The 230686-nt window shown below is 33.1% G+C and carries 199 protein-coding genes, 2 tRNA genes and 2 pseudogenes (2 of these 203 only partly in view); 104 read left to right on the top strand and 99 right to left on the bottom strand.

The window, feature by feature from the left end:
* Nucleotides 1-2368: the 5' portion of an exodeoxyribonuclease V subunit beta gene (locus Q0876_RS01495; protein ID WP_299223311.1), read on the bottom strand. 779 nt of this gene lie to the left of the window's left edge; 2368 of the gene's 3147 nt are visible here — the first part of the coding sequence; its start codon is at nucleotides 2366-2368; the stop codon falls past the left edge of the window.
* A 112-nt stretch (nucleotides 2369-2480) separates the two neighbouring features.
* Between Q0876_RS01495 and Q0876_RS01490 the strand changes: the two genes are divergently transcribed.
* The gene (locus Q0876_RS01490; protein WP_299223309.1) at nucleotides 2481-3089 is read left to right on the top strand and encodes a superoxide dismutase; all 609 of its coding nucleotides are present in this window, start codon (nucleotides 2481-2483) and stop codon (nucleotides 3087-3089) included.
* A gap of 492 nt (nucleotides 3090-3581) precedes the next feature.
* On the opposite strand, the gene Q0876_RS01485 is transcribed toward Q0876_RS01490, so the two are convergent.
* The 5 genes from Q0876_RS01485 to Q0876_RS01465 all read right to left on the bottom strand — a co-directional run bounded on the left by Q0876_RS01485 (nucleotide 3582) and on the right by Q0876_RS01465 (nucleotide 8437).
* Complete coding sequence (locus Q0876_RS01485; RefSeq protein ID WP_299223307.1) at nucleotides 3582-5480, bottom strand: amidophosphoribosyltransferase; 1899 nt, start codon at nucleotides 5478-5480, stop codon at nucleotides 3582-3584.
* A gap of 89 nt (nucleotides 5481-5569) precedes the next feature.
* The gene (locus Q0876_RS01480; protein ID WP_299223305.1) at nucleotides 5570-6496 is read right to left on the bottom strand and encodes a PfkB family carbohydrate kinase; all 927 of its coding nucleotides are present in this window, start codon (nucleotides 6494-6496) and stop codon (nucleotides 5570-5572) included.
* 65 nt (nucleotides 6497-6561) lie between these two features.
* The gene (locus tag Q0876_RS01475; protein ID WP_299223303.1) at nucleotides 6562-7167 is read right to left on the bottom strand and encodes an START domain-containing protein; all 606 of its coding nucleotides are present in this window, start codon (nucleotides 7165-7167) and stop codon (nucleotides 6562-6564) included.
* A 69-nt stretch (nucleotides 7168-7236) separates the two neighbouring features.
* Nucleotides 7237-7878 carry a ribonuclease H family protein gene (locus Q0876_RS01470; RefSeq protein ID WP_299223301.1) on the bottom strand — a complete coding sequence of 214 codons (642 nt, stop codon included), beginning with the start codon at nucleotides 7876-7878 and terminating at the stop codon, nucleotides 7237-7239.
* Entirely contained in the window at nucleotides 7871-8437 is a 567-nt protein-coding gene (locus Q0876_RS01465; protein WP_299223299.1) for a phosphoribosylglycinamide formyltransferase, read from the bottom strand. The genes Q0876_RS01470 and Q0876_RS01465 overlap by 8 nt, the downstream gene beginning before the upstream one ends.
* A 186-nt stretch (nucleotides 8438-8623) precedes the next feature.
* Between Q0876_RS01465 and Q0876_RS01460 the strand changes: the two genes are divergently transcribed.
* The 5 genes from Q0876_RS01460 (at nucleotide 8624) to pyk (ending at nucleotide 12931) form a co-directional block, all read left to right on the top strand.
* Entirely contained in the window at nucleotides 8624-8857 is a 234-nt protein-coding gene (locus tag Q0876_RS01460) for an acyl carrier protein (protein WP_008269813.1), read from the top strand.
* A gap of 14 nt (nucleotides 8858-8871) precedes the next feature.
* Nucleotides 8872-10122 carry a beta-ketoacyl-ACP synthase II gene (gene fabF, locus Q0876_RS01455; RefSeq protein ID WP_299223297.1) on the top strand — a complete coding sequence of 417 codons (1251 nt, stop codon included), beginning with the start codon at nucleotides 8872-8874 and terminating at the stop codon, nucleotides 10120-10122.
* 7 nt (nucleotides 10123-10129) lie between these two features.
* On the top strand, nucleotides 10130-10873 hold the full coding sequence (gene rnc / locus Q0876_RS01450) for a ribonuclease III (RefSeq protein ID WP_299223295.1): 744 nt from the start codon (nucleotides 10130-10132) through the stop codon (nucleotides 10871-10873).
* A gap of 133 nt (nucleotides 10874-11006) precedes the next feature.
* Nucleotides 11007-11489: an IPExxxVDY family protein gene (locus tag Q0876_RS01445; RefSeq protein WP_299223293.1), complete on the top strand. Its 483-nt coding sequence runs from the start codon at nucleotides 11007-11009 to the stop codon at nucleotides 11487-11489.
* Nucleotides 11489-12931, top strand: a complete 1443-nt coding sequence (gene pyk / locus Q0876_RS01440) for a pyruvate kinase (RefSeq protein WP_299223291.1) — start codon at nucleotides 11489-11491, stop codon at nucleotides 12929-12931. Before Q0876_RS01445 ends, pyk begins: the two co-directional genes overlap by 1 nt.
* A 16-nt stretch (nucleotides 12932-12947) precedes the next feature.
* On the opposite strand, the gene Q0876_RS01435 is transcribed toward pyk, so the two are convergent.
* Both Q0876_RS01435 and dinB (Q0876_RS01430) read right to left on the bottom strand, forming a co-directional pair.
* Nucleotides 12948-13925 (bottom strand): hypothetical protein, encoded by a 978-nt coding sequence (locus tag Q0876_RS01435; RefSeq protein WP_299223289.1) that lies wholly within the window; start codon nucleotides 13923-13925, stop codon nucleotides 12948-12950.
* A gap of 86 nt (nucleotides 13926-14011) precedes the next feature.
* A complete protein-coding gene (dinB, locus tag Q0876_RS01430) occupies nucleotides 14012-15121 on the bottom strand; it encodes a DNA polymerase IV (protein ID WP_299223287.1) in 1110 nt (369 codons plus the stop codon).
* A gap of 32 nt (nucleotides 15122-15153) precedes the next feature.
* On the opposite strand from dinB (Q0876_RS01430), the gene Q0876_RS01425 reads away from it, so the two are divergent.
* Entirely contained in the window at nucleotides 15154-15630 is a 477-nt protein-coding gene (locus tag Q0876_RS01425; RefSeq protein WP_299223285.1) for a CYTH domain-containing protein, read from the top strand.
* A 4-nt stretch (nucleotides 15631-15634) separates the two neighbouring features.
* Entirely contained in the window at nucleotides 15635-16198 is a 564-nt protein-coding gene (locus Q0876_RS01420; protein WP_299223949.1) for a YciI family protein, read from the top strand.
* A gap of 56 nt (nucleotides 16199-16254) precedes the next feature.
* On the opposite strand, the gene Q0876_RS01415 is transcribed toward Q0876_RS01420, so the two are convergent.
* Nucleotides 16255-16767, bottom strand: a complete 513-nt coding sequence (locus Q0876_RS01415) for a heavy-metal-associated domain-containing protein (protein ID WP_299223282.1) — start codon at nucleotides 16765-16767, stop codon at nucleotides 16255-16257.
* A gap of 93 nt (nucleotides 16768-16860) precedes the next feature.
* Here Q0876_RS01415 and Q0876_RS01410 point away from each other — a divergent pair, with 93 nt between their 5' ends.
* Nucleotides 16861-17739, top strand: coding sequence for a DMT family transporter (locus tag Q0876_RS01410; RefSeq protein ID WP_299223280.1), 879 nt, complete (start codon nucleotides 16861-16863; stop codon nucleotides 17737-17739).
* Between the two features lie 52 nt (nucleotides 17740-17791).
* Here Q0876_RS01410 and Q0876_RS01405 read toward each other — a convergent pair whose 3' ends face one another.
* Nucleotides 17792-19840: a pitrilysin family protein gene (locus Q0876_RS01405; RefSeq protein WP_299223278.1), complete on the bottom strand. Its 2049-nt coding sequence runs from the start codon at nucleotides 19838-19840 to the stop codon at nucleotides 17792-17794.
* Between the two features lie 10 nt (nucleotides 19841-19850).
* Entirely contained in the window at nucleotides 19851-21185 is a 1335-nt protein-coding gene (locus Q0876_RS01400; RefSeq protein WP_299223276.1) for a pitrilysin family protein, read from the bottom strand.
* A 193-nt stretch (nucleotides 21186-21378) separates the two neighbouring features.
* On the opposite strand from Q0876_RS01400, the gene Q0876_RS01395 reads away from it, so the two are divergent.
* The 3 genes from Q0876_RS01395 (at nucleotide 21379) to rpmA (ending at nucleotide 22877) form a co-directional block, all read left to right on the top strand.
* Nucleotides 21379-21834, top strand: coding sequence for a DUF4199 family protein (locus tag Q0876_RS01395; RefSeq protein ID WP_299223274.1), 456 nt, complete (start codon nucleotides 21379-21381; stop codon nucleotides 21832-21834).
* 80 nt (nucleotides 21835-21914) lie between these two features.
* Nucleotides 21915-22574, top strand: a complete 660-nt coding sequence (gene rplU, locus Q0876_RS01390; protein WP_299223272.1) for a 50S ribosomal protein L21 — start codon at nucleotides 21915-21917, stop codon at nucleotides 22572-22574.
* 42 nt (nucleotides 22575-22616) lie between these two features.
* Complete coding sequence (gene rpmA, locus Q0876_RS01385) at nucleotides 22617-22877, top strand: 50S ribosomal protein L27 (protein ID WP_299223270.1); 261 nt, start codon at nucleotides 22617-22619, stop codon at nucleotides 22875-22877.
* A gap of 91 nt (nucleotides 22878-22968) precedes the next feature.
* Here the strand turns inward: rpmA and Q0876_RS01380 are convergent, their stop codons facing one another.
* The 7 genes from Q0876_RS01380 to Q0876_RS01350 form a co-directional block, all read right to left on the bottom strand.
* Nucleotides 22969-23715, bottom strand: a complete 747-nt coding sequence (locus Q0876_RS01380) for a succinate dehydrogenase/fumarate reductase iron-sulfur subunit (RefSeq protein ID WP_299223268.1) — start codon at nucleotides 23713-23715, stop codon at nucleotides 22969-22971.
* A gap of 10 nt (nucleotides 23716-23725) precedes the next feature.
* Nucleotides 23726-25723: a fumarate reductase/succinate dehydrogenase flavoprotein subunit gene (locus tag Q0876_RS01375; protein WP_299223266.1), complete on the bottom strand. Its 1998-nt coding sequence runs from the start codon at nucleotides 25721-25723 to the stop codon at nucleotides 23726-23728.
* 14 nt (nucleotides 25724-25737) lie between these two features.
* Nucleotides 25738-26412 carry a succinate dehydrogenase cytochrome b subunit gene (locus tag Q0876_RS01370; RefSeq protein ID WP_299223264.1) on the bottom strand — a complete coding sequence of 225 codons (675 nt, stop codon included), beginning with the start codon at nucleotides 26410-26412 and terminating at the stop codon, nucleotides 25738-25740.
* Between the two features lie 92 nt (nucleotides 26413-26504).
* The gene (locus Q0876_RS01365; RefSeq protein ID WP_299223262.1) at nucleotides 26505-27380 is read right to left on the bottom strand and encodes a hypothetical protein; all 876 of its coding nucleotides are present in this window, start codon (nucleotides 27378-27380) and stop codon (nucleotides 26505-26507) included.
* 39 nt (nucleotides 27381-27419) lie between these two features.
* Complete coding sequence (locus Q0876_RS01360; protein ID WP_299223260.1) at nucleotides 27420-30263, bottom strand: glycosyl hydrolase; 2844 nt, start codon at nucleotides 30261-30263, stop codon at nucleotides 27420-27422.
* 69 nt (nucleotides 30264-30332) lie between these two features.
* On the bottom strand, nucleotides 30333-31043 hold the full coding sequence (locus Q0876_RS01355; RefSeq protein WP_299223258.1) for a LytTR family DNA-binding domain-containing protein: 711 nt from the start codon (nucleotides 31041-31043) through the stop codon (nucleotides 30333-30335).
* Nucleotides 31043-32089, bottom strand: a complete 1047-nt coding sequence (locus Q0876_RS01350) for a sensor histidine kinase (RefSeq protein ID WP_299223256.1) — start codon at nucleotides 32087-32089, stop codon at nucleotides 31043-31045. Before Q0876_RS01350 ends, Q0876_RS01355 begins: the two co-directional genes overlap by 1 nt.
* A gap of 212 nt (nucleotides 32090-32301) precedes the next feature.
* On the opposite strand from Q0876_RS01350, the gene Q0876_RS01345 reads away from it, so the two are divergent.
* Nucleotides 32302-33564, top strand: a complete 1263-nt coding sequence (locus tag Q0876_RS01345; RefSeq protein WP_299223254.1) for a hypothetical protein — start codon at nucleotides 32302-32304, stop codon at nucleotides 33562-33564.
* A 69-nt stretch (nucleotides 33565-33633) separates the two neighbouring features.
* Here the strand turns inward: Q0876_RS01345 and Q0876_RS01340 are convergent, their stop codons facing one another.
* Nucleotides 33634-35466, bottom strand: coding sequence for a T9SS type A sorting domain-containing protein (locus tag Q0876_RS01340; RefSeq protein ID WP_299223253.1), 1833 nt, complete (start codon nucleotides 35464-35466; stop codon nucleotides 33634-33636).
* A gap of 131 nt (nucleotides 35467-35597) precedes the next feature.
* Between Q0876_RS01340 and Q0876_RS01335 the strand changes: the two genes are divergently transcribed.
* Both Q0876_RS01335 and Q0876_RS01330 read left to right on the top strand, forming a co-directional pair.
* Nucleotides 35598-36182 (top strand): cyclic nucleotide-binding domain-containing protein, encoded by a 585-nt coding sequence (locus tag Q0876_RS01335; protein WP_299223251.1) that lies wholly within the window; start codon nucleotides 35598-35600, stop codon nucleotides 36180-36182.
* Nucleotides 36183-36255: 73 nt separating this feature from the next.
* Complete coding sequence (locus tag Q0876_RS01330; RefSeq protein ID WP_299223249.1) at nucleotides 36256-37548, top strand: aminopeptidase P family protein; 1293 nt, start codon at nucleotides 36256-36258, stop codon at nucleotides 37546-37548.
* Nucleotide 37549: 1 nt separating this feature from the next.
* Here Q0876_RS01330 and Q0876_RS01325 read toward each other — a convergent pair whose 3' ends face one another.
* Nucleotides 37550-38299: a LytTR family DNA-binding domain-containing protein gene (locus Q0876_RS01325; protein ID WP_299223247.1), complete on the bottom strand. Its 750-nt coding sequence runs from the start codon at nucleotides 38297-38299 to the stop codon at nucleotides 37550-37552.
* A 129-nt stretch (nucleotides 38300-38428) separates the two neighbouring features.
* Between Q0876_RS01325 and Q0876_RS01320 the strand changes: the two genes are divergently transcribed.
* The gene (locus Q0876_RS01320; protein WP_299223245.1) at nucleotides 38429-39754 is read left to right on the top strand and encodes a PDZ domain-containing protein; all 1326 of its coding nucleotides are present in this window, start codon (nucleotides 38429-38431) and stop codon (nucleotides 39752-39754) included.
* Between the two features lie 57 nt (nucleotides 39755-39811).
* Here the strand turns inward: Q0876_RS01320 and Q0876_RS01315 are convergent, their stop codons facing one another.
* From Q0876_RS01315 to brnQ, 4 genes are all read right to left on the bottom strand, one after another.
* The gene (locus tag Q0876_RS01315) at nucleotides 39812-40189 is read right to left on the bottom strand and encodes a cupredoxin domain-containing protein (protein WP_299223243.1); all 378 of its coding nucleotides are present in this window, start codon (nucleotides 40187-40189) and stop codon (nucleotides 39812-39814) included.
* Nucleotides 40190-40224: 35 nt separating this feature from the next.
* A complete protein-coding gene (locus Q0876_RS01310) occupies nucleotides 40225-40785 on the bottom strand; it encodes a carboxymuconolactone decarboxylase family protein (protein ID WP_299223241.1) in 561 nt (186 codons plus the stop codon).
* A gap of 210 nt (nucleotides 40786-40995) precedes the next feature.
* Entirely contained in the window at nucleotides 40996-41841 is an 846-nt protein-coding gene (locus tag Q0876_RS01305) for an AraC family transcriptional regulator (protein ID WP_299223239.1), read from the bottom strand.
* Nucleotides 41842-41850: 9 nt separating this feature from the next.
* Nucleotides 41851-43152 carry a branched-chain amino acid transport system II carrier protein gene (gene brnQ, locus Q0876_RS01300; protein WP_299223237.1) on the bottom strand — a complete coding sequence of 434 codons (1302 nt, stop codon included), beginning with the start codon at nucleotides 43150-43152 and terminating at the stop codon, nucleotides 41851-41853.
* 76 nt (nucleotides 43153-43228) lie between these two features.
* On the opposite strand from brnQ, the gene Q0876_RS01295 reads away from it, so the two are divergent.
* The 3 genes from Q0876_RS01295 to Q0876_RS01285 all read left to right on the top strand — a co-directional run bounded on the left by Q0876_RS01295 (nucleotide 43229) and on the right by Q0876_RS01285 (nucleotide 44677).
* Nucleotides 43229-44002, top strand: a complete 774-nt coding sequence (locus Q0876_RS01295; RefSeq protein ID WP_299223235.1) for an alpha/beta hydrolase — start codon at nucleotides 43229-43231, stop codon at nucleotides 44000-44002.
* A 65-nt stretch (nucleotides 44003-44067) separates the two neighbouring features.
* Nucleotides 44068-44331, top strand: a complete 264-nt coding sequence (locus Q0876_RS01290) for a hypothetical protein (RefSeq protein ID WP_299223233.1) — start codon at nucleotides 44068-44070, stop codon at nucleotides 44329-44331.
* Nucleotides 44332-44410: 79 nt separating this feature from the next.
* Nucleotides 44411-44677: a hypothetical protein gene (locus Q0876_RS01285; protein WP_299223231.1), complete on the top strand. Its 267-nt coding sequence runs from the start codon at nucleotides 44411-44413 to the stop codon at nucleotides 44675-44677.
* Here the strand turns inward: Q0876_RS01285 and thiL are convergent.
* Entirely contained in the window at nucleotides 44661-45713 is a 1053-nt protein-coding gene (gene thiL / locus Q0876_RS01280) for a thiamine-phosphate kinase (protein WP_299223946.1), read from the bottom strand. The genes Q0876_RS01285 and thiL overlap by 17 nt on opposite strands.
* A 555-nt stretch (nucleotides 45714-46268) precedes the next feature.
* Here thiL and Q0876_RS01275 point away from each other — a divergent pair.
* The 12 genes from Q0876_RS01275 (at nucleotide 46269) to Q0876_RS01220 (ending at nucleotide 56260) form a co-directional block, all read left to right on the top strand.
* Nucleotides 46269-46598 carry an iron-sulfur cluster assembly accessory protein gene (locus Q0876_RS01275; RefSeq protein ID WP_299223229.1) on the top strand — a complete coding sequence of 110 codons (330 nt, stop codon included), beginning with the start codon at nucleotides 46269-46271 and terminating at the stop codon, nucleotides 46596-46598.
* Between the two features lie 9 nt (nucleotides 46599-46607).
* Entirely contained in the window at nucleotides 46608-48056 is a 1449-nt protein-coding gene (gene sufB / locus Q0876_RS01270; protein ID WP_299223226.1) for a Fe-S cluster assembly protein SufB, read from the top strand.
* Nucleotides 48057-48086: 30 nt separating this feature from the next.
* Nucleotides 48087-48527, top strand: coding sequence for a hypothetical protein (locus tag Q0876_RS01265; protein WP_299223224.1), 441 nt, complete (start codon nucleotides 48087-48089; stop codon nucleotides 48525-48527).
* Between the two features lie 15 nt (nucleotides 48528-48542).
* Nucleotides 48543-49295, top strand: a complete 753-nt coding sequence (sufC, locus tag Q0876_RS01260) for a Fe-S cluster assembly ATPase SufC (RefSeq protein WP_299223222.1) — start codon at nucleotides 48543-48545, stop codon at nucleotides 49293-49295.
* Between the two features lie 34 nt (nucleotides 49296-49329).
* Nucleotides 49330-50643 (top strand): Fe-S cluster assembly protein SufD, encoded by a 1314-nt coding sequence (gene sufD / locus Q0876_RS01255; protein WP_299223220.1) that lies wholly within the window; start codon nucleotides 49330-49332, stop codon nucleotides 50641-50643.
* Nucleotides 50643-51881: an aminotransferase class V-fold PLP-dependent enzyme gene (locus tag Q0876_RS01250; RefSeq protein ID WP_299223219.1), complete on the top strand. Its 1239-nt coding sequence runs from the start codon at nucleotides 50643-50645 to the stop codon at nucleotides 51879-51881. The genes sufD and Q0876_RS01250 overlap by 1 nt, the downstream gene beginning before the upstream one ends.
* 55 nt (nucleotides 51882-51936) lie before the next feature.
* Nucleotides 51937-52425 (top strand): hypothetical protein, encoded by a 489-nt coding sequence (locus tag Q0876_RS01245; protein WP_299223217.1) that lies wholly within the window; start codon nucleotides 51937-51939, stop codon nucleotides 52423-52425.
* A gap of 53 nt (nucleotides 52426-52478) precedes the next feature.
* Entirely contained in the window at nucleotides 52479-52901 is a 423-nt protein-coding gene (locus Q0876_RS01240; protein ID WP_299223943.1) for a SufE family protein, read from the top strand.
* A 1-nt stretch (nucleotide 52902) separates the two neighbouring features.
* The gene (locus tag Q0876_RS01235) at nucleotides 52903-53226 is read left to right on the top strand and encodes a DUF59 domain-containing protein (RefSeq protein WP_299223216.1); all 324 of its coding nucleotides are present in this window, start codon (nucleotides 52903-52905) and stop codon (nucleotides 53224-53226) included.
* A gap of 10 nt (nucleotides 53227-53236) precedes the next feature.
* Complete coding sequence (locus Q0876_RS01230) at nucleotides 53237-54676, top strand: hydroxymethylglutaryl-CoA synthase (protein ID WP_299223214.1); 1440 nt, start codon at nucleotides 53237-53239, stop codon at nucleotides 54674-54676.
* Between the two features lie 4 nt (nucleotides 54677-54680).
* Nucleotides 54681-55187, top strand: a complete 507-nt coding sequence (locus Q0876_RS01225; protein ID WP_299223212.1) for a DUF2480 family protein — start codon at nucleotides 54681-54683, stop codon at nucleotides 55185-55187.
* A gap of 137 nt (nucleotides 55188-55324) precedes the next feature.
* The gene (locus Q0876_RS01220) at nucleotides 55325-56260 is read left to right on the top strand and encodes a DUF3078 domain-containing protein (protein WP_299223210.1); all 936 of its coding nucleotides are present in this window, start codon (nucleotides 55325-55327) and stop codon (nucleotides 56258-56260) included.
* A 67-nt stretch (nucleotides 56261-56327) separates the two neighbouring features.
* On the opposite strand, the gene Q0876_RS01215 is transcribed toward Q0876_RS01220, so the two are convergent.
* Nucleotides 56328-57017, bottom strand: coding sequence for a hypothetical protein (locus tag Q0876_RS01215; protein WP_299223208.1), 690 nt, complete (start codon nucleotides 57015-57017; stop codon nucleotides 56328-56330).
* Nucleotides 57018-57085: 68 nt separating this feature from the next.
* Nucleotides 57086-57889 (bottom strand): NAD(P)-binding domain-containing protein, encoded by an 804-nt coding sequence (locus Q0876_RS01210; protein WP_299223206.1) that lies wholly within the window; start codon nucleotides 57887-57889, stop codon nucleotides 57086-57088.
* Nucleotides 57890-57998: 109 nt separating this feature from the next.
* On the opposite strand from Q0876_RS01210, the gene Q0876_RS01205 reads away from it, so the two are divergent.
* Nucleotides 57999-58466 carry a CBS domain-containing protein gene (locus Q0876_RS01205; RefSeq protein WP_299223204.1) on the top strand — a complete coding sequence of 156 codons (468 nt, stop codon included), beginning with the start codon at nucleotides 57999-58001 and terminating at the stop codon, nucleotides 58464-58466.
* A 1-nt stretch (nucleotide 58467) separates the two neighbouring features.
* Here the strand turns inward: Q0876_RS01205 and Q0876_RS01200 are convergent, their stop codons facing one another.
* Genes Q0876_RS01200 through Q0876_RS01185 form a run of 4 tightly spaced genes read right to left on the bottom strand, consistent with a single transcriptional unit; the run spans nucleotide 58468 to nucleotide 60080 of the window.
* On the bottom strand, nucleotides 58468-58908 hold the full coding sequence (locus Q0876_RS01200; RefSeq protein ID WP_299223202.1) for a hypothetical protein: 441 nt from the start codon (nucleotides 58906-58908) through the stop codon (nucleotides 58468-58470).
* Between the two features lie 7 nt (nucleotides 58909-58915).
* On the bottom strand, nucleotides 58916-59158 hold the full coding sequence (locus Q0876_RS01195; protein WP_299223200.1) for a hypothetical protein: 243 nt from the start codon (nucleotides 59156-59158) through the stop codon (nucleotides 58916-58918).
* A gap of 43 nt (nucleotides 59159-59201) precedes the next feature.
* Entirely contained in the window at nucleotides 59202-59552 is a 351-nt protein-coding gene (locus Q0876_RS01190; protein ID WP_299223198.1) for a hypothetical protein, read from the bottom strand.
* 3 nt (nucleotides 59553-59555) lie between these two features.
* A complete protein-coding gene (locus tag Q0876_RS01185) occupies nucleotides 59556-60080 on the bottom strand; it encodes a DinB family protein (protein WP_299223197.1) in 525 nt (174 codons plus the stop codon).
* Nucleotides 60081-60460: 380 nt separating this feature from the next.
* Here Q0876_RS01185 and Q0876_RS01180 point away from each other — a divergent pair, with 380 nt between their 5' ends.
* The 8 genes and pseudogenes from Q0876_RS01180 to Q0876_RS01145 all read left to right on the top strand — a co-directional run bounded on the left by Q0876_RS01180 (nucleotide 60461) and on the right by Q0876_RS01145 (nucleotide 72501).
* On the top strand, nucleotides 60461-61588 hold the full coding sequence (locus tag Q0876_RS01180) for a T9SS type A sorting domain-containing protein (protein ID WP_299223196.1): 1128 nt from the start codon (nucleotides 60461-60463) through the stop codon (nucleotides 61586-61588).
* A 14-nt stretch (nucleotides 61589-61602) separates the two neighbouring features.
* A complete protein-coding gene (locus Q0876_RS01175) occupies nucleotides 61603-67890 on the top strand; it encodes an RHS repeat-associated core domain-containing protein (protein ID WP_299223194.1) in 6288 nt (2095 codons plus the stop codon).
* A 17-nt stretch (nucleotides 67891-67907) separates the two neighbouring features.
* Nucleotides 67908-68648: a hypothetical protein gene (locus Q0876_RS01170; RefSeq protein ID WP_299223192.1), complete on the top strand. Its 741-nt coding sequence runs from the start codon at nucleotides 67908-67910 to the stop codon at nucleotides 68646-68648.
* A 276-nt stretch (nucleotides 68649-68924) separates the two neighbouring features.
* Nucleotides 68925-69089: pseudogene (locus Q0876_RS01165) on the top strand (single-stranded DNA-binding protein); the annotation flags it as partial.
* A gap of 1 nt (nucleotide 69090) precedes the next feature.
* Nucleotides 69091-69375, top strand: a complete 285-nt coding sequence (locus tag Q0876_RS01160) for a helix-turn-helix transcriptional regulator (RefSeq protein WP_299223190.1) — start codon at nucleotides 69091-69093, stop codon at nucleotides 69373-69375.
* Nucleotides 69356-69688: a single-stranded DNA-binding protein gene (locus tag Q0876_RS01155; protein WP_299223188.1), complete on the top strand. Its 333-nt coding sequence runs from the start codon at nucleotides 69356-69358 to the stop codon at nucleotides 69686-69688. The genes Q0876_RS01160 and Q0876_RS01155 overlap by 20 nt, the downstream gene beginning before the upstream one ends.
* A 227-nt stretch (nucleotides 69689-69915) precedes the next feature.
* Nucleotides 69916-72345, top strand: a complete 2430-nt coding sequence (locus tag Q0876_RS01150; RefSeq protein WP_299223186.1) for a hypothetical protein — start codon at nucleotides 69916-69918, stop codon at nucleotides 72343-72345.
* Between the two features lie 9 nt (nucleotides 72346-72354).
* Complete coding sequence (locus Q0876_RS01145) at nucleotides 72355-72501, top strand: hypothetical protein (protein WP_299223185.1); 147 nt, start codon at nucleotides 72355-72357, stop codon at nucleotides 72499-72501.
* Between the two features lie 511 nt (nucleotides 72502-73012).
* On the opposite strand, the gene Q0876_RS01140 is transcribed toward Q0876_RS01145, so the two are convergent.
* From Q0876_RS01140 to Q0876_RS01090, 11 genes are all read right to left on the bottom strand, one after another.
* Complete coding sequence (locus Q0876_RS01140) at nucleotides 73013-73873, bottom strand: SIR2 family protein (RefSeq protein ID WP_299223184.1); 861 nt, start codon at nucleotides 73871-73873, stop codon at nucleotides 73013-73015.
* 3 nt (nucleotides 73874-73876) lie between these two features.
* Nucleotides 73877-74911: a DUF262 domain-containing protein gene (locus Q0876_RS01135; RefSeq protein WP_299223182.1), complete on the bottom strand. Its 1035-nt coding sequence runs from the start codon at nucleotides 74909-74911 to the stop codon at nucleotides 73877-73879.
* A gap of 524 nt (nucleotides 74912-75435) precedes the next feature.
* Entirely contained in the window at nucleotides 75436-76575 is a 1140-nt protein-coding gene (locus tag Q0876_RS01130) for a phosphoadenosine phosphosulfate reductase family protein (RefSeq protein WP_299223180.1), read from the bottom strand.
* Nucleotides 76572-79760 (bottom strand): hypothetical protein, encoded by a 3189-nt coding sequence (locus Q0876_RS01125; RefSeq protein WP_299223178.1) that lies wholly within the window; start codon nucleotides 79758-79760, stop codon nucleotides 76572-76574. The genes Q0876_RS01130 and Q0876_RS01125 overlap by 4 nt, the downstream gene beginning before the upstream one ends.
* Complete coding sequence (locus tag Q0876_RS01120; protein WP_299223176.1) at nucleotides 79750-80598, bottom strand: DUF4007 family protein; 849 nt, start codon at nucleotides 80596-80598, stop codon at nucleotides 79750-79752. The genes Q0876_RS01125 and Q0876_RS01120 overlap by 11 nt, the downstream gene beginning before the upstream one ends.
* A 179-nt stretch (nucleotides 80599-80777) precedes the next feature.
* Nucleotides 80778-81077, bottom strand: a complete 300-nt coding sequence (locus tag Q0876_RS01115; RefSeq protein WP_299223174.1) for a hypothetical protein — start codon at nucleotides 81075-81077, stop codon at nucleotides 80778-80780.
* Between the two features lie 97 nt (nucleotides 81078-81174).
* On the bottom strand, nucleotides 81175-81525 hold the full coding sequence (locus Q0876_RS01110; RefSeq protein ID WP_299223173.1) for a hypothetical protein: 351 nt from the start codon (nucleotides 81523-81525) through the stop codon (nucleotides 81175-81177).
* Between the two features lie 21 nt (nucleotides 81526-81546).
* Nucleotides 81547-81909: a hypothetical protein gene (locus Q0876_RS01105; protein ID WP_299223171.1), complete on the bottom strand. Its 363-nt coding sequence runs from the start codon at nucleotides 81907-81909 to the stop codon at nucleotides 81547-81549.
* A gap of 52 nt (nucleotides 81910-81961) precedes the next feature.
* Nucleotides 81962-82759 (bottom strand): DNA adenine methylase, encoded by a 798-nt coding sequence (locus Q0876_RS01100; RefSeq protein WP_299223169.1) that lies wholly within the window; start codon nucleotides 82757-82759, stop codon nucleotides 81962-81964.
* Between the two features lie 43 nt (nucleotides 82760-82802).
* Nucleotides 82803-83270: a JAB domain-containing protein gene (locus Q0876_RS01095; RefSeq protein WP_299223168.1), complete on the bottom strand. Its 468-nt coding sequence runs from the start codon at nucleotides 83268-83270 to the stop codon at nucleotides 82803-82805.
* Between the two features lie 42 nt (nucleotides 83271-83312).
* A complete protein-coding gene (locus Q0876_RS01090) occupies nucleotides 83313-84476 on the bottom strand; it encodes a type IV secretion system DNA-binding domain-containing protein (RefSeq protein WP_299223166.1) in 1164 nt (387 codons plus the stop codon).
* A gap of 492 nt (nucleotides 84477-84968) precedes the next feature.
* On the opposite strand from Q0876_RS01090, the gene Q0876_RS01085 reads away from it, so the two are divergent.
* The 4 genes from Q0876_RS01085 to Q0876_RS01070 all read left to right on the top strand — a co-directional run bounded on the left by Q0876_RS01085 (nucleotide 84969) and on the right by Q0876_RS01070 (nucleotide 87199).
* Complete coding sequence (locus Q0876_RS01085; protein WP_299223164.1) at nucleotides 84969-85850, top strand: tyrosine-type recombinase/integrase; 882 nt, start codon at nucleotides 84969-84971, stop codon at nucleotides 85848-85850.
* Nucleotides 85851-86166: 316 nt separating this feature from the next.
* Nucleotides 86167-86370, top strand: coding sequence for a hypothetical protein (locus tag Q0876_RS01080; RefSeq protein WP_260095469.1), 204 nt, complete (start codon nucleotides 86167-86169; stop codon nucleotides 86368-86370).
* Entirely contained in the window at nucleotides 86360-86875 is a 516-nt protein-coding gene (locus Q0876_RS01075; RefSeq protein WP_299223159.1) for a replication protein, read from the top strand. Before Q0876_RS01080 ends, Q0876_RS01075 begins: the two co-directional genes overlap by 11 nt.
* 60 nt (nucleotides 86876-86935) lie before the next feature.
* Nucleotides 86936-87199: a hypothetical protein gene (locus Q0876_RS01070; RefSeq protein ID WP_299223157.1), complete on the top strand. Its 264-nt coding sequence runs from the start codon at nucleotides 86936-86938 to the stop codon at nucleotides 87197-87199.
* Between the two features lie 97 nt (nucleotides 87200-87296).
* Here the strand turns inward: Q0876_RS01070 and Q0876_RS01065 are convergent, their stop codons facing one another.
* Complete coding sequence (locus tag Q0876_RS01065; protein WP_299223155.1) at nucleotides 87297-87782, bottom strand: hypothetical protein; 486 nt, start codon at nucleotides 87780-87782, stop codon at nucleotides 87297-87299.
* A 102-nt stretch (nucleotides 87783-87884) separates the two neighbouring features.
* Between Q0876_RS01065 and Q0876_RS01060 the strand changes: the two genes are divergently transcribed.
* On the top strand, nucleotides 87885-88142 hold the full coding sequence (locus tag Q0876_RS01060; RefSeq protein WP_299223153.1) for a helix-turn-helix transcriptional regulator: 258 nt from the start codon (nucleotides 87885-87887) through the stop codon (nucleotides 88140-88142).
* A 232-nt stretch (nucleotides 88143-88374) separates the two neighbouring features.
* Here the strand turns inward: Q0876_RS01060 and Q0876_RS01055 are convergent, their stop codons facing one another.
* On the bottom strand, nucleotides 88375-88659 hold the full coding sequence (locus Q0876_RS01055) for a YegP family protein (protein WP_299223152.1): 285 nt from the start codon (nucleotides 88657-88659) through the stop codon (nucleotides 88375-88377).
* 104 nt (nucleotides 88660-88763) lie between these two features.
* Entirely contained in the window at nucleotides 88764-89540 is a 777-nt protein-coding gene (locus tag Q0876_RS01050) for a LexA family transcriptional regulator (RefSeq protein ID WP_299223150.1), read from the bottom strand.
* A 52-nt stretch (nucleotides 89541-89592) separates the two neighbouring features.
* Between Q0876_RS01050 and Q0876_RS01045 the strand changes: the two genes are divergently transcribed.
* From Q0876_RS01045 to Q0876_RS01035, 3 genes are all read left to right on the top strand, one after another.
* Nucleotides 89593-92574, top strand: a complete 2982-nt coding sequence (locus tag Q0876_RS01045) for a DNA polymerase III subunit alpha (RefSeq protein ID WP_299223148.1) — start codon at nucleotides 89593-89595, stop codon at nucleotides 92572-92574.
* Entirely contained in the window at nucleotides 92564-93781 is a 1218-nt protein-coding gene (dinB, locus tag Q0876_RS01040) for a DNA polymerase IV (RefSeq protein ID WP_299223146.1), read from the top strand. Before Q0876_RS01045 ends, dinB (Q0876_RS01040) begins: the two co-directional genes overlap by 11 nt.
* 180 nt (nucleotides 93782-93961) lie before the next feature.
* Nucleotides 93962-94615: a hypothetical protein gene (locus Q0876_RS01035; protein ID WP_299223144.1), complete on the top strand. Its 654-nt coding sequence runs from the start codon at nucleotides 93962-93964 to the stop codon at nucleotides 94613-94615.
* Nucleotides 94616-95327: 712 nt separating this feature from the next.
* Here Q0876_RS01035 and Q0876_RS01030 read toward each other — a convergent pair.
* The 4 genes from Q0876_RS01030 to Q0876_RS01015 all read right to left on the bottom strand — a co-directional run bounded on the left by Q0876_RS01030 (nucleotide 95328) and on the right by Q0876_RS01015 (nucleotide 106851).
* Nucleotides 95328-95951, bottom strand: a complete 624-nt coding sequence (locus Q0876_RS01030) for a hypothetical protein (protein WP_299223142.1) — start codon at nucleotides 95949-95951, stop codon at nucleotides 95328-95330.
* Nucleotides 95948-103903, bottom strand: coding sequence for a DUF6443 domain-containing protein (locus Q0876_RS01025; protein ID WP_299223140.1), 7956 nt, complete (start codon nucleotides 103901-103903; stop codon nucleotides 95948-95950). Before Q0876_RS01025 ends, Q0876_RS01030 begins: the two co-directional genes overlap by 4 nt.
* Nucleotides 103904-104144: 241 nt before the next feature.
* Nucleotides 104145-104942, bottom strand: coding sequence for a response regulator (locus tag Q0876_RS01020; RefSeq protein ID WP_299223138.1), 798 nt, complete (start codon nucleotides 104940-104942; stop codon nucleotides 104145-104147).
* 4 nt (nucleotides 104943-104946) lie between these two features.
* Nucleotides 104947-106851, bottom strand: a complete 1905-nt coding sequence (locus tag Q0876_RS01015) for a tetratricopeptide repeat protein (RefSeq protein ID WP_299223136.1) — start codon at nucleotides 106849-106851, stop codon at nucleotides 104947-104949.
* 315 nt (nucleotides 106852-107166) lie between these two features.
* Between Q0876_RS01015 and Q0876_RS01010 the strand changes: the two genes are divergently transcribed.
* From Q0876_RS01010 to Q0876_RS00975, 8 genes and pseudogenes are all read left to right on the top strand, one after another.
* Nucleotides 107167-107316, top strand: coding sequence for a hypothetical protein (locus tag Q0876_RS01010; protein ID WP_299223133.1), 150 nt, complete (start codon nucleotides 107167-107169; stop codon nucleotides 107314-107316).
* 129 nt (nucleotides 107317-107445) lie between these two features.
* Nucleotides 107446-108948, top strand: a complete 1503-nt coding sequence (locus tag Q0876_RS01005) for a tetratricopeptide repeat protein (protein WP_299223131.1) — start codon at nucleotides 107446-107448, stop codon at nucleotides 108946-108948.
* Between the two features lie 131 nt (nucleotides 108949-109079).
* Nucleotides 109080-113024: an RHS repeat-associated core domain-containing protein gene (locus tag Q0876_RS01000; RefSeq protein ID WP_299223129.1), complete on the top strand. Its 3945-nt coding sequence runs from the start codon at nucleotides 109080-109082 to the stop codon at nucleotides 113022-113024.
* 359 nt (nucleotides 113025-113383) lie between these two features.
* Nucleotides 113384-113845 (top strand): T9SS type A sorting domain-containing protein, encoded by a 462-nt coding sequence (locus tag Q0876_RS00995; protein WP_299223127.1) that lies wholly within the window; start codon nucleotides 113384-113386, stop codon nucleotides 113843-113845.
* 2 nt (nucleotides 113846-113847) lie between these two features.
* The gene (locus Q0876_RS00990; RefSeq protein WP_299223126.1) at nucleotides 113848-114435 is read left to right on the top strand and encodes a hypothetical protein; all 588 of its coding nucleotides are present in this window, start codon (nucleotides 113848-113850) and stop codon (nucleotides 114433-114435) included.
* A 4-nt stretch (nucleotides 114436-114439) separates the two neighbouring features.
* Nucleotides 114440-117430: a type IV secretion system DNA-binding domain-containing protein gene (locus tag Q0876_RS00985; RefSeq protein ID WP_299223124.1), complete on the top strand. Its 2991-nt coding sequence runs from the start codon at nucleotides 114440-114442 to the stop codon at nucleotides 117428-117430.
* Between the two features lie 63 nt (nucleotides 117431-117493).
* The gene (locus tag Q0876_RS00980) at nucleotides 117494-119005 is read left to right on the top strand and encodes a recombinase family protein (RefSeq protein ID WP_299223122.1); all 1512 of its coding nucleotides are present in this window, start codon (nucleotides 117494-117496) and stop codon (nucleotides 119003-119005) included.
* Nucleotides 118963-119139: pseudogene (locus Q0876_RS00975) on the top strand (single-stranded DNA-binding protein); the annotation flags it as partial. The gene Q0876_RS00980 and the pseudogene Q0876_RS00975, both read left to right, overlap by 43 nt.
* 46 nt (nucleotides 119140-119185) lie before the next feature.
* Here Q0876_RS00975 and pbpC read toward each other — a convergent pair.
* Nucleotides 119186-121537 carry a penicillin-binding protein 1C gene (gene pbpC / locus Q0876_RS00970; protein ID WP_299223120.1) on the bottom strand — a complete coding sequence of 784 codons (2352 nt, stop codon included), beginning with the start codon at nucleotides 121535-121537 and terminating at the stop codon, nucleotides 119186-119188.
* A 141-nt stretch (nucleotides 121538-121678) separates the two neighbouring features.
* Between pbpC and Q0876_RS00965 the strand changes: the two genes are divergently transcribed.
* Nucleotides 121679-124084 carry a T9SS type B sorting domain-containing protein gene (locus tag Q0876_RS00965; RefSeq protein ID WP_299223118.1) on the top strand — a complete coding sequence of 802 codons (2406 nt, stop codon included), beginning with the start codon at nucleotides 121679-121681 and terminating at the stop codon, nucleotides 124082-124084.
* 4 nt (nucleotides 124085-124088) lie between these two features.
* Here the strand turns inward: Q0876_RS00965 and Q0876_RS00960 are convergent, their stop codons facing one another.
* Together Q0876_RS00960 and Q0876_RS00955 are read right to left on the bottom strand one after the other, a co-directional pair.
* Nucleotides 124089-129674 (bottom strand): Ig-like domain-containing alpha-2-macroglobulin family protein, encoded by a 5586-nt coding sequence (locus tag Q0876_RS00960; protein ID WP_299223116.1) that lies wholly within the window; start codon nucleotides 129672-129674, stop codon nucleotides 124089-124091.
* Between the two features lie 144 nt (nucleotides 129675-129818).
* On the bottom strand, nucleotides 129819-130913 hold the full coding sequence (locus Q0876_RS00955; RefSeq protein ID WP_299223114.1) for an isoaspartyl peptidase/L-asparaginase family protein: 1095 nt from the start codon (nucleotides 130911-130913) through the stop codon (nucleotides 129819-129821).
* Nucleotides 130914-131035: 122 nt separating this feature from the next.
* Between Q0876_RS00955 and Q0876_RS00950 the strand changes: the two genes are divergently transcribed.
* The 4 genes from Q0876_RS00950 to Q0876_RS00935 all read left to right on the top strand — a co-directional run bounded on the left by Q0876_RS00950 (nucleotide 131036) and on the right by Q0876_RS00935 (nucleotide 136661).
* A complete protein-coding gene (locus Q0876_RS00950) occupies nucleotides 131036-132589 on the top strand; it encodes an aldehyde dehydrogenase family protein (RefSeq protein ID WP_299223112.1) in 1554 nt (517 codons plus the stop codon).
* 128 nt (nucleotides 132590-132717) lie between these two features.
* Nucleotides 132718-134091 carry a DUF1800 domain-containing protein gene (locus tag Q0876_RS00945; RefSeq protein WP_299223110.1) on the top strand — a complete coding sequence of 458 codons (1374 nt, stop codon included), beginning with the start codon at nucleotides 132718-132720 and terminating at the stop codon, nucleotides 134089-134091.
* Between the two features lie 2 nt (nucleotides 134092-134093).
* Nucleotides 134094-135284, top strand: coding sequence for a DUF1501 domain-containing protein (locus Q0876_RS00940; protein ID WP_299223109.1), 1191 nt, complete (start codon nucleotides 134094-134096; stop codon nucleotides 135282-135284).
* A gap of 480 nt (nucleotides 135285-135764) precedes the next feature.
* Nucleotides 135765-136661 (top strand): hypothetical protein, encoded by an 897-nt coding sequence (locus Q0876_RS00935; RefSeq protein ID WP_299223107.1) that lies wholly within the window; start codon nucleotides 135765-135767, stop codon nucleotides 136659-136661.
* A 53-nt stretch (nucleotides 136662-136714) separates the two neighbouring features.
* Here Q0876_RS00935 and Q0876_RS00930 read toward each other — a convergent pair whose 3' ends face one another.
* Genes Q0876_RS00930 through Q0876_RS00915 form a run of 4 tightly spaced genes read right to left on the bottom strand, consistent with a single transcriptional unit; the run spans nucleotide 136715 to nucleotide 140239 of the window.
* On the bottom strand, nucleotides 136715-137848 hold the full coding sequence (locus Q0876_RS00930; protein WP_299223105.1) for an ATP-binding protein: 1134 nt from the start codon (nucleotides 137846-137848) through the stop codon (nucleotides 136715-136717).
* Nucleotides 137849-137854: 6 nt separating this feature from the next.
* Nucleotides 137855-138595, bottom strand: coding sequence for a phosphodiester glycosidase family protein (locus Q0876_RS00925; RefSeq protein WP_299223103.1), 741 nt, complete (start codon nucleotides 138593-138595; stop codon nucleotides 137855-137857).
* 1 nt (nucleotide 138596) lies between these two features.
* Nucleotides 138597-139358 carry an SDR family NAD(P)-dependent oxidoreductase gene (locus Q0876_RS00920; protein ID WP_299223101.1) on the bottom strand — a complete coding sequence of 254 codons (762 nt, stop codon included), beginning with the start codon at nucleotides 139356-139358 and terminating at the stop codon, nucleotides 138597-138599.
* A gap of 17 nt (nucleotides 139359-139375) precedes the next feature.
* Nucleotides 139376-140239 (bottom strand): aldo/keto reductase family oxidoreductase, encoded by an 864-nt coding sequence (locus Q0876_RS00915; RefSeq protein WP_299223099.1) that lies wholly within the window; start codon nucleotides 140237-140239, stop codon nucleotides 139376-139378.
* A gap of 105 nt (nucleotides 140240-140344) precedes the next feature.
* Here Q0876_RS00915 and Q0876_RS00910 point away from each other — a divergent pair, with 105 nt between their 5' ends.
* The 14 genes from Q0876_RS00910 (at nucleotide 140345) to Q0876_RS00845 (ending at nucleotide 155773) form a co-directional block, all read left to right on the top strand.
* Nucleotides 140345-140914: a DUF4382 domain-containing protein gene (locus tag Q0876_RS00910; RefSeq protein ID WP_299223097.1), complete on the top strand. Its 570-nt coding sequence runs from the start codon at nucleotides 140345-140347 to the stop codon at nucleotides 140912-140914.
* Nucleotides 140915-141055: 141 nt separating this feature from the next.
* Nucleotides 141056-142057 carry a MoxR family ATPase gene (locus Q0876_RS00905; protein ID WP_299223095.1) on the top strand — a complete coding sequence of 334 codons (1002 nt, stop codon included), beginning with the start codon at nucleotides 141056-141058 and terminating at the stop codon, nucleotides 142055-142057.
* Between the two features lie 74 nt (nucleotides 142058-142131).
* On the top strand, nucleotides 142132-142998 hold the full coding sequence (locus Q0876_RS00900; RefSeq protein ID WP_299223093.1) for a DUF58 domain-containing protein: 867 nt from the start codon (nucleotides 142132-142134) through the stop codon (nucleotides 142996-142998).
* Between the two features lie 51 nt (nucleotides 142999-143049).
* Entirely contained in the window at nucleotides 143050-144696 is a 1647-nt protein-coding gene (locus Q0876_RS00895) for a BatD family protein (protein ID WP_299223091.1), read from the top strand.
* Nucleotides 144696-145700, top strand: a complete 1005-nt coding sequence (locus tag Q0876_RS00890) for a VWA domain-containing protein (protein ID WP_299223089.1) — start codon at nucleotides 144696-144698, stop codon at nucleotides 145698-145700. Before Q0876_RS00895 ends, Q0876_RS00890 begins: the two co-directional genes overlap by 1 nt.
* A gap of 14 nt (nucleotides 145701-145714) precedes the next feature.
* On the top strand, nucleotides 145715-146752 hold the full coding sequence (locus Q0876_RS00885; protein WP_299223087.1) for a VWA domain-containing protein: 1038 nt from the start codon (nucleotides 145715-145717) through the stop codon (nucleotides 146750-146752).
* 118 nt (nucleotides 146753-146870) lie between these two features.
* Nucleotides 146871-147701, top strand: a complete 831-nt coding sequence (locus Q0876_RS00880; RefSeq protein WP_299223085.1) for a tetratricopeptide repeat protein — start codon at nucleotides 146871-146873, stop codon at nucleotides 147699-147701.
* 21 nt (nucleotides 147702-147722) lie between these two features.
* Nucleotides 147723-149492, top strand: a complete 1770-nt coding sequence (locus Q0876_RS00875) for a BatD family protein (RefSeq protein ID WP_299223083.1) — start codon at nucleotides 147723-147725, stop codon at nucleotides 149490-149492.
* Between the two features lie 12 nt (nucleotides 149493-149504).
* Nucleotides 149505-150263 (top strand): tetratricopeptide repeat protein, encoded by a 759-nt coding sequence (locus Q0876_RS00870; protein ID WP_299223081.1) that lies wholly within the window; start codon nucleotides 149505-149507, stop codon nucleotides 150261-150263.
* A gap of 56 nt (nucleotides 150264-150319) precedes the next feature.
* Nucleotides 150320-150622: a hypothetical protein gene (locus Q0876_RS00865; RefSeq protein WP_299223079.1), complete on the top strand. Its 303-nt coding sequence runs from the start codon at nucleotides 150320-150322 to the stop codon at nucleotides 150620-150622.
* Nucleotides 150623-150711: 89 nt separating this feature from the next.
* Entirely contained in the window at nucleotides 150712-152304 is a 1593-nt protein-coding gene (locus Q0876_RS00860; RefSeq protein ID WP_299223077.1) for a SulP family inorganic anion transporter, read from the top strand.
* Nucleotides 152305-152316: 12 nt separating this feature from the next.
* On the top strand, nucleotides 152317-153108 hold the full coding sequence (locus Q0876_RS00855) for a universal stress protein (protein ID WP_299223075.1): 792 nt from the start codon (nucleotides 152317-152319) through the stop codon (nucleotides 153106-153108).
* 140 nt (nucleotides 153109-153248) lie between these two features.
* Entirely contained in the window at nucleotides 153249-155111 is a 1863-nt protein-coding gene (locus Q0876_RS00850; protein WP_299223073.1) for a SulP family inorganic anion transporter, read from the top strand.
* A gap of 32 nt (nucleotides 155112-155143) precedes the next feature.
* Nucleotides 155144-155773, top strand: a complete 630-nt coding sequence (locus Q0876_RS00845; protein WP_299223071.1) for a carbonic anhydrase family protein — start codon at nucleotides 155144-155146, stop codon at nucleotides 155771-155773.
* Nucleotides 155774-155820: 47 nt separating this feature from the next.
* Here the strand turns inward: Q0876_RS00845 and Q0876_RS00840 are convergent, their stop codons facing one another.
* Complete coding sequence (locus Q0876_RS00840) at nucleotides 155821-156351, bottom strand: CvpA family protein (protein WP_299223069.1); 531 nt, start codon at nucleotides 156349-156351, stop codon at nucleotides 155821-155823.
* A 125-nt stretch (nucleotides 156352-156476) separates the two neighbouring features.
* On the opposite strand from Q0876_RS00840, the gene Q0876_RS00835 reads away from it, so the two are divergent.
* Nucleotides 156477-156833: a hypothetical protein gene (locus Q0876_RS00835; protein WP_299223068.1), complete on the top strand. Its 357-nt coding sequence runs from the start codon at nucleotides 156477-156479 to the stop codon at nucleotides 156831-156833.
* Nucleotides 156834-156870: 37 nt separating this feature from the next.
* The gene (gene pheS / locus Q0876_RS00830) at nucleotides 156871-157890 is read left to right on the top strand and encodes a phenylalanine--tRNA ligase subunit alpha (RefSeq protein WP_299223066.1); all 1020 of its coding nucleotides are present in this window, start codon (nucleotides 156871-156873) and stop codon (nucleotides 157888-157890) included.
* Here the strand turns inward: pheS and Q0876_RS00825 are convergent, their stop codons facing one another.
* Entirely contained in the window at nucleotides 157891-158262 is a 372-nt protein-coding gene (locus tag Q0876_RS00825) for a hypothetical protein (RefSeq protein WP_299223064.1), read from the bottom strand.
* Nucleotides 158263-158347: 85 nt separating this feature from the next.
* Here Q0876_RS00825 and Q0876_RS00820 point away from each other — a divergent pair, with 85 nt between their 5' ends.
* Both Q0876_RS00820 and Q0876_RS00815 read left to right on the top strand, forming a co-directional pair.
* The gene (locus Q0876_RS00820) at nucleotides 158348-158743 is read left to right on the top strand and encodes a hypothetical protein (RefSeq protein ID WP_299223062.1); all 396 of its coding nucleotides are present in this window, start codon (nucleotides 158348-158350) and stop codon (nucleotides 158741-158743) included.
* A 13-nt stretch (nucleotides 158744-158756) separates the two neighbouring features.
* Entirely contained in the window at nucleotides 158757-159065 is a 309-nt protein-coding gene (locus tag Q0876_RS00815; RefSeq protein ID WP_299223060.1) for a hypothetical protein, read from the top strand.
* Here Q0876_RS00815 and Q0876_RS00810 read toward each other — a convergent pair whose 3' ends face one another.
* The gene (locus Q0876_RS00810; protein WP_299223058.1) at nucleotides 159066-160067 is read right to left on the bottom strand and encodes an NAD(P)H-dependent glycerol-3-phosphate dehydrogenase; all 1002 of its coding nucleotides are present in this window, start codon (nucleotides 160065-160067) and stop codon (nucleotides 159066-159068) included.
* 130 nt (nucleotides 160068-160197) lie between these two features.
* Between Q0876_RS00810 and Q0876_RS00805 the strand changes: the two genes are divergently transcribed.
* On the top strand, nucleotides 160198-161148 hold the full coding sequence (locus Q0876_RS00805; RefSeq protein ID WP_299223056.1) for a nicotinic acid mononucleotide adenyltransferase: 951 nt from the start codon (nucleotides 160198-160200) through the stop codon (nucleotides 161146-161148).
* Between the two features lie 106 nt (nucleotides 161149-161254).
* Here the strand turns inward: Q0876_RS00805 and Q0876_RS00800 are convergent, their stop codons facing one another.
* Nucleotides 161255-162565, bottom strand: a complete 1311-nt coding sequence (locus Q0876_RS00800; RefSeq protein WP_299223054.1) for a thioredoxin-like domain-containing protein — start codon at nucleotides 162563-162565, stop codon at nucleotides 161255-161257.
* A 34-nt stretch (nucleotides 162566-162599) separates the two neighbouring features.
* Entirely contained in the window at nucleotides 162600-165935 is a 3336-nt protein-coding gene (gene mfd, locus Q0876_RS00795; protein WP_299223052.1) for a transcription-repair coupling factor, read from the bottom strand.
* A 99-nt stretch (nucleotides 165936-166034) separates the two neighbouring features.
* Here mfd and Q0876_RS00790 point away from each other — a divergent pair, with 99 nt between their 5' ends.
* Nucleotides 166035-166466 (top strand): TerB family tellurite resistance protein, encoded by a 432-nt coding sequence (locus Q0876_RS00790; RefSeq protein ID WP_299223939.1) that lies wholly within the window; start codon nucleotides 166035-166037, stop codon nucleotides 166464-166466.
* Between the two features lie 45 nt (nucleotides 166467-166511).
* On the opposite strand, the gene fbp is transcribed toward Q0876_RS00790, so the two are convergent.
* Nucleotides 166512-167516, bottom strand: coding sequence for a class 1 fructose-bisphosphatase (gene fbp, locus Q0876_RS00785; protein ID WP_299223050.1), 1005 nt, complete (start codon nucleotides 167514-167516; stop codon nucleotides 166512-166514).
* 122 nt (nucleotides 167517-167638) lie between these two features.
* On the opposite strand from fbp, the gene Q0876_RS00780 reads away from it, so the two are divergent.
* From Q0876_RS00780 to Q0876_RS00765, 4 genes are read left to right on the top strand one after another with little or no spacing between them, the layout of a single operon-like run.
* Entirely contained in the window at nucleotides 167639-168118 is a 480-nt protein-coding gene (locus Q0876_RS00780; RefSeq protein ID WP_299223048.1) for a GNAT family N-acetyltransferase, read from the top strand.
* Nucleotide 168119: 1 nt separating this feature from the next.
* Entirely contained in the window at nucleotides 168120-169370 is a 1251-nt protein-coding gene (locus Q0876_RS00775) for an aspartate kinase (protein WP_299223046.1), read from the top strand.
* Nucleotides 169371-169392: 22 nt separating this feature from the next.
* Entirely contained in the window at nucleotides 169393-171228 is a 1836-nt protein-coding gene (locus tag Q0876_RS00770) for a lysophospholipid acyltransferase family protein (protein WP_299223044.1), read from the top strand.
* Nucleotides 171209-172237, top strand: coding sequence for a carboxypeptidase-like regulatory domain-containing protein (locus Q0876_RS00765; RefSeq protein WP_299223042.1), 1029 nt, complete (start codon nucleotides 171209-171211; stop codon nucleotides 172235-172237). The genes Q0876_RS00770 and Q0876_RS00765 overlap by 20 nt, the downstream gene beginning before the upstream one ends.
* Here the strand turns inward: Q0876_RS00765 and Q0876_RS00760 are convergent.
* The 19 genes from Q0876_RS00760 to Q0876_RS00670 all read right to left on the bottom strand — a co-directional run bounded on the left by Q0876_RS00760 (nucleotide 172219) and on the right by Q0876_RS00670 (nucleotide 186499).
* Entirely contained in the window at nucleotides 172219-172650 is a 432-nt protein-coding gene (locus Q0876_RS00760) for an arsenate reductase ArsC (protein ID WP_299223040.1), read from the bottom strand. The two genes, Q0876_RS00765 and Q0876_RS00760, sit on opposite strands and share 19 nt — an antisense overlap.
* A 44-nt stretch (nucleotides 172651-172694) precedes the next feature.
* Nucleotides 172695-173183 carry a DUF6428 family protein gene (locus Q0876_RS00755; RefSeq protein ID WP_299223038.1) on the bottom strand — a complete coding sequence of 163 codons (489 nt, stop codon included), beginning with the start codon at nucleotides 173181-173183 and terminating at the stop codon, nucleotides 172695-172697.
* A gap of 15 nt (nucleotides 173184-173198) precedes the next feature.
* A complete protein-coding gene (locus tag Q0876_RS00750) occupies nucleotides 173199-173525 on the bottom strand; it encodes a helix-turn-helix transcriptional regulator (RefSeq protein ID WP_299223036.1) in 327 nt (108 codons plus the stop codon).
* Nucleotides 173526-173641: 116 nt separating this feature from the next.
* Nucleotides 173642-174094, bottom strand: coding sequence for an NINE protein (locus Q0876_RS00745; RefSeq protein WP_299223034.1), 453 nt, complete (start codon nucleotides 174092-174094; stop codon nucleotides 173642-173644).
* Nucleotides 174095-174168: 74 nt separating this feature from the next.
* Nucleotides 174169-174555 (bottom strand): VOC family protein, encoded by a 387-nt coding sequence (locus Q0876_RS00740; protein ID WP_299223032.1) that lies wholly within the window; start codon nucleotides 174553-174555, stop codon nucleotides 174169-174171.
* Between the two features lie 3 nt (nucleotides 174556-174558).
* Complete coding sequence (locus tag Q0876_RS00735) at nucleotides 174559-175011, bottom strand: DUF1801 domain-containing protein (protein ID WP_299223030.1); 453 nt, start codon at nucleotides 175009-175011, stop codon at nucleotides 174559-174561.
* A gap of 17 nt (nucleotides 175012-175028) precedes the next feature.
* On the bottom strand, nucleotides 175029-175490 hold the full coding sequence (locus tag Q0876_RS00730) for a DUF4199 domain-containing protein (protein ID WP_299223028.1): 462 nt from the start codon (nucleotides 175488-175490) through the stop codon (nucleotides 175029-175031).
* A gap of 16 nt (nucleotides 175491-175506) precedes the next feature.
* Nucleotides 175507-175878 carry a VOC family protein gene (locus tag Q0876_RS00725; RefSeq protein ID WP_299223027.1) on the bottom strand — a complete coding sequence of 124 codons (372 nt, stop codon included), beginning with the start codon at nucleotides 175876-175878 and terminating at the stop codon, nucleotides 175507-175509.
* 105 nt (nucleotides 175879-175983) lie between these two features.
* Nucleotides 175984-176397, bottom strand: a complete 414-nt coding sequence (locus Q0876_RS00720) for a response regulator transcription factor (protein ID WP_299223025.1) — start codon at nucleotides 176395-176397, stop codon at nucleotides 175984-175986.
* 9 nt (nucleotides 176398-176406) lie between these two features.
* Entirely contained in the window at nucleotides 176407-177342 is a 936-nt protein-coding gene (locus tag Q0876_RS00715; protein ID WP_299223023.1) for a 2-hydroxyacid dehydrogenase, read from the bottom strand.
* Nucleotides 177339-177704: a cupin domain-containing protein gene (locus Q0876_RS00710; RefSeq protein WP_299223021.1), complete on the bottom strand. Its 366-nt coding sequence runs from the start codon at nucleotides 177702-177704 to the stop codon at nucleotides 177339-177341. Before Q0876_RS00710 ends, Q0876_RS00715 begins: the two co-directional genes overlap by 4 nt.
* Before the next feature lie 27 nt (nucleotides 177705-177731).
* A complete protein-coding gene (mgtE, locus tag Q0876_RS00705; protein WP_299223019.1) occupies nucleotides 177732-179105 on the bottom strand; it encodes a magnesium transporter in 1374 nt (457 codons plus the stop codon).
* A gap of 15 nt (nucleotides 179106-179120) precedes the next feature.
* On the bottom strand, nucleotides 179121-179900 hold the full coding sequence (rsmA, locus tag Q0876_RS00700) for a 16S rRNA (adenine(1518)-N(6)/adenine(1519)-N(6))-dimethyltransferase RsmA (protein WP_299223017.1): 780 nt from the start codon (nucleotides 179898-179900) through the stop codon (nucleotides 179121-179123).
* A gap of 6 nt (nucleotides 179901-179906) precedes the next feature.
* Complete coding sequence (locus tag Q0876_RS00695; RefSeq protein ID WP_299223016.1) at nucleotides 179907-180230, bottom strand: DUF4286 family protein; 324 nt, start codon at nucleotides 180228-180230, stop codon at nucleotides 179907-179909.
* Nucleotides 180231-180241: 11 nt separating this feature from the next.
* Nucleotides 180242-180754, bottom strand: coding sequence for a GNAT family N-acetyltransferase (locus Q0876_RS00690; RefSeq protein WP_299223015.1), 513 nt, complete (start codon nucleotides 180752-180754; stop codon nucleotides 180242-180244).
* Between the two features lie 8 nt (nucleotides 180755-180762).
* Nucleotides 180763-182541: a tetratricopeptide repeat protein gene (locus Q0876_RS00685; protein WP_299223013.1), complete on the bottom strand. Its 1779-nt coding sequence runs from the start codon at nucleotides 182539-182541 to the stop codon at nucleotides 180763-180765.
* Between the two features lie 396 nt (nucleotides 182542-182937).
* Nucleotides 182938-184206, bottom strand: coding sequence for a serine--tRNA ligase (gene serS / locus Q0876_RS00680; RefSeq protein WP_299223011.1), 1269 nt, complete (start codon nucleotides 184204-184206; stop codon nucleotides 182938-182940).
* A 48-nt stretch (nucleotides 184207-184254) separates the two neighbouring features.
* A complete protein-coding gene (locus Q0876_RS00675; protein ID WP_299223009.1) occupies nucleotides 184255-185577 on the bottom strand; it encodes an HTTM domain-containing protein in 1323 nt (440 codons plus the stop codon).
* The gene (locus Q0876_RS00670) at nucleotides 185570-186499 is read right to left on the bottom strand and encodes a bifunctional riboflavin kinase/FAD synthetase (protein WP_299223007.1); all 930 of its coding nucleotides are present in this window, start codon (nucleotides 186497-186499) and stop codon (nucleotides 185570-185572) included. The genes Q0876_RS00675 and Q0876_RS00670 overlap by 8 nt, the downstream gene beginning before the upstream one ends.
* Nucleotides 186500-186787: 288 nt before the next feature.
* Between Q0876_RS00670 and Q0876_RS00665 the strand changes: the two genes are divergently transcribed.
* Nucleotides 186788-188842, top strand: a complete 2055-nt coding sequence (locus Q0876_RS00665; protein ID WP_299223005.1) for a T9SS type A sorting domain-containing protein — start codon at nucleotides 186788-186790, stop codon at nucleotides 188840-188842.
* A 52-nt stretch (nucleotides 188843-188894) separates the two neighbouring features.
* On the opposite strand, the gene pth is transcribed toward Q0876_RS00665, so the two are convergent.
* The 3 genes from pth to Q0876_RS00650 all read right to left on the bottom strand — a co-directional run bounded on the left by pth (nucleotide 188895) and on the right by Q0876_RS00650 (nucleotide 191235).
* A complete protein-coding gene (gene pth, locus Q0876_RS00660) occupies nucleotides 188895-189461 on the bottom strand; it encodes an aminoacyl-tRNA hydrolase (protein ID WP_299223003.1) in 567 nt (188 codons plus the stop codon).
* 145 nt (nucleotides 189462-189606) lie between these two features.
* Nucleotides 189607-190269 (bottom strand): 50S ribosomal protein L25/general stress protein Ctc, encoded by a 663-nt coding sequence (locus tag Q0876_RS00655; protein ID WP_299223001.1) that lies wholly within the window; start codon nucleotides 190267-190269, stop codon nucleotides 189607-189609.
* Nucleotides 190270-190293: 24 nt separating this feature from the next.
* Entirely contained in the window at nucleotides 190294-191235 is a 942-nt protein-coding gene (locus Q0876_RS00650) for a ribose-phosphate pyrophosphokinase (RefSeq protein WP_299222999.1), read from the bottom strand.
* Between the two features lie 146 nt (nucleotides 191236-191381).
* Between Q0876_RS00650 and Q0876_RS00645 the strand changes: the two genes are divergently transcribed.
* Nucleotides 191382-191463, top strand: a tRNA-Leu gene (locus tag Q0876_RS00645).
* Nucleotides 191464-191643: 180 nt separating this feature from the next.
* On the top strand, nucleotides 191644-192453 hold the full coding sequence (locus Q0876_RS00640) for a DUF5694 domain-containing protein (RefSeq protein ID WP_299222997.1): 810 nt from the start codon (nucleotides 191644-191646) through the stop codon (nucleotides 192451-192453).
* A gap of 132 nt (nucleotides 192454-192585) precedes the next feature.
* Here the strand turns inward: Q0876_RS00640 and Q0876_RS00635 are convergent, their stop codons facing one another.
* The 5 genes from Q0876_RS00635 to Q0876_RS00615 all read right to left on the bottom strand — a co-directional run bounded on the left by Q0876_RS00635 (nucleotide 192586) and on the right by Q0876_RS00615 (nucleotide 196241).
* Nucleotides 192586-193035: a LexA family transcriptional regulator gene (locus tag Q0876_RS00635; protein WP_299222995.1), complete on the bottom strand. Its 450-nt coding sequence runs from the start codon at nucleotides 193033-193035 to the stop codon at nucleotides 192586-192588.
* Nucleotides 193026-194288: a Y-family DNA polymerase gene (locus Q0876_RS00630; RefSeq protein WP_299222993.1), complete on the bottom strand. Its 1263-nt coding sequence runs from the start codon at nucleotides 194286-194288 to the stop codon at nucleotides 193026-193028. Before Q0876_RS00630 ends, Q0876_RS00635 begins: the two co-directional genes overlap by 10 nt.
* A gap of 58 nt (nucleotides 194289-194346) precedes the next feature.
* Nucleotides 194347-194434: transfer RNA gene (locus tag Q0876_RS00625), tRNA-Ser, on the bottom strand.
* 4 nt (nucleotides 194435-194438) lie between these two features.
* Nucleotides 194439-195470 carry an asparaginase gene (locus tag Q0876_RS00620; protein WP_299222992.1) on the bottom strand — a complete coding sequence of 344 codons (1032 nt, stop codon included), beginning with the start codon at nucleotides 195468-195470 and terminating at the stop codon, nucleotides 194439-194441.
* Nucleotides 195471-195473: 3 nt separating this feature from the next.
* A complete protein-coding gene (locus Q0876_RS00615; protein ID WP_299222990.1) occupies nucleotides 195474-196241 on the bottom strand; it encodes a TatD family hydrolase in 768 nt (255 codons plus the stop codon).
* Nucleotides 196242-196297: 56 nt separating this feature from the next.
* On the opposite strand from Q0876_RS00615, the gene Q0876_RS00610 reads away from it, so the two are divergent.
* Entirely contained in the window at nucleotides 196298-196732 is a 435-nt protein-coding gene (locus Q0876_RS00610; RefSeq protein WP_299222988.1) for a retropepsin-like aspartic protease, read from the top strand.
* 64 nt (nucleotides 196733-196796) lie between these two features.
* Entirely contained in the window at nucleotides 196797-197432 is a 636-nt protein-coding gene (locus tag Q0876_RS00605; protein WP_299222986.1) for a response regulator transcription factor, read from the top strand.
* A 710-nt stretch (nucleotides 197433-198142) separates the two neighbouring features.
* On the opposite strand, the gene odhB is transcribed toward Q0876_RS00605, so the two are convergent.
* Nucleotides 198143-199360 (bottom strand): 2-oxoglutarate dehydrogenase complex dihydrolipoyllysine-residue succinyltransferase, encoded by a 1218-nt coding sequence (odhB, locus tag Q0876_RS00600; RefSeq protein ID WP_299222984.1) that lies wholly within the window; start codon nucleotides 199358-199360, stop codon nucleotides 198143-198145.
* Between the two features lie 77 nt (nucleotides 199361-199437).
* Nucleotides 199438-202194: a 2-oxoglutarate dehydrogenase E1 component gene (locus Q0876_RS00595; RefSeq protein ID WP_299222982.1), complete on the bottom strand. Its 2757-nt coding sequence runs from the start codon at nucleotides 202192-202194 to the stop codon at nucleotides 199438-199440.
* Nucleotides 202195-202309: 115 nt separating this feature from the next.
* Here Q0876_RS00595 and Q0876_RS00590 point away from each other — a divergent pair, with 115 nt between their 5' ends.
* Nucleotides 202310-202840, top strand: coding sequence for an alpha-ketoglutarate decarboxylase (locus Q0876_RS00590; protein WP_299222980.1), 531 nt, complete (start codon nucleotides 202310-202312; stop codon nucleotides 202838-202840).
* On the opposite strand, the gene Q0876_RS00585 is transcribed toward Q0876_RS00590, so the two are convergent.
* On the bottom strand, nucleotides 202837-203187 hold the full coding sequence (locus Q0876_RS00585) for a hypothetical protein (protein WP_299222977.1): 351 nt from the start codon (nucleotides 203185-203187) through the stop codon (nucleotides 202837-202839). The two genes, Q0876_RS00590 and Q0876_RS00585, sit on opposite strands and share 4 nt — an antisense overlap.
* Nucleotides 203187-204161: a polyprenyl synthetase family protein gene (locus Q0876_RS00580; RefSeq protein ID WP_299222975.1), complete on the bottom strand. Its 975-nt coding sequence runs from the start codon at nucleotides 204159-204161 to the stop codon at nucleotides 203187-203189. Before Q0876_RS00580 ends, Q0876_RS00585 begins: the two co-directional genes overlap by 1 nt.
* Nucleotides 204162-204288: 127 nt before the next feature.
* Here Q0876_RS00580 and Q0876_RS00575 point away from each other — a divergent pair, with 127 nt between their 5' ends.
* From Q0876_RS00575 to Q0876_RS00540, 8 genes are all read left to right on the top strand, one after another.
* Entirely contained in the window at nucleotides 204289-204891 is a 603-nt protein-coding gene (locus tag Q0876_RS00575; protein ID WP_299222973.1) for a TetR/AcrR family transcriptional regulator, read from the top strand.
* A 3-nt stretch (nucleotides 204892-204894) separates the two neighbouring features.
* Nucleotides 204895-206241, top strand: coding sequence for a TolC family protein (locus Q0876_RS00570; RefSeq protein ID WP_299222971.1), 1347 nt, complete (start codon nucleotides 204895-204897; stop codon nucleotides 206239-206241).
* 7 nt (nucleotides 206242-206248) lie between these two features.
* Entirely contained in the window at nucleotides 206249-207433 is a 1185-nt protein-coding gene (locus Q0876_RS00565; RefSeq protein ID WP_299222969.1) for an efflux RND transporter periplasmic adaptor subunit, read from the top strand.
* Nucleotides 207426-210959 carry an efflux RND transporter permease subunit gene (locus Q0876_RS00560; protein ID WP_299222967.1) on the top strand — a complete coding sequence of 1178 codons (3534 nt, stop codon included), beginning with the start codon at nucleotides 207426-207428 and terminating at the stop codon, nucleotides 210957-210959. Before Q0876_RS00565 ends, Q0876_RS00560 begins: the two co-directional genes overlap by 8 nt.
* A 167-nt stretch (nucleotides 210960-211126) precedes the next feature.
* Nucleotides 211127-212881 carry an aspartate--tRNA ligase gene (gene aspS, locus Q0876_RS00555; protein ID WP_299222965.1) on the top strand — a complete coding sequence of 585 codons (1755 nt, stop codon included), beginning with the start codon at nucleotides 211127-211129 and terminating at the stop codon, nucleotides 212879-212881.
* A 44-nt stretch (nucleotides 212882-212925) separates the two neighbouring features.
* Nucleotides 212926-214704: a chloride channel protein gene (locus Q0876_RS00550; RefSeq protein ID WP_299223936.1), complete on the top strand. Its 1779-nt coding sequence runs from the start codon at nucleotides 212926-212928 to the stop codon at nucleotides 214702-214704.
* 7 nt (nucleotides 214705-214711) lie between these two features.
* A complete protein-coding gene (locus tag Q0876_RS00545; protein ID WP_299222963.1) occupies nucleotides 214712-214948 on the top strand; it encodes a hypothetical protein in 237 nt (78 codons plus the stop codon).
* Between the two features lie 91 nt (nucleotides 214949-215039).
* Nucleotides 215040-215231: a cold-shock protein gene (locus tag Q0876_RS00540; RefSeq protein ID WP_262733285.1), complete on the top strand. Its 192-nt coding sequence runs from the start codon at nucleotides 215040-215042 to the stop codon at nucleotides 215229-215231.
* Nucleotides 215232-215283: 52 nt separating this feature from the next.
* On the opposite strand, the gene Q0876_RS00535 is transcribed toward Q0876_RS00540, so the two are convergent.
* A complete protein-coding gene (locus Q0876_RS00535; protein ID WP_299222958.1) occupies nucleotides 215284-215733 on the bottom strand; it encodes a nucleoside deaminase in 450 nt (149 codons plus the stop codon).
* Between the two features lie 56 nt (nucleotides 215734-215789).
* On the opposite strand from Q0876_RS00535, the gene dxs reads away from it, so the two are divergent.
* Nucleotides 215790-217568 (top strand): 1-deoxy-D-xylulose-5-phosphate synthase, encoded by a 1779-nt coding sequence (gene dxs / locus Q0876_RS00530; RefSeq protein WP_299222956.1) that lies wholly within the window; start codon nucleotides 215790-215792, stop codon nucleotides 217566-217568.
* Here the strand turns inward: dxs and Q0876_RS00525 are convergent.
* Together Q0876_RS00525 and Q0876_RS00520 are read right to left on the bottom strand one after the other, a co-directional pair.
* Nucleotides 217543-217716: a hypothetical protein gene (locus tag Q0876_RS00525; protein WP_299222954.1), complete on the bottom strand. Its 174-nt coding sequence runs from the start codon at nucleotides 217714-217716 to the stop codon at nucleotides 217543-217545. The genes dxs and Q0876_RS00525 overlap by 26 nt on opposite strands.
* Before the next feature lie 232 nt (nucleotides 217717-217948).
* On the bottom strand, nucleotides 217949-219292 hold the full coding sequence (locus Q0876_RS00520; RefSeq protein ID WP_299222952.1) for a deoxyguanosinetriphosphate triphosphohydrolase: 1344 nt from the start codon (nucleotides 219290-219292) through the stop codon (nucleotides 217949-217951).
* A gap of 178 nt (nucleotides 219293-219470) precedes the next feature.
* Between Q0876_RS00520 and Q0876_RS00515 the strand changes: the two genes are divergently transcribed.
* Together Q0876_RS00515 and Q0876_RS00510 are read left to right on the top strand one after the other, a co-directional pair.
* Nucleotides 219471-222290: a TonB-dependent receptor gene (locus tag Q0876_RS00515; protein WP_299222950.1), complete on the top strand. Its 2820-nt coding sequence runs from the start codon at nucleotides 219471-219473 to the stop codon at nucleotides 222288-222290.
* Between the two features lie 50 nt (nucleotides 222291-222340).
* Complete coding sequence (locus Q0876_RS00510) at nucleotides 222341-223534, top strand: multidrug transporter (protein WP_299222948.1); 1194 nt, start codon at nucleotides 222341-222343, stop codon at nucleotides 223532-223534.
* Nucleotides 223535-223605: 71 nt separating this feature from the next.
* Here the strand turns inward: Q0876_RS00510 and Q0876_RS00505 are convergent, their stop codons facing one another.
* Entirely contained in the window at nucleotides 223606-223962 is a 357-nt protein-coding gene (locus tag Q0876_RS00505) for a nicotinic acid mononucleotide adenyltransferase (RefSeq protein ID WP_299222946.1), read from the bottom strand.
* Between the two features lie 292 nt (nucleotides 223963-224254).
* Here Q0876_RS00505 and Q0876_RS00500 point away from each other — a divergent pair, with 292 nt between their 5' ends.
* Both Q0876_RS00500 and Q0876_RS00495 read left to right on the top strand, forming a co-directional pair.
* Nucleotides 224255-226555 carry an inorganic phosphate transporter gene (locus Q0876_RS00500; protein ID WP_299222944.1) on the top strand — a complete coding sequence of 767 codons (2301 nt, stop codon included), beginning with the start codon at nucleotides 224255-224257 and terminating at the stop codon, nucleotides 226553-226555.
* A 40-nt stretch (nucleotides 226556-226595) separates the two neighbouring features.
* The gene (locus tag Q0876_RS00495) at nucleotides 226596-227321 is read left to right on the top strand and encodes a DUF6503 family protein (RefSeq protein ID WP_299222941.1); all 726 of its coding nucleotides are present in this window, start codon (nucleotides 226596-226598) and stop codon (nucleotides 227319-227321) included.
* 51 nt (nucleotides 227322-227372) lie between these two features.
* Here the strand turns inward: Q0876_RS00495 and Q0876_RS00490 are convergent, their stop codons facing one another.
* Nucleotides 227373-229844, bottom strand: a complete 2472-nt coding sequence (locus Q0876_RS00490; protein WP_299222939.1) for a ribonucleoside-diphosphate reductase subunit alpha — start codon at nucleotides 229842-229844, stop codon at nucleotides 227373-227375.
* Between the two features lie 181 nt (nucleotides 229845-230025).
* Nucleotides 230026-230686: the 3' portion of a ribonucleotide-diphosphate reductase subunit beta gene (locus tag Q0876_RS00485; protein ID WP_299222937.1), read on the bottom strand. Its footprint extends 320 nt past the window's final position; 661 of the gene's 981 nt are visible here — the last part of the coding sequence; its start codon lies beyond the right edge, outside the window; it ends in the stop codon at nucleotides 230026-230028.

The following is a 230686-nucleotide window of genomic DNA, read 5'->3' as shown; positions in this document are numbered from 1 at the left end:
TTTTTCCTGTTTCATTAAAGCCTTCTAAATCTTTATTCATGTTAATGTATAAATTTGAAAACCCTTCAAATTTTTTACTATCAACCGGAAACCAAATTTTAGGGTTAATATCTGCATATATGTTTTGGTTGGCATATGGAAAAATAACTACAGGAAATTCTAAACCCTTAGATTTATGGATGGTCATGATCTGTATAGCATTTTCATTTTGAGGAGAAACAATGCTTAGTTTATTTTTTTTGCGTTCCCAATAGTTCAAAAAGCCCCAAATCCCAGTATTATATTTTAATGCGTAGTCTAGTATTTCGTCTAAGAAAAACTGAATATAGGCATTGGGCTTGGTATGAAGTTTAAATTGTCTAATGATCGTTTCAACGGCTTCATATATAGGCAACTGTATAACATGAGCAATATTAAACTTAATCCCATAAGCAGTAAGATTTTGAAAGAAGGGAAAGAGGTCTTCACTAACAAATTTACTGTAGAAAGTATGTTTATCATCTAGTTCTAGCTTATATTCAGCTAAATAATGAAGTACCTTAATTTTTATCTCATTGTTTTTTGGTTGTGTTATTAAACTCAAAACGTCTATTAAGAAATTGATTTCAGGAGCGTTTTTTAATAACAATGTTTCAGACGAAATAATATCTATTTGTAAGCTGCTCAAATATTCTGCAATAGCGAGACCTTCTTTTTTCTTTCTAACTATAATACAAATATCGTTTCTTTTGAACCCTTGTTTTTCAGCTTTCTCAATAGCATCTATTACAGCTTCGCAATGCATTTGATCTTTATCTTGATCTTTGGTTTCTAAAAATGAAATCTCGATATAACCATTAGAGTCAAATTTCAAATCTTGTTTTGCGCTCTTATACAGTTTTTTGTGTTGTGGATTTGTAAAGGTAAAGTCTGAAATCTGATCAAAAAAAGCATTGTTAAATTCAACTATAGTTTTATAACTTCTATAATTTGCAGGTAAATTTTTTACGGCTTTTTTAACATGAAACGGATTGTCTTCAGAATATAGGCTGATGAATTGTTCTGCGTAACCACCTCTCCATCGATATATTGCTTGCTTAGCATCTCCTACAATCATTGCTGTTCCAGTTTCTCCTTCAAGATTTTCTCCAGAGATTGCATTACTAATTAAAGGAATTAAATTTTCCCATTGCAAAAGTGAAGTGTCTTGAAACTCGTCTATAAAATAATGTTTAAATTTTTCACCTATTCGTTCATATATAAAAGGAGCAGGTTGTTCTTTAATTTCAGAATTTATGATTGAATTAAACTCTGAAATCAGTAACATGTTTTCTTCCGTTTTGATTGTATCCAAAGTTTTACTGATTTCGCTCAATACAGATAATGGAGTCAAGTTTTTTGTGACGTTTTCTAAAAATTTTATTTTAAAAATAGCGTCTTTGGTTTGTTTAAATACATCAGTTAATTGATGGCGTATAGTTTCAATGGCTAAGGTTACATCATCTGAAACCCTTTTTGGTGTTATTGGATTTCCCTCTATAAGATCTTCCTGCCATTTTGCGGTGAATGATACTTTGAAATTCCCTTCAGATAATTTTATGAAATGCTTAGGAATATAACCACTCGAAAAGTCATCATAAGCTATATGGTATTCATCTATTAATTCTAGAACCTTCGTGGCAACCTCTTTGATTTGCTGAACTGTTAATTGGTGTTGCTTGTTTAAATTAACTTTTAAAGTTCTATAATCTTCAAGTGTTTTATCTTTTAACTTATTTATAAATGGAATTTCATTTTCGTTAATCAATAATTCTGAGATCTTATTAAGGTCATACGCAATATCCCAACTACGCTTATCATCAATTTTTTCCATCGCAAAATCCACTAATACTTTAGTGAGTTTTGCATCACTCCCTGCTTTATCAATGAGTTTGTCTACGGCTTGACCTAGAATTATATTTTGATCTAATTCCACTTCAAAATTGAGTGGTAAATCCAAGTCATATGCAAATGTGCGTATGAGCTTATGATTAAATTTATCGATAGTTGAGATATCAAAAGCTGCATAATTATGAACTATAGTTTGTAGCAAGGCCTTTGACTTTTCATGAAGTTGATGAGTTGTAATATTCAATTCATTAGAAATCTCACCAAATAACCCATTATGAGTGGTAAGTATGTCTGGATTAGCAAATGCCTTTAGTGTATCAATGATTCGTTCTTTCATTTCAGCTACAGCTTTGTTTGTAAAGGTTAGAGCCAAAACTGTTTTAAAAAGAAAGAGGTTTTGAGATTTAAATAAAATTTTTAGATAATCTTTTACTAATGTGTAGGTCTTTCCACTTCCAGCAGCTGCGTTATATATCGTAAAAAGAGATTGATTTTGCACGCTTAAAATTATAAAAACTATCTATGAGTTCATAGCTATTTAATATTTTTAATTGCGCTGTTTTATGTGTAAATTTGGTATAATTAAATATTAACATAAAAAACAAAATATTATGGCTTTCGAATTACCGAAATTAAAATATGGGTACGATGCATTAGAACCACACATTGATGCTCGTACAATGGAAATACATCATTCTAAACATCACAATGGGTATACAACTAAATTAAATGCAGCGATAGAAGGTACCAATTTGGAAGGAAAATCTATCGAAAATATACTTGGTAACCTAGACATGAACAATATGGGAGTGAGAAATAATGGAGGAGGGTTCTATAATCATTCTTTATTTTGGGATGTCCTTAATCCAGAAGATAGAGGATATCTTTCAGGAGATTTAAAAGATGCTATAGAAGCAGAGTTTGGTTCAAAAGAGGCTTTTGTAGAGGCGTTTAGCAAAGCAGCTGCTACTCAATTTGGTTCAGGATGGGCATGGTTATGTGTGCACAAGGGAGGAAAAGTTGAGGTTTGCTCTACACCAAATCAAGACAACCCTTTAATGCCTGGTGTAACTTGCGGAGGAACTCCAATCTTAGGCCTTGATGTATGGGAACATGCTTACTATCTGAACTATCAAAACAGAAGACCAGATTATATAGATGCCTTTTTTAAGGTTGTTAATTGGAATGAAGTTGAAAGACGTTATGCAGAAGCTAAATAAATAGTTCAGAATAATTTTTTTAAAAAGAGAGCAAACTCATTTATTTGGGGTTGCTTTTTTTATTAAATAAAAGTTAGAGGTATAAAATGAAAAAAGGTGAACAGACGTTCACCTTTTTTGCCCCAAATCTACCATAAACTTAACCTACTTATGTTATGGTGAAACAAATATATACGGACTTTTACGGAATTGTTAAATTTTTTAGATAAACGACGAATAAATTGGCTTAAACGGGAAAAGCAATGCTGTTTATAATACATATCGGTTAAATAAAGCGTTTTTACGATGAAGTTAAATACGGAAAATAAAAAAAGGTGAACTGATGTTCACCTTTTTTTGCCCCAAATCTACCATGAACTTAACCTACTTATGTTATGGTGATACCAATGTATGTGTTATTTGTTTAATCTTTCGTAAATATTAGACGAAATGCATTTTTATCGGTCAAACAGCACTTTTTTTCGGATAAAGTGTCAAAATAGAGTTGTTTATCTAATACGCTCTTTCTTTGTTTCCTTCATAAAAATTAATAAAAGCCCTGTTAACCACACGATTACCTCCAACTGTTGGATAATTTCCTGTAAAATACCAATCACCTAAATTTTTCGGACATGCTTTATGTAGGTTTTCTATAGGTTGGAAAATAGTCTTTACTTTAGCTTGAACGGTATCATCAGAAATCAATTCAGCAATTTTTTCTGAAATTTCATCAGCAGTAAACTCATTGTAAAGGTCTTTTACAAAGTTTTTTACCTTACTGTCTTTTAACTCTAATTGTGCTTTACACTTCTGGTAAACCTCTTCTATTAAGTGATATTTATTGTTTTCTTTGAGTAGTTCTAACATCGCTCTAAATGCAATAAGGCTTTCTAGATTTGCCATATCTATTCCATAGCAATCTGGATAACGTATTTGAGGAGCAGATGACACAACAACAATTTGTTTAGGACTTAAACGATCCATCATTTTAATAATACTCTTTTTAAGCGTCGTACCTCTTACAATACTATCGTCTATAATAACTAAATTATCTGAAGGTTTTATTACGCCATAGGTGACATCATATACATGAGCAACTAAATCGTCACGACTACTGTCTTCAGTAATAAACGTTCTTAGCTTAACATCTTTAATAGCAATTTTTTCAATACGAGGTCTTTCAGAAAGGATATCTATAACACTATTTGCTGAAAGTTTACCATTGCCATCTAATATAGCTTTGGTTTTTCGCTCATTGAGGTATTCTTCAACAGTTTCTATCATTCCGAAGAATGATGTTTCAGCTGTATTTGGTATATAGGAAAATACAGTATTTTTGGTGTCATTATCTATGGCTTCTAGTACTTTCGGCATTAATAGTTTTCCAAGGTTTTTCCGTTCCTGATAAATTTCAGCGTCACTACCACGAGAAAAATAAATACGCTCGAACGAACATGCCTTTCGCTCTAGAGGTTCTATAATTTGTTCAATAAAAACATCTCCAGATTTCTTAGTTATGATTGCATGACCAGGATCTAATTCCTTTACTTCTTCAAAATTTACATTAAAAACAGTTTGAATTACTGGACGCTCTGAGGCAACAACAACAATTTCATCATCTTGATAATAGTAGGTGGGTCGTATCCCTGCAGGATCACGTAGAACAAATGAATCGCCATGTCCTAATAAACCAGCCATTGCATAACCACCATCCCAATTCTTTGATGCTTTTTTTAATATTTTAGCAACATTTAATCGCTCAGCAATTAATGGAGAGCATTCACTTTTACTGTAGCCTTCCTTTTTTAGTGCTTTGTAAATTTTAGCTACTGCATCATCAAGAAAGTGCCCAATTTTTTCCATTATAGTAATGGTGTCTGCTTTTTCTTTTGGATGCTGTCCTAATTTCACTAAACCATCAAATAACTGATTAACATTGGTCATATTAAAGTTGCCTGCGACAATAAGGTTTCTATGCATCCAATTGTTCTGCCTCAAAAAAGGATGAACACTCTCTACACTGTTTTTTCCAAAAGTACCATAACGTACATGTCCTAAAAGTAATTCACCAACATATGGAATATGTTTTTTTTGAAGTGCGACATCATTTTGATATTCAGGATGTTCAGTTAACTCGTCGTTAATTCGTTGATTAATTTGAGCAAAGATATCTTGGATTGGTTGTTGTGCAATCGAGCGCACACGGCTAATATATCTTTCACCAGGATTAGTATCTAATTTTATACTTGCGAAACCTGCACCATCTTGCCCACGATTATGCTGCTTTTCCATCATAAGATACATTTTATTTACGCCGTAAAATGCACTTCCGTATTTTTCTTTGTAATACTCTAATGGTTTTTTTAATCTTATGAGTGCAATTCCACACTCATGTTTTAAAGCATCGCTCATTGTTGTGTTTTTGTTTTTGAGTGAACCAAAATTAAAGATTTTGGATTTAGTATTAAATAAAAAACGCGCTCATTCGTGAGCGCGTTGGTTTATGATAATTCGATATCGAATTGTGTTATTTGTTTAAATTGTTGTAAGCGCATGTACACTTCGTCTTTTTCTAAATTAATCATGCGTTCAGTACCAAATTTTTCTACGCAAAATGAGGCTAGAGTTGAGCCATAGATAACAGCATTTTTCATGTTTTCAAATGAATAGTCTTCAGTTTTTGCTAAATACCCAGCAAATCCACCAGCAAACGTATCTCCTGCACCTGTTGGGTCAAATACTTCTTCTAAAGGCAAGGCTGGCGCATAGAATACATGATCGTCATGAAATAGCAACGCACCATGTTCTCCTTTTTTGATAACTACATATTTTGGACCCATTTCATGAATTTTTCGAGCAGCAACAACAAGAGAGTATTCTCCAGTTAATTGTCTAGCTTCTTCATCATTGATGGTAATCACATCAATTTTCTTAATCACACTGTGTAAGTCATCGAGCGCACAATCCATCCAAAAGTTCATAGTGTCTAAGATAACTAATTTCGGCTTGACAGTCATTTGGTCTAGTACTCCCATCTGTACCATTGGATGCAAGTTTCCAAGCATAACTACTTCCGCATTTCTATACGATTCTGGTACCACAGGGTTGAAGTCTGCTAGTACATTTAACTCAGTAGCTAACGTATCACGAGAATTCATATCATTATGGTATCGACCACTCCAGAAAAAAGTTTTTCCTTCTTTTACAATTTCAACACCATCAATGTTAATATTTCTACTCGACAATAGATCTAAATAATCTTGAGGGAAATCACCACCAACAACAGAAACTGCAGCAGCATCTATATTAAAATGTGAAGCAGCTAAACCAATAAAAGTTGCTGCACCTCCTAAAATCTTATCAGTTTTGCCAAAGGGTGTTTCAATGGCATCAAAGGCAACCGTACCTACTATTACTAATTTGCTCATAAAGCGTTTTAAAATTTGCTGCAAATATACAGCGATTAATTTCAAACTCAATTTTTTTTTGAGTATTAGAAGCTTTTGTTGCCAACTATTGTATTGTGAAGGTTTTTGAATGTTTTGTAAGGTCCTTTAATAAGTAGTTTATTTACAATCAATGGTGGTAAACTCCCTTCCGGATCTAAAAACAATTGCTGCGTAACCATTGTTTTACCTCCCATATCTTCTAATAACCAATGACCCATTAGTTTTTTTATTCGTATAGTTTTAGACTTATGTGGAATTTCATCTGGAAGGCTTTCTAATGTTAATTTAATGGTTTTTTTATTAATTGGTTCAACAGTTAATAACGTCACAACGTCTCTATCTTTAATTGGCCATGGTAAATCTTTATGTGCATAAAAGACATGTTTGTTATCATCCAGTTCTTTAACATAATAACTTATATTAGACTCACAACCTTCATAATAATTAGGTGCTTCAAGTAGCTCTTCTAGAACATAATTTATATTAGTAGCAATTGTAGTAACGGCTTTATACTCTTTGATGCTTGAATTTGAAGGTTGTCTCGTATAGATTTTTATATTATCGGCTTCCTTTTTAAGGCTCCAATCGTTTTGTGAAAATCCGAAAAAAGACACACAAATAACTACTATGAAGATTAATTTCTTTTGCATAATAAATCAATTTTTAACCTTAGTAGAAGAAAAGTGATTTGAATTACAGAACAGAATTAAGTTTTAAGATTATTTGCGACCAAAATCTGCAGGGATCTCTCCCCAAGCCTTAGTTTCCCATTTGACAATAGTAGTCTTGTAAGTATTATTGTTTAACCAATTTACGGCTCGATCAACGAGTTCAAACAAGGTTTTGTTTTTATCGTTCCGCTCTAATTTAGTATTACAGTTTTTCTTGCGTACCCAACTCATTGCAGTTTTTGAATCTGTATAAATGATACGATCACTGTTTTTTTTCTTTAAAAAAGCAAGTCCATGAACAATAGCTAAAAATTCACCAATGTTATTGGTGCCCTCTTCAAAAGGACCTTGAATAAATAGTTGTTTTTTAGTTTTAGTATCAACACCTCGATATTCCATTTTTCCTGGATTACCAGAAGATGCAGCATCTACAGAAATCGATTTATAGTTAGGTTTTCCAATTTTTTTGAGTTGTGCTTCAGAGAGCTCACTGGTAAATATTTTCTTTTTTCCAATATAGTCTTTATAATTTCCTTTATAAGCTTTTTTAGCAGCTTCGAAAGTGGTAAATGACTTATATTGTGCGCCTTGAAAATCTTTAATTTGAGCTTTGCAATCATCCCAAGAATCAAAAACACCAGTATGGTGACCTTTCCAAACGGTGTAGTATTTCTTCTTTTTTTTACTCATTTAGTAATTGTGCTACAACCTTTGGAAAATGTTCCATCTCTAACTGGTGAATTTTTTCGGCCACATCTTCTGCTGAATCATTTGACGCAACAGTACATTTTGTTTGAAAGATTATTGCACCTTCATCATAATATTCATTTACATAATGAATAGTAATGCCTGTTTCTTTTTCTTTATTCTTAACAACAGCCTCATGAACATATTTACCATACATGCCTTTTCCTCCATACTTAGGCAATAGAGATGGGTGTATATTAATCACTTTATTTGGGAATTCATTTAAGATGTGTTCAGGAAACTTCCATAAAAAACCAGCTAAGATAATTAAATCAGGTTCTGATGCTTTTAAAATATTGAGAACATCCTTTGTGTTTGAGAAAGCTATTTTATTGAAAGACAGCGCGCTAACGTTTAGTTTTTTTGCACGATCTAAAACTTTGGCATGAGGATTGTTAGACAGTATCTGAATAACAGAAGCGTTTTCTCTGTTGTGAAAAAACTTAATTAAATTTTCAGCATTAGTGCCACTTCCGGACGCAAAGATTACAATTCGTTTCATTTACAGACAAGCAGTTATTGTTATTCAGAAACAAAAAAAAGAATAATAATTAACAATTAGAGCGTAAAAGGTAAATTCTTCAAAGTAATTTTTTGTAAATTACAGACACATTTTTAACGTAAAGGTGTGTATTAAAATAAAGTTTTTTATTTTTGCGACTTAATTAAAACTTAAAATTAAAAAATTATGTCAGACATTGCATCAAGAGTAAAAGCGATTATCGTAGACAAATTAGGAGTTGATGAAAACGAAGTTGTAACTGAAGCTAGCTTCACTAACGATTTAGGAGCAGATTCATTAGACACTGTCGAGTTAATCATGGAATTTGAAAAAGAATTTGATATTCAAATCCCAGACGATCAAGCTGAAAATATTGCAACAGTTGGTCAAGCGATCTCTTATATAGAAGAAGCAAAATAATCCAATACCTTTTTATGGAATTAAAGCGAGTAGTAGTAACCGGCTTAGGCGCACTGACACCTATAGGTAATACCAAGGATGAATATTGGGATGGCCTAGTCAATGGGAAGAGTGGTGCTGCACCTGTCACACATTTTGATGCTGAGAAGTTCAAGACACAGTTCGCTTGTGAAGTAAAAAACTTTGAAGTCACTGACTTTATTGATAGGAAATTAGCAAAGCGAATGGATAAGTTTTCGCAGTATGCAATGGTTGCCTCTGATGAAGCAATTGCAGACTCAAAACTAGATTTAGACGCTGTAAACAAATTGAGAGTAGGAGTAATTTGGGGAGCTGGTATTGGTGGTTTAGAAACATTTCAAGAGGAAGTCTTGAATTATGCCGCTGGTGACGGAACGCCCCGTTTTAACCCTTTTTTCATTCCGAAAATGATAGCTGATATTGCACCAGGAAACATATCTATAAAATATGGTTTTATGGGACCTAACTATACCACTGTATCTGCTTGTGCTTCCTCTGCGAATTCAATGATAGATGCATTGAACAATATTCGCTTAGGTCATTGTGATGTAATCATCACTGGTGGAAGTGAAGCTGCAGTTACCATTGCTGGCATGGGAGGTTTCAATGCTATGCATGCTATGAGTACTCGTAATGATGATCCAAAAACTGCTTCAAGACCTTTTGATGCTAACCGAGATGGTTTTGTATTAGGAGAAGGAGCTGGAGCAATTGTTTTAGAAGAGTACGAACATGCTAAAGCTAGAGGCGCTAAAATATATGCTGAGGTAGTAGGCGGAGGATTGTCTTCAGATGCTTACCACATGACAGCACCACATCCAGATGGTATTGGTGTCGTTGCAGTTATGAGGAATTGTTTAGAAAATGCTGGCTTAAATCCTGAAGATGTAGATCACATTAATACTCATGGTACATCCACACCATTAGGTGATGTTGCTGAATTAAAAGCTATATCTGAAGTATTTGGCAGTCATGCTAAAAACATTAATATTAATTCAACAAAATCTATGACTGGTCATTTGTTGGGCGCTGCTGGAGCCATAGAAGCTATAGCTTCGATCATGGCTATGGAGCATGGGATTGTACCACCAACAATTAATCATGAAACCATTGATGAAAACATAGATTCTGAATTAAATTTAACGTTAAATAAAGCTCAGAAAAGAGATATCAAAGTAGCAATGAGTAATACGTTTGGATTTGGCGGTCATAACGCCTGCGTATTATTTAAAAAAATAGACTAAATCCCGAATGAGTATCATTCGTAACATACTAAAAAATTCCCGTTCAAATAAAGACGGGAATTTTTTTTTATTACTCACTAAAATTTTAGGTTATAAGCCCAAAAACAAGGAATTATACATTAAAGCTTTCACTCATCGTTCTATGAATATCAAGGATAAGAAAGGAAATGCTGTTAATTATGAACGACTGGAATTTGTTGGAGACGCCATGTTAAGTGCAGTAATAGCGTCATATTTATTTGAAGAAGTACCACATGGAGACGAAGGCTATTTAACAAAGATGCGATCTAAGGTAGTTAGTAGAGAGCACCTAAATGAATTAGGTAAAGAATTAAATCTTATTGATTTAGTTGAAAGTAAAATTCCTAAATCTAACTTTGGAAATAACATTCACGGTAACCTTTTTGAAGCATTGGTTGGGGCTATTTATTTAGACAAAGGTTATAAATACTGTGAAGCCTTTATCAATAAACGTGTTATTAAGCCTCATGTTGATATAGAAAAATTAGAAGGGCGAGTCATAAGTTATAAAAGCTTATTGATAGAATGGTGTCAGAAAGAAAAGAAAACATTCGATTATAATGTGTATGAAGATACTGGGAATGATGATTTAAAACATTTTTCAGTTAAATTATCAATAGATGAAAAAATCATATCGAAAGCTAGAGCAACATCTAAAAAGAAAGCCGAAGAAAAAGCATCTAAACGCGCATTTTTTGCTTTTCAAAAAGAAATAAGTAAAGCATTTTGAACCAATAATTTAATTCTTTTTTTTAAACACTCTTACTATAACGTTTTCGCTGCAAGATAGCATTAAGATTAATATATTCTTCACATTTAAATAGCCATAATGTGTTATATTTACAACTTGTAGTTGATTAATTATGGCATTACACAAGTTAGTTGTTGACGATTTTTATGACGCTTCCTTTTCGTTATTAGCTATACATTGTAGGTTAGAGGACTATCGATTGGCTTACCTTCTTAATAAACATTTACAACTTAATTTAGAGCGTAAACCTGAAGATCTTGATTACAATTATTTAGCGGCTTCCTTTTCAATTTATGAATGGGAAAATACAAATATGGATACTGCATGGAACCTTGTGGCTAATGTATGTAAAAAGGAAGAAGCTGCATTACAAAGCTCAGGGTCACTATTTGAAAACCAGAATAGTATATTAAAGACATATTACTTGTTGCCTGAATTTAAAAATGTGGATTACTTTATAAAAGTAACCAATGAATACCAGAACTTTAATGAGAAGATGATCCTTAATAAAATTCATTCCATTCCCCAAGTCATAACGACATATAGTATAGATATAGATCAGATTAAATCAAAAGACCATTTAATTTTTAGTTAATGTTACGAAGAAAGAAAACAAAAATAGTAGCTACGCTAGGACCTGCGACGAGTTCTAAAGACGTTCTTAAAGCTATGCTTGAAGAAGGTGCTAATGTATTTAGAATTAATTTTTCACATGCTGATTACGAAGGAGTTAAAGAGCGTGTTAAGATGATAAGAAAACTCAACGAAGAGTTTGGTTACAATGCAGCTATTCTTGCAGATCTTCAAGGACCAAAATTGCGTGTTGGTGTTATGAAGGGGGAAGTTGTTGTTAATGAAGGTGATGAGATTATCTTTGCTACAGGGAAACGATTTGAAGGCACCAAAGAGCGTGTTTACATGACTTATGATAACTTTCCTCAAGATGCTAAGCCTGGCGAACGAATTTTATTAGATGATGGCAAACTAATCTTTGAGGTCGTATCTACTGATAAAAAAGCTGAAGTTAAAGCACGCGTAATTCAAGGTGGACCTCTGCGGTCTAAAAAAGGGGTAAATCTTCCAAACACGAATATTTCACAACCTGCACTAACAGAAAAGGATATTGAAGATGCAATTTTCGCATGTAGTCTTAAGGTTGATTGGATTGCCTTATCGTTTGTTCGTCATGCTGAAGATTTAATGCAGCTTGAAGAATTAATTAAGGAACATAGTGATCATAAAATTCCAATTATTGCAAAAATTGAGAAGCCTGAAGCTGTAGAAAATATTGATAAAATTGTCGCTTATTGTGATGGGCTAATGGTAGCTCGAGGTGATCTAGGTGTTGAAATACCTGCGGAAGAAGTTCCTTTGATTCAGAAGCAGCTTGTATTACGAGCCAAACGCGCTAGAATACCAGTAATTATTGCGACACAAATGATGGAAACAATGATCACCAGTTTAACACCAACAAGAGCCGAAGTTAATGATGTTGCCAATTCTGTTATGGATGGAGCAGACGCAGTGATGTTATCTGGCGAAACCTCTGTAGGGAATTATCCTGTTCAAGTGATTAAACAAATGGCTGGAATTATTAAGAGTGTAGAAGATTCTAATTTAATTCAAGTACCACAGTCACCTCCTCATATTCGTACAAAGCGATACATTACAAAATCTATTTGTTATCATGCAGCAAATATGGCAAATGAGATTAATGCCAAAGCAATTTCCACATTGACCAATAGCGGTTATACCGCATTTCAAATTTCCGCATGGCGTCCTAGTGCTCATATTCTTGTTTTTACTTCTAACAAACGTATCCTAACACAATTGAGCTTGCTTTGGGGTGTTGAAGCTTTTTACTACGATAAGTTTGTAAGTACAGATGAAACGATAGAAGATGTAAACGCAATAGCCTGTAAAAAAGGATATCTAGAAGTAGGTGATATGCTTATTAGCTTGGCAGCAATGCCTATTCAAGAAAAGGGAATGGTTAATACGTTGAGAGTCACTGAAATTACGAGTTGTAGTTTTTAATTTAATATCTTGAATTTTAATATTTTTCAATTGAAATATTAAAACCTGTTTTATAAATCCTACTTGTACCATTATCAAATCTATTGATTTCTTTTTTTAGTTCTTCTAGATTAACATAACCAGAATCTTTTAAACGGATGTTACTTCTTCGACTTGTAAAGTAGAGTGTATTAGTTTCCAAGTTCACATAAGGGCAATATTCCATATATTTTGAATTGATATGTTTACCCAGATTTTTTGCTGGAAGCCATTTTCCATTTTTACGTTGACTTATATATAAATCACCACTCCCTTGACCATCTTTTCTTCTCCAACCACTAAATAGTATAAAGGATTCATCTGGAGCTACAAAAGCATTGAATTCTGCTCCTTTTGTATTTACAGCGCTATCTATAGCTATTGGCTCTGAATACACATTATTCTTCCACTCACTAACAAAAATATCATCTTGACCATTCATATTTTCTTTAATGGTGGTAAAATATAGATTATTAGAGCTTGTAATTGAAGGGAAAAATTCATCAAGATTAGTATTTATAGGCGCGCCGACATTTATTGGTGCTGACCAATTGGAGTTAAAATTTTCACGTTCAACATACCAAATGTCGTAATCTTTTGTAGCAGTACTATCTTTTGAAATGGGTCTGTTAGAAACAAAGAACAATTTTAAACCATCAGGAGATAAAAACGGTTCTAGGTCTGAAAACTTACCTGAAAACTCTACTATTTTTGGTGTTTGCCACTTTTCATCTTCTTTATGAATACTCATGATAACTGAAAGCTCTCTAAAATGACTTTGCAAGGTAAAATAAGCCTCGCTTTCATCATTTGTAATTGTAAAATCTCTAACATTTGATAATTTGGAAAAAAGTTCAGGAGCAAAAGGTTCAACAATTCCTTTATCATAAATGATTTTAGTATCCTTTTCTGGGTTTCTAGTTTTACTACAACTGAAAATAAATAGGCCTAATGTGATAATGATTAACCGTTTCATAATTGCTGATTGTGTTGAAGAGGGTAAATATGAGTCAATATATTACTATTTAAAACTATCATAATCAATAATATAACTTTTTACAGCTAAAAATCGAACTTAAGTTGTACACTCACAGTTTTTTCTTCGGTTTTTAAAGCGTTCTTTTTTGATATTTCAGTGTTTAAGTTGGATAACGAAATGCCTAAAAGTCGTACCGAATTATTCAGTTTTTCTTGGTACAATAAATTTTTAGCTGTTTCAAGTATTATGCTTTTTTCACTAATAAAATAAGGTAAGGTTTTGCTTCGAGTTTGTAGAGTGAAATCACTATACTTTATTTTTAGTGTAATCGTTTTTCCAGCAACCTTACTTTTATTGAGACGTTTAGCTACCTCTTCGGCAATTTGGTCAAGCTTTTCGAGCATAAAGATTTCAGAAGATAAATTTTCACTAAACGTTCGTTCTGCTGCGAGTGATTTTCTAATCCGATTAGGCTTTACCTCACTATTGTGGATACCACGAACGACGTAATAGTAGTAACGACCAGATTTCCCAAAGTTTTCGTCGAGATACTCTAAAGATTTTGCCTTTAAGTCTTTTCCTGTAAAAATCCCTTTTTGATACATTTTTTCAGCAGTTACTTTACCAACACCATAAAATTTCCTAATACTTAAATCTTCTAAAAATGGAATCACTTCTTCTGGGTTTACAGTTTTTTGCCCATTAGGTTTATTGTAGTCGCTCGCAACTTTAGCAATAAATTTATTTATAGAAATACCAGCGGAAGCTGTTAATCCTACTTCATCAAAAATACGTGATCTGATTTCTTGGGCAATTAAACTGGCACTAGGATTCCCTTTTTTGTTTTCTGTAACATCTAAATAGGCTTCATCAAGAGATAAGGGTTCTACCAAATCTGTATAGTCATAAAAGATATGCCTAATTTTTTGTGAGAGTTCTTTATAACGCTCAAAATTGCTTTTAACGAAAATAAGTTCTGGACATAGTTTTATAGCTAAGCGTCCAGCCATGGCACTTTTTACACCATATTTTCGAGCTTCATAACTTGCAGCGCTTATAACACCTCGTTTTCCGCCACCACCAACAGCAATAGGTTTCCCTTTTAATTCAGGGTTATCCATTTGCGCTACAGACGCATAAAAAGCATCCATATCTACATGAATTATTTTTCTTATTGGTAAATCGTCTGGCATGATGTAAATTTAGGCATTAAATGTCTTTTTTCATGATAGAAATAGAGCGTAAATTTTTAGTAACTTCAGAAGGTTTCAAAAATGAATCGTCAAAACAAATGCGAATTACACAAGGGTTTTTAAATACAGATCCAGAGCGAACAGTAAGAGTAAGAGTAATAGGCAATGCAGGTTTTTTGACAGTAAAAGGAAAATCAACCAACAATGGGTTGACACGTTTTGAATGGGAAAAAGAAGTTCATAAGGCTGATGCTGAAACGCTTTTAGAGTTATGTAAAGAAGGTGTAATAGATAAGATAAGATATGAGGTTAAGGTTGGCGATCATATTTTTGAGGTTGATGAATTTTTTGGAGATAATGTAGGCTTGATAATTGCAGAAATTGAATTAGAGAACGAGAACGAGTTATTTTTAAAACCCAAATGGCTTGGAAAAGAGGTTACAGGAAATAGTAAATATTATAATTCGCAATTAACCAAAACCCCATATAAGCTATGGCGTTTTAAATAATCATATTATGAGAATAATCATGTTACTTACATGTGTTGTATTGTTAGCATCTTGTAAAGAAGATAATACAAAAACAACTATTGAACCTAAGTCAGTATCAGAAGAAATGATGCCAAAGGATAGTATTGTTACTATTGAAGATGGTAAAGAAACTCTTGTAAGTAAAGTACTTGAAGAAAAGTCTATAAAAGACATTAAAGCCGAACTTACGTCCAAGGGATTCAAAACCTTTGATTATGTTGATGAGAAAACAAAAGACACCATATTGATGCAGCAGTATTTTATTGCATTTTTAAAACGTGGATTGATTCGTAATCAAAATGAAGAGGAAGCTAATCAACTACAAAATGAGCATTTGGCTCATTTGGCTAAAATGTACGAATTAGGATATGCAGATATTTCTGGTCCTTTTGGTGATGATGGAAACATTAGAGGAATTACGATCTATAACGTTCCAACTTTTGAAATGGCAGATAGTTTAGCCAATGCTGATCCAATGGTAAAAGCAGGTAGGCTTGAAATTGAACTTCATCCATGGTGGGCAGCCAAAGGATTTTCCTTAAGATAAGACCTAAAAAAAGCGACTCTTACTGAGTCGCTTTTTTTAGGTCTTTATAAAAGTAATTAGGCTTTCTTAGCACAACATTCTTTTTTACAGTCGTCTGCACAAGCCATTTTTTTATCATCTTTGGTTTTGCAACACTCCATTTTACAATCTGCCTTACAATTTTTGGTTTCATTAGAAAACGCTTCAACAGTTTTCATGTCTTTTACTTTATACAAATCACCTGCTTTAGCAACAGCTTCTTCAAGAGAGTTTGGTGTTACTTTAGCATCATCATATTCAACCATTGCTAATTGTCTGTCAAAATCTACTTTTGCAGATTTTACACCATCCATTTTAGCAATCTTCTTTTCAATGGTTTTGGCGCATCCCATAGCACAAGTCATGCCTTCAATACCAAATTCGGCTTTAGCATAATTTGCGTTTGGATCTAATGTCTTGGCTTGGTAAGTACTAGACTCAGCTTTCACTTCTGTTTCTATTGTTTTAACCTCTGGCTTTGTTTCGCTTTTACAGGAAATTATTGAGATAGAAATTAGCGCAATTACCAATATATTTTGTAATGTCTTCATGTTTTGTTTTAATAGGATTATGAACAAACATAATAAATAATGATGTTCCTTGTATTAAAATTAACGATTTTTGTGAATTAGTTAAGGAATCTTATGAAAACTGCAAACAGCAAGTGGCTTTATTTACTGATTTTATCCCTAATCTGGGGAAGTTCTTTCATCTTGATCAAAAAATCACTATTAGGTTTAACACCGTATCAATTAGGTGCCTTACGAACAATAATTACAGGTGTTTTTTTATTTGCCGTAGGGTATAATAGTTTAAAAGGAATAGCAAAAAATCAATGGAAATGGATAGTGATTTCTGGATTTCTAGGGTCGTTTTTCCCTGCATTCTTATTTGCTATCGCAGAAACTGAAATTGATAGTGCTGTTGCATCTATTTTAAACTCTTTAGTGCCATTAAATACGATTCTATTAGGCTTTGCTGTTTTCAGAATTGCTTCAACAAAACGCCAAATATTAGGTGTTATTATTGGGTTTGTCGGAACTAGTATTTTAATATTAAAAGGTGCAGAATTAAACCCTGAGCAAAACTATTTATTTGCAGGTTATGTAATTGTTTCTACATTGATGTATGCAGCTAATGTAAATATTATCAAGCGATACTTACAATATGTGAAACCATTAAGTATTGCAACTGGAAATTATGTCGCCATAATAATACCAGCCATAATAATACTTTGGTTTTCAAATTTTTTTAATGTAGAAACATACCAAAATCCAGATTTCAAAATGGCGGTGGTATATGTGGTTATTTTGTCGTTTTTTGGGACCGCACTTGCGAAAGTACTCTTTAATACATTGGTACAAATATCTACGCCTGTATTTGCTTCATCTGTAACCTATTTGATGCCTATTGTTGCTTTGGGTTGGGGAATATTAGATGGAGAATCGTTTAGTTGGACTCAGGCATTAGGAACATTAATTATCTTAGTAGGGGTATATTTATCGCACAAAAGAAAACAATAAAAAACCGAAGTTCAAACTTCGGTTTTTTATTGTAAATATCTTAAACTATTAATTAGTCGAAATCTGCATCAGATACACCTTCGTTTACCTTAATTTCTTTTACGATAAAATCAAAACGGCGTGGACCAAAAGTTTGCCCAATAGTAAATGGAAACTTAACTCCTGCAACTTCTTTATAATTATCATAAAATGTAGTTTGTGATCCAGCTTCACTAGTTTTTACTTGTTTAATCTTTAGTCCAGTATCAACACTATAGTAAATTGAAGTTGTCTCATCAACATTAATTTTGTAAGCCTTAACGCCATCTACCATTTCTATTTTTTCTAAAGTAACGCCACCATTTAAGTAGTTTACCTCAGGGAAAGGTGATGATTCTTCTTGTACTGCTTTTATTTGATCTTCAGTCATATCTGTTTTCTGACCAGCTGCAGATGTGTAACCTGAAGCCCCATCAAGAACTTGTTTTTGAGAACCCATAGGTGTATTTACAATCTGTAAATACTGGTTTTTAACCGTTTTCTTCATTTCCAAATTCATCATCATTCCTGGCTGCAACTCAGCTTCAGCGGTCATGTAAACTGAGTTCACTTTATTTAATGTTTCACTTCCACCGATGGCATCTATGTATGCTTGCATGACTTTGGTTGCATCCATATCTGGATCCATTTTAATCTCATACACTGGTTTATCAACAGCGTTAGCATACGTATCATAATACTTAATTGGGAGTCCAGTTTTCTCAAGGTTTTCTATAACTTCACTTCCTTTGCCTACAACGATAACACGAGCGTTCTCAGTTTTAAAATATTTATTTGCAACTCGTTTTACATCATCAGCAGTTACAGCATTTATTTTTTGTAAGTATGTTGTGTAGAAGTTTTTCGGAAGATCGTTTAACTTGATATTCAATGCATAGTTGGCTACTGTTTGAGGGTTTTCTAATCCCATTACAAAATTCCCAACGTATTTCGCTTTAGCCAATTTTAAAGCTTCAGGATCTACGGTTTCTGTTTTAATGCGTTTGATTTCTTTTAGCATTTCAACAACAGAACTATCAGTAACTTCATTTCTTACTTGAGCAGTTGCACTAAATCGAGATGCACCATATCTACTTGCACCTATTCCTGAATATGCACCATAAGTATAACCATGTGTTTCACGAAGGTTTTCGTACAAATAGCCACTGCTTCCACCTCCTAAGATGAAATTAGTGATAAGTGCTGCTTGGTAGTCTGCATCTTTCATCTTTAGATCAACATTGTTTGTTACTCTTATGTCTGATTGAACTGCATTTGGCATGTCAACAAAATTGATTTGAGTGTATTGTGCATTAGGATTTACTTCTGGTATTGAAGTACTAACATCAACAGATTTTTGCCATTCAGCAAAGTGCTTTTCTATTTGTTTTTTTATGGTTTTGAAATCAATATCTCCAACCACAACTAAGTAAGCATTGTTTGGATTAAAGTGTTTTTCATAAAATGCTACGACATCTCCAAAAGTGATATTGTTTACAGTTTCTTCTGTTGTGAATTCTCCAGAAGGATGATTAGCACCATAAGATAATGCTGTACCAACTCTAGATGCTATAGTAGCTACACTTTTCTCATTTACTTTTAGGCCTTCAAGTAATTGATCCTTTTGCTTGTTGAACTCTTCTTCAGTAAGCAAAGGGTTAATGGCTGCATCTGCCATTAATTCTAGAATGCGGTCAGAATATTTGGATAATGATCTGGCAAAAGCACTTTGTGAACCAAAATTTATATTTGCACCTAAGAAATCAACTTCTTCATTAAATTCATCCTTTGGAATACTTGTAGTACCATTTCCTAACATGCTTCCAAGAATACTTTTAATACCTGCCTTTTTGCCTTCTCTTATAGGCTTATTGTCTATAGTTAACGAGTAAGATACTCTAGGTAATTTATTGTTTTCAACAACTAAAACTTTTAAGCCGTTTTTTAATTCAAACTCTCCAGGAACTTCAATTGAGATTTTAGGAGCAGGACCTGGCTTTGGTTGTTTTGATCGATCTAATTGTGCGTTAACACCTATAGACATCAAGAACATTATTACTAATACTGATATATTATATTTCATTTTCATCTTTTTAGTTGTTCGTTTTTTCTTTAGGTAAATACTCTAATTCTACACGTTGGTTTGGATTTAAGTATTTTTTTACTACATCTTGAATTTCTTGACGTGTTATTGATCTGTAGATGTCAATTTGGTTGTTAATCAAATTAATATCGTCATGTAGCATGTAATAAGTAGCTAAAGAACTAGCAATTCCTTGTACGCTTGAGTTTGAGTTTACGAATCTATTTTCGAATTTATTTTGTAGTTTTTGGAAATCTTTTTCAGAAATAAGTTCGTCTTGCATTTTCACTATTTCTTCATCTATTTCAGAAAGTAAGTCTTCTAAAGAAGTATCGCCTAAGGGAAGTCCAAAAACAGCATAAACACTATAATCCATTTGATTGATATTAATTGCACCAGCTTGTAGTGCCATTTTTTTATCATCAACTAATTTTTTATAAAGTTTAGATGACTTACCATCACTTAAATATGCTGATACCATCTCTAGCACATAAGAATCACGTTCTTTAAATCCAGGAGTTCTGTATGCTGCTATAATTGCAGGAATTTGAATATTTGGATCATAAAATTGCGCTTTAACAGTTTCAGTAATAGGCTCTTCTTTTTGGAAATTTCTAACTGGATCTGTTCCTCTTGGAATATCTTCAAAGTATTTTTTAACAAGTGACTTGGCATCTTTGCTATCAATATCACCAGCAACTACTAGTACTGCATTATTCGGGCCATACCATTTTTTGAAGTAGTCTTGAAATTCTTGTAAAGTTGAAGCATCTAAATCTGCCATTTCACCAATATTCTTGTTTTTGTATGGGTGAACCTTAAATAAATTTTCACTCAAAGCGAATAGGAATTGGCCGTAAGGTGAGTTGTCATAACGTAAACGTTTTTCTTCTTTTACAACTTCATTCTGTGTATCAACACCAACTTGGTCAATTACAGGGTGTAGCATACGTTCTGACTCTAACCAAAGCGCTAACTCTAAGTTATTTGATGGAAATACTTCGTAGTAATAGGTTCTATCTAGAGAAGTGTTTGCATTATTGTTTCCGCCGTTGGCAGAAATAATTTTAGAATACTCTCCTTTTCCAATATTCTTCGTTCCTTCAAATAATAGGTGTTCAAAAAAGTGTGCAAAACCTGTACGAGGAGCTTCAGGGCTTCCTCCTAAATCTTTTCCTCCCACATCATACATTACACTAACAGTAATTACTGGAGCAGAGTTGTCTTGATGAAGGATAACATGAAGTCCGTTATCTAAATCAAATTCTTCAAATTCAACTTTTTGTGCAGTAGCTGAAAAGCATATAAACAGCAAAGAAGCTAAAGAAAATAAGCATTTTTTCATTGTGAGTTTGTTTTAAAATTAATTTTATGAGTTGTAAGTCTCAATTTAACTGCAAATGTTACAGTACTTTGCAAAAATAACAAATAGCTATCCGTTTAAGAAGTTGAAATTGTAAAAATAATCTTAAAAAGTGCTATAATAAGTGATTTTTTCACGAACTTTAAGAGAAATCAACTTTTAAATATCGTTTACTATGAACACTTCATTTTCAGTTGCTTTAAAATATGGACTATTCATTACCATCAGTTTAATAGCATATTTCTTAATTTTAAGATTGTTTAACTTACACGAAAACCCTTGGTTGAGATTGTTTAACGGAGTTGCTATGGCTGCAGGAATTTATTATGCTATTAGATATCATAAACTAGTTGTTCAAAACAACTTTGGATACATCAACGGAATTAAGACTGCCCTGCTTACTGGATTTTTGGCTACATTTTTGTTTACTCTATTTATGGCCATATATATGTTTCATCTAGACCAAGCATTTACAGAAAAACTTTTAGGCGAGTGGTTTGATAATTATGAGCAAGGCGCAGGACTTTTAGTATTCATAATTTTAATAGAAGGGCTAGCTTCTTCTGTAGTTTTAGCGCTGGCATTTATGCAGCTCTTCAAGAAAAGTCATAATATTCCTCAAAACACATGAAAAACGTTTGTGAATTAATTAAATAGCAGTATATTTGCACTCATTTTTTTGAATAAATTAATTAATAAAAACGTTACGCTATGTACGCAATTGTAGAGATAGCAGGGCATCAATTTAAAGTTGAGAAAGACCAAAAAGTTTTTGTTAACCGTTTAGCAACTGAAGAAGGTAAGAAAGTTTCTTTCGATAACGTTCTTTTAATTGGTGATGGTGACAAAGTTACTTTAGGCGCCCCAGCTATAGACGGAGCACAAGTTAGTGCAAAAGTCTTAAAGCACCTTAAAGGTGATAAAGTGATAGTTTTCAAAAAGAAAAGAAGAAAAGGTTACCGTGTTAAAAATGGACACAGACAATCTTTATCTGAAATCGTAATTGAAAATATCGTAGCTTCAGGAGCTAAGAAAGTAGTTCCAGCTAAAGCAGAAAAAGCTGCACCAAAGAAAGCTGAGCATAAAGCTTCAGCTCCAAAGACCGAAGCTAAAAAAGCGACTGGGAAAGCTGATGATTTAAAGAAAATCGAAGGAATTGGACCAAAAATCGCATCAACTTTAGTTGAAGCAGGAATTGCGACTTTTGATGATTTAGCAAAAGCAAAACCAGCTCAAATTTCTGAAATCATTGCAGATGTTCGTGGGAATCATGTAACTGATACTTGGCCAAAACAAGCTAAATTAGCTGCTGATGGTAAGTGGGATGAGTTGAAGAAATGGCAAGATGAATTAGATGGTGGAAAAGCATAATTGCAAACCACTTTAAGTATAATAATATAAAACCTTAAGACAATGGCTCATAAAAAAGGAGTAGGTAGTTCTAAAAACGGTAGAGAATCAGAATCGAAACGCCTAGGTGTTAAGATCTTTGGTGGTCAAGCTGCTGTTGCTGGAAACATTATCGTAAGACAAAGAGGTAATACACATCATCCAGGAGAGAATGTGTATGGCGGAAAAGACCACACTTTACATGCTAAGGTTGATGGTGTCGTAAAATTCACTAAGAAGAAAGATGGTAAATCTTTTGTTTCTATTGAGCCTTTTGAAGTTTAATGGAATAATAAATTCTTGAAGAATTACAAATAAAAAACCCATTCTCTATAAGAATGGGTTTTTTATTTGTAATGTTTTATATGATTTTGTCTTATCCTTTAAGGCTTGCTTTAATATATTCGGAATTCATTCTAGCTATATTTTCTAAAGAAATACCCTTTGGACATTCTACTTCACAAGCACCTGTATTTGTACAGTTGCCAAAACCTTCGTCATCCATTTGCTTAACCATATTTAAAACACGATCTGTTGCCTCAACTTTTCCTTGAGGTAATAATGCAAATTGAGATACTTTAGCACCAACAAACAACATAGCACTTGAGTTTTTACATGTTGCAACACAAGCGCCACATCCAATACATGTGGCAGCACTAAATGCATCATCAGCGTCGTGCTTATTTACAGGAATGGCATTAGCATCAATAGTATTTCCTGAAGTATTTACCGAAATAAATCCTCCAGCGTGTTGAATACGGTCAAAAGCACTTCTGTCAACAACAAGATCTTTAATTACAGGAAAGGCTTTAGCTCTAAAAGGTTCGATATAAATAGTATCGCCATCTTTGAACTTCCTCATGTGTAATTGACACGTTGTGATACCTCTGTCTGGGCCATGAGCTTCACCATTGATATATAATGAACACATTCCACATATCCCTTCACGACAATCGTGGTCAAAAGCGACGGGTTCGTCACCTTCATTTATAAGTTGATCGTTAAGTACGTCAAGCATTTCAAGGAAAGACATATCTGGTGATACATCATTAATTTTATAATCAACCATTTTTCCTTTGTCGTTAGCGTTTTTTTGACGCCATATTTTTAACGTTAAGTTCATAGCTTTCCTTTTATTTATAACTTCTTTCTTTAACTTCTATGTTTTCGTAGACCAAATCTTCTTTATGTAAAACTGCATCTTTAGGCTCGCCTTTATACTCCCAAGCCGAAACAAATTGGAATTCTTTGCGACGCATAGCTTCTCCTTCTGGAGTTTGATATTCTTCTCTAAAATGCCCACCAGCAGATTCTTCTCGTAATAAAGCATCTTTAGCAAAGAGCTCACCCAATTCTAAGAAATCTGCAACTCTACTTGCTTTTGCTAGTTCTTCATTGAATTCATCTGCAGTACCTGGAACACGAACCTCTTTCCAAAATTCTGCTCTAAGTTCGGCTATTTCTGTGATAGCAGATTTTAAGTCTTGGGCATTACGAGCCATTCCGCATTTGTTCCACATAATTTTTCCTAAACGTTTGTGGAAATGATCAACAGATTTAGTTCCGTTATTATTGATTAAATGTTCGATATTAGCTCTTACTTCTTTCTCTGCAGTTTCAAACTCTGGAGTATCTGTAGGAATAGGACCCGTTCTAATATCATCTGCTAAATAATCACCTATAGTGTAAGGTAATACAAAATAACCATCGGCTAGACCTTGCATCAAAGCAGATGCTCCAAGACGATTTGCACCATGATCTGAAAAATTAGCTTCACCAATACAGTACAATCCTGGAACTGTGGTTTGTAGATTGTAATCTACCCAAACGCCACCCATTGTATAATGTACAGCAGGATAGATCATCATTGGTGTTTCATATGGATTTTGATCTACAATTTTCTCATACATTTGGAAAAGATTTCCATATTTGGTTTTTACGACTTCTTGGCCTAATTGTTTAACTAATGCCTCATCGTTTTCATCAAGACCTTTAACGTGCGCTTGTTCTTTTCCGTAGCGCATAAAAGCAGAAGCAAAATCAAGGTAAACGGCCTCACCAGTAGCATTAACGCCATAGCCTGCATCACAACGTTCTTTAGCAGCACGTGATGCCACATCACGAGGTACTAAGTTTCCAAAAGCAGGATAACGACGTTCTAAGTAATAATCTCTATCTTCTTCAGCAAGTTGCGTAGGCTTTAGCTTACCAGCACGAATGGCCTCAACATCTTTTTTATGTTTTGGAACCCAAATGCGACCATCATTTCTTAAGGATTCAGACATCAATGTCAATTTAGATTGATGGTCTCCCGAAACTGGGATGCAGGTTGGATGAATTTGAGTATAGCATGGGTTTGCAAAGTAGGCACCACGTTTATGTGCTTTCCATGCTGCTGTAACATTACTTCCCATAGCATTAGTTGATAAGAAGAATACATTTCCATAACCTCCTGTACCGAGTACAACTGCATGAGCTGAATGTCGCTCAATCTCACCAGTTACTAGATTTCTAGTAATGATACCTCTTGCTTTACCATCTACAATGACTACGTCAAGCATTTCGTGGCGATTGTACATTTTTATCTTTCCACGACCAATTTGACGGTTCATTGCCGAATAAGCGCCAAGTAATAGTTGCTGGCCAGTTTGTCCAGCAGCATAGAATGTTCTAGAAACAAGAACACCACCAAATGATCGATTGTCTAATAAGCCGCCATATTCACGCGCAAAAGGAACTCCTTGAGCTACACATTGATCTATAATATTAGCTGAAACTTCGGCTAAGCGATAGACATTAGCTTCTCTTGATCTATAATCACCACCTTTAACTGTATCGTAAAATAATCGATAAGTAGAGTCGCCATCGCCTTGATAGTTTTTTGCTGCATTAATTCCTCCTTGTGCTGCAATAGAATGCGCACGTCTAGGAGAGTCTTGAAAGCAAAACGCTTTTACATTGTAACCTAATTCTGCTAATGTAGCGGCAGCAGAACCTCCTGCAAGACCTGTACCAACTACAATCACGTCAATGAGACGTTTATTAGCTGGATTAACTAAGTTAATAGTGTTTTTATGATTAGTCCATTTATCTGCTAATGGTCCTTTTGGTATTTTAGAATCTAAAGCCATATTCAGCTAATTTTTTAGTGATTAAAATGATGGAATACTGCAATGAAAATGAACCCTAATGGAATTAAGATTGCATAAGCTTTTCCTAAGCCTTTAATCCCTCTTGTATATTTATTATTTGCTCCAACTGATTGAAAAGCAGAATCAAAACCGTGTAATAAATGAAGTGATAAGAATACAAAACCCAGACAATAAAGTGCGACTCTCCATATTGGAACAAACTTATGAACTAATTCTTCATAGTATCTAAAATCGCCATTAGGTAATTGACCAGACATATCTCCTTGAACATATTTGACATTTAATTCTGGAATCCAAAAGTCGATAAAATGTATGATCAAAAACACTAGGATGAATCCACCACTCCAAATCATGTTTCTACTCATCCACGTAGAATTGGCAGCACCATTGTTTTTCGCATAACTAATTTGTCTGGCTTTAGTGTTCTTAATTTCTAAAATAAAACCCATCACAAAATGAAAAACAACTCCAAAAATTAAAACAGGTTGTAATGCAAATTGAACTAATGGATTTGTTCCCATGAAGTGGGATACTTCATTAAAAAGATCTGGACTAAATACAGAAAGGATGTTTATTGCAAAATGTTGTAAAATGAAAAACATAAGGAAGAGTGCCGAAAGTGCCATGGCAAACTTTCTTCCTATCGACGAATTTAAAATTCCGCTCATTATAATTGTAGTTAATTATTTGTTCTACAAAGATAAGGTTCATAGTGCTGTACTACAAATTTTCGCTTTTATTTTGGTTATTTAGAATGGGTTTAATTAGACGCCGTGGGAATGAGTCCGCGAAGTCCCATATCTACAACCTGTTCTCCTGCACCTGGCTCATAAATACCATCGATTATCACTTCAGTCCATTCAAAACTATTATTCACTGAAAAAGACAGTGTAACTGTTATATCTTGAGTCTCGTTTCCTGTTATTGTAAATTCATTTTCGAATTCTCCAGTCACTACACAAGACCCTTGTGGGACTGGTGAGGAAGAAAATAGTGGATTTGGAACAGTCGTAGCTCCTTCAGGTGTTTGCCCTTGTGCATTAAACCCTAAGGCTTCAAAAGACCAAAACCCTTGTAGTTTGTTTGCATTTACTTCAATAGTACTTCCATTGAGGTCAAATGAAGTAATGTAATTATTATAACCTACAAAACTTGCAAGCGTACCAGTATAATCATTGCCGTCATCTGCTCTAAAATTTATAGTGCCTTCTTGATATGCTAATGAAACACGAACCCATTCGTAACTACCACTTTGAACTTCACTTAGAGGAATAGTTAAAAATGTTTCATTATTTCCTGCAAATATTGCGTTTTGGAAATCAATAGCTTGATCACCTCCAAGAGCAGTTTCGTCGCCTTCATAAATAATTTCCCCAGTCCCTAAGACTGTTGTTGCTGTTGGTGCAAATTCAATATAGTTAGCGCTCATTCTAGAAAAAATAGGTGATTGCGCTGCATTACCTACAGGAATCGTTGCTGGTAAACCTATATTATCTAAACGAACTTGAGTAGGGTCAAATTTTAATTTGATGATTAAATTTGGTTCTGAAGCAATTTGACGATCATCATTATCATCACTACAAGAAGATATATATAGCATTAGCAGTGATGCGAGAATTAACGGTACACGTTTCATTGATTTAGAGTTTGCTCATATAACATAAAAAACAGCAACTTATTTTATTTCAAAGCTAGTTTTTTCATTATCAATTTGAACGAAATACTTTCCTTTTGGCAAATAATAGTTTTCGTTACCTGCTTTATTTATAGTAATACTTGAGTTTTCTTTTGATAAAGCTTTTTTATTTTTTTCGTTGAGTGTGAGATCGTAAGTTACGTAATTGAAACCTTTATCTGCATTCACCTTCATTTCGTTAAGGACTGTTTCGTTTTCGGAAAGAATTTTTACGGTCTTTTCTTCTGGAGCATTTGCATAGAATGAAATTTCTATTTCTGGCTCAAAAGTAGTATACCATTGACTCCAAGAACTTCCCCAACGTGATGAATATCTGACATCATCAACTTTAAAAAGTGTAATATCATTTTTTAGTATGCTTGGATTCATCAATTGTAATTCAGTAATATCTGTTTTATAAATACTTCTTCCATGTGTTCCTAAGAGTAAATCTTTAGCTTTAGGTTGTACTACAATATCATGTACAGCTACACTTGGCAATCCCTTACTAAAAACATCCCAAGAGTCTCCTTGATTAAAAGAAACATAAGCGCCATTATCGGTTCCTAAATACAGGATATTTTCATTTTCTGGATCCTCTCTAATTACATTCACAGGAGAATCAGCAATGTTTGAACTGATACTTTTCCATGTCTGCCCATAGTTATCGCTTGTATATACATAAACTTTAAAGTCGTCCCAACGATAACCATTTAGCGCAATATAAACACGTTCTTTTTTATGTTGCGACGCTATAACACGACTCACCCAAAGGTCTTTAGGTAAATTATTTGAAATGTTAGTCCAGCTTCCACCAGCATTTTTAGTCACATGAATTAATCCATCGTCACTTCCGGTATAAATTAGTCCAAACTGAAAAGGTGATTCGCTAATTGAGGTTAATGTTCCGTATGCTACATTTCCTTTTTTCCCACCATTAGTTAAGTCATCACTAATGGGAGTCCAATCATCGCCTTGATTCATAGAACGCATCAGTTTATTTCCGCCTAAATATAGAATATCTTGATTATGAGGTGATAATAAAATAGGGGTTTGCCAATTAAAACGGTAAGGTTTTTCACCTAATTCATGTTTGATGTTAAAAGGAGAGTATTCTTCAGTTTCTCTATTAATTTTGAAATAATTTCCAAATTGATAACCTGTATATACAATATTAGCGTTACGTGAATCTATTTGAATTTGCATACCATCGCCTCCCATAATGCTTTCCCAAGGATACCTTCCGCTTTGATGCCAGCTTTTGTCTTCTTGAGACGTGTGAGCACCAACCCAAACACCGTTATCTTGTAAACCACCATATACGTTGTATGGTTCTTCATTATCTACATTTATAGCATAAAATTGACCTACTGAAGGAGAGTTGTTTTTGATCCAGTTTTCACCATCATCATAAGAAATATTTACACCACCATCGTTTCCATTGATGAGGTGATTAGGGTTTTTTGGGTTGATCCATAAAGCATGATGGTCTGCGTGTACATTTTCGGCACTGATAGATGTGAATGATTTTCCTCCATCTTTTGATTTCACGATTGGCACTCCATAAATATAGATATGATCTGAGTTGTTTGGGGCGACATATATATGACCAAAATAATAACCATAGCTGTAATAGATATCATCAAGATAATAATCATGTGTTTTTTTCCATGTAATTCCTCCATCTGTACTTTTATAAACTTCAGTACCTATTACTGGTGTATCAAACAAAAGCGTGTTGGCGTCTTCAAGATACTCAGCAAGGTCAATTGGTTTTACATTTCCAGCTTTAACCATTTGTTTTACATTCTGAGCATTGTATTTTTCTTGAAACTCATTTATTTTTAAATAGTCGTTAAGCTTCTTATCGTCTAGGTTTAAAAACTGGTCTTTAGACATGGTTTTAAAATCGTCTTTAGTTAGCACATCTGAAGACTCTTGTGTACTTTCAGAAGGTCTTCTAAATTGACTATCATGTACTGCGTAAACGATATTATCATCAAAAACTGCTAGACCAATTCTACCAACACCAGTGCCAGTTGGGAAACCACTGGTTTCAGTTGTAACTTTGGTCCATGTGTTGCCTGCATCTGTGCTTTTGTAGATGTCAGAGTTATTACCACTACCATCAAAATTCCAAGCTTTTCGATCTTTTGTCCAAGAGGATGCAAACATTACGTTAAAGTTGTTTGGATTGACCTGCACATCGATAATTCCACTGTTGTCATCTACAAAAAGTTTTTGTGACCAAGTTCTCCCTCCATTTGTAGTTTTATAAATGCCGCGTTCTTGATTTGGAGAGTATAAATGACCTGTAACACCAACAATGACTTCATCAGAATTACTTGGGTTGATAAGAATTCGCCCAATATGATGTGAGTCTACCAGTCCCATATTTTGCCACGTTTTTCCATTATCAATAGATTTTAAAATTCCTATTCCGGGATAACTAGATCTAGAAGCGTTGTTTTCTCCTGTTCCAACCCAAATGGTTCGGTTTTTCCAATCGACAGCAATATCACCTACATTTTGTGTTGGAGACGTGTCTAGTATTGGTGTGAAAGTTGTTCCATTATTGATAGTATGCCAAACACCTCCTGAAGCATAGCCAACATAAAATTCGGTTGGATTTTCAGGATTAACAGCTAAATCAACAACGCGACCACTCATAATCGATGGACCGATATTTTCAAAAGCAACATGTTTTACAAGAGAAGTTTCTGAAAGTTTCTGTTTTTGATCTACTATTTGAATAATAGCTCCAGAGTGCGAAGTAGTTTGCTGAGCATTTAAAATAAAAACACTTAAAAAAGTAACTAAAGAAAAGAATTTTGAATATGACATTTCTGAATAGATTTTAGTGCCATGAAATTACCATTTTTTTGCATATAATCTACCATTCAAGAATTTGATTTAGAGTTGCCTCTTATTTATAGATTCGAAAAACTGTTTTCTGTAAGTGTTACCTATTGGCAGTTGCTTTTGATCTATCCAAACGGTATCGTTTTCAATTTTATTGATGTGAGTTAAAGCAACAATATAAGATTTATGTATTTGTATAAATTGAGATTTAGGTAATCGACTTGCCAGATGTTTAAGTGTACTGTAAGTTATGATCTGTTCATCCTGCAACTGTACAGAGACATAGTTTTTAAGTCCTTCAATAAACAAAATGTCTTCAACAAAGACTCTATTAAAATTGTGTTTACCATCGGTTTTGATGAATATATAATGTTCTTTGTCATCTTGTTTTTTTGAAGATTTGAATGAGTTAGATTGTGTTTTCATTACCGCTTTATAAAAGCGTTCGAAAGCAATCGGTTTAAGTAAATAATCAAGTGCAGCAACGTCATAACTGTCTAAAGCAAATTCAGAATAGGCTGTAGTAAATATAATTTGTGTTTCAGGTTTTAAGATTTTTGATAATTGAATGCCTGTTATTTGTGGCATTTGTATATCAAGAAAAACTAAATCTATGGTTTCAGATTCTAAATACGCTAGTGCTTCAAGAGGTTTGGTAAATGTTTTTTGAAGCTTTAAAAACGGAACGTCTGCTACAAACCTTTCTAACAATCGTATTGCAGCTGGTTCATCATCAACGATAATACATTTTAACTCGTACATTAAATAGGAATTTTTAGATAAGCAAGATATGAGCTACCTTGCTTTGATGTATTTAACGTATATTTTTTATTGAATAACAGCTCTAAACGCTTTCTTATATTAGTTGTGCCAATACCTTTATCCATATAATTTTCTGATGGATTTATTTCGTTTTCCGTTTGTATTTCTAAAGTATCTTTATTAGCTGTAATTTCAATTTTTGCTGGATTTTCTGGGTCGTTAATAATGCCGTGTTTGCATAAGTTCTCTATAAAATGGATGAGCATTAAAGCAGGGATTTTTTGATTTGCAATAGAACCATTAATAAATAAGCTTACATAAAACGCTTCCTCATAACGTCTTTTATAAAAATAAAGATAGTCTTTGATAAACTCTACTTCTTTCTGTAGAGGCATGTAATTGGTCTTAGCATCATAGGTCACATATCTTAATAAATTAGACAGTTTTAAGATGTCATCAGCAGTTTCAGGTTGTTTGTCATACAAATCAGAATAGAAACCATTTAAAGTATTGAATAAAAAATGTGGGCTTATCTGTGATTTAAGCATAGACATTTGTGCCTCTTGATGTTGAATCTCTAGTTGGTGCATACGTGACTTATTCTCACTAAATCTAAAAAACAAAAACATTAAACTACTAAATAAAATAGGTCTTAATGCATAAAGTGTACTATCTGTTAAATATATAGCTACAATATTGGGTCTATTTAAATTATAATTATGAAACCCGAATAATTTTAAAAGTAATATTTCTTCAAGAAAGAATCGAATAGCCGCAAAACAAAATACCATTATTACGAAAGAGAAAACATACTGAAAAATTTTGTTTGGCTTTAGAAACCTTGGGGCAAAAATGAGATAATTAAGCGTATAAACTGAAAAGTAAGCAATATTATAAGTTGTAAACAAAACAAGAGCTCCAGGCTTAAACCAACGACTCTGTCCTTGATTGAAGATCAAATCATTTGAGTATTGCCAGGTTTGACCTACCAGAATAAGTAATAGCGCAAAAATAATATTGTATTTGAGCTCCTTTGAGAATTGCATTTTACGAAGTTAATAGTATTAATCATATCTGCTTGGTGGATTATATAAACTATTTATTACGTTATACAAAGTAATGGTTTTAAACAACAAACAACTATATAGAGAAAAGCCATTTGTTGGTGGTGTTAAAAACCATGTTCGTCAAATATCAATAAAAGGCGTAAGGTTAATTTATACTATTACAATGAGTTTAATTTAAAATCATTTATCTCATGAAAAAACAGATCTTATTAGTATTGTCGGTGTTTGTAATGACTACATTTTATGCACAAAAGAAGGCGCCAATTTTAGACACAGAACTTTTAAAAACGTATACCTCATATTTTACTATTGATAATAATACCATATCTGGAGAAGGAAAAGAAGTTTTAGGAAGTCTTATCAACGAATCACAATTTATTGTATATGGCGAAACACATGGCTCAGAGCAGACATCTATCATTAATAAGGCTATAATGCCTTTACTGTCTGATGCAGGATTTAATCATTTTGCAATTGAAGTTGGACCGCATTCTGCAAAAAAATTGACAGAACTAACCACTCCTGCTCAACAAACTATTGAAAATCTTAAAGTGTTTAATAGTAAGTATACTGTTGCTCAAGGAGAAGATGTTGCAATTCCTATTCCCTTTTTTTCCAGTGTAAGCGATGCAGAATTTTTAAAGGAAGCACGTTCAAATGGGATGCAACTTTGGGGACTTGATCAAGAATTTTACTTTTCTGCATTCTTCTTAATGGATGAGCTAACAAAGACCACTAAAGGAACTGCAAATCACAAGCAGATTTTAACCCTTCAAAATCAAGCGCAAATGGTGATGTACAAGCATTTCATTGCTGAAGTAACTGGAGAAATAGAAGGTGCTTATAGCCTTATAAAAGAAGAAGATGCAGTTAGAGCTTACTTTGATGCTTTCGATATAAAAAATGAAAAAGCTCAAGCCATTATTAAAGACATGAAAATTAGTTGGGATATCTATATCGATTGGAGAAATGACTCACATGTAGATCGTATTAGTTATATGCGTAATAATTTTATGAAATATTATAATGAAGCGTCAAAAAACGAAAAGTTACCAAAGGTATATATTAAAATAGGAAGTTTACACGCTAAAAAAACATACTCCAATGGTGCATATGACATAGGCGAACTTACCGAATCGTTAGCACAAAAAAATGGAACCAGAGCAACGGCAATCAATTCTTGGCGAGCCTTCACTAAAACTGAAGATGGTACTATTGTCAATAACTTTGAAAAGTATAAAAAAGGTTACAAACGTTATAAAATGTTTTTTCCGCTTGCTAAAAAAGAAGCTTGGGCAATTATTAACCTGAAAGCAATTAGACTAGCTGTTGATCGTAATGAACTTCAATTGCCTAAAACTGGAGACTATCATAAATTAAGGCAGTTAATTTATGGATATGATTATCAACTCATATTACCTGTTGACGAAAAGCCAGTACCAAATAGGAGCTAATTATTTTAAACAAAAAACCACCGATTCAATTTAAGAATAAGTGGTTTTTTGTTTAATTTAAAAAAAGGATTATTCTACAATGAATTTCTTAGTTAATGTCTTATCATTTGCATCAATCCTTATAAAATAAAGACCAGAATTCAAATGTCTAATATCTATTGAGTTGACATTGGAAGATACGCTTAAGTTCACTTTAGAAATTAATCTACCTCTAACATCATACAAAACAGCATTGGTTATGTCAATATTTGAGGCATGTTTGATGTTGAGGATGTCTTTTGCTGGATTAGGAAAAATTGAGATCGAGCTTATCAACTCATCATCGTTAGTACCCAAGGTATCACAGTCATAATCGCCCATAACGGTTTGACCACAAACACTTGAAGACGAACTTCTTGAATAAACATCGTTTCCTGCAGCAGTATCATCATCGTTCAACGCACGACTATTTTGAGAATTTGCAATAGAATAATGCATTACTTGCCCTGGATTGATAACATGAGCTAACTGATGACCATGACCAAGTTCATGTACAGCTACACTTTCAAAGTCTACTTCAAAACCAGTTGCAGTATCTGGGCCAAATTCCCAAGACAAAACAGATAAATCACCTGTAAAATTATCTTCAAATACAATATCTAGCTCTTCAACATACCAGTTTATAGTTGCGCCTCCACACCCAGAATATCTAGAAGTACAACGACCTAGAACACCTGTAGGTAATTCAGCACCATTATCAAATCTCACAATATTAATATTATCATTAGCAATCACATCAGTTGTTGTCACATTACCGATTTCCCAAAAGACATTTGTTTCGCATCGCCATGAGTCAAAAGCTCTTAAGAATGCATCTTTTGCTGCAGTATTAGCATCAAAATCTGTAAACATTTGCCATACGTATCCACCATTTCCGTTTCTATCAATATGTCTGGTTATATAGCTTTCTTCTCCTGATCCAGGATCAAAAATCACATTTAATTCAGAGTAAGATACAGTTAACGATTGGCTTGAGGTTGCAGATCCTCCAGCATCTGGAGTTACTTCTATGTCTCCAGTTCCAGCTCTTGAAGGAACTTCAACTACAATTTGTGTGTCAGACCAACTTATAATTTCACTATCAAGTGCTGTATAATATACAGGAACAAACGTTCCAGAATTTGCAGGACTCTCAGTTTCACCTCCAAAATTGGCATCTCTAAAACCAACAGTTCCTTGTGTGTTACCAAAACCTGTACCATTAATTGTAATAGTTGTATCTGTACCACCTGTTACTGTTATTGGTGTGAAGTTGGTAATTGATATAGCACCTCTATTAAGATTTGTTTCTTGTGGAAGTGTTGTGTTAAACTCTTTTTTAATAACAACTGGAACACTATTTGTAATTTGTTTTATAGAATTATGAAATGAATTTTCAATTCCGTAAACGCTTGTTATTGGGTTTGCTGCAATATTTGCTTTTTGATTATATTTATAAAACCCTTGGCTTGAAGCAAAAGCTTGAAATTTATAAAGCTGAGAAGCTTGAGATGTTAAATGAATAGTATTGTCTTGTAACATGAAAATACCAATATCTCCTTTAGATAAGCTTAAACTTGGTGTTACAATTTCAGCATGTAATCCTACTGTGCCTCCAGGAGTAATAACTTCAACTGTAGTTAAGGTTGGATTGCCTTTAAAGACTTTATAAACTTCAACAGTGTTGGCTGTATAAATGTTGTTTTGATCTGCATCCCAAAACGATTCTTTTGAGATAACTTTTCCTTCGATAATTTGGGTTGAAGATTGTACTTGCGTTGTTAATGGCACTTCATAGATAAGTTCTTGTGCTTGTGGTTTTTGTGCTATAAGTAAAGCACATGCAATTAAAGTTAAAATACCTTTTAAGGTCGTTTTTTTCATAATAGTTGATTTAGGGTAAAAGTTGAATTTATTGTATTTCAACGGTCAAATATAGTAATTTGTCGATAAAAAAGAATTTTTATTTAATCTATTTACCTTTAGTGTTTATAAATTGATTTTCAAAAAACCAAATGAGTAGATCGAAGATACATTTTGAAAAGTACTTAAGAAGTGTTGTAAATGGTAAATGTATTGAACAAGAGTTGATAGAGATTTTAAATTCATTTGAGTCTGTTCAATTAAGCAGAAATGCGTTCTTTGTGCAAGAAGGAATGGTTTGCTCTTACTTCTGTTTTGTAGAAAGTGGAGTGTTGCAGCACTCTATAACCATTTCAGGAGAAGAAAAGACAACATATTTAGCTTTAAAAAATACATGTACATCTGCACTCAAGAGTTTTAAGAATTGTTCACCTTCTCGAAAAAATATTAAGGCGATAAGCAAGTGTGATTTATGGGTTATTAAACAAAAAAAGTTTAAACAATTATTAAAAAGCAACAAAACCTTCAAAAGGTTTTATTATAATCTGATTGAAAATCAAATCTTTCTTATAGATGATTACCGTATTGACTTACTCACATTATCACCAGAAGAGCGTTATAAAAAGCTATTGAACAACGAACCTAAATTATTAAAAGAGGTGCCACTACATTATCTAGCCTCATTTTTGGGTATTTCTTCAAGGCACATGAGTCGTATTCGTAAAAATGTAAATTAACGCCATTTGGCTGGTTAAATCCGTTTTTCTTTAATTATTTTTGAAGGTATCCAGATGTTTAAAAATAATTAATATGAAATATCACAAAATCAACCAAGATCTATTTGTTAAAAATCGCAAGAACTTCATGTCTAAAATGAAGCCTCATAGTTTAGCGGTGTTTAACTCTAATGATATATACCCAATAAGCGCAGATAGTACGATGCCTTTTGAACAACATCGCGATATTTTTTATTTGAGTGGAGTAGATCAAGAAGAGAGTGTTTTGGTATTATTTCCAGATTGTCCTAAGGCTCAACATCGAGAGATTTTATTTTTAAAAGAAACAAATGAGCACATTGCTATTTGGGAAGGCGAAAAACTAACCAAAGCCACTGCCTTTGAAACGTCAGGTATAAAAACAGTTTACTGGTTACAAGACCTAGAAAAGATCATGTTTGAATTAATGACTCAATGTGATACCATTTACATCAATACAAATGAACACTACAGAGCCAATGTTGAAACGGAAACACGAGAAGACCGATTCACCAAGTGGCTCAAAGATAAACATCTAGCGCACGGTGTTGCCAAGAGCAACCCAATTTTACAGCGTTTGCGTTCTGTTAAAGATCCAATAGAATTAGAGTTGATGCAAAAAGCTTGCGACATTACCGAAAAAGGATTCCGACGTATTTTAAGTTTTGTGAAACCTGATGTTTGGGAGTTTAATATTGAAGCAGAATTTATGCATGAATTCTTAAATAACCGATCTAAAGGATTTGCTTACACACCTATTGTTGCATCAGGTAGCAATGCCAATGTACTTCATTATATAGAAAACAATCAACAGTGTAAAGCCGGAGAGTTAATATTATTAGATGTAGGCGCAGAATATGCAAATTACTCAAGCGATATGAGTAGAACCATACCAGTGTCTGGACGCTTTACAGATCGTCAAAAAGCTGTTTACAATGCTGTTAATCGAGTAAAAGATGAGGCTACAAAAATGCTAATTCCTGGAACTATTTGGGCAGATTATCACGTTGAGGTTGGTAAAATAATGACTTCAGAGTTATTAGGATTAGGTTTACTGGATAAGGCTGATGTTCAAAATGAAAATAAAGATTGGCCTGCCTACAAAAAATATTTTATGCATGGAACAAGTCATAATATTGGATTAGACACGCATGATTATGGTATTTTAACAGAACCAATGCAGGCTAATATGGTATTTACGGTTGAACCTGGTATTTACATTCCTGACGAAGGTTTTGGAATTCGTTTAGAAGACGATGTTGTGATTCAAGAGAATGGTGAACCATTCAATTTGATGAGAAATATTCCAATCGAAGCAAATGAGATTGAAAATTTGATGAATTCTTAATTCAAATCGTTAACGTATCATCTGAAGCACTTTTACCTCGAGGAATGAATTGACCTTTGATTTCGATCGTGTTATTGTCAAAAGATTTGATTTTGGTTTTATTCACAACATAAGATTTATGTACTCTAATAAATTCTGGAGGCAAATTCTCTAAAGCTGTCTTTATAGACCCATAAGCTGTAATTTTGCTGGCATCACCTAAATTGTATGTGGTATAATTTCCTTTACCTTCTATGAATAGAATATCATTGATATTTACTTTATGAATACGTCTATCTGCCTTAATTTTAATGTAAGATGCTTGTGAGGCTTCATTCTTTTCTTTTTCTATCGTATACAACTGAAAAATCTTTATACTCAGTACAAAAAACACCGTAGTATTAATTAAAATGGAAGCTCTGAAAATCATTTTTAAGCTAAATAATCCTTCTTCGGGGTTTGCATTCAAAAGATTTTCATAGAAAAAATGAATAAAAAACCTTTGGCATACTGAAGCGATAATAATCAAACCTAAATAAGAAAATATAAACTTAGAATAACGCTTTTTAAGTAAGAAGTTAGGTAGTAAATAGTACAATGTTATATATACAGCCATGATTCGCATAGGCAATAGAATAAACTCTAAAAAAAACGAATTTAAAAGCTTTTGACCTGAAGACCATATGAGACTGAAAGCCACATAATAGATTACCCAAAATGCAACATGAGTTGCAATTTTCGAGTTAAAAATGTGAAATTTTTTATTGAACATTAATACAGCTGTTGATACATGTCATATTAATAACACGTTTTGAATAATAAGTAGCCAATTTGAGATAAATTGCTATAAAAGTAAAAGTAAGCAATCTAACTTTAAATCAAATTTTAATCAATGTTAGTTATGCTTTACAAATTAGTTTCAATTCTAATTACCATGTTTTTTTTGGCTATAATAGTTAATTCAGCGCATGCTCAAAAACTTTCACGTAGAGCAACTTGGCAAGCTGAAATTTCTGGACCAAGTAAAATGCAACCTGGCGCAAAAATCATTTCAATAGAACCAAGTAGCCCTTTAAACGAAGCAGGATTAAAACCTAATGATATTATCCTTAAAGTTGATTCAGTCTTAGTGAAAGATGATGAAACCTGGACAGAGATCTCTTATGGTATTAGAGCAAGTCAACCTGTTAAAATAGAAGTGTTAAGAGCTCAAAAAGCGATTGATTTTAATGTGTTATTAAACCCAATACCAATTGAAAGGCACAATAATATAGATACATTTTATGAAGAAGTAACAAATAGCTATGGTATTACACAACGCGTTATAATCACAAAACCAAAAAAAGAAGGAAAGCAACCAGCCATTATCCTTATTGGAGGATTGAGTTGTTCTAGTATTGAGATTAATCCAAATAGAAAAAGTAACTGGACTAGAGTGATAAATGACCTCGTTGAAACATCTAATATGGTTGTCATGCGAATTGAAAAACCAGGTGTAGGTGATAGTGGAGGAGATTGTTCTAAGAGTGATTTTTTAACGGATATTTCCGGTTTTAAAGCAGCAGTACAACTACTAAAGACATTACCTTATGTAGATGATTCTAAGATTGTAGTTTACGGGGCAAGTATGGGAAGCGCAATAGCACCATTACTAGCTAATGAATTTGACCTAGCTGGTATAATATCTGACGGAACATTTTTTAAAACGTGGTTTGAACACATGCTTGAAATAGAAAGAAGAATACGGCAAATGCGTGGTGATTCAGAATCTGAGATTGTTGAAAAGATGAATAATTACTACATTCCATTATATTATGGTATGCTCATCCAAAAGAAAACATACCAAGAAGTTGTTGATGTATATCCAGCACTTAAAAGGTATAATTATCATAGCGCACAACATATGTATGGAAGACCAGTTGCTTATTATCACCAATTACAAGAGTTTGATTTAGCAGGAGAATGGGAAAAGGTAAAAGTGCCTGTTCGAATTATGCGAGGCACCAATGATTGGATCATGTCGTCATATGATAATAAAATGATTATAGATGTTTTAAAGCGGAATAATCATACAGATCATATTCTATACGAATATTCTGGCCTTGATCATTGGAATACAATACATGAGAGTGCTAAAAATTCTTTTGAAGGAAAACCAGGAAAATGGGAAGATAACATTAGCATGCAAATTATTAAATGGGCTCAAGAGATTGTAGGCTTATATTAAAAAAAAGCGAGTTTTCTTAATTAAAAGAACGCTCGCTTTTTAACAATCAATAAAAAACTACTTCACTATCAAGGTGTATTCTGGTGTTGGATTCATTGGACAGAAATACACATATTCTCCTTTGTCTAAAGTGACTTCATTTGAAGATTCTGTGTTTCCTGTAGCTACTACTTTAGTAACATATGCTGCTTTAATATGGTTTGCAGCATCTGTTTTTCCTTTTGGCGCTAATACAAACCCTACATCATGTCCAACAGCATTGTTTGAGATTTCAAATACATAAGTGCCTTCACTAAGGGTTATAGCTTTTTGCGTGAATTCACCTTTAGTCTGTTCTAGAGAAACCGTTTTCACTTCAGTCTTCATCATTTTGTCTTGAGCAGTAGTTGTTAGTGTAAATGCTACTAAAAATAATCCTACGAATAAATTTTTCATGATTTTCATTTTTATATGGTTTATAATATTCTTGTTTAATTTGCGGTTACTGTAAATTTTCCTGCTTCTACATTTGGGAAATCAACTTCCGTTTCAGCAATATGATTAACATAATTGGTTAAAGTATTAGAGACAACATTTAGTATAATTTCTAAAATATCACCATCGTCATATCCAGCGTCTTTTACTTTTTGAATCACTTCAGATGAAACTTGCCCTCTATCCTTTGTGACTGCTTGTGCAAATTGTAAGCCTGCTTGAATTTTAGCATCACTAGCAATGCCTTGACGACTTTGTTCAGTTTGTTCTTCAGTTAAGCCATTCATTTTTCCAATAGCTGTGTGAGCAGATAAGCAGTAGTTACACGCATTTTCTTCTGCTATAGCTAAAGCCAATTGCTCTCTAAATTTGTTGCTAAAATTTCCACTAGCGGTTAATTCACCTAAGCTTAAATAGGTTTTTAGTGTTGCTGGTGAGTTGCCAAATACTTTAATAAGGTTTGGAATAAATCCTAATTTATTTTGAACAGCGTTAAATAATTCTTTTGAAGTTCCTGTTGTCGTTTCTGGGTTTAATGTTTCAATTCTTGTATTCATAATTTTTAAATTTTGTTTGTTATTGTTTATTTGATTTTACATTCGTTTAATTCTGTCGTTTGTAGAGGTTCATCATATTCTTGAAATCCCCAACAGTTTGGACATGTGTTTTTTTCTGTTGTCATAATCACGTTGTTTTTAATTACAATGCAAATATGCGACAGCTAGTGAAGCGAAAAAATGGACAAAAGTTCTTAATACTTGGACAAGCTAGTTTTTATAGTCTTTTTTGTATTGAAGAGGTGATTTTAAAACTGCTTTTTTAAAGAATCTTGTAAAATATGCAGAATCATTAAACCCTAGATTGAAGGCAATATGCTTTACAGATTCATTCGAATAGACCAATTGGCGTTTTGCTTCTAGAACAATTCTGTTTTTTATGAAATCACTAGGTGTTTGTGTCCCTATTTTTTGAAAGTGTTTGGTCAAGGATTTAGGAGATAATCCCAACCTGTTGGCATAATCTGTGACAGAATGTAATGTTTTGAAATTTTGTTCTACGAGTACACTAAAATCTTTAAAGAGTTTTGTTTCGGTATCGTCTTTAATAACATGGAGCTCTTTTTTAACACGAACAGCATGAATGATAAATTGTTTTAAATAGGCTTGAAGCATATCATACTGAGCAGCTTCATTAGATTTAAACTCTTCAATTAAACCTTCAAGGATAACATTAAGTTTTTTTGTGTCATTTACAGAAGGGGTAACTAATGGTGTTTCATATACATTATTAAATAATACACCATTGCATGCAACTTCCTTATCGTGGGTTTGTATGCAGTAAAAATCTCGAATAAAAGTTAATTTGTAGGCTTCATTAACAGCTTCAGATGCTACAGAGAATACTTGTCCTGGCGATAAAAAAAACAGTACGTTATCTTTAAAGGTGTAACTTTCGAAATCAATATTGTAGATGCCTTTTCCTTTTTTTATCCAATAAATGTTATAGGCATCAAGTTGTTCGGGTTTATTAAACACACAAGCTTTTTCAAATTCTACGATGCTTAGAGAGAATAAATCTTTGTAGGAATAGGATAAAATATCTTGTACTGCCATTCAATAAAATCAATTGGATGTAACTTTAGTCGTAAAAGTTTTAAAATTTAACACCAAAAATGTAATTAAAGCAGGAAATACCCATCCCAAACTATATTTAGCTAAAGGAATATACTCAATAAAAGTATTCAATTCTTCTGAAGGGCTAATGAAACCGATAACATCAGGAATACTAAAAATAAAAGTGATCGTAACAATTGCTCTAAAAACAAATACACTAGCATATTTATCTTGAAGAACGTTAAGTAGAATCAAAACTATGGTTATTGGATATATAAATAGTAATACTGGAACTGCGATAACAATTATAGAATGAAAATCCAGTTGTCCAACAACAACACCAAAGATACAGGCTATTATAGCAGTTATAGTATATATAACCTGTGAGTTATTTAGTAACCCTTTAAAATAATCAGCTGTTCCAGCAATAATACCTACAGCTGTAGTAAAACATGCTAAAGAGATTAGAATACTTAAAATCGAATTTCCAAAATCACCTAAAGCATTACCACTAATTGCTCTAAGTAGATTGGCACGTTTCATATCACTACTTAAATTTTCGTCTATATTAATTTCAGAACCATAATAAGCACCTACCGAAATTAGCCCTGCATAAATAATGAAAAGACCCAATCCAGCAACGAATCCAGATTTAATGATCCATTCTTTTTTGACTTCAAAACTGGCATTGCTTTTTAGGTTGATCGAAATGATGATTACAGCACCAACGACTACAGCACCTATAGCATCAAAGGTTTGATAGCCCTCTAGTATACCATTGACTAATGGTGTTTCAAATTGTGATGTACTTGTGATCAATTCCGAAGAAAGCAACCCAATACCAATAACCATTAATAGCATAATAACAATTAGAGGTGTTAAGAACTTACCTATAAAACTTAATAGTTTTGATCGGTTAAGTACAAAGACCAAGACCAATGAAAAATAGATAGCGCTAGTGATTAACGGACGAGATCCAAAAATTGGATGTATAGCAATTTCATGAGTTGCTGCTGCAGTTCTTGGAGATGGAATAGTTATAGCAATAATATATATGATGATACAATATAATAAGCTAAAATGATGCGATACTTTTTTTCCAAAGTCGTATAACGTGCCTTGTAATTTGGCATGAGCTAGAATACCAATAATTGGAATTACTACAGCGGTAATCATAAAACCAATAGTAACCCAAAACCATTCGTTTCCTGCATTGTATCCCAAAAGTGGTGGTAACAGTAAATTTCCAGCACCAAAAAACAAAGAGAATAATGCAAATCCTGTGATAAATATATCTTTACTTTTGTTCAATATTTTCGTTTTTTAAACGATTAGTTATTTAATTATGGAAACAACTAAAGCTTATCTTTGCCGAATATAAGTTAAAATGATTTTAGAATATAAAAGCAATCCTATTTTTTATTCAGATGTAGGCAGTGGTCAACCGGTAATTTTATTGCATGGTTTTCTGGAGAATAGTTCAATGTGGGAAAACCACATTCCTGTATGGTCAAAACGAAATCGAATAATTTCAATTGATTTACTAGGTCATGGACAAACAGATTGCATTGGATATATTCACACAATGGAAGACATGGCCGAAGCGGTGTATACAGTTATTAAACATCTAAAAATCAACAATGCAACTTTTATAGGGCATTCAATGGGTGGCTATGTAGCATTGGCTCTAGCAGAACAGTATCCAACGCTTTTTAAAGGTATTTGTTTAATGAATTCTACTTTTGAATCTGATAGTGTAGAGCGAAAGACCATACGAAAGCGAGCTATTGTTATGGCTAAAGAAAATTATGAAGGCTTAGTACGAATGTCATTTGCAAATTTATTTGCGCCATCAAGTAGAATAAGATTTAAGTTGGAGTATGAACAAGCTTTGCAACAGGCTTTAAAGACACCAGTTCAAGGTTATATTGCGGCGCAAGAGGGAATGCAGCTTAGGCCAAATAGGTTTCATACGCTCAAAAGCTTAGAATGTAAAAAACTATTAATTATTGGAAAAAAAGATACGCTTATTGATGGTGAGAAATTGGTTTCTAAAACAGATGATTCAGATATAGAATTTGTTGAATTTTCTGAAGGACATATGAGTCATATTGAAAATATGAAAGAATTAACCTACAAAATAAATCATTTTATCGAATAATAATACGTTTTAACGTAAAATAAAGATTATTTTTTCTATGTTAGTTGTCCCCAAATTAAACAACCATGAAAAATTCTACAAATGCTTCAGCTACATCAAAGTTTTATTGTGATCTTTTTGGGCACAATTACGAAATAACAAAAAAGGTTACTTCTCACGTAAAAGAGTACACCTGTAAGTGTTGTAAGCGTCAATTGACCACCAACAGCAATGGCAAACTTACAGAGTTAACTCCAAAATTCCAGGAGATTAACACCATTTTAGAGAAAATTTATACACGTCGTATGATGCGTTTAAAGAAGAAAACGCTCAGTTCATCGATATATTAGGGCAAAAACTGCAGTTATCTCTTGGTTTTCAATATATTTAGAGTAATCCTCTAATATAATAACTAAATATAACTGTAAGGTGAAAAGTATATACTGCTCATTTTTTGGACATCAATACGAAGTCTCTAAAAAAATCACGTATCACGTTAAAGAGTATAAGTGTAGTCATTGCAATGCTCAAATGACCACTAATGGAAATGGTAAATTAACTCCTCTAACACCAAAGTACAAAGAAATAAATTCTGTCTTAGAACGCATTCATTATCGAAGAACATCTAGAATAAAGCAAGAAGAAACGATTCGTTCTACTGAAGAGGCTCTTTTAAACTTTACGCCTCATTTTTAATAGCATTCCATCCTTTTGCAATAATGGGTACAGCTTGTTCTCCTCTAGTAATGAGATGCATGCCTCTATTTTTTTCTGTAATATAACCAATAACAGTTAAATTTGGATTTGCTTTGATTTTTGGATAATCTTCCTGAGATATTGTCATTAACAATTCATAATCTTCACCTCCATTCAAAGCTATTGTAGTACTATCGATATTAAATTCTTCACAGGTAGAGATCACTTGAGGGTCTAACGGAATCTTATTTTCATACAATTCAACACCCACATCACTTTGTTTGCAGATATGAATAATCTCTGATGATAGACCATCACTTATGTCTATCATTGAAGTTGGTTTTACTTGTAAATCTTTAAGTAATTCGATGATGTCTTTCCTAGCTTCAGGTTTTAATTGACGCTCAATGATGTATGTGTAAGGCTCCAGATCTGGTTGGTTTTGTGGGTTTACTTTGAAGACTTCTTTTTCACGTTCCATAACTTGCAACCCCATATAAGCACCACCAATATCTCCACTAACCACAACTAAATCATTAGGTTTGGCTCCAGATCGTAATACAAGATCTTCTTTGTTAGCCTCTCCAATGGCTGTAACAGAAATTATAAGGCCTGTGGTTGAAGAGGTCGTGTCTCCTCCTACCACATCAACATTATAAATTTTTGCAGCTGTGGCTACACCAGCATACAAATCTTCTAAAGCCTCTAAAGGGAAACGATTGGAAACTGCAATTGAAACGGTTATCTGAGTTGCATAAGCATTCATAGCATAAACGTCAGATAAATTAACAATTACAGCTTTGTAGCCAAGATGTTTTAAAGGCGCATAACTTAAATCAAAATGAATATTTTCGATCAATAAATCTGTAGTAACAACAATTTGCTTTGATTTAAAATCTAGTATTGCAGCATCATCACCAATCCCTTTAATAGTAGATTTTTGCTTAATGTCAAACTGTCTAGTAAGATGTTCAATAAGTCCAAATTCACCTAACTTTTCTAAATCGGTATACTGTGGGTTTTTGTCTTCAATCATATTGCAAAAATAGGTATGTTTTTTTAAGATAGAATATTGTTTTTTCATTTTAAGTCAATCTCAAAGTGTTTTTGTGTGCATTTTATCGAAAAAATGAGGAAATAAAGTAAACTATAATACGAAAATATTAAATTGTCAATCCCAATTTTTATAACCTACTTATGCAAACTGATAACAGTAATGACTTATCGTGTTCTGTAGTTGGACACAATTTGTACGCTCCAAAGAAAAGAGATAGTATTGTAAGTAACTTAATTTGTAAAACTTGTCACAGCAATATTACAGCAAATGCTACTGCTGATTTTGAATCTATGCCCTCAGCATTCAAAAATAAAGAGGTTAATTTCCTTTTACGTCAACTTTTTTTGTTAAACGCAAAACAATCAAGACTTCAATTTTCTTAGTAGTGCAGTAGTTGTATTTATCTGAAAACTATTCTGTACCGTCCATAAAGAAACCTTATATAATCATTTGCTAATATAATGTTAGGAAATGTGTATAAACCCTACTTATATCTTATATTTGCAATCTATTTAGATAAAATCTATATAAGACATGATTAAAGTATCAGAAACAGCAAAAAAGAAAGTTGCAGAGCTGATGGGAGAAGATGGCTTCGACATTAGTACGCACTTTATCCGAGTTGGTGTAAAAAGTGGAGGTTGCTCAGGTCTATCATACGATTTAAAATTTGACAAATCACAACAAGAAGACGATAAGGTTTTTGAAGACAACGGAGTAAAGATTATCGTTGACAAAAAAAGCTTTTTGTATCTAATTGGAACAACACTAGAGTATTCGGGAGGATTAAATGGAGCTGGATTTGTATTTAACAACCCTAATGCCAATCGTACATGTGGTTGTGGCGAGAGTTTTTCACTATAAAGACAACTTATGAGTAAATATACTGAAGACGATTTAAGAGAAGAATTAAAAACCAAAGAATACGAATATGGTTTTTATACAGATATAGAATCTGAAACATTCCCCAATGGTTTAAATGAAGAAATAGTAATTGCAATTTCTAAAAAGAAAGAAGAACCTGAATGGATGACGGCTTGGCGTCTAGAATCGTTTAAAGTTTGGAAAGAAATGACAGAGCCTGAATGGGCTAATGTACACTATAAAAAGCCAGATTTTCAAGCGATATCTTACTATTCTGCACCTAATAGTAAGCCCAAATATGACAGTCTAGATGAGGTTGATCCTGAACTACTGGCAACGTTTGATAAATTAGGGATTTCATTAGATGAACAGAAAAAGCTAGCTGGTGTGGCAATGGATGTCGTTGTAGATTCAGTGTCTGTAGCTACAACATTTAAAAAGACTCTAGCAGAAAAGGGCATTATTTTTTGCTCAATTAGCGAAGCAATTAAAGAACATCCAGAATTAGTTAAAAAGTACATAGGGACAGTAGTGCCACAAAAAGATAATTTTTATGCAGCCTTGAATTCCGCAGTATTTAGTGATGGAAGTTTTTGCTATATTCCTAAAGGAGTGCGTTGCCCGATGGAGCTTTCCACCTATTTTAGAATCAATCAAGCAGGAACAGGGCAATTTGAAAGAACTCTTGTCATTGCAGATGAAGGAAGTTATGTAAGCTATTTAGAAGGCTGTACCGCGCCAAGTCGTGATGAGAATCAACTTCATGCTGCTGTAGTAGAACTCATTGCATTAGATGACGCCGAAATTAAATACAGTACAGTACAAAATTGGTATCCAGGAAATGCAGAAGGTAAAGGTGGTGTTTATAATTTTGTAACTAAAAGAGGATTATGTGAGAATAACGCTAAAATCTCATGGACTCAGGTTGAAACAGGTAGCGCCGTAACATGGAAATATCCTTCTTGTATTTTGAAAGGTGATTATTCGGTAGGTGAGTTTTATTCAATTGCTGTAACTAATAATTTTCAGCAAGCCGATACTGGAACTAAGATGATTCATCTAGGTAAAAACACAAGGTCAACAATTATATCTAAAGGGATTTCTGCTGGTAAATCTCAAAACTCTTACAGAGGATTGGTGCAAATTAGCTCTAGAGCAGATAATGCGCGTAACTTCTCACAGTGCGATAGTTTATTGATGGGTAATGAATGTGGAGCACATACATTTCCGTACATAGAAGCAAAAAACAAATCTGCACAGATTGAACACGAAGCTACCACCAGTAAAATTGGAGAAGATCAGATTTTCTACTGTAACCAAAGAGGAATAGACACTGAAAAGGCAATTGCTTTAATTGTAAATGGTTTCAGTAAAGAAGTATTAAACAAATTACCAATGGAGTTTGCTGTTGAAGCTCAAAAACTTTTAGAGATTTCATTAGAAGGGTCTGTGGGTTAAAATTTAAGTAAATAATAAAAATTAAAACGAGTGAAAAATTTATTTGTATTCTTTTTAGTTACAACGTTTCTTTTTGGTTGTAAAAATGAGCCAAAAGCCGAAGACGAATCAAATTCTGAAACTGATAAAGTTGAAGACGCAAATGGTAAAACGGCTAAACAAAATGATGGTTTAACATTAATGTCTGGTGAGTTTATTCATTATGCTGATGCAGCAGTTTTAAAAAGTAATAATACTATTTATGGTATTGTTACAAACGAAAAGATGAATGAATTGGTAGACTTATCTAAGCCCTATAAAGATAACCCCACAGATGACGTTAAGGTACAAATTAGAGGAAAACTTATACCTAAGCCTGAGAACGAAGAAGGTTGGCCGTATCAAATAGTGATTAAAGAGATTGTAAGCGTAAAGAAAAATGAATCTACAAATAGTGATGTTATAAAACTAGGAAGTAGCAAGTCAGAATAAATATTGAAAACGGATATGTTAAAAATAAAAGATTTACACGCAAGTGTTGAAGGCAAAGCCATATTAAAAGGAATAAATCTAGAAGTCAAACCAGGCGAAGTTCATGCTATAATGGGACCAAATGGTTCTGGTAAAAGTACGTTAGCTTCAGTTATTGCTGGAAAAGAGGAATATGAGGTAGAAAAAGGAGAAATTCTATTAGAAGACAAAAATATTGACGAGTTAGCTGCTGAAGAACGCGCTCACAAGGGTGTTTTTCTATCATTTCAATACCCAGTAGAAATACCAGGAGTTTCAGTTACTAACTTCATAAAAACAGCTATAAACGAAACGAGAAAAGCAAAAGGATTAGAAGACATGCCAGCTAACGAAATGCTGAAACTAATTCGAGAAAAATCTGAGATGCTTGAGATTGATCGTAAATTTTTATCTCGTTCTCTCAATGAAGGTTTTTCTGGAGGAGAAAAAAAGCGTAATGAGATTTTTCAAATGGCAATGTTAGAACCTAAACTAGCAATTCTAGATGAAACAGACTCTGGTCTTGATATTGATGCACTACGCATAGTTGCAAATGGTGTAAATAAACTCAAAAGCAAAAATAATGCTGTAATTGTGATTACCCATTATCAACGCTTACTAGATTACATCGTTCCAGATTATGTGCACGTATTACACAACGGTCGAATTGTAAAATCTGGCCCTAAAGAGTTGGCTCATGAGCTAGAAGAAAAAGGATACGATTGGATTAAAGAAGAGGTAAACGCATAGATGAGTTCTGTTAACCTAACAGAAATTTAAAAAGATGGATTTAAAGGATAAATTAGTATCGTCATTTATGGCATTTGAGAATTTTGTAGATGTAGATGCTGCAATTCATGATGTTCGTAGTGAAGCGATAAAAACATTTGAGATACAAGGATTTCCAACAAAAAAGGACGAGGCTTGGAAGTATACATCACTAAATAGCATATTAAGACACGATTATAGTGTGTTTCCAAAGGAAGAGAATGCACTAGAATATCATGATGTTAAAAAGTATTTTATTCACGATATAGATACTTATAAGATTGTTTTTATTGATGGTAAATATTCGTCACATTTGTCACAAACAACACACGATGGTATAGATGTGTGTTTAATGTCGGCTGCGTTATCAAAGCCAAAGTATAGGCTTATCATTGAAAATTATTTCAATAAAGCAGCTGCAAAAGATAGCTTAACCTCTCTAAATACTGCATTTTCTCAAGAAGGCGCTTACATCCATATCCCAAAGAATAAAGTAGTAGAAAAGCCTATACAGGTTTTACATTTTTCAACAGGAAACGAATCTGCTTTAATGTTACAACCTCGAAATTTGATTGTAGTTGATGAAAATTCTCATGTACAAATCATCGAGCGTCACCAAAGTTTGACCGATAACCCAATTTTAACAAACAGCGTTACAGAGGTTTTTGCTAATAAGAGGGCTATTATTGATTATTACAAAATTCAAAACGACAAAGATAGTGCATCACTTATTGACAATACTTTTGTCAAACAAAAACGAGAAAGTCATGCATCGGTACATACTTTTTCATTTGGAGGTCAATTGACACGTAATAATCTCAATTTTTATCAACAAGGAGAGCGTGTAGATTCAACTTTGAAAGGTGTTACTATTATTGGTGATAAGCAGCACGTAGATCATAACACGCTAGTACATCATATTGAACCTAATTGTGAGAGTCATCAAGATTACAAAGGTATTTTTGGAGATAGATCAACAGGAGTTTTCAACGGCAAGGTTATGGTAAATAAAGAAGCTCAAAAAACAAATGCATTTCAAGCCAATAATAATATCTTATTAAGTGACAAGGCATCTATTAATACCAAACCTCAATTGGAGATTTTTGCCGATGATGTAAAATGCTCACATGGTTGTACTATTGGGCAATTAGATGAAAGCGCTATGTTTTATATGAAATCTCGTGGTATTCCGGAAAAAGAAGCGAAAGCATTATTAATGTTTGCATTCAGTAATAATGTACTAGATTCTGTAAAAATCCCCGAAATAAAACAGCGCATTACCAAACTTATTGCCAAAAAATTAGGGGTTAACCTAGGGTTTGATTTATAATGAACGATACAATAAACCATATCAATTTTGATGTAGAAAGCATTCGTAAAGATTTTCCAATTCTAAATAGAGAAGTTAACGGAAAACCTCTAGTCTATTTTGATAATGCAGCAACATCACAAACGCCTCGACAGGTGATTGATGTTATTGTTGATTATTACACAAATTACAACTCTAATATTCATAGAGGTGTGCATTCGCTTAGTCAAGAAGCTACTGATCTGTATGAACAGGCTCGTTTGAAGATACAAGAACATGTTAATGCCAAATACAACCATGAAATTATATTCACTTCTGGTACTACTCATGGTATTAACTTGGTTGCTACAGGGTTTTCAAGTCTATTAAAACCTAGCGATGAAGTTTTGGTCTCTGCTCTTGAGCATCATAGCAATATTGTACCATGGCAAATGTTATGCGAGCGTACTGGAGCACTTTTGAAAGTAATTCCGATGAATGAAGAAGGAGAACTTGTTATTGATACTTATGAAAATTTGCTTTCAGAACAGACAAAATTGGTTTTTGTTAATCATATTTCAAATGCATTAGGAACAATTAATCCTATAGAAACAATTATTAAAAAAGCGCATAAAGTTGGTGCAGCCGTTTTGATTGATGGGGCTCAATCTTGCCCTCATATCAAACCAAATGTTCAAGAGTTAGATGTTGATTTCTATGTCACTTCAGCACATAAAATGTGTGGCCCAACAGGTGTTGGTATGCTTTATGGTAAAGAAGAGTGGTTAAGAAAATTGCCACCCTATCAAGGTGGTGGCGAAATGATTGCAGAAGTAACATTTGAAAAAACTACTTATGCAGATTTGCCTCACAAGTTTGAGGCCGGTACACCTAATATCGCTGGTGGAATTGCCTTTGGTGCTGCAATCGATTATATGAATAAGGTAGGTTTTGATGTAATTGCTACTTACGAGCATAAGTTACTAGAATATGCAACAGCGCAATTACTTGCTATTGATGGATTAAAAATATATGGTACCGCAAAAGAAAAAACAGCTGTAATTTCTTTTAACATAGAGCATATTCATCCTTACGATATTGGTACCATTCTCGATAAAATGGGTATTGCTGTTCGAACAGGTCATCATTGTGCACAACCTATTATGGATTTCTACAAGATTCCAGGCACGGTTAGAGCTTCCTTTGCATTTTATAATACAAAAGCTGAAATAGATGCTTTAGTACAAGGGGTAAAGAAGGCAAAGATGATGCTCTCGTAAATTTTGGCTTCTTTTTTGTATACTTACAATATACAACACTTAAAACTTAGAACAGATGAAGACATTAATGTGTATATTAGCTATGATTTTTTTAACTAAAGAATGCGAACACAAAGGCACACAAGCAGTAGCTGAAAACAATTCAATTGAAGAACTAAGAGTTGCTAGTGTTACACAAGATAGCCTTACATTTACCTATAGAGCGTCAACGAGAGGCTTTTTCGAAATCATTTGGGTAAATAAAGATTCTATTTCTTTTGCAAATGAGAGAGATTTTAAAGACAAGAAATCATTTGCCTATTCTGAAGAAGATTGGAATGAACTTATGATGATATATAGTACTGTTGATGCCTCTCAATTATCAGAATTAGAGCCACCTTCAACAACATTTAGACATGATGAAAAACCTATGGCAATTTTATTTGTTGATATAGCAGATGAATCCTACAGAACTAAGGGCTTTGATCATGGAAAGCCTCCAAAACATATCAATACCCTTGTTAATAAACTGTTATCCATAAAAGATAAGGTGGTTAAACAATAGAGATGTTGTATTTTTGTAACTTAATTTGTTTCAAAAGCTATTAAAGTATGGATATGACTATTACTGAAATACAAAATGAAATTATTGATGAATTCGGTATGTTTGATGATTGGGAAGAACGTTATCAATACATGATCGATCTTGGAAAAACCTTACCACTAATTAACGAGCAGTACAAGACCCAAGACTATATCATCAAGGGCTGTCAGAGCAAAGTCTGGGTCCATGCAGAGATGAATGATGATAAAGTTAAATTTACTGCAGATAGCGATGCGATTATTACAAAAGGTATTATAGCCATTTTGATTAGAGTGTTTTCTAATCAGCATCCAAAAGATATTATTGAAGCAAACACAGATTTTATAGATAAAATTGGTTTAAAAGAACATTTGTCTCCTACAAGAGCTAATGGCTTAGTGAGTATGATAAAACAATTAAAGATGTATGCCATTGCATATCAAACACAATTAAACTAACATGGAAACAACGATAGACACAAATGCTCTTGGTGAAAAGATAGTACGAGTTTTAAAAACAATATATGATCCTGAAATTCCTGTTGATATCTATGAATTAGGCCTCATCTATGATGTTTTTGTAAATGAAGATTATGACGTCAAGATCTTAATGACCTTAACAACACCAAATTGCCCTGTTGCTGAAACACTTCCTTTAGAAGTTGAAGAAAAGGTTAAATCATTGAATGATGTAAAATCAGCAGAAGTTGAAATTACTTTTGATCCACCTTGGAGTCAAGATCTTATGAGTGAAGAAGCAAAACTGGAACTAGGAATGTTATAATACGATTACTATGAGCACTACAGGAATTGATGCTATAGCTTTTTATGTGCCTCAGCTTTACGTCTCTATGGATAATCTCGCTGAAGCCAGAGGAATACCAGCTGAAAAATTAAAAAAGGGTTTAGGACTACAAAAAATGTCAGTACCAAATATTGGAGAAGATGCTGCTACATTTGCTGCTAATGCACTTATTAATCTTATCACTCAAAACAATATAAACCCAAACGAGATTGGTCGTGTATACTTAGGAACAGAAAGTGCTATTGATGGTTCGAAACCTACAGCTACTTATGCTGTTGAAATAGTAGAAAAAGAGCTCTCTAATATTTATGGAGCACGCAGTTTTAAACATTGTGATATCTTAGATATGACTTTTGCCTGTGTTGGTGCAGTAGACGCTATGCACAATAGTCTTGATTGGGTCAAACAAAGCAAAGATAGAAAGGCGGTTGTAATTGCCTCAGATTTATCTAAATACGACATTAATTCTACAGGTGAATACACTCAAGGTGCAGGAGCTGTAGCGGTACTCATAACTCATAACCCTTCTATTATAGAAATCAATGATATTTGGGGAGTGGCTTCAAAAAGCGAAGGCGATTTTTTTAAACCAAGACGTTCTTATAAAAAAACAGATCTATTAAAAGCAGTTTTCAAAGAATTGAATTTAGAAGCTTCAGATGAAAAGATAAAAGAATTCATTACAGCTACAGATTCTGAATTTTGGTCAGATAATAACGAAATTGTTGAAGTTTTTAAAGAAGAACCAGTATTTGATGGTCAATTTTCAAATGCATGCTACAGCAACCGAATTACTGAAGCCTTAGATCATTTCAATACTCAGAAACCTACAGCTTTTAATACCGAGTGGCACCAAATCGTATTTCATTTACCATATGCATTTCATGGGAGACGTATCATTTTTGATAATTGGCTGCAATGGATTGAAGGCACTTCAATATATAATGCTTTAGAAGATGAAATAGGAAAACGAGATGATTTAGATAAGAAAGAATGGACTAAAAATGCCTATAAGTCAAGTTTATATAACAATTTTATTGCATCAAAGATTGCTTCTAGTGAACTTGCCTCTTCTGAGATAGGTAATATGTATACAGCGTCAATTTTTATGTCTTTACTTAGTTTTTTGTCTCAAAGTCTAAATACCTCAAAAGACATTTCGAATACAACAATTGGCTTTATTTCCTATGGTAGTGGCTCAAAATCAAAAGTCTTTGAAGGAAAGGTCAGACCAAACTGGAATACAAAGATAGAAGCTGTTAAGTTATTTGAATATTTAGAAAATAGAAAATCTATTGAGGTTCAAACCTATGAAGATTTGCATCGTTCAAAAATAGACCATCCAATTTTTAACGGAAGCAAAATTTCATTAGATTACGTTGAAAGTGATCAAACCAATTATGGCTTAAGACGATATAGTGTAAAGTGAGATTATGGCAGATGAAATTATAAATAGAGTTGCATCAAGTAAATTAGTCGTCGTAGATCTAGAAGACTACTACCCTCAAGAAAAACGATTAGTTTTTGATATTAAAGATTGGCTATACGAGGGCTTTGTTTTGCGTGAAAAAGAATTTAGACAATATGTTAAAGACCATGATTGGTCTCAATACAAAAATCATTTTATTGCTTTAACCTGTACCACAGATGCTATTGTACCAGCATGGGCTTATATGCTGATAGCAATAGAATTAACTCCGTTTTCAAAAAAGACAATTATAGGAAATCTAACCAATCTTGAAACTTCAATCTACCAAGATATAATTGACAACTTAGATCTTAAGACCTTTATTGATAAGCCAGTAATTATTAAGGGTTGTTCAAATAAACCTGTACCAGAAAACGCATATATCATGCTCTCTGAAAAACTTAAGCCAGTAGCCAAATCTATTATGTATGGTGAAGCTTGTTCTTCTGTTCCACTTTTCAAAAAAAGATAGATCACATAGTGGTGACCTGTACATGTAAAATGGGTCTCAAAGTTGCCGTAATAGCAATCAAATTCATTTAAATTGTTGGTGTTCAAACGACTAATGAATTATATTTGCATTTAATAATCAATTTTAAAACTAGAATAATGACTAAAAAATTACTTTTTACAGCTTTATTAACACTATCAATGGTATTTGGGTTTTCTCAAACTAAAGAAGAATTACAAGCCCAAAAAGCAGAAAAACAAGCAGAAGCAGATGCAGCTCAAGCAGAAGCAGATGCTTTACAAGCTCAAATAGATGCGCTTCCAGGATGGCGTATTGGTGCTTTTGGTACAATTGGTGGTAGCTTATCAAACTTTAATAACTGGTATGCCCAAGGGGCACCAAACAACTCATCAGGAAATATAGGTTTTACAGTAAATGGGTATGCAAATTTGATTCAAGAGAAGTTTTTCTGGAGAAATGCATTAACGACTAATTTGAATTGGACAAAATTAGATAACGAAGATATAGATACCGATAGTGACGATTTTGAACCAACAACAGACGTATTTAATATCTCTTCTCTATATGGTAGAAATATTACTAAAAAATTAGCGGCTTCTGCACTAGCTGAATACCGAACTACGATCTTAGATAATTTTAATGATCCAGGATATTTAGATGTAGGTATTGGTGTTACATGGACACCAATACAAAACCTTATCGTAGTGGTTCATCCATTAAACTATAACTTTGTATTTGCAGATAACGACGCTGTTTTTGAATCGTCTTTAGGAGCAAAGATCGTTGCAGATTATACCAGACAAATAGGTGCAATTAACTTCAAAACTAACCTTTCTGCATTTCAGAGTTATGAAGACGGAGACCTGTCTAACTGGACTTGGACAAACTCTTTTAGTTATACGCTGTGGAAAATGATTGGTGTTGGTTTTGACTTTGGATTAAGAAACAATAAACAAGAAGCTTTAAACTTTGCACTTGCACAGTTTGATGGTAATGGTGATACACCTACATTTGATAATGTTGATAACGATCTACAATCGTATTGGACTTTTGGTCTTAGTTATAAGTTTTAAATTAAAAAACAGATATAAAAAAAAGCGCCTTAATCAGGCGCTTTTTTTATCTTATTGATTTGAGTATTTATTCTTTCGAGGTCTTTTTAGAAACCAATGCATCTTTACTTAATTGTGCTAGATTGAAATTAGCATCCATTGTTATGGCTTCATCGAGCAGAGCTATTGCTTGATCTAAATTATCGGTTTGATTCATATTGAAAATAATTAAAGCCTTCATATAAGTTAGTGCTGCTTTTAGTGACACTTCATAAGGCCTTTGCGACTCATAAAATGCACGTTTCATATCTTCTTTTACGTTAGCTAAGCCATATTCTATACTTGCTTTAGCTCCAGCGAGATCTTGCGTTTGAACTTTTAGATCGGCAATTTCGTATGCTAGATATGAGTTGGGTTTTCTTTGAAATAGAATTTCATAAAACTCAAGTGCTCTTGCAGGTTGGTTAACACCTTTCAAAGCAAGAGCTTTCACTTCAGTGTTAATATCAGAATCAGTAGTACTCTTATCAATACCAATTGTATTCAATGCTTCTAAATTTCTACCTTCAGAAACATAAATGTATGCTAAGGTATCTAATCTAGCTTGGCTTGGCTGTAATAAATTGAGATGTGTCATTGCATTGATAACACCTTGTACATCGCCTTGGCTTTTCATTTGTTGATAATACCCTTCAAAATGTTTTAAAAGTTCGCTTTTTGTTTGTCCTGCCATGCTCATAGAACTTATTAAAATAGCTAGGCATATTAATTTTTTCATGTTTTTTGTATTTAATGTGTCAAAACTATAAAAATAAATAAAACGGAATCTTAAAAAGATGCTAATTATTACAGTTTTACTTTAAATCTATAACCCAAAATCTGTTCCAATTTTGAACTATCAATAATTTTTCCTTCACTTTTTCTTGTCATATCAAATTTTGGTGGCAATAAACCCTTAGTTTTACAAATAGATGTATAATAGCGCAATCGTGAATGATGTGTTGTAGATGCGTTGAAGGTCTCATTCCATATGCCTTGTTCTATGATAGATAAAATTATCAAAATACAGTCGGTTTGGTGAATTAGATTTACTGGAGCATTTGGATTTTTTATATCTGTTTTTCCTGAAAGATAATTAGCAGGATGCCTATCATTACCATATAAACCACTAAGGCGTAAAATGGTTGTGTTGAAATGTTTATTATCTTTAAAAAGGACTTCTGCATTTATAAGCTGTCTTGCCGAAGGTAAAGATGAGGTTGGGCTTAGTTCAGTAATTCTAGGGATTGATACATCATCATTATATATAGACGTTGAACTTATGAAGATAATATTTTTAATTGTACCCAATTCTATGTATGGAATAAGATGTTTTAATTGCTGTACATAATTCTTTTTAGGGTCTTTACGCAAACCAGGAGGTATGTTAATAATTAATGTTCTACAATTGTTAAGACACATTTCAATATTGCCTGTAATACCATCTGTAGATAATTTGATAATATAACCTTCAATACCACTAGAAACGAGATTGTGGAGTTTTTCAGAGCTAGTAGTTGAGCCACTTACGTTATAACCTTCAGGCATTAATTTTTTAGCTAGAGAAAAGCCTAACCAACCGCAACCTATAATAGAAATGTTTTGGTTCAATAGTTTAATTTTAAAAGTACTGAAAAGTACAAATTAATCACCTGATTGTAGCTCTAGTATAATTCACTTATTTTCAGTAACTTTAAATTCATCGTAAAATAAATGGGTTATGGGTATTAAAAGTTTTCAAGGCGCAAGGAAGCAACAACAAAACACAGCTGAGGCTCCAGCATTTAAAGTAAGTGATTTTATGACTCGTGATTTAATTACTTTCAAGCCAGAGCAAACAGTTGAACAAGTGATACAAACGCTTATTAAAAATAAAATTTCTGGCGGGCCTGTAGTTAATAGTAGTAATGAATTAATTGGTGTAATTTCTGAAGGTGATTGTTTAAAACAAATAAGCGAAAGTAGATATTACAATATGCCAATGGAACAACACACTGTAGAGAACAGAATGGTTAAGCATGTAGAAACTATTGATGGCAATATGAATGTATTTGATGCTGCAAATAAGTTTTTAGAATCTAAGATTAGACGTTTCCCAATCGTAGAGAATGGAAAATTGGTTGGTCAGATTAGTCAAAAAGATATTTTGAAGGCTGCTATTGAATTAAAAGGGCAGAACTGGAAATAGTTTAGAGTTTGATTGATTTCTTTCTAACTTCTGGTAAATCAGTTATAATTAATTTTTGTTTATCTGTACTTTCTAATGATGCAATTTTCGAATAAGGATATTCAGGAATGGGCTCGCTAAGCGTTCTCAATTTTGCAATTCCAGCAACGGTTATTGTTTCGCCAATTTCTTTGATACCTTCTTTAAATCGTATCCTTTTATTGAATCCAAAAAATGTATGTGGATCAATATGATACGATTCTAAAATACGACATAACCTTGGTGTTGGATCATTAAATGATCCTGAAGATTGCTCCTTATCTTTTACCAAATGACAGATGTAGTTTTTGTTGTAATGTTTTGGATGTACAATTGCGAAATCGCTTTCAGTTTCTATAAAGAATTCTTGACTTTTTTCATCTTTAACTAAGATTTTCCAACTTGTACTTTTTCCTGAACTCACGCGTTGTTCAATAGTTATTTGATAAAAATACGTACGCTCTATTGGTGTAAGGTGCGATTAAAGGGGCTTTGACATGTAATGCCTTACCTGTTACCTTAGATAATTTATTTGTTTTTAAACTTGAAGTTGGTTTATTAGGTGTTTTCGTTAGCGTTCTAATAATTACATTTTTATCATTAAAGTAATAGGATACAAAACCAATAATCGCAAATGCAGAAATAAATACAATAAGAATAATTGGGCCGTTCATGGTTAGTTGATATAATATATCTCTTTAAAGAACATTGTTACATTTAGCTTTCACGTTTAACCAATGCATAGTAATCACCCTCAAGAGGCAAATACCCTTGATCGTAAACAAAATAATATACGGTTCCTGCTTTTGTTGTATAAATGCTTGTAAAGTAATTAAAGTCGAATCCTTTTTCTATGAGCTTCGCTCGTGATACTTTGGTTTTTTGGTTAGGATTAAGCGCCTCTAAAATGCGGTAGTTTTTTCGCAACCAATTATTAGTGTTTCTAACTAAATTTTTAGTGTCTTTATTTATGGTATTGTTGTAGGAATTACGGCAAGCATCACTGCAGAATTTCTTATCGATTCTCCCAGTAATTTTTTCATTGCATTCTAGACATTGTCTTTGCATAATTTAAGGATTTAAAATTGGAAGATACGCAACCCAAGGACCCACTTCGGTCTTATACTGTTTCGCCATTACTCGAGCTATTTGGGCGATGTGTCCTAAATCGTGAGTAACCCAAGTTGCTAATAACTGAGATAAGGTGATTTGACCAAGTTCAGGATGGATTCCTATCAATTGTAGTTGTGCTTCAGTTAATTCTAATTGCTTTAATCGTTTTAGATTTGTATTTCGTAATATTTTAAATTTTTTGAGAAGCTGAATCAACGACTTGTTTTTTGAAGCTTCAAACTGAGCAAATCTATCGAAAGGCTCAAATGTCTTTTCTTCAGCATCAGACAGTATAACCTCTAATCTGATCATCCAATCTGTTTTTTCGCCATGAATAAGGTGTCCAATAATGTCAAAAGCGCTCCAAGATTCTTGCCCTTCGTTGCAGTATATCCATTCGTCTGGAAGCTGACTTAAAAACGACGCTAGAGTTTTCGGTGTTTGTTTAAGTATTGCTATGGCTTTATCTGTATTATATTTCATGACCACAATAAAGATAACTGTAAATTCTTAATTTATAATTAAGCAAGTAAAATTATGTATCATTTTTGAATAGCAAAAAATGATATAAATGTTTTTATACGACCTAATTTAATAGTCACCTCATATATACTCTAGCTTTAAGTATTAGAAACGATTTTAATAATAGATGAATAAACTGTAAATAATAAAAAAAATGATAGTTGTCATAATAAGTTCTCATTTCTTTTCATAGATTTGAGTAGTTCTTGAAAACTTCTCCCTATCAAGAATAATTAATTAATTCCTGTTTGACGACAACCTAGTATTCCTCAATTCTAAGCCTTTTTGGTTTAAGAAGCGTGGTTGCATTTTAATAATTTAACATCAAAACTGAATTAATTATGAATTTACGATTATCCTATTTTTGTTTGTTTGCTCTATTTTATGTACTAAATACGAGCTTTTTTTATTCTCAAAATTTATTAGACTCTTCGACTTGGACTATTGGTTCTGGATCAGTAGCAGGCTTCAATCAAAGTGGAAGCACAAGTGAGAATATAAGAGAATTAGGCCCAGACCATCTTGGGCATAACGTTGTGCTTTGGAAAGCCGTACCTGACGCCTCAGGAGGAGGTTCAGATGGCGGATGGAATACTCCTTATCTTAATATTGATAACACTAAGACCTATAGGTTTACAGTATGGATAAAGAAAACAAACTCAATAAATGGGGTAACATTTTTTGGAGCTAAGAGCTACTCTTCTGGAACATATCATACCTTAACGTTAAGTGGTGGTCTTCAAACGAATCCTTATTTTTTTGCAGGTGATCTACCTATTTTAGACAGATGGTATCTGTTAGTAGGTTTTGTTCATCACAAAAATTACTCGTCTTCAATTCATCAAGGTAAACTTTACGATGGAGTAACTGGTGAAGTGGTTCAGTCTTTAAATGATTTTAAGTTTAAAAACACAGCAACAAACATTTTGCATCGTGCTTATTTGTCATACAATTCAAACACATCTAATAGACAATTTTTTTATGATCCAAGCATAGAGGTTGCTGATGGTAGTGAAACACCGATTAATGAATTACTTAGTATTAATACAGATTCAAAATTGATTTTCGCATTTGACAATTCAGGAAACCAAAAACAGCGATATTATTGTCCGATTCCTGGATGTACCATTCCTACACCTCCTGCTGGTAGACAACGTGATCCGAATAATACCTCTGCAAAGAAAGAGGTTATAGTTGAAGAAGAGACATCATCACTTCAAGATGAAATGATATTATATCCCAACCCAACCCGTGGGATTGTATCAATAGCTCTTAAGTCTAATCTAGATATAACATTATCAGATGCGGTTAGAGTATATAATAACTCAGGAACATTGGTTCGTGAGATTCCTAGTAAATCCAAAACAGAAATGAAAATGGATTTAACCAACTTACCAGTTGGGACTTACCTCATTCATGTTCATATGAGCAATGGCGAAATTGTTACTAAAAAAATCATCAAAAACTAAAGACCTAAGAACCAATGAAAAATAGTATATATATAGTATTGATTTGCTTATTTATTTACATAAGCAATACAAATGCTCAAGGAAAAAAAACCATCCCTAATATTGGAGATACGTTCACTTATGAGCAATTGAATGTTTTAGAAGAGGAAAGTGGAAATCTCGAAATAACCGGAGTTAAAGCGACAAAATCTACCTCAAGCAGTATGAGTGTGAGATCTACTGGTGCAGGTGTAGGAGAAACTTTAGGAGAACTTTCTGTCTCGTTAACTGGAGGAGCAAAGTATAATATTCCTATTGCGGTACCTCCAGGAATTAATGGTGTTATTCCTGAGGTTTCAGTATCATATGATAGTCAAAGCGGTAATGGTCTAGCTGGTTATGGTTGGAATGTTAGTGGAGTATCTGTAATATCAAGAATTCCTTCTACCAATTTTCACGATGGAGAAATTGATGGCATAGATTATGATAATATGGATAGATTTGCCTTAGATGGGCAACGTCTAGTACTTAAAAGTGGAACGTATGGCGGAAATGGAGCTCAATATGAAACAGAAGATTTTTCTAATCTTAAGATCACATCCCATGGCACATCTTATTTTGGGTCTAATTATGGACCTTCGTATTTTATGGTTCATTTTCCTGATGGTTCAAAAGCTAAATATGGCGGTAATTTTGATAAGATAACACATGTGAGTTACGCTATAGCTTACTGGGAAAACCCTCAAGGTGTAAGAATAAGCTATCAATACTTAAAGAGTAATAACTCATTATCCATATTTAAGATCAAATATGGTAGTATGAATGCTAATACTCCAATTAATGAAATTCAATTTAATTACACCACTTCAGGTAGAGAAAGGTGGGAGCAATCCTATATTAATAATGTGTCATTTGAAAGAAGAAATCTCTTAAAAAATATTGAAGTGTATAGTGAAGGTGTACGCTATAGAAAATATGCATTTACACATAATACTACACCACTTGGATATGATAGATTGACCTCTGCAACAGAATACAGTGGAGATGCAACTGCATCTCATTCTTCTATAAGCTTTGATTACGATACAACAAGTTCTTCTGTTAATTATAATGGATTAACAACTGATCTAGGTCTTATTAATATAGAACAAAGAAATGCAAAAACAGTTTCTTTAGATTTGACAGGAAATGGAAAGATGGACTTTTTAGTGTATCCAAATACGAAGAATAAGTTTTGGGTATTTAAAGATATTCAAAGTAGTGGAACCAATTATCCTTGGTTAGTTAATTCAGGTACATTTGAAGCTATTTTTCCAACAACAGCGTTAAGTTATCAAAATAAAGTGTTATCAGGTCAAGGTTTAACCGTAGTACAGAATAGTACCGGGAATCAAGTGCAGTTAAAGGTTTACTCCAAAGCACCTCCTTCATCTGGTGCTCCAATAAGCTATAATTACACCAAAACGTGGAATTCACCTATGATTACAACATCTATTAAAAAACCTCATGATTACATCTCTGGTGATTTTGATGGAGATGGATTAACAGATGTATTAGCAGTAGGAAGACGTTACACTCATAATTCTACTACAGTTAATTACAAAAATGTGTACTTTATTAATTTAGATAGAAACATTACTAGTGGCTTTTCAAACCTTGCTGGTTCTTTACAGCTACAAGTCGGTCAGAATGATAAATTACATGCAGGCGATTTTAATGGAGATGGTAAGACCGACCTTTTACATGTAGCTGCTGGGAAATTATATGTATATGGATTAAACAGTAACAATACAATTAGTTTGTTGTGGCAAAAAAATGATTCTGGTATTAATTTGAATGACCCACTTTATTTAGGAGATTATAATGGAGATGGCAAAACAGATTTTTTAGATCCTACAACTAATGGAAGTTATAGCTTTAGAACATTTTTATCAACAGGAACAGCTTTTGCAATTCAAACTAGAACTCAGCCATTTAAATACGTAAAGACCAATTGGAATGGAAATAATGGAGTGCTTTCAGGTTATAATTTGATTCCGTTGGATATTAATGGCGATGGTAGAACAGATATTGTTGAGTATAATACAACTACATATAACTTTAGTACCAATGGAACACAGGTTATAAAAATTTATAATAATAAAGGAATGGTCGATAATTCATCTCCAGGTCAAATAAAATTTACTTACGGTGGAACAGCAACAAAGACAGGCAACCTGAAGCATTTCCCTATTCCTGTATATTTAACATCTGACCAGCCTAACAAAAATTTAGATTTTGCATCAATAAGCAATAAATGGGTTACGAACTTTTCGTTTACACAAGACCATAGAGAAGATGTTTTATTGCGATCAGTAAACAATAATGGTATAAAACACGATATTGAATATAAAAATCTAGATCCTTCAGCTATGAATAGTAGCTATATGCAAGTGTATCAAACAGTATCGGAGGAAATATATCCATACATAGATTTAAATATTGCGCCAGGTTTTAGGGTGGTAAGTATGATTGAACGTTCAAGTTCTACAGCCGGATTTAATTTAACGCCCACTAAAAAGTTATATGTTTATTATGGAGCAGTATATAATACAGATGGTTTAGGTTTTTTAGGGTTTAAAGGTGTCGCCCGAAGTAACTGGCATACAAGTAATTCTGATAGAATATTTACTGTTTCAAAACATGATGTAAGTTTAAGAGGAGCTGTTACAAATCAATATACATTAGCAAATTACGTTACATTTTATGTCCCATCATCTGGTTATATTACCAAAACGACTAACCAATATAGTTCATCATTATCAAGTAATAAGATGTTTAAACTATGGATGAACTCTAGTCTAACACAAAACAATATAGATGGCTCGTATAGTAATGCAATGTATCAATATGATTCTTATAATAATCCAACAACAATTACAACGAGTTATTTAGGAGGAAGTAGCTTTGAAAGTATGACCTATAGCAATAATACAGGGTCTACTTATTACATAGGTAGACCATCCACTAGAGTGGCCACCTCAATCATAGGAGGAGAAACGTTCACTAGTGAACAACAATATATCTATACAGGTTACTTGTTAACCCAAAAGAAGTTAAAAGGAAATGGTACACCATTTGACATTGAGAACTTCCAGCATGACACGTTTGGAAATGTTACTAAAAAAACAATCATACCTAATGGTGAATCTCCTAGAGAGATAGAGTTTGAGTATGATATTTCTGGACGATTTTTAACTAAATCAATTGATATTCAAGATTTAGAGACCAATTATGAATATAATACGACAAATGGTAACTTGACTTCAATTACCAACCCTTTTAGTCAACAAACAATTTATGAATACGATGCTTGGAACAGACCTATTAAATCTATTGATTATTTAGGAAAGCGATACGAAACATCTTATACTGAAGATTCAAATCATTTTTATAGTGTTTTAAATCAAGGTGAAGATGGTAGTGAATCAGAAGTTATATACGATCCATTAATGCGAATATCTAAAGTTAAAGAGAAAAATGTTTTAGGTCAATGGACAAATATTAGCTATGAGTATGATGCCATAGGTCGTTTATATAAGAAGAGTGAACCATATTCAGGAAGTAGTAGTCCTTCACAATGGAATGAAACTACCTACGATTTATACAGTAGACCAGTAACACATTCATTGTATACAGGGAGAATTATCAATATTACATATAACGGATTGTCTACTACAGTTAATGATGGCGTTAAAACCGTTACTAGTCTAAGAGATGGTATAGGTAATACCACATCAGTTACCGATCCTGGAGGCACAATAAATTATACCTTCTATGGGAATGGGAATATTAAAAACTCAAATTATGACGGTGTTGTAGTTTCTGTTGAACAAGATGGATGGGGACGTAAGACCAAATTGATAGATCCATCAGCTGGAACCTATAAGTATACCTACAATGGTTTTGGAGAACTTATAACTGAAATTTCTCCTAAAGGCACAACAGATTATACGTATTCAACTACAGGTCAGTTGCTTACTAAAAACATCTCTGGAGATCTTACAGACATGACTATAAATTACGGATACCATCCAACTCATAAATCATTAACATCTATTTCTGTTACAAGTCCAAATTATGGTGCTGCAACAGAATATAGCTATACCTATGATAGTGATATTAGATTAACCCAGATGGTTGAATCTAGTGAGTTTGCTAAGTTTGAGAAAAAGTACACTTATGATTCTTTTGGAAGAGTAAATACGGAAGAAAATTATGCTAGATTGCATGTAAATGGAAAATCTAGCACAAAAAAGGTAAAGCATGAATACCAAAATGGTGTATTGAAAACCATAAAAGATTTCTCAACTAATAATAATATTTGGAATGTTACAGGAGCAAATGCAAGAGGACAATTGACATCAGCTGAATTAGGACATAGTATTATTCAAAGTAATAGCTATGATGCTTACGGATATTTAACTCATAAACTCACCTCAAAAGATACAGGGTCTACATTACAGGTCGCCATGCAATTAACTACAGATTTTGACGTTCAAAGAGGTACATTGAATAGCAGAACTAATAGCATGTTCTCTTGGTCTGAAACATTTGGTTATGACAGCCTAGATCGCTTGGTTACATTTAATGATAATAATGGAAATAATAGCAATACTTATGATGATTACGGCAGAATAACATTCAATAATGGTGTTGGAGATTACAACTATTCTGGGACGTCGTATCAAGTAGACAATATTGAATTAAATAATCAAGGAGATCTATATTATCAACAAAATACGCTAGAGCAGATTAAGTATAATGCATTTAAAAAACCTTTTGAGATTAATGAGGAAGGGAAAGAGAAAATTTCATTTCATTACAATGCATTTATGGGCAGATCTAATATGTTTTATGGCGATACAGAATCGAATTTATCAAACCGAAACAATCGAAAACACTATTCTTTTGATGGGAGTATGGAAATTAGTTATGATGATAATCTAGGAAAAACTACTTTTGTAACTTATATAGGAGGTGATGGTTATACAGCACCTGCAATATGGCGTTCTGAACAAGATGGTAGTGGAACTGATCAACAGTATTTATATCTACACCGTGATTATTTAGGTAGTATCTTACTTATCACAGATGAAAATGGAGATGCTAAAGAGAAGCGTCATTTTGACGCTTGGGGGAATATTGTTAAGTTAACTGATGGAAATGATATTGCACTAGATAAATTAACTCTTTTAGATAGAGGATATACTGGTCATGAGCATTTGCAAGGCGTAGGTCTAATACATATGAATGGTCGTTTGTACGATCCAAAGCTAAAACGCTTTTTGTCTCCAGATCATTTTATTCAAGACGTTAGCAATACACAAAACTATAACCGTTATGGATATGTATTAAATAATCCACTAATGTATGTAGACCCAAGCGGAGAAACAACCGAAGACCCTGGAGGATTAAGCTCTGGCGCACAAGTTGGGATTGGAGCAGCTTTAGCTAGCGCCTATGCCTTTTTAAAAGACTTAGATTTTAGAGGCTTTAGAAACTGGGTAGGCAGAAATTTCCAAAGCGCCGTTAGAGATGTGAGTAACTTTTTTAGAAACATTGGAAGAGGTGTTAAAAAGTTTTTCCAAAAAATATTTGGAGGTGGTAAGGTAGCTCCAGTTGAATATAGTAATTATGAAGGCTTGTCTAATGATCCAATGGCTGGTCCAAGTACAAATATACCTACTGCATTTTTTGGTGGTGGAGATTCTGGCTCCAGTAATATAGGAATTGAACAAGAACTGACTCCAATTGAGGCAATGTTAAAGAAAGCAGGATATAACTATACCTATTCAGGGTTAGTTGGTGCTAGTGAAGCATCAGCAATGGATATGATCAATAAAATTCCCGAATTAAAACATATGTATGAGTTTCATGGAAAATCACCAAGAATTTACGTAGACCCTTTTGGAGATCAAAATTATTACAGCGACAAACACTTTATACAACTAGGAGGTGATGCTTTTAATAGAGGTTTTAAAGGGCTGGCAGGCACATTATTTCATGAGTCATTCCATGCCTTTCAAGAGAAATCGGGTTTTGTAATGGAATTGAGAGAATTGTTTGATTTTTGGAAGCCTAATCACAAGCATAGCATACTTGAAGATGTCCTAGAAGTTCAATCATATAATTATGCATGGGGCTTAGGTGGTGATAGAACAGAGGCAGGAATAATTAGATATAATTTTCATAAGAATAATATTATGGAATATATTAATACGTCCAATAATCAACAGAGAATTGATTTTTTGAAGAGCATCCTTAATGAGTTAAAGTATTAAATAAAAATCGTAATTAAATGAAATATTATAAAATAATTATTGTTATAGTGACACTATGTTTCTCTTGTGATAGAAAGCAAGGTATAGAATTGTCAATTTTAAACGAATCATTAGTTTCTTATATTCCAAAAGACACCATACATAGGCGAATAACCATTAAAAAGAAGCAATATCAAGATTTAGCTAACAATAAATTAAAGTTCAAACTTGAGAATAAAAGCAATCAAGTTTATATGTTAGTTTTTAGTAATGAAACTAAAAATTATTTTCCAAGCGATTTTATGTCATTAGGGCTCAATAATTTAGTATTTACAGATGAAGACGGGAATTCTCCAAATTATTCTAATACATCTGCAAATGCAGATGTATTATTTTACCATCAAAAGACCTACCAAGATAGTATTGTAAAAGAATTTTATGATAATATAGGATATAAAAATAAATCAGATTCTTGGAAAAGTAAAAGTGCTGAAATTTCTAAGTCAATACTTGTAATTCACCCAAATGAGGTTGTCTATTTTGAAACCTATAGTTATTTGCCAAATCATTGGAATTCTATTACAGGTGATTATGGAGGCGTCAATTTTGAATACAATAAAAAATATACTGCTAAATTGCAATTTAGCTTACATAGCTATGAAGATGTAGATGAATATCTCACAGACCTTCAGAAAAAAGAAATTAAAGAAAATAACTATAAAGTATATGATGGAGAGCTTATTTCAATTAATAAGGTACCTGTAGACTTTGTAGAATAAGTTTTATTGATTAATACCTTAAAAGAATAATTGTAAGCTAATAATAGCTACTGTTTTTGATAACAGTAGCTATTTTATGGGTTAATTCAAACAGATTTAATAAGTATGTAGTTCCCTTACTAAGGGGAATTTAAGTCATTTACAAACGACAACAAACATTTACAAACGAATTTAAGTAGGTAACTACCGACTAATCTTTGAAAGCTGACTCATATTTGCAGTGTCGAAACATAAGAACTCGATAGTATTAACTGTTTAACATTAAAATTTAAAATTATGAACACGCTTAGAAACAAAGTACAGTTGATTGGTAACTTAGGAAATGATCCAGAAATCATCAATTTAGAATCAGGAAAAACATTAGCTAAGTTTTCAATAGCTACTAATGAAAGTTATAAAAATGCTCAAGGTGAAAAAGTAACAGATACACAGTGGCACAACAGTGTTGACCATTTGTGACATAGAAATGGAAGCTTCAGCTCCACTACCTAAAGGCTATCCAGTTAATCCTAGGACTTTAGGGGACTACTTAAAACAGTACAGAATTGATAATGGCTACACAGCCTTTGAAGTATCACTTGAGTTAGAGGTTTACGAATCCACAATACATAAATGGGAAGGAGGTGACTCAAAACCTACTCCAAAAAACAAACAAAAAATAATCGAGTTTATGGGGTACAACCCTATGCTCACAAAAACTGAATATCATGAATACATTAAGAAATAAAGTGCAATTAATTGGAAGATTAGGACAAGATCCAGAAATTGTTACATTAGAATCAGGAAAGAAATTGGCGAAGTTTTCATTAGCTACAAATGATACTTATAAAGACGCTACGGGAGAGAAAGTAGAGAATGTTCAATGGCATAATCTAGTTGCTTGGAATAAGACAGCCGAGATTATTGAGCAATATGTTACAAAAGGAAAAGAAATTGCTATAGAAGGGAAGTTAACTTCAAGAAGCTATGATGATAAGGATGGACAGAAAAGATACATTACTGAAGTTGTAGTTAATGAGTTGTTGATGTTGGGGAAATAACAAAATAGATTCAAACTGCAAAAGTCTTTAACGTCGACGTTAAAGACTTTTGCAGTTTGATATATTTATCGGTGATAGTTTGTTTTTAAATTTTAGTTTTTAAGTATAAGGTTTGGTTGTAACTATCATATTAGTATATTTACTTATTCTCCCTATTAAGATTAATTTACGGTTTCCAGTAAAGGAAACCTCCATAGCTTCATTAATTTTACTCATTAACACCTGCCATGAAAAAACTATTCTTTAAGCTATATAATGCTCCAACAGAAAAGGATGTATTAGAAATAATAAATGAAGAGCCAACATTCTTTAGTTCTGATAACTGGAAACCATTAGGTGACAATCCAAATAACTATGGAATTATTGAAAACCAACAATCTTCACCTATAGCTGCATTAATAGAAAAAATAACAAACTCAATTGATGCTACTTTAATGAAGAGATGTTATTTATCTCAAATAGACCCTAAATCATCTGAAGCGCCTCAATCAATGGATGAAGCGATTAATAAATTTTACCCAAATAATTATTGGGATATTCAATCTAATAGACGAAAACAAGCTGAGGAAATTCAGATTATAGCTGATGGACCTACAAGCGATACTGCGGTTATTATATATGATAATGGGGAAGGACAACCACCAGAAAATTTTGAAACTACTTTTCTTTCTCTAGTAAGTGGTAATAAAAATGAAATTCCATTTGTTCAAGGGAAATATAATATGGGAGGTAGTGGAGCAATAGTCTTTTGTGGCAAAAATGGATATCAATTAATTGCTTCAAAAAGATATAATGGAAAAGGTGATTTCGGATTCACTTTAGTCAGGCAGCATCCACTTTCTAAAGAAGAAAAGTTGACTAAAAAGAATACATGGTATGAATATTTGACTATAGATGGAATAATCCCTTCATTTTCCATAGAAGAGCTTGATTTAAGGCTCCATAATAGAATGTTTAAAACTGGGACTATTATTAAGCTATATTCTTATCAGTTTGGTAAACGATATGGTTTTGCTCAAGAATTAAATCAACATCTTACGGAATTTTTATTTGAACCAGCTTTGCCAATTCTAACAAAGGATACAAAAGAGCGTTATCCAAATAATAAAGTTCTAGAAACCGATCTATTCGGACTTAAAAGAAGGCTAGAAAAAGAAGGAACTGATTATTTACATAAAACGTTTTATGAAGAATACGAAGATGAACTATTCTTCAATACCAAGTTAAAAGTAACAGGATACGTTTTTGTGAACAAAGTAAAAAACTACACTATCTCTGAATCAAAAAAACACATTAGAGATCGTTATTTCAAAAATAATATGTCTGTATTATTTTCGATGAATGGCCAAGTACATGGACATTATACAACTGAGTTTATTAGTAATTCTTTAAAATTGAATTTACTCAAAAACCATTTATTACTTCATGTCGACTGTACTCATTTAGATTATGATTTTAGAAAAGAACTCTTCATGGCCTCAAGAGATCGATTAAAGGGAGGAAAAGAGACCAAAGCCCTGAGAGCTTTTTTAGCTAAGCAATTAGGAAAAAAAGGGAGTGTATTATTTGAACTTAATCAAGAAAGAAGAAATTCACTTTCATTTGAATCAGGTAGTACAAATGAATTATTAAAATCTTTTAGCAAAGATATTGCTATGGCACCTGATTTAATGAGGCTCTTGAGTCAGACATTTAAATTAGACTTCAAACAAGATAAACAAAAAAGAGGGAAAGATAAATCACATAATAGACCTAAAAAAGTGGAAAAATCATTTTCATCTCAACGCTTCCCAAGTTTTTTCAATTTAAAAGGGAAAAACGGAAAAAATGCTGTAAGTCTTCCTATTAATGGTGAAAATCAAATACAATTTGAGACTGATGTTGAGGATAATTACTTTCATAGAACTGATGAGCCTGGTGAGCTTGAAATAGCTCTTGTTAGTTATAAAACTAATGACAATGAGGGTGGAGATCAAAAAGGGTCAAAGACTGAAATCAGTGAAGTTTTAAATGTTCAGAAAAGTAGTCCAAATAATGGTACGATAAGAATCGATTTGAATGGTAATGGTAAAAACATCTCAGTAGGAGATGAAGTGGAGATTAAAGTTTCTTTAAATGGAAGTGGACCTTCCTTTGAGCAAATAATATTGGTGCGAATAGCTGAGCCTAAAAAGAAAAAAGAGAAAATGCCAAAGCAAGAAGATGACTATAAAAATCCTGGACTTCCAGAATTTCAATTAGTTTATAAAGAAAAGAAAGAAGGGTTTTTGTTCTGGGATGAAGCTAATTCTTCACTACCTCAAGAAATGGATGCAAACATGGTTATGTATCCATTAACTAGTGGAGATCAACTGGATAAGATTTTTATTAATATGGATAGTAATGTGTTAATAAGATTTAAATCTAATTCTAAGCATATTAATAGTCAACAAAAAGAAGCTAAGGAGAAAAAGTATATATCTTCAGTATATTTTCATACATTGTTTTTATACACGATTACCAAGAACAGAAAGTTTTCATTGCTGAAAAAAACCACTGAAAATAAAGATGAAGATGTGGATATTTCTGAATATCTTCAAGATATTTTTGATAGTTATTATACCGAGTTTATTCTAAACTTTGGTGATAAAGATTTATTAGATAGTTTAGGGGAATAAAGATTACTTATGGAAATAGATAAAACAAAATATTTAAGTAGTAAAGAAGCAATGAAAGCACTTAAAGTTTCATCTTGTGATTTAATGCATTTAAGACAAGCAGGAAAGCTTAAATATGTTAAGAAAGGGAATGCTTATTTTTATAAAAAAGATTAATATAAGCAAATAAACTAATACAACTCTACCTTCATTTATAAATTAAAAGGAGTTTTTTCAATAATAAACTTAACTATATTATCTAATAAATCTTTATCACCAAAGTGTAGAAAAACCTCTACGATTATGGTTGTTCCTCCTTGTAATTTTAGCTAGAGGGATTTCAAAAAAATAATTGTTGCTAACTATTTTTAAAACTTCAGATCTTTCCCATCCAATATCTCTAATACTAGTAATTACAATGTTTGGTTTGTGAGTGTTTATATGTTTTTTGAGCCTATTAATACAATTCATATCATCAGTTGCAGAATGAAATAAAATCTTTACAGCTTTGCCAGTTTTATCAGTGCCATTAAGAAGCGCAGTGAGATCATCAAATGATGGAGGAATACGTCCATTAATTAAAGTAAATGACCCTAAAGAAGCTATTTTGTTAACTAGTCTATAAATAGTTTCACTTTTCCTGTGTTAGGTTGCCCTGCAATCAATAAAAAATTCATTCTGAATATTATTATGCATTAATTCTTTTATTAAGTTCGATCATATAATCGTTTATTTCAGAATGTTTACCTGAGTCATTCTTATAAGTTATTGTTTTGATATTAAAATCTTCTGAAAATCTTTTTTGCAAAACAGGCATCGTACTACTTTCTTCAATTAGCAAGAAGTGAGATGGACCACCACCATGATAAGATTCGTGTAGATAGTCTAATAGCAAATTAAATTCAGGGTCAGTCATTGAAGTTCCAACAAAGAAAATTGATTTTGTAGAAAAAATTGATTGCAAAATACTTTTATAACCGATTTCTCTATAAAGAGTTTTCCTGTAGTCTTTTTGTGAGAGAATGATTCCATTTACATCACTTTTAGCGTCACCATGAACTTTGAGAATAAAGAATTTTTCTTTCCAGTAGTTGTTAGCTATCTCCCTACTTTGACTATACTTGAATGTTGATGGCATACTTCCATTTAACTTTATGTATGCATTTTCAATTAACATATCATAATTAGAAGTAATTATCATACTTGATTTAATTTCTAAAATAGAAATCATAGTATTTGTTGGATTGATTTTTGGATTTCCAAAAGTATTCTCAATGTATTCATAAAAATCATCCCCAAGTTCTACTTTTAATTCTTCAGCTAAAAGTAAAAACTGATTTCCTTCTTTCTGTAATTTTCGATATTCAGATATTCGATCTTTTGATATCCAAGCTTTGTTTTCTGCTAAATCAATTAGATTAGTTATCAATTGTCCCCAACTAGGTAAACCAGCTTCAATAGACATGCCTGCACCAACGAAAAAGGCCCCTCTATTGTTTTGAAAGTTTTCTAAAAGTTCTTCAGGAAATTTATCATCAGAAAATACCATATACTAGTTTATGTGTTTTGAAAATGTTTTTTTGAATACATTGCTTCGGGTTTCAATATTGTCTTTTAAAGCTCCAGATCTGTCAAAAGCCAAAATGTAATCGTATAAATTTTTGTAATAATCTGTATTTAACTCTAACAAAGTTTCTAAATCATTTTTATAAAATAATCTCTCTCTTTCAAAATCATCAAATCCTGATTTAAATTTTTCAACGTTTAGAGTCTTATTATTGATATTCTTATATAGAAACCAAAAAATGTCTATAAATGAGTATTTATTTACTATTCTTTTACCACCGAAAGTGTCAATGTCATATAATAAATCTAAAATGTAATCTATTTTTCTTAACTGATTTTGATCTACAATTATTGCTTGATTCAGATACATTCTCTCAAGCAAACCAGCTTTTAAATCCTCTGAATTAGTATAAAATATGAGAGCAAAAACATGAGCTAAATAATCACTATGCTTATATCTTTTTTTTGATATTTTAGTGCCAGAAAAGAATTTGTGGTTAAGGACTATACTTTCAATATGTTTTCCAACTGTGCTTATTATTGCATGCCTTTTTTCTGCCGGATTTAATGTAACACCTTCTTGTAATCTACCGAAAAGTGTACGAACTTCATTTTCACTGCAACTTTCAATTAATGAAATAGTAACCTCATAATTTAAAAATTTTTCTCTCATATCTATTGGAAGAGTATCGAATCTTTTTCCTCCTATGTGAGAGTTTCCAATTTTTCCGACACTTAATCCCTTAATTGATTTATCAATGAGTTTAAAATTATTATCATAAAATTCGTAAATAGCGTTTAATCTTTGTTGTCCATCAGCAACTTCATATTCATGAATTTTGTTTTTTATTATTCTTAGATAAATTTTTGGGATATCAATTCCTCTTAATATGGAGTCTATTAAAAGAGCTGATTTTTCATTAGACCAAACCAAGCCTCTTTGGTATTCAGGTTGCTCATTAATTTTATCCCACCTTTTCAATAAAGTAGAAATTTTCCAGTTGGTTACTCTAATAATCATATTTTATAAGACAAGAATTATAACCATCACTTTAAGAATCTATTTGAGTATTCAATATGGGATGATGTTAATTTAAAAAACAGCTTAATCACGCTAAAACAATTATAGTTAATGCGTAATCACTCTTTGTTAATTATATAGGGAGAAAATATGCAATCAAATATATCAAATAAATTGAATTAACTGATATAGTTTTTAACTCTTTTTCGGTTTCTAGCTTAGTTGGTATTTTAATTACATGTTCAAAATACATAAAATATTCAGTTTACAAATTAAAATACTATTAGAGTTCATCACAAAAAGCAAGTCTACAACTATTAATTTTAGTGTCTTCTATAATATATGCTAGAAAAGCAAAAACAACATATTTACTTTCTCCATTCAAAAAGGACGAAGCGGGAATCTTTAACTCATCATTTAAGGTAGTATCTAATAGAATTAATAGAAAAAACCTGGGGCGAAATAACCCAGAAAATCTAGGAAAAACTCTTTAATAGAATTAATTAGATCACTTATCTTCATTTTTATAAAAAACAAGTATTACAGCCATCCCGTTCAGTATCTTCAAGAATATCTAAAAGATAAGGTGACGATTTTGATTTTTCTTTATTAGAACGTTTTATATGTCCCAATTTAATATCTTGGATTCTTTCAGGGTGAATTAGTTCCTCAAGAGATTCATTAGGCACCCAAGTAAACATTTCATCTTCATTTTCATATGTCATAGCTTCTTTATAGAGCTCAGGGTGTTGTTCATATAGCCAAATCCACTCAATTTTTTGTTGGAAAAAACAAAAGAAACAACCCGATCGGCTCCGTGCATATTCTCCTTTTTGTCCATCTACTTCAAACTCAATTTTTTCATAATACTTTGGGACTCCAATTCCTGTATCCCTAAGGATTTTAAATATATCATCCCTTACTAAAACATCTTCATTGTCAAGTAGTTCAAAGTCAATTTGATTAGCCAAAGGATATTCTGTGGTTTTTAAGAAATCAAAAATAGTTCTATTAAATTCAGGAACCCCTAAATCTAACGAGGCGTTTAGTTTATGATTAATTGCTTTTGCAGTTTCAGACTTATAGTTTCTATCAAATGTTATAGGCTCATTAAGTATCTCTAAAACTTTATTAAAATTAGTTCCTTTATGATATGCATTGAACAAAGAAAGTACTTGTTCTTGATTTTTAGGATTGAAAATTTTTGTCAATACATCATTACTCCAAATATTTTTTCTAAAAGGGAAGATAGATTGAATATTATTCGCTCTCGAAATATACCCCTCACGCTCCTCATCGCCTCGTATTCCTACATAAGAAATAGTTGGTTGACCATTAACGAATTTTTCAAATGGCTTTAATTTCATAAGAGCAGTACACCAACGAGCCTGAGGAGAGGGTAAATAACCTCTAAAGGACTTAAAATAGTAGTCAAAAGGAGCGTCATTAGAGCTTTTCAATTCCTCATTTTCTAACCTTAATACTTTTTTGCCTAAATAATTCTCGAGATTATCAATTAACTCATAGGTTTCGTCTAATTCTTTTCCTGTATCACAGAAATAATACTCAAAATTCATCGACGGATATTTATCGTTGAGGTAAATAGCCAAGGCTGCACTATCTTTTCCTCCTGATATACCTAGTATATGTCTTGGTTTATTCATTGTTTCTCTAACGCTTTCTTTAAAAGAGATACTAATATAGGTATTTTTAAGCTCTCGTTTTTATCTAATTGAGACGAAATGTCTTCCACTTTCTTATCTAATTCTTCTCGCTTATTTTTTGGGATTCTAACGATTTGTTCTTTGCCTCCATCATTTTTAGTAGTCAATTCGAACTTTATTAAAAGTTCTCCTTCATCAACTTTTACTTTATTTAAATCAACAAGGTTGTCTAATTCTTTAACTATAGATGCCATTTTTTCCATTAGTTGCTTTTCATCAGAATCCTTAATTTGATTTAATGGTTTTCCTATTAATGCTTGACAAATAGACATTAGATAGCTATTTCTGTCATCTAATTGAGATTGTACTCTTAATAAAAATATTTTGTGTTTAGTTAGTGCTTCGTGTTCCTTAATAGATTCAAAACGTTTTTGCAGAATTGATTTATATGTTTTAAAATCAACTTTTTTGCCTACAATTTCATTACAGATAAATAACTCAAAACGGTTAAGTAAATCTTCAAAAGAGCCTTTTATTTCTTGAATTTTATTTTGAAAATCAATGATGTAATTTTCAAAAACCTTATTGCTTGAGGATAATTCTTTCAAGGTATAACCTAATGAGCTAGGAAAGTCTTCGAAAAAAGTTTTTTCAGGATCTTTAGCTTTGCTTATGGCCTCTCTTAATTTTACAGCTTCAGGAGAGATTGTTTTAGTATTCTTACTATACTCCTCCAAATCTCTGTAAAAAATTAAAACAGGTCTTATACTTTCTATGAAAGAATCTGTATCTAAAGTTGAACGATTATCTTGACGAAGAAAATCTCTGTATTTATTAAAGAGATTAAGTCTTAGCTTATTTAATTCAAAGCTTTTGATTGAATATTCTTTTGGATTACGAGTCATCATATAAAGAATGTTTTCATCTAAATATGGAATAAAACCATTGTCTCCATAAAGGGCAAAATCACCTCTTTTGATAAATAAAAATGTTGGTATCCAAAAATCTATAACACCTTGCTTTAATTTTATAGGGGCTGAACTCAATAAGTTAATGAAATCTAATAGGCTTTTTCTTGAAGATTTAGCCTCATCTAAAAACGAATTACTAATATCCCATAATTGAATGAAATCTCTTGTATTTGGTCTTGTAAAAGTGTAATAACCATCTGATTTTGTGTGTACTCCTGTTTGTTTTAATAACGTGTAATAGATCGTTTTTTCAGCAGGCCATTTTGTGTTATCAAAACCTAAGTCTTGTTTTTGATAATGGTTTACTAAAGCTTTCCAAAAATTCTTTCTAGCATGAGCAATTGAACCTGACACTTTATGTCTATTAATTAATTCGTTTTGAATTCTAGGTGTTTGATTATAGATGTCTGCACAAAGAGATGATAAAGCTTTATTGAACTCTTTCTTATCTCTAATTTTTAATTCTTTACCATTAGCATACCAGGTAACTCTATTAGAATATAAGCTGTCCATTACATAATGATTGAGTAATTTTTCCTGGCTATTAATAATAGATTTTAACTCTTTTATAGCTACTCTGTCATTCTCATTTTGAACATTTTTTAAGACCTTATTTGTTTTTTCTATTTCAAATAAAGTTTCAAAAATCCCTGACGTATTTAAAAATATACCATATAAAGTAGGCTTGTTTTTAGAAAACTCTAATACCTCTTTTGCTGCAATTTTCTTTTCATTAAAAATAAGATTAATAAAACCATCAATTTCATTAAGTGGTTTTTCACTAGATAAAATATTTGTGAGTTGGAACTCAAATAAACGTGGTGTCCCTAGTTTATATGTTATTGATTTAGCGGTGATAATTGGGAAGTCGAAATGAGAGTTTAATTTTGATAAAACATCTATTGAGTCATCTATTTGATTCTCGGCTTCCATAATAGCCTTATCAATATCAAGGTCTGTACCTTCGGCTAACTTATATGAAGAATCAAAGTTACTAAACCTTATTATTTGATGATTTTTCAACAATCTGATTACTTCTGAAATTTGATTTTCAGAATAACTTTCTTTGAAATAATTATTAAAGAATTTGTCATTAATTCTAGATCCTTTTCTTGAGAAAATAGACAGAATTCCTAATGATTTTATTAATTTATCTGAAAGCTTTACATCAATATCAGGAATTATTTCAGCTCTTTCTATCGCGTCTTTAATTGCAGACCAATTTGAATAATCAGGATTAGATTTACTTATTATGAAGTTATAGAACTCTTCAAATAAGTAATCGTAAATTTCCGCTATTTCGAAACCTGAATCCAAATGCTCTATTTCAGAGAACTTAATAGAGTTTAGAAAAGTAAATAAAGACCTTTCGTTTTGCCCATATCTTTGCAAGGCTATAGCTAATGTATAACCACTTATCGCACTTAAAGGAGACAATTGATTTTCTATTTTCTCTAAGTAATCACTTTTTATATTGAATAGATTAAATTCAGCTATTAATTTACTGTTATTAGAAGTGCTCTCTTTTCTGTTTTCTCTTTTTGAAAGATATGATGTCGCTAAAAATAATAGTTGTTCAATAGGTTCATTAAAGGTTAAGTCTTTGAACCTTCCTTTAATTTTTCGCCATTCTTGAATTTCTTTTTTATTTAAAGCATAACCGTAAGACTCTATACTTTGATGCAGTGATGTTAAAAGAATGATGTTTCTATCAGGAGAATTAACAAATTCTGCTAATTTTTGAATGAAATAAACCTCGTCTTCAGGATTGTTTTTAGCTGCAAATTCAAGAAACTTACCAAATTCATCAATAGTAATTATTAATAGACCTTTTTTCTTAGTTAATTTTTCATACCTCTGAAAAATTGCATCAAATAGTTTTTGGTTACTAGAAAAGTCTTCAGTGATATTAAATTCCTCATTTAAAGCCGATTTTAGCGACTGATAATCACCTACTAGTTTAACAAATTCTGTTTTGCCATTAAAGGCAGTATTAAAGTAGTCTCGGTTGTCTTTTAAAGATTTTTCTAATGCCCATAGAAACGAAGATTTTCCAGTTCCAAAAGAACCTATTAAGTTAAACGAGTGTATACCTCGATTAAAATTTTCGAAAATTTCATTTGCTGTTTTTTTTGCATTAGGTGTTACATAATAATCGAATTTTCGATTATCATCTCTAATTATATTAATCGATTGAGACATCTTATTCTTCATAATACAATTTCAATATTTCTAAAGCAGAAGGTTTACTTTTAAATTGAAGTTCTTTAATACCTGCTTCACTATTATATGTCACAAATTCAAATTTTTCTGCAATGTCAAAAAGCTTATTTTCTAATTTGTCTTGATCAAAACAAAAGATGTTTCCGATTCCTTTCTTATCAGAATATAAACTCTTGAAACTAATTGAATTATTATAATTATTGTTACTTATTATACAGTAAAGTAAAATCTCAACAGGAATATTGTCTTGATTATTGTTCTCAATCCTGTATCGTTTTGCTTTTTTTTGATCTTCACCAACAACTTTGATTAAGGATAATTCAGTCATTAATCCACTGTAATTATCCTCTTTACTTTTATCTCCTTTAGAACTGTAAGTTCTTAGAAAAACTGAGAAGTCTTTTTCCAAAATACCTTTATTTTGTGAAGCATCTAAATCTTTAACAAAATTCACAAAATGTTGTTTTGTGAATTCAGGTTTTATCTTTCTCAACTCTCTAAAAATTAGATTGTAAATAGAAGAATGCTCGTTTGCACATAATTCATAATGGAGAAGATTTAGAGTTGCTTCATTCTCTAAATATGGATCCCATCCATTATTATCAAGTAGTTTTTTAAACAAAGGGTTTATATTATTCCCATTTTTGACAACACCAAATGATTTTAACCAAAATCGTATGGAATTAACCATATTTCTACCTACTCCTAATTCTATTCCAGAATCGTCTTTAAATTTATCTTCATTAGATAGATAATCATAGCCTTTTTTTAACCAAAATAATCTGCAATGAAATGTGTCGTGTCCAGAGAAAGTTAAGTTATCTGTCATTTATTTTTAAATAATAGTTCGTAGTTTAAGCTATTATGTATAGCTGATATGCATAATCAAAAATAACATAAAGCTTTATTCTTTAATCCATTTAAAAACTTTTTTATTAAAAACTTATTACCTAAAATAATAGATAAAAACTCACAACTAATGTTATGAGTTTTAAGAATTGTATTCAATTATTTAAGCCAAATCTTTTCAGCTTTTTCAAACCCCACCCATTTATGATTTTCATCATGACCACGACAGGCCAGTTCATAACGAATAAACATCTCAAGTGGAATTTTATGAGATAAGATAAATCTTAATACCTCTCCGTGAGTTGTAGTGAACATACCTTCAATACTCTCCCAATGTGAGAGTGGACTGATGTCCATACCAATATGACCAATATGTTTAAAGGTCATATTGGAATAATCTCTAGGTAAAACCTCAAAGTCTTCTCCTTTTAAAGATGGATGATTGACATCGCTAATCAAGTAATCACCTTCTATGCTTTGAATAACACCAAAGATCTTTCCATCTACTCTATGTTTAAAGTTAAGCCAAAGTGCATGATCGATAGCTTTCTCTAAATTAGCTTGTCTTCAAATCTTTTTTGTCATTGGGTTTAGGTTTTTGAGTTACACTTGAACGCGTAGAAGGTTTCTTTTCAGAAATCTCCTTGCTCCATTTTTCAGTGACATAGGAAATGATAAATAGTTCATCTCCTATAAGTTCTAGAAGTTCTTTGTTTTCTAATTCCACAAGGTTATGTTCTTTAGGAATGGTTCCATTAAATTTCTTCTTTAAAATTTCGATAAGTTCCTTTCTTGAAAAGTAAAACGCAAGGTTTTTACTCATCAGAGAATCTGTTTCTTTTCCCAGTGCTCGGTTACGTAAAACCGTAGCAAAGTATTTCATTAATTGTTCTTTGTTTGTTTTCATAATTATTGAATTTTAAAATGTTTAAAGTTTTTCTTTTCCAGCTTTGATTCTGAGCGAGCGATAATTACTTCGATCATACTCATCCCAAAATGCTACAGGTTTTGTAGCTAGATAATGTGCGTGATGTCCCAGGCGCTGTAAGATGTTCCAAACTTCTTTTGGGTCAATACTTTCATTTTCTGGAATCATTTCACAATGATTTAGAATTGTTGCCAGCAGATGGTCATAATCACCACTTTTAGCTTCGGCAAATACCATTTCAATTTCTGAAGTACTCCAGCCTTCTTCTTCGGCTTTCTTTTGAAAGACTCCCATAATGGCATAAGCATTTCCATTAACACCAACCAGATCTAGGTTGACTGTCTTGTCAATTACTTTTTTCATACGTATTTAGTTTTTATGTAATCGATTTGATTACTGATTAATATTAATTAGCTTAATCTCGCTCTAGCGAGTAGTTTGCGGTGAGTACTTCTATCTTACGGCCTCTAGTGACACCAGAAGTTGCCTTTCGAGCTGATAGGGGTTTATCAAAAGTCTTGGTGTACCAACCGTTTTGTTTGGTGTATTCTTCCAAAATTTCAGATGGATAGGAGCTTAAAAGAAACTTACCCTTAATATTTGCAAGAGTATCTAGAAGCCTTTTATAATCGGTTTCTGTGTATCCATCATAATGTCCTTGATTTGAATCAATATATGGCGGATCTACATAATGGAAAGCATCTACTGTATCCCTACTCTTAATTACTTTACAGGCATCCACACTTTCTATCTGGACATTCTCTAAACGTTTAAAGACATCTTCATTAAATTGAAGCTTCTTGTTTCGAAACGCCTTGACGCGCTTAGAGTATTTGTCATAACCCCAAGACCCAATCTGACATGAAAACCCCATATTAGTGCCCACATAGAATGCCCAAGCTTGTTGCAATTTTGAAAACAAGTGAGGCATTCGATAAATTGCAACAGCAACAGAATAGGTAGCTCGAGAGAACAAAGTGGCTTCAATTTTTCTTTTAAGATTGTCAAAGTCAGTAATAACAACCTCATAGAAATTAACCACCATATTATTGGTATCGCTAATAACTTCTGCTTCAGAAGGGGACTTAGCAAAAAAGATCGCGCCACCTCCAAAAAAGGCTTCTGTATAAACACGATGTTCTGGAATCAATGGCAGTATGGCTGATACCATATTGATCTTGCCTCCATAATAAGTTATTGGAGTTTTTGGCATATAGAAGAAAAGAGATTAAGAGTGTGTAAAAGGGAAGTGTATGCTAGAGGATGTGATTATCAGAAAATGAATAGTAATCCTCCTGTGTCAAGATCAAATGATCTAATAAGGTAATATCTAAAACCTCACATAGTGGAATTAACTTCTGCGTATAATTTTTATCCGTTTCAGAAGGTTTAAGAATTCCTGATGGATGGTTATGGGCGATAATGATGGCTGCTGAATTGCTTAGAATGGCATTTTGAAAAACTTCTTTGGTGTTCATGTGAACACCTTTAGTACTTCCAGAGCCAATTTCTGAGATAACCGTCACTCGATTTGCATTGGTTAAGCACATGACCCAAAAGAATTCTTTATGATTGATCTTATTAAGGTCGATAAACTGTCTAAATCTGTGATTAGCTTCTTTTGAGCCTCTAATATGGATCATGGTTTTAAAAAGTGCTCGTTTATAGTGCATTTCTAATTCACAGCAACTGAAAAGTTGTGTACTAGGTAAAAGTGGTTTCATAGTTAATCTGTATTAAATTAATGTATAGTCAGCTTTAGGTTGCTATAGAACAGTGTCTGCGCTGAACGGCTTTGAAGGTCTCCCATCAATCATAAGTCTGAGATAAATGGAATGGTTTGGAAGGGAAGTGAAATCCGAAGCTTTGAACTCTGGATAAAACTCCTTTTCCATAAGACGTGCATCTTGTATTCCAAGACGGAAGCAAATAATGGTTCCAATGTTTCCAAGAATGCTTGCTCTTACATCAGGATCAAGTTGATGCAGATACTGATTGCTAAGATTGAGTCCAATAGCAAACTTTCGAATTTGTGCCAGTAGTTCTGAAATGAGTTCTGAACCACTGAGAGTTTGAAACTCATCGATGTAATAGAAATATGGCTTACGACTTTCAATTGGTGAGTCAATTCTTGAGAAGGCCGCAGATGAAAGGGAAGTGAGAAGCAGTCCACCAATAATATTGGCCACATCGGTTCCTACTGCCCCTTTGGCTAAGTTGATAATAAGAACTGTGCCATCGTCGATTATCGATCGAAGAGATAGTTGCTCCGTATTATCGACCAATATGCGTTTGACAATATCATGAGAAAGCAATGCACCTAACTTATTTAGAATCGGAAGTAAGTCGTTTGGTTTGTACTTTGGAAATTCCTTTTCAAAGAAAGTTTTAACCGCTTCATTTCGGATATAGGGAATACAAGATGCTCTAAAGGACGAGTCATGCATCAATTTTAAAATGTCTGATAGATTTGAGCCAGGTTTGTCTAATAGACCAAGCAAACACATTCTTAAGATGTGTTCCATTTTCATTCCCCAAGCAGATTTCCAATTACGCTGAAAAATTTCAAGGATATTGGAGGCCACTAGTGACCTTTTAGCAGGGCTCACTTGTCTTAAAGGGTTATAACCGAAAGGAATATTCGGGTCAGTTACATCAAAATAAATGTATTTCGTTAAAGGAAACCGCTGACGAATATACTCGGCCATAAATTTTGCAGAATCCCCATGAGGATCAAGAAACATGAAACCTCTATTTGCCAATAGATCTTCTGACATTAAGGTTTGCAATAATGTTGTTTTACCACTAGATGTTTTACCAAAACAATAGAGATGCATCATTCTGTCCTTCTGAAGAATCCCAAAGAGTTGTCCATCATTTCTAAAGTTTGCTCTAGCAAAATAACTCACCTTAAATGGGTCAAAAGACATATAGCTATAAGGTGTGAAATGAGTAAAAGATTTGGGTGTTTTAAATTATATAATCCGATAAGATTGACAATATGAAGAAATTATCAAATGCCGATTATCGGATGGGGAAAAGAACTGGCTGTATAGAGATGGAGTGATAAGCTGAAATGACTAACTGGTAGATAAAAACTGCTTTGCTTATCTCCATTATATCATAGCAAAGTCATAAATGCCAGTAGTAACTTTTACTTGAGATTCAAAGACTTTGAATCTTGATTTTATTTTTATTATGATATACACTACAAGTGGTAAACAAATTAAAAAGAAACCTCGTTGCCCGAAAGGGTCGTTTGGAGCATATGTTTCAAACTAAGGAAACAACGCGAGTTTATCATTGTATCTCTCACTAAGCGAGATTTGGCATTAATATATTTTTGATTGTCAAATCTGCCATACGTAGCAGGGGTATATGAAAGACCCGCTAGATTTCCTTTGGCGGGTCTTTTATGTGATATGACAATTCAAAAAGCAATACAGATTTATTTAAAGTGGAAAGAAGGTCACACTAATTCTGCATTTTATAGGTACAAGAAACGATTAGATGACTTTATGCATTTCATCATGCCAAAGTCCTGTCTATTGGATGTGACGGGAGATGATGTTGTGGCATTTCAAAATAGCATGAAAGGGAACTATGCTCCTTCAACGATAGCTTACTCATCTGATATTTTAAAAAACTTCTTCTGGTTTTGGAACGGACGTGGAGAGGTAAATTTAAATCCAAAGGAAATAAAACGCATTAAATTTATTAGCCCAGAAAAAGCAATAGTCACCAGTTCAGACTTCGAATTCATGAATGATATATTGGATGAGAGATATTTAAGTGATCTCCAAAAGAAATTGGTGCTTCATCTTCTTTGGGATACTGGAATGCGGGTAAGCGAGCTATTGGATATCAAACTTAACGATATAGGAAACCCAGGAAATAATGGGCTTAGAACAGCTAAAATTAGAACTCGAAAAACGATGCGATATAATCTAGTAGTCTGGGGAAGTGAGACCAATGAACTCATGAACATTTATTTAGGTATTAGACTATGTATGTCGGTATCCTCAAAATATCTATTAGTGAATCGAAAAACAGGAAAACCATATACGGTTAAGAGTATTCAAAGGTGGGTTAAGCAAATAGCTAAGGATGCGATGGTTGATAAAGATATCACACCTCACTCATTTCGTCATGGAAAAGCTAATGAAATATTAGAACGTGGAGGAACTGTTAGAGATGTAAGTGCCATTCTCAGACATGTCAGTCCAGAATCTAGTTTTAACTATCTACAATTATCAGAGAGCAGATATCTAGAAACGGCAGAAAAGTTTTTACAGGTAGCATAAAAATAAACAGCAATCTCAAATGAAGATTGCTTTTGTATTGGAATTGGAATATAATACTAATAGTACCTTTAACTATAAATACTATCGAACCTCACAAAAACTTATTTATTTAGTTAATACTTTTTGATTTGTTTACCACCAAAAAGGTGTTCTAGCTGCCCTTATTAAATAAGGCATTATATTTTAATGACATAACGTCGCAAAAGATATAGTACGGAACACCAATGTCGTAAAAGTATATGACAAAAATTTTTATGAGCTGAGTAGTATTGGTCTTTAGACCTAAGGTTAAGGGTTACTTAAAACAAAACTTAAAATGTCTACATTTTATAATGTCGTTAGTCGAAAAGAGATTCCTAACTCAGGAGGGAAAGTTATTCATAACAAAGTTGGAATTATCAAAGTTACTCCAAATAAAGGATGGTACTTAAGCTTATTCCATCTTCCAAATGATTTTCAAATTTTTGCCAATCAGAACGAAGAATTACCAGTGATTGACTTTAATGATCATGAGGCTTAAATACACAACTCCGATTCCGAATCGGTTCTTTGATGAACTTATGATTGATTTAAGTGCATCGGCTATCAGAGTGTACTTAAAAATTGCTCGTAATACTTATGGGTGGCGAGATACACAGGGGAATGTAAAATCAAGAGATTGGATCAGTCATTCACAGTTCTCAAAAGTTGGACTCTCATCAAGAAGTGTAACCACAGCAATCAATGAGTTATTAGAGCTAAACCTAATCACTCTAACAGATGATTATGGCAACATATTAAATAATCCCCAGAGACGAAAGAATGCCAAACGTATTTACTACGCATTAAAGACTAACAACAAAGAAAACTCTACGTTATACAAAGCAAAAAATGACAAAAACAATGGGCAATTATTACCTACGACAAAAGATATTTCTACAAAAGAAAAGTACAGTGCAAATGAGCGTTTAACAGACCAAGAACGTCTGCAAGAGATATTACAAAATGAAGAAGAGAAACAAGTTAAAAGAGATAATTGGGTGTAAATCCTTAATATTATAGAAATACTTATGAAATTAAAAAATAAAAAACGAATACTTCTTCTATTGAAGAAGCTTTCTAATTATATAGAAAGAGATGACTTTTCTGAACCAATTATATGCCTGATGAATCATTATAGTGATAAAGAGTTAAGACAGATTACCTATTATAGATACTTTGACAAATGGAATACGGAAGAACTTGAAAGCCTAAGTAGAAGTGAGCTAAAAAAAATTATTGATGGCAACTACCTTATTGTTCTTTGGACTATAAAACAATTGGAAGAAGATATTAATTCGGAAGAAAGGAAAAAAACCAAAATCGTCTAAGGATGATATTATCTCTTTAAATGGAAAGTATTAGACTTGTCTTAAAACAGAAGAAACCCCATAATTATTGAATTATGGGGTTTTAGTTGTAAGGGAATTAAAGTTTTTCAATTTCTGTGGCTACAAAATGTATATAACGTGAATTCAAACCAAGGAGTTTTCCTCCTCTGGGTTTTGTTACCAAAGTGCCTCCTCTCAGTTTTAACTTATCTCCTTTACTTAGAGAAAAAATCAAGTCTGAAAAACTGTTTGGTGCTAATACAACTAAACCTTCTGTAATACCTGTAAGCTCATTAGTTTTAATTTCTACATCACGATGAGTAACTTCAAACGCAAAGTGCCCATCAGGTATTTTTTTTATTGAATATTGAGCCATAGCAGATGATTGGGATAAGAGTTGGCAATCAACATAGATATCGGCTCCAATATAATTTTCGGCAAAACTTTCATTTGAGATTTTAGAAAAAGGGACATCAGTTCCAGGAGTAATAGTTGAATCTGTTGTCTGAATTACTCTGGTTGAACTGCAAGAATGTAAAATAAGGATAGATACAGTTATAATAATAAAGGATAATTTTTTCATAAGTACTGATTTTGTGATTAATAGAGGCAAACATAAGAAATAAAATTTAAAAAACCACTTAAAAGTTACTACTTATAAGTAGTTGTCAAAAAGTAGTAACTCTTGTCTCTTTGTGTTATGGGAAAACATGATAAATACACACAGAAAAAATTACAAGAATTAGGTGAAAGATTAAGGCAAATTAGAATTGAAAAGGGGTACAAGAATTATGAGCAATTTGCCTTTGATAATAAAATTCCAAGAGCACAATATGGAAGATATGAAAATGGACAAGATCTACGCTTTAGTTCACTTCTTAAAGTTTTAGCCGCATTTGATATTTCTCTGGAAGATTTTTTCAAGGATGGGTTCACATGCTAAAGATGATTGGAGTTTTTATTTATTAGGAATACTACTTGCCATTACTTATCCGTTTTCAAAAAATTCTAGTCGTATCAAAACACCCTTTCAAATTATAATAAAACAACTATTAAGTTTCATGAATTTTGAATATAAAAAAAGCGAGCATACTAAATAGTTTACTCGCCTTTATTTTTTAATTGTTTACTTACGAATAATCTTCTACAGTAGCATCGGGTGCATTTTTCTTTACCTAAGCTATGCCGTTTTCCATAGCATCAGTACTAGAATACATCTCACTAGTCCCAATAACTTGACCATTGGTTGCTTTTAAATTGAAATAAGGACTTCCATTCTTAGCTTCTAATCGTTCAAACTTGGAATCGTCTTTTGAATTGGTTCTAACAGATGCTATTCCGTTTTCACATGACGCTTTAGCTTTATACGCCTCACTACTTAAAATCACCTGGCCATTACCAGCTTTAAGATTAAATCTAAACTGTCCTGACTTGTCTTTTTTAATTTCAAATTTTCCCATATTATATATCTATTTTAAGTGAATACTAAAGATAAAAAACACAGCGTAGAAGAGAAAATATTAATTCATACTATAGGTAAAAATTTTACTTGTGAAGCTTACTCTTAGTGCGAATATTTGCTTGTAAATTCTTTGAGTTCAACTTGAAGGTCGTTGAGCATTCGAGCGATTGACTCAACTTTTAAGTCACGCTCATTGTACTCTTGTGTGTTGATACTACAAGTAAATTCCCATAGTTCAAGCACTTCATTTACAGGAACCTCATAAGCCTTGTAATCGCTATTGTCTGATACTAATAGCAAAGTCTGGTTAGTTTCTATCTGGTTATAGACCCGCTTATAAACAATACCATCATTTAAAGTTACAAGCACATAAGTTGAGCCTTCCTTGATGTCATCTAAGGATTCCATGTATTTGGCAACCACATAAGCACCAGCTTTAAGTGGGGGCATAGAGTCCCCTTTAATTGGAAAGGCTCTATGTTTCCCTGTGGGTAAAAAAGGAAGTTTTATTTTCTCAAGTTGTTCAATATATTCAGGATCATCATATCCCGCTAAATATCCTGCCGATGCTTTTACAGGGACAACTTCAATTAAATCTTCGTTCATCTTATCTACAACTATAGGGAATAAGACACGTTGCTTTCCTATTTCAATAAATGAATTATCAGAAGTCAGCGTCAGATCTTTTTTAATTAAAATATCTATTGGAAGTTTAAAGTATTCTGAAAACTTGATTAGTAATTCAAAAGGCGGTTGAGAGCGCCCTTCTTCATAGGAACTTACTCGGGATCTTAATATGCCTATATCATCAGCACACTGTTCCTGTGTTCTGTTTTTAAGCTTTCTTAGGTGGCGAATGTTTTTTGCAAATAAATTCATAATGCTACAAAAATAAGCAAACTTTGCTACATATTGTATCTAAATTTGTAAAATGTTTTTAAATTGTCACACCTATTACAGTTTACGATACGGTACCATCAAACCAGAAGATCTTCTGAAGACAGCTAGTTTGATGGAGGTTCAGGCAATGGCACTAACGGATATCAACAATACCTCCGCATGTTTAGACTTTATTCGTTTAGCGCCAAAATATCGTATTAAACCTATAGTAGGGGTTGATTTTAGAGATGGTGCACAGCAACAATTCATTATGCTAGCTCGCAATAATAGTGGTTTTTGTAATATTAACAATTACCTATCTGAGTTTTTGCATCTAGATAATTTTGTGATTCCCAAGCGAGCAAAAGCGATTGAAAACACCTATGTCATTTATCCATTTCATACTTTTAATGGTGACGATCTTAATGCAAACGAGTACATCGGAATTAGTGTAGCGGATATTCCCAAACTTAAGTTTTCTAAATGGATACAACATCTAGACCGATTAGTCATACTACAAACGGTTAGTTTTCAGAACAAAAAAGGCTTTAATACCCATCGTTTATTACGTGCCATTGATAACAATACCCTCTTAAGTAAGCTCAGCGTCAAAGAACAAGGCCAAGAGCATCATAAAATGATGTCTGTCCTAGAACTGACAGAAGCATTTGCAGAATTCCCTGAGATCATTTTTAATACTAAAACCTTAATAGAAAATTGCACCATTGTTTTTGACTTTTCTAAAGAGACTCCTAACAATCAAAGTGCATATACCAATGATCAAGACTTAGATTTCCGATTACTTAAAAAACTCACCTTCGATGGCCTTAAATACAGATACGAAAATCCCGATGCAAGTATTTTAGAACGCATTGAAAAAGAACTCCAAATCATCAAAGAAAAGAGGTTTGTCTCTTACTTTCTGATCAACTGGAAAATTCTTAAATACGCACGATCTAAAGGCTACTTTTATGTTGGCCGTGGTAGTGGAGCCAATAGCATTATTGCTTACCTGTTAAGGATTACGGATGTTGATCCTGTGGAACTTGATTTATATTTTGAAAGGTTTATTAATCTTTACCGAAAGAATCCACCAGATTTTGATATCGATTTCTCATGGACAGATAGAGATGACATCACAGAATTTATCTTTAGAAGATTTAAGCACACGGCATTAATTACTGTTTACAATACCTTTAAGTACAAAGCCTCTGTAAGAGAGCTTGGAAAGGTCTTTGGCTTACCAAAATCTGAAATTGATTTGCTCTCTTCTGGGCAATATCATTACAAGTCACTTGATAAGCTCTCTCAATTAGTGCTTACCTATAGTCAGTTCATTCAAGGATTCCCAAACTATTTGGGGATTCATGCTGGAGGCATACTGATCTCAGAACAACCCATTCATTACTACTGTGCCACTTTCATGCCACCTAAGGGTTTTGTCACCACTCAGTTTGATATGATCGTTGCAGAGGATATTGGGCTTTATAAATTTGATATTCTGTCTCAGCGTGGATTAGGAAAGATAAAAGATGCTGTAGAGATTGTCCGATACAATCGTCCTGAATTAGCGCCCATTGACATTCATGATATTAAACGCTTTAAAGAGGATCGATCCATCAAGTATCTTCTTAAAAATGCCAAGGCCATAGGATGCTTCTACGTAGAATCTCCTGCCATGCGAATGCTACTTAAAAAACTACAGGTTGATGACTACCTAGGTCTTGTGGCTGCAAGTTCAGTGATTCGTCCAGGAGTAGCCAAATCAGGAATGATGCGTGAGTATATTTTACGTTTTCGTTTCCCTGAGCGTCGCAAGGAAGCACATCCCGTATTGATGAATATAATGCCAGAGACTTATGGCGTTATGGTCTACCAAGAAGATGTGATTAAAGTGGCGCACTACTTTGGAGGCTTAACCTTAGGAGAAGCTGACATGCTCAGAAGAGGCATGTCTGGCAAGTTTCGTTCGCGAGAAGAATTTCTCAAGGTCAAAGACCAATTCTTTGAAAATTGTAAAGCTGATGGAAAACCAGAAAAACTTACCAATGATATATGGCGACAAATTGAGAGCTTTGCGGGCTATGCTTTTGCTAAAGGACATTCGGCATCCTATGCCGTTGAGAGTTATCAAAGTTTATTTCTCAAAGCGTATTTCCCATTAGAGTATATGGTAGCAACAATTAATAATTTTGGAGGGTTTTATCGCACTGAACTTTATGTCCACGAAGCACGAATGCATGGGGCGAGCATTATGGCACCTTGTATAAATAAGAGTTTTAATGAAACGGTGATTTATGGTCAGGACATTTACTTGGGCTTTATGCATTTACAGTCCTTGGAATCCAAAACAGTAGTAAGCATCTTAGAAAAAAGAAATACGCATGGTCCATTTAAGAGCCTAGATGATTTTATCGATAGCGTTTCCATTTCAATGGAACAAATAGCACTTTTAATTAAGTGCAACGCCTTTCGATTTACAGGTGCTAACAAGCGTGAATTACTTTGGGAGGCACATATGAAAATAAATAAGGTGTCTTTTGATGAGTCTAAAATGACACTTTTTAAAACACAGCGGATCAATTACAAAACACCGAATTTGACTTGCACGGCGTTAGAAGACGCCTTTGATGAAATAGAGCTATTAGGCTTTCCGCTCTGTAGTCCATTTAAGTTGCTACAGACACCTATTGAAAATACAATAAGCGCTAAGGATCTTATCCATTTAAAAGGAAAAGTCATATCCATTTCGGGTTACTTAGTTACCACCAAAAAAACAAATACCTCAAATGGAAAACAGATGTTTTTCGGCACTTTTTTAGATGCCAAAGGTGATTTTATAGATACGGTACATTTTCCACCAATAGCCAAGCAATTCCCTTTTAGAGGAAAAGGTATTTATTTAATTACTGGCAAGGTTATAGAAGAGTTTGATTGCGTTTCAATAGAAACCATAAAAATGGAACGATTGCCCATCATTGAAGATCCACGCTATTCAGAAGGTAAACACAAATCCCTAGCTTATGAATCCTAATCGCTCAATTGTACATATGGATCTGGATACGTTTTTCGTGTCCTGTGAACGCTTACTAGACCGTAAGCTCATAGGAAAACCTGTTTTGATTGGTGGAACTACCGATAGAGGCGTAGTGGCTTCTTGTAGTTATGAAGCTAGAAGTTTTGGAATTCATTCAGCAATGCCGATGCGTATGGCAAAACAGTTATGTCCTGAAGCAATTGTATTAAGGGGTAACTCGGGCATTTATAGTAAGTTCTCAGACACAGTAACGGATATTATCAAAGAGTCCGTACCCTTATATGAAAAGACATCAGTAGATGAATTTTATATAGACCTCTCTGGGATGGACAAGTTCTTTGGATGCCATCAATTGGCTTCAGAATTACGTCAAAAAATAATGAAAGAAACTGGGCTTCCCATTTCTTTTGGGCTATCTATCAACAAGACCGTATCAAAAATTGCTACAGGAGAAGCCAAACCCAATAATCAGATCAGAATAAACCATGGCACCGAGAAACCTTTTCTCTCGCCATTGTCCGTAAAAAAAATACCCATGGTCGGTGATGTGACCTATCGCTCTTTGTGCGACTTGGGAATCAAACGGATTAAAACCATTCAAGAGATGCCTATGCACATGATGGGTAAGGTCTTTGGTAAAAACGGTATTTCCATTTGGAAAAAAGCCAATGGAATTGATAACTCTCCAGTTGTCCAATACCATGAGCGGAAGTCTATTTCTACTGAACGTACATTTGATAGAGATACCACAGATGTCAACAAGCTAGAAAGCATCATTGTAGCTATGGCAGAAAATCTTGTTTACCAATTACGCAGAGGCAATAAGCTGACAGCTTGTGTGACGTTTAAAATTCGTTACTCCGATTTTAATACTTATACGCTTCAAAAACGCATTCCATACAGTTCTGCTGATCATATGATTATTCCTATCGTTAAAGAGCTCTATAAGAAACTCTATCAACGACGTTTGCTAGTTAGATTAGTAGGAGTGCGCTTTAGTCATTTAGTAGAAGGTGGTTACCAGATCAACCTCTTTGAAGATAACGAAAAGATCATCAATTTATACCAAGCTATGGATCGGATGCGAGAACGCTATGGGGATAGAGCGGTGATAAGAGCGGTGGGTATTGAAGCGAAAAGCATTAGCCGCTGGAACCCATTTACAGGTGAACCGCCTCCGCTTTTAGCGAATAGACGACGATAATTAATTTTAATTTATAGTAAATAATCTATAATATAGATTATTTACTATATTTATATAAACAAAACTAGAAAAGACATTTAGATTAGAGATGTTTCACTTGACTAAATCAAACAACCATTTCACTCATTGCTATCTGCAACTTATGATTTTGAGTTCTAATTTTAATCAAAATCACCAACCATGAGTATGCCTAACAATATCCTTATTGTAGAACAAGAGCCTTTAATTGCGTATTGTATTGAAAATGCGTTAAACCATGTGTTTAAATCTAGTTTCCGAACAAGACTAGCTACAAGTTATGATCAGGCCCATTCTGTAATTGCTACCTTAAATAAAGTGAATCTTGTGTTTTTAAATATGGACTTATCATCAACCCATGAGAAGTTTCAAGTCATTAATAAGATCATCAACGCTCTAAAAAATAAGTCGCCTAATGTAAAATTTCTGGTCATGACCTCTTTTAAAGATAACTACAAAACCATTTCTATTGTTAAAACATTCAATCCCGAAAGCATCTTACTTAAAAGTGATATTGCTTTTGCAGATTTAACCTGTGCCATTGAAAGTGTTATAAGCGGAGAGCCATTTTATAGTAAAACTATTTTGCGTTTGTTTCGATCGAGAATGACCTCAGACATCACATTAGACCGTACAGATCACCAGATTTTACATTACTTATCTAAAGGCATAAGAACAAAAGACCTTCCAGAACTGGTCTTTTTATCTAATAGTGGAGTAGAGCGCAGAAAACGAAACCTAAAAATCATCTTCGATGTGGAACAAAAAAATGATCGGTTCTTAATTGAACAAGCTCGATTAAAAGGGTTTGTTTGAAATAACGCAATCGTTTGTTACTTAATTTAAATTTTAAGTCATTTTGTAATTTGGGGCATAGGATTTTTTCATGACCTAATTTACTACATAACGATTTAAAAAACCTAGGTTTTAAAAGCTCTAAGCAATTTTGTTTTCTATCAAGATATCAATGAACATAAAAAACCAACAATTAAATTTTACTTTAACTATTGGTTTTCAGTTGTTTATAATTGCATTTTGGTCTATGACCTGGTTTACTACACTACCAATCGGAAGATCAAGCCTCACATATTAAAAGTCTTGATGCCTTTATGGAGTATTACAATCATCATCGCTATCCCTGTAGATTGTATGGTAAAACACCTATGGAAATTATTAATGGTCAAAGCATTGATAAATCGATGTTTTCTGAAACGCTTTGTAATGCAAAGATCAATAGATTACAAATCAATAGAAACTTTAATAAATGTATCGTTAAAATAGGATGCAAAAGATAATAGCGATTCAAATCATAATTCTTAAAAACAATGTTCAATATATCAATGAACTTAAAAAGAGTAAGACAGTTTAAAAAACTGTCTTAACTCTAACTTACTCTATTTCAATCTTGTTCCAACTTTGGAACACTTTTGTTGCGGTTTTAACGATTAGTGCCAAACACTCTTTTTTTTTGAAAATCAGTTTATTAATTTTTTATAAAATATCTACTCATTTGACAGAGTACTAAATTTTAATGCTCCCTAATTTCATGAGTAAGTTTATCGTCACCACAAGGAAGTTCATGAATTATTATATTATCTACAAGCTTGTTTTCAATTTTGTTTTCCTTCAATTCATAAACATATGAAGTAACTTCCCATTTAGGTTTTTTTTCTATTTCTTCATTAGATATTAATTGCTCTTTATTAATCATTTCACAAAAGTTGAAGACTTCTATGAAAATAAACTTCTCATAAAACCCTGAAAACTTTATAACCCAATTAGCTTTTTCTCCATTGGAATAACCTAACAATTCTTTATTTAATTTATCATAGTAATTTTGATTTACTTTATTTTCAATTTCAGCAAATTCTTCATTACTCCAATTATATTTATCCAACAAAATTGCCTTGTTTTTGTCTTTAGGAATTTCATCTCTATAATTGTGTGTATAACTATTAAATTCAAACTTATTAAAGAATGGGTCTACTAAATATGGCTTATCATCTATTTTCAAATTACTAACAACATGATTAACCACTTCTTCAACTAACATCTTCTTTTCATCGCTAAGAGTAGAAACTTCATTACCTGAGTTCTTACAATAAAAGAAGCTAAAAAAACATAATAGAATTAGATATTTAATTTTTGTCATAATTTGGGTTTTATGTTAGTTACTTTTAAAATTTTCTTATTCCCATCTTTAGTTACATGCAAATGTCCACCGCTACCTCTTGCAGACCTAATAGGTAAACGCATACCTTCTCTAAATCTATTAACTATGTCCGTAGTTGGACCAGCTGGCGATTTACTTGAAACATTGTCTTTAAAGATACCATCTATTTTATTTGCTTCATCTTCTTCACTACTAAAAAAGTCAGCACCAGCATTAAGATGTAAACTTTCATGTAAAAATGCCATTCCAACACTCATCATTCTTTCATCAAATCCATTTTCTTTTAATGCTTCTTGCATCCCATTTATTTGAGCCCCATCTAATAGAGCTGCACTACCATCTTGACTACTATCAGAACCAAAATCAGTACCACTAACTTTTATAGTATCTGTATCAGAACTCAATAAATGTGATATGTAAGCACTAGCTTCATTACAATCTGTTTCACATGGATTTTCATCTCCTACTAAGATAGATTTACCGTTCTTATCCGTTTTAATAGTAATTTCCTGTCCTGAAATATCACTAAGACTAATAACCAACTGAGCTGCTAACCATTTATCTCTATTAAGTTCATCCTCAGTTTTATCCCGTTTTTTATCTCCCTCTCCAATTGTTGTACTCAATAAAGCAGATATATCAACTTCTTCACCACTAGGGTCAGTAAAAAATATCGGATTATTTAAAGCAAAACTATAAGGTGATGTATTGAAATATTGTTCAGCTAATGGGTCAAGATTCATCCACCTACCTAAAGCAGCATCATAATTTCTAGCGTGAAAATCCATCCACTCAAGACCTAATTCATCTTGTTCTTCTTTACCTCCAAAACCATAACGGTGGTCTGTACCATTTATTACATTATTATACCCTTTATGTTTCAAGCCAAATGGGTAATAGTTATTTTCTTCAATAATTTCTAGATCACCAGAAGATACGTATACATTATCTATATAAAAATGAGTTAACTCGCTAAGGTTGGTGTTAGATTTATCTATTACTAAACGTAACTTAGGTTTCCCCATCGTTGTATGAGTATACGTATAACTTCCTGTTTGTGTATTATTATTAAGCATATAATATGACGGATTAGCATAGTTTTGCTCAGATTCTACTAAATATACTCGTACCACATTAGTATCACCTTTATCCACATCTAAATGTATATCTATTTGTTCACCTGAACCAAAGTTATCACCTATAACAATAAAGGCACCATTCCATTGATCAATAACATTTACCTTTAAACGGTTGTTTTCTAATTCTATACTACCATTAGCAGAACTTGCAACGGGAGACCAACCTTCATACTCTTGATAAAAAGCATTGTCTACAAATGAAATGTAATTGTCATTGGTATCGCTATAACTAAGCCTAACGTTTCCTAAATGGTCTTTGTATTGGTAAATATAATCATAATTTCCAGAACCGTCAGGTTCAACATAGCCTTCTGGATGTGAAAAGAATTGTAATGTCTCACTAGTACCTGTTTGCTCATAAATATAATTACCAGCATATTTAGTGGTTGTAGTACTACCAGCTTCTATAACGGCTTTGGTAAGTTTAACACCTGTAGCATCATATACATAGGTAATGCTGCCATTATTAGTGCCACCAACGGTTACTGTGGTTGGTAAGTTAAGGTGGTTATACGCTATGGTAGAGATGTTTTTGTTTTTGTCTTCTATCATATTGCCATTGTCGTCGTAGCTATAATCATCACCAACAGTATTACCATCTTTAAAGCCATCTAGATGCGCAAAAGCGTTATCACTAACACGAAGCAGTTGATTACCATCATAGGTATACGTAAGATCATCCACTACATTAAAAGTCCCTGTTCGCTGCAACCTCATAATGTTACCGTTTTTATCATACACAATGCCATTAGAATGATAGCCATTAGCCACAGTAAATCCAGTACCTGTATTAATAGACATGTTAGCGACTTTGAGCCTATTAAGTGCATCGTATTGATAGGCATAGCCTCTAGTGGTTGTATTAGAGATGTCATTAGCTGTTTTCCAGATGGTCTCACTAATATTCCCGTTGTAGAGTTTGTCGTTCGTTTGTCCTAAATCGGTATCGTTATAATTGATTTTAAAGGTAAATAGGTCGTTACCAATGTTATTAATATCATTGATGTCTTTAAGCCAACCTCTAATGTTATAATTGTAATCTACACTTTGTAGTGGCGAAGTCTCAGTATTTCCAACACTTTTAATAACTAACTGTCCAAAATCATCATATAAATGATTTGAAATCAGTTCTTCAGCCTGAGACCCAATTTGTTGTTTTTGGGTTTTAAGTCGACTTGCATGATCATAGGTAAAACGGTCTGTTACTACAATATCGGCATTAGTGCCTTTGGTATGCGTACTTTCGGTTTTAAGCACTTTACCTGTAAAGTCCAGTTCATTTTTCATTTGATCTGTAGTGTCTAAATACTCATTTTCACTACCAATAAATATAGACTGGCCTTTTTCATCGTAATAGGTCACTGTAGTAATCCAATCTGAGGTGTCTAAGACTTTCACCTTACTACCAGTAGGTAAAGACCTAGTATCACTTGTAGTGCTGACTCCAAAAACGGTATTTGGGTCAGCAAATGCCGAAGTAAGATCTGAATTATAATCATCATAATAATTGATCGTATGCAATTCGGTAATATCAGTATTTGGAAATGCACTGTTGGTATAATACACAGGAGAATCATCAATAACGGTATATGATGAACTGGATGACTCATTTAAAACTGTTGCAGTATTTAAAGTATACTGTAATTGCTTTCTTTCATCATTGTCTGGAGCTCCAGAAGTTCCAGAAGGAACTTTATGATGTATTCCCATATATACTGGTCTATTTACTGCATCATATTTTGTAAATAACCAATCATCGTTTTGTTTAAGGTTAGCATCTTGGGTTAATACAGGTCGATCTAGCTTGTCATATACAATATATTCCCATCCTTTTTGTGGGATTTTCTTTTCAATAAGACGATTACGATTATCGTAATGGTATTGATAGCACAAATCATTTACAACGTTTGATTTTATAAAATGATTTGGTAAGCTAGTTACTAAGGTTTGATCTATTGAAGAAACCATACCAGTTCCCATTATAAATAAGTAGCCATCTTGTACTGAAACAGCATAATTACTTCCATTTGCAGTAATGGTTCCAATAAACATATTTGGAATCCCAGTATCTATAAGAAACACCGCTCCATTATTTAAAAAAGTACTTGCGTTAAAAGTCACATCAAAATCAACCGTAATGGTATTTTCAGGTGCATTAATAATAATATCAATGGCGCCTGTGCCAGTAGTGACAGGAACACCCAATTTATCCAAAGGAATAAGATCTGAAGGCTTAGGGTTGTAGGTTGCAGAAGTATAACTCACACTTGCTAATATATTATCACTGCCTTTTGGAGAGAGCACATAAGACAGATTCCCATAATCGTCATACACATAATTGGTGTCATGTTTATTTCCTTTGGAGCCATAGGTGCGTTTTAATACCACTTGACCCTGTTTGTTTTTAAACTCCTCAACCGTATGTGCTTTGGCTTGAGTTTGTCCTGGTTGCCAGTTTTCATCCTTAGTAATGGTTTTAAAAAGCTCATTAGCAGCATAATGGCCATTGTAAAATAATTGAGGCGCTTCAGTATCTAGTGTTGGAAAAAAGACACTGTAATGCTCAACTTCAGAAGAACTATTAGTATGGTATTCAAATTTTATGGTGTGATCCAAATCACTTGCTGCATCAACAGCCCAATCTTCACCAGGAGCACCTTGTTCTAGTATTCGATTAAGAGGGGAATCTTCGATACGGGTTTCACTAAACGGGTTTGGAGATGCACCATCAATATCATCTGGGTATCTTGTTGCATAATAACTATCAATGGCTGGCATTAAAGTACTAGGCGATTCGTAAGTGAGAGAAGATGTACTTCTTGCAAATGGTAAATACTCCTTTGTTTGTCTTGCAAAAGCATCATACACGATTGGTGTAATAATATCTTGCTTATTACCTCCAGCCTGTTTGGCAATACTTTGCATTGGTCTGCCAAGACCATCATAATAAGTTCTACTTTCTATTTTTTCATCATCTGTAAGATTAGCTTGAGTGCTGGCATTGGTTAGACCATCGGTGGTTTTCACTTGAAATGCAGTAGCGTCAACATAGTTTAAACTACCATATACATAAGCGTTTGTGCTTAACAGATAACCCTGATCGTCTTTTACTTGTTTTAATCGATTTAAGTGATCGTACTCATAAAACATGGTATAACCTCTAGGATCGGTCATACTGGTCACACCAACTAACGGATCATAGGTATAAGTGCTTACCATAGCATCTGGAAAATGACCTCTTAAGGTATTTAAAGCAGTACGTAACGTGTTTTCAGAAGCAGCATCAGTATCTAAATTAGAAGCCGTTTTTGCTGCATCAATATCGGTTTGGATGTTTGAAGCCAAGCCGACGTATGTTGCATTTTCAATCTTTGCAATCGGTAGTACTTTACTATAACCCCAAACATAGATGATGTGTGTGCCGTCTGCTTTGCTGACTTCAAGTGGATTGCCATAGATGTCATAACTATGAATGGTAACACGATCTTCTAAAGTATCATTTCCTTTAGCTGTTTGTATGTCTTGTGATGCCACATAATCATTCCCCCAATCATTATATACGTTGCGCTGAGTTGTTTTAGCCAAAAGTAGATCATTACTATCTTTAACCAGTATTTCTGTATTAATAGGTGTTGCAATGCGATGTTGATCAATAAGTTTCTGCTCTGCAGGAGTTACTGAAGCAAAATCTTCAGGATATTTTGTGTTTGTGAAAACGGTATTTCCGTTACTAAGTGTGTTTTTAACTTGTGTAGGCATGTTATGATTTAATCCATAAGCGTATTCTGCTTTTTGAGTTAAAGAATCTATGGCGTTAGTACTATCATAAACATAGTCCTTAGAAATATTTTCTATTAACCTAGTTCTAAAGGAGTGGAATTGAATATTTGTATCTGAATATGGGTCTGTCGTTATAAATCCATTGATGGGATTAAACCCATTTTCATTTAAACATTGTTTATATGCGGGTATATCTAAGTCTGTGGTATATAAGTATAAAAGTTTTTTTAAGTTAGGATCTATTTCCCCATCAACCGCTACTGGACAATAATCATAAAGTATTTTATTACTAAAAAAATTAGTTCCTGTGGTCACTAGTGATGCTTCAAATTCATAATTGGAAAGCTCTTTTCTTACGATTTGACCAGATTTGTTATAATGTGAAACTTGTTTCAGTTGACCATTTAAAGGATTTGTTTTTACATATGGCTCGTTGATTTTTGGCACATAAACCCCAGCAATAGGGTATGGACTTACCTGATTAACCGTATAAAAATTTTGGTTATAATATTCGTAAACTGTAGATCCTAATTTATTTCCCAGATCATCTTCGATGGTTTCTTTTACTTTTGGATAGGTAATTTCATAAGGTGTTTGACTGTAGAGATTGGTTGAGTACCTTTCTAGTACTTTATATTCGGGGCAAGACTGACCACCATTAGAAACAAGTCCCAGATTATCCTCTACTTCCTTAATGGTTTCAAATTGAACTTTTTGTTGAACAGTATAATCTAAATATTCCAATGTTTTGATATAGGTTTCGCCTTGATTGGTTTTATCTGATATCTTTGAGATTAGTGGAATGGTTGTATAACTACTCTCTAATGAATTCGTAACATATCGTCTGGTTAACTTAATACTTTTACCTATTAAACTATTAGCGATAAAGACCTTATAGTCTCCTGGAAAAAAATAATTCAAGCCACCTTCAGTAGTAATAATATCACCATCATTGGGAGTGGAATAAGAGCTATAGACCAAATCAGGACTATTATTTTCTATCATTGTTAATATCTCACAATATGATTTGTCTTTGTTAGTTGGAGTAAAGTAATTACTATAATGATCATAACAAACAGTTGTTGTAGAATTTCCACTATTGTAAATTACCTCTTGGCACTCATTTGGTCCAACTACCACTGTAATACCATGTTTAATGATTTGTATGTCACCATTTTGTAACATAGTCACATTTGGAGGTACTGTATTTGAAACACCAGTGTCTTTATAGATAGCTATAAAAAACATACGTCCATTTTGTGAATTATTACCTTGAGTGGTAACGTCGAAATAATACTCATTTTCATTTCCAAAAACTTCTCCAGAGCCTACGGTAAATGCTTGTGTTAAAGTATTTGGTATAAGCCCCGTGTCATCACAAGAAAAATCTGATTCATCAGCAGACGTGTCAACTCCTCCATCGATTGTTACCAGGTGTTCTGCTAATTCTTGTGGTACGAGTGTTGTAGTTATATTTTCTAAATAGTCAAAAGTAAATTTTGTCGAACCTCCCGTAGGATAGAAGATTTCTTCTAACATACCTCTAGTTGTAAAATTGAAGTTAGGTTCACGATTTGCTCCAAAGAAGATTTGACCATACTGATTAGTGTATTTTGGTATAAGTGACGTATTATTCGTTACACCATTATAATAGCCTAAATAATCAATCCCTAATGAATTACGACTAGGGAATGTATTATCTCCAATATAATTGAATGTATAATCCAGTACTTGCTCAGCTGGCGTTAACACAGCATTACCTTGAGTATCGTAACCATGTATTGTAATACCATCTAATTTTAATCGATAATCTTTTTCATCTGTAGGCGTACTATTGGCTGTAAAATAAGATTGGTTAAGCGTAAATGTTTTTAAAATTTTCACACCTTCTTTAATATCTATTTTATCTAATTCTTTGCGGCCAGATAAATCTAAGCGATTAGTTAAATGGTGAAACTTTATAATTTCTCTTCCATTAAGTCTAATATTCAATAGTTCAGATTGTTTTATTTTAAAGTCAGTTAAGTTACTAGTAGTGGTATACATCCAATTTGGATTTGTTGGATCATATCCAGTTTCAAAACATGCAGTTAATCTAATTTGTCCAACCTGACGATTGTAATGCAATTGATCTTGATTCCAAAACATACCAGATGAATAAGTAAAATCAAAAACATCATTCTTTGTAGGGGACTCTATTTTGGTCAAATACCATGCTGAGTTATATTCTCTCGTGCCTTCTTCTCCGCTTCCACCCGTGTGAGATGTAAAAGTAATTTCGGATTTATTAAAGTAATATATTGTACCGTTACCACTCGTTATATTCCAAGAATTGATACTACCATTAGAAGCAGCAGTGTATGTGATTTTTAGATCAGGATCATCTATACTTATAGCAATTCCCGTCGCTGGATCTATCATAACAGAACCTGTAAGTCCTGGTGCATTAAAATCAAAGGTGTCAGGCAATAAATCTACTTCGCCTAGTTCGTGGTCCATTTTAATGGCTCTGAAGTTTTGTATTTTGGCCAATGTATGTTCAAAGGTTTCAAAACTTAATGTATAGTTGTGAACAGGATGTCTTAAAGAGTTCAAATAAGAATTGAAGTTTAACACGCTAGAGCTATTAATTTTGAAAAAAGCATCACCAGATACAATATCATCAGGAAATCCATTTACACGTCTTACAACCATGCCTCCAGCATTCAAGTTCCATCCAGCTCCTACATTTGTTGAGATGCTTTGTACCTTAATTCCAGATGCATCATAAGTCAATGATACAGGAACAGACATTTCTCTACCCTCAATACTATGAATAGGGATAGAAATATTAGGTCTTCCTACATAATATGATATAGGGGTGTTTCCATAAGAAACAAAAGCTTCTGCTTCTGGTGAATTTGGAACACTTACTAAGGTGCTTACATCTGGAAGTTCAGCTTGAGCATTTGATAGATTAAAACTTAAAAATAATAGAATAAGGATAACGAGCGAATATAGGAATCTAGCCATGGGATAGAGTTTAAATTAGAGTTTTGATATAAGTTCGATTGCACAAAAATGTACTGAGACAACTTATGATTTTGAATTCGAAATCTATCAATTTTTGCCTTACCATAATTGAGTTTGACCCTTTAAATAATGAAGTATGAACCTTATTAATGGTAAGGTTAATGCTTTCTTATTGTTTTTTAGGAAGCTTAGCTATTCTAAAGATATGTTATCCAATATTGATTCTCTATAAGGATTAAAGTTATTTATAGAAAGCTTCAAAACGACGCTTAACTTCTTTTTTGTATCGATTACTTATAGTAAGAGTTTGGTTTAATATAGATATTCGCGAGTTATTTATATTTCCAGTCAAAATATTAGGGGTGATATTTACAATGTAACTTTCATTAATACGGACAAAATAATGTGGCACTACAGATAAAATTTCTGATAACGAAGAGCGTATAAAAAAGTGTTCTTTTTTTTGTGTTAAAAACCATACGTAATTGGATTTTAACTCCTCTACTTCACCATTATCATTAATAAAAGGCTTAACAGTAAAGTATCCTATATCAGAAAATTTAATAGGAACTTTAGTTATTTTTTCACTTCCAGTTTCTTTCATTTCATCAAGATACATTACAAGACCCATGACTCCATTTTTCAATTGTGCTATTTTCGTTTCTTTTTTCTTCAATATAGTTTGAACAGCTCTTATGATATCTTTTGGGTTAAGTCTTGGTTTTGTTTTAACTATAAAAAGTTCATGTTCTGTATTAAGACCTTCATAAAATGTTTGATCATCATCCAGCCCTGTAATGTATATAAAAGGGATGTGATAATTTGTGTTCAAAATCTCCCCCAAATCTAAACCTGATAATTGACCTTCAAGCTGAATATCTAAGAGTATTAAGTCAGGACGTTTCATATTAATTCTTGATAATGCTTCTTCTACACTTGGTGTAAATTTGTCAACTGAATAATTTTCTTTTTCCAATACATTACAAAGGTTCTTATAAAGTAAGGCTTCATCTTCAACTATTAGAATGTGTGCTTTCATGTAATTAGCTTTTTGGAAATTTAATATTTATGGTTACTCCATCGTTTCCATTAAGTGAAAATGTTCCTTTAAGTTGTCGAGATAGAAGCTCCATTACCTCAATTCCAAATGATTCTGAGGTAGAGATTTTGAAATCTAAAGGCAAACCACATCCATTATCAGATAATTTTAAACAATAAAAGTCTTTTTGACAGATAAAAGTAACCTCTATTATGCTTAACTTTTCAGGTCTATTGTCATTAAAAGCATGTTTGAAAGAGTTTGTTAAAAATTCATTTATGATCAACCCTAAAGGAAATGATTTATCGGGATGAATAAATATAGTTTCATCAATATTTATAATTATATCTATTGTTTTTTTATCAAATGTGGCTGTTATGTTTTTAGCTAAATTTCGAGTGTATTTTTTCAAATTTAGTTTACTGACATCATTGCCAACATGCAGTTGACTATGAACCTGATTAATACTATCTATTCTATTCTGTAGTTCATCTAATTTTCTTTGAGTATTTATATCTATTTCCTGTCCTTTCGTAACGTCAATAAAAGAATTTATAATTGCAAGATTATTCTTAACTCTATGATGCATCTCTTTTTGAAGATTCTCGATGATAATCCGCTGCCTTGTATTTTTTCTATAAAAAAGCCAGAAAATAAATAATGTTAGAAGAGATGATATGAGACCTATAATTAGAAGCCATCTTCGTTTACTTTCTTTTACTAAAGTCAATTCCTGTTCAGTATTTAACTGCTTTAATAAGAGGTTCTCTTTTTCTTTTTTTTCTGTTTTGAATTTAGTTTCAATTTCGAGATATTTACTATTTAAAGAGGCTTGATAGATACTGTCTTGTTGTAATAAAGTTTTCTGAAATCGACTTTTAAGATTCTCATTGCTAAGTTGACTTGCATTTTTGACATCTATGGCATTTTTATGCTCCTCGGTATATTTAGCTAGAGCTTTGTTTTGGGTAACATTAATTATTGGGTTTTTAATTACATCAAAGTTTTCTTTCACTAGTTTTGAAGCAGTTTCAATCTTTATTGAATCTGATAAAGTTTGATTCTTTTCTACTTCCGTAATAGCGTTAGTATTTGATATTAGTTTCTTTAAATCATTATTGATCTCTAATTGATTCATTATAGGAATTAACTCATATCCTATTTTAATGGCTTCCTCAGTTTTTCCCAGAAAAAAATAAGCTTTCGATAAATGACCTTTTGCCATAATTATTCCTTTATTATTAGACTTTTTTTCAAAAACCAAAATTGCTCTTTTGAGTATATCTTCAGCTTTTTCATGATTACCTTTTTCTATGTTTAATTGCCCTAGATAGGTTGTAATAAATGCTGCTTGGAGGGTATCACCTTTTTGTTCGGCAAGCTCCAATGATTCAATAAAATAATTATGTGCATTTTTGTAATCTTTTTGTGATAAAAAAATCAAACCTATATCACTCTTCGTTAAGACGATTTGCTTTGTGTTTTTTGATAATAGAGCATAGTCTAGAGATTTAATTGCATTTACCATCGCACTATCAATTTTTGAATTTGTGAAATATAGAGATGCTTTATTATGATATTTTAAAGACTTAGATAAACTAGAGCTTGAGTTAATACAAAGTTTATCTGCTTTTTGATAGTAGTGATTTGCAGAATCCAAAACTCTAGCATTTTGATAAGCATTGCCAATCAAATATGTCACTTCAATTTTTCTGTCTAAATGTTCATGTGGAATTATTTTTAATGCTCTTTGAAGGTTATTTATAGCACTAAAATATTTCCCCTTATTAATTAAGTTAACACCTTCTTGTTTTGCTTGGTTAAAGGCTATAATACTATCGTGTTGTGTCGATTGTGCCAGTATACTGAATGAAGTAAGTAAAATTATTAAAACGTAGATTTTAAACATCTTGGATAAATTTCTTATAAGATATTTAATGTCAGTCAAACAAACTATTTGATTAATAAATAGAATACAATTTCACCCCTTGGGGTGTTTTGATTTGTAGACTGAGAAATATATTCTCATGTAAATTCATATAGTTAACATGTAAAAATGAACCATTTTCATATTGGGTACTGTCCTAAGGAAAGAGCATTATAAATTGGTGGAAGAATAACCACTGAAAAGAACGGTTTTCTGAATGAGCGTCTTGCAAGACATATTGTGCAATTCCTAATAGCCAGAATCCTAGGCACTGAATTAGGAAGTAAAAGTACTACTATGAGAACACACACTCTAAGTCTTTTATTTGCATTGCTAGTCATGGGAGTAGCTTTAACCTCTTGTTCTGTAGATAATGAAGATTTAATTCCAGCATACAGCACTGGGGATGAAGTTGATGACACCATAGAGCCTTTTGAAGGTGACTAGCTTAAAGATAAACCTCTTTGAAATTTTCAAAGAGGTTTTATTTTAAGAGATTCTATTCCATATCTTTGAGATCTATCAACTGTTATAATGACCTATCTTAACTCAAACAATTTTTTAAAGTACTTCATATTGTTATTTGCCATTGTAAATGTGTCATTATGTGCGCAAAATAATGACAAATTTTCAATCAAAAACTATCATCAAACTTTTGAACTAGCTAATGATTCAATAAAAAATCAACTTTTAAAAGAGTGCTTAAGACAAGCATATATTAATGAGGAATGGTCATTGTTTCACAAGTGTCGATTTGATCATATGACTTTATGCGAAAGATTAGGTGATACTTTAGCACAAGCTAAAACTCTAGAATATAGTGGTGCTTATTTTCAAAAACAATTAGAGATGGATAGTGCTTACTATTATTATACTAAAAGCTCATTCCTTTATGATGCTTTAAAAGATTCTATTAGTTTAGGGAGAGTCCTTGTTAATACAGCTATTTTACAAAAGAATATTCGCGATTATGTTGGGAGTGAGTCTACCTCATTTAGAGCCCTAACATATTTAACTAATTATGAAAATAAAAAAGTTATATCATCAATATATAATAACTTAGGGATTGTATATAATAATCTAAAAGATAAAGATAATGCTCTTAGATATCATAAAGATGCATTATTAATGAGAAAGAGTATTACCAAGAAACCATTTCTTTATTTACAATCCTTAAATAATATTGGAAAAGTATATAAGGATTATGCGCAATATCAAGACGCTTCGGAATATTTTATTAGAATTTTAAATGAAGATAGCTTGTTATCGAAATCTCCGAAATTTAAAGCTACAGTAATGGACAATCATGGGCATAATCTTTTTAAGATAGGAGACGTAGCTCTAGGGCTAGATTTTATGAAGCAAGCATTAAAGATTAGAGAAGAAAAAAGTGATGAGGATGGTATTGTAATCAATAGCATTCATTTGGCTGAATATTATGTTTCTCAATCAGATACGTCCAAAGCAATTGATTACTTACTTCGTGCAGAGAGGCTCTCAAGAAGAATAAAAAACTACAGAGATTATCTTGTTTCTCTCAATTTTCTTGGTAATCTATATAATGGAGATAAATCCAAAGCATATTTTGCGAAGTATAAATCGATCAGCGACAGTTTAGATATAGTAGATAGAAATAACAGAGATCAATTTGCTCGTATTCGTTTTGATTTGGATAGAAAAGAAAAAACACTAGCTAAAGCAAAGTATAATTTAAAATTAAGAAACAAAATAATTCTAGGATTTACATTAATAATTGCTTCAACTATTGGTTTTTTGTTCTACAAAAAGATTCAGAGAGATAAACTAAAGAGAGATTTTGCAAACGGACTTAAAAAATATCTTATTAATAAATATGAGTTAACGCTTCAAAATATTGAATTTTGGGAGCTATGGATTCAAGGTTTTGATCAACAAAAAATGTCTGAGAAATTATTTATTTCTGTGGATGCTGTAAAATCAAGAAGAAAATCACTTAGAGAAAAGATAGACAGAGTTAAAAAAATTGATGGCAATTTTACGCAAGCCAAGGCTATTTATATCTACAATAAAGAAAAAGAATCCTTCAAAGAAGTCTCTTAAAATTTATAATAGTGAAAAATACTCCTTAATAATCACCCTGAGGGGTGAAATCAAAATCATTAGAATATTTAACTTGGTTTTTGACTCATTTTACACATAGTTTTGATAAATGTAATTCAAAATTATTACCCATGAGATTTTACTTTACTAGTCTAATTATCATCTTGTTTTTACTTGATATTAATGCTCAAACAAGTAAATTAGGATTAACAAATGCAATTTATAGTTCTATATACGGAAGCAATGCTGACCCTGATGATTACCCAGCAGCATCATTTCCAAATATTTTTGTTGATCTTAGCGAAAATTCTGGGTTTAGCAAAAAAGCAAGATTGCTAAGTTATTTAGAGTTTCAAGATGGTATTTCAGTCTTGAGACGTGAAGATCAAAACTTTAATGTTGGTCAAATACCATTTCATGCTAGCATTATTAAAGCTCTCATTGAGGCATTTAATGTACCTTTAATTACAAATGGCTCTGAACCTTACAGTGATGTCAACCAGAATACAATTTATTATGACCATATTGTAACAGCCTATGTATTAGGCATGCTTCCTAATACGTCTCAATTACAACCAGAATTGGGACTCCCATTCAGCGATACATTAGACTATATTGAATTTCTTGAAGCTAATGTTTCGACCCCTACTCAGAGTGAATTATTAGATATTGATAATTACTTTACAACTGGTATATACAATTCATCAACATTAGGGTTTTCTAGAGGAATAGAGCAAGGTGTATTTAATCACTATGCCAAAAATAGTTTCATAATACCTGATAGAAAAATGAATCTAAATTTTTCTCATTTCTACAGTACTCAAATGGTAGAAATGCCTCAATCTTTTTATCCTATTCAACCACTTGGAAGAGGATGGTCACATACTTATAATGCTTACATCGTAAGAGAAAACAATGTAGGTGAAGACTCAATAGACTACTATTACATTATCTGGCCAGACGGAACAATTGACATATACAATGAAGATGAAAATGAATATGTAACTCTTGGTGTTTATGATGAGTTTGATGATTCGGATAATGATCGTATTGATATTACTAAAAAGAATCAGGTTCGTTATCGATTTGAAAAGCTAGACAATGATAGGAATATTTATTATCTCATTGAAATTGAAGACCCTAACGGAAATGAAATTAATATAGAATACGAAAATGCAGAAGAGGAAGATACTAGACGTATTGAAGAAGTTATTGCTCCATCTGGTAAGCGTTTAGAATTTGAGTATTTGGATGATACTGACCTCATTGAAAAAATTGAAGATCCAATCAATAGAGATATTCATTTTGAATATTCAGGAGTGAATTCAAATTTTGCTTTTCAGTATCCAGTTTTAGTAGCATTTGAGGATGCAAAAAACAACAATACTACTTATCAGTATTATCAAGATAATGAGTATGAACAATATTTAATGTTCAGAATTGATTTACCAAGAGGAAATCAAATTGAAGCTGAGTACGATATCAATGGAAAACTGAGTCAGTATCAAATGAATGATGATGACCCAATTGAAGTTAATATAGAGTTTGATTTTGAAAGTAATACCTTGACTTCTGAAGTACAAACACCATTGCCTAGTGGAGGAATGTTTACTGAAGATTATGCATTTAACGAAAATGGTTTAGTTACAGATTATTCAAGTGATACAGATGAAATTACAATCAATTACCCATCTTCTGGGATTAATGTATTACGTCCAACAGACACAAATTTAAATGGAGTAGATATTGAATATGATTACGATAATAATGGAAACATAACTCGAATTGATAAAGAGAATGGTGATGTTGTGCAAGAGTTTGATTATGATAACAATAATAATCTTGTAGAATATACAGATCCAGAAGGTAATATCACAGAATTTGTTTACGATAATGATGAGAACCTCATTGAAATTATAGACGCTTATAATAACTCAATTTTTTTCACTTATGATTCTCACGGACAATTATTATCACAAACAAACCAAGAAGGAATTACAGTAAATTATACGTATGAAAATGATGGTGCTGTATCAACAATGAATGCACCTGAAAACATCAGTAGTGCATTTACTTACGATGGAATAAATCGACTTTTGGAAAGAGATGATAATGGTCTCATTTCTTCATATGAGTATGATGATAATGATAATATTACTCAAATGATTAACTCGGGTGGTTTTGTGACTGCTTACGATTATGATGAGAATGATAATTTAATACAAATAATGAATGCCAATAATGTTGCGACATCATTTACTTATGACGATGAAGACCGAGTGATTGAAGAACAATTTGGAAATCTAGTAACTCAATTTGATTATGGTGATGAAGGGTATTTAGAAGAAATCACCAAACCTTCAGGCATTGATATTGATTATGACTATGACAATGATGGTCGATTACAAGAAACAGCTACCATTACAGACATCGATTATAATAATAGAAACCTCGTTGATGATATTACCAATGCGTATGGAACAATGGAGTTTGATTATGATAATCTAAACCTACTAGAAAAAGTAACTACAGTTCATGGCTTTGATGTGGAGTATGATTACACAGATACTAATCAAGTTGAAGATTTATTATATCCAAGTATTAATGGAATTGATGTCGAGGTAGATTATCAATATGACAACAAAAATAGAATATGGATTGTTTCCCTAAATAGAAATGTTGGTAGTGGTAATGATATTATTGCAGAATATGAATATTACGATGATGATAGAATTAAGTGGATTGATCTTGGAAACAATATTAGAATAAATTACGACTATGATGAGGCAGGTAGATTGAGATTTATTCAACATGAAAATTTAGATACAAATTCTGTCATGTATACAGGTGCTCACCTTTTAGATAGTAGAGGAAATATTACCGTTAGTAATGACTACTTCACTCCAATTCCTCCAGGCTTTAATCCAGGAGATTCCAGTAATTCCATTAATTTCTCTTATAGTTACGATGAAAACAATCAAATTACATCAGCTGGTGGAGTAAGCTATAACTTAGATGACGATGGGAATACAATAAACGAAGGAGCAGACATATCTTATACCTTTGATATTGATGATCGATTAACAAGTTATTCAGATGTTGACAATACATTTAGTTTTGATTATAATGCTTACAATCAACGTGTAGAAGCAGTGAGAAACGGAGAAACTACAAAGTATATTAGAGATGTTAGGTTAGATAATATACTCGTTGAATTAGATGAGGACAGCAACCCTATACAATATTATGTCTATAGTCCAAGCGGAATGCTTCTTACGAGAATGCAACCCAATGGAGATTTACACTACTATCATGGTGATATAAGAGGGAGTACGGTAATGATGACAGATGAGTTAGGTAACATCACACATCAGTATCGTTATGATGATTTTGGAAGAGTAACTAGAACCTTTGAGCCTGAAAATGATACTAACCAATTTAGATATGTAGGCATCTATGGTGTAGAGTATGAAACAAATGATTTATACTATATGCGAGCACGATACTACGAGCCATCAATTGGTAGGTTCTTATCCGAAGACCCTATTTGGCATATTAATTTATATCCTTATGCTGATAATAATCCGATTAGTAGTGTTGATCCGAGTGGTAAGGCTTATGTGGGATATGATATTTGTTCCTCTAGTAGTTCTGAAGTAAAGAGTTTATATTACGATGGTAACTACTTATCAGTTTTAAATTCAGAAGGGAATACAATTTATTCAACTTTTGCAACCTCAGGTAGAGGAAAATATATAAATCAATCTCAGTATCAAAGCCTGAAAAATTTAGGACCTATTCCAGAAGGAACTTACAGTTTAGGAAATGACTGGGATTACATACCAAAATGGAGACAACTAATAAATATTGTTAATCCGCGCAACGGGGACTGGGGAGATTACAACATATCGCTTAAACCAATCGATGGGAATAATAATTGGGGAAGAAATAATTTTTATCTACATGGTGGTTTAATTAATGGTTCAGCAGGCTGTATTGATACGGGTCAAAACATAGGAATTATATATGATTTTATTAAAGAACAAGATGTTACGCAACTTGAAGTTAGATATTAATTTTTTACGATTATTATTTTTTCAATTGATAATATTGAGTGCAGAAATGATGGTGAGAATTGAATTTAAAAATGATCTATTCTTAAGATATTTTTTACAAATTGTGATTCTTTTGTTATTGATTAAAATTATTCTCATGTTCAAAAGCAAATTTAAGAATTATCGTTTAGGTTTTATTAAAAATTTGATCAGTTTATATATAACTTATGAAAGTTTAAATCTTATACAGTATAGTTTAGGTTTGATGCCCAAATATTTTGAGTTGCCCGTTATTCTTGTATTTCTTAAATCATTTACCATCATATCAATATTTCTAATTACTTTATATAGACTCCCAATACGTTTAAAATTTCGTACTTATGAAAACAAAAATTAAATACTTATTAATACTATTTGGCATTTCAGCTAATGCTCAATTACAACAAGAAACAACAACTTACAGTTATGACAACTTGAACCGTTTGGTTCAGGTTGTTTTTAATGATGGCTCAACACATGATTATGTCTACGATAATTTAGGGAATCGAACACAACTGAATATTGAAACCTTAAGTTTAGATGAAGAGGTACTAAAAAACCGAATAATCGTATATCCAAATCCAACTAATAAAATTTTGAATATTCAAATGCCTACTGAACTAGTGTCTAATCAATTAGAGATTCAATTGTTTGACGTTGATGGGAAAATGATCTTAGATCATAATGCCCAAATTGTTGAAAACTCAATATCTATTGATGTTAGTAGGTTTTTAAGTGGAATTTACTTGATACATATAAAAAGTGATAATAAACAATGGTCAAAATTATTCATTAAAAAGTAAATATGATGAATGAGTTTTTCTTTTATTTTACACAATACCTAATCTACATTTTATATGGATTAATCAGTTTTGTTATCCTAAAATTCATTTTCACAAAAACATTAAAGTATTATCATTCTAATTGGAATACTTTGATTGAGGATTTTAATTATTCCACAGAGGATTTTTACCAGTTATTCAAAAAAGAATTGCTGAGTCAAGGCGTAAGTGGCATCAACGCTAATGATGTTTCACTTTATGAAGGGAGTATGTTTTCACAAAGAAGAAGATATATACGCGTAAAATGGAAAGAGTATCAATATGATATTTGTGCAGCACCTTTTGGGAAAGGGTTTTTTGTTTCATGGTGGTTACTCTATAAGAATTCTGTTTTGCAAATTATTATTTCAAAAATCCCATTTATTGGAGGTTGGTTAACGAGAAAATTGTTTCCTGTGACGTATTACAAAATAGATACGGCTAGTATGTTTATGACCTATGCACAATCATCAGTTTTGAAGGTTATTGATGAAATCACTAAGGATAAAGGAATACGTGCAATATCAGAAAATGATCGCAAGCCAATTCTAAACGATATTTTCACACGTTAGGAGTATGTATTCTCCAAGTGAACTAGCCACTATTCAATTTTATCAATGGGAATACCTATACCGTGGATATTACCTTTTTGATGAGCCTGTAGATATTGAAGTCCCATATCGATCTATCAACTCATTTGTTTCTCCAAAAAATAATATAGTCGATGATGGGAAAGCACCTTCTTTATTATCTCAAGCATTGCAGCTTTTTGTAGTACCAAAAAAACCAGAGGAACCAGAGCCAGTTTCATTTAAAGCGATCAAACCACATTATATTTCTGAACCTTCTTCTCTTGTTGGATTCAGATTGTTTTTTGAAAGAAATCAAGAGATAAATCAATTACGAAATATTGAGTTTTTGAATATGCTCACCTTCACCGAGCATTCAATTTCATTTGAAATAGTAGGGAATAGTGATTCAATAGATATTCAAATAGTTTGCGACTACACAGATTGTGATAGGGTTCGATCCCAATTAATCGCATATTTCCCAGATGTAATACTCAAAAGGTTTAAACCAAAAGAATTTAAATTTGATTTTGGTAAAGACATTGCAATTGCTGATTTTGGTTTGAGTGAAGAGTTTGTCAGACCCCTTAATACATCCAGTTCATATGAACTGGACTCGCTAACCTCAATACTTGCAGTTTTTGATATATTGAAAGGAGACGAAGTAGCAATATTTCAAATCATATTTAAAGGAATATCATCTCCACTAGCCAAAGATATTCCCATAGCAGTTAGCGATGGAAAAGGAGGCTCTTTTTTTGCTGATGCTCCAGAAATGACGTTTTGTGCAAAAGAAAAAACATCTACGCCTTTATTTAGTGTTGTATTGAGAGTTGCTACACAAGGAGAGAGTAATAGTAGAAGTTCAGACCTCGCTAGAGATTTTATTAAAAGTATAACTAGCATCTCAGCTTCAGAGTTTAATAAACTCATTCCATTGTCAAATAAAGGATACGATTACGATTTTCATCTATATAATCTTCTTCACAGACAGAGCAATCGGTTAGGCTTTGTATTAAACAGTAAAGAATTATCGACTTTTGTCCATTATCCAAATAAGACAATTGTTTCTCATAAGTTGAGAATCAACCATGGAAAGTCCAAGCTATTACCATGTGAGGCAAAACAACAGAAGTATAGCATTGGACTAAATACTCACAATAACGAAAAGCACGAAGTAAGCTTAAGTGACATTTCTCGTTTGAGTCATACTCATATTATAGGTTCAACGGGAGTTGGGAAATCCACATTGTTAGTCAATTTGGTTTTAGAGGACATAGCTTTTGGTAACGGCTGTGCAATTTTTGATCCTCATGGAGATGTTGTTGAAGATATTTTATTACGCATTCCTGAGAAAAGAAAACATGATGTTATTGTCATTGATCCTTCAGATATTGATTATCCAATTGGATTCAATATTCTTAGTGCTTCATCAGAGATTGAAAAAATCGTATTAAGTTCTGATTTAGTATCATCATTTAAAAAGTTCTCAACTACATGGGGAGATAACATTAACGCAGTGTTTAGTCAAGCTATTGCAGTATTTCTTGAAGGTAATAGAAAAGGGACATTGTTAGATTTAAAACGATTTTTGATTGAAGATGGTTTTCGAAATGAATATCTAAAAGACATCGATGAACCTTCAATATTGTATTATTGGGAGCATGAGTATCAAATGGTGAGAAAGGGAATCGCACCATTACTAACAAGGATAGATACATTTTTAAGACCACGTATTATTAGAAATATGTTTTGTCAAAATGAAGGTATAGATTTTAACGATTGTGTGAACTCAAAGAAGATTGTCTTGATTAAGCTATCTCAAGGATTGATAGGTGAGCAGAACTGCTTTTTATTAGGGTCCATTTTTCTTTCTAAGTTCAATCAAGTCATCCAAGGTAGACAATCTATACCAAAGTCAGAACGAGATCCTTATTATATATATTTAGATGAATTTCAAAACATGATTACACCAAGCATTTTGTCTATTCTAAGTGGCGCTAGAAAATATGGTCTTGGACTTGTTTTGGTACACCAAGAACTTAGTCAGATCTCTGACCCTCAAATTCTCAATTCAGTCATAGCTAATCCATATATTAGAATTTGTTTCCGATTAGGAGATAATGATGCTAAGAGGTTAGAGTCTGGTTTTTCATATTTCGATGCTTCAGACTTGACAACTTTGAGTATTGGTCAAGCTATTGTGAAGCTAGGTGGTAGTGATAATGATTTTAATATAAAGACAATGAAGCTGCCCGAATATGATCAGAAGAGAGCAGAAGTAGTAAAAAAAGAAATTATAAAAAATTCTAGAGATCAATTTGCCAAAGCTAAGGGAGAAGTAGAAGAAATCATACGTGAACGTTTTAGATTATTTAGCAATAAAGAAACAAAACAAAACCCCAAAAAAGTAAGACCAAGAACTCAAAGCAGTGACGTTAAAGAAATCACTTCAAAAGTCATAACCGAAGAGGCGAAAAAACAGATTAAGGAAAGTGAACTAATATCATTAGAATTAAAAGCACATCGTTACCTTCAGAACCTTATTATAAAGATGGGTCAAGATCGGAATTATATAGGTGTCATTGAACATCCAACATCCGATGGAGGAAGAATAGACGTTGTCTTAAGTAATGATGACATAAAAATTGCTTTTGAGGTTTCAGAAACCAACAGTCCATCTTATGAAATTCAAAACATCAAAAAGTGCCTTAAAGAAAAATACAATCTTGTAGTTGTGGTTTCAAAGCGTAAAAATCATTTAGATGATATTGAAAAACTGGCATCTCAGAGGATAAACAAAGCACAACTATCATGTATTCGTTTCATTCTACCAGAGCAGCTTGCGGAACTTTTAGATGACTATATAAAACCTCAAAAGCCCAGAGAAGAAATGATTAAAGGAATTAGAGTAGTTACTGAATATAATAGTGATGAATTAATTAGTCCTCATTCAATAAAAACACATATTTCCAAGCTTTTTAGAAAGAAGAAATAATTACAAAAGTATGCTTTGATTTGGTCAAAACATGTCTTATTTTAGAGTTAAAACACTGATAATATGAATGTTGGAATATTTGTTCGTGTAAGCGTCATTGACAAAAAAAATAAAGAGAGCCCTGAAATACACGAAGCTCGAGCTAGAATGTTTGCTTCTTCAAAAGGATGGAACGTAAGTCGAGTATATGTGCTTCCAGGTGTATCAGGAAAAACAACTCTCAATCAGCTTGAAACTCAAAAAATGCTCAGAGATATTAAAGCTGGAATTATCGAAGGGATTATTTTCAGTAAGCTCGCTCGATTGGCACGTAATACTGAAGAATTGTTATTCTATTCTAAGTATTTTCAAGAGCATAACGCAAGTTTAATTTCTCTTAGCGAGTCTATTGATACATCTACTTCAAGTGGACGTCTTTTCTACACAATGATCTCTGCAATGGGGCAATGGGAACGTGAAAACAACTTAGAACGTATGTTAGCTTCAATTGAGACTCGAAGAAGTTTAGGTAAGTTTACTGGAGGCACGGTTAGTTATGGGTTTAAAATCGTTGACGCTAAGGTTGTAATTAATGAAGATGAAGCACCTGTGAGACGATTAATGTTTGATTTATTTTTGGAACATCAACGGATGTCAACAGTTGCTAGAAAACTCAACGAGAAAGGATATCGAACACGAAAAAATAAACCTTGGTCTGATACTACGGTTAGACGTCTTCTGAAAAATACAGACGCTAAAGGAATAAGACGATTTAATTATAAAGCACCTGTGACTAAAGATAATCCTTTAGGGCTAAAACCCCAGTCAGAATGGGAATACCTAAAATGCCCAAAAATAATCGGTGAAAAAAAATGGGAATCAGTAAATGTTGTTATCAGAGAACAAGAAAAGGGAAGTATTAACAAACAACCACTTAATAAGAGAATTCACTTGTTTACTAATATTATCAAATGTCAAAGAGGACATAAAATGTCTATTCAGTCTAAAAGTGAAAGATATACGTGTAAAGAATGTAAGTATGGGATAGGAAAAGATGACCTTGAAGATATTTTCTTAACCAGACTAAAGCAATTTTTAAAATCTAATGATGAATTAAACGAATATAATAAATCTAATGCTATTGAAATTCAGATTAAAGAGGGTGAAATTGAATTTGCAGAGAGTAAACTTAACAAAGCTCAAATGAGACTTGATAAACTAGTAGAGCTTAATCTAAGCGGAGAAATACCAACAATCGGATTTAAGAAACATTACGAACCTATTTTTTTAAAAACAGAGCAGTTACGTCTGAATGTAAAAGATTTACGATTAGAATTAGAAGCATTACAGAATGCCAAGAGTTCCTTTAATGAAATAGCTACAAAATCATTAGAATTTTATAATAACTGGGAGGATTTAGACAGAGCAGAGAAGCGTTCAATTATCGAATCTATTACTACTGAAATAATATTTAACAACAAGACAATCAAGTTTAAAATGAAGAAGATAGCACCGCTATCTTCTTTAGAATTAGGCAAAAATGGTCAACACTATGGCACAATATTGTTGCATGGGGAAAAACTGCAGAAATTGTAGAGAAATATGTTACCAAAGGAAAAGAGATTATGATAGAAGGTAAATTGGCTTCTAGAAGTTATGATGATAAAGATGGAAATAAGCGTTATACTACTGAGGTGGTTTGTAACGAGTTGTTAATGTTTGGGAAGTAAAATCAAAAGTTAGCCACAATAGAGGGAGCTTATTTAAGCTCCCTTTTTATTCACTTATGGTTATGAAACGTTTAACCTCATTACCATATTCGTCAACTATGGTAATAAGATGTTTACCTACTTTTGGTAGTATTGCTAATTCGTGAATATCTTTAGTTTTTCCAACATAAGTTTCATCTAAATACCAAAACACAGTATTTTCTGGCTTAGAATGGGCTATTTTTAAAACCAATTCGTTGGTTGTGCCATCAAAATCTTTTGGAAGGAAAACAGAATTATTTTCCTTAGGATAAATAAATGCCATGGTAATTTGATTGTCTCCTACACAATCTGATCTTAATTTTGGAAGTGGTTTATATGAAGGATTTTTCTGCTTGTAATAATAAGCCTTCAAAGGCGATAGCACAAACCACGGTTGATGCTTAATAGATGCTAAATTCTCACAGGATGAATTCACTTGATAGGTTTCAGAAGAATCAACATGAGCTAGAATATGATATGGGCAAGGGTCAGTTTTCAATCCGCTATTTTGTATATAAGAGGCTCTGGTTTCATCACAAATAGCACTAGCGCGATGCCCACTTTTTAAACAAATCGAGACTTCTTTCATTTCGTCATAAGGAATAGCAAACCAGTCGCTATTTGGTAAAACATCAAAAATATCAAAAAGAATTGGAGCTGCAGTTTGTACGCCTATTAAGCCAGGTCTTCCTTCACCATCTGCATTGCCAACCCAAACTCCAACTACATAATCTTTAGTGGTTCCTATGGCCCAAGCATCACGAAAACCAAAACTTGTTCCAGTTTTCCATGCAATTTCCTTTGAGTCGTCAAAAAATTCCCAACTTTCATCTCCTTCTGGTCTATTTACTTTTTTTAAACTTTCATAAGTTAGATATATTGATGCCGCATCAAATAGGGTTTTAGTCGTAGATTTTTTCCCAAAATTAATTGTTTCAGAAGCTATAAATTTAGGCTCAATAAATTCGTTAGTATAGTATTCACTTGAGCTTTCAGAGAAATGATTCAAGGTAGAAGATAAAGCAGCATAGCTTTTACACAAATCCCAAAGATTACTTTCTGCTCCTCCAAGAATTAGTGATAAACCGTAATGTTTAGCATTGTACTTTAAATCTTTGAGCTCTAATTGTTTTAAATATTCATGAAACCGATCCAAGCCAAAATCTTGAAGCATTCGCACTGCTGGTACATTTAAAGAGCGAGATAGGGCTCGGCTAGCTGGCACAACACCATCATATTCTTTGTTAAAGTTTTCAGGATTATAACTTCCAAATTGTGATGGAACATCTGTAACAAGTGTATTAGGAAGCATGTCTCCAGAATCTAACATAGCTGCATATAGAAAAGGCTTTAAAATGCTTCCAGTACTTCTAGGTTTATCTATAATATCTACATCTTTTTGATGTGCTCTATCTGTAGGTGTATTACCTACATATGCTAATACTTCTCTTGAATGCACATCTATGACTAAAACTGAAGCATTGTATATTTCGTTTTGTTTTAAGATGTTGTATTGATTTTCAACGATATGGTTAACCTGCTTTTGAAGTTTAACATCAATAGTTGTTTGTATGTGTTTTCCACGATTGGATTTAGCTATTTTCTGTAATAAATGTGGTGCAATTTGTGGTAAGGCATAAGGTTTTTGAGGTAAAGATTCTGCAATAGATAGTTGATAGGTCAATTCGTCTATAATATCGTTATTAAATAGTTTTTTTAATAACCTATTGCGTTTTTCCAGTAAACGTTCTTGATTTTTCCCTGGATAAATTAAACTTGGGGCATTAGGTAGAACGGCTAGAGTAGCGCTTTCAGCCCAAGATAATTGCTGAGCATCTCTATTAAAATAACGCCATGCTGCTGCGTCAAGACCAACAACATTACCGCCAAAAGGTGCATTGTTACTGTAATAAGCTAGAATATTTTCTTTAGAATCTCTTACTTCTAAACGCGTGGCCAAAATAATTTCTTTAATTTTTTCTAGATAAGTACGTGATTGCCCTTTTCTAGATAACCGAATAACTTGTTGTGTTAAAGTACTACCACCTCGTTTAACTTTACCAGAACTCACATTCTCCTTAAGTGCCTTTAAAATTGAAATAGGGTTAAAGCCTGGATGCTTGTAAAAGTATTCGTCTTCAAACTGGATGATACAGATTTTAAATTTTTCTGGTACACTATCGTTATGCGGAAATCGCCATTGACCATCTGAAGCAATTTGTGCGCCTAATAACGTATTATTTTTACTAGTAATTACGGTTGCTGTTGGATCTTTAAATAGATCTTTAGGTAAACAACACAAATAAGCTATAGTAAGAATTGCTATAAAAATAAACGTCCTTTTATGACGCTTCACTAAGTTGATTAACCTATACATTGACTTCACTATAACGTTGTAGTTGATTTAGTAGATGTTAAATTAAAATCAATACAATAATACTGGATTAATTTATCTTTATATTTAAACGTGAAAAAGAATGTTATATCTCTTAATATAATCATAATTTTTTGGATTTTTTTGTCTTCTCAATATGCATTTGCTCAATTAGGGTTTTGTCAAGGAAATTCAGGCGATTCTATTTTTATTGAAAACTTTGGAACTGGATTAATTGACACTTCTTTACCTGCTGGAACAACATCTTACACTTATGCTAATGGAGCCGAACCTGATGATGGATTGTATACAGTTTCTAGCAATACCAATTACTTTGATTGGTTTAGTATTGAAGACCATACACCAAATGATATTAATGGAAGAATGCTCGTAGTCAATTCTGATTTTACTGCTGGTGAATTTTACAGAACAAATATTAGTGGGTTGTGTGAAAATACATCTTATGAATTTTCATCGTGGTTGATAAACTTATCTCCAGCTGGAGGTTTTTGTGGAAGCGGTGCCATCCCCATAAATGTGAGATTTGAGATTTGGGATAATACCGATACCAATCTTTTAGCTTCTGGCAGTACAGGAGATATTGGTAGTAGTAACACTCCAAATTGGCAACAATATGCATTAGTATTTCAGACCATTCCTGGGCAAACATCTATTATTTTAAAGATGATCAATAATGGTGATGGAGGTTGTGGTAATGATTTAGCTATAGATGATATTGAATTTAAAAGTTGTGGTGATTTCATTTTAGTTACAAGTTCTGACAATAACACGTTTGCATCTCTTTGCAGTACTCAAATACCTTATGCAACAACGCTAACAGCTACTCCAGACAACGCAGTTTTTAGTAATCATTTTTATCAGTGGCAAGAAAGTCCAGATCAAAATACTTGGACAGATATTGCTGGCGAAACTAATCAAACACTCACAATTTCTGCTACTACAACTACCTATTATAGAGCTAAAGTGGCTGAGTTTGCTACAAATTTAAATAATAACGATTGTATCACATTTTCTACAACCTTTATAGTGTCAATTAATCAGGCTCCAGATCCACCAGCAACCGAGTGCTGGGAAACTGCAATTTTTGACGACGACTCTTGCAGTTGGGAAGTCTCAGGAACACAACCCGATCCGCCTACAGGCTTAGAATGTTGGGAGGCTGCAATTTTTGATAATAACTCTTGTAATTGGCAGGTGTCTGGAACACAGCCTACGCAACCTACATTAGAGTGTTGGGAGACTGCAACTTTTGATACGTCAACGTGTGCTTGGGAGGTTACAGGAATACAACCAGCTGAGCCTGTTATAGAATGCTGGGAAACGGCAACATTTAATAATGCATCATGTAGTTGGGAAGTTACAGGAACGCAACCTACTGAGCCTACAGGTTTAGAATGTTGGGAAATTACAACATTTAATACACTATCATGTAGTTGGGAAATTACAGGAACACAGCCTACACAACCAAACTTAGCTTGTTATGAAACTGCAAGCTTTAATAGCACAGATTGTGTATGGGAAGTTACAGGAATACAACCTGCTCAACCTACAGGTTTAGCATGCTGGGAAGTTGCTACGTTCAATGACACTTTGTGCGCCTGGGAAGTTACAGGCACACAACCAGAGCCTCCTCTTCTAGAATGTTGGGAGTCTTCAAGCTTTAATAGCGTTACTTGTGTTTGGGAAATTACAGGAATACAGCCTTCGCAACCTGTATTAGAGTGTTGGGAAACCACAAGTTTCAATAATGACACATGTGTTTGGGAAATCACAGGCACACAACCAATTGAACCTACAGATTTAGAGTGTTGGGAAACCGCAAGTTTTAATAATGATACTTGTGTCTGGGAGATCACAGGCACGCAACCTGTAGTATTTGAAGACGAATTTTTAAGTTTATGTGAAGGCGAATCAATTACCTTACAAGCAAATACAGAGATACCTAACGCAACTTTTCAATGGGATTCAGGAGAGACTACAGCATTTTTGAATGTCGATACCGCAGGAACATATATAGTGATAAGTACTGATGGGTGTTCCAGTATAGAAAAGACAATTGTCGTTCAGCAAATTAATACACCAATAATTAGCAGTGTGCAATCTGATGGGAATGATATTATAGTTATCATATCTAATCCAGGAAATTTTATCTATTCATTAAATGGAATTGACTATCAGAGTAGTACTATCTTTTTTGACGTTGAAGGCGGAAAGTATACCATTTATGTGAAAGCAATCGATTGTGATGAAGTCATTACTTTTGAACATCTACATTTTTATATACCAAAGTTCTTTACACCAAATAATGATCGCTTTAATAACACATTTAATCTAAGTGGAATAGAATGTTTTGCTTCGTGGGAAGTGCATATCTTTAACCGATATGGGAAGCTGCTTTATACCGCAAAAAACAGACCTATAGCTTGGGATGGCACCTTTAATAACAAACCTTTGCCTACATCAGATTATTGGTATTTAATTAACATTGAAGGGCAAGAATTTACTGGGCATTTTACGTTGAAGCGTTGAGTTTTTATTTTTCTACTTTAATCCAGCGTCCTTTAGTTCTCACAAAAAAGTCATTGTCGTACATGGCTTCTACTTGAGTACCTGGTAAATAATATTGTCCTAAGTAAGCTGCATTAAGCATAACTGTAAATACCTTTGTACCGTGCTTTCCTTTTCTTGGAAGATCAAAATAAAAATTGACACGATCATCTCTTATATCAGTATACCTCACTGTACCTGTAGCTGTGTCGCCAAAATTGGTAAAGCGAGTGTTAACTATTTCCCAACCTGAAGGAAAAATTTGTGTTAGAGCCACGTCATGTAAGTATTGACTTTTTAAGTTACTTACACTAATTCTAGCTACAATATCTTGCCCTTGCTGTAGTTTTGAGATATCTATTCGGTTACCTTTTAAATCTTGGTAAATTACAGACACGCTTAGCCCACGTTGTTCAGCTAACTCTTTCCCAAGAGGTAATTTCCCAGAATTTAAAACTCTCACATAAACAAGGTTATTAAGCTCATTACTTAATTTGAGCGTATTAGAACCATCATTTACAGGCAATGTTCGTTGTGCTATTGTACGTCTGGTATTTATAGTTTCTGTTTTACCATTAAACGTATAATTGAATTTCATGCTTTTGCCACCATTAGCTTCAACCATCTTTGCCATAGCCAATAAGCTATATGCAGTGGTTTGGGTGCTCATCCATTGATTACTTGACAAGTCTTTAGCAATTGCTTCGGCTATGTCTCTTGCCATAGGTTTTTTAGTTATAATCATAGTTTCTAAAGCCATAGCTCTATTTCTGTCTACAGAACCATATGTATAATAGCTAGCGTTGTACGGTTGAAAGCTAATATTTGCAGTTTTTGATAATTGTTCACTAGCTTCCTTTTGTCCAGCTAAAGCATAAGAAGCTGCCAATCGCCATTTAGCTTCATTAGAGATTTCGCTAAACTCTCTTAATCGATTCATAGATGCTAGATCTGGACTTCCTGCTAAGGCTAAGGTGTAGAGTCTGTAAGCTTGAGCTAGATCAGAATTACTGCTCCTGTAGCTTGGCCTCCAATCTCTTGCAGCTTGTTTTTGGTAGCGCAACCAATTACTTTTAAAAGACAATGGTAATACAAACCCTTTCTTTTCTGCTTCAATCATGAAATGTCCTGCATAACTCGTTCCCCAATCATTAGCAGTATGTTCACCAATCCAATAACTCATACCACCATTTGGTCTTTGGAAATTACCCAATCGCTTAATTCCATTTTCTATATTGGATTGTATTTGTTGTTTTTTCTCATACTTTAAATCAAAAATATCACTCAAGTATAACTGTGGAAACACGCTTGATGTGGTTTGCTCAACGCAACCATGTGGATACTGAATTAAGTATTGCAGGCGTTTCGTGAAATCCATTGGTGGAAGCGTAGAAAACTCTACAGAAGCTGTATTTGTTCCTGCTACTCCAAATGTAGAAAACGTTAGATTTTGAGATGCATTTGCTCCAAGTTTAGCATTTTCAAAAGTTGAGGTTATTGGGTTAGGGTTAACCACATCTAACTCTACTTTGTAGGTGGCCTTTTCGCCATTACCAGTAGCAATCACTTCAATGGTGTTGATACCTTTCGCTTTACTTACGTCTAGTTCAAAATATGCCATCTGCTCATCTGGCTTCGAGAAGCTAAGTTTTTTAGTGCTATTCCCAACAACAGTAATCCCATCACTTAGCTTTAAACTTAAACTCACATTTTTTACATTAGATTCCATTGCAAAAACAGTCACTGGAAGCGTCACTTTTTCACCAGGACTTAACTTTCTTGGTAAAGTTGCTAAGACCATTAAAGGTTTTTTGACTTCAACCGATTTATCTGTACTGCCGTAAGCCTCAGTTTGGTTATTTCCTGCAATAACCATAGTTCTAACTGCTCCAACGTAGTTTGGCATTTGTATTTTATGTGATTTTCTTCCTCCAGCCTCTAATTCAAAAGGACCTAGATAGGTTACCACAGGCTTAAAGCGATTAGCTTTTTTGTTTTTCCCTTTAGCTGCACTACCATCACCTCCAATAGCAAATACTTGATCAACACTTCCAGAATAAGCACCAATCACATCATCAAAAACATCCCAAGTTTTTACACCTAGCGCTTCTCTAGCATAGAATTCGTTCCATGCATTTGGTGTCTTAAATCGAGTTAGATCTAATAGACCTTCTTCTACCATAGCAATGGTATAGGTCATTGGCTTATTGTTCTTTTCTGAAATAAACACTTCAAATTCTTGTTCTGGTTTTAGTACACTAGCCATTCGAAGTTCTGGTTCTAGAATAGTTTTAGGATCTTCCACAACCAAAGGAATTATTCCATACAGTCGAATTGGTAAATCATTACTGGTAATTGCATGTGGTTGCAATAAGGAAATGTTTACAAACACATTTGGAGCCATTTCTGATGTGATTGGAATGCTTACACTTGTTTCTCCTTTTATGGTTTTTACCCATTTATGTTCGATGACCTCAGAACCGTTTTCAATACTTATTAAAGCTCTGCCTTCGGTTCCAGAAGGAAACTTGATTGTTGCAGTTTCACCTACGTTATATTTATCCTTATCTGAAGCAAATACTAACATTTTAGCAGCTTCTTTGTCATTTCCTGTTGACATGCCAGACCAATTTTTATAAAAATAAGCTGTTCGTCCTGTAGCATGACCACTTATAGGATCATAGATTCTAATTAGGTAGCGACCTCTTTCGTTTTCAGGAATTTTTATAGTGAATGAGGTTTTTCCATTAGTACCTGTATTCACTTTTTGACTTAGAATAGGTCTGTGGTAACTACTAGAAATATAGCTAGAAAGGTTATCGTATGAGGAGTTCCACCACCAACGCCATTCAATTCTATAAACCTTAATTTCGAGGCCGTCTCGCTTTACAGGCTTTCCGTCTTTATCTACTACGGCGAGATCAAAAGTTTGATCTGTATCTGTAAAATAGGATCCATAGTAATTGCCTTTTGGAGAGTGTAATCCAACATAAGACTCGTATGGTGAATACGTTTTAGTAAAGGCATCTAATGAGAAATCGCCTCCATTTTCAAAAGCGCGTACTAAAAATTGAGCATTGAGCATGCCTGGCGCATTTTTGCCTATATCTAGTTTGGTATTGATAACGGCCTTGCCATTTGCATCAAGATTGCCTTCAAATATGTTGAGCTCTTCAGTATTAAACTCACGTGTTGGATCTTTAAACATATAGCCTTTATAATCTTTAAAATTAGAATAAGAAGTGCTAAATTTTGCTTTAACCTCAGCCTTTATAGATTTGGCTGGTGCGCCATGCAACCACTTTACATCAAGTGTTCCGTTAATAGGAGCTGTGTTTGATAAAATCTCTTGTTCAAAATCAACTTTAATCTTTAGACGATTAGGTTTTACAGTTTCAATTTTTAAAGATTTATAAAATAGTGCACCTCCAACAGATACTTTAGCATTATAATTTCCTGTTTTTCCCTCTGTACTCGTTGGAACGATGAATTTATAAAAATTATTAACATTATCTGAGGTTACATTTTTATAGATCAACTTACCATTTGGATCTGTCACTTCTAATTTTACAGGGTGACCTTCAGGTAGTTTATTTGCTTTATCATTGAGCATAAATGTCAAGAATAGAGAATCTCCTGGCCGCCAAACCCCTCGTTCACCATAAATATAACCTTTAAGCCCTCTCTCTAAACGATTTCCTGATACATCAAATTTACTTAACGATAAAGAGTTGCCATCTGAAAGTCTTAAATAGCTTTTATCATCACCTTTGCTCACAATAGCAAAGCTTACATATTTGTTTGTTTCAATAACTGCTAAACCTTCACTATTAGTTGAAATTGATGCAAGTTGTTGCTGTTGAAAATTGTAGAGTTTAATAGAAGCATTGATTTCAGGGTTTGTGTTTAAAATATTTGTAACAGCAAAATAATATTTGTTTCCCGCTCCTTGTTTAGCGATGACTCCTAAATTGGATGCTATTAAATTTTGAGATACGATTTTATTTGCGTCGTAATAGGCATCATGGCAAGGGTTTTCTCGCTGCCTCCAGTTATAAGTATAATTTCTATACCTATAAGCACGATTGTCCCAATATTCTTCTTCTTTTAAATCGTCATCTTCTGTATTGGTTTCTGAATAGTCACCCTCATAGTAATAATCTTCTTCGTAGTAATAATCATCGTATTCATCATCTTCATTCAAAGCACTATTAGGATTTGCTTCACAATCGTATAATGAATATGCTCTATTATAGCTCAATTCTACACGATAAATAGCGCCAGCGTCAGCCTTGAAGAATTTTGATAGATCTAAACTGTAGGCTTTCCATTTTCCAGAATTCTCAGCTGCTGTCTGTAGTTGGATGGTTTGTTTGGCAATTCGGCGACCTACACGTTTGATTTCGTTTTGGTTGTCACTATTCATAGGATTATCCTGAAGGAATTGCAGCACATTGTCTTCAAAAATCTTAATAATCCTCACATCAACAGCGCTTAGGTTCACAGCTTCAAAATTGAATTTGAGATTGTTAGAATTTGGTAAGATAGTTCCATTACTAATTAATCGAACTCTAGGTTTTAATTCTTCAAAAGAGATTGTTTCAGAAAAGGTGTTTTTAAGTTTATATCCTTCTGTATTAGTAATACCTTGAAAGATGTCAACCAGAATGTCTCCAACTAGTTTTCCTTCAGGATATACTTTAAGCACATTACCATCAACACTAAATTTTGGGTTATTTACATTTTGAATAGTGACCAACCCATCAAAATTTTGTTGTTTTTTAAGTGGGTCAGAAAAGTTGATCGATAAATATTGTTCAGGAGTTTTTATGGCTTCAATAGTTACAATTGAAAAATTATTTATACCAGGAATTGAAATTGTATTTGCTCCTTTATTATCTGATTTGATGGGTTTGCCATTCCATTTAACTAAAATTTCTGAATCTTCTACTAAGCGGTTAATACTGTCTATTCTAAACTCAAAATATTTTGAGTGCGTATTCAATTCGTTGAACTGTAACTTTAATGGGTTTCCATTTTGTGAAGCTTCAACTAATTTTTTTGCATCTTCTACTGAAATTATATCTGCAGATTTGATTACAGCTTCTAAATATTGCCATTTCTTGCTATATGATTGTAAGACATTAGTATTGATGTTGAAGTTTGGAGTTATCGTCTTAAACTGAAAGGTGTAATCGTCGTATTCTTTAGGTATATCACTATAAATTTTACTTAATTTTACAGTAACGGTATATTCTGTCGAAGGTTCAAGATATTCATCTGGGGTAAAAACCAAAGTATGCTTATTTGTCGCTTTTAAAGAGCCTTCTACATGAGGTGACACACGAATGATCTCTTCAGAAATTTCTTTGTCTGTTTCCCAGCCAGCAACTTCATTAGATAAATTAATAGTGATAGTGTTAGTGACCGATTGTAGCCCAGAAGTGGTATAACTTATGTAGTTTCTAAACTTAAATAGATTATCTGTTTCCTTTGAAATAAGATCTTTTTTTTTGCAGGAAAACGTAAGGATGAATCCTATTATGAATAGTGAAAGATGTTTTAGTTTCATGACATAAATAATTTAAGTGATCAATGGTCTTATAACTTTAAAATTAGAACTTATAGTTATATAAATTTTGTAGTTAATACGATTCGTTAGGCTTAAAGTAGTATCTGTTATCAATAAAATAGAATTCGTGTTTTATTGAAATAATTAATCCTTATAAATTGAAATATTCAATTCATCTTTATCATTCATTGTTGCTCTATACATGCCTGTTGTGTTAAACTCTGCAACCATGATGCCGTTTTTATCAACAGCAATCACACCTCCATCACCACCTAAATGAGGTACTTTATCTTGTATCACTTCTTTTGCAGCTTCTTTTAAAGATAAACCTTTGTATTGCATTAAGGCAGAAATATCATGAGCAACCATAGCACGAATAAAATACTCGCCCCAACCAGTACTTGATACTGCACAAGAGTTATTATTTGCGTAAGTGCCTGCTCCAATAATTGGAGAGTCGCCAATACGACCATAACGTTTATTGGTCATGCCTCCTGTTGAAGTGCCAGCAGCAAGATTTCCACTTTTATCTAGTGCCGCACATCCCACAGTACCAAATTTATAGTTTTTAATATCTGTATCATAGAAGTCTAAATAAGCAGATTCTGTGTCAATAGTCTTCTCTTTATTGGCTTCTTTTTCTTTAACACGATGTAATGAATTAAGTCGCCTTTCAGTAAAGAAATAATCGGTTGTTACAATTGCTAAGCCTTGTTCTTCGGCATACCTTTCTGCTCCAACACCAGCCATCATTACATGAGGTGAATTCTCCATAATTACTCGAGCTAAATTTATTGGATTTTTAACTGTGGTTGTTCCTGCTGATGCTCCAGAATTTAATGTACTACCATCCATTATAGAAGCATCGAGTTCATTGGTTTCTGCGTTAGTGAAAACGGCGCCTTTTCCAGCATTAAAAAGAGGAGAATCTTCCATTACATTTATGGTTTTTTGAACAGCATCAATACTTGAACCTCCATTTTTAAGTATTGTATGACCCACTCTAATGGCTTCTTCTAACTTTATTTTATAAGCAGCTTCAAGTTCTGGTGTCATATTCTCTTTGAGAATCGTGCCTGCACCTCCGTGAATGATTATTGCAAATTCAGCTTTTGTAATTTCCGTAGAATTTGAATTCTCTACTTTATTATTTTCAATGGTATTGTCTGGGTTTGAAACCAATTCGCTACAACTAAAGCAAGTATAAAAAAGAAAAATAAACAGGATATAATATCTCATAATTCAATGTAAATGATAAGAGCTTTAAAGTTACATTATTAAGTAAGTCGGTTCAAGAGAAAAATGACTTTTTATTAGTAACTTCGCGTCAAAATTTAATAATTCATAAAAAATAGACATATATGGAAGCAATTGCTACCGATTTCGGAATAAAAGAAGCTTTGAAAGAATTAGGTGTTCACGATGTTAATGAAGGAACATCTACTGGATCAAATAATTTTTCTAATGGAGAAATCATTGAATCGTATTCACCTGTTGATGGAAAATTAATTGCAAAAGTAAAATCGTCTACTAAAGACGATTACGAAAAAGCGATGTCTGCTGCAACTTCAGCTTTTAAGACTTGGCGAACAATGCCTGCGCCTCAACGTGGAGAAATAGTACGTCAGTTTGGTGAAAAATTAAGAGAAAAGAAAGAAGCGCTTGGTAAATTGGTGTCTTATGAAATGGGCAAATCTTATCAAGAAGGTCTTGGAGAGGTTCAAGAAATGATTGACATCTGTGATTTTGCTGTTGGATTATCAAGACAGCTTCATGGTTTAACGATGCATTCTGAGCGTCCTGGTCATAGAATGTATGAACAATACCATCCCTTAGGCGTGGTTGGAATTATTTCTGCGTTTAATTTTCCTGTTGCTGTTTGGTCATGGAACACTGCCCTAGCGTGGATTTGTGGTGATACTTGTATATGGAAACCATCTGAAAAAGCACCAGTTTGTGGTGTGGCTTGTCAGAATATTGCTGCCGAAGTATTTGCTGAAAACAATCTTCCTGAAGGAATCTCTTGTTTAATTAATGGCGATTACAGAGTTGGAGAGTTTATGACAAAAGACAAACGTATTCCATTAGTATCTGCAACTGGATCTACGAGAATGGGTAAAATCGTTGCTCAAGAAGTTGCGGCTCGTTTAGGAAAGTCATTATTGGAACTTGGCGGAAACAACGCAATTATTGTAACTCCTGATGCAGATGTGAAAATGACTGTTATTGGTGCTGTATTTGGAGCCGTTGGTACTTGTGGGCAACGTTGTACATCAACACGTCGTTTAATTATACATGAAAGTATTTACGATAAAGTTAAGAGTGCAGTAGTTGATGCATATAAACAATTACGAATTGGTAATCCTTTAGATGAAAATAATCATGTAGGGCCATTAATTGATAAAGATGCAGTTAAAATGTATCAACACGCTTTAGAAAAAGTAGTTGAAGAAGGCGGAACCATTATTGTTGAAGGAGGTGTCCTAGAAGGAGAAGGTTATGAAAGCGGTTGCTATGTGAAACCTGCAATTGCAGAAGCTCAACCGCATTATGAGATTGTTCAACACGAAACATTTGCACCAGTACTTTATTTATTGAAATACTCAGGCGACGTTGAAAATGCCATAGATATACAAAATGAAGTAGCACAAGGATTATCCTCTGCAATTATGACCAATAACTTACGTGAAGCAGAACGCTTCTTATCTGTTCAAGGTTCTGATTGTGGTATTGCTAACGTGAATATTGGAACTTCTGGCGCTGAAATTGGTGGTGCTTTTGGTGGTGAAAAAGAAACTGGAGGAGGACGTGAATCGGGATCTGACGCTTGGAAAATTTATATGAGACGTCAAACAAATACGATTAATTATACGACAGAATTACCTTTAGCCCAAGGCATTAAGTTTGATCTATAACGTATAGCAAATAAAAATTTTGATAAACCGTTTCATATTTATGAAACGGTTTTTTTATGAATTCATCTTTGGAATCATTTTTGAACGTATATAATTAAACTTCATAAAAGTTTTTTGGTCTTAAACTTATGAAACAGATAGATATACAGCACTTATATTGTAGAGCAGGTTTTGGAATTAATCCAGATCAGCTCAAAGCGTGGTCTAAAAAAAATAGAGCTGATGTTGTAGAGATGTTGTTTCAAAAGTCTTCAAAGATCAATAAATTAGAAATTAATACTTCTGAGTTAGATCATTTTACAGCAGCAGTACTATTAGAAAATAAAAGCAAGCGAAGAGAGTTTATCGATTTGAGCAAAGAAAAGCTCAAAGGTTATAATAAGCTTTGGATTGAACGCTTAATAGATTCAAATGAAATTCTTAGAGAAAAAATGACTTTGTTTTGGGCTAACCATTTTGTGTGTCGTGATACTAATATTTTTCATGTACAACAGTATAACAACACATTAAGAAGTTATGCTTTAGGAAATTTTGGAGATTTTGTAAAGGCAATTTCTAAAGAGCCAGCGATGCTTAAGTATTTAAATAATAAACAGAATCGGAAACAAAAACCCAATGAAAATTTTGCAAGAGAGCTTATGGAGTTGTTTATGTTAGGCGAAGGTCAATATACAGAAAATGACATCAAAGAAAGTGCAAGAGCATTTACAGGGTATAATAATAATTTTGAGGGCGACTTCAAACTAAGGAAGCTACAACATGACTACGGATTTAAGACGGTTTTTAGGCATAGAGGCCGATATGATGGAGATGATATTATAGACATCATATTAAAACAAAAACAATGTGCACGATTTATTTGTCGAAAAATATACAAGTACTTCGTAAATGATACTATTAACGAAGATAGAGTTGAAGAATTAACTGAAAGCTTTTTTCACGATTACGATATTGAACAATTGATGCGACAAGTTTTTATGTCAGATTGGTTTTATGAAAACACAAATATTGGCACAAAAATAAAGTCGCCTATTGAGCTTTTAGTTGGGATAACTCAAATTGTTCCAATAACATTTGAAAATGAAAAAGACCTATTTAAAATTCAAAAATTACTTGGTCAGATACTATTAAACCCTCCTAATGTAGCAGGATGGGATGGTGGGAAAAATTGGATTGATGCTAATACCATTATGTTACGATTAAAATTACCATCAATTCTACTAACAAATGCCAGAATAGCAATAAAAGAAAAGGGTGATTTTGAAGATCGTTTTAAAACCTTTCATTCTAAACATCGAAAAAATAAGTTTGTAAGTGTTCAAATAGATTGGAAAACGTTTGAAAAGAATTATCAAGATATTTTGACACCTCACTTAAAGGATTATATCATCATACCAAACCTAAACCCAGGAACAGAAAAGTATTTGAAAACACTAAGTAAATCTTCTAAACGAGATTTTTGTTTGCAGTTAATGTCCTTGCCTGAATATCAAATGTGTTAATTATGGATAGAAGACATTTTTTAAAACAATCTACATTAGCAAGTAGCTTATTCTTTGTTCCGAGTTTTATCAAAGCTTTAGAAACTGTTTCTGAAGCTAGTTTAGGATGTAAACGATTGGTAATTATTCAGTTATCTGGAGGTAATGATGGATTGAATACAATTATACCTTACCACAATGATATTTATTTTAAGAACCGTCCGAAGATTGCTATTCAAAAAAATAAAATTTTGAAAGCAACCGATGAGTTAGGATTTCATTCAAGTCTTTTACCATTAAAACGCTTATATGATGATGGTCAATTGACCATTATAAATAATGTTGGGTATCCTAATCCTAGTCGGTCTCATTTTAGAGCTACAGATATATGGCAAACAGCTAGTGATCACAATACCTATTTACCTAGTGGTTGGATTGGTAGATATTTAGACAGATATGGTAGTAAGCCTTATAATGCTATTGAAATTGATGATAGCTTATCTTTAGCATTAAAAGGAAATAGAATCAATGGAATTGCTACACAAAACCCAAAAGTTCTATTTAACACCTCCCAAGACCCATACTTTAAAAATGTATTAAATTACTATCACGATGAACATTTAAGCGAACATAATTTAGGTTACTTATATAAAACAATGATAGATGCAAAGTCATCTGCTAAGTATATATTTGAGAAGCATAATACAACAAAAACTGTTGGTGAATATCCCAATAATGAATTTGCCAATCAATTGAAAACTATGTCAAGATTGATTAATTCTGGTATTGATACCAAAGTATTTTACAGTTCCTTAGGAGGATTTGATACGCATGCCAACCAACCAAATCAACACAGTCGACTGTTAAGATTTTATTCTGAAAGTGTTTATGCTTTTGTCAAAGAGCTAAAGCATTATGATAGGTTTGACGACACTTTAATTCTAACGTTTTCAGAGTTTGGAAGACGCGTAAAGCAAAATGCGGCAAATGGTACAGACCATGGCACCTCTAACAATGTGTTTATTATTGGAAACCAACTGAAACATCAAGGGATATATAATAGCCTTTCTAGTTTAAATGATATAGATGACATTGGTGATCTTAAGTATGAGATAGATTTTAGATCTATTTATGCTACTGTTTTATCTAGATGGTTAGAGGTAGAAGATAAGTCTATACTAAATAAATCATTTGATAAACTAAACTTTATTTAATTTGTTAAAAACAAAAACCTTGTTTCGTATTTCGGTTATCCGATTTGAAAACAAGGTTGTTTGTAATTGATTAATAGCACTTCAAAAATCGTAAAAAAAGAACTTTCATTTTAAAAAAAACTATGAGTGGTCAAAAAAACTGTATGAATGGTAATTTTTTAAAAAGTCAAGTTTTTAACTTGTTTTATTATTACAAGGAGGATTCTATTTAAAATTTTGATTTTCAGTATTTTATATACGGCTTTGTTAATAACGACAGGATATAGTTAAAAACCTTTTATAGACCCAATAACTTAAGAATAGAAATAGGTTTTAAGGATACTTTATGTCAAGCATTTAAATGTCTTAATAACAGTTTCATTTACAATCGCTTAAATATAAAGCAGTTGTTTTATTAAAAACATTTCATAATATAAGCTATTGTTAATTTTTATATCTTTACATTTATTAAAGAACCAAACTTAGAACAAATTAAAAATTATGAAAACGGTCTTAAGATTATTTATGTTATCTGTAATTATTTCTTTTTCATCGTGCCAAAAAGATGAAATTACAGTAGAAGAAGAAAAAAGCATTAAAGACACACAAGAAAGTGTAGTTAGTGAACGAAGAGGGGCTTCAACATGTGATGCTGTAGCAGGAACATTAACTGCAGATACATCATTGACATGCCTCGATGATGGGTTGATACTTTCAGCTTCATCAAATGGAGATGAAAACGTACCTGGCGGATTTGAAATAGTTTATGGGCTTACACGAGTTGAAGGTTCAGATCTAGTTATTGATCAGTTCAACGATTCACCAGACTTTGTTGTTGATGAATCTGGCTCATATGCCATTCATTCTTTAGTATATAATCCAAGTGATTTTAGCTTAAGTATAGTTGTATTAGGAACAACGACAGTTAGCGATGTAGAAGCCTTTTTTAATGCAGTAGCTTTTTGTACGTCTTTTGATCCAGTTGGTGCTCAAACTATAGTTGTTGATTGCGCTCAACCTTGTGGTGCTTTTGCGGGTACATTAACAGCCGATGATGCAAATCCATGTATTGAAGGTGGTTTGGGAGAAATTTCAGCTACATCTGATGGAAACACTATAGTTCCAGACGGGTATTCCTTAATCTATGGATTAGTTGATGTATCTACTGGAATAGTATTAGACATGAATGCAACTCCTGATTTTTCTGTTACAGAGCCAGGAACATATTCAATACATGGGTTCGTTTATAGAACAGGAAGTAAATACATCACTTATATTCAATACGGAGTAACAAGGGTTAAAATTGTATTAGGCTATATTGAATCTCATCCAGGTACTATTTGTGCTTCTATAGATTTAGATGGCGCAACATTTAATGTAACCTCTTGTATAGATTAATAACTCACACATATTCAAATAAAAATAGCCTGAAATTTTTTCAGGCTATTTTTTTAACTGTATTTAACTTTTCTCAAAATTCTTACCGCTTCTTGATAAAATTCATAAACTTCACGACTGTGATTTTTTAAATAAGGCTTTGATTCATTGAGTTTATCAATAGCTTCATGAAACGAATTTAAGTAACAAATAAGATAAGTGGCAGGAAGATTCCTTAGATCTTGAAGCTCATTTTTAGTTAATGAGCGCGCCTTCTTTAATTTTTCTAACAAAGCGTTATTAGAATTGTAAATATGATGTAAAACTTTTTTGTCAAATTGTGGTGGCTGAAACAATAACCGTGTTTCTATATTATAATTAGCATTTTCTTCAAAATAAATTATGGTTTCTTCTAATTCATAATACTTAAATGCATTTTGGAGGCCGAGACTAACATATTCTACAATCTTAAAAGAACTTTCGTCATAGGTAATACTTACTTCGTCTAAAGTTGAAAAGAATAATCGTACTTGTTCATTAACAAGCTCAATATCTACTCTAGAAAAATAAATATCATTCTTGACCATCTTTTTTAATCCAGACCAACACAACACAAAATATTCTTTAAAGACTTTATATTGTGGATTAAAATCTTCGCGTTTATTCATAAAGTCAAAAACGCCATCAAGTGTATATTGAATATTGTTTTGCGCATGTGCTTCTATTGCAGTAACTAGTTTTGAATTGACATCTTTTATTTCTATATCAAACACTTTAGGCATACTCATGCTTCCATCTCTAAAAAATACTGAGCCACCGTAATACTTCCATATGTTTTTTCGAAGTGATGTTATTTTTTCCATAGCCCTGATGGTCACCAAACCAACAACTTTGTTGTCTGGTAAATGTGGAAATGGAATATTCTCGTATTGAACTATTGGAGGGTTGGTGAGGTAGGCATTTATAAGGTTTTGAATTTTACTATCATCAAAAAAAGTGACACCAATAATTTTATTGTCTTCATCCTCAACACCAATTACAATATAGGAATTGTTTTTTGGGTTACTATTAGAGAGCGCGCAAATATGTTTTAAGAATTTTGCTTTTCCTTCTTTTTGACTAATATCAATCTTTCGTTTTTTATCATAAAAACTATTCTCATCATTGTGAGCGAGTAGGTTTTTAATTAAAAGACGTTTATTAATCATATTGCTTTAATTCATGGCTTCAGTTTCTGCAATAATAACTCCAAAATCACCATCTAACTGCTCCCATTTTTTCTTCGGAAGGTATGTGCGCGAAACGAACCCGTCAAGATACAGTGCATTTTTACATCCATTAGATTTAAAAAATTCAGCAAAATCAAAAAAATTGATTCTATCCTTAGACATAGCGAATAATAGATTTCCATTGGGTAAGATACCAACACCATTTCTAATGTGTAAATTTTTTGAGCCTCTTGTGAATTTTGAATGGATTTTATGGTCTATCACCAACATTGGTCCAGACTGTGTAGCATAGGTTACTTCTGCATTAGAGGGAAAGTTTGAAGATTCACATACAAATCCGTTATTATTTTTTGTGATATAAAAAATGCCATTAGGTTGTAAATAAAAATTTCCAGAGGTTTTTTTTAAAGTATCTATTGGAGTTTTTTGAACACCATCTTCTATATACAAACCTTGAGGTGAACCATTTTTCAAATACATGCCTCCATTCATTGCAAAAATGAGCTTTTGGTTGTTATATTTTAAATGAGTTTTTAAGTTTTCAATACTACCATAGTTGGAATTATTACTATCCTTTGAATAGAATTTTAGGGTTTGAGTTGTTAAATCTATCTCATAACTCACAAGTCTTTCATCCTCTTGATGTTGTGCAGATGACAGGCACGATGTTAAAAAGCAAACATGAATCAATATAATATAAAAGAGAGGTTTTAGCTGTAATTTCATTTTACAATTGGCTAATTTCTTTTTTAACGATAGTAGAACTAGCTTGAGCTGTGCAAAACATTAACACATCGGCAATATTTACATGAGCTGGTCTAGATATGGCAAAGTAGATCACCTCTGCTACATCTTGAGCTTGTAAGGCTTCATAGCCTTTGTATACATTATCAGCTAGAGCATCACCTTTAAACCGTACTTTTGAAAATTCAGTTTCGACCAAACCTGGGTTTATAGCAGAAACTTTTATTCCGAAAGGGTTTAGATCAATTCGCATACCTTCAGTAATTGCTAAAACCGCATGTTTACTTGCACAATACACATTTCCTTTAGGATAAACCTCCTTTCCAGCTGAAGAGCCTATGTTAATGATATGACCAGATTTGCGTTCTGTCATTTGAGGAATCACGGCTTTACTAACATATAGTAAGCCTTTTACATTAATATCCATCATAGCATCCCAATCCTCTATACTGCCCTTCTGTATTGGGTCAAGACCATGAGCATTCCCAGCATTGTTAATTAAGATGTCAATAGATTTAAAGCTTTTCGGAAGAGATGCAATGGCTTCTGCAACAGAATCCTTATCACGAACGTCAAAATTTAAAGTATGTACTCGCGTTTCTTTATGTAATGCATTTTTTATAGTGTCTAAGCGTTCTTGTCGCCTACCACATAAAATTAAATGGATTCCATGTTTTGCAAATTCATGAGCAGTTGCCCTACCAATTCCACTTGTGGCTCCAGTAATAAGTGCTATTTTCTTCATGTTTATTTGTCTTACATTTACGGAACTTTATGTCCTTGACAAGCCACTAGAATCTTAAACCAATCTTCAAGCTCAAGGTCAATATCACTTGCTTTAACGGCATCAACAATTCGCTTCTTGTTCGTGGTTCCAATAACAGGATGAATTTGTGCTGGATGTTTTAATATCCAAGCCAATAATAATTGATCTTCAGTAGCATTATACGTATCTATTAATTCACCTAGTTGTTTATGAATTCTTCTTGTTTGTTCATTATCTTCTCTGAAAACAGACCCGAGAGGCGACCATGCCATTGGTGTGATTTTCTTTAATAGCATCTGATCTAAAGCGCCATTGTGCATCGCAGTGTGTTGCGTTAATGAAAATTCAATTTGATTTGCAGAGATATCAACTGCACTTGAAATGAGCTCAATTTGAGAAGGAGCAAAATTAGAGACACCAAAACTTTTAATTAAGCCACTTTGCATCAATTCAGAAATGGCTTCAGCCACTTCATTTGGATGCATCAAAGGGCTAGGTCTGTGTAATAAGAATAAATCTAAATAATCCGTTTTTAAATGCTTTAATGAGGTTTTAGCAGACCATATAATGTAATCTTTACTATAATCATAATGCTTGATAGTATTGTTTCGGTTGTCACTAATATATTGAATCCCACATTTGGTAATCAGTTGAATTTTTTCACGAGCAATACCACTTTCTGCAAATGCATTACCAAAATCTGTTTCAGTAGTATATCCGCCATAAATATCGGCATGATCAAAAGCGGTGATGTTATGATCTAAACAGTGATGCATTAATGCAATCATGTCTTTTTTTGAGTATTGCTTTCCCCAACTTCCCCAAGTCATGGTGCCTGCAATTAATCGAGAATATGTCACTTTTTTTTCAGTTTATACGGGTTTTTTTGCAATTCATGTATAAAAATAGTCAAATCTTGAATAATAAAGTATCATTGTTATGTATTTATTAAATGTTCCCAAATCATGAAATATTTCCAATTTGCAAAAGCCGTATTATTTAGTTTAATGTTCTTGTTTTTTTTGAGTAGTTGCTCAAAAGAAGAAGCTACTACTCAATTTGAAAATAGTTTAGTCAGTGTTAAACTTGTTGGAACTGAAACACCATTAAATAAAGTTAATATTGAAATACTTGACGTGCAGTTTAGAATTATGGAAGACGAATCAGACCCAAACGCATGGGTTAGTTTAAATGCTATGAATACTGGAGTTCACGATTTAACTAATTTTACTACTGATCAAGTTGTGACTTTGGTAGATTTTGAGCAAGTCCCTTCGGAATTTATCTATAGTATCAAATTGGTTTTAGGCGACAATAATTCTGTAGTGAAAACAGGTATAGAATATGACTTGATAATGGCTCCAGAATATGAAGGAGCTTCAGTTAATATTGTAGAAAAGCAATTGGTTGCTAATAAACTGTATGATTTCACAATTGAAGTTGATCTAGATGAATCTATCGTTTTTTCTTCAGATACTAAGGCAGATTTTCAACCGAAAATGAACACACTAATGAGGCTTTTCAATTTGTTTTAGAAAAGTTTCAAGACCATATAATTCTCAAGAGCAATGCAAACCGCATTGCTCTTGAAGTTTTAACCAATTATTAACAGCAATACAATAAAAATTTTAACAAATTGCGTCTACTAAATTCTATAGGTTTAAAACACGATGATAATGGAAGAAACAAGTACGATCGATATCAAGTCGATTAATGAGAAAATTGAAAAAGAAAGTGCCTTTGTTGATTTGCTAATAATGGAAATGAACAAAGTTATCGTAGGACAGAGGCACATGGTTGAACGTTTACTTATTGGATTATTAGGTCAAGGTCATATCTTACTTGAAGGTGTTCCTGGCCTCGCAAAAACATTAGCCATTAATACGCTGTCTCAAGCTGTAGATGGCAGTTTTAGTAGAATTCAGTTTACACCAGATCTTTTGCCTGCAGATGTTGTAGGAACACTCATTTATAATATGAAGCTTAATGACTTTTCAATAAAGAAAGGTCCAATATTTGCAAATTTTGTTTTAGCAGATGAAATTAACAGAGCACCAGCAAAAGTACAATCAGCCTTATTAGAGGCTATGCAGGAAAAGCAAGTAACTATTGGAGATGAAACCTTTATTTTAGATAAGCCGTTCTTGGTTATGGCAACTCAAAACCCTGTTGAACAAGAAGGAACTTATCCATTACCTGAAGCACAGGTTGACCGTTTCATGCTCAAAACAGTGATTGATTATCCTAAACAAGATGAAGAGCAACTAATCATGAGGGCTAATTTAAAAGGAGCCTGGGACAAAGTAAATCCTGTAATATCGATTAGTCAAATATTAAATGCTCAAAAAGTAGTTCGAGAGGTTTATATGGATGAAAAAATTGAGAAATACATACTCGATATTATATTCGCTACACGTTACCCTGAAAAATATAAGCTTGCCGATTTAAAACCGCTTATTTCGTTTGGAGCCTCTCCTCGAGGAAGTATCAACCTTGCTACAGCAGCTAAATGCTACGCATTTATAAAACGCAGAGGTTATGTAATTCCTGAAGATGTTAGAGCCGTTGTTCATGATGTATTGCGACATAGAATAGGGATTACATATGAAGCTGAAGCAGAAAACGTAACTTCAGAAGATATTATTAATAAGATCGTAAACGAAATCGAAGTACCATAGAATTTAGATTTTAGAATTGAGAACAACGATTTTTTATCTAATCGTAAATCAGAAATCTGCAATCGCAAACTGAAATGGATACTAAGGAATTACTAAAGAAAGTACGGAAAATAGAGATTAAGACAAGACGTTTGTCTGATCATATATTTGGAGGTGAATATCATTCAACTTTCAAAGGACGTGGGATGACCTTTTCTGAAGTTAGACAGTATCAATTTGGTGACGATGTTAGAAATATTGATTGGAACGTAACTGCGCGCTATAACGAACCCTTTGTAAAAGTTTTTGAAGAAGAACGCGAATTAACCATGATGCTTATGGTTGATATATCTGGATCAAAACTGTTTGGTACAGACGAACAATTTAAGAATGAAATTGCAACAGAAATTGCTGCTACATTAGCTTTCTCTGCCACACAAAATAATGATAAAATTGGGTTGATCTTATTTTCTGATGAGATCGAACTCTATATTCCACCTAAGAAAGGACGTTCACATGTGTTAAGAATTATTCGTGAATTAATTGAGTTTAAGCCAAAAAGTAAATTAACAGATATATCTGAAGCATTGAAATTTTTATCTAATGTGATGAAAAAGAAAGCTATCGTTTTTGTGCTCAGCGATTTCATTTCTGACGATTATAAACAAACACTTAAAATAGCTTCTGGTAAGCACGATATTACTGGAATAAGAATTTATGATAGGTATGAAGCGCAAATTCCAAATTTAGGAATGGTGCAAATGCTAGATGAAGAAACTGGAGAATTAATGTTAGTGAATACTAGTTCTAAAAGTGTTAGACGCAATTATGAAAAATACTATCAAGAAAAGGTAAGTTATTATAAAGAGGCATTTACCAAATCTGGTGCAGGAACTATTGATTGTCGCGTAGATGAAAGTTACGTGAAAAAATTATTAGGTTATTTTAAACAAAGAGGATAAATCTCCATAAAAGTAATAGTGAAGTATTTTAAATTAAATAATATAGATAACATGAATAGTAAAAAAGTAACCTTATTTACTGTTTTCTGTGTATTATTTTCTATTGGTTTAAATGCCCAGGTTACATCGTCAATAGATTCTACCAAAATCAAAATTGGCGAACAAATTACCTATAAAATTAAAGTTGAAGCAGACACTACAGACCTAGTTGTATTTCCAGAAGGGCAAACATTTTCACCTTTAGAGGTGATTGAAACGTATGCTATAGATACAACTAATAAAAATGCCAAGTATTCTTTTATAAAAAAATACGGATTAACCAAGTTTGATTCTGGGTCGTACACAATACCGAGACAAAAAGTTGTAATTGGAGCAAAAACTTTTTTTACAGATTCTTTAAAAGTACAAGTGTTTAATGTTGCTGTAGACACCACCAAACAAGGGCTTTATGATATAAAACCAATTATAGAAGTTGAAAAAAAGAAAAGCAAAACATGGCTTATTATCTTAATCGTCTTAGCCGCTATTGGTCTAGTTGCTTTCGTTTTATATTGGCTCATATGGCGAAAAAAACCACTTACAGAAGAAGAAGAGATTGCATTACTTCCACCATATGACAGAGCGAAATTAGCGCTAAAAAAACTAGATGAAAGTACATATCTTCAAAATGCTGAATTAAAAGATTATTATTCAGAATTGACATTTATTATTAGAAAATATTTAGATGAAAAAGTCTACGAAAAAGCACTAGAAAGTACAACAGATGAGCTAATATCCAGATTACATCTTTTAGACGACGCCAATCAAATAGACTTGGGCAAAGATGATATTAAAAATCTTGAAGCAATTTTAAAACGTGCCGATTTAGTAAAGTTTGCTAAATCTGCTCCTAATGTAGAACTGGCAAGATTAGATAGGAATACGATAGATATCGAGATAGATCATGTTAAAGAAGCTCTGCCAGAACCAACTGAAGAAGAAAAACTTCTCGATCAACAATATAAAGAACAACAAGAAAAGAAAAAGAAACGTAGAAAGATTATAACTACAATTGTTGCAAGTGTATTGATATTGATCGCCACATTTATAGGATTTGGAGTCAAATACGGATTTCAATATGTGGTAGATACCATTACAGGAAAAGAGAGTAAAGAATTGCTTGAAGGAAATTGGGTAAAAAGTGATTACGGATTTCCACCAGTGAGCATAACCACACCAAAAGTTTTGAAACGTGAAACAGTAGAACTTCCAGAAGAATTGAAAGATAAAATATCAAACACGACATTCAGATACTTATCTGCTGCTTCAGGTATTGATATTCAAGTGAGTACTACAATGTTTAATTATTCTGAAGAGGAAAAACAACAAGCAGCTTCAGACGAAGCAGTAGCCAATGAGTTACTTAAAGCCTCAGAACAATATTTACGACGATTAGAAGCTGAAGGCGCATCAGATATAACAGTAAAAAGAGACAAATTTGTTACACCAAATAATGCTGAAGGTCTTAAAACCTATGGCTCGATGAAATTGATAATTGATGGTGATTCTGAGTCGTCAAATTATACTATTTTACTGTTTAAGTCTGAAAATGTAAGACAACAAATCTTATTGCAATGGAAAGGAAATGACACCTATGTAGATCAAATTATTGAACGCATTTTGAATTCTGTAGAACTTACAAAAGAGGAGAAAGAATAATGTTTGAAGGAATTGAGTTTTTAAATAAAGAATTATTTTGGTTATTGGTACTATTGCCTCTAGCTATACTGTGGTATGTATTTAAACATAAGCGGCAAACAGCTGAACTTAAAATATCTAGCCTAAATGGGTTTAAAGTTACAAGGTCTTGGCTAGTAAAATTGAGACCACTATTATTTGCTCTTAGACTTCTAGCCCTAGCGCTATTAATAACAGCTTTAGCAAGACCAAGAACTGTTGATGTATCTTCAAAAACAAAAACCACTCGAGGTATAGATATTGTTATGGCAATAGATGTGTCTGCAAGTATGCTAGCTAAAGATTTATCGCCTAACCGATTAGAAGCCTTGAAAAAAGTTGCCGCACAATTTATACAAGGTCGGCCAAACGATAGAATAGGACTTGTAGAGTACGCAGGAGAAAGCTATACTAAAACTCCAATTACAAGTGATAAAGCTATTGTGCTGCGTTCACTAAGAGATATTAAATACAATACCATCATTGAAGGTGGAACAGCTATCGGAATGGGTTTAGCAACTGCAGTAAACAGATTAAAGGATAGTAAGGCAAAAAGTAAGGTAATTATCCTCTTGACAGATGGTGTTAATAATTCTGGGTTTATAGATCCAAAAATAGCAAGTGAACTTGCAGTAGAATATGGAATTAAAACCTATACAATTGGCTTAGGAACCAACGGAATGGCATTGTCTCCTGTTGCTATGAAAAATAATGGGGCATTTCAATACGGAAGAGTTCAAGTAGAAATCGATGAAGAACTATTACAGCAAATTGCAGATGTAACTGGAGGAAAATATTTTAGAGCAACAAACAATAAAAAGCTTAGAGAGATATACAGTGAAATAAACAAATTAGAAAAAACAGAAATAGAAGAGTTTAAATTCTATAATTACGAAGAAAAGTATCGTCCATTATTAATTTTGGCAAGTTTACTACTACTGTTAGAATTACTGTTGCGTTATACTGTTTTTAGGAGCTTTGTATAATAAAGTAAGATAAGATGTTTCAATTAGAAGAGAAAATATGGTTTTGGGTGTTATTGGTTATACCAGTAATCATCCTGTTATTTCTAGTGTTACAACTTTGGAAGTATAGAACTCAAAAGCGATTTGCCAACAAAACATTGCTCAAACGTTTAAGCCCTAATCAATCAATATTTAAATCTGTATTAAAGGTCTTCTTATTATGCTTAGCATTTGCTTGTCTATCTATTGCTTTGGTTAATCCAAAAATTGGAACAAAATTAGAGACAGTTAAGCGAGAGGGTGTAGATATCGTTTTTGCCGTAGATGTCTCTAAAAGTATGTTGGCCGAAGATATAGCTCCGAATCGATTAGAAAAATCGAAACAATTGGTTACTCAAATTATTAATAATTTAGCCAGTGATCGTGTTGGTATTATTGCATATGCAGGAAAAGCGTTTCCGCAATTACCAATTACAACAGATTATGCCTCTGCAAAAATGTTCTTACAGAATATGAATACAGACATGTTGTCTTCACAAGGAACAGCAATCAGTGAAGCTATTGAGCTAGCAAAAACATATTTTGATAATGAAGAACAGACCAATCGAGTACTTATTATTATATCAGATGGAGAAGATCATACTGATGTAGCAGCTAGCGTAGCTGAAGAAGCAAGTAACGAAGGAATCAGAATATTCACTATAGGTGTTGGTGATGTTAAAGGAGGGCCAATACCTATCAAAAAAAATGGAGTTGTTCTTAATTATAAAAAAGACAACAAAGGTGAAACAGTTATTACTAAACTAAATGAAGACACGCTCAAAGAGATAGCTTCTGAAGCTAATGGAGCCTACATCAATGGCAAGAATACTGGAGATGTTGTAGAAGCTATTAGAGATATTCTCAATAAAATGGATAAAACAGAATTTGAAGCTAAAGAATTTGCTGATTTTAAGGATCAATTTCAGTGGTTTATAGCGTTTGCTATTTTCTTTCTATTTATTGATATATTTTTCTTAGAACGAAAAACCGAATGGTTGAAACGTTTAAATCTTTTCAACGAGAATTTTTGATCTTCACATAATTTATAAAATCTTTAACTATATAGAGTCTAAGTGTTTTTTATCTTGCTATTTGCATATTAGGTTAAAAAAACGGATAGAACAAAAAATAAGTTAAATTCTAACACACATGAAACAATTTATTATTAGTTGCTTAGCTTTTATCTCTGCCTTTTCTTTCGCCCAAGAAAAAGATAAAGAAAAACAGATGAAAATGGCTGTTGAGAAAGCTAATAGTTATGTATATGAAGCTAACGAGTTGGTAGACGCTGAAGATTATATCTCTGCTGAGATGGAATATAGAAAAGCAATTTCTGAACAACCAACTACGGTTTCGGGCACATATAACCTTGGAAACTCATATTATGAAAAAGGGAATTATGACGAAGCTTTGTTTAGGCATACTCAAGCAGCAAAAAATGCGATTTCTAAAACAGAAAAGCATAAAGCATATCATAATATTGGAAATATTTTAATGCAACGAGAACTCTGCCAAGAAGCGGTTGAAGCTTACAAAAATGCATTGCGTAATGATCCTTCAGATGATGAGACAAGATATAATTTTGCAATAGCAAAAGAATGCGCTGAACAACAGCAACAGCAAAATAAAGACGAGGAAAAAGAAGACGAGAACGAGAAGGAAGACGAAAATAAACAGGAACAAGATCAAGATCAAGACAAGAAAGAAGACGATAAAAAGGACGAAGGCGATCAAGATAAAAAGGAAGGCGAAGATGAGAAAGATGAAGAAGGCAAGCCTAAAGATGAGGAGGAAAAAGAAAATAAAGGGGATAAAGAAAAAGAAAACAAAGGGCAGCCAAAGCCTAAACAAGGCCAGCTTTCACCACAACAAATAAAAAGCCTACTAGAGGCTATGAACAACCAAGAACAAAAAGTTCAAGAAAAAATTAATGCTGAAAAACAAAAAGGCGTTAAGGTAAAAACTGAAAAAGACTGGTAGACTATTATCAAACTTAATAAAATGAAATACGTATCAATTTTATTTTTCGTACTTATAACTAGTATTACTTCTGCACAAATTACATTTGAGGCTAAAGTGAGTAAAACGAAACTAGGTATTAACGAACGTTTACGTATTGATTTTGAAATGAATAAGGATGGCGATAATTTTAATCCACCAGATTTTGCAAACTTTACGGTTGTAGGAGGGCCAAATACGTCTGTAAGTCAGTCATGGTTAAATGGAAAACGTTCTTATAAAAAAACGTACAGTTATTTCTTGGCGCCAAAGAAGAGAGGGCAATTAAAAATCAATCAAGCTACCATAGAAATTGAAGGAGTGGTCTATAAAACTCAAGTAGTTACTGTAAATGTGACAGCAGCTGTAAAACGACCTAACGATCCTGATAATGCCGAACAGGTAGCTTCAGATAATATTCATTTAGTTGCTGAAGTATCAAAAGCTAACCCTTATTTAAATGAGGCAATTACTGTGGTATATAAGCTTTACGTGTCTCAAAATACAGGCGTTAGTAATTGGAGAGAGATTGATAACCCAAGGTATAATGACTTTTGGAGCCAAAACATCAGTATTAAAGGCTTAAAAATTCAAAACGGAAGTTACAATGGTGACGATAATTATCGATATGTTGTATTGCGTAAAACAGTTTTGTACCCTCAAAAAACAGGAAAACTTGAAATAGAGCCATTAAGTTTAGATGTGACTGTTGAAGTACCGACCAAACGAAGAGATTTTTTTGGAGGTCGGTTAATGACACAAGTAAACAAACGTGTCTCTGCAGGAAGTAGAACTATTAATGTAAAACCATTGCCTGAACAAGGACAACCAGAAAACTTTACAGGAGCTGTTGGTGATTTCAAATTCAATGTCATCACATCAAAGTCTGAATTAAATGCTTCTGAGTCTTTACAAGCACGTGTTGAGGTTACTGGTAAAGGAAACTTAAAACTTTTTGAGTTGCCAAAACTCAAATTACCAAATTCATTAGAAGTTTACGAACCAGAACATAACGAAAAGGTAACCACTAATCTTGGTGGTATGAATGGTGTAATTTCAGATAATTATACGATTGTACCTCAATTTAAAGGGAAATATCCAATACCTAGCGTTTCGTTTTCTTATTTTGATCTTGAAACAGAATCGTACAAAACAGTAACTTCAGGAGAAATAGTTATCGATGTTATTGAAGGTCCAATTAATACCGCAAATTCAGATAATAATATAGCTTCGACAAATACAGGTAAACAAGAGGTGGTTATGAATAGTGATCAATTTGCATTTGTAAAAACTGAAGCTAATCTCCAGCCTATTGAGTTCTCATATTTTTTTAAAACTACGGCATTTTGGTCTACTCTTTTGCTGCCTCTATTAGCGATTCCTTTAGCATTAGTATATCGTAATAGAAAAGAAAAAAGAAGTGCCGATGTTCTAGGGAATAAAGTTAGAAAAGCCGATAGATTAGCTAGAAGGTACTTGAGTGAAGCAAAGAAATCGTTAGGAAAAAAGGAAGCCTTTTACATCGCTTTAGAACGAGCACTACATAATTATTTAAAAGCAAAATTACTTATTGAAACTAGTGATTTGAGCAAAGAAAAAATCAACGAGCTATTAATAACTCGTCAGGTCAATAATAACACTATTTTGGAGTTCAATAGTATTTTAGAACACTGCGAACTTGCAAGATATACACCAATTACAAATGTTGAAATGCAGCAAGATTATGATAAGGCCGCTAAAACAATTTCTATAATTGATAAAGAATTAAGATAAGTTAGTGAACTTATGAAACAATTAATATACATAGTTGCTTTTTTATTAAGCGGATTGCTTTATGCTCAAAACAGTCAAGTTTTTGAAGAGGCTAATGCATTGTATAATAATGCTAATTATACTGAAGCTCTAGAAAAATACAATACAATTTTAGAAACTGAAGTACATTCGGCAGAGTTGTATTATAATATAGCCAATGCTCATTATAAATTGAATCATATTGCGCCTAGCATTTATTATTATGAAAAGGCTTTATTGTTAAAACCCAATGACAAAGACATCAAAAACAATATTGCTTTTGCAAGAAATATGACTGTTGATGCTATAGATACGGTTCCAGAGGTTGGCCTTACGAAACTTATAAAAAATGTTACCAATCTTATGGGTTTCGATGCTTGGGGAAAAACTGCTATTATTTTAGTTATTTGTTTTGTGTTATTATTTATAAGTTATTATTTTACGTATTCTACTGCTAAAAAGCGTATAGCATTTGTATCAAGCTTGGCATGTCTTATGCTAGCTCTAATTGCTTTGGCATTTGCATTTCATAAATTCCAACTGGTAAAAAAAGACCAGCCAGCTATTGTATTTGCTCAAGAAGCTAAAATAAAAAGCGAACCCAATTTGAGAAGTACAGAATCTTTTATTTTACATGAAGGGACTAAAGTACAGGTGTTAGATACCGTTGATAATTGGAAAAAAATCAAACTATCAGATGGTAAAACAGGTTGGGTAATGAATGATGATATTAGAATATTAAAGACTTTTTGATATATTTTACCAAATATTTAAAATCAAATCTTATATTTGAGTTTATTCCAATTCTTATGAATAAAACTATTATAGCTATTTTCTTTTCAATTTTGTTTGTGTCGCTTATTGCTGCACCAACAATAATTATAGCTATTGATGACACTGCTGATGTATCCTATTTCTATTCTACTACAGAAGAAGAAGAGAATAAGAGTGATGAAAAAAATAAAGAAATAGATGTCCTCTTATCAGAAAGTAATACAGGTTTAGAGTCATGGTTTATATTAAATACTGATAATCACATGGCGTATCGGTTTAAGAACTATCCGAAACCTCACTTGAACTTAATTTCTCCTCCTCCAGAGTTCATTTCATAACTTTTTAGAAAACGGATAATCTTTATCCATAATTACAATTAATAAGAACTAGCTATTGATCGATTTCTCTAGCGTAAATGAATTTATCTATGTTTAAAACTATCAAAAATGACTTGCCCGCAAGTATAGTAGTATTTTTTGTTGCATTGCCATTGTGTTTAGGAATTGCTTTAGCTAGTGGAGCGCCACTGTTCTCAGGTCTGATTGCAGGTATTATAGGCGGTATTGTTGTAGGCTCACTAAGTGGCTCTAAAATTGGAGTTAGTGGTCCTGCGGCTGGATTAGCAGCAATTGTATTGACCTCGATAGCCACACTAGGTGGTTACCAAAACTTTTTAGTTGCTGTAGTATTAGGTGGCATTATACAATTAATTTTTGGTTTACTTAAAGCTGGAATTATTGGATACTACTTTCCATCTTCAGTAATTAAAGGAATGTTAACAGGAATAGGGATTATTATAATTTTAAAACAAATACCTTATTTTTTCGGACTTGATAAAAACCCTGAAGGTGATTTTGCATTTTTACAAGTTGATGGTGAAAATACTTTTACTGAATTGCTTAAAGCAATAAACGCATTATTAAGCGGAAATTTTGATAAAGGAGCAACACTAATAGCACTTATTGCTTTAGGAATCTTATTGCTATGGAGCAATGTGCTGAGTAAGAAGGGTAAGTTTTTTGAAATTGTTCAAGGCCCTTTAGTAGCTGTAATTGTTGGTATAGTATTTTATGTTTTAACAAAATCTAGCGCATTATCATTAGAAACTACACATTTAGTTAGTGTGCCAGTGCCAGATAGTATTGATTCGTTTATTGGACAGTTTAGTTTCCCTAATTTTTCAGCAATTACAAATCCAGAAGTATGGATCGTCGCTTTTACAATTGCACTAGTAGCTAGTTTAGAGACCTTATTATGTGTTGAAGCTACAGATAAATTAGATCCAAATAAAAATGTAACACCAACCAATAGAGAATTGTTAGCTCAAGGTACTGGCAATGTTATTTCAGGAATGATAGGAGGCTTACCAATTACTCAAGTAATTGTTAGAAGTTCTGCAAATATTCAATCTGGTGGTCGTAGTAAAGCTTCAGCCATTATTCATGGATTTTTCTTATTGATTTCAGTAGTTTTAATTCCGAAGCTATTGAATATGATCCCGCTATCAGTATTGGCTGCAGTTTTATTTATTGTTGGTTACAAACTGGCTAAACCTTCACTATTTAAAAAGATGTATGGTTTAGGTTGGAAACAATTTGTTCCATTTACAGTAACTGTAGTTGGTATTGTATTTACTGATTTGTTAGTTGGAATAGGAATGGGATTAGCCGTAGGAATTGTAGTTATCTTGATTAAGAGTTACCAAAATTCTCACTTTTTGCATATCGAAGATAAAAGCAATGGGAAACATAAAATAAAGATGACATTAGCCGAAGAGGTTACGTTTTTTAACAAAGGCGCCATACTAAAAGAATTAGATAGCTTGCCTAGAGATACGTATTTAGAATTGGATGTTAGAAAAACAAGATACTTAGATAATGATATTATTGAAATACTTGATGATTTTGCATTTAAAGCTAAAGAAAGACATATTGATATTCAATTAATTTCTGAACGAGGCGTAGTTGAAAACCCAGATAGTTTTATCGAATTTTTCAAACTAAGACCAAAAACTGCTTAAAATTAAAACATCATGAAAAATAATAGATATAAAATATTAGTGCTTTCAGACTTAAAAAGTGCAACAGTAAATACATTAAAAAGTAGCATTAGTCTTGCTAAAATGATTGATGGAGAGATTGATTTTTTTCATGTAAAAAAGCCAACAGATATAGTTGAACAAGAAAGTCAATTATCTGCCATAAGAACAATTAACGAATTACATACTGCTACTAGTAAAGAAATACAAGAAATCATAGCACCTATTTCAAAGGAATACAATGTAAGTATTGGTTGTAAACACGCTTTTGGTAACGTGAAAAATGAAATAAGTGATTATGTAGATCAAACAAAACCAGACATTATTGTACTAGGGAAGAGAAAAACAAAGACGTTTAGTTTTGTAGGTGATAATATTACAGATTATGTGATTAAAAATCACGACGCTTTGATAATGATTGCTTCTGAGGATAAAACCTTAGAACCAAATTCAGAATTGTCCTTAGGGTTTTTAAATAATATTGAAGACGTATCTAACTACGCATTTACAGAAAGCATATTAAATTATAGTCAAAAGCCATTAACATCTTTCAAAGTTGCTAATAAGTCATCAAAATCGAGCAAAGAACAAGCCTCTACAACAAAGCGAACTATTGAATATGTTTTTGAAGATGGTGCAAATACGGCAAATAGCTTATCGAATTATGTTGCAAAAAGTGATGTTAACTTATTATTTGTAAATAAATATAATAAAGTTGGTTCATCAAATACTAACATTAAAGAACTTATAAATAAAGTTGATGTTTCATTACTTATTTCAGCTTAATTATTAGAACAAAAGTTACGACTGATTTGAGTTCAATTTAAGTCAGTCATAATTTCTTGTTAATTAAAAGGGATTACTTGAGTTTGACTTTTTATGTAGATAAAAATTGTTAAATTTAGGTGTACCCTAACGATTCAAATATGAAGAATTTTTTTTCTAACATCAAAGGTGATGCTTTTGGTGGTATTACAGCAGGCATTGTTGCCTTACCACTAGCACTTGCATTTGGTGTTTCTTCTGGACTTGGGCCAAGTGCAGGATTGTATGGTGCAATTTTTATTAGCTTTTTTGCAGCACTTTTTGGTGGAACTAACACTCAAATATCAGGTCCAACAGCTCCAATGACTGCCGTAAGTATGGTAGTTATAGCAGGAATCATAGCTGCTAATGATGGAAGTGTAGAAAAAGCATTGCCCTATATTTTAACCGTATTTTTATTAGCTGGACTGATACAAATTGGATTAGGAGTGCTCGGTTTTGGAAAATATATAAAGTATATTCCATATCCAGTTGTGTCTGGGTTTATGACCGCTATTGGTGTTATCATAATCATTACTCAGGTTTTACCTTCAATTGGGTACTACCCTAAAGAAGATGTTGAATTTGTACAACAATTCAAGCCTAAAGCAGAAGAGTTAATTTTAGAAAATATCTTAAAAGAAGAAGCTGGTGAAGGCATCTTAGTATTAGAAGATTTCAAAGAAACTGTTAAGAGAGCCAATGACATTTCTTCAGATCAAATTTTAAAAGAATCTCAAACACTTGCAGCTAAGGAAGCTTCAGGTGTAACTGGAGCAGTAAAAGTATTTCCAAGAGCCATTAAGAATATAAAATTTCTTGAACTTATTTTGGCATTAATAACTATATTCATTATTTATGGATTTAAACGAATTACCACAAAAATTCCTAGTGCTTTAGTTGCCTTAGTAGTAGTTTCTGGCATTGCTTATGGGTTTGGATTAGATTATAAATCGATTGATGAAATACCAACTGGGTTTCCAATTCCGGTCATGGAAATTTTTACCGAATTCAAATTCACAAGAATTACTCCATATATTTTTACTGCTATTTCTTTAGCATTACTAGGAGCAATAGATTCTTTGCTTACAAGTGTTGTAGCCGATAACATGACAAAAACCAAGCACCAGCCCAATAAAGAGTTAGTAGGGCAAGGTATAGGTAATAGTATTGCTGCAATTTTTGGCGGTATTCCTGGAGCAGGAGCCACCATTAGAACAGTAGTTAATATCAATGCTGGAGGTAAAACAAAATTATCTGGTATGATAGCTGGTATCATGTTATTAGTAATAATGCTCGGTCTAGGACCTGTAGCATCTAAAATTCCTGCAGCTGTTTTAGCAGGTATACTAATCACTGTAGGTATAGGAGTCATGGATTATAAAGGCCTTAAAGCCATTCCGGCATTACCAAAAGATTTAAAGATTGGACCTTTAAAAATGAGTTCAGAAGTAATCATAATGCTAGTCGTTCTAATTCTGTCTACATTTTGGGATCTCGTTTATGCAGTAGGTATAGGCTTAGTGATAGCATCACTATTATTCATGAAAAAAATAGGAGACCTAACAGCAAAACGTTCAGATGTAAAGCCTTTAAAAGAAGAGGCTTGGGCTGATGAGTCAGGTTTTCCTGTGAACTTAAAAGAAGAAGTCTTTATTAAGCATATAAAAGGACCATTATTTTTTGGGTCTACATCTGAGTTTCAACAATTAGCTAAGCAAATACCAAAAACAGCTAAAACAGTAGTTATTCGTTTAGGAAGAATGCAATATATGGACCAATCTGGATTGTATGCTATGGAAGATGTACTTGTAGATTTAAGAAAGCAAAATATTAATGTATTAATGGTTAATTTGCTAAAGCAACCAGAATATATGATGGAACGTATAGATATTATTCCAGATTTGATTCCTAGAGAACACATATTCAAAGATTTTGATTCCTGTTTGAAATGGATCAAACTCAATGTTAAAGATAAAGTTTAATAACCCTCATTTTGAGAATTAAAAACAATAAGATGAAAAACACAGCAATAACAAAAGAAGTACAACTTGCATTAACACCTAAAAGCGTTCTAGAAGATCTACTAGAAGGGAATAATAGATTTGTAAGCGGAAATACACAAGCCACAGATAATGAGGCATTAGTAAATCAAACAACAACAGGTCAATACCCAAAAGCAGTAGTGTTATCTTGTATAGATTCTCGTGTTCCAGTAGAAACCGTTTTAGATCAAGCCATTGGTGATATTTTTGTAGCTAGAGTAGCCGGTAATTTTGAAAACACAGATATTTTAGGAAGTTTAGAATATTCATGTAATGTGGCAGGAAGTAAACTCATTCTTGTTCTAGGTCATGAGAGTTGTGGCGCTGTAAAAGCTGCTTGTGATGGTGTAGAGTTAGGAAATATTACAGCTATGTTATCTAACATATTGCCTGCCGTTAAAAAGGCATCAGATGAATTCGACGGAGAGCTAACATCTGCAAACAAGGAGTTTGTAGCTAAAACAGTTGCGTATAACGTGCAATTAACAATGGATCGCATTAGAGAAAGAAGTAAGATTCTTTCTGAGATGGAAGACAATGGAGAGATTAAAATTGTAGGAGGTGTATATAGTTTGCATAGCGGAAAAGTAGAAATGCTCTAACCCTTTCTAATAAAAGAGATCAAGACTGTCTAGCAATAGGCAGTTTTTTATGCCTCATCTGAATTTGATTCAGGGCTCTCTGTCACATCATCTTTTCCTTTATTCAAGATACTAGGGAATAGTATTGGCGCCAGACCTTTAACGGGCTTATAAAGTATTGAGGTTTCAAGGTCTTCCTCACCTGCAAAAGGAATGGTATTATTCATAGTGTCAAAAACAATAAGCAACACACTTAAGATCAACCCTATTTTTAAGGCTCCAAACACACCACCAAGTAATTTGTTTAAAACACCAAGTGCAGCAAAATTAGCCAACTTGGTCAATGCTTTACCTGCTAAAGCAATAGCTATAACAATAATTACAAACGTGATAGCAAAAGCAACAATATTGATGTATTTCTCATCCCAATCAAGTTTACTATCTAAAAATTCTGAAGCAAAATTACTAAAATGTATAGCGCCATATACTCCAGCAACCAAAGCAATAAGAGAAGCAACTTCTACAAAAAGACCTTTCATGAAGCCTCGTATGAGTCCAAAAAGTAATAAAGCTCCTAAAATAATATCAATTGCAGCCATGGTTTCAGTTTTAGCAAACGTACATAATTTTTCTCATTTTAAAATAATAACGCTAATCAAGACCTTATAGTTTACTAACTTTGCAAATTATAATTATATACACTTCTTTATCAAAATAAAGAGATATGGCAAGAGACCAGAAGCTTAAAGAGCGTTGGGATATAATAGTTCAAAAACTTTCTGCACAGTTTGCAGATGGAGACCCCTTAGATTTAGATGCTATTATTTATTTAATAGGTGTACAAGAGTTGGGACAGCTAGGACGTAAATTCAAAAAAGATCATAAAATTGATTTGATGCACATTGCAATTTGTAAGCTTTTATCTCCTTATGGATATTATGAATTTGATTTTGTTGATGAAGATGGTTGGCCGCATTATACGATTAAAGAACAATTGCCACCATTGAAAGCAGGCGAGCAAAGTGTATTGATGAAAGACGCAATCGTCAACTATTTTTTGGAAACAGACTTTATAGATTAAGATTTTATTAAATTTGCAGTCATTTTGAATTGATATCATGATAGATAAGATAAAAGAACTCATAGCTGAAGCAGAAGCATTTAAAGCACAGTCTAAAGAAGAGGTTGAAGCTTTTCGTATAAAGTATTTAGGAAAAAAAGGATTACTTAACGACTACTTTGCAGAGTTTAAAAACGTAGCTAACGAGCACAAAAAAGAATTTGGGCAAACCATCAATCAATTAAAGAAAACGGCTGAGGAAAAGGTTAATACATTAAAACAAGAGCTTGAAAGTAATGAGGAGAACAAAGGAATTTACGGCGACTTATCACGTCCTGGTGAGCCTATCGAAATTGGTGCTCGCCATCCTATTTCTATAGTGAAAAATCAGATTGTCGATATTTTTTCGCGCATCGGTTTCAATGTTAGCGAAGGCCCAGAAATTGAAGACGACTGGCACAACTTTACTGCTTTGAACTTACCTGAATATCATCCTGCGCGTGATATGCAAGACACATTTTTTATCCAAACTAATCCAGATATTTTATTAAGAACACATACCAGTTCTGTACAAGTGCGTTATATGGAGACTAATAAACCGCCAATTCGTACTATTTCTCCTGGTCGTGTGTTTCGTAACGAAGCTATTTCAGCACGTTCGCACTGCTTTTTTCATCAGGTTGAAGGTTTGTATATTGATAAAGATGTGAGTTTTGCCGATTTAAAACAAACACTTCAATACTTTACAACCGAAATGTTTGGGAAATCTAAAATTAGATTGAGGCCATCATACTTTCCATTCACAGAGCCTAGTGCTGAAGTAGATGTGTATTGGGGATTAGAAACAGAAACTGATTATAAAATGACCAAAGGAACTGGATGGTTAGAAATAATGGGTTGTGGTATGGTAGATCCTAATGTATTAGAGAATTGTGGTATAGATTCTAAAGAATATTCTGGCTTTGCTTTTGGGATGGGTATTGATCGTATCGCCTTACTATTACATCAAATTAGTGATATTCGTTTATTAAGTGAAAATGATGTACGTTTCTTAGAGCAGTTTAAAAGTGCACTATAATTAGAACGGGGCACTTTTATTTACACGCTGTAATAACGATTTAACATCATTTTCTATAACTTCATTAACACTTTTAAATTTTATACGTTTGGCATATTTGCCTTTACCGCTAAATTTGAGTCGCTCATGGTTGATGTTGTCCACATAATGTACATAGAGCATACATGTATCATTAATGGCTTGTTGAATACCGCATAAAACATTGTTAGTTCCATTTCTGCTATACAATGCCAGTTTAACTCTTGCACCTCCTATGATAGCCTCTTCAGCTTCAGGAAAACAGTTAACTACAATTGCCCTTAGCTTAAGTCCAATTTTTTGTGCTTCAGAATCTGAGACAAAAATAGCTTTAAAAGCTTCGAGTGATTTCATTTTCTGAGATTAACTTAAGTTTCTAAGTTCGACTTTTTTAACGAGATTATCAAAAGCATTAATATTATACCTTAATTTTGCACTCATGAAAAAAGACATACAAATTCCACAGGTTAAAGACGTTTTTGTGGCTGTGGTACGAGAACAACACCCAGAATATAAAACGGACGATTGGAATGCTTATATTATTAATAATAAAGATATTGATTTAGATACCGTTTTAATTGTTTCAAAGGGGTATTCTGATACTAAAACCACACCAGTGATGCGTCATACAATCAAGTTATTGCCAGCTAGAAGCTACGCTAAGATTGAGTTTATGCAAAATGATGTGCTCGAACTTAATAATGAGTTTAAAGTTACTTTTTTTGAAGGGAATCAAATGCTTGATAAGACCTATGTGTTTAGAAAAAATACCATTAATACAAAAGCATTGCAACCCATTCCTTTGATGCAATTGAAAGGGGTTTTAGTCAAGTAATCTAAATTTAAATATGGAAGATTTAAAGCAACAATTTGAAGACGAATTAGAAAAAGCTAAACAAAGTTCTGTCCTTTCGGCCAATTATAGACGAAGAAAGTTTATCATGTACCTAGTAAGAACAATGATTGCTGTTGTTTTAATTTATATATTTTGGGAACAAAAATGGGTAAAATGGGCTCTTATCGTTTATATTCCATTGAATTTATTTGTGTTATTTTCAATTTTTGGTATGCCTTACTTCCTCAATAAAAAAATCAATAGTACGAGACAAAAAATTGAAGAATTAGATCAGTTGGAAGATGATTGGGAAGAAGAATAATCAATCTAACTTCTCTGTAAGCTTCTTAAAAACTTTTTTTGGGTTTTTATTCTCATACAGAATATCATAGACCGCATTGATAATTGGCAGTCGTGTTTTCTTTTTGTTTTTAATATTGAGTTCATGCGCACTTTTTGTAGCATAATAGCCTTCAGCAACCATATTCATCTCCATTTGAGCAGATTTTACGGTATAGCCTTTACCAATCATATTGCCAAACATTCGGTTTCTTGAAAAGACAGAGTATCCAGTTACTAACAAATCGCCTAAATAAGCAGAGTTGTTAATATTACGTTTCATCTTGTGCATTTTCTTGATAAAACGTTTCATTTCACGAATAGCATTACTCATAAGTACACTTTGAAAATTGTCGCCATAGCCTAAACCATGAGCAATACCAGCAGCAATAGCATAGATGTTCTTCAGCATTACGGCGTATTCTGTACCAATAATATCATCACTTATTTTGGTTTTAATATAATTACTAGACAGTGCGTCTGCTATAGTCTGCGCCTTTTCTGGATCTGCACAAGAAATAGTCAAGTATGACAAACGCTCAAGCGCAACTTCTTCGGCATGGCAAGGACCAGCAATAACAGCAATGTTTTCAAACGGAATGTGATAGATATCGTGAAAATGCTCGCCTACTAACAATCCCGTTTCAGGGATGATACCTTTAACAGCTGAGACCACTGTTTTATTTGTAATTGAGATGGATAGCTTCTCTAATTCAGAATGGATAAACGCAGACGGAATGACAAAGATCAATATGTCTGCCCATTCAGCAACTTCATTGATATCATTACTAAGCTTAAGCTGTTCGGGTTTAAATTCAACCGAACTTAAATAACTAGGATTATGCTGTTCTTTTAATAGATGTTCTTTGGTATATACGCTACGCATGTACCAACCAACTTCATCTAGATTTTCGCATAACATTTTAACAATAGCTGTTGCCCAACTTCCTGCACCAAAAACAGCATACTTTAACGGTTGACTCATAAATGGATTATCAATTTAGTGACTCAAAAATAAGAATAAAAGGTGGTTTTTAAAGCATCTCTACGCTAGACTTTCATTTTTGGCATGCGTTTTGAAATCAATACAATAGTAACCCTAAAAATGAACGATTATGAAAACGATAAAAATACTATTAGGTTTTGCTTTATCGGCAACATTATTCACCTCTTGTTATACAGATGAGGTGATTATCAACGAATTTGATAATCAGCCAGGAATTTCTTTAAATCAGTTATTAGGTTCTTATGAGCTTTGGTATGTAGATATCAATCAAACTTTGGGGCCTGGAGAAACGCCTTTTTTGCAAATTGCATTTACCTTATCGTTTAGAAATGGTATTGTTTATGCCAACAATAATCTAGTTGGATTTGGAGATCAAGGTAATGGCTTTGGAATTGATGTTGGTGTTTACGATGCGTATAACATGATATTAGATATAGATCACGATATTGATGGTTACCAAACGTTTGATGTCTATCAAATAGATAATAATACTATTGAGTTGTATAATCCTTTTAATGATACATCGTATTTCTTGAATGGTTACCAGCGTAGCACCTTTGATTATGATTTTGTCTTCTATGATAACATTCATTATTTCTTACAAGAGTATGAAGCTTGGGAAAAGACATTTACGAGTGAAATGGGTGTGTTGAATGAATTTGATAATGAAAACTATCTTCAATTTTTAGCTGGCGGAAATGACTCAGAGTTTAGAAGCTCGCAAGATGTTAATATAGCAGATCCAGCTAATATTTACTGGGATTACACAGGAGTTTATGGCGTTGGAAATATCTCAAACAATATGTATTTGAAAACATTAACATTAGATTATGATTTCTTTGACAATGAATTCTTTGAATTGAGCGTTATTAATGATCAGAGGATACGATTATTTCATCCGTCATCTGAAACGATCTATGAATTTACAGGAAGAGGCTACATTCAGTTCTTACGAGAAGCTGCTCCAGGTGAAAGCCGTCTGTCAGAAACACAAAAGCCAAAGAAGCGTAAGCAAAAAACGGCTAAAAAAGATAACCCTAGGGTAAACACAAGGAGCTAGATTTTGGTTGGTTATTTAGTTTCTAGAAACGTCCATCTCATAATTATGAGTTGGACGTTTTCTTTTAATGAGATTACTTAGGACTTTTTTAGAGTTTTAATTTGAACTATTTCAAAACTTCTTTTAACGCTTCAACATCATAAGGTTTAGCAATAATGGTTTTGTCTTTGTTTAATAAAAAGTATGAAGGTGTCGCTTCAACACCATAAGCGTTTGAGGTAGGATTGTCCCATTTACCTAAACCTAATACATGAATAAAATCTGGAAATTCAGTGATGTTTTCCTTCCAATTTTCAGAGTCGTCCTCAAGTGCAAATGCAATCACTTTGATGTCATTACGCATAGCTAACATTGTTTTTACTTTTGGAAGTTCATCTAAGCAATGCCCACAAGTACTACTCCAAAAGATCACTAAATATTGGTTTGCCATATCTAGATCATATAAAGCCGTTGAAGTAGGTTGACCGTTTTTGGAAATGGTCAATTCAAAATTAGCAGCCCTGTTACCTATGGTATTGTTTTTATATATAATAAGTTGTTCGGCTAATGCCTCATAATTATTTTGCTGTGCTAGCGCTAATAAATAGGTGTCAGCCACATAGTTTGCGAGCGTTTCGTTTTCCATCGAAACAAAACGACTCCATATCATTTCCAGTAGAATAGCTTTGAGTTCTGTATTGCTTTCTCCAATAGTCTTTACCACATGATCAACATCGGTTTTATAAGTTTCATTAGAAGTGCTTGCAGACATCCCAAACATATATGCTAGCACACGATCTGTGAGAAAATCTGAACTCTGTAATAGGTAATCAGTAAAATCTACATGAGTTAGAAATGTATGTTTTAAATTACCAGAGTAAGTAGTGATATCTTCATATCCTTTTGGGACATAAGGCTTGTTCGCTTTTACAAATGTTGAAGCTAGAGTGCCTTTTGAAGCTTCTTCAAAAGCAATTTGCGTGTCTTCAAGGGTTTTAAAAATATCATGAAATGCCTTTTCACCTGTACTGTTTTTCGTGTAGTAATTGCTTATGGTCATGTTTACCATTTCCATGCTTTTGTTGTAAGACGCCCATAATTTATTTTCATTGCTATCTGTAAACTCAAGACCTTTATCTTCACTAAAAGTAAATGCTATGCTTTCTTTTCCGTTATAAATAAGGTCAAAATTATAGTCTTCGGGAGGCAATGCATAAACTATTTTATAGATGCCTGCAGTTGCTGAGGTATCTAATGGTATTTTAAAATTGCCATTAGCTTCAATTTCAACACGATCTACATAATTTGATCCATTTGGTGTTGCATGATATAAAAATGCATACGTGTAATCGCTAGCTGGTGAAAACGTACCGCTAATAGTGTGCTGTGCGAAAATAAATGTTGGCAGTAATGCTAGAAGTATAATATATTTTTTCATGAGTATATAGGTTGTCTTGTATTGAGCTCAATTATTAAGCCAAGATGGGCTGTAAGACACTTAAAGCTTTTTCAATAGATGTTATATGGTCAAAATTTATTAGTAATCGTAATCCATTACGTGTTTGTTTTTCTTTCATTTTACATGTCTTCGAATGTGTTTGTACAAACTGAAGTACTTTTGTAAACCCGTTACTTTGATAAAAAGCGCTTTGTTGATCATTAATGAAGTAGCCAATGAGCTTTCCTTGTTTCATAATTACTTTTTCAAGACCTATTTTAGTAGCTATCCACTTAATTCTAACACTATTCAATAGATCGATAACTTGAGTAGGTAATTCTCCAAATCGATCTACAATTTCAGTTTCAAAGGTTTGGAGCTCTTCTTCTGTTTTAATGGAATTCAACTTCGTGTAGAGGTTTAAACGTTCCGTAATATTATTAACATAATCATCTGGGAAGAGCAATTCAAAATCGGTATCGATGGTGATATCTTTAACATAGTCTTTTTCCACGTTATCATCTTGATACAGCTCTTTAAACTCATTTTCTTTAAGTTCTTCTATAGCTTCATTTAAGATCTTTTGATAGGTATCGAAACCAATGTCATTAATAAAACCACTTTGTTCACCACCAAGCAGATCTCCAGCACCACGAATTTCTAGGTCTTTCATCGCAATATTGAAACCACTTCCGAGTTCAGTAAATTGCTCTAATGCTGTTATTCGTTTTCTAGCATCATTAGTCATAGCCGAATATTCTGGTGTAATGAAATAACAAAACGCTTTTTTATTACTTCTCCCAACACGACCACGCATTTGGTGCAAGTCGCTTAGCCCAAAGTTATTCGCATTATTGATAAAAATTGTGTTGGCATTTGGAACATCCAACCCACTTTCAACAATTGTGGTACTTACTAAAACATCAAACTCACCATTCATAAATGCTAGCATCAATTGCTCTAATTTTTTCCCTTCCATTTGCCCGTGACCAATAGCAACTTTTGCATCAGGGATTAAACGTTGTATCATTCCAGCAACTTCTTTAATATTTTCTATTCGGTTGTGAATAAAGAAAATTTGTCCGCCACGTTGTATTTCATATGTAATAGCATCTCTAATTGTTTCCTCATTAAAGCGTATCACATGACTTTCTATAGGATAACGGTTTGGAGGTGGTGTTGTAATGACAGATAAATCTCGAGCTGACATTAAGCTGAATTGCAATGTTCTTGGGATAGGAGTAGCAGTAAGGGTAAGTACATCAACGTTTTCTTTTAATGTCTTGAGTTTTTCTTTTACAGCAACACCAAATTTCTGTTCTTCATCAACTATAAGCAAGCCTAAATCTTTGAATTTCACATTTTTATTTACCAATTGATGTGTCCCAATAATAATATCTACGTGACCTTTTTCAAGCTTCTCTAAGGTGATGCGTTTTTCTTTAGCTGTTCTAAATCGGTTGAGGTAATCTACTGTTACGGGAAAATCTTTCAAGCGTTCGGTAAATGTCTTGTGATGTTGGTAAGCCAATATTGTGGTTGGTACTAAAACGGCAACTTGCTTCCCATTGTCTACAGCTTTGAATGCCGCTCTAATAGCGACTTCAGTTTTACCAAAACCTACATCACCACAAACAAGACGATCCATAGGACGCTCACTCTCCATATCTGCTTTAATATCTGCTGTAGAGCTTATCTGATCTGGTGTGTCTTCATAGATGAATGAAGCTTCTAACTCATGCTGTAAATAGCTATCTGGTTTGTATTGGTATCCTTTTTCGAGCTTACGTTTTGCATAAACCTTGATTAAGTTAAATGCAATTTCTTTAACTCTTGATTTTGTTTTTTGCTTTAAGGTTTTCCAAGCTTTACTGCCTAATTTATAGACTTTAGGTGGCTTTCCATCTTTGCCATTAAACTTAGTAATTTTATGAAGTGAATGAATACTTAAATACAATACATCTCGTTCACCGTAGACTAACTTTATAGCTTCTTGTTTTTTACCTTCAACATCAATTTTTTGTAATCCACCAAATTTTCCAATACCATGATCTATATGCGTAACATAATCGCCAATATCTAAATTGGTAAGCTCTTTTAAGGTTATCGCTTGTTTTTTAGCATACCCATTTTTAAGATGAAATTTGTGGTAACGCTCAAAGATCTGATGATCAGTATAACATGTGATTTTTTGGTCGTGATCTATAAACCCTTGGTACAAAGACAAAACAATAGTTTGGTAATGTACGTCTTGATCTACATCTTCAAAAATATCATGAAAACGTTTAGCTTGTTGTTCACTTATACAAGCGATATAATTGGTATATCCTTTATGATGATTTGCGTTTAAATCTTCAATAAGTAAATTGAACTGTTTGTTAAATGAAGGCTGTGGTGCGGTATTAAAAATTATAGTCTCATTTGAAAATAAGCTTGAAGTACCAAACTCAACCAAACTAAAGTCTAAGAGTTGTTTTTTTAATACTGCTGAGTTGCAAAATAACTCTTCGGGTTTTGAATGTTTTAATTCGGAAGATAATACCTTAAAGGTGTCTTCAGCTTTCCCAAAAAAGTCATCAATTCTAGAGAATAATAAATCGGTATTCTTTGTGAAGACTATTGTTTTTTGGGCAATGTATTTTAAAAAACTTTGTCTACTTTCTTCTAAGAATTTATTGGCTACATTTGGGATAATTCCAATTTTTTTGATCTGCTCTGTTGAAAGTTGTGTCTCAACATCAAACGTACGAATGCTATCTACTTCATCTCCGAAGAATTCAATACGATACGGCTCATCATGAGAAAATGAAAATACGTCTACAATACCTCCACGTACTGAAAACTCTCCAGGCTCTGTAACAAAATCGACACGTTTAAACAGGTATTCAAATAATACTTCATTTACAAAATCTATTGACAGCTCATCTCCAACAGCAACTTTTAGTGTGTTCTTTTCTAATTCGCGACGCGTAACCACCTTTTCAAAAAGGGCATCAGGATAAGTTATTATAATGGCTGGTTTTTTCCTAGAATTGATACGATTTAAAACTTCGGCTCTTAATAGTACATTGGCATTATCTGTTTCTTCTATTTGATATGGTCTACGATAGCTTCCAGGATAGAATAATACATCTTTGTCGTTAATTAGTACCTCAAGATCGTTTAGGTAAAAAGCGGCTTCTTCTTTATCGTCGAATAAAATTAAAAATGGTAATTCAGCACTTTTAAAAGCTTCTTTAATTATAAGTGATAATGATGAGCCAACTAAACCTTTTAAATGAAGTCTACTTTGAGATTTAGCAATAGCAGCTTGCAGATTTTGCATTTGCAAAGCCTGTGCATACGTTTGCGAGAGAATGGTTTTACTCAAGGCATTTTATTTTGTGCAAATATAAAATTTTTGTGCTATTGCGTATTGTTAAAATGTTTTAATAAAACTATCTTTGTGGCACTAAAAAAATCAAAATATATGTCATTTTCAGAATTATTTGAAAGCGGATTCAAAAAGCGTAATGAAGATCATTTTGCTGCTATAGTTAGAGTAGCTATGAGTGATGGTATTATAAATGATGCTGAACGAGCTTTTTTAGACCGTTTAGCTACACGATTAGATATTACAGAGAGCGATTATAAAACGATCCTGAAAGATTATAATAGTCACCCAATTAATCCTCCAATATCATATGACAAACGTTTAGAGCGTCTTTACGATCTAGCGCGTATGGTCTGGGCAGATCATATAGAAGGTGAAGATCAAGTACGTTTATTAGAAAAGCTTTGTATAGGTTTAGGGTTTAACCAAGATAATGTAAAATATATTACAGATAAGGCCTTGACCTTGGTTCATTATAACGTAGATTTGGATGAGTTTACGGAGAAAATGAAAACCATGAACATGTAATTTATTTCAAATCAAATAAAAAAAGCCACTTGATAGTGGCTTTTTTTATGCGTTTCGCATAAATTCTTCAGCTTTTTCAACCATATTCTTGCTTCCACAAATAAAAGGGACACGTTGATGGAGTTCTTTAGGTTCTATATCTAATATTCTAGTGAAACCATCACTAGCTTTACCATTAGCTTGTTCTGCTAAAAAAGCCATAGGATTACACTCGTATAACAAACGTAGCTTGCCATTAGAGTTCATAGAACTTTTTGGATATAGATATATACCACCTTTGATCATATTTCTATGGAAGTCTGAAACCAACGAACCGATGTATCTACTAGTGTATGGTCTATCTCCTTCTTCCATTTGACAATACTTTATGTAGTTTTTGACTCCTTGTGGGAAGTGAATGTAATTCCCTTCGTTGACCGAATAAATCCTACCATCTTTAGGAAACTCCATATCTGGGTGTGATAAGTAAAATGTCCCAATTGCTGGGTTTAGAGTAAAGCCATTAACACCATGTCCTGTAGTATAAACCAGCATTGTAGAAGTTCCATATACCACATATCCTGCAGCAACTTGTTGATTACCTTTTTGAAGAAAATCATCTATAGTAACAGGTGTGCCAAGCGGTGTAACACGCCTGTATATTGAAAAGATAGTTCCAACTGAAACATTAACATCAATATTTGAAGAACCGTCTAAAGGATCGATTAATACGACATATTTATTTTGGTTGTTTTCATCTTGACTGTTTATAGATACAAAATGATCTTCCTCTTCACTAGCAATACCACAAACAATATTCCTTTTCGTCATGGTTTGAATAAATAAATTATTTGCGTAAACATCTAATTTTTGCTGATCTTCGCCTTGAATGTTTGTGTCTCCAGCTGTTCCAATAATGTCAACCAATCCAGCTTTATTTACTTCATGATTAACTACTTTAGCTGCTAATCGAATGGAATTAATAAGTCGCGATAACTCGCCAGAAGTGTATTTAAAAGAGGATTGATTCTCGATAATAAACTCACCAAGGGTTTGATTTTTTTGAGACATTGAAGTGAATGATTAATTTTATGCAAATATCGTATTTTTTAACAAACTACAACGTTTTCGTGAGTTTTTAATGTTTTCTAAAACTTAACTTTTAAACTATCTTTAACCCAAATTAATTAGTAATGAATTTTTCTGTAAGATCGGCTACAAAAGAAGATATGCCAAGAGTTTTTACCTTAATAAAAGAACTAGCGTTATACGAAAAAGAGCCAGACGCTGTTGAAACTACAGTTGAAGATTTAGAAATTTTAGGCTTTGGGAGTCAACCAAAGTTTCATTGTATGGTTGCTGAGGTAGATGGAAATATTCAAGCAATGGCTCTAATGTATATGCGTTTTTCTACATGGAAAGGAATAGCGTTACATTTAGAAGATTTAATTGTAACAAAAAAAATGAGAGGCTTTGGATTAGGAGCAGCGCTTTTAGATGAAGTCGTAAAATACGGTAGTAATTTAGGCGTTAAACGGATAAGCTGGGAAGTGTTAGATTGGAATGAACCCGCTATAAAGTTCTATAAAAAAAAAGGAGCTATCATTTTAAGAGATTGGGATGTTGTACATTTAGACGAACAAGGGATTAAAGATTATTTATCAAAACGATAAGATGCAAGTATTCAAATTTGGAGGTGCTTCAGTAAAAGATGCAAATGGTGTGAAAAACCTAGCTAAGGTTTTGCAGAAAGTAGGTTATAAGAATACTCTAGTTGTGGTTTCAGCAATGGGAAAAACTACCAACGCGATGGAGTTAGTTATTAAAAATTACTTTGATAATAAAAACGAATTACAAAGCTCTTTACAAGAGGTGAAAAAGTATCATAACGAAATTTTACTTGATTTGTTTGATAGTACACAACACCCTGTATTTAATAAAGTGAAGCGTGTTTTTGATGAATTGAATAATTTTTTAGATCATAATAAGTCTCCCGATTATAATTTTGTATACGACCAAACCATAGGATATGGCGAATTGGTTTCTACTACTATCATTAGTGCCTATTTAAATACAATTGGAATTGATAATACTTGGTTAGACGTGAGAAGCTATATTAAAACAGACGATTACTACCGAAGGGCTAATGTGAATTGGGAACAGACGCAAACAAAAATAGCATCAGATTTTGACACATCAATCTTAAACATCACACAAGGTTTTCTGGGAAGTGATGCTAATAATTTTACAACATCTTTAGGACGTGAAGGGAGTGATTATACTGCAGCTATTTTTGCGTATTGTTTAAATGCTCAAAGTGTTACTATCTGGAAAGATGTACCTGGCGTATTAAATGCCGACCCTCGTTATTTTGAAAATGCGCAACTGCTAAATAGTATTTCTTACAGAGAGGCAATTGAATTAGCGTTTTATGGTGCTTCAGTGATTCACCCAAAAACACTTCAACCATTACAACAAAAGGAAATTCCATTGTTTGTAAAATCATTTATAAACCCCAAAGCTGATGGAACAAGAGTTGGTAAGGGAATTGCAATAGAACCAGAAATTCCATGTTATATCGTTAAGAAAAATCAAGTATTGATATCTTTATCCTCTTTAGATTTCTCTTACATTGTTGAAGAGAATATCAGTGATATTTTTAAACTGCTTCACTTATATAAGATGAAAGTAGATGTGATACAAAATTCAGCCATAAGCTTTTCAGTATGTTTTGAAAATAGTTATAAAAACCTTGAGCGATTGCTTCAGCATTTAAAAGCAAAATTTAAAGTAACTGTTCATGATAATGTCAGTCTTTATACTGTAAGACATTATAATCGAAAAGCTATTGAAGCTATTGAGGCAGATAAAACACTATTACTAAAGCAATTAACACAAGAAACCATTCAAATCGTAACTAAATGAACAATTTAGTACATTTACACTCATGACGAAAACACCAGACACAGGATTAGTCACCGCTAAAGAAGTTGCCAAAGCCATTAATGCAGATAAGTATGGCTTCATAGGCACATTTGTTGGCTGGCTGTTAATGAAGGTGCTAAAAATATCAACATTAAATAAAATCTATAAGCGAAATAAACATCTTAATGACGGTGAGTTCTTAGATGGTATTTTAGATGATTTTCAGATTAAGTTTGAAATTCCAGAGGAAGACCTTAAACGACTTCCTAAAGATGGTGCTTATATTACCGTTTCAAATCATCCACTAGGCGGTATTGATGGGATTTTATTATTGAAATTAATGATTGAGCAACGGAAAGATTTCAAAATTATTGCCAATTTCCTATTGCATAGAATTGAACCATTGAAGCCTTATATAATGCCAGTTAATCCTTTTGAAGATCGTAAGGAAGTCAAGTCAAGTATTTCAGGTTTTAAAAACGCTATTTTGCATTTACGTAATGGTCATCCTTTGGGTGTTTTTCCTGCTGGAGAAGTTTCAACTTATAAAGATGGGAAATTAGTAGTTGATAAGCCTTGGGAAGAAGCGGCAATGAAACTTATACAAAAGGCTGAAGTACCTGTAGTTCCTATTTATTTTCATGCTAAGAATAGTAAATTATTCTATAAACTCTCAAAAATTAGCGATACGTTTAGGACCGCGAAATTGCCTTCAGAATTGTTAACTCAGAAAAATAGGATCATAAAAGTTAGGATTGGAAGACCTATTTCTGTAAACGATCAAAAAGAGCATCATACGCTTTCAAGTTTTTCAGAATTTTTAAGACGTAAAACCTATATATTATCTAATGCGTTTGAAGACAAATCAAAAATATTAGATAACCTTTCAAACACGTTAAAAACACCTTCAAAACCACCTAAACGCATAGTAGGCTCAGTAAGTACAGAAAAAATGGCTGCTGAAGTAGACGCTTTAAGAGAGCGAGATTGCAGACTTCTTGTTAGTAAAAATTATGAAGTGTATTTAACAGATGCTAATAGTATTCCTAATATATTACATGAGATAGGACGGTTACGTGAAATTACTTTCAGAGAGATAGGAGAAGGCACTAACGAAGCTATAGATCTTGATAGTTTTGACACATATTATCATCACATGTTTTTATGGGATACCGATAATAATCAATTGGCTGGCGCCTATAGAATGGGACTTGGGTCTAAAATTTTTGCCAAATATGGAATAGACGGATTCTATTTACAGGACCTATTTCGTTTTGAGCCCGAGCTCTACAAAATGATGAGTCAATCTATTGAGATGGGTAGAGCTTTCATTATTAAAGAATACCAACAAAAACCAATGCCTTTATTCTTGCTTTGGAAAGGGATTGTGCATACTACTTTACGTCATCCTGAACATAAATACCTCATTGGTGGTGTAAGTATTAGTAACCAGTTTTCAAACTTCTCAAAATCGTTAATGATCGAGTTTATGAAATCACATTACTACGATCCTTACGTTGCACAATATGTACACCCAAAGAAAGAATTTAAAGTCAAACTAAAAGATGCTGATAAAGATTTTGTTTTTGATGAAACAGAAGCTGATCTCAATAAGTTTGATAAAATTATTGATGAGGTTGAACCAGGTGCATTGCGATTACCAGTATTATTAAAAAAATACATTAAACAGAATGCGCGTTTGGTTGCTTTTAACGTAGATCCCTTATTTAATAATTCAGTAGATGGATTAATGTATATCAAAATTGCAGACTTACCTGAAAGTACGGTAAAACCTGTTATGGAAGAATTTCAAGCTGAACTAGAACGCAAATTTTCTAATGGAAATACCGAAACCTAAAAGTTATATTACAACATCGGTATTGATACTATTCACTTATGTATTAGCCGCTCAAAGTATAAAAGGGGTGGTTTTAGATTTTAAAACCAATGAACCTATCGAAACTGCTTCAGTATATTTTGACAACACTACTATTGGCACTACCACCAATGCTAACGGTGAGTTTGAAATAGAATTGAGAGCAGGCATAACATCATCTTTAATTATCTCTTACTTGGGTTATGAAAAAATGATATTGGAATCGTATGAATCAAGTAAGTTTTACAAAGTCTTACTAACAGAAGCCACTAATGTTTTAGATGAGGTTGTGATTTCATACGACGATGGGATGTCTAGAAAACAAAAACTTAAACATTTTAGAAGAGAGTTTTTAGGTTTTTCAAAACACTCAAAATCTTGCAAAATTTTAAATGAAGACGATATAATACTCAAATATGATAAAGAAAGGATGCGTCTTACGGCATCTGCTATAGCACCTTTAAAAGTTAAGAATAATAGCTTGCAGTATATAATATATTTTGACATTATAGATTTTGTAATTCAATTTGGTTATGAATTGGTTACTAATAATAAACATTCTGTAAAGATAGTTGCATATACAGGTACGACGTTTTATGAATCAATTGAAGATATAGATAGGAAAACTGTACAGCGAAGAAACGAAGTTTTTAAAGGTTCAATACTTCATTTTATGAGAGCATTATCTAAAAAAAGATTAGAAGAAGAGGGTTTCGATATCTATAGAAAGCAACTAAGGGTTGAGCCTTATGATTATTTCAATGTAAAGGCATTAGATAAACAAGAAGGTTACGTATCTGTTAAGCTATTAAAAAAAGTAGATATATTATACAATAAAAAATATAGATCTGTAATTCAAAGTAATGTCGATAAATTTATCATAAATCCTTATGGAAGCCATTCTCCTTTGACCAAAGTTCTTTTTGGAGGCGTTATGGGTAATCAACGTGTAGGTGACCTATTACCTATTGATTATGAATTATCAGAATAAAAATAAGTAGCCATAAAGGTTTTAAAATAATCTTTTATCTCATCTCTTGCCTTTAAAAAGGCGTCATGTTTTTCTGTATCGCAACCAATAACTTTTGAAGGGTCGAAGAAATTATGATGTAATCGCAATGCATTTTTGCTAGGAATGTATGGGCAATTTTCATTGGCATGATCACAAACAGTAATGATATAATCAAAATCGATAGCCTTGTATTCATCAACATGATTTGAAGTATGATTAGAGATGTCGATATTATCTTCTTTCATTATACTAACAGCACCAGAGTTTAAACCATGAGTTTCAATGCCTGCACTGTAAATATTAGCTTTGTTATTTAAGAATTGTTTAAGGTATCCATGAGCCATTTGACTTCTACAAGAATTGCCTGTACAAAGGATTAATATGTTCTTCATTTTACAAATTTAAATAAGGTTGTTTGAGTGAGATTTAATATTTTCTAACAGCAATTTCCAGTAGGTGAACAACAAGGTTCTTCTTTTGGGTCTTCAACTTCACTAACACCACAAATAGATTTTGCTTTACAGTCTGTTTTTTCTATGGCTAATTTAAGTATTAGATTGTTACTTTGTATCATGTAATCGTTAACAAAAAGTTGCGCTGTATGAAACGTCGCATTACTATATTCAAACTTTACTTCTGAATTGAGGTCGTAAGGTTTCATTTTTCCAACTTTATTCAAAATGGATAGTGCCTTGTATACACTCATATAATCTGTTTTGTCAAGCTCTTGAGGGCTTTCCCATAGTTGAATTACAGTTTCATTCCAATGATCTGTTTGACTTCCACAGTCTACAGCATCTACTTTGATGTGTTTAACCTCTGTAATATGATAATTGGCATTTACAAAAATACCAGATTGGTATTCAAATAATAAGGATTTATCTTGATGTTCTTGCAACAATTTAAAAAGTCGTTTGGTTTCCATAGTATTATTTTTATGTTAAGTACAACAGTTGTTTTGTGTGGTATTAAAATAAGAGTTAAATAGATTTTGAAATGTTTTAAATCGATCTACATTCAAGCAATAGCAAATGCTTTTACCTTTAAAATCACCTTTAAGCAATCCAGCATCATTTATAACTTTAAGATGTTGAGAAATGGTAGATTGAGATAAGCCAATTTCATCTACGATGTCGTTACAAATACATGCATCTTGTTTACTAATAAACTGTAAGATTGCTACTCGAGCTGGATGTGCAAATACTTTTGCAATCGCAGCAATGGTGTTTGTTTCTTCATTATAAATATCAAGTTTTGATGCGCCCATTTTAACAATTAGGATTATATATGTGCAAAGATACATTGTTATCGTAATATTGCAATATTACGATAATAAAAAATATAAAAAAACCTGAATGTAATGATTCAGGTTTTTTTACGTATTTAGAACCAACCTTTATTGCCTACTTGGTAGGTGTTGTAAAATTCTTCATCTGATTTTGTGAGGTATATGATACCTTCTACTAACCCAATAATACTTACTACCATAGTACCAATGCCACAGGTTACAAAATATAGTACAATTGAAGCCACTAGCATTATAGCTCCTTCTTTATTATAGCCAAGAACAAACTTGTGTACACCAGCCCATCCTAATATAATACCTAAGATGCCTGCAAGTATTTTTTTATTGTCACCAGAAGCCTTGTCAAAGACCTCTTTAGCTCCTTCAGAAAACTCTTTTGCCGAAGCTTTAGCTTCATCAGCAAATTCACTTGCTTTCTCTTTAGCTTCATCAGCAAGTTCACCTGCTTTCTCAGCAGCTTTTTTAGCACCTTCTTTAGCGTCTCCCAGCATATCGTTAAGGTCGTCGCTTAAATTTTTATCATCAGACATATTATAATAGTTTAGGTTAAAGTATAAAATTAATAAAAATGTTCAAACTATATGTCTATTATCAAATGTAATTGTTACATAAAGGCTTTATCAATAGGCTCCCACAGTTCTATTTTATTACCTTCATTATCAAGTATCCAGCCAAATTTACCATATTCATACTCTTCAATTTCTCCCACAATGGTTACACCTTCTTCTTTTAAGATTTTTATGAGTTCGTGTAAGTTTTCTACACGATAATTAAACATAAACGCTTTTTTTGAAGGTTGGTAATATGATGTATTCTCTGGAAAAGGACTCCATTGTGTAGAACAATCATTGCCCTCTTTATCTTTCCACCAGAAGGTGCAACCATAATCATCTGTATTGAATCCAAGATGTGTTTTATACCAATCTTTAGTGGCTTTTGGGTCTTTACTTTTAAAGAAGAGACCACCAATTCCTGTTACTCTATTTTTCATGATTTACTTTGTGTTAGTTTCGTAAGTATTGATCCAATCTTCAACGGTTATTTTAGTTGCTAGTTCAGCAATAAGCTCAAAAGGAATATCGTCCATTTTTTTAAATCGAATACAGCTTTTCCCCATATCTAGTTTACGTTTGCAATGTTTAGGATATTCGTTTACAAACCAATCGTGTAATTTTGGAATTGCATAAATGCCACTATGATAAAGGTTTACTGAGTTTTTTTGAGAAGCAAAACTCATAAAAGGGAGTGGCTCTTTAGGGTTGCAATGGTAGCCATCTGGATAAATAGAATGTGGCACATAATAACCAATCATACCATATTGAATGCCTTCTTCAAATCCTTTAGGTAAATTGTCTTTAATGGTTTTACGTAGTTTTTTTAAAGCGTCTTGTCGCTCTTCTGGGACTTGATTGATGTAATCTTCGGGAGAGTTAGCTTTGTATTGCATGATTATGATCTTTTAAATTATTTACGTTGAAGTATTAATCCTGAAATTAAAGATATAATAAATCCTATTACAGTTACAAGTGCTAACATGAATAATGCTCCAATAGTACTGGTCATTTCAAATGTTTCGTCTCCTCTTCCTTCTTCTATAAGCATCTTTTGGTAATCACTAAAAAAAGAGGGATTTATAAATTTTGTATAAATGAAATCAGAAATAGCAATACCTATAGCTACAAGTATAGATATCATAAGTCCGATAATAATAGCCTTTCCTAATGAAATCACTCCTTTGTTGACATGATCTCTATAGTGTTTTATACCAAAATAAATAAAAGAAAGCGATAATAGAATAGAAGTATATCCAAGGATCTCGTTGGTTGAATAATCAAAGTTATCAATTCCAATTACTAGGTGTAATGTAAAGATTATAAAACCAGTAATGAGTCCGTAAGTTCCGTATTTAAGTATTGTTTGTTTCATGATTTTAAAATTTGATTTATATGTGTTGGTCTATAAGAATGGTATTTCCATCTGGGTCGTAAAAAACGATGCTAGCTGGGCCTGAATCACTCCCGTCAGTTTCTCTTTCGAGTGTAATTCCTTTGGCTTTTACATGTTTTTCAATAGCTCTTACATCAGTGTAAGATTCTAAAGTATTGGCGTTTTGATCCCAACCTGGGTTAAAGGTCAAAATGTTTTGCTCAAACATGCCTTGAAAAAGTCCAATAATGGTTTCATTATTTTTCATGATTAAATAATTACGTTCTATGTCTCCAGCAAAAACTGTAAAGCCTAACGTTTCATAAAATGTTTTTGAAATATGAATGTCTTTGACACTCAAACTCACTGAAAATGCACCTAATTTCATATGTTAATAGTTTAAATGAATACAACGCAAAACTAAGAGAAGCGCTTAAAAGTTGACTCATACTAAAGTACCAAATGACTCATACTTTAGTATAAATATGTCAATTTATATAATATTATGGTCTTTTGCTATTTGCAAAGCTTGTGTTCTTCGTTTAGCATTTAATTTAACCAATAAACTAGAAACATGAGTTTTTATCGTACTTTCTGAAAGGAAAAGTTTCTCGGCAATTTCTTTATTAGACAACCCTTCTTTAATAGCTTGAAGTACTTCATACTCTCTTGAAGTGATTTCGAGTTGCTCAATTTTTTTTGTATCGATTTCTTTAAAAGTCTTTGCTGAGGATTTATTTAAACTTCTTTTATTTAAATAAACACCAATAATAAAAAAAACAACTGCAATTACAGCTAGTGTGGACTCTATAGGAGTATCACCAGAAACAATTGCATATTTGCTCAATTGAAACAACAGCAATAATGAAAATATTAGTGATGCAAAAATAAGAATGGTTTTCTTCACGATATAAAATTAGCAAAATTCTGCTTTGATCTTATCTACAATGGTTTGCGCTAGTTTTTCCTTACTCTCCACAGTCCAACCAGCAACATGAGGTGTAAGGATAACATTATCAGCATGAATTAAAAAATTAAAAGCCTCAGGGATTGCATTAGAAAACAGGTTTTCAAATGATGATTTTTCATATTCTAAGACGTCTAGGCCAGCACCTAAGACTTTTCCAGACTTTAAGGCAACTACCAAATCTTTAGTAACAACGCTTTTGCCACGAGCAGTGTTGATTAACCAAAATGGTTTCTTAAAGCTATTTATGAATTCTGAATTGACCATATTGATGGTCAAGCTCGTTTCTGGCGTATGTAAACTTAATACATCTGTTTTTTGCTGTAGCTCTTCTAGTGCAACTTGTTTTGCATTAGTATCGCCAACATTTGATTTTATGTCATAGCAAAGTACATCAACATCGAAACCACGAAGTTTTTTAGCAAAAGCTTTTCCCATATTTCCATAGCCTATGAGACCAACTGTTTTTCCATCAAGTTCAATACCACGATTAGCTTCACGTTGCCATTTACCTTCTCTAACGTCTTTATTGGCTTTATTTAATTTATTAAACAATGACAATACCATTGCTAAGCTATGTTCGCCAACTGCATTACGATTGCCTTCTGGAGCAGTGATTAACTTGATGCCTTTTAATTTAGCATATTCACAATCTATATTCTCTAAACCGGCACCAACTCGCCCGATAAACTTTAGTTTTGTGGCTGCATCTAAAAACGGCTTATCAATTTTAAACCGACTTCTAATGATAAAACCATCATAATCATGAATACGATTTTGAATGGTTTCTTTTGACGCATTGTAATTTTCATCATTAATAAAACCTAATTCATTAAGTTGATTAATTAATAAAGGATGATTTGTATCTAAATGTAGAATTTTCAAATCTTTGGATATTGAGTTTGTGTACGTTTGTGTTTTACTTTTCCTGTATGAGCAGTTTCTAATTTTTCAAATAACAAGACATGAACTTCTTCATTGTTTTTTGTGCAAGGGTTGTGTTCAACACCTTTAGGAACTACAATGAATTCTCCTTCATTGACTACTTCAGTTCTATCTCTAAACTGCATGTATAATGTTCCTTTAATAACTTGAAAAAGTTCATCTTCGTTATCATGACTGTGCCACACAAACTCGCCTTTAAGTTTCGCCAATATCACTTGCATGCTATCTACTACAGCAATTTGGTGCGGATGCCAATTGGTGTTGAATTTTGAAAATTTTTCTTTGATGTTTATTGCCTTCATGTTGTAAAGTTACAAAAGCAATTAGTTTTAGATGCCTAAAATAAGTTTTGCAATTAGTAAATAAATTACAATTCCAAAGATATCATTACTTGTTGTAATAAAAGGACCTGTAGCAATAGCTGGATCAATACCTCTTTTGTCTAAAAACAAAGGAATGAATGTGCCTATTAATCCTGCTATTATTATCACTGCAACCAATGAAACTGAAATAGCTAATGCCAATTTAAAATTTTGTTCCCAAGCAAAGACGAATAAAAATAAAAACACAGATAGAATAAGACCGTTTAATGCAGCTAGAAGCATTTCTTTTATTAATCGGTTATTGATGCTTCCTTTCACGTCATCGTTGGCTAAACCTTGGACAATGATGGCACTCGATTGAACACCAACATTTCCTGCCATGGCGGCTATTAAAGGCGTGAATAAAAATAAAATAGAAAACTCTTTTGGTAAGCTGCCTTCAAAACCTTCCATTATAATAAAAGCTCCAATACCTCCTATCAAACCTAGAAATAACCAAGGTAATCGTGCTCTTGTAAGTTCTAGTATGCTGTCATCTGCTTCAACATCTTGGGTAATACCTGCAGCTAATTGGTAATCTTTATCTGCTTCTTCCTTTAAAACATCTACAATATCATCAATGGTAATTCTACCTAATAAGGTTTGTTTACTGTCTACAACAGGTATGGCTTCTAAGTCGTACTTTGCCATGACTTTAGCAACATCTTCAACATCATCAGTTACACTAACAAAGTCAACATTTTCTTTAGCTATGTCTGCAATTTTCTGTTCGCTTTTGGCAACGATCAAATCTTTTAAGGATAGCCTACCAATAAGTTTTTCTTCCTTGTCTACTACATAAATGGAGTGTACTCTAGTAACATCTTTAGCTTGGCCTCTTATACGACGAAGGCAACCAGCAACCGTCCAAGTTTCATAAACTTTTACCAGTTCTTTAGCCATAAGGCTACCTGCAGTATCATCTTCATAGGCAAGTAGCTCGGTAATTTCCTCTCGATGTTCTTCGTCTTCAATTTTAGAGATGACTTCTGCTTGACGTTCTTCAGGTAATTCAGCAATAATATCGGCAGCATCATCTGTGTCAAGTTCTTCTACTTCTTCAGCAATTTCTTTTGCTGAAAGGTTTTTAAGAACTTTTTCTCTAATATCCTCATCCAACTCTGTGATGATATCTGAAGTCGTTTCAGAATCTAAGAGTTTGATAACATATACCGAGTCGTCGAGACTTAACTCATCAAGAATTTCGGCAACATCAGCATAGTGATACTCATTTAAAAGTGTTTTTAATTCTTTGTCATTATTATTGGTGACAAGAAGCTCAACTTTTTCAATGAGTTCATCTGTGAGTTCAAATTGTATATTTTCTTTCTCTTCGATCAAACGTGATAGTTTTTACTAATTTGAATCGTCGTTTTCAATACTTTGGGTGAGTTCAATAAAAGAATCCACACTGAGTTGCTCTGGACGTTTGCCAAATATAACATTTGCTTTTAAATTATCTGAGAGATTGAATGTTTTTAAACTGTTACGAAGTGTTTTTCTACGTTGTTGAAATGCTGTTTTAACAACTCTAAAGAATAGAGTTTCATTACAGGGTAAAATAAAATTTTCTTTTCGTTTCAAGATTAGAACTCCAGAATCTACTTTAGGAGGCGGATTGAATACTGTTGGTGGTACTGTAAACAAATATTCTGCATCATAGAAAGCTTGTGTTAAAACAGATAAAATGCCATAAACTTTACTGCCTTCTTTTGAGCAAATACGAAGTGCTACCTCTTTTTGGAACATGCCTGAAAACTCAGGGATTTGATGTCGCATCTCTAGTGTCTTGAATACAATTTGAGAAGAAATATTGTAAGGGAAGTTTCCAATGATAGCAAAAGGCTCACTGCCAAAGACCTTAGAAAGATCATATTTCAAGAAGTCTTCTTCGTAAATTTGATTGGTTAAATTAAGATAGTTAGCCTTTAGATAAGCCACTGATTCTGTATCAATTTCTATAACATGTGTATTGACCTTTTTTTTTAGCAAATATTTTGTAAGGACTCCCATCCCTGGACCAATTTCAAGCACATGTTTATAATTTTTAAGAGACAAGCTATCTGCAATTTTTTCAGCTATAGATTCGTCAGTTAAGAAGTGTTGTCCTAAATGTTTTTTTGCTTTTACAGACATGTCATTTTATGTAAAATTAACAGTGTATTCATCAATGATTTGAAGTTCGGTCCTAAATGCTAGAGATTTTTCACCAAAACGTTTTGAAGCATCTTGACGCAGAGAATCTGCGTCATCTTTATAGTATGAATCTAGAGCTTCTCTTGAATAAGAACGGTATTGAATAGAATAGGTTTGACCACCCATATCTTCTTCAACCAATACTTTGGTTAATGTAGCCTTTTCAAATTTTCCTGTAGCTAGTACTTGAGGAATATGTTCTTTTATCCAAAGCAACCATTCGTCATGAATACTATCGTCTACATTAACAGTTACGTTATATATGTACATTGCACTAATAATTATAATGTTTTTTCAAATAACAGCAGTTCTTCGTCGTCTTCAAAAGGTTTTACTGTTTTTTCGTAAGATAAGCCTAATTTTTCCAAAAGTTGAATCGAAGATTTGTTTTCTGGTAAAGTGATGGCGATGATGTTTTCTATATTAAACTCCTTTTTTGCTAATTTTAAAAGGGCATTAGTAGCTTCAAAAGCGTAGCCTTTGCCTTCATAATTAGGCAGTAATGAAAATCCAACATCTATGTGTTCTAATTGGGCACGTTTTACTAATCCGCATGTGCCAATGGGTTTTAAATCATTTGTTTTAAGTTCAATCTTATAGTATCCAAAGCCATGTGTTTGATAACTTTTAAGTTGATTGTTTTCTATATATGTTTTGGCTTCTTCAACAGTTTTAACATTTCTATCACCAATATATTTAAGCCATTTAGGCGAAGTCATTAGCTTTAAGATAAAAGGTGCATCATTTAAAGAAATTTTGGTAAGTCGAATGCGGCTGGTTTCTGCTATTGTCATTAGAAATGTCAGTTTATGGCATCACCTCGCAGCATCCTAAAGCGTTTTCTAGCTTCAATGAAGTAGATGCTATCTTCGTGATTAAAGATGATTTTCTCATAAAGTGACTTGGCTTTTTCTGGTTCAACTAGTTGGTCCTGATATAATTCTGCCAAATAAAAAAGTGCATCATCAGCCAGAATTTCGTCTCTATAATTAGCAATGATATACTCGTAATTTGCTGCAGCTTTATCAAATTGCTTGTTTTTTTCAAATAACTTGGCTTGCATAAATAAGGCTTGATCTTCAATGGTCTCTCCTTTATGCTCAGTTAGAATTTTATCTAATAATAAAATACCTTCATTAGTTTTGTTTTGGAAAGCCATTAAATCAGCTTTAGAATATAAACGTAGCGCTGTATGTAGTGAGTCTTCTTGAATATTGTCTGAGATTAATAATTTAAGATCTAAAGCATCATTAGCAATGAGTTGAGACGTTGACGATTTTAAAATTTTGAGCTGAGCTTCTGCCCATTCAAAATCACCTTTGTAGTAACTGGTCTTTGCAACTTTATATCTTGCCTCTTGTGAGATGGTGCTATTTTTTAGATTGGCTTGAATTTGAGAGTAGTAAATAAGCGCTTCATTAAACTTTTCTTGAAACACTAAAATATCTCCTAGTTTTAGTTTTACAGTAGCTTGTTGAAATAAAGATAATTCAAGATCTAGACTATTTTTTAAAAAATCACTTGCTACTTTTGGTTGATGTAGATGAAAAGCTAAAAAATCACCATAAGCTATTTGTAGTGCTAAGGTTTGTTCGTAATTACCATATTGATCAAAAAGTTCTAAATACTTTTCTTGAATAAGCTTTAAGTCTTTTTTGGTTGCATGGCGAGTTTCAATATCTAATAAATATTGATGAGCTGTTAGACGCGTTTGAATATCTTGAGAATTATCTAGAATATAATTAAAAATAGTAGTAGCAGTTTCGTAGTCTTTTTCATTGACAGCAGTTAATGCTAAATCAACAATACGACTCAAGCTTTCAGGATTTCTTCTATAAAGAGCTTTTTCTTGCGTGAACGCTTTGCCATATGCTTTTTCTTGAATAAATAACCAGCTAAGCATATCGTACCAATATATATCGGGTTGCGACTGTATTTTTTTAAGTAATAGTTTTTTAAGAATCTTATTGTTTTCGTTGTCATTGTTTTCAGAAACAAAGTCGCTAAATGCTCTTTTAGCGTTATTCAAAAATGTGGGCTTGACTTGGATATAATCTAGATAATTTGAAAACAATTCTTCAATATTTCCAAGTTCGCCATAGATACGAGCAAGCTGTATATTGAAATTTTGATTTGGGTTGAGTTGCATTGCCTTCTTGTATACAATAATGGCCTGATCTAATAAGCTGTGGTCTTGAAATTGTTTTGCCACACTATATGCAAATACTGGGTTCTCATCAATTTTCCTAATAGCATCCTCATAATAAGAATTTGCCAATTCTAAACTATCCTTAAGCTGGTAATTATAACCAATCTCAACTAAAAAAGCAGGGTTTTTACTTTTGGCGATGCGCTCAAATAATAAAGTTTGTGCTTCATCATATTGTTCTAGTTGCTGATGCGTTTTTACTAATTTATAGATGTATTTGTAATTGCCTTTGTTTTTATCATACAGTTTTTGATAAGACAATAATGCTTTCTCAAACTCACCGCGTTTAAAATAGTCATCTGCCAATTGCTCACTTTGAGAAAAGCCACAAGTAAAACCTAAAATGAAAAACAGGAGTATAAAATGCTTCATGCCACTAATTTATGTAAATATAACATAAGCTGTGCTTAGATATTGTGAATGTTTTTATAAAAAAATGCCTAAACGATCGTTTAGGCATTACCAACCAAAATAAATGTGCTATTAATCACTATCTTATAAAAAATGATTCAGTTATTCTGCTGGGATTTTTTTCAAGTCGATTAGAAATATGTATTCGTTTAGAAGAATACTTTACTAGCCATCACAACTAAAGTGACAAGTAGTACGATGCGTTTTATATTTTTCATAATAAAGTAGGTTAGTTCTTATTTTGGATTACTAACATCACTATTATATTTGAAAAAACAAAAAAATTCAATAAAAATTCGTTAAACAACGTCTTTTTTTAGCATTTAAACGATTACAAACAAGAAAAAACTTACAAAATTATATTTTGTTAAATCCAGTATAAGGTATTAAAACCTCAGGGATTTCAATACTGTCTTCAGTTTGATAGTTTTCTAAAATACCTGCTAGAACTCTTGGTAAAGCTAAAGAACTTCCATTGAGTGTATGGCAAAGTTGCGTTTTTCCTTCTTTATTTTTGAAGCGAAGTTTTAAGCGATTTGCTTGAAATGTTTCGAAATTTGATACTGAAGATATCTCTAACCAACGATCTTGCGCTGTAGAAAACACTTCAAAATCATAAGTGAGAGCTGAAGTGAATCCTAAATCACCACCACATAATCGTAAAATTCGATATGGTAATTTTAATTCTCTCAGTATGGTTTTAACATGTTCTACCATTTCTGTTAAAGCATCATAAGAGCGATTAGGGTGCTCAACTCTTAAAATTTCTACTTTATCAAATTGGTGTAATCGATTTAAACCTCTAACATGTGCTCCCCAATTTCCTGCCTCACGTCTAAAGCATGGAGTATAACCAGTAACCGCTATTGGCATATCGTTTTCTGATAATAGATTATCTCTAAACATATTGGTAGCTGGAACCTCTGCGGTAGGGATTAGATACAAATTATCTTCAGTAACATGATACATTTGTCCTTCTTTATCTGGTAATTGACCTGTGCCAAAACCTGAAGCTTCATTTACCAAATGAGGTAATTGATATTCGGTGTATCCTGCAGCTGTATTTTTATCAAGGAAATACGCTATTAAAGCCCTTTGTAATCTTGCACCTTTTCCTTTGTAAACAGGAAAACCTGCTCCAGTAATTTTGTTTCCTAATTCAAAATCTACAATGTCATATTTTTTTATAAGATCCCAATGTGGTAAAGCATTTTCATGAAGTTTAGGAATGTCTCCTTCTCTAAAAACCTCTTCATTATCATCATCAGTGTTTCCAGAAGGCACTATTGTGTTAGGCACATTAGGTATCTTGTATAATAGAGAATTCAAAGCTTCTGTTTTAGTATTAAGCTCGTCACTTAGTACTTTAGAATCTGTTTTTAGCTGTGTGGTTTTTTCTTTTAGAACGTTAGCTTCAGCTGCTTTCCCTGATTTAAATAGGAAGCCTATTTCCTTAGAAATAGTATTAGATTCAGCTAAGGTGTTGTCAAGTTGCGACTGTAACGCTCTTCGTTCTTCATCAAGCGTAACCACTTCTTCAATAATAGACGTAGCATCAATATTTCGTATTGCAAGTCTATTGATGACTTCTTCTTTGTTTTCTCTAATATATGCAACTTGTAACATTTGAGTTATCTGGTATCTGTTTTTTGAAACGCCAAATTTAAGGAATTGTCAGTTATTCTCGTCTAGATTTGAAGGTAAAATCCAATCGTGGTGTTTAAATGGATTCCATTTTACATTGGCTAAGTCAACTTCTGGGTCAATAAGTTGTTTGGATGATCTTCCATTTACACTAACAAAAGCTCTTACATAAACTGAGATGTCCATCCCATTTTTGGCATATTCTTTTTTTAGGCGTTGCGCAAATTGCCATATCACATCTGGTTTAGTACTTACAGTTCTTTTCTGCTTTTTGGTAAGATAGTCATCGAGGTTTATTTTTATACTAGAACCAGTTGCTTTGTTAACTACCCGAAAACTTGTATTTGCGCTTTTAGAACGTAACATCATTCGCCAAGACATTCGGTGTCCTTCTTCTGTCCATAATACATTGTCTTCTATAAAATGATGACGTAATGGTAATGCAATTTGAATGATGAAATAACTAATGAATACAGATTTAAACAGTGTTACATGTTTTGGGACTATGACATTATTTGTAAGGTAAAGTGATTTGCGTTTCAAAAACAAGCGCTGAATGACCTTTGGTTCAAAAAAGAATACAGCAAAAGCAAGTGATAAGTATGGAAATATACCAACTTGAAAAATAAATGAATTGAATAAATGAAAAAATATAGAAGCAAAGAAAGCCAGTTTTCGTGTTCTTTTCCAAAGCAATAGTGGGATTATAAGTCCATCAAATAAAATACCACCATAAGCGATAAAGTAATGCATGAATTTATATTGTAAAACATCTCCAACTAACACATAATGTTGTTTGCTTCTCATCAAGAGTTCTGGGACCGTAGTATCTAACCAATCGGGATACATTTTTGCTATTGAAGCGTAAGTATATAAGATAAACAACTGGATTATAAATATCCAACGACACCAATTGGGCATTGAATTACTTTTTATACTTGGCTTTTGAATAGCATCAATTGAAGCATATTTATGAGCAGGTAATAGTACCATAATTGCATTTAGGATCATCAAAAAATAGTAATGATTATTATAAGATGTCTTTTGCATAAAGTAGGTGCCAGCCCATAATAGTGTAAAACTCAGCATGCTCCATTTATATTTATATCCAATCATTACAAAAATGCCAAACAATCCCATTATAGCATAGTAGGCGTACATCCATTGGCCAGGAAGTGGCTGTAACCAATCAAAACCAATAAAATTAAATGTAAATTGAGGTTCAATGAGTGTGCGCTTTACCCAACCAGTAATAATTGCGCCGATACTCTCTAAAAAGATAAGTGCACCAAAACATATCCTAAATACGATAAGCGCACTATTGTCAATATGTTTGAATAAGAACTTATTCATAAGATTCTATAAATGACAAAGCAGATTTTTTATCTTTTTCTAACTGTCGTTTTAATAATTTTATAGATTCAAATTTGTGCTCGTCTCTTAAGCGTTGTAGAACTTCAACTTTTAGAGTTTGATGATAAAGGTCTTGATTTAAGTTAAAAAAATGAACTTCTATGGATTGTTTAGTCCCATTTACGGTTGGATTTGTGCCAATATTCATCATACCATAAACAAAGACATTATTAATTACTGTTCTAGTTACGTATACTCCATTTTTTGGGATAAGTTTATAAGGTTCTTCAATAGCAATATTTGCTGTAGGGAAATGAATTTGCTTTCCTAATCCTTTCCCTTTTATCACAATACCAGTCATATAGTAATTGTAACCTAAGTAGGAGTTTGCAGTATCAATAGCACCACTAGCAATTGCATTTCGGATTTTTGTTGAACTTACAGCTACATCTTTAATATCTTGAGCGGAAATTTCTTCAACTTTAAAATTAAACAATTCTCCAAATGTTTTCAAATCATCAATATTAGCACTTCTATTTTTTCCAAAATGGTGATCATAACCAATAATAATATGCTTAGCATTTAGTTCATCAATCAAAACAGTTTTGACATACTCTTGTGCCGAAAGTTTAGAAAACTCTTTTGTAAATGGCTTTATTACTAATGTCTCTAGGCCAAATGCTGATAATAATTCTTGTCGTTCATCAATAGTATTTAGAAGTTTGATATCGCTATTTTTTTGTAATACCATTCTCGGGTGAGGAAAAAAAGTTAACACGACAGATTCTAAGTTTGCTTGTTGACCTACGGCAACTAATCTTTTAATAATCTTTTGATGCCCAATGTGTACACCATCAAAAGTTCCTATAGTAATTACAGAAGGATTTTTAGTGTAGGTGTGTGGTTTTTTGTGAAGTTCCAATGCCTAAAAATTATTTTGATAAAAATAACTATAAACCTAAAGCTATGAAATAAAAATATGGATTTGTGCGTTTTCTTTGTAAGCGCAACTTCGACACATTAAACAAAGTTTTTGAATTTTATTGATTTTTTTAGGATAATCATAGATGAAAATGTAATTTTTTGATGTTAAAATCGTCTTAAAATGACATAATTTCATTAGATTTGATGTCATTATTTGAATTTTTCATCATTGATGTGACAAATATTTTATGAATCATATACAATTTAACTAAATAACGAATACTTTATGGAAAAGAATTTTACTTTTAAATCAATTATCGCAGCGTTTTTGCTTTTGTTTGCTATAACTGGTTATTCTCAAGAACGAACTTGTGGAATGGTCGAGTACATGGAAGAACAAATGCAAGATCCAGAATTTGCCAGAGCGCATGAAGAACGTCAAGCTGAGTTTAAAGCGAGACTTCAGCAATCATTGGCTGGCGAAGACTTTAGTCAACGTGGAACAGGACCAATAATTATTCCTGTGGCTGTTCACTTTCCTACCGCAAACGAAGGCGATAGAGATTGCTTGGAAGCTTTAGCACAAAATCAAATCGACATTTTGAATGCCGATTACACAGCTACTAATGCTGATATTGCGCAATGGAATACCGATAGCCCACTTTACCCAGGAACTACGGCTGGTGTTGCTAACATTCAATTTTGTTTAGCAGTATCAAATCACCCAATAGGAATTGATCCAGAGTTAGTAGAAGGAAATCCTTGTATTACAATTGGTTATAATTTTGGTAATGGTAATAACATTGATGCTAACTGGTCTGGATATATGAATTTTGTTATTCGAAATATTGGAGCTTTAGGATTTTCTCCATTAGGAGGTAGTATTGCTGCAGGTCAAGCAGTAACCTTAGATGATAATGCTTTTGGATCTGGCGCAGGTTGTGCTGGATCAGGAGTTGTTCCTCAAGCACCATACAACTTAGGAAGAACAACAACTCACGAATTAGGTCACTTTTATAACTTAGCTCACACATTTAACGCCGATGGAGGCGGAACATGTGGAGGTGGAGGTGGTGATGGTATTGCTGATACTCCTGAAGTTGCTAATAGTACTTATGGGTGTCCAACACCAGGAAGCATTCCATCATGTGTTGCTGGACAAAGCGCTTTACCTCAAAATTATATGGATTATGTTAATGATGCTTGTATGTATATGTTTAGTGCAGGGCAAACCAATGTAATGGATACATGGGTAGCAGGATTAGAACCAAGCTTTAAGCCAAATGTTTGTTCTCCTGCTTCTCCAGGGTTTACTATTGCAGCCAATAATAGCCCTATTTTTACATGTCCGACTACTGACGATGAAGCTGTCTTTGATTTAGACTTTACAACTATTGCAGGATTTAGTGAAAACACTACATTTTCGGCTAGTGGAGAACCAGCTGGTTCTACTGTAGCGTTTAACCCTACAGCATTAAACTCTAATGGAAGTTTTACGATGACTATTGGAAATTTAATGGCTACTGCTGAAGGTGAATATACAATTACAGTGACAGGAACATCTAATTCGGTTACTGAAACAGTAGATGTTTTATTAAAGAATACATGTACATCTATTCAATGTTCACCTAATGCTTCTCCTCAAAACTTAGCATTAGCTATTCCAGATGGTTTAGGTACTACAGGTCCAGTTAATGGGCCTCCAGTTACAGACATAATTAATGTTTCTGATACAACACCAATTGAAAGTATGACAGTTACTGTAAACCTTTCTCACACTTGGATCTCAGATTTATTGATTCGAGTAGTTCATCCAGATGGTACTACTTTTGCCAATTTATGGGCTGGAGACTGTGGTGATAATGATAACATAAGTGTTACATTTGATGATAACGGTGGAGCTATTGTATGTGCTAGTCCTACGACAGGAACCTATGCGCCAACAGATGCATTAAGTATTTTTAATGGAATGGATCCTTCAGGTGATTGGACCATATTAATTGCCGATTTCTTTGCTGGAGATACAGGGACATTAGATGATTGGTCTATAGATATTTGTTCTGAACAACCACTAAGTGTTTCTGAATTTGATGCAGATAATTTTGCTATTTTCCCTAACCCAAATAATGGAGCGTTTACGATTAAGCTAAATTCAAATTCTGGAAACGATATTAGCGTTGATGTATTTGATATTAGAGGACGTAGAATTTTTGAAAACAGATATGCAAATACTGGTGACTTTACCGAAACTGTACAATTGAATAATGTTCAATCTGGAATGTATTTAGTAACTGTTAATGATGGTAATAGAGAAGTAACTAAGCGAATAATTGTCGATTAAGTTATTGTCTAAATAGGAATTAAATAAAAAAGAGACTTTTTGAGTCTCTTTTTTATTTCCCGTTAAAGGCATTCATCGTATTAGAAACACCAGCTAAGGCAAACGATTTTACAAGTTGTATAGACTTCTCAAGACGTTCGTTAAGTTTCTCATTTTCTTCATGACTCCATTCACTTAGAACGTAGTCTACTTGTCTTCCTTTATTAAAAGAATTGCTTATACCAAACCTAAACCGATTATACGTTATGGTTTGTAGTTTGTCTTGGATATCTTTAAGTCCATTATGACCGCCATCACTTCCTTTCCTTTTTAGACGTAATGTTCCAAAAGGAAGGTTTAGGTCGTCAGTAATGACTAATAAGTTCTCTAAAGGAATTTTCTCTTTTCCTAACCAATATTGTACCGCTTTACCACTTAAATTCATATAAGTGCTTGGCTTGAGCAAAATCAATTGACGTCCTTTTAACTTATAAACCGTTACATCTCCAAGTTTTTGAGTTTCAAATTTCAAGTCTTCTTTCTCAGCTAGCGCATCTAAAATCTTGAAGCCTATATTATGTCTAGTATGCGTATATTTTTCTCCAATATTTCCGAGTCCAACAATTAGAAATTTTTTCATAGAATCTGCGTCTTCAACATCTAAAGAAGTCGAATTATAATTAAATAAGCTTTTTATAAATGTCCAGATAATAAATCGTTTTTTGTAAAAATAAAAAAGCATTCTAATAAATAGAATGCTTTTGGTATTTAAAAAGAGATATAATCTATTCTTGAGTTTCAGAAGCCTCTACTGCTGGAGCTTCTCCTCCTTCAGTAGTTGTTGCTTCTGCACCTTCTTCTAATTCATCGTCATCATCGTCATCATCTGCATCAAGTACAGCAGTTCTTGCAGTTTTAATTTGAACTACAACTGTATTGTCTGAATGTAATAAAGTATAATCTTCGCCCTCTAATGCAGTAACATATAACTTATTACCAATTTTAAGAGGTGTAATGTCAGCCTCTAAGAAATCTGGAAGATTTTTAGGTAATGCTTTTACTCTTAATTTACGTCTGTTTCTACGAAGAACACCACCATTTAAAACACCTTTAGAGGTTCCGATGATATGCACAGGAATATCCATAGCAATTTCTTTGTCTTCGAATAAACGATAAAAATCTATGTGTAAGATTCTATCTGTTACAGGATGAAACTGGATGTCTTGTAAAACCGCATCATAAGTTTCTCCGTTTTCTAAGGCAATCACAACTGTATGCGCATTAGGCGTGTATACAAGTTTTGAGAAAGCCAACTCTGGTGCAGAGAAATGCACTGTTTGGTCTCCTCCGTATAATACGCAAGGAACCTGTCCAGCATTACGTAAGGCCTTCGTTGCTTTCTTGCCTACGCTTTCTCTTTTAGATCCATTGATTGTAATTGATTTCATTGTTTCTGTTTATATTAATATTAATTACATTATAAATTTAGAACTGATTGACTTGTTGTAATGCACATTATGCATAACATCAGCAAATAGTTCGGCACAACTCAAAACTCTAATTTTAGAGTGATTTTGTTTAATCGGAATTGAATCTGTTACGATCAATTCTTCTAATTTTGAGTTTTCAAGTTTATTGTAAGCTTCGCCAGATAAAATAGGATGTGTGCAAATGGCCCTTACACTAAGCGCACCTTTTTCCATCATTAAATCTGCTGCCTTTGTTAAAGTACCAGCGGTGTCTACCATATCATCAACTAAGACAACATTTTTCCCTGTAACATCACCTATAAGCTCCATATGTGATATTACGTTAGCTTTAGCACGCTGTTTATAACAGATAACTACATCACTTTCTAAAGCTTTTGAATACGCATATGCTCTTTTGGATCCTCCCATATCTGGAGAAGCTATGGTGAGGTTATCTAGATTAAGCGCTTTTAAGTATGGTAAAAATATGGTTGAAGCAAACAGATGATCTACAGGTTTTTCAAAAAACCCTTGAATTTGATCTGCATGCAAATCCATAGTAATAATACGAGTAGCACCAGCAGCTTCAAGCATTTTTGCTACTAATTTTGCAGCGATTGGAACTCTAGGCTTATCTTTTCTATCTTGTCTAGCCCATCCAAAGTAAGGTAACACAGCTGTGATATGTCTTGCAGAAGCACGTTTAGCAGCATCAATCATTAGCAGCATCTCCATCAAATTTTCTGGGCCAGGATGTGTTGAACCAATAATAAAAATGCGTGTTCCTCTTATAGATTCTTCATATGAAGGTTGAAATTCACCATCACTATATGTAGAAGTGATTACATTGCCTAAAGGCACACCAAAGTGCGTTGCAATTTTATCTGCAAGGACTTTACTTTGATTACAGGCAAAAATTTTTGCTTCTGTTGCTGAATTAGGCATATCTAATTGTTTGTTTGGTAATGATTTAAACCTGTTTCTTTAAACGAGGTGCAAATTTATGAATTTATTTGAACTGAAAAAGCATAAAAGCCACTATTTTTAATGGATTGTAATAAATTATTTTATAGTTTTGCATTCCAAAATTTGCTCAAGTGGCGGAATTGGTAGACGCGCTGGATTCAAAATCCAGTGACTTCGGTCGTGTGGGTTCGATTCCCACCTTGAGTACAGATAAAATCCGTAATTCATTAATTTTAAAATGATTACGGGTTTTTTATTGCATTTTAGTCAATTTTAGATGTAAAAGCATGCACACAGAATGACGTAAAATCACATAATTATGGTAACCTTTTAAGTATTTTTATCGTCATACCAATATAATTTGGTATGAACATTAAATTTGTTACTATGAAAAAGCGATTCTTAATAGGAGTATTATTTTTAGTTATAATCTTTACTAATGCCCAATCTATTACAGAAACAGACCTACCAACAGTTGCTATTCTAGGATCATTCCATTTTGCGGGTTCATCAGATTTGATAGCTATGAAAGTTGATGATCTCAAGTCGTCACAACGACAAAACGAAATAGAAGCCTTAGTAGATGCACTAGCAGCATTTAAGCCAACTAAAGTTATCGTAGAGTATCCATACGGAAAGATGAGGCTAGATTCTTTATACCAATCCTACCTTAAAGACGAACATGAGTTAACCATTAATGAAAGACAACAAATAGGATTTAGATTAGCAAAAAAAATGGGGCATTCACACATTTATGCTGGTGATCATAAGTTAGACCTGCCTTTTAATGAGTTAATGAAATTTTTAGAACAAAATAGGCAGATGCAAAAATTTCAAAACCTCATTGAGTATATGAAAACTGAAGTATTGAGTCTTATGCAAACTACTTATGAGACTACATCTCTTAAAGATTATTTCATTTGGATGAATAGTGAAAAGTTTGATAAAATGAATAAAGGCTTATATCTTCAAACTGTAAACAATATGGGTTCAGAAAATAATTATGCAGGAACAAATGTCGTTACTAAATGGTGGGAACGCAACTTCAAAATCATGCGAAACATAGATGAAATAATGGAGCCTAATGATCGAGTCTTTGTACTATTTGGTCAAGGTCACACAGCATTATTGAAGGATTTTTATAAAGACCGAGATGATATTATTTATGAAGATATTTTAGAGTATTTAAAAAATTAAAACAAAACAGTTTAGAGATTCAAAGTTTATTTTGGTTCTAGCGTTAACGTTGTTTTATTAAAATCTGTTGCGCTATTAATTATTCTTTTCTAATTCTTATGTGTTAATCAGCATCAAATGATTCGACCTAAATTATAGCCTTTTAATCACATGTGTTACGATTCCCCAAATTTGGAAATTATGACTCTCGGTAATTAAAATAGGCTCATAGGCTGAATTTTCAGACTGTAGGTATATGCCGTCTGGAGTGACTTTTAAACGCTTTACAGTAAATTCGCCATCAATAAAACAAACAGCAATTCTATTGTGTTGAGGATCTAGGCTTTTGTCTACTACAAGCAAATCACCATCGTCTAGTCCTGCGCCAACCATAGATTGACCACTCACTCTAGCATAAAATGTAGCTTCTTTATTTTTGACTAATGTTTTATCTAAACTAATTTTAAATTCTTTAAAGTCATCGGCAGGTGAAGGAAAGCCTGCAGAAACACCTGTTTGCGCTAGTGCGATTTCTAAAGGATTAGTATCATCTGGTGCATAGAACTCTAGAGCATGTTTTGGGGTTAAGAATTTTAGTGACATTTTACCTTGAGTATTTCGTTAATATTTGTTGTGTACTTTGGAGACAATCGTTCTTGACGCATTTTCCATGTGTGTTTTAGATCTTGATTGCCGAGTTTTATTTTGGACGCCTCATATTTGTTGTTCAAAGCGTCTATACGTTGCATGAGTGGTTTGTGTTTTGGATCTTCATATTGAAATAATCCTAGTTGATGATTATTCGTAGGAACCAATCCGGTAACAATAACACCTGCACGTTTATATTTTATACCTGTCTTGAAAATTGAAGTTACTGCTTTTACAGCACAATTGCTTATAATTAATGATGAATCTGTAGGATACGGCAAACTAATCACTTTACTTGTTTTATGTTGAGGGAGTTCTTTTTTATGTCTGTCACTACTGAGTAATACAATAATGGCATGACAGCTAGAGCCTTGTTTTCGTAATTTTTCAGCACAACTAGTGGCAAAAGTCGAAATTCTTTCTTTGATATTGTCAATGTTTGAGTACGTGTACTCGAAGCTTCGTGTAGTAGCAATTGAGCGTTTTGTCTCTCTGCTATCTAATTCTAAAGTAGGAATACCTTCTAGATCTTTCTTTAATTTCCATTCTGTTATAGAGAAGTTTTTACGCACCCATTCATCAGATAATTGTGTAAAATCGTACGCGGTATGGCATTGCTTTGCTTTTAAACGTTTTTGCAGACCATGACCAATTCCCCAAACCGATTCTATTTTAAGCCATTTTATGGCTTTCAACCGTTTCTCTTCAGAATTTATAACATAAACACCATTGGTCGCTTTTGGAAATTTTCTAGCAATTTTATTGGCCACTTTAGACAATGCTTTGGTTGGAGCAATACCAACACAAGTTGGAATCCCTGTCCATTTTAGAATGCGTTGTTTAATTTGTAAACCATAATCATCAAAGTTATAGTTCTCAAACCCTCTAAATTGTAAAAAAGCTTCGTCTATACTATAGACTTCAACATCTGGAGTAAATTGTTCCAAAATAGTCATAACACGATTACTCATATCGCCATATAAAGGATAGTTTGATGAAAACACACGTATGTTATGCTTTTTAAAAAATCCTTCATATTTAAATGCAGGAGCTCCCATGGGCAAGCCCAAAGCTTTGGCTTCATCACTACGCGATATCACACAGCCATCATTATTAGATAGAATGGCTACAGGTTTGTTGTTGTATTGTGGTTGAAAAACGCGTTCACATGAGGCATAAAAGTTATTACAATCTACAAGTGCGAACATATATATAAAGATAATAGAAAACATAAAACCTACAACTCAAGTTGTAGGTTTTATTCTGTAGAGAGGAAGGGATTCGAACCCTCGAAACGCTTTTGACGTTTACACACTTTCCAGGCGTGCGCCTTCGACCACTCGGCCACCTCTCTCTTCTCAAGTCATTTCACCGCGTAAGGATGTTTCAAAAATGGTTTTAAATGTTTTTAGTGAAATATGTTCGCCTAGCATAAACATAAGTTTAGCTAGAGCTGCCTCAGTAGTGATATCTTTGCCAGAAATCACACCTATACTTTTTAGTTGCGAGCTGGTTTCATATTGTCCCATTATTACACTTCCTCCAGAACATTGTGTAACATTTATAATTGGAATTCCATTTTTAATAGTTTGCTTTAAAAGTGCTATAAACCATTCGTGCGTTGTGGTATTTCCAGCACCATAGGTTTCTAGAACAACTCCTTTTAAATTTGGGGTATTTAAGATAGTATGTAGTATGGGCTCTGAAATGCCTGGAAACAATTTTATCAAGGCGATATTGGTGTCAAATTTTTTATGAACCACTAATTTTCTTCTGATATTTGGCTGAAACAAATATTCTTTCGAAACTTTTAAATGTACACCAGATTCAGCAAGATGCGGGTAATTTAAAGACTCAAAAGCTTCAAAATGTTCAGCATTTATTTTTGTAGTGCGATTGCCTCTGTAGAGCTTATACTCGAAATAAAGACCAACTTCACGTATAACGGGTTTTCCATTCTTTTGAAGTGATGCCATTTGGATAGATGTAATCAAATTTTCTTTAGCATCAGTTCTTAAATCTCCTATTGGCAATTGTGATCCTGTAAAAATGATTGGTTTTGCTAAGTTTTCAAACATGAAGCTTAATGCAGAGGCCGAATAACTCATAGTATCACTGCCATGTAGTATTACAAAGCCATCAAAATCATTGTATTGATCTTCTATGATACTAGCAATTTGTAGCCAATAATCTGGGTTCATATTACTAGAATCAATAGGGTTTTGAAAAGAGATGGTTTTAATTTCGCAATCTAGTAGTTTTAGTTCAGGAATACGATCGAGGAGGTTGTCAAAATCAAACGCTTTTAATGCACCATTATTAGGATCTTTTATCATGCCAATTGTGCCTCCGGTATAAATCAATAAAATTTTTGGTTGTGTAGCTGACATGATTTAGATATTGAAAATAGCTTTAGAATTTTTAGTGGTAATTTCGGCAATTTTTTCTTCTGAAACTGAATAGATCTCAGATAATTTTTTTAATACTTGAGCAATGTACATACTTTCATTGCGCTTTCCCCGATAAGGTTTAGGAGCTAAATAAGGCGAATCTGTTTCCAATACAATATATTCTAAATCTATCTGATTTAAGAATTGATCAATTTTACCATTTTTAAAAGTGGCTACACCACCTATGCCTAATTTCATATTAAAAGATATAGCTCTGTTTGCTTGCTCTAATGTTCCTGTGAAACAGTGAAAGATTCCAAATAAATCATCGTCTTTTTCAGTTTCTAACACTTCGAAAATTTCGTCAAAGGCGTCTCTACAATGAATAACGATTGGTAAACTATATTTTTTAGCTAATTGTATTTGATGTTTAAATGCGCTCTTTTGAATGTCTAATGTTGACGTATCCCAATATAAATCAATTCCTATTTCACCAACAGCATAAAATTTACGTTTAGCCAACATGTCTTCAACATGTTTCAATTCATTAAGATAATTGCTTTTCACAGATGTAGGATGCAGACCCATCATTAAGAACATATAATCTGGATAGTTCTTTTCTAGCTGAAGCATTGCATCGGTATAATTTGAGTCAATCGCAGGAATGAAAAAACGTTTTACATTAGCATCAAGTGCTCGTTTTATCATCTCATCCCGATCTTCTTCGAAAGCTTCGCTATACAAATGTGTGTGCGTATCTGTTATTATCATAATACAAAAATAGTTGTTTTATAAGATTATATTTGTAAAAAATAAAAGTAATAAACATGCTTCAAGATTTCTTACTAAATAGAGGGTATACTAAGATTAAACTGCACTTAACAAAAACCAATCATTTTGAAATTATAGTCAAAGTAAATGGGGTTAAAGGATTGTTTATTTTAGATACTGGAGCTTCAAGTTCATGTGTTGGTTTTGAAGCGATAAAGACCTTTAATTTGAAAGCTAAGAATAGTGATATAAAGGCGGCAGGAGCAGGTGCTATTGATATGGTTACTCAAGTTTCTAAAGATAACAAGCTAAAGATCGGCAAGTGGAAAAAGGATAAAGTGGCTTTAATATTATTTAACCTCACTCATGTAAATACAGCTTTGACAAGTCATGATGCAAAACCTGTTGATGGTATTATAGGGGCAGACATTCTTAAAAAAGGAAAAGCTGTAATTGACTACGAAAAAAAATATTTGTATTTAAAATTATAAGATTTACAATGTCTTTAATAAAATGTGCTTATCTTTATAATTGAATCCCTCACATTAATAGCAAATGCCTACATCTATACTTATAGCTGATGATCACCCTCTTATACTCAAAGGGCTTAAAGATTTTCTCATAGAAAAACAATTTAATGTTATTGCCAGTGCAAAAAATGGAAAAGAAGCATTTACACTTATAAATGCTCATAAACCTGATATCGCTATTTTGGATATACAGATGCCTTATTTAACAGGGTTGCAAGTAGCAAAAAAATGTAAAGAATCTGGCTTATCAACGAAAATCATCATTATCACTTTTGAGAAGAGTGAAACTATTTACAATGAAGCAAAATCATTGGGTATTTACGGTTATATCTTAAAGGAATTTGCAATTGAAGAGGTTGAAAATTGTATTGCAAATGTATTAGAAGAACGCTCATACTTTAGTCCAGAGCTTATTGAGTATCTCGAAATAAAGCAAATACCACACGAATTGGAAATGCTTACAGATACTGAAATGAAAGTCTTACAGCTAACAGCTCAAAATAAAACTGCTAAAGAAATTAGTGTTATTTTGAGTTGTTCGGATCGTACGGTGGAGAAACACAAGAGTCATATACGCTCTAAGCTGAATTTAGAGTCTAAGGCCAATAGCATTATTCTATATGCAAAAGAGCATGAAGAATTTTTATCAAAATATACGTAGAACTACGTATTGACTTCCTAGTATTTAATGCAGATATTTGTATTGCTATTAATTCTTTAGGGAGAATTATTTTTTACAAAGCTCTAGATTGTCATTGATCTAGAGCTTTTTTTATTAAAATAATGAAAATATACGTAGAACTACGTATTGTATCGCTTTCATTTATTACCGAGATTTGTATTGCTATTAATCAATTTCCTTTTGAAGTAAAGGACTAAAGCTCTGAATTGTTATGATTTAGAGCTTTTTTTATTAATTATAAATTTTAACATTTCTCAAAACATTAGTTTTCAATACATTACATGTTAAAATAAGCCATATACGTAGTTCTACGTATTGTGTTGCATCGTTAAATACACGAATTTTACTGCATGCTATATTATTTAAGGGAGATATATGTAGCACTTTAATTAATCACGTGATTAATTATTAGGGTTAAAGTTCTGGAACGTAATGTTCCAGAGCTTTATTAAAAGATAAAAAGCAATCAAAAACTTATAAAAATGGAAACAATGAAAAACAAAGCTAGCCTAACAAATAAAGTATTTATAAGTGGCTTAATTGTTAGCGCCATTTTGATTATAGCAATAAATATTATAGTTAATTTTTTTTAGTTATTAGTTAGTTATTTTTATTAGGAAGAAAAAGCGCAATCCATATTTATGAATTGCGCTTTTTTGTATTTTCAAAATGGAGTGAGTATGTAACAATTACATTTCAAGTGCTTTTTTTACATCATTGTTCATTAACAACTCAGTTGGGTTTTCTAGAGCCTCTTTAACAGCTACTAAGAATCCAACACTTTCTTTACCATCAATAATTCTATGATCGTAAGACAATGCCACGAACATAATAGGCCTTATTTCTACTTTTCCGTCAATGGCTACTGGACGCTCAACAATATTATGCATTCCTAAGATACCACTTTGCGGAGGGTTGATAATTGGAGTAGATAACATACTACCAAACACACCACCATTTGAGATGGTAAATGTACCACCTGTCATTTCGTCAACAGTAATTTGCCCATCACGAGCACGAATTGCTAAACGTTTAACTTCAGCTTCAACACCTCTAAAACTTAAATTTTCTGCATTTCTTATGACTGGAACCATTAACCCTTTAGGGCCTGAAACCGCAATACTGATATCACAAAAATCATAAGAAATCATTTCTTTTCCGTCGATCATTGAGTTTACAGCAGGATAAAGCTTAAGTGCACGAACTACAGCTAATGTAAAGAAACTCATGAACCCAAGGCTTACACCATGTTTTGCTTTGAAGTCTTCTTTATATTGTTTACGTAATTCAAAAATAGGAGACATATCAACTTCATTAAATGTAGTTAACATCGCTGTAGTGTTTTTTGCTTCTACTAATCGTTCAGCAACTTTTCTTCGAAGCATAGACATTTTACTACGAGATGTTCCTCTATTACCTCCTGTAGGCGTTCCCATTGAAGGGACAGCATTGATCGCATCCTCTTTAGTTATACGACCGTCTTTCCCTGTGCCAGAGACAGACGAAGTTTCTATTCCTTTTTCTGCTAAAACTTTTTTAGCTGCTGGACTCGCAGTACCAGTAGCATAGGTTTTGGTTTCTGAAATAACTGATTTAGCCTCTTCTTGCTTAGGTGCTTCCTCTTTTTTCTCTTCTTTAGCCGTAGCTGGAGTATCACCTTCGGGTTTAGTAGCGCTTGTATCGATTAAACATACCACAGCTCCTACTTCAACAGCATCACCTTCTTCTGCTTTAAGTGTAATTGTTCCACTGGCCTCAGCAGGCAATTCTAAGGTTGCTTTATCGCTATCCACCTCAGCTATAGCTTGATCTTTTTCAACATAATCTCCATCAGAAACTAACCATTCTGCAATTTCTACTTCTGTGATTGATTCTCCTGGAGAGGGAACTTTCATTTCTAAAATCATCGTTCTATAATTTTATTTTAAGCGTTTGTATCAGTTTATTTATTCGGTGTTTCTTTTAGTAAAGAAGTTTAATTCATTTATCGTTGGTTGTTTTTAGTTTTGTCAAATACAAAATCAATGACTTCTTGATGACGTTTTTTGGAACGCACACTACTACCAGCTGCTGGTGCACCATAAGGTCTTCGAGTTGCTGCTCTAAAGTTTTTAGCCTCATCTAAATGCATTAGCATATGACTGTAAGCTCCCATATTTCTGGGCTCTTCTTGAGCCCAGACAATATCGTCTGCATTTTTATATTTTTTTAGAGCTTCTTTAATTTGTTTTTCTGGTAACGGAAAAAGTTGTTCAATTCTTACTAGAGCAACATCATCTCTCTTTAGATTTTCTCTTTGCTCTAATAAATCGTAGTAAAATTTACCTGTAACGAATACTAACGTTTTTATTTTATCTGCTTTTGCTGAATGATCGTCAATGAGCATTTGAAAGCTTCCATTGGCAAATTCATCTACCGATGAAACAACTAAAGGATGGCGCAATAAACTTTTTGGAGTGAAGACGATTAATGGTTTTCTAAATTCTGCCTTCATTTGTTTACGAAGCAAATGGTACATGTTAGCTGGCGTTGTACAATCCATTACATACATATTGTCTTTGGCACAGAGTTGTAAATAACGTTCCATGCGCCCAGAGGAGTGCTCTGCTCCCTGGCCTTCGTACCCATGTGGTAAGAGCATCACGAGTCCGTTTTGAAGTTTCCATTTGTCTTCAGCAGCTGAAATGTATTGATCTAACATGATCTGAGCGCCATTGCTAAAGTCTCCAAACTGTGCTTCCCAAATGGTTAAGGTTTTAGGGCTGGCCATGGCATATCCATAATCAAAACCAACAACACCATATTCTGAAAGTAGCGAATTATAGATATAGAATTTTCCTTGATGATCACTAATTTGATTAAGTAATAAAATTTCTTCTTCACTGTCTTCTACCTTTATGACTGCATGGCGATGTGAGAATGTACCACGTTCAACATCTTGTCCAGAAATACGTACATCATAACCTTCTTCTAGAAGTGTTCCATAAGCTAGATGTTCTGCCATAGCCCAATCTAATTTGTTTTCGTCAAACATGGTTTGACGTGATTGTACTAAACGTTCTATTTTACGGATGAATTTTTTGTCTTCAGGTAAATTAGAGATCACTTTCGTGATTTTAGCGAGCCCTTCTTTAGAATATGTAGTATCAATTGGTTGCATCATTTTATCTTCTACAACTGTTTGAAAGTCTATCCATTCGTCTTGCATAAAAGGTGTGATGACTGTCTTATCTATTTTTCTAGAATCTTCTAATTTAACCTCAAGTTTATCTTTATATTGTTTTTCTAATTGAGCAACATAATCATTATCTATAACCCCTTCAGCAATTAATTTCTCTGCATAAATATCTCTTGGGTTTTTATGCTTAGAAATAGCTTTATATAATTTAGGCTGTGTAAAACGAGGTTCATCACCTTCATTATGCCCATATTTTCTGTAACCTAATAAATCAATAAAAACGTCACGTTTAAACTTCATCCTGAAATGAAGTGCAAATAGCATTGCATGAACTACTGCTTCAGCATCATCTGCATTAACGTGCAGAACAGGAGATAAGGTAACTTTTCCAACATCTGTACAATAAGTACTTGAGCGACCATCTAAATAATTGGTTGTAAACCCTATTTGGTTGTTTACCACAATGTGTATCGTCCCATTGGTTTTATAGCCGTCAAGTTGAGCCATTTGGATGATCTCATAAACTAAACCTTGACCAGCAATTGCTGCATCACCATGTACAATTATTGGTAATACTTGAGAAGGGTTTTCGTGGTATTTATCATCTTGTTTAGCTCTTGCAATACCTTCAACTACTGCACCAACAGTTTCTAAGTGTGAAGGATTAGGAGCAATGTTAAGGTTTATCTTTTTACCGCCATCTGTAACACGATTGCTTGTCCAACCTAAATGGTATTTCACATCACCATCAAATACCTTTTGTTCATAGTCTTTACCATCAAACTCACTAAAGATGTCTTTAGCCGATTTACCAAAGATATTTGTTAATGTACTCAGTCGACCACGATGCGCCATTCCCATGACAAACTCCTTTACACCATGCTCAGATGCATTTTCAATAAGAGAATCTAAAGCTGGGATTAGAGATTCGTTGCCTTCTAGAGAAAAACGTTTTTGACCAACATATTTGGTGTGTAAGAAACTTTCGAACGATACAGCTTCATTCAATTTTTTGAGAATGTGCTTTTTTTGTTCAGTTGAGAATTGTGGTTGATTATCGTTGATATTAAGTTTGTTTTGAATCCACTCAATCTCCTCAGGCTTCCTTATGTACATATACTCGACACCAATCGAGTCGCAATATATCTTTTCGAGATGGTCTACTATTTGTCGCAGCGTTGTTTTTCCTATACCTAAAATATCACCAGCAGAAAATACCGTATCTAAATCGTTTTCTGATAATCCAAAGTTCTCGATCTCTAATGTAGGCGCATACTTTCTGCGCTCGCGAACAGGATTGGTTTTTGTAAATAAATGGCCTCTGTTTCTATATCCATCAATAAGTTTAACTACTTGAAATTCTTTTTGAACATGCTCAGGAATTTGAGTAGTGACACCTTCAGCAATTTCACCATCCATTCCATAACTTTCACTTCCAAAATCGTAACCTTGGAAAAAGGCTCTCCAGCTTGGTTCAATTGAATCAGGATTTTTTTGGTATTGTTCGTATAAATCAGCAAAGTATGCCGTATGTGCTGCGTTTAAAAAGGAATATTTATCCATTATTTGGTGTAAGTCGTTTTCGCTTCAACAAAATTTAAGCAAAAATACAACAATTACTAAAAATAGGTATGATTTTGATATATTTATAGGTGTTATTTAACTCAAATTTTAGATTATGAATTTTTCAAATCTTTTTAAAGCTAAAATCTATTTGGTTAGTATCATTTTTACAAGTTATACTTCGGTTTTTTCTCAAGTAGATAATAGTGCTAACAATTTCTGGGATCATGTACGATATGGTGGTGCTTTGGGTCTGAGTTTTGGTGATGGGTTTTTTAGTGGTACTATAGCACCTAGTGCAATTTATGAATTCAACTCCAAATTTGCTGTTGGTGTTGGGCTTAACGGAACTTATAATAAACAAGATGATTTTTTTAGATCGACAATCATTGGAGCAAGTACAATTGGTTTGTTCAATCCTATCCCTGAATTACAGTTGTCGGCAGAATTTGAGCAATTAAATGTAAATCGAAAGTTTGATGATGCTGCTTTTGAAGATGATAATTATTGGTATCCAGCGCTTTTTGTGGGTTTAGGTTACGGAAATGGAAACGTAACTTTTGGTATACGATATGACGTTTTATATAACAGAAATAAAAGTATTTATGCTGATCCGTGGATTCCTTTTGTAAGAGTCTTTTTTTAAGAATAGGTTTGACGATACCAAATTTTTTGCCATTCGCGTTGCAAAATCAAAAATGTTACTTGTTCAGAAAGCTTCAACATGTCACTACCATCTAACTGTTTGATCTTATTTTCAGATATATCTACAATATAGAGTAAGTTGAGGTATTCTGTAAATTTTTCTTGAATCAATTTATAGATCACTTCATGTAAAATGTATTTCAAACTTGAGGGAAGAATATCTTCCTCAAAATCAAGGCTGATATTGGCTAATAAAAAATCTTTATTAACCTGCTGAATAAGTTTCTTATAGAGGTCTAGGTCTTCAGCTTTGGCTATTAAATGTTCAAAGGTAGTTGGCAGTTGCATTATACATTTCTATTCATAAGGTCAGTACCAAAAGTTTTGAGCGTTTTCTTATTATCGTTAGAAATTTTAATTGTTTCTAAAAGTGAGAATGCTTTTTCTGTATATTTTTTAATTTCAGTTTTAGTGGCTTCAGCTGATCCAGTAGATACAAATAATTGTTTTATCGTTTGTATTTTTTCACTTGGATCAGACGGATTAACACCATATAGGTGTTCTAGTTGAAGCCGATCTTCTTCATTTGAAAACTCAAGTGCTTTTATATACAAATAGGTTTTTTTGTTTTCTATAATGTCACCGCCAACTTGTTTTCCAAATGTTTTTGGATCGCCGAAAGCATCTAAATAATCATCTTGGAGTTGGAAGGCAATTCCTAAATTCTTACCGAAGTCGTAAATAGAATCTTGACATTCAACTGAAGCATTGGCTACGATAGCTCCCATTTTCATTGCAGCTCCAACCAAGACTGCAGTTTTGTATTCTATCATTTTTAAATATTCAGGAATAGTGACATCGTCACGAGTTTCAAAATCTACATCATACTGTTGCCCTTCACAAACTTCTAAAGCTGTTTTGCTGAATAGTTTTGCCAAACTTTGAAACGTTTTAGGGTCGTAGTTCTCAAATAGTTGATAAGCCATTATTAGCATTGCATCTCCAGAAAGTATACCTGTATTTACATCCCATTTTTCATGAACGGTAGCTTTGCCTCTACGCAAAGGTGCGTCATCCATAATATCATCATGTACTAAAGAAAAATTATGGAACACCTCCACACTCAAAGCAGCGTTTAAAGCTTTATTATAATGGCATCCAAATATTTCAGCTGTCATTAGGGTAAGGATTGGTCGTAAACGTTTTCCGCCAAGTTGAATTATATAATGTATTGGATCGTAAAGTGTAGCTGGTGCTTTAGGTTCGACAAAATTCTCAAGGTGTTTTAAGAAGATGTCGTTATATGATTTGATTTTTTGCATTGCACAAAAATAATGCAAAAGCATAGAAAATCTATAAATTCTGTTGAGGCGAATGTTAAAAAAACATTAAAACTTAGGAAACTATTTTTGTTTTTAAAGTTTCCTATTGTAAATTTGCGTTCTGATTATGAGAGAAAAAATTATATACAAATCGGCCGAACTCTTTTTAAATCTAGGTTTCAAGAGTGTTACGATGGATGATATTGCCAGTGAGATGGGAATATCTAAGAAGACCATATATGTGCACTTTCCTAATAAAACTAAATTAGTTGAAGCGGTTACATTTAATCTTTTTGAGAGTATCTGTGATGGTATTGATTCTATTTGCGAAGCATCAAATAATCCAATAGAAGAACTGTATGATATAAAAATGTTTGTGATGCATCATCTTAAGAATGAAAAAACATCACCACAATATCAATTAAAAAAGTACTATCCACAGATTTATGATGTACTTCGATTAAAGCAATTTGAAAAGATGTACGAGTCTGTTAAAGAAAGCTTACAAAAAGGAGTAGATACAGAACTATTTAGACCAAATATTGATGTTGATTTCATTTCAAGAATGTACTTCAACGGAATGACAGGGATTAAAGATCACAGCATATTTCCGAAACAGCATTTTACAATGGAGTACTTGATGGAAAGTTATTTGGAATACCACCTTAGAGCAATTGTTACAGACAAAGGCTTGAAAATATTAAACAAATTCATAAAAAATCAATCATAAACTATGAGAAAATCACTCATATTAATTTTAAGTTTGATCATTACTTCTTACGGTGTTGCACAAGAAAATACAATGCAATTTTCACTGCAAGAAGCTATTGATTATGCGTTACAAAATAATAGACAAGTAAAGAACGCGCAGCGAAACATAGAAGCTGCTGAAGAGCAAAAATGGGAAACCATAGCTACTGGATTACCACAAATTGATGCCAATGTCAATTATCAAAATTTTTTAAAACAACAAGTTTCTGTTGTTCCGGCTGAATTTTTTGGAGGAGACCCTGGAGATTTTGAAGAGGTCATATTTGGAACAGAGCAAAATGTTTCAGCTACAGCAACATTGAATCAACTCATCTTTGATGGCTCATACTTAGTTGGGTTGCAATCTGTAAAAGTGTTTTTAGAAATTTCAAAATATGCTAAAGAAAAGACAGATCTAGAAGTAAGACAAAACGTGATCAATGCCTACGGAAATGTTTTGTTGGCAATAGAAAGCGAAGCTATTTTAGAAAGAAATAAAACTGTGCTGCAAAAGAATTTAGATGAAACTACTAAAATCTTTGAAAATGGACTAACCGAAGAAGAAAGTGTAGAGCAACTGCAAATAACACTCTCGGGAATTGAAAGTTTACTTAAAAATGCAACAAGACTCAAGGTAATTGCTTACCAAATGTTAAACCTGAGTTTAGGAATAGATATCAACCAAAACGTTATCTTAACAGATGCTTTAGAAGACTTAACAACCTCTAATATTTCTTTAGCGCTATTAAGTGCTGAAGAAGATGTAAAATCTAATATTGATTTTCTTATTGCTGAAAATGATAAAACCTCTAAAGAGTTATTGGTTAAGTTAGAAAAAAGCAAGGCTTTACCTCGTTTAACGGGATTCATAAATGGTGGTTATTTAGGGTTTAGCAATGAGTTTTCGTTTTTAGATTCTGATCAAAATTGGGCTGGTTTCTCATCTTTTGGATTAAACTTGAATATTCCAATATTTAGTTCTCTAGGAAGAGCATCAAAAACACAACGCGCAAAGATCAATTTAGAAATCGCAGAAGAAAACCTATCTGAGCTTGAACAAATGCTAAAGCTTGAAATTGCTACAGCAAAAAGTAACTATCAATTTTCAATCGAAGATTACCAAATTAAAAAAGAGAACTTAAAACTAGCCGAACGTATTGAAGCTAAGAATGAAACAAAGTTTTTCGAAGGTATAGCTTCGAGCTTCGAGCTTAGACAAGCGCAATCACAATTGTATAATGCGCAACAAGAATACCTACAAGCAATGTTAAATGTGATTACTAACAAAGCCAAATTAGAAACGATTTTAAACAGACCAAACACATTATAAATTAGTTATGAAACACAATATCACCTTAATACTAATCACTTTACTTTTTGTTTCCTGTGGAAATGATAATGCAAAAAGCATAGAGGATATTATTGCAACAGAAGACGTTAAACAAATTCAATCTAAAAAAGATGAATTGGTTACCCAACAACAAGAGATTGCCAATAAAATAAAGCAATTAGATAATAAGCTAGGCACGTTAAGTCCAGATCGAAATGTGCCTTTAATAACAACATTTATAGCTAAAGCAGAAGAGTTTAAACACTATTTAGAACTCCAAGGAAGTGTTGATACCAAACAAAATTTAGTAATCACACCAGAAATGGGTGGTATATTACATAAGGTCTACGTTAAAGAAGGTCAAAAGGTTACTAGAGGTCAAATTCTTGCATCTATTGATGATAATGGACTAGGGCAACAAAAGGCACAGCTTCAGGTTCAAACTGATTTAGCCAAAACAACCTACGAACGTCAAAAGCGACTTTGGGAACAAAATATTGGTAGTGAAATACAATACCTACAAACGAAGTCACAGTACGAAGCGCTTCAAAAAAATATAAATCAAATTGATCAGATGCTAGCTAAAACTAGCGTAAGAGCTCCTTTTTCTGGTGTCATTGATGATGTAATCACTGAACAAGGAAATGTTGTTGCTGCTGGACAAACTCAATTGATGCGTCTTGTAAACCTTAATGACATGTACATTGAAACAGATGTGCCAGAAAGCTATATCACTAGCATTAGTAATGGTAAAGATGTTGAGGTAGAGTTTCCTGTACTTGGAAAAAAGCTCGATGCTAAAGTACGACAAACAGGTAATTTTATCAACCCAGCAAACAGAACGTTTAAAGTAGAGGTTGCTGTTCCAAATAACGATAAAACAATAAAGCCAAACCTAACAGCTCGACTTAAAATTAACGATTACACCAATACAGATGCCATTCTAATCCCTCAGAGTATTATCTCTGAAAATGCTGAAGGAGAACAGTTCATTTACGTTGTTGAAAATAAAGAAGCAGATAAAGCCAAAGCAAAGCAAGTTATTATTGAAACAGGTAAAACACAAGGCGATGTAATTGAAGTTTTAAGTGGTCTTGATAATAATGCAGAGATCATTCAAGAAGGCGCACGAAGTGTCAAAGACGGACAAACTGTAAAAATAATTTCCAAAAAAGGTGTCACTAATGGCTAAAAACAAAAAGTTTAAAAAGAACGTAGATAAAGAGTTTGGATTATCCTCTTGGGCAATTAATAATAAAACAACAATGTATGTTGCAATTGCTCTGATTTTATTCTTAGGCGCTTCAGCATATTTTAGTATGCCTCGTGAAAACTTCCCAGAAATTAGAGAAACCAAAATATATATCAGTTCACTTTTCCCTGGAAATACAGCTGAAGATATTGAAAAACTTATCACAGATCCTCTTGAAGATCGGCTAAAAAACGTAAGTAATGTTGTTGAAATCACCTCTACTTCGCAAGAGGATTATTCGATGGTAATTGTTGAGTTTGACGAAGGTATTACTGTTGATGCAGCTAAGCAGAAGGTTAAAGATGAAATTGACGCTGAAACTTCAGGTGAAGATTGGCCAACATTTAACGATGCTAAAGTAGAACCTAATGTTTTTGAGTTGAGTATGTCTGAGGAAATGCCAATCTTAAATATTAATATTTCAGGAAATTATACGGTAGAGAAATTAAAAGAGTTTGGAGAATACCTAGAAGATGAAATAGAAGACCTTGATGAGATCAAACAAGTTGATATTCGTGGTGCTCAAGAAAAAGAAGTAGAAGTAGCGGTTGATGTATATAGAATGATGGCTTCTAAGGTTAATTTTCAAGATGTCATAGGAGCCATTAGTAATGGAAACATGACCATGTCTGCCGGTAATTTTATTACTAGTGGCCAACGTCGTACCATACGTATTATTGGTGAGATAGATGATCCAAAAGAGCTTGAAAATTTCGTGGTAAAGTCAGAAAAAAGCAATCCAATCTACTTGAAAGATATAGCTACAATCAGCTTTAGACCTAAAGACAAAACCACTTATGCTCGTGAGTTCAATCAAGAACTAGAGACTGGAGAAACGGTTGTAATGCTTGACGTTAAAAAACGCTCAGGAAAAAACATGGTAGCAGCTGCTGAAAAAATTGAAACTATTGTTTCAAATGCTAGAGCGAATGTATTTCCATCTAACTTAAAAATAACGATTACCAACGATCAATCTTCAAAAACAATTGGTCAAGTTGACGATCTAGTGAATAATATCATTTTCGGGATTATACTTGTCGTAACAGTTTTGATGTTCTTTCTTGGATTCAAAAATGCACTCTTTGTTGGTTTTGCAATCCCAATGTCTATGTTTATGTCATTAATGATACTGAGCGCTTTGGGTTATACCATGAATACTATGATTCTATTTGGACTCATTATGGGACTCGGAATGTTGGTAGATAATGGTATTGTGGTTGTGGAAAACGTCTATCGTTTAATGGAAGAAGAAGGATTATCACGTTTAGAAGCAGCTAAAAAAGGGATTGGCGAAATCGCATTTCCAATCATTATATCCACAGCTACTACTGTTGCAGCATTTATTCCTTTAGGATTATGGCCTGGCCTCATGGGACAGTTTATGATATACTTTCCTATAACATTATCTGTTGTTCTAGGATCTTCACTAATAGTTGCTATTTTCTTCAATTCGGTTTTAGTATCGCAATTTATGACCACTGAAGACAAAGACATGCCTCTAAAGAGAATCATTACAATATCAGCCATTGTTGGAGGAATTGGATTGGTGATCCTTTTAGTTGGAGGTGAATTTAGAGCCATTGGAACCATAATGGTATTTACAGCAATTATGCTTTGGATTTACCGACTTATTCTCAGAAAAGCAGCCAATCGTTTTCAGAATAAAACATTAGTACGACTTGAAAATTTTTATGAGCGTACACTCAAAGGGGCACTCAAAGGTTATCGTCCTTTCGGAATTAGCTTTGGAGCATTTTTTCTATTTATTGGTTCAATTGCTGCTTTCGTTATTTCTTGCAATGCACAAAGAACAAAAATTGAGTTTTTTCCAGACAATAAGCCAAATCAGATTATTGTTTATATCGAGTATCCTGAAGGAACAGATATAGAGAAGACCAATATAATCACCAAAGAAATAGAAAAGAAAGTTTATAGTATTATAAATGATTCTGAATATATTAAAGATGATGAAAATTTCTTAATTGAAAGTGCTGTATCTCAAGTGGGAGAAGGTGCAGGGAACCCTCAAACCGATGGTGGCTCAGCCGCTGAAATGCCACATAAAGGAAAGATTACGGCTTCAATGCGAGAATACAAATACAGGAATGGGAAAGACAGTGAAGAATTACGTCAGAAAGTTCAGGAAGCCTTAACAGGGATTTATCCTGGTGTTCTCATTTCTGTTGAAAAAGATTTGAATGGTCCACCTGCAGGACCACCAGTGAATATTGAAATTGAAGGAAATGACTACAATGAGTTAATTCAGGTTGCTGAAGAGATGCGTCAGTTTATTAATTCGAAAAATATTCCAGCTATTGATGAGTTAAAAATTGATGTAAATAAAGATAAGCCAGCAATGCAAGTGCTAGTAGACCGTGAAAAAGCTGGTGAGCTAGGCGTCAGCACTGGTCAAGTTGGCCAACAACTACGTAATTCATTGTTTGGTGCAAAAGCAGGAATTTATAAGGAAGATGGCGACGATTATGATATCTACGTTCGTTTTAATGAAGACCTTAGATATAATAAGAGTGCCCTTTTTAATCAGAAAATTATCTTTAGAGACATGGCTTCTGGACAAATAAAAGAGGTGCCTGTCTCAACAGTAGCAAAACAAAAAAATAATTCAGGATTTAGTGCTATTAAACATAAAGATGCTAAGCGTGTTGTTACAGTTTATTCTGCGTTAGCTCCTGGTTATGTTGATGCAGGTGCGGTAGTTAATCAGATCAAAAATGAAATGAAAAACTATGATAAATTACCTCCTGATGTAAAAATTGATTATACAGGTCAGATTGAAGAACAGGAAAAAGAAATGGCGTTTTTGATGGGAGCATTTTTCACAGGTCTTGGATTGATTTTCTTAATTTTAATCTTCCAATTTAATTCAATTTCAAAACCAACAATCATTATGATAGCTATCTTTTTAAGTTTGATAGGTGTTTTTGGAGGAATTGTAATTACTGGAGCATCTTTTGTGATCTTAATGACCATGATGGGAATTATTGCGCTTGCAGGTATTGTGGTTAATAATGGCGTGGTATTACTCGATTATGCACAACTATTAATTGATAGAAAAAAGAATGAATTAGATTTAGATAGTGATGAGTATTTACCAAAAGAACAATTATTAGAGCAAATTATCAAGGCAGGTAAAGCACGTTTACGTCCGGTAATCTTAACTGCGATTACAACAATTTTAGGATTGATTCCATTAGCAATAGGATTAAACATCAACTTCTACACCTTAGCAAGCGAATTTGATCCAAATATCTATTTTGGTGGAGATAATGTAATTTTTTGGGGACCATTGGCTTGGACAGTGATCTATGGATTATTTATTGCTACGTTCTTAACTTTAATTGTAGTACCAGTTTTATTTTACTTGGCAATGCGATTAAAAATGTGGATTAGAATAAAGTTTAGAAAAACAGAAGCAGCTCTTGAGCAAGCACTAGATGGGAATTAGTCATTTAGAGCGGCTTCTATAATACACTTGATGTTGAATCAGTGTACAAGAACCTTTTATTGATAATAAAGGGTTGATTAATAGCAGGAAAAGTCATAACAAATGTTATGGCTTTTTCATTTTTATAGTCCATTAACTTCATTAAATTTGCAGTTCAATTTTTTACTATGTACAGAAGTCATAATTGTGGTGAATTAAGAGCATCACATATTAATACAGAGGTCATACTCGCAGGTTGGGTTCAAAAATCTAGAGATAAAGGATTTATTGTTTGGGTAGATTTAAGAGATCGATACGGAATTACACAATTGGTTTTTGATGAAGAGCGCACCTCAAAAGCAATGATGAAGCAAGCTCAAGGGTTAGGTCGTGAGTTTGTAATTCAAGCGAAAGGAAACGTTATTGAACGTGCTTCTAAAAATCCTAATATGCCTACTGGAGATATAGAAATATTAGTTTCTGAATTAACCATTTTAAATGAGGCAGAATTACCTCCATTTACAATTGAAGATGATACTGATGGCGGCGAAGAGTTACGTATGAAATACCGTTACTTAGATATTCGTCGTAATCCTGTAAAAAACAGTTTAATCTTTAGGCATAAAGTAACTCAAGAAGTTAGAAATTATTTGTCTAATGAAGGCTTCATAGAAGTTGAAACACCTTATTTAATTAAATCAACGCCTGAAGGCGCACGTGATTTTGTTGTGCCTTCTCGTATGAATGAAGGTCAGTTCTATGCATTACCACAATCACCTCAAACGTTCAAACAATTATTGATGGTTGGAGGAATGGATAAATATTTTCAAATTGTAAAATGTTTTAGAGATGAAGATTTGAGAGCCGATAGACAACCTGAATTCACACAAATTGACTGTGAAATGGCATTTATTGAGCAAGAAGATATATTGAATGCTTTTGAAGGTTTAACTCGTCATTTATTAAAAGAAGTAAACGGAGTTGAAATTGACAAATTCCCTAGAATGCTATATGATGATGCGATGCGTCTCTACGGAAATGATAAGCCAGATATTCGTTTTGGGATGACGTTTGGAGAATTGAATGCCGTTGCCCAACACAAAGATTTCAATGTATTTAATTCTGCTGAATTGGTAGTTGGTATCGCCGTTCCTGATGGAAATACTTACACAAGAAAAGAGATTGATAAATTGATTGATTGGGTAAAGCGCCCTCAAGTAGGTGCTTTAGGAATGGTGTATTGTAGGTGTAATGATGATGGAAGCTTTAAATCTTCAGTAGATAAATTCTATGATCAAGATGATTTAGCAAAATGGGCTGAAGTTACAGGAGCAAAAGCAGGAGATCTTATCTGTGTGCTTTCTGGAAACACAAATAAAGTAAGAGCACAGTTAAGCGCATTACGTATGAAACTCGCAGAACGCTTAGGCTTACGTAAACCTAACGAATTTGCACCACTTTGGGTTATGGATTTTCCATTGCTAGAATGGGATGAAGAAACAGAACGGTATCATGCCATGCACCATCCGTTTACATCACCAAAACCAGGGCAGATAGAGTTGCTAAAAACCAATCCAGGAGCTGTTAAAGCCAATGCCTACGATTTAGTGTTAAATGGGAACGAAATTGGAGGTGGTTCTATTCGTATCCATGATAAAGAAACACAAGCCTTAATGTTTGATTATTTAGGGTTTACACCAGAAGAGGCTAAAGCACAATTTGGGTTTTTAATGGATGCATTTCAATATGGTGCACCACCACATGGTGGATTAGCATTTGGATTAGATCGACTTGTGGCCATACTTGGTGGACAAGAAACAATTCGTGATTTTATTGCTTTTCCAAAAAACAATAATGGGCGAGATGTGATGATAGATGCACCAGCACCAATAGATGATGAACAACTTAAAGAGTTGAGTTTGAAACTTAACATACAATCATAAAACTTAAATCCTGCTTCTTGCAGGATTTTTTAGTAGATTTATCTATGCCAATCCAAAACCTAATAAAGCACTTACTCATTTTGCGGTATAAATATATTTCGCAAAAAAACTTTGTGTTTTTATTAGCGATACTTATTGGATTATTGTCTGGATTAGTCTCAGTAACTATAAAGAATATTACCTACGGGATTGAATGGTTGCTTGAAAAGAGTATTATTGTATCTCAAAACAGTATTTATTTTATCCTACCTGTGATTGGACTTTGGTTGGTCTATTTGTTTGTTAAATATGTGTCGAAAAGAAAAGTAGAGCATGCTATACCCAGTATTTTATTTTCATTATCAAAAAAAGATGGACTACTCAAAAAAAGTAAAATATACCTTCCTTTAATTACAGCACCATTAACTGCTGGCTTTGGAGGCTCTGTTGGGTTATTAGGACCAGCTATTGCATCTGCTTCTGCAGTAAGTTCAAATATTGGGCAACTATTTCGTGTAGACAGAAAGACAAGAACCTTATTAATAGGCTGCGCTGCTGCTGGAGCAATTGCTTCTATTTTTCAGTCGCCAATTGCAGCAATTATCTTTGCTGTTGAAGTCTTTAGTTTAGACCTTACTTTTGCATCATTACTACCTTTGTTAATTGCTTCAGTATCCTCTGTATTAACCTCTTATTTTTTTCTTGGAAGTGGAGTATTATTCAATTATAATGTTACGACTACCTTTGCATTGAGAGATACATTGTTTTTTATCATCTTAGGCATTGGAACTGGGATTGCTTCAATTTATTTCTCTAAGATATATTTTGCAGTTTACAAGTTTTTTGAACGGTTTAAGACTAATGGGCAAAAACTTATTGTTGGCGGATTAGCGATTGGTGTAATGCTCTATTTTATTCCGCCGCTTTATGGTGAAGGTTTTGGTTTTATAAACGATTTACTTGATGGAAATCATTTACATGCTTTAGGAAAAACCCCTTTTGATAATCATTTAGATAATATTTGGGTAGTTATTGCATTGCTAATTGGTATCACTATATTCAAAGCGGTTGCTATGACAACAACATTTGCGGCTGGTGGAGCAGGCGGAATTATTATTCCTACTATGGTCATGGGAAGTGCTTTAGGTAATGTAGTTGCTAAGATCATCAATAATATTGGTCTAGGGTTTCAAGTTTCAGAATCTAATTTTACACTCATTGGAATGGCTGGATTAATTGCTGGTGTTTTACATGCACCATTAACTGCTATTTTTTTGATTGCAGAGATTACAGGAGGTTACCAGCTATTTGTGCCTTTGATGATTACAGTTTCAATGTCATTCATTATCACAAAGAATGCAGTTGATCATACCATTTATACTAAAGAACTCGCAGAAAAAGGCGCACTGCTAACGCATAATAAGGATCAATCAGTTTTGACCTTAATGAAACTCGATAATGTGATAGAGCATGATTTTACTGTTCTAAATCCAGAGATGTCACTTGGCGATATGTTACATCAAGGAGTTGCGAAATCTAATCGAAATTTGTTTCCAGTTGTTGATGAAAATAAATATTTGGTAGGGATTATTTTACTAGATGATATTAGAACGGTTATGTTTGATCAATCATTATATGAAACGACTTCTGTAGAGACATTTATGAATAATCCTCCAGATTATATCAATTATGAAAGTGATTCAATGAAACAAGTGATGCGAAAATTTCAAGATTCTGGTGCTTGGAATCTTCCTGTCATTAAAGATGGGAACTATCATGGATTTGTCTCAAAATCAAAATTACTAACAGCTTACAGACGCGAATTAATTAATTTTACGACATAGATTAGAGATGAAATATATTATTCTTATATGCTTTATAGCAGCTTTTGCAAGTATTATATGTGGCTTTGTTTTAGAAGTTGAGTACTCCGAAAAATTAATTGGCTTTGGTGTCTTGGGACTTTTTCTGGTTGCCTTTCCAATGTTTGCATATTATAGATGGAAAGACAAAAATGTAAAAGACTATATGTTAACTAAAGAAAACCTAGACAAAATGCGAGAAAGTCAGAAATCTAAAAAATACTGATTATCAATAATTTAAAATATTACAATTAATTAACACATCACATCATTATATAACGTACCTTTGTGGCTTAATAATATTTATTTTTTTTACAATGACTGGAACAGTTAAATTTTTCAATGATTCAAAAGGATTTGGATTCATTACCAACGACGAAACAGGAAAAGACATTTTCGTACACGTATCAAACCTTAATGGTGTGGAGTTACGTGAAGGCGATAATGTAGAGTACACAGAAGAAGAAGGAAGAAAGGGGATGGTTGCCGCTAACGTGCAAGTTCTCTAAGAGATATACTTTTATTACAGTTTCAACGCCTAACTTTTGTTAGGCGTTTTTTTTAATTCAAATTTCGCTTTTCAATAAAAAATCGCTTCATCAGCTGAGAGGCTTCGTCAGCTAATATGCCACCGATCATTTCAGTTTTTGGATGCAACTTTGTTCCCAATGCTGTGCAACCACGTTTTTCATCTTTAGCACCATACACAATTTTAGAAATCTGACTCCAGTATAAGGCGCCTGCACACATCTGACAAGGTTCTAAAGTGACATATAATGTGCAGTTGGTTAGATATTTACCTCCTAAAAAATTTGCAGCAGCAGTAATAGCTTGCATTTCTGCATGCGCAGTGACATCGTTTAACAATTCAGTTAAATTATGTGCTCTAGCGATAATGCGGTCATTAATAACAATTACAGCACCAACTGGGACTTCTCCTTTTTCAAAAGCATCTTCAGCCTCTAGCAAGGCTTTTTTCATAAAATAAGAATCGTTAAAAGGATTTTCCATTAAGACCAATGATTAGTAATCAAAAATACAATTTCAAATGCTACATTTGTAACTGAATGAAAAATTTGTTAGACCATATCAACTTACCATCAGATCTAAGACAACTAGATCAAGACCAACTACTTCAACTTGCCCAAGAGTTGCGTGAGTTTATTATTAATATTGTGGCCACTAAAGAAGGACATTTAGGGGCAAGTTTAGGTGTTGTAGAGTTAACTCTTGCGTTGCATTATGTGTTTAATACACCAGAAGACCTTTTAGTTTGGGATGTAGGTCATCAAGCCTATGGTCATAAAATTATAACTGGGCGAAAAACTATTTTTCATACAAATAGGCAACTTGGTGGTGTAAGTGGATTTCCAAAACGAGCAGAAAGTACTTACGATACGTTTGGTGTAGGCCATTCATCAACCTCTATATCTGCAGCTTTAGGAATGGCTATTGCATCGCAACTAAATGACGAAGATAAACATCATATTGCTGTTATCGGTGATGCTTCTATTGCTAGCGGAATGGCTTTTGAAGGGTTGAATCATGCAGGTGTTACTGATGCAAATCTACTAGTTATTTTAAATGACAATGCTATTGGTATTGATCCAAGTGTAGGAGCATTGAAACAGTATTTGACCAATGTTAAAAAAGGAAAAGAAAAGCAAGATAACATCTTTGAAGCGCTTAATTTTGATTATTCAGGTCCAATTGATGGTCATGATTTATCTGCTCTAATTTCAGAATTAAAACGATTAAAGACGGTTAAAGGACCTAAATTCTTACACGTAATTACTACTAAGGGAAAAGGTTTAAAACAAGCTGAAGCTGACCAGGTTAAATATCACGCTCCTGGAAAATTTGATTCGGTTACAGGTGATATAATCCCAAAGAATGTTAGCGATCAAGCGCCTAAATTTCAAGATGTTTTTGGAGTAACTCTTGTTGAATTAGCTAAGAAAAATAAACGTATCGTTGGTATTACACCAGCAATGCCTACAGGTAGTTCTTTAAAGTTTATGATGGAGCAAATTCCAGAGCGTGCTTTTGATGTAGGTATTGCAGAGCAACATGCTGTAACTTTAGCTGCAGGAATGGCGACACAAGGATTAATCCCATTTTGTAATATTTATTCTACTTTTTTACAGCGCGCTTATGATCAAGTTATTCATGATGTCGCATTACAAAATCTTCCTGTTATTTTTTGTTTGGATCGTGCTGGATTAGTTGGCGAAGATGGTGCAACACATCATGGCGTTTTTGATTTGGCTTATTTAAGATGTGTTCCGAATTTGATCATTTTTGCACCTAGAAATGAAATTGAACTGCGAAATATCATGTTCACAGCTCAGCTAAATCTCAACAAGCCTATTGCCATACGTTACCCAAGAGGTAGAGGACATATTTTAGACTGGAAACAACCGTTTTCAAAAATCGAGATTGGAAAAGGGGTTCAGTTACAAAAAGGACATGCTTTAGCGGTTTTAACTGTTGGTACTGTAGCCAATGATATTACAGAAGCTATTTCTGAATTGAATCATTCGGAAGCTATTTCACATTACGATATGCGATTCATAAAACCATTGGATCTAGCTTTGTTGCATGAAATATTCAAAACGCATTCATATATTGTTACTCTTGAAGATGGCGTACAAATTGGAGGTTTCGGAACTGCGATATTAGAGTTTGCTTCTAAGTACAATTATTTAAGTACCATTGAAACTTTGGGAATATCTGATGTATTTATTGAGCATGGCTCAAAAACCGAATTGCAAGAATCCTTAAAATTGGATGTGTTAAGTATAAGTGAAAAAATAAGAGCTATTCTTCGTTCTCTAGATCAGTAGTAGCCATATCAGGCTGTTCATCAGCTTCATAGACTTCAACAGTATTTTGATATTCAGGTGTTTTACTGTTGGTGATATCATCTATCATTAGCAAGAAAGCTAGAGTCACAAAAAAGATAACTAGTGCACCTAAGATATTTTTCTTCATTACGGTAGGCTTTTAGATTATGGTTATAACAAATATACTTAAATAGCGATTAAACACAAATTTAATCGATGAAATGCATTAAATAAAAAAGAGTTGTTGGAGTTTCCTTATCTTTCTTCGTTCACAAAAGTGATGTTTATTTGATGAAGTTTTCTTTAATTTAAGAAAAATTATTAACACTAATATTAACAAGTTTAGTGTTAAAACTATAATTTTTTATAGTTTTTATTTTTTACAAGAGGTTTCCTTTAAACTTGTTATATGTTAAAATGGCATTCTTGTCAGATAACTTAGAGACATAAAAACAACTAGCTAATAAGTTCTCATATAACGTATTCTTGTTTATATCTAAACTTTTAGGTAAAACTTTCAATACTAATCGGTCAAAATTTGATAATTCACCTAGAAAGTTATTTGAAATAGATGCTGTAAAGATGTTTAGTAGTTCGTTAATCACTTTGAAACCAGCAATTTCTTTATCAATCACATCTTTTGATTGGTAGATATTCTCAATGCTTAATTTTATGATGTCTTTTATTTGAGCCTCATATTTGCTATTATCTAAAAGCGCTTTTGAAAATGAACCTTCTAAAATATCAGCTTCATGCGTCATAAATAGTTCTACAGCTTCATTGATTAACGTATTTATGGCTAAAGCCCTTAAATAACTTACTCTATCTTGAGTATTAGATAGTAAATTGTATTTATTTATATCTATTGTATCTCTCACTAAATTTATTAAATATTCAAGCGCATATTCTTCTTGAATAAGTCCAAGATTTATACCGTCTTCAAAATCAATAATCGTGTAACAGATGTCATCAGCAGCTTCAACAAGATAAGCCAAAGGATGTCTGCAAAAACTTAAATCTTTAATATTTCCGCGTTTTATTAGCCCTAATTCTTTGGCAATATCAATAAACACTTCTTTTTCGCTCTGAAAGAAGCCATATTTTTTATCTGCAATGTGAGTTGTAGGTTTTTTTGGCAAGGATTCTTTTGGATACTTCATGAATGCTCCAAGAGTAGCATAGCTAAGTCGTAGTCCTCCTTCTCTACCATGTCTACTTTCCGTTAGAATTTTAAACCCATTAGCGTTACCTTCAAAATCACAAAGGTCTTGATACTGTTTATCAGTTAATTGGCTTTTGAATTGTTTGCCATTTCCTGTTTTAAAAAACTCTCCAATAGCTTTTTCACCACTATGTCCAAAAGGCGGATTTCCAATGTCATGAGCCAAAGCTGCTGCTGCAACAATGGTTCCAAAATCATTAGCACGATAACCTAATGTGTCTTTTAGATGTGGGTATTTTTCTAATAATTTTTGACCAACTTTTCGTCCTAGAGATCTACCAACAACACTCACTTCTAAGCTATGAGTAAGACGTGTATGAACAAAATCTGTTTCAGATAAAGGAATCACTTGAGTCTTATCTTGTAGGCTTCTAAATTCTGAAGAAAAAATAACTCTATCGTAGTCTACTTCAAACCCTAAACGGGTTTCATCCTGTTCTTTTCGTAGTCTTTTATGCGTGTCTCCAAAGCGTTTTAACGATAGTAATTGTTCCCAAATCATAGTAAAAGTTTAAGCCTGTGCAAGATAGCATTTCAATGTTAAATTATTGTTTCTATATCACAAAAAAATACCGAACAGGTAACATTGAGATAACTTTTTTATCACTTAGGTTTAACTTCATATTAACCTTGACTTTACACTATGAGGGTTTCTTTGCAGCAATAAATTTAATCAACTAATGAGAACACTCACATTATTAATTATATTGTTTTTTACATCTTTCGTTTATAGCCAAGGAACTGGGTCTATAGTAGGAAAATTAATTGATAAAGAATACAATAACGAACCTTTAGCTTTTGGTAATATATTAATTAAAGGCACTACAATGGGGACGACCTCTGATATTGATGGGTTATATGGTTTTGATGAGCTTGCTCCAGGGAGCTACGTTTTAGTATATAGCTTTGTAGGTTATGAAACTCAAGAAATTTCGGTAGAAGTTGTAGCAGGAAAGGTTACAGAAGTAAATGTTACTATGGGAGCTAGTGCTGCTTCACTTGATGAAGTAGTCATTACAACTACCACTCGAAAAGAAAGTGAAGCTGCCTTATTATTAGATCAAAAGAAGGCTGTTGAGATAAAACAGAGTATTGGTGCTGAAGAATTATCAAGAAAAGGTGTTGGAGACGCAGGTGAAGCTGTATCTAAAATATCAGGTATTTCTAAACAGAGTGGATCAAGTAATGTGTATGTAAGAGGTTTAGGAGATAGGTATCAAAATACGACGATGAATAATCTATCACTTCCTTCTACAGATGTTAACAAGAAGAATATTGACTTAGATTTATTTTCAACAGATATTATTGAAAACATTTCTGTTAGCAAAGCATATACCCCTTCATTTTATGGTGATTTTGCTGCTGGAAATGTAAATATAAACTCTAAAGAATATACAGGAGATGGCTTTTTTAATATTAGTTTAGGTTCTGGTGTTAATATTAATGCTATTGGTGAAGATTTTGTTAGAAGTGAAGGGCCAAGTTTTTTTGGATTTTACAACAGGTATGACAACAATCCTTTTGCTGTAGTCTTATCTCATGGTGTCGATCCGCAAGAGTTTGACGGCCAGATTAATTTTAATGGAGCTGTTGAAGGAGGTTACTCTTACAGTTTTGATGAAGATACACGATTAAGTCTTTTTGCAACAGCGAGTTTTTCTAATGGCTCTCAATACAGAGAAGGCGTTGCTAGAGATTTTACGAATGTCTTAAAAGTAGATTTCCCTAACGTTGAAGAATATCAATATTCTACAACAACAACAGCATTATTGAACGCTATTTTTAAAATAGATAATTATAATAAGATCACCTATAGCTCTTTGTTCATTAATAGCTCAAGTGATGAGGTTGGCTATTATGGTACACAAGGGGAAGGATTCAATAGAGATGGTATTGCTAGTGTAGATCCAAGAGATATTGGTTTCTATACAATGAACGTGCAATTCAACCAAGATCGCGTACATGTAAATCAATTTTTAGGAAATCATAGATCAACAAATGAAAAATGGGAACTAGATTGGGGAATTGGTTACAATAAAGTATTCTCAGATGAGCCAGATAGAAAGCGTATCAGTTTAGAAAACTATCAGTTTGCTTTAGATAGTGATCCAAATACAAATCCAGTTTTTTATACCAATATTCCTTTTGATAACCAGCGTTTTTTCCAAAACATTGAAGACGATGAGTATAATAGCTTTATTAATCTAGAGCATACGCTTACAGAAAAGGTAAAAATCAATTTTGGCTATAACGGTAGAACAAAAGAAAGAAGCTTTTCTAGTATCAGATATGGTTATGATATTGTAAATAGAGACGCTACACCTATTTTAGATGTAAATAACTTCAATACGATTTTTGATGTAAGTAACCTTAATATTCCTGATGGATCAGGTTTGTACAACTTGTCTGTTTTAAATCCAATCAATAACGCTATTGGAAACACAAATAGACCTGGCTTACCTGAAAATATCTATAACGGACAGTTAAATATTCATGCAGGTTATATTAATGCAGAAATCACATTAGGAGAGAAGTGGTTAATTGTTCCAGGGCTTAGACTAGAATCTTTCCAACAAGATATAACCTATGATGTAATTAACATTAGACAAGATGACCCAGGATTCAGAGATGTTTATGAAAATTTATTCTTACCAAGTTTGAACATTAAATATGCCTTGACTGAAGATTCTAACTTGAGATTGGCATTAAGTAAAACTGCATCTTTGCCTGAATTTAAAGAAGTTGCACCATTTGTTTATGAAGATGTAACTGTGCGATATGGTGGTAACCCAGATCTATTAGGTGGCGCAGATGGTAATGGTCCAACCTATTCTGAAATCTACAATTTAGACCTAAAATACGAATGGTTTTTAGAGCAAGGAGAAGTTGTGTCCTTAGGTGCTTTTGCAAAACGTATTAACGATCCTATCAATAGAGTTGTTGCTGCTGACGCAACAGGTACTCAACGTTATTTTAGAACTGGAGAAAAAGCAGATGTATATGGTTTAGAATTAGAATTACGCAAAAATATAACTGTTGATGAAGACGGAAAGCCAATTTTAGGTTTTGGGTTCAATGGATCATATACGTTTACAGAGCAAGATCTAGAAGATATTTCAGGCACGTTTGGTACTGCATTTGATAGAGAGACCGAAGAATTAGAAGGCGCTTCAAAATGGGTGTTTAATACAGATGTATCTTACAGTCCTACCATTAAAAATTATAAGCCTACAGCGACTTTGGTTGCTTCTTATTTTTCAGATAGAATTTACTCTATTGGTTCGGGTAGTTTAGGAAACATAGTTGAGAAAGGCGTTCCAACGTTAGATTTCGTTTGGAAGAGTCCTATCACTGAAAACTTAGACCTTAGTTTTTCTGCAAGAAATTTATTAGACCCAGACATTTCATTGGTAAGAGAAGGAACAGGTAGTGGCGATATTACAATAAGTGAATATAAAATAGGAATCAACCTAGGGATGTCACTCAAATACAAATTTTAATCTTAAAATAAATATATAATTACAGAACTTAATACTTAAATTTTAAAACGATGAAAACCAATTTATTTTACTTACTTGCTTTTGCTTTTATCTTTATGGGTTGCGAAAGCGATGATACATCAGACATTATTATCAATGACAATAGTGTAACAAACAATGGAGGTAGTACAACAAATCCAGGCGCTATTCCATTAGCAGGAGTTTATACTGCTGATTTAAATTTATTGTCTAGTGAAGAATATGTAATAACAGGGCCAGTTTTAATGGCAGCAGGAACTTCACTTAATGTTCCAGCGGGAATGATTATTAAAGCGGAACCAGTAGGAGTAAACGCATATATAGCGATTTTGCCAGGGGCTAAAATTCAAGCAATTGGAACATCATCAAACCCTATTGTTTTTACTTCTAATGCAAATAATCCATCTTCAGGAGATTGGGGAGGAATTGTAATGTGTGGTTATGCGCCAATAAATTCAACAGCAAATGGTTCTAATGATACCGCAACTACAGAAGTAGGCGGTTTGTCTTATGGCGGTAATGTAGCTGATGATGATTCGGGTACTTTAAGATATGTAAGAGTTGAGTATGCTGGTGGTGCAATTGATGGTAATGCAGAATTAAATGGTGTGTCCTTATATGCAATTGGAAGTCAAACAGAAATTGATTTTGTACAAGTGTATAAAGGGTCTGATGACGGATTTGAATTTTTCGGTGGAACAGTAAATGCAAGTCATATTGTAGTAACTGATGCTGAAGATGATTCTATCGACTGGACTGAAGGTTACACAGGATCGTTAACAGATGTTTATGTAGTACAAAATTCTGGAACAGACCACGATAGTGGTTTCGAGTGTGACGGATTTAATACTGACTTTTCTAACGAAGGTGGTTATTTCTCTATGCCAACCGTAACTAATGTAACTGTTATTGGCGATGGTGATTCTGGTCGTGCGCTTCGATTAAGAGCGGGTACTAGAGGTATTTTTTCTAATGTAGTTATTGATAATTTTGGAAGAGGTGTTGTTATTGAAGATGACGAACCAGGAAGCGCAACGAGTCAAGGTGTTGTTGATGGAAACCTATCATTAACAGATGTTTCTTTCTCTGCCTCAGTTGGTACGCCTTATACTGGTAATGGTTTAGAAAATGCAATTACAGAAGGTGATGTGATACTTGGTGATGCTGCCAATGCTACAGGAACAGATTTTGCAACTTGGGGAGCAGGTTGGACAAACAATCAATAATTTCTAGAAACATATAATAAAAAAAGCATCCAACATTGGATGCTTTTTTTATTATATAAATTAAGAGTAATTTAATTACTCGAAGCTAAACTTTCAGTGCTTGTCCATTGATTAACACTAGCAATCTCATTATTACTGTAATCAACTTCAGTTAAAGAGTTTCCATTCCAGTAAAACCACTTACCTACTTTTTTGCCATTATTATATTTAGCAGAAACAATTTTAGTTCCTTGCTCACTAAAACTCAACCATTCACCATGTAATTTGCCATCTTTGGTATAACTGCCGGTTTGACTTACTTCTCCATTATCGTGGTAGTAAACAACATCGATTAAATCTGTGGCTTTATTTAATTCTAAGCTTCTTTCATTTTGAGCAAAAGAAACTGCTGTGATTAACATTATTGCTAGGATACATATATTTTTCATCTCGAATCTGGGATTTTGATTAATAATTACATAACAAATATATATAAAAGTTTACAATATTCAAACATTTACATAACATTAAATTAACATTGAATTTGTAAACAATTGTTATTCAGTGACATAAATATGTATTAGAATTAAGAAATGGGTTAACATTGCTAATAAAAATGATAGCTCAACCACCTTAAAATTCATAAAATAAGTACAAAGTTCATATAGAACATAACATTTAGATAACATTGCGCTCAATTTAAAATATGAAATTTGTTATCGTTAATTTTTTTAATTCTATATGGAAAATCTATACATCTACATGCTTGTCGCTCTTGCATTTTTAGCAATTGCAGACCTTGTAGTTGGAGTAAGTAATGATGCGGTAAATTTTTTGAACTCAGCTATAGGTTCTAAGGCAGTTTCATTCAAAACTATTATAATTGTTGCTAGTTTAGGTGTTGCCTTAGGCGCTATGTCTTCTAGTGGTATGATGGAAGTCGCTCGAAAGGGTATTTTTAATCCGGGTGAATTTGTATTTGATGAAATTATGATCATTTTCATGGCTGTAATGATTACTGATATTCTGTTGCTTGATTTTTTCAATACTTTAGGGCTACCTACTTCTACAACTGTTTCAATAGTTTTTGAATTACTTGGCGCTTCTGTTTGTGTTGCAGCACTAAAGATTTATTCAAGCGAATCACAAAGTATTTTAGATCTTGGAAAGTATATAAACAATGAAAAAGCCATAGAGATTATACTTGGTATACTGCTTTCTGTGGTGATTGCCTTTACTGTAGGTGCTATAATTCAGTTCTTTTCTAGATTGCTTTTAAGTTTTCGTTTTGAAAGTAAACCAGCTTGGTTTGGTGCTGTTTTTAGTGGAGTTGCAGTAACTTCTATTTTATATTTTATATTGATCAAAGGGATAAAGAATGCTACATTTATGAGTGGTGATTTTAAAGCTCTAATTGCTAACAACCCACTAGAACTTATAGCAATTAGTTTTATCATATTTACAGTTATCTCATACATTGTTATCAATTTCACAAAGCATAATATCTACACAATCATTATCATTATTGGTACATTTGCGCTTGCTGTAGCCTTTGCTGGTAATGATCTGGTTAACTTTATTGGCGTGCCAATTGCTGCTTATAATGCCTTTACTGATTGGGCTGCTAGTGGTGAATTAGCTTCACAGTATAGTATGAAGCGTTTATCTGAAGCTGTACAGACACAACCCTATTTACTGTTAGTTGCAGGATTAATTATGGTATTGACCTTGTGGTTTTCAAGTAAAGCTAAAGCGGTTGTAAAGACATCTGTAGATTTATCTAGGCAAGATAATGTGAAAGAACGCTTTGAGCCTAACTTTTTATCCAGAGGAATAGTTAGAATAAGCATGTTGGCCTCAGAAGGGTTTAATCAAATGTTACCAAAGTCATCAAAAGCCTATATTGAAAAACAATTTCAAGAACCAGAACCTAATTTAGCAATTACCAAAACAGAAGACCTACCAGCTTTTGATTTGGTTCGAGCTGCTGTAAATTTGATGGTAGCTAGTGTATTGATTTCTATTGCAACATCAATGAAGTTACCTCTGTCTACGACTTATGTTACGTTTATGGTAGCTATGGGAACTTCTCTAGCAGATAGAGCTTGGGGAAGTGAAAGTGCTGTGTACCGAGTTGCTGGTGTTTTAAATGTTATTGGTGGTTGGTTTTTCACTGCCTTAAGTGCCTTTGTAGCTGCAGCTATTATGGCTTTAATTTTATACTATGGAAGAGGTTATGCGCTTACAGGACTTTTAGTTTTAGCAATGGTATTACTGATTAAGAACTACCTGAGCCATCGTAAAAAATCGAAGGTTCAGAAAGAAGCAGACAGCTTACAGAAGGCAGAGAGTAGTTCAATACAAGGTGTTATTTTAGAAAGTGCTAGTAATATTTCTAATGTAATAAAGCGAGGAAATAAAATTTATACTAGTGCTATCAATGGATTGGCTACACAGAATTTGAAACTGCTTAAAAAGAATAAAAAGAATATAGAAAAGTTGTCTACTGAAATAGATGATCTGCGAGATAATATCTTTTATTTCATAAAGAACCTTGAAGAACCAAGTGTTTCAGCAAGTAATTTTTACATTAATATTCTTGGCTACCTTCAAGATATGACACAGTCACTAGACTATATATCTAATGTGAGTTATAAGCATATCAATAATAACCATAAGAAGTTGAAATTCAGTCAAATTAAAGAGTTAAAAGAAATCGATGAGGTCATGGAAACGATGTTCAATGATACAAAAACAGCTTTTGATGCGAACTCTTTTCAAGACATAGGACTTGTTTTAAACGACAAGAAAAAAGTGCTTCAAATGGTAACTGAAAAAATACAAAAACAGGTTGAGCGCACCAGAACGGAAGAATCTAGCCCAAAGAATACAACATTATATTTCAGTTTATTGTTAGAGACCAAAGATTTGTTAACAGCGACGATGAATCTTCTAGAAGAGTATCATAGTGCTCACGACAGCAATGTTGAGCCAGCAACTATTCCTGATGTAACCCAAACAGATATAAAGGAAGAGGAGTAGTGCGTTATTTGTTTTTGTATCTTCACGCTAAAACACAGACATGTACAAACATCTTTTTTTAATCCTTTTAATTTCAGCGGCTTTAAATTATTCAGCAGCTCAAACCATAACAGGTTCTGAATTGTTAGAAAAAGTGATTGCTTATCACGATCCAAATCAAAAATGGGATACATTCAATGGAGAGTTTTATGTTACTATGCAAACACCCAATGATACCAAACGGGTAAGTCATATCCAAATCAATCTTCTGAGTGAGTATTTTAGTGTAGAAGCAGTAAAAGATACTGTTACTACTCAATACATCTTAGATAAAAGCCATTGTACAATTGCATTGAACGGTAAGACAGATTTGAGTAAAGCTGAGTTGTTTTCAAATAACCTAAGTTGTGATCGTGCTAACTTATATAAAAACTATTATACATACCTCTATGGATTACCAATGAAACTCAATGATAAAGGCACTATTATACATGATAAAGTAGAGCGTAAGTCTTTTAAAGGCAAAGTGTATCTAGTGTTAAAAGCTACTTATGATGAGACCGTTGGTAGTGATGTATGGTACTTTTATTTTGACCCAAAAACGTTTGCTCTTGAAGTCTACCAATTTTTTAAAACAGATGAAAAAGGTAAGGTTAAACACGATAGTGGAGAGTATATTTTACTTTCAGAAGTTGAAGTTATCAACGGTATAAAAATGCCAAAAATAAGAGCTTGGTATTATAATAAGGATAATGCTTATTTAGGTACAGATACATTAAGGCAATAAAAAAAAGCACCTCAATATTGAGGTGCTTTTTTAATATAACACTTATGATGGTTATGAACCACACATTAAACAGTCGTCGCCTTCGGCTTCTTTAGCTTGAGCAATTAAAGCCTTCATTTCTTCAGCAGTCATTGGTTCTACTTCGGTTGTTTGTTGTGCAAATTTAGCAGCAGTTTTAGCTGCTTTTTGTTGTTGCTTTTCTATTACAGCTGTGTCATCTACTTCAACAACTTCAGCAACAGGTTCTTCTTTTTTCTTGGTATCAAGCGTAAACTTAATGGCATCTACTGCACTCTTAGTTCTTAGGTAATACATACCAGTTTTTAAGCCACTTTTCCAGGCATAGAAATGCATAGATGTTAATTTAGCCATCGTAGCACCTTCCATAAATAGGTTAAGTGATTGTGATTGGTCAATAAAGTAACCTCTTTGGCGAGACATGTCTATGATATCTTTCATGCTCAATTCCCAAACGGTTTTATACAGTTCTTTAATGTCTTGAGGTATGATGTCGATATTCTGGATAGAGCCATTAGCTCTCATGATATCTTGTTTCAAGTTTTCGTTCCAAAGACCTAATTCTACAAGGTCTTCTAATAAATGCTTGTTTACAACAATAAATTCTCCAGATAGCACACGACGTGTATAGATGTTTGAGGTATAAGGCTCAAAGCATTCGTTATTACCTAAAATTTGAGAAGTAGATGCTGTAGGCATAGGCGCAACTAATAATGAGTTACGAACACCGTGTTTTTTTACATCTTTTCTCAATTTAGCCCAATCCCAACGACCACTTAATTCTTCATCTTTAATGCCCCAAAGGTTATGTTGGAATTCACCTTGACTTATTGGTGAGCCTTCGTATGTTTCATAGGCACCATCAGCTTTTGCTTCTTCCATACTTGCTGTTACTGCAGCAAAATATAAGGTTTCAAAAATCTCCTGATTCAATTGTTTTGCCTCATCACTTGTAAATGGCAAACGCAAGTTGATGAACGTATCTGCTAATCCTTGAACACCTAATCCTACTGGTCTATGACGGAAATTAGAATTTTGTGCTTCAATAACCGGATAGTAATTTCTGTCAATTACACGGTTTAAGTTTTTCGTCACACGTTTTGTGATCTTAAACAATTCTTTATGATCAAACGTACCATTTTTAACAAACATTGGTAAAGCAATTGATGCTAAATTACAAACCGCAACTTCATCAGGAGAGGTGTACTCTAAGATTTCAGTACATAAGTTTGATGAACGAATAGTTCCTAAGTTCTTCTGATTAGATTTACGATTGGCAGCATCTTTATATAGCATGTATGGTGTACCAGTTTCAATTTGAGATTCTAATATTTTTTCCCAAAGTTCGCGTGCTTTAATGGTTTTACGACCCTTGCCTTCTGCTTCGTATTTGGTGTATAACGCTTCAAACTCTTCACTATGAGATTCAGGTAAACCAGGACATTCGTTTGGGCACATGAGTGTCCATTGCCCATCTTCTTGAACACGTTTCATGAATAAATCTGAAATCCACATTGCATAAAATAAATCACGAGCACGCATTTCTTCTTTACCATGGTTCTTTTTTAAGTCTAAGAAATCAAAAATGTCGGCATGCCAAGTTTCAAGATACATGGCAAAACTTCCCTTACGTTTCCCACCACCTTGGTCTACATAACGCGCTGTGTCGTTGAACACTTTCAGCATTGGTACAATTCCGTTAGATGTTCCGTTTGTTCCAGCAATATAACTTCCTGTGGCTCTAATATTGTGCATTGCTAAACCTATTCCTCCAGCAGATTGAGAAATCTTAGCTGTTTGTTTTAATGTATCGTAGATGCCGTCTATACTGTCTTCCTTCATTGTTAAAAGAAAGCAAGATGACATTTGTGGTTTTGGTGTACCTGCATTAAAAAGCGTTGGTGTAGCGTGTGTAAAATACTTCTTAGACATTAACTCATAAGTTTCGATAGCTGCGTCCAAATCGTTTAAATGGATACCAACAGAAACTCTCATAAGCATGTGTTGCGGACGTTCAGCAATTTCGCCATTTAGTTTCAAAAGGTACGAGCGTTCTAAGGTTTTGAAACCGAAGTAGTCGTAACCAAAATCTCTATTATAGATAATTGTAGAGTCTAATTTCTCTTTATTATCCATGATAACTTTATAGACTTCATCAGACAATAAAGGCGCTTTTTTACCTGTTCTGGGATTAACATAAGTGTACAGGTCGTGCATTACCTCGCTAAAGGTTTTTTTGGTATTCTTATGTAAGTTTGAGACAGAAATACGAGCAGCTAAACGTGCGTAATCTGGGTGAGCAGTAGTCATAGTTGCAGCAATCTCGGCGGCTAGATTATCAAGTTCGCTGGTAGTTACACCATCGTACAAGCCTTCTATAACTCGCATGGCAACTTTTACAGGGTCTACTAATTCATTTAAGCCATAACATAGTTTTCTTACTCTGGAAGTAATCTTGTCAAACATCATTGGCTCTTTTCTTCCATCTCTTTTTAATACATACATAGTTTACACATTTTTTAGTTTCTGAAGTACACCGCTCCAGAAAGGGATTATTAGTTAGCCTAAATTTTAGCTAGGATACTAAAATCTAGAAAGTTGGTTTTTGATTTTAAGCTGAGTATTTTATCTCCTGATGTTGCTTCAGGATACTTGGTACTTAAAATCTTTTAGGATTAATTATAGTTTAAAAATCAGCGTCAAAACTGAATTTATCTTTTTCTTCTTCTTTGTTAAGCACACCTGCTTTTTGATATTCTGAAACACGTTTTTCAAAGAAATTTGTTTTCCCTTGTAATGAAATCATGTCCATGAAATCAAACGGATTGGCAGTATTATATTCTTTATCACAACCTAATTCACTTAATAGTCGATCTGTTACAAACTCTAAATATTGAGACATTAATTTTGCATTCATTCCAATTAAGCTAATTGGTAATGATTCTGTAATAAACTCACGTTCTATATCTAATGCATCTATAAGAATTTCTCTTATACGTTCTTTAGGAACTTTGTTGATCAAATGTTTTTGATGTAAGTGCACAGCAAAGTCACAATGTACACCTTCGTCTCTAGAGATTAATTCGTTGGAGAATGTCAATCCAGGCATTAAACCTCTTTTCTTTAACCAAAAGATAGAACAAAATGCTCCTGAAAAGAAAATACCTTCAACAGCGGCAAACGCGATTAATCGCTCTGCAAAACTTGGAGATTCTATCCATTTTAATGCCCAATCTGCTTTTTTCTTAATCGCTGGAAAATTTTCAATAGCTTGGAAAAGAATGTTTTTTTCCTTCTCATCTTTAACATAGGTATCAATTAATAATGAATATGTTTCACTATGAATG

The sequence above is a fragment of the uncultured Psychroserpens sp. genome, from assembly GCF_947503375.1.
Lineage (GTDB): Bacteria > Bacteroidota > Bacteroidia > Flavobacteriales > Flavobacteriaceae > Psychroserpens.
The sequence above is the reverse complement of the archived record's forward strand: the minus strand, read 5'-3'. Positions and strand labels throughout refer to the sequence as shown.

Excerpts from the sequence above, each read along its gene's own strand:
- Q0876_RS01030 (WP_299223142.1), bottom strand. The coding sequence starts at position 95,951 with ATGACAAAAATTAAATATCTAATTCTATTATGTTTTTTTAGCTTCTTT.
- Q0876_RS01315 (WP_299223243.1), bottom strand. The coding sequence starts at position 40,189 with ATGAAAAATTTATTCGTAGGATTATTTTTAGTAGCATTTACACTAACA.
- Q0876_RS01095 (WP_299223168.1), bottom strand. The coding sequence starts at position 83,270 with ATGAAACCACTTTTACCTAGTACACAACTTTTCAGTTGCTGTGAATTA.
- Q0876_RS01310 (WP_299223241.1), bottom strand. The coding sequence starts at position 40,785 with ATGAATACAAGAATTGAAACATTAAACCCAGAAACGACAACAGGAACT.
- Q0876_RS00840 (WP_299223069.1), bottom strand. The coding sequence starts at position 156,351 with ATGGCTGCAATTGATATTATTTTAGGAGCTTTATTACTTTTTGGACTC.
- Q0876_RS00890 (WP_299223089.1), top strand. The coding sequence starts at position 144,696 with ATGTTTGAAGGAATTGAGTTTTTAAATAAAGAATTATTTTGGTTATTG.
- Q0876_RS01195 (WP_299223200.1), bottom strand. The coding sequence starts at position 59,158 with ATGAACGGCCCAATTATTCTTATTGTATTTATTTCTGCATTTGCGATT.
- Q0876_RS00500 (WP_299222944.1), top strand. The coding sequence starts at position 224,255 with ATGGAAAATCTATACATCTACATGCTTGTCGCTCTTGCATTTTTAGCA.
- Q0876_RS00675 (WP_299223009.1), bottom strand. The coding sequence starts at position 185,577 with ATGAATAAGTTCTTATTCAAACATATTGACAATAGTGCGCTTATCGTA.
- serS (WP_299223011.1), bottom strand. The coding sequence starts at position 184,206 with ATGTTACAAGTTGCATATATTAGAGAAAACAAAGAAGAAGTCATCAAT.
- Q0876_RS00880 (WP_299223085.1), top strand. The coding sequence starts at position 146,871 with ATGAAACAATTTATTATTAGTTGCTTAGCTTTTATCTCTGCCTTTTCT.
- Q0876_RS01075 (WP_299223159.1), top strand. The coding sequence starts at position 86,360 with ATGAGGCTTAAATACACAACTCCGATTCCGAATCGGTTCTTTGATGAA.
- Q0876_RS01000 (WP_299223129.1), top strand. The coding sequence starts at position 109,080 with ATGAGATTTTACTTTACTAGTCTAATTATCATCTTGTTTTTACTTGAT.
- fabF (WP_299223297.1), top strand. The coding sequence starts at position 8,872 with ATGGAATTAAAGCGAGTAGTAGTAACCGGCTTAGGCGCACTGACACCT.
- Q0876_RS00800 (WP_299223054.1), bottom strand. The coding sequence starts at position 162,565 with ATGAAAAAATATATTATACTTCTAGCATTACTGCCAACATTTATTTTC.
- Q0876_RS00930 (WP_299223105.1), bottom strand. The coding sequence starts at position 137,848 with ATGATTAATAAACGTCTTTTAATTAAAAACCTACTCGCTCACAATGAT.
- Q0876_RS01170 (WP_299223192.1), top strand. The coding sequence starts at position 67,908 with ATGAAATATTATAAAATAATTATTGTTATAGTGACACTATGTTTCTCT.
- Q0876_RS00870 (WP_299223081.1), top strand. The coding sequence starts at position 149,505 with ATGAAACAATTAATATACATAGTTGCTTTTTTATTAAGCGGATTGCTT.
- Q0876_RS00630 (WP_299222993.1), bottom strand. The coding sequence starts at position 194,288 with ATGTTCGCACTTGTAGATTGTAATAACTTTTATGCCTCATGTGAACGC.
- Q0876_RS01220 (WP_299223210.1), top strand. The coding sequence starts at position 55,325 with ATGACTAAAAAATTACTTTTTACAGCTTTATTAACACTATCAATGGTA.
- Q0876_RS00590 (WP_299222980.1), top strand. The coding sequence starts at position 202,310 with ATGAATTTTTCAAATCTTTTTAAAGCTAAAATCTATTTGGTTAGTATC.
- Q0876_RS01130 (WP_299223180.1), bottom strand. The coding sequence starts at position 76,575 with ATGAATAAACCAAGACATATACTAGGTATATCAGGAGGAAAAGATAGT.
- Q0876_RS01340 (WP_299223253.1), bottom strand. The coding sequence starts at position 35,466 with ATGAAAAAAACGACCTTAAAAGGTATTTTAACTTTAATTGCATGTGCT.
- Q0876_RS01205 (WP_299223204.1), top strand. The coding sequence starts at position 57,999 with ATGGGTATTAAAAGTTTTCAAGGCGCAAGGAAGCAACAACAAAACACA.
- Q0876_RS01085 (WP_299223164.1), top strand. The coding sequence starts at position 84,969 with ATGACAATTCAAAAAGCAATACAGATTTATTTAAAGTGGAAAGAAGGT.
- Q0876_RS00620 (WP_299222992.1), bottom strand. The coding sequence starts at position 195,470 with ATGTCAGCTACACAACCAAAAATTTTATTGATTTATACCGGAGGCACA.
- Q0876_RS00805 (WP_299223056.1), top strand. The coding sequence starts at position 160,198 with ATGAAAACGATAAAAATACTATTAGGTTTTGCTTTATCGGCAACATTA.
- Q0876_RS00780 (WP_299223048.1), top strand. The coding sequence starts at position 167,639 with ATGAATTTTTCTGTAAGATCGGCTACAAAAGAAGATATGCCAAGAGTT.
- Q0876_RS00635 (WP_299222995.1), bottom strand. The coding sequence starts at position 193,035 with ATGTCACTAAAATTCTTAACCCCAAAACATGCTCTAGAGTTCTATGCA.
- Q0876_RS01065 (WP_299223155.1), bottom strand. The coding sequence starts at position 87,782 with ATGAAAAAATTATCCTTTATTATTATAACTGTATCTATCCTTATTTTA.
- Q0876_RS01330 (WP_299223249.1), top strand. The coding sequence starts at position 36,256 with ATGAAATATCACAAAATCAACCAAGATCTATTTGTTAAAAATCGCAAG.
- Q0876_RS01135 (WP_299223182.1), bottom strand. The coding sequence starts at position 74,911 with ATGATTATTAGAGTAACCAACTGGAAAATTTCTACTTTATTGAAAAGG.
- Q0876_RS00535 (WP_299222958.1), bottom strand. The coding sequence starts at position 215,733 with ATGGAAAATCCTTTTAACGATTCTTATTTTATGAAAAAAGCCTTGCTA.
- Q0876_RS01305 (WP_299223239.1), bottom strand. The coding sequence starts at position 41,841 with ATGGCAGTACAAGATATTTTATCCTATTCCTACAAAGATTTATTCTCT.
- Q0876_RS00560 (WP_299222967.1), top strand. The coding sequence starts at position 207,426 with ATGGCTAAAAACAAAAAGTTTAAAAAGAACGTAGATAAAGAGTTTGGA.
- Q0876_RS00955 (WP_299223114.1), bottom strand. The coding sequence starts at position 130,913 with ATGAGATATTATATCCTGTTTATTTTTCTTTTTTATACTTGCTTTAGT.
- Q0876_RS00960 (WP_299223116.1), bottom strand. The coding sequence starts at position 129,674 with ATGAAACTAAAACATCTTTCACTATTCATAATAGGATTCATCCTTACG.
- Q0876_RS01015 (WP_299223136.1), bottom strand. The coding sequence starts at position 106,851 with ATGTTTAAAATCTACGTTTTAATAATTTTACTTACTTCATTCAGTATA.
- Q0876_RS00615 (WP_299222990.1), bottom strand. The coding sequence starts at position 196,241 with ATGATAATAACAGATACGCACACACATTTGTATAGCGAAGCTTTCGAA.
- Q0876_RS00750 (WP_299223036.1), bottom strand. The coding sequence starts at position 173,525 with ATGGGCGCATCAAAACTTGATATTTATAATGAAGAAACAAACACCATT.
- sufD (WP_299223220.1), top strand. The coding sequence starts at position 49,330 with ATGGATTTAAAGGATAAATTAGTATCGTCATTTATGGCATTTGAGAAT.
- Q0876_RS01320 (WP_299223245.1), top strand. The coding sequence starts at position 38,429 with ATGCTTTACAAATTAGTTTCAATTCTAATTACCATGTTTTTTTTGGCT.
- dinB (WP_299223287.1), bottom strand. The coding sequence starts at position 15,121 with ATGCCAGACGATTTACCAATAAGAAAAATAATTCATGTAGATATGGAT.
- Q0876_RS01290 (WP_299223233.1), top strand. The coding sequence starts at position 44,068 with ATGAAAAATTCTACAAATGCTTCAGCTACATCAAAGTTTTATTGTGAT.
- Q0876_RS00540 (WP_262733285.1), top strand. The coding sequence starts at position 215,040 with ATGACTGGAACAGTTAAATTTTTCAATGATTCAAAAGGATTTGGATTC.
- dinB (WP_299223146.1), top strand. The coding sequence starts at position 92,564 with ATGAATCCTAATCGCTCAATTGTACATATGGATCTGGATACGTTTTTC.
- Q0876_RS00695 (WP_299223016.1), bottom strand. The coding sequence starts at position 180,230 with ATGTACATATATAACGTAACTGTTAATGTAGACGATAGTATTCATGAC.
- Q0876_RS00835 (WP_299223068.1), top strand. The coding sequence starts at position 156,477 with ATGGCAAGAGACCAGAAGCTTAAAGAGCGTTGGGATATAATAGTTCAA.
- Q0876_RS00995 (WP_299223127.1), top strand. The coding sequence starts at position 113,384 with ATGAAAACAAAAATTAAATACTTATTAATACTATTTGGCATTTCAGCT.
- pheS (WP_299223066.1), top strand. The coding sequence starts at position 156,871 with ATGATAGATAAGATAAAAGAACTCATAGCTGAAGCAGAAGCATTTAAA.
- Q0876_RS00775 (WP_299223046.1), top strand. The coding sequence starts at position 168,120 with ATGCAAGTATTCAAATTTGGAGGTGCTTCAGTAAAAGATGCAAATGGT.
- Q0876_RS00580 (WP_299222975.1), bottom strand. The coding sequence starts at position 204,161 with ATGCAAAAAATCAAATCATATAACGACATCTTCTTAAAACACCTTGAG.
- Q0876_RS00525 (WP_299222954.1), bottom strand. The coding sequence starts at position 217,716 with ATGAAGAAAAATATCTTAGGTGCACTAGTTATCTTTTTTGTGACTCTA.
- Q0876_RS00990 (WP_299223126.1), top strand. The coding sequence starts at position 113,848 with ATGATGAATGAGTTTTTCTTTTATTTTACACAATACCTAATCTACATT.
- Q0876_RS00595 (WP_299222982.1), bottom strand. The coding sequence starts at position 202,194 with ATGGATAAATATTCCTTTTTAAACGCAGCACATACGGCATACTTTGCT.
- Q0876_RS01485 (WP_299223307.1), bottom strand. The coding sequence starts at position 5,480 with ATGAGCGATGCTTTAAAACATGAGTGTGGAATTGCACTCATAAGATTA.
- Q0876_RS01185 (WP_299223197.1), bottom strand. The coding sequence starts at position 60,080 with ATGAAATATAATACAGATAAAGCCATAGCAATACTTAAACAAACACCG.
- rsmA (WP_299223017.1), bottom strand. The coding sequence starts at position 179,900 with ATGTCTGTAAAAGCAAAAAAACATTTAGGACAACACTTCTTAACTGAC.
- rpmA (WP_299223270.1), top strand. The coding sequence starts at position 22,617 with ATGGCTCATAAAAAAGGAGTAGGTAGTTCTAAAAACGGTAGAGAATCA.
- Q0876_RS00940 (WP_299223109.1), top strand. The coding sequence starts at position 134,094 with ATGGATAGAAGACATTTTTTAAAACAATCTACATTAGCAAGTAGCTTA.
- Q0876_RS01110 (WP_299223173.1), bottom strand. The coding sequence starts at position 81,525 with ATGAAAACAAACAAAGAACAATTAATGAAATACTTTGCTACGGTTTTA.
- Q0876_RS01350 (WP_299223256.1), bottom strand. The coding sequence starts at position 32,089 with ATGCAATTCTCAAAGGAGCTCAAATACAATATTATTTTTGCGCTATTA.
- Q0876_RS01295 (WP_299223235.1), top strand. The coding sequence starts at position 43,229 with ATGATTTTAGAATATAAAAGCAATCCTATTTTTTATTCAGATGTAGGC.
- Q0876_RS01410 (WP_299223280.1), top strand. The coding sequence starts at position 16,861 with ATGAAAACTGCAAACAGCAAGTGGCTTTATTTACTGATTTTATCCCTA.
- Q0876_RS00490 (WP_299222939.1), bottom strand. The coding sequence starts at position 229,844 with ATGTATGTATTAAAAAGAGATGGAAGAAAAGAGCCAATGATGTTTGAC.
- Q0876_RS00815 (WP_299223060.1), top strand. The coding sequence starts at position 158,757 with ATGGAAGATTTAAAGCAACAATTTGAAGACGAATTAGAAAAAGCTAAA.
- Q0876_RS01010 (WP_299223133.1), top strand. The coding sequence starts at position 107,167 with ATGAGAACACACACTCTAAGTCTTTTATTTGCATTGCTAGTCATGGGA.
- Q0876_RS00900 (WP_299223093.1), top strand. The coding sequence starts at position 142,132 with ATGGATACTAAGGAATTACTAAAGAAAGTACGGAAAATAGAGATTAAG.
- Q0876_RS01145 (WP_299223185.1), top strand. The coding sequence starts at position 72,355 with ATGGAAATAGATAAAACAAAATATTTAAGTAGTAAAGAAGCAATGAAA.
- rplU (WP_299223272.1), top strand. The coding sequence starts at position 21,915 with ATGTACGCAATTGTAGAGATAGCAGGGCATCAATTTAAAGTTGAGAAA.
- Q0876_RS00770 (WP_299223044.1), top strand. The coding sequence starts at position 169,393 with ATGACGAAAACACCAGACACAGGATTAGTCACCGCTAAAGAAGTTGCC.
- Q0876_RS01400 (WP_299223276.1), bottom strand. The coding sequence starts at position 21,185 with ATGAAAAAATGCTTATTTTCTTTAGCTTCTTTGCTGTTTATATGCTTT.
- Q0876_RS01235 (WP_299223216.1), top strand. The coding sequence starts at position 52,903 with ATGGAAACAACGATAGACACAAATGCTCTTGGTGAAAAGATAGTACGA.
- Q0876_RS00935 (WP_299223107.1), top strand. The coding sequence starts at position 135,765 with ATGAAAACGGTCTTAAGATTATTTATGTTATCTGTAATTATTTCTTTT.
- Q0876_RS00865 (WP_299223079.1), top strand. The coding sequence starts at position 150,320 with ATGAATAAAACTATTATAGCTATTTTCTTTTCAATTTTGTTTGTGTCG.
- Q0876_RS00790 (WP_299223939.1), top strand. The coding sequence starts at position 166,035 with ATGTCATTTTCAGAATTATTTGAAAGCGGATTCAAAAAGCGTAATGAA.
- Q0876_RS00895 (WP_299223091.1), top strand. The coding sequence starts at position 143,050 with ATGAATAGTAAAAAAGTAACCTTATTTACTGTTTTCTGTGTATTATTT.
- Q0876_RS01445 (WP_299223293.1), top strand. The coding sequence starts at position 11,007 with ATGGCATTACACAAGTTAGTTGTTGACGATTTTTATGACGCTTCCTTT.
- Q0876_RS00725 (WP_299223027.1), bottom strand. The coding sequence starts at position 175,878 with ATGAAATTAGGTGCATTTTCAGTGAGTTTGAGTGTCAAAGACATTCAT.
- Q0876_RS00665 (WP_299223005.1), top strand. The coding sequence starts at position 186,788 with ATGGAAAAGAATTTTACTTTTAAATCAATTATCGCAGCGTTTTTGCTT.
- rnc (WP_299223295.1), top strand. The coding sequence starts at position 10,130 with ATGAGTATCATTCGTAACATACTAAAAAATTCCCGTTCAAATAAAGAC.
- Q0876_RS00640 (WP_299222997.1), top strand. The coding sequence starts at position 191,644 with ATGAAAAAGCGATTCTTAATAGGAGTATTATTTTTAGTTATAATCTTT.
- Q0876_RS01175 (WP_299223194.1), top strand. The coding sequence starts at position 61,603 with ATGAAAAATAGTATATATATAGTATTGATTTGCTTATTTATTTACATA.
- Q0876_RS00495 (WP_299222941.1), top strand. The coding sequence starts at position 226,596 with ATGTACAAACATCTTTTTTTAATCCTTTTAATTTCAGCGGCTTTAAAT.
- Q0876_RS00515 (WP_299222950.1), top strand. The coding sequence starts at position 219,471 with ATGAGAACACTCACATTATTAATTATATTGTTTTTTACATCTTTCGTT.
- Q0876_RS00605 (WP_299222986.1), top strand. The coding sequence starts at position 196,797 with ATGCCTACATCTATACTTATAGCTGATGATCACCCTCTTATACTCAAA.
- Q0876_RS01190 (WP_299223198.1), bottom strand. The coding sequence starts at position 59,552 with ATGCAAAGACAATGTCTAGAATGCAATGAAAAAATTACTGGGAGAATC.
- Q0876_RS01325 (WP_299223247.1), bottom strand. The coding sequence starts at position 38,299 with ATGTTCAATAAAAAATTTCACATTTTTAACTCGAAAATTGCAACTCAT.
- Q0876_RS01105 (WP_299223171.1), bottom strand. The coding sequence starts at position 81,909 with ATGAAAAAAGTAATTGACAAGACAGTCAACCTAGATCTGGTTGGTGTT.
- Q0876_RS00980 (WP_299223122.1), top strand. The coding sequence starts at position 117,494 with ATGAATGTTGGAATATTTGTTCGTGTAAGCGTCATTGACAAAAAAAAT.
- Q0876_RS00655 (WP_299223001.1), bottom strand. The coding sequence starts at position 190,269 with ATGAAATCAATTACAATCAATGGATCTAAAAGAGAAAGCGTAGGCAAG.
- Q0876_RS00740 (WP_299223032.1), bottom strand. The coding sequence starts at position 174,555 with ATGAAAAATAGAGTAACAGGAATTGGTGGTCTCTTCTTTAAAAGTAAA.
- Q0876_RS01405 (WP_299223278.1), bottom strand. The coding sequence starts at position 19,840 with ATGAAATATAATATATCAGTATTAGTAATAATGTTCTTGATGTCTATA.
- Q0876_RS01375 (WP_299223266.1), bottom strand. The coding sequence starts at position 25,723 with ATGGCTTTAGATTCTAAAATACCAAAAGGACCATTAGCAGATAAATGG.
- Q0876_RS01090 (WP_299223166.1), bottom strand. The coding sequence starts at position 84,476 with ATGTCTTTTGACCCATTTAAGGTGAGTTATTTTGCTAGAGCAAACTTT.
- Q0876_RS00510 (WP_299222948.1), top strand. The coding sequence starts at position 222,341 with ATGAAAACCAATTTATTTTACTTACTTGCTTTTGCTTTTATCTTTATG.
- Q0876_RS01275 (WP_299223229.1), top strand. The coding sequence starts at position 46,269 with ATGATTAAAGTATCAGAAACAGCAAAAAAGAAAGTTGCAGAGCTGATG.
- Q0876_RS01370 (WP_299223264.1), bottom strand. The coding sequence starts at position 26,412 with ATGAGCGGAATTTTAAATTCGTCGATAGGAAGAAAGTTTGCCATGGCA.
- Q0876_RS00585 (WP_299222977.1), bottom strand. The coding sequence starts at position 203,187 with ATGCAACTGCCAACTACCTTTGAACATTTAATAGCCAAAGCTGAAGAC.
- thiL (WP_299223946.1), bottom strand. The coding sequence starts at position 45,713 with ATGATTGAAGACAAAAACCCACAGTATACCGATTTAGAAAAGTTAGGT.
- Q0876_RS00710 (WP_299223021.1), bottom strand. The coding sequence starts at position 177,704 with ATGAAGGCAATAAACATCAAAGAAAAATTTTCAAAATTCAACACCAAT.
- Q0876_RS00810 (WP_299223058.1), bottom strand. The coding sequence starts at position 160,067 with ATGAGTCAACCGTTAAAGTATGCTGTTTTTGGTGCAGGAAGTTGGGCA.
- Q0876_RS01080 (WP_260095469.1), top strand. The coding sequence starts at position 86,167 with ATGTCTACATTTTATAATGTCGTTAGTCGAAAAGAGATTCCTAACTCA.
- Q0876_RS00850 (WP_299223073.1), top strand. The coding sequence starts at position 153,249 with ATGAAGAATTTTTTTTCTAACATCAAAGGTGATGCTTTTGGTGGTATT.
- Q0876_RS01470 (WP_299223301.1), bottom strand. The coding sequence starts at position 7,878 with ATGAGTAAAAAAAAGAAGAAATACTACACCGTTTGGAAAGGTCACCAT.
- dxs (WP_299222956.1), top strand. The coding sequence starts at position 215,790 with ATGAAAAATTTGTTAGACCATATCAACTTACCATCAGATCTAAGACAA.
- Q0876_RS00745 (WP_299223034.1), bottom strand. The coding sequence starts at position 174,094 with ATGTCTGATGATAAAAATTTAAGCGACGACCTTAACGATATGCTGGGA.
- Q0876_RS00610 (WP_299222988.1), top strand. The coding sequence starts at position 196,298 with ATGCTTCAAGATTTCTTACTAAATAGAGGGTATACTAAGATTAAACTG.
- Q0876_RS01035 (WP_299223144.1), top strand. The coding sequence starts at position 93,962 with ATGAGTATGCCTAACAATATCCTTATTGTAGAACAAGAGCCTTTAATT.
- Q0876_RS01055 (WP_299223152.1), bottom strand. The coding sequence starts at position 88,659 with ATGGGAAAATTTGAAATTAAAAAAGACAAGTCAGGACAGTTTAGATTT.
- Q0876_RS01045 (WP_299223148.1), top strand. The coding sequence starts at position 89,593 with ATGTTTTTAAATTGTCACACCTATTACAGTTTACGATACGGTACCATC.
- Q0876_RS01335 (WP_299223251.1), top strand. The coding sequence starts at position 35,598 with ATGAGTAGATCGAAGATACATTTTGAAAAGTACTTAAGAAGTGTTGTA.
- Q0876_RS00685 (WP_299223013.1), bottom strand. The coding sequence starts at position 182,541 with ATGAAGCATTTTATACTCCTGTTTTTCATTTTAGGTTTTACTTGTGGC.
- pbpC (WP_299223120.1), bottom strand. The coding sequence starts at position 121,537 with ATGTATAGGTTAATCAACTTAGTGAAGCGTCATAAAAGGACGTTTATT.
- Q0876_RS01345 (WP_299223254.1), top strand. The coding sequence starts at position 32,302 with ATGAAAAAACAGATCTTATTAGTATTGTCGGTGTTTGTAATGACTACA.
- Q0876_RS01240 (WP_299223943.1), top strand. The coding sequence starts at position 52,479 with ATGACTATTACTGAAATACAAAATGAAATTATTGATGAATTCGGTATG.
- Q0876_RS00650 (WP_299222999.1), bottom strand. The coding sequence starts at position 191,235 with ATGCCTAATTCAGCAACAGAAGCAAAAATTTTTGCCTGTAATCAAAGT.
- Q0876_RS01230 (WP_299223214.1), top strand. The coding sequence starts at position 53,237 with ATGAGCACTACAGGAATTGATGCTATAGCTTTTTATGTGCCTCAGCTT.
- Q0876_RS01120 (WP_299223176.1), bottom strand. The coding sequence starts at position 80,598 with ATGACAGATAACTTAACTTTCTCTGGACACGACACATTTCATTGCAGA.
- Q0876_RS01225 (WP_299223212.1), top strand. The coding sequence starts at position 54,681 with ATGGCAGATGAAATTATAAATAGAGTTGCATCAAGTAAATTAGTCGTC.
- Q0876_RS00845 (WP_299223071.1), top strand. The coding sequence starts at position 155,144 with ATGAAAAACACAGCAATAACAAAAGAAGTACAACTTGCATTAACACCT.
- Q0876_RS01425 (WP_299223285.1), top strand. The coding sequence starts at position 15,154 with ATGATAGAAATAGAGCGTAAATTTTTAGTAACTTCAGAAGGTTTCAAA.
- Q0876_RS00820 (WP_299223062.1), top strand. The coding sequence starts at position 158,348 with ATGAAAAAAGACATACAAATTCCACAGGTTAAAGACGTTTTTGTGGCT.
- Q0876_RS01490 (WP_299223309.1), top strand. The coding sequence starts at position 2,481 with ATGGCTTTCGAATTACCGAAATTAAAATATGGGTACGATGCATTAGAA.
- Q0876_RS01435 (WP_299223289.1), bottom strand. The coding sequence starts at position 13,925 with ATGAAACGGTTAATCATTATCACATTAGGCCTATTTATTTTCAGTTGT.
- Q0876_RS01355 (WP_299223258.1), bottom strand. The coding sequence starts at position 31,043 with ATGTACGAGTTAAAATGTATTATCGTTGATGATGAACCAGCTGCAATA.
- Q0876_RS00875 (WP_299223083.1), top strand. The coding sequence starts at position 147,723 with ATGAAATACGTATCAATTTTATTTTTCGTACTTATAACTAGTATTACT.
- Q0876_RS00885 (WP_299223087.1), top strand. The coding sequence starts at position 145,715 with ATGTTTCAATTAGAAGAGAAAATATGGTTTTGGGTGTTATTGGTTATA.
- Q0876_RS00905 (WP_299223095.1), top strand. The coding sequence starts at position 141,056 with ATGGAAGAAACAAGTACGATCGATATCAAGTCGATTAATGAGAAAATT.
- Q0876_RS01140 (WP_299223184.1), bottom strand. The coding sequence starts at position 73,873 with ATGGTATTTTCTGATGATAAATTTCCTGAAGAACTTTTAGAAAACTTT.
- Q0876_RS00730 (WP_299223028.1), bottom strand. The coding sequence starts at position 175,490 with ATGAAACAAACAATACTTAAATACGGAACTTACGGACTCATTACTGGT.
- Q0876_RS00945 (WP_299223110.1), top strand. The coding sequence starts at position 132,718 with ATGAAACAGATAGATATACAGCACTTATATTGTAGAGCAGGTTTTGGA.
- Q0876_RS00545 (WP_299222963.1), top strand. The coding sequence starts at position 214,712 with ATGAAATATATTATTCTTATATGCTTTATAGCAGCTTTTGCAAGTATT.
- Q0876_RS01180 (WP_299223196.1), top strand. The coding sequence starts at position 60,461 with ATGAATTTACGATTATCCTATTTTTGTTTGTTTGCTCTATTTTATGTA.
- Q0876_RS01125 (WP_299223178.1), bottom strand. The coding sequence starts at position 79,760 with ATGAAGAATAAGATGTCTCAATCGATTAATATAATTAGAGATGATAAT.
- Q0876_RS00920 (WP_299223101.1), bottom strand. The coding sequence starts at position 139,358 with ATGAAGAAAATAGCACTTATTACTGGAGCCACAAGTGGAATTGGTAGG.
- Q0876_RS00765 (WP_299223042.1), top strand. The coding sequence starts at position 171,209 with ATGGAAATACCGAAACCTAAAAGTTATATTACAACATCGGTATTGATA.
- Q0876_RS00505 (WP_299222946.1), bottom strand. The coding sequence starts at position 223,962 with ATGAAAAATATATGTATCCTAGCAATAATGTTAATCACAGCAGTTTCT.
- fbp (WP_299223050.1), bottom strand. The coding sequence starts at position 167,516 with ATGTCTCAAAAAAATCAAACCCTTGGTGAGTTTATTATCGAGAATCAA.
- Q0876_RS01245 (WP_299223217.1), top strand. The coding sequence starts at position 51,937 with ATGAAGACATTAATGTGTATATTAGCTATGATTTTTTTAACTAAAGAA.
- Q0876_RS01100 (WP_299223169.1), bottom strand. The coding sequence starts at position 82,759 with ATGCCAAAAACTCCAATAACTTATTATGGAGGCAAGATCAATATGGTA.
- Q0876_RS01465 (WP_299223299.1), bottom strand. The coding sequence starts at position 8,437 with ATGAAACGAATTGTAATCTTTGCGTCCGGAAGTGGCACTAATGCTGAA.
- Q0876_RS00925 (WP_299223103.1), bottom strand. The coding sequence starts at position 138,595 with ATGAAATTACAGCTAAAACCTCTCTTTTATATTATATTGATTCATGTT.
- Q0876_RS00520 (WP_299222952.1), bottom strand. The coding sequence starts at position 219,292 with ATGATTTGGGAACAATTACTATCGTTAAAACGCTTTGGAGACACGCAT.
- sufB (WP_299223226.1), top strand. The coding sequence starts at position 46,608 with ATGAGTAAATATACTGAAGACGATTTAAGAGAAGAATTAAAAACCAAA.
- sufC (WP_299223222.1), top strand. The coding sequence starts at position 48,543 with ATGTTAAAAATAAAAGATTTACACGCAAGTGTTGAAGGCAAAGCCATA.
- Q0876_RS00985 (WP_299223124.1), top strand. The coding sequence starts at position 114,440 with ATGTATTCTCCAAGTGAACTAGCCACTATTCAATTTTATCAATGGGAA.
- Q0876_RS01155 (WP_299223188.1), top strand. The coding sequence starts at position 69,356 with ATGAATACATTAAGAAATAAAGTGCAATTAATTGGAAGATTAGGACAA.
- Q0876_RS00760 (WP_299223040.1), bottom strand. The coding sequence starts at position 172,650 with ATGAAGAACATATTAATCCTTTGTACAGGCAATTCTTGTAGAAGTCAA.
- Q0876_RS00855 (WP_299223075.1), top strand. The coding sequence starts at position 152,317 with ATGAAAAATAATAGATATAAAATATTAGTGCTTTCAGACTTAAAAAGT.
- Q0876_RS01050 (WP_299223150.1), bottom strand. The coding sequence starts at position 89,540 with ATGAATTTATTTGCAAAAAACATTCGCCACCTAAGAAAGCTTAAAAAC.
- pyk (WP_299223291.1), top strand. The coding sequence starts at position 11,489 with ATGTTACGAAGAAAGAAAACAAAAATAGTAGCTACGCTAGGACCTGCG.
- Q0876_RS00690 (WP_299223015.1), bottom strand. The coding sequence starts at position 180,754 with ATGACAATAGCAGAAACCAGCCGCATTCGACTTACCAAAATTTCTTTA.
- Q0876_RS01360 (WP_299223260.1), bottom strand. The coding sequence starts at position 30,263 with ATGTCATATTCAAAATTCTTTTCTTTAGTTACTTTTTTAAGTGTTTTT.
- Q0876_RS00825 (WP_299223064.1), bottom strand. The coding sequence starts at position 158,262 with ATGAAATCACTCGAAGCTTTTAAAGCTATTTTTGTCTCAGATTCTGAA.
- Q0876_RS01480 (WP_299223305.1), bottom strand. The coding sequence starts at position 6,496 with ATGAGCAAATTAGTAATAGTAGGTACGGTTGCCTTTGATGCCATTGAA.
- pth (WP_299223003.1), bottom strand. The coding sequence starts at position 189,461 with ATGAAAAAATTTCTAATTGTTGGACTCGGAAATATTGGAGAAAAATAT.
- Q0876_RS01025 (WP_299223140.1), bottom strand. The coding sequence starts at position 103,903 with ATGGCTAGATTCCTATATTCGCTCGTTATCCTTATTCTATTATTTTTA.
- Q0876_RS01475 (WP_299223303.1), bottom strand. The coding sequence starts at position 7,167 with ATGCAAAAGAAATTAATCTTCATAGTAGTTATTTGTGTGTCTTTTTTC.
- Q0876_RS00570 (WP_299222971.1), top strand. The coding sequence starts at position 204,895 with ATGAGAAAATCACTCATATTAATTTTAAGTTTGATCATTACTTCTTAC.
- Q0876_RS00755 (WP_299223038.1), bottom strand. The coding sequence starts at position 173,183 with ATGGAAACCAAACGACTTTTTAAATTGTTGCAAGAACATCAAGATAAA.
- Q0876_RS00735 (WP_299223030.1), bottom strand. The coding sequence starts at position 175,011 with ATGCAATACAAAGCTAACTCTCCCGAAGATTACATCAATCAAGTCCCA.
- Q0876_RS00575 (WP_299222973.1), top strand. The coding sequence starts at position 204,289 with ATGAGAGAAAAAATTATATACAAATCGGCCGAACTCTTTTTAAATCTA.
- Q0876_RS01395 (WP_299223274.1), top strand. The coding sequence starts at position 21,379 with ATGAACACTTCATTTTCAGTTGCTTTAAAATATGGACTATTCATTACC.
- Q0876_RS01250 (WP_299223219.1), top strand. The coding sequence starts at position 50,643 with ATGAACGATACAATAAACCATATCAATTTTGATGTAGAAAGCATTCGT.
- Q0876_RS01215 (WP_299223208.1), bottom strand. The coding sequence starts at position 57,017 with ATGAAAAAATTAATATGCCTAGCTATTTTAATAAGTTCTATGAGCATG.
- Q0876_RS00565 (WP_299222969.1), top strand. The coding sequence starts at position 206,249 with ATGAAACACAATATCACCTTAATACTAATCACTTTACTTTTTGTTTCC.
- Q0876_RS01415 (WP_299223282.1), bottom strand. The coding sequence starts at position 16,767 with ATGAAGACATTACAAAATATATTGGTAATTGCGCTAATTTCTATCTCA.
- Q0876_RS01460 (WP_008269813.1), top strand. The coding sequence starts at position 8,624 with ATGTCAGACATTGCATCAAGAGTAAAAGCGATTATCGTAGACAAATTA.
- Q0876_RS01020 (WP_299223138.1), bottom strand. The coding sequence starts at position 104,942 with ATGAAAGCACACATTCTAATAGTTGAAGATGAAGCCTTACTTTATAAG.
- odhB (WP_299222984.1), bottom strand. The coding sequence starts at position 199,360 with ATGATTTTAGAAATGAAAGTTCCCTCTCCAGGAGAATCAATCACAGAA.
- Q0876_RS01380 (WP_299223268.1), bottom strand. The coding sequence starts at position 23,715 with ATGAACTTAACGTTAAAAATATGGCGTCAAAAAAACGCTAACGACAAA.
- Q0876_RS00910 (WP_299223097.1), top strand. The coding sequence starts at position 140,345 with ATGAAATATTTCCAATTTGCAAAAGCCGTATTATTTAGTTTAATGTTC.
- Q0876_RS01150 (WP_299223186.1), top strand. The coding sequence starts at position 69,916 with ATGAAAAAACTATTCTTTAAGCTATATAATGCTCCAACAGAAAAGGAT.
- Q0876_RS00950 (WP_299223112.1), top strand. The coding sequence starts at position 131,036 with ATGGAAGCAATTGCTACCGATTTCGGAATAAAAGAAGCTTTGAAAGAA.
- Q0876_RS01365 (WP_299223262.1), bottom strand. The coding sequence starts at position 27,380 with ATGAAACGTGTACCGTTAATTCTCGCATCACTGCTAATGCTATATATA.
- aspS (WP_299222965.1), top strand. The coding sequence starts at position 211,127 with ATGTACAGAAGTCATAATTGTGGTGAATTAAGAGCATCACATATTAAT.
- Q0876_RS00860 (WP_299223077.1), top strand. The coding sequence starts at position 150,712 with ATGTTTAAAACTATCAAAAATGACTTGCCCGCAAGTATAGTAGTATTT.
- Q0876_RS00550 (WP_299223936.1), top strand. The coding sequence starts at position 212,926 with ATGCCAATCCAAAACCTAATAAAGCACTTACTCATTTTGCGGTATAAA.